This window comes from Nonomuraea sp. NPDC049141, assembly GCF_040648415.1.
Lineage (GTDB): Bacteria > Actinomycetota > Actinomycetes > Streptosporangiales > Streptosporangiaceae > Nonomuraea.
In genome coordinates this window covers 623,550-824,775 of sequence record NZ_JBEZDR010000002.1, presented here as the reverse complement: position 1 = coordinate 824,775, position 201,226 = coordinate 623,550, and the positions used below count along the sequence as shown (strand labels likewise).

Annotated in this window: 181 protein-coding genes, 1 tRNA gene, 1 pseudogene and 1 riboswitch (1 of these 184 running past the window's edge); of the genes and pseudogenes, 70 read left to right on the top strand and 113 right to left on the bottom strand. The window is 69.9% G+C overall.

The window, feature by feature from the left end:
* Positions 1 to 424: 424 nt before the first annotated feature.
* A complete protein-coding gene (locus AB0B91_RS08610) occupies positions 425 to 1,465 on the top strand; it encodes an AI-2E family transporter (RefSeq protein ID WP_358317493.1) in 1,041 nt (346 codons plus the stop codon).
* Here AB0B91_RS08610 and AB0B91_RS08605 read toward each other — a convergent pair.
* The 10 genes from AB0B91_RS08605 to AB0B91_RS08560 are packed head-to-tail and all read right to left on the bottom strand — an operon-like array spanning position 1,422 to position 11,499.
* Entirely contained in the window at positions 1,422 to 2,084 is a 663-nt protein-coding gene (locus tag AB0B91_RS08605) for a DUF6597 domain-containing transcriptional factor (RefSeq protein ID WP_358317491.1), read from the bottom strand. The two genes, AB0B91_RS08610 and AB0B91_RS08605, sit on opposite strands and share 44 nt — an antisense overlap.
* A gap of 33 nt (positions 2,085 to 2,117) precedes the next feature.
* Positions 2,118 to 2,963: a hypothetical protein gene (locus tag AB0B91_RS08600; protein WP_358317489.1), complete on the bottom strand. Its 846-nt coding sequence runs from the start codon at positions 2,961 to 2,963 to the stop codon at positions 2,118 to 2,120.
* Positions 2,964 to 3,017: 54 nt separating this feature from the next.
* Entirely contained in the window at positions 3,018 to 4,220 is a 1,203-nt protein-coding gene (locus AB0B91_RS08595; protein ID WP_358317487.1) for an ABC transporter permease, read from the bottom strand.
* Entirely contained in the window at positions 4,217 to 4,879 is a 663-nt protein-coding gene (locus AB0B91_RS08590; protein WP_358317525.1) for an ABC transporter ATP-binding protein, read from the bottom strand. The genes AB0B91_RS08595 and AB0B91_RS08590 overlap by 4 nt, the downstream gene beginning before the upstream one ends.
* On the bottom strand, positions 4,879 to 5,967 hold the full coding sequence (locus AB0B91_RS08585; RefSeq protein ID WP_358317485.1) for a peptidoglycan-binding protein: 1,089 nt from the start codon (positions 5,965 to 5,967) through the stop codon (positions 4,879 to 4,881). The genes AB0B91_RS08590 and AB0B91_RS08585 overlap by 1 nt, the downstream gene beginning before the upstream one ends.
* Complete coding sequence (locus tag AB0B91_RS08580; RefSeq protein WP_358317483.1) at positions 5,964 to 6,494, bottom strand: hypothetical protein; 531 nt, start codon at positions 6,492 to 6,494, stop codon at positions 5,964 to 5,966. Before AB0B91_RS08580 ends, AB0B91_RS08585 begins: the two co-directional genes overlap by 4 nt.
* 44 nt (positions 6,495 to 6,538) lie before the next feature.
* A complete protein-coding gene (locus tag AB0B91_RS08575; RefSeq protein ID WP_358317481.1) occupies positions 6,539 to 7,927 on the bottom strand; it encodes an ATP-binding protein in 1,389 nt (462 codons plus the stop codon).
* A complete protein-coding gene (locus AB0B91_RS08570) occupies positions 7,924 to 8,604 on the bottom strand; it encodes a response regulator transcription factor (protein WP_358317479.1) in 681 nt (226 codons plus the stop codon). Before AB0B91_RS08570 ends, AB0B91_RS08575 begins: the two co-directional genes overlap by 4 nt.
* Positions 8,605 to 8,662: 58 nt before the next feature.
* Entirely contained in the window at positions 8,663 to 10,441 is a 1,779-nt protein-coding gene (locus AB0B91_RS08565; RefSeq protein ID WP_358317477.1) for a hypothetical protein, read from the bottom strand.
* Positions 10,438 to 11,499: a MoxR family ATPase gene (locus AB0B91_RS08560; RefSeq protein WP_358317475.1), complete on the bottom strand. Its 1,062-nt coding sequence runs from the start codon at positions 11,497 to 11,499 to the stop codon at positions 10,438 to 10,440. The genes AB0B91_RS08565 and AB0B91_RS08560 overlap by 4 nt, the downstream gene beginning before the upstream one ends.
* Before the next feature lie 229 nt (positions 11,500 to 11,728).
* Here AB0B91_RS08560 and erm point away from each other — a divergent pair, with 229 nt between their 5' ends.
* Positions 11,729 to 12,550, top strand: coding sequence for an ErmE/ErmH/ErmO/ErmR family 23S rRNA (adenine(2058)-N(6))-methyltransferase (gene erm, locus AB0B91_RS08555; protein WP_358317473.1), 822 nt, complete (start codon positions 11,729 to 11,731; stop codon positions 12,548 to 12,550).
* Here erm and AB0B91_RS08550 read toward each other — a convergent pair.
* Positions 12,539 to 13,930: a hypothetical protein gene (locus tag AB0B91_RS08550; protein ID WP_358317471.1), complete on the bottom strand. Its 1,392-nt coding sequence runs from the start codon at positions 13,928 to 13,930 to the stop codon at positions 12,539 to 12,541. The genes erm and AB0B91_RS08550 overlap by 12 nt on opposite strands.
* Positions 13,931 to 14,047: 117 nt before the next feature.
* On the opposite strand from AB0B91_RS08550, the gene AB0B91_RS08545 reads away from it, so the two are divergent.
* Positions 14,048 to 15,631, top strand: coding sequence for a molybdopterin-dependent oxidoreductase (locus AB0B91_RS08545; protein WP_358317469.1), 1,584 nt, complete (start codon positions 14,048 to 14,050; stop codon positions 15,629 to 15,631).
* 3 nt (positions 15,632 to 15,634) lie between these two features.
* Here the strand turns inward: AB0B91_RS08545 and AB0B91_RS08540 are convergent, their stop codons facing one another.
* The 3 genes from AB0B91_RS08540 to AB0B91_RS08530 form a co-directional block, all read right to left on the bottom strand.
* On the bottom strand, positions 15,635 to 17,287 hold the full coding sequence (locus AB0B91_RS08540) for a carbohydrate binding domain-containing protein (protein ID WP_358317467.1): 1,653 nt from the start codon (positions 17,285 to 17,287) through the stop codon (positions 15,635 to 15,637).
* Positions 17,288 to 17,365: 78 nt separating this feature from the next.
* The gene (locus AB0B91_RS08535) at positions 17,366 to 19,051 is read right to left on the bottom strand and encodes a carbohydrate-binding protein (RefSeq protein ID WP_358317465.1); all 1,686 of its coding nucleotides are present in this window, start codon (positions 19,049 to 19,051) and stop codon (positions 17,366 to 17,368) included.
* A 388-nt stretch (positions 19,052 to 19,439) separates the two neighbouring features.
* Complete coding sequence (locus AB0B91_RS08530) at positions 19,440 to 21,272, bottom strand: M14 family zinc carboxypeptidase (RefSeq protein WP_358317462.1); 1,833 nt, start codon at positions 21,270 to 21,272, stop codon at positions 19,440 to 19,442.
* 192 nt (positions 21,273 to 21,464) lie between these two features.
* Between AB0B91_RS08530 and AB0B91_RS08525 the strand changes: the two genes are divergently transcribed.
* The 3 genes from AB0B91_RS08525 to AB0B91_RS08515 are packed head-to-tail and all read left to right on the top strand — an operon-like array spanning position 21,465 to position 24,714.
* Positions 21,465 to 22,376 carry an ATP-binding cassette domain-containing protein gene (locus tag AB0B91_RS08525; protein WP_358317460.1) on the top strand — a complete coding sequence of 304 codons (912 nt, stop codon included), beginning with the start codon at positions 21,465 to 21,467 and terminating at the stop codon, positions 22,374 to 22,376.
* Positions 22,373 to 23,134 (top strand): ABC transporter permease, encoded by a 762-nt coding sequence (locus AB0B91_RS08520; RefSeq protein ID WP_358317458.1) that lies wholly within the window; start codon positions 22,373 to 22,375, stop codon positions 23,132 to 23,134. The genes AB0B91_RS08525 and AB0B91_RS08520 overlap by 4 nt, the downstream gene beginning before the upstream one ends.
* The gene (locus tag AB0B91_RS08515) at positions 23,131 to 24,714 is read left to right on the top strand and encodes a CocE/NonD family hydrolase (protein ID WP_358317456.1); all 1,584 of its coding nucleotides are present in this window, start codon (positions 23,131 to 23,133) and stop codon (positions 24,712 to 24,714) included. Before AB0B91_RS08520 ends, AB0B91_RS08515 begins: the two co-directional genes overlap by 4 nt.
* Here the strand turns inward: AB0B91_RS08515 and AB0B91_RS08510 are convergent.
* Both AB0B91_RS08510 and AB0B91_RS08505 read right to left on the bottom strand, forming a co-directional pair.
* Positions 24,687 to 28,031, bottom strand: a complete 3,345-nt coding sequence (locus tag AB0B91_RS08510) for a BTAD domain-containing putative transcriptional regulator (protein WP_358317454.1) — start codon at positions 28,029 to 28,031, stop codon at positions 24,687 to 24,689. The genes AB0B91_RS08515 and AB0B91_RS08510 overlap by 28 nt on opposite strands.
* A gap of 88 nt (positions 28,032 to 28,119) precedes the next feature.
* Positions 28,120 to 29,214, bottom strand: a complete 1,095-nt coding sequence (locus tag AB0B91_RS08505; protein ID WP_358317452.1) for a putative sulfate exporter family transporter — start codon at positions 29,212 to 29,214, stop codon at positions 28,120 to 28,122.
* 206 nt (positions 29,215 to 29,420) lie between these two features.
* On the opposite strand from AB0B91_RS08505, the gene AB0B91_RS08500 reads away from it, so the two are divergent.
* The 3 genes from AB0B91_RS08500 to AB0B91_RS08490 all read left to right on the top strand — a co-directional run bounded on the left by AB0B91_RS08500 (position 29,421) and on the right by AB0B91_RS08490 (position 32,228).
* Positions 29,421 to 30,626, top strand: coding sequence for a serine hydrolase domain-containing protein (locus tag AB0B91_RS08500; protein ID WP_358317450.1), 1,206 nt, complete (start codon positions 29,421 to 29,423; stop codon positions 30,624 to 30,626).
* Positions 30,627 to 30,671: 45 nt separating this feature from the next.
* The gene (leuE, locus tag AB0B91_RS08495; RefSeq protein ID WP_358317448.1) at positions 30,672 to 31,337 is read left to right on the top strand and encodes a leucine efflux protein LeuE; all 666 of its coding nucleotides are present in this window, start codon (positions 30,672 to 30,674) and stop codon (positions 31,335 to 31,337) included.
* A 261-nt stretch (positions 31,338 to 31,598) separates the two neighbouring features.
* Positions 31,599 to 32,228, top strand: a complete 630-nt coding sequence (locus AB0B91_RS08490) for a VC0807 family protein (protein WP_358317446.1) — start codon at positions 31,599 to 31,601, stop codon at positions 32,226 to 32,228.
* Here AB0B91_RS08490 and AB0B91_RS08485 read toward each other — a convergent pair.
* Positions 32,136 to 33,113, bottom strand: coding sequence for a hypothetical protein (locus AB0B91_RS08485; RefSeq protein ID WP_358317444.1), 978 nt, complete (start codon positions 33,111 to 33,113; stop codon positions 32,136 to 32,138). The genes AB0B91_RS08490 and AB0B91_RS08485 overlap by 93 nt on opposite strands.
* Positions 33,114 to 33,547: 434 nt before the next feature.
* On the opposite strand from AB0B91_RS08485, the gene AB0B91_RS08480 reads away from it, so the two are divergent.
* The 8 genes from AB0B91_RS08480 to AB0B91_RS08445 all read left to right on the top strand — a co-directional run bounded on the left by AB0B91_RS08480 (position 33,548) and on the right by AB0B91_RS08445 (position 42,974).
* Entirely contained in the window at positions 33,548 to 34,165 is a 618-nt protein-coding gene (locus AB0B91_RS08480; protein ID WP_358317442.1) for a DedA family protein, read from the top strand.
* 36 nt (positions 34,166 to 34,201) lie between these two features.
* Complete coding sequence (locus AB0B91_RS08475) at positions 34,202 to 35,005, top strand: DMT family transporter (protein ID WP_358317440.1); 804 nt, start codon at positions 34,202 to 34,204, stop codon at positions 35,003 to 35,005.
* Between the two features lie 94 nt (positions 35,006 to 35,099).
* On the top strand, positions 35,100 to 36,305 hold the full coding sequence (locus AB0B91_RS08470) for a glycosyltransferase (RefSeq protein ID WP_358317523.1): 1,206 nt from the start codon (positions 35,100 to 35,102) through the stop codon (positions 36,303 to 36,305).
* Positions 36,302 to 36,982: a DUF998 domain-containing protein gene (locus tag AB0B91_RS08465; RefSeq protein ID WP_358317438.1), complete on the top strand. Its 681-nt coding sequence runs from the start codon at positions 36,302 to 36,304 to the stop codon at positions 36,980 to 36,982. The genes AB0B91_RS08470 and AB0B91_RS08465 overlap by 4 nt, the downstream gene beginning before the upstream one ends.
* A gap of 51 nt (positions 36,983 to 37,033) precedes the next feature.
* Entirely contained in the window at positions 37,034 to 37,819 is a 786-nt protein-coding gene (locus AB0B91_RS08460; RefSeq protein ID WP_358317436.1) for a cytochrome P450, read from the top strand.
* Entirely contained in the window at positions 37,816 to 38,568 is a 753-nt protein-coding gene (locus AB0B91_RS08455) for an isocitrate lyase/phosphoenolpyruvate mutase family protein (protein WP_358317434.1), read from the top strand. Before AB0B91_RS08460 ends, AB0B91_RS08455 begins: the two co-directional genes overlap by 4 nt.
* Positions 38,569 to 38,619: 51 nt before the next feature.
* Positions 38,620 to 41,430: a BTAD domain-containing putative transcriptional regulator gene (locus AB0B91_RS08450; RefSeq protein WP_358317432.1), complete on the top strand. Its 2,811-nt coding sequence runs from the start codon at positions 38,620 to 38,622 to the stop codon at positions 41,428 to 41,430.
* Positions 41,431 to 41,465: 35 nt separating this feature from the next.
* Positions 41,466 to 42,974: an MFS transporter gene (locus AB0B91_RS08445; RefSeq protein WP_358317430.1), complete on the top strand. Its 1,509-nt coding sequence runs from the start codon at positions 41,466 to 41,468 to the stop codon at positions 42,972 to 42,974.
* A gap of 100 nt (positions 42,975 to 43,074) precedes the next feature.
* Here AB0B91_RS08445 and AB0B91_RS08440 read toward each other — a convergent pair whose 3' ends face one another.
* From AB0B91_RS08440 to AB0B91_RS08405, 8 genes are all read right to left on the bottom strand, one after another.
* A complete protein-coding gene (locus AB0B91_RS08440) occupies positions 43,075 to 43,983 on the bottom strand; it encodes a serine hydrolase (RefSeq protein WP_358317428.1) in 909 nt (302 codons plus the stop codon).
* A 71-nt stretch (positions 43,984 to 44,054) separates the two neighbouring features.
* Complete coding sequence (locus AB0B91_RS08435) at positions 44,055 to 44,927, bottom strand: alpha/beta hydrolase (RefSeq protein ID WP_358317425.1); 873 nt, start codon at positions 44,925 to 44,927, stop codon at positions 44,055 to 44,057.
* Between the two features lie 25 nt (positions 44,928 to 44,952).
* Entirely contained in the window at positions 44,953 to 46,347 is a 1,395-nt protein-coding gene (locus AB0B91_RS08430; RefSeq protein ID WP_358317423.1) for an FAD-dependent oxidoreductase, read from the bottom strand.
* Between the two features lie 36 nt (positions 46,348 to 46,383).
* Complete coding sequence (locus tag AB0B91_RS08425; protein WP_358317421.1) at positions 46,384 to 47,169, bottom strand: ABC transporter permease; 786 nt, start codon at positions 47,167 to 47,169, stop codon at positions 46,384 to 46,386.
* A complete protein-coding gene (locus AB0B91_RS08420; protein ID WP_358317419.1) occupies positions 47,166 to 48,017 on the bottom strand; it encodes an ABC transporter permease in 852 nt (283 codons plus the stop codon). The genes AB0B91_RS08425 and AB0B91_RS08420 overlap by 4 nt, the downstream gene beginning before the upstream one ends.
* Before the next feature lie 3 nt (positions 48,018 to 48,020).
* Positions 48,021 to 49,250, bottom strand: a complete 1,230-nt coding sequence (locus AB0B91_RS08415; protein WP_358317417.1) for a spermidine/putrescine ABC transporter substrate-binding protein — start codon at positions 49,248 to 49,250, stop codon at positions 48,021 to 48,023.
* A 3-nt stretch (positions 49,251 to 49,253) separates the two neighbouring features.
* On the bottom strand, positions 49,254 to 50,321 hold the full coding sequence (locus AB0B91_RS08410; protein ID WP_358317415.1) for an ABC transporter ATP-binding protein: 1,068 nt from the start codon (positions 50,319 to 50,321) through the stop codon (positions 49,254 to 49,256).
* 17 nt (positions 50,322 to 50,338) lie between these two features.
* Positions 50,339 to 51,772 carry a gamma-aminobutyraldehyde dehydrogenase gene (locus AB0B91_RS08405; protein ID WP_358317413.1) on the bottom strand — a complete coding sequence of 478 codons (1,434 nt, stop codon included), beginning with the start codon at positions 51,770 to 51,772 and terminating at the stop codon, positions 50,339 to 50,341.
* Between the two features lie 201 nt (positions 51,773 to 51,973).
* On the opposite strand from AB0B91_RS08405, the gene AB0B91_RS08400 reads away from it, so the two are divergent.
* Positions 51,974 to 52,468: an Lrp/AsnC family transcriptional regulator gene (locus AB0B91_RS08400; protein WP_358317411.1), complete on the top strand. Its 495-nt coding sequence runs from the start codon at positions 51,974 to 51,976 to the stop codon at positions 52,466 to 52,468.
* A 54-nt stretch (positions 52,469 to 52,522) separates the two neighbouring features.
* Here the strand turns inward: AB0B91_RS08400 and AB0B91_RS08395 are convergent, their stop codons facing one another.
* From AB0B91_RS08395 to AB0B91_RS08360, 8 genes are read right to left on the bottom strand one after another with little or no spacing between them, the layout of a single operon-like run.
* Positions 52,523 to 55,219 carry an alpha-mannosidase gene (locus tag AB0B91_RS08395; RefSeq protein ID WP_358317409.1) on the bottom strand — a complete coding sequence of 899 codons (2,697 nt, stop codon included), beginning with the start codon at positions 55,217 to 55,219 and terminating at the stop codon, positions 52,523 to 52,525.
* Entirely contained in the window at positions 55,216 to 56,304 is a 1,089-nt protein-coding gene (locus AB0B91_RS08390; protein ID WP_358317407.1) for a Gfo/Idh/MocA family oxidoreductase, read from the bottom strand. The genes AB0B91_RS08395 and AB0B91_RS08390 overlap by 4 nt, the downstream gene beginning before the upstream one ends.
* Before the next feature lie 34 nt (positions 56,305 to 56,338).
* Positions 56,339 to 57,232, bottom strand: coding sequence for a TIM barrel protein (locus AB0B91_RS08385; RefSeq protein ID WP_358317405.1), 894 nt, complete (start codon positions 57,230 to 57,232; stop codon positions 56,339 to 56,341).
* A complete protein-coding gene (locus tag AB0B91_RS08380; RefSeq protein ID WP_358317403.1) occupies positions 57,223 to 58,407 on the bottom strand; it encodes a CehA/McbA family metallohydrolase in 1,185 nt (394 codons plus the stop codon). Before AB0B91_RS08380 ends, AB0B91_RS08385 begins: the two co-directional genes overlap by 10 nt.
* Positions 58,404 to 59,474, bottom strand: coding sequence for an ABC transporter ATP-binding protein (locus AB0B91_RS08375; protein WP_358317401.1), 1,071 nt, complete (start codon positions 59,472 to 59,474; stop codon positions 58,404 to 58,406). The genes AB0B91_RS08380 and AB0B91_RS08375 overlap by 4 nt, the downstream gene beginning before the upstream one ends.
* Positions 59,474 to 60,292, bottom strand: a complete 819-nt coding sequence (locus AB0B91_RS08370) for a carbohydrate ABC transporter permease (RefSeq protein WP_358317399.1) — start codon at positions 60,290 to 60,292, stop codon at positions 59,474 to 59,476. Before AB0B91_RS08370 ends, AB0B91_RS08375 begins: the two co-directional genes overlap by 1 nt.
* Positions 60,289 to 61,215, bottom strand: coding sequence for a sugar ABC transporter permease (locus tag AB0B91_RS08365; protein WP_358317397.1), 927 nt, complete (start codon positions 61,213 to 61,215; stop codon positions 60,289 to 60,291). Before AB0B91_RS08365 ends, AB0B91_RS08370 begins: the two co-directional genes overlap by 4 nt.
* Positions 61,190 to 62,578, bottom strand: a complete 1,389-nt coding sequence (locus tag AB0B91_RS08360; protein ID WP_358317395.1) for an extracellular solute-binding protein — start codon at positions 62,576 to 62,578, stop codon at positions 61,190 to 61,192. Before AB0B91_RS08360 ends, AB0B91_RS08365 begins: the two co-directional genes overlap by 26 nt.
* A 256-nt stretch (positions 62,579 to 62,834) precedes the next feature.
* Between AB0B91_RS08360 and iolC the strand changes: the two genes are divergently transcribed.
* Genes iolC through AB0B91_RS08335 form a run of 5 tightly spaced genes read left to right on the top strand, consistent with a single transcriptional unit; the run spans position 62,835 to position 68,042 of the window.
* A complete protein-coding gene (gene iolC, locus AB0B91_RS08355) occupies positions 62,835 to 63,758 on the top strand; it encodes a 5-dehydro-2-deoxygluconokinase (RefSeq protein ID WP_358317393.1) in 924 nt (307 codons plus the stop codon).
* Positions 63,755 to 64,660 carry a deoxyribose-phosphate aldolase gene (locus tag AB0B91_RS08350; RefSeq protein WP_358317391.1) on the top strand — a complete coding sequence of 302 codons (906 nt, stop codon included), beginning with the start codon at positions 63,755 to 63,757 and terminating at the stop codon, positions 64,658 to 64,660. The genes iolC and AB0B91_RS08350 overlap by 4 nt, the downstream gene beginning before the upstream one ends.
* Positions 64,657 to 65,496 carry a 5-deoxy-glucuronate isomerase gene (gene iolB / locus AB0B91_RS08345; RefSeq protein ID WP_358317389.1) on the top strand — a complete coding sequence of 280 codons (840 nt, stop codon included), beginning with the start codon at positions 64,657 to 64,659 and terminating at the stop codon, positions 65,494 to 65,496. Before AB0B91_RS08350 ends, iolB begins: the two co-directional genes overlap by 4 nt.
* Entirely contained in the window at positions 65,493 to 67,349 is a 1,857-nt protein-coding gene (gene iolD / locus AB0B91_RS08340; RefSeq protein WP_358317387.1) for a 3D-(3,5/4)-trihydroxycyclohexane-1,2-dione acylhydrolase (decyclizing), read from the top strand. The genes iolB and iolD overlap by 4 nt, the downstream gene beginning before the upstream one ends.
* A 39-nt stretch (positions 67,350 to 67,388) precedes the next feature.
* Positions 67,389 to 68,042, top strand: coding sequence for an HAD family hydrolase (locus tag AB0B91_RS08335; protein WP_358317385.1), 654 nt, complete (start codon positions 67,389 to 67,391; stop codon positions 68,040 to 68,042).
* Positions 68,043 to 68,064: 22 nt separating this feature from the next.
* Here the strand turns inward: AB0B91_RS08335 and AB0B91_RS08330 are convergent, their stop codons facing one another.
* Positions 68,065 to 68,613: a DivIVA domain-containing protein gene (locus AB0B91_RS08330; RefSeq protein ID WP_358317383.1), complete on the bottom strand. Its 549-nt coding sequence runs from the start codon at positions 68,611 to 68,613 to the stop codon at positions 68,065 to 68,067.
* A gap of 140 nt (positions 68,614 to 68,753) precedes the next feature.
* Here AB0B91_RS08330 and AB0B91_RS08325 point away from each other — a divergent pair, with 140 nt between their 5' ends.
* The 3 genes from AB0B91_RS08325 (at position 68,754) to AB0B91_RS08315 (ending at position 70,868) form a co-directional block, all read left to right on the top strand.
* Entirely contained in the window at positions 68,754 to 69,416 is a 663-nt protein-coding gene (locus AB0B91_RS08325; protein WP_358317381.1) for an ATP-binding cassette domain-containing protein, read from the top strand.
* The gene (locus AB0B91_RS08320) at positions 69,413 to 70,084 is read left to right on the top strand and encodes a hypothetical protein (protein ID WP_358317379.1); all 672 of its coding nucleotides are present in this window, start codon (positions 69,413 to 69,415) and stop codon (positions 70,082 to 70,084) included. The genes AB0B91_RS08325 and AB0B91_RS08320 overlap by 4 nt, the downstream gene beginning before the upstream one ends.
* Before the next feature lie 82 nt (positions 70,085 to 70,166).
* On the top strand, positions 70,167 to 70,868 hold the full coding sequence (locus AB0B91_RS08315; protein ID WP_358317377.1) for an SGNH/GDSL hydrolase family protein: 702 nt from the start codon (positions 70,167 to 70,169) through the stop codon (positions 70,866 to 70,868).
* A gap of 6 nt (positions 70,869 to 70,874) precedes the next feature.
* Here AB0B91_RS08315 and rlmN read toward each other — a convergent pair whose 3' ends face one another.
* A complete protein-coding gene (gene rlmN, locus AB0B91_RS08310) occupies positions 70,875 to 71,975 on the bottom strand; it encodes a 23S rRNA (adenine(2503)-C(2))-methyltransferase RlmN (protein WP_358317375.1) in 1,101 nt (366 codons plus the stop codon).
* A 132-nt stretch (positions 71,976 to 72,107) separates the two neighbouring features.
* Here rlmN and AB0B91_RS08305 point away from each other — a divergent pair, with 132 nt between their 5' ends.
* Positions 72,108 to 73,130 (top strand): suppressor of fused domain protein, encoded by a 1,023-nt coding sequence (locus AB0B91_RS08305; protein ID WP_358317373.1) that lies wholly within the window; start codon positions 72,108 to 72,110, stop codon positions 73,128 to 73,130.
* Between the two features lie 238 nt (positions 73,131 to 73,368).
* Here the strand turns inward: AB0B91_RS08305 and AB0B91_RS08300 are convergent, their stop codons facing one another.
* From AB0B91_RS08300 to AB0B91_RS08275, 6 genes are all read right to left on the bottom strand, one after another.
* A complete protein-coding gene (locus AB0B91_RS08300) occupies positions 73,369 to 74,208 on the bottom strand; it encodes a phosphatidate cytidylyltransferase (protein ID WP_358317371.1) in 840 nt (279 codons plus the stop codon).
* Positions 74,209 to 74,278: 70 nt separating this feature from the next.
* Positions 74,279 to 74,836, bottom strand: a complete 558-nt coding sequence (gene frr / locus AB0B91_RS08295; RefSeq protein WP_358317369.1) for a ribosome recycling factor — start codon at positions 74,834 to 74,836, stop codon at positions 74,279 to 74,281.
* A 43-nt stretch (positions 74,837 to 74,879) separates the two neighbouring features.
* Positions 74,880 to 75,578, bottom strand: a complete 699-nt coding sequence (gene pyrH, locus AB0B91_RS08290) for a UMP kinase (protein WP_217709034.1) — start codon at positions 75,576 to 75,578, stop codon at positions 74,880 to 74,882.
* A 123-nt stretch (positions 75,579 to 75,701) separates the two neighbouring features.
* A complete protein-coding gene (tsf, locus tag AB0B91_RS08285; RefSeq protein ID WP_358317367.1) occupies positions 75,702 to 76,535 on the bottom strand; it encodes a translation elongation factor Ts in 834 nt (277 codons plus the stop codon).
* A 276-nt stretch (positions 76,536 to 76,811) separates the two neighbouring features.
* The gene (gene rpsB / locus AB0B91_RS08280; RefSeq protein WP_358317365.1) at positions 76,812 to 77,786 is read right to left on the bottom strand and encodes a 30S ribosomal protein S2; all 975 of its coding nucleotides are present in this window, start codon (positions 77,784 to 77,786) and stop codon (positions 76,812 to 76,814) included.
* Between the two features lie 219 nt (positions 77,787 to 78,005).
* Complete coding sequence (locus tag AB0B91_RS08275) at positions 78,006 to 78,620, bottom strand: winged helix-turn-helix domain-containing protein (protein ID WP_358317363.1); 615 nt, start codon at positions 78,618 to 78,620, stop codon at positions 78,006 to 78,008.
* A gap of 102 nt (positions 78,621 to 78,722) precedes the next feature.
* Here AB0B91_RS08275 and AB0B91_RS08270 point away from each other — a divergent pair, with 102 nt between their 5' ends.
* Positions 78,723 to 80,252 (top strand): MFS transporter, encoded by a 1,530-nt coding sequence (locus AB0B91_RS08270; protein WP_358317361.1) that lies wholly within the window; start codon positions 78,723 to 78,725, stop codon positions 80,250 to 80,252.
* Between the two features lie 159 nt (positions 80,253 to 80,411).
* Here the strand turns inward: AB0B91_RS08270 and AB0B91_RS08265 are convergent, their stop codons facing one another.
* Entirely contained in the window at positions 80,412 to 80,888 is a 477-nt protein-coding gene (locus tag AB0B91_RS08265; protein ID WP_358317359.1) for a GNAT family protein, read from the bottom strand.
* Between AB0B91_RS08265 and AB0B91_RS08260 the strand changes: the two genes are divergently transcribed.
* The gene (locus tag AB0B91_RS08260; RefSeq protein ID WP_358317521.1) at positions 80,887 to 82,557 is read left to right on the top strand and encodes a peptidoglycan DD-metalloendopeptidase family protein; all 1,671 of its coding nucleotides are present in this window, start codon (positions 80,887 to 80,889) and stop codon (positions 82,555 to 82,557) included. The genes AB0B91_RS08265 and AB0B91_RS08260 overlap by 2 nt on opposite strands.
* A 930-nt stretch (positions 82,558 to 83,487) precedes the next feature.
* On the opposite strand, the gene AB0B91_RS08255 is transcribed toward AB0B91_RS08260, so the two are convergent.
* The 18 genes from AB0B91_RS08255 to AB0B91_RS08170 form a co-directional block, all read right to left on the bottom strand.
* On the bottom strand, positions 83,488 to 84,351 hold the full coding sequence (locus AB0B91_RS08255) for a tyrosine recombinase XerC (RefSeq protein ID WP_358317519.1): 864 nt from the start codon (positions 84,349 to 84,351) through the stop codon (positions 83,488 to 83,490).
* Between the two features lie 982 nt (positions 84,352 to 85,333).
* A complete protein-coding gene (gene dprA / locus AB0B91_RS08250; RefSeq protein WP_358317357.1) occupies positions 85,334 to 86,848 on the bottom strand; it encodes a DNA-processing protein DprA in 1,515 nt (504 codons plus the stop codon).
* A gap of 136 nt (positions 86,849 to 86,984) precedes the next feature.
* Positions 86,985 to 88,520, bottom strand: coding sequence for a YifB family Mg chelatase-like AAA ATPase (locus AB0B91_RS08245; RefSeq protein ID WP_358317355.1), 1,536 nt, complete (start codon positions 88,518 to 88,520; stop codon positions 86,985 to 86,987).
* A 1-nt stretch (position 88,521) separates the two neighbouring features.
* Complete coding sequence (locus AB0B91_RS08240) at positions 88,522 to 88,875, bottom strand: YraN family protein (RefSeq protein ID WP_358317353.1); 354 nt, start codon at positions 88,873 to 88,875, stop codon at positions 88,522 to 88,524.
* An 896-nt stretch (positions 88,876 to 89,771) separates the two neighbouring features.
* Positions 89,772 to 90,095 (bottom strand): DUF2469 domain-containing protein, encoded by a 324-nt coding sequence (locus AB0B91_RS08235; RefSeq protein ID WP_026215037.1) that lies wholly within the window; start codon positions 90,093 to 90,095, stop codon positions 89,772 to 89,774.
* Between the two features lie 39 nt (positions 90,096 to 90,134).
* Positions 90,135 to 90,803 (bottom strand): ribonuclease HII, encoded by a 669-nt coding sequence (locus AB0B91_RS08230; protein ID WP_358317351.1) that lies wholly within the window; start codon positions 90,801 to 90,803, stop codon positions 90,135 to 90,137.
* A 53-nt stretch (positions 90,804 to 90,856) separates the two neighbouring features.
* Positions 90,857 to 91,447 carry a signal peptidase I gene (gene lepB, locus AB0B91_RS08225; RefSeq protein ID WP_358317349.1) on the bottom strand — a complete coding sequence of 197 codons (591 nt, stop codon included), beginning with the start codon at positions 91,445 to 91,447 and terminating at the stop codon, positions 90,857 to 90,859.
* On the bottom strand, positions 91,447 to 92,307 hold the full coding sequence (gene lepB / locus AB0B91_RS08220; RefSeq protein WP_358317347.1) for a signal peptidase I: 861 nt from the start codon (positions 92,305 to 92,307) through the stop codon (positions 91,447 to 91,449). The genes lepB (AB0B91_RS08225) and lepB (AB0B91_RS08220) overlap by 1 nt, the downstream gene beginning before the upstream one ends.
* A 141-nt stretch (positions 92,308 to 92,448) precedes the next feature.
* Positions 92,449 to 92,811 carry a 50S ribosomal protein L19 gene (gene rplS, locus AB0B91_RS08215; protein ID WP_214641562.1) on the bottom strand — a complete coding sequence of 121 codons (363 nt, stop codon included), beginning with the start codon at positions 92,809 to 92,811 and terminating at the stop codon, positions 92,449 to 92,451.
* Positions 92,812 to 92,948: 137 nt separating this feature from the next.
* Positions 92,949 to 93,728, bottom strand: coding sequence for a tRNA (guanosine(37)-N1)-methyltransferase TrmD (trmD, locus tag AB0B91_RS08210; protein WP_358317345.1), 780 nt, complete (start codon positions 93,726 to 93,728; stop codon positions 92,949 to 92,951).
* Positions 93,728 to 94,228 carry a ribosome maturation factor RimM gene (rimM, locus tag AB0B91_RS08205; RefSeq protein ID WP_358317343.1) on the bottom strand — a complete coding sequence of 167 codons (501 nt, stop codon included), beginning with the start codon at positions 94,226 to 94,228 and terminating at the stop codon, positions 93,728 to 93,730. The genes trmD and rimM overlap by 1 nt, the downstream gene beginning before the upstream one ends.
* A gap of 68 nt (positions 94,229 to 94,296) precedes the next feature.
* Positions 94,297 to 94,542 carry an RNA-binding protein gene (locus tag AB0B91_RS08200; RefSeq protein WP_020546537.1) on the bottom strand — a complete coding sequence of 82 codons (246 nt, stop codon included), beginning with the start codon at positions 94,540 to 94,542 and terminating at the stop codon, positions 94,297 to 94,299.
* Between the two features lie 2 nt (positions 94,543 to 94,544).
* Entirely contained in the window at positions 94,545 to 94,991 is a 447-nt protein-coding gene (rpsP, locus tag AB0B91_RS08195; RefSeq protein WP_358317341.1) for a 30S ribosomal protein S16, read from the bottom strand.
* A gap of 220 nt (positions 94,992 to 95,211) precedes the next feature.
* The gene (ffh, locus tag AB0B91_RS08190) at positions 95,212 to 96,759 is read right to left on the bottom strand and encodes a signal recognition particle protein (RefSeq protein WP_358317339.1); all 1,548 of its coding nucleotides are present in this window, start codon (positions 96,757 to 96,759) and stop codon (positions 95,212 to 95,214) included.
* 149 nt (positions 96,760 to 96,908) lie between these two features.
* Positions 96,909 to 97,499 (bottom strand): ATP/GTP-binding protein, encoded by a 591-nt coding sequence (locus AB0B91_RS08185; RefSeq protein WP_214641567.1) that lies wholly within the window; start codon positions 97,497 to 97,499, stop codon positions 96,909 to 96,911.
* Positions 97,480 to 97,827 carry a DUF742 domain-containing protein gene (locus tag AB0B91_RS08180; RefSeq protein WP_214641717.1) on the bottom strand — a complete coding sequence of 116 codons (348 nt, stop codon included), beginning with the start codon at positions 97,825 to 97,827 and terminating at the stop codon, positions 97,480 to 97,482. Before AB0B91_RS08180 ends, AB0B91_RS08185 begins: the two co-directional genes overlap by 20 nt.
* A gap of 65 nt (positions 97,828 to 97,892) precedes the next feature.
* Positions 97,893 to 98,315 carry a roadblock/LC7 domain-containing protein gene (locus AB0B91_RS08175; protein WP_214641568.1) on the bottom strand — a complete coding sequence of 141 codons (423 nt, stop codon included), beginning with the start codon at positions 98,313 to 98,315 and terminating at the stop codon, positions 97,893 to 97,895.
* Positions 98,312 to 101,026 carry a nitrate- and nitrite sensing domain-containing protein gene (locus AB0B91_RS08170; protein ID WP_358317337.1) on the bottom strand — a complete coding sequence of 905 codons (2,715 nt, stop codon included), beginning with the start codon at positions 101,024 to 101,026 and terminating at the stop codon, positions 98,312 to 98,314. The genes AB0B91_RS08175 and AB0B91_RS08170 overlap by 4 nt, the downstream gene beginning before the upstream one ends.
* Positions 101,027 to 101,584: 558 nt before the next feature.
* Between AB0B91_RS08170 and AB0B91_RS08165 the strand changes: the two genes are divergently transcribed.
* The 5 genes from AB0B91_RS08165 to AB0B91_RS08145 are packed head-to-tail and all read left to right on the top strand — an operon-like array spanning position 101,585 to position 106,410.
* On the top strand, positions 101,585 to 102,574 hold the full coding sequence (locus AB0B91_RS08165) for an ABC transporter substrate-binding protein (protein ID WP_358317335.1): 990 nt from the start codon (positions 101,585 to 101,587) through the stop codon (positions 102,572 to 102,574).
* Positions 102,571 to 103,380 (top strand): ABC transporter permease, encoded by an 810-nt coding sequence (locus AB0B91_RS08160; RefSeq protein WP_358317333.1) that lies wholly within the window; start codon positions 102,571 to 102,573, stop codon positions 103,378 to 103,380. Before AB0B91_RS08165 ends, AB0B91_RS08160 begins: the two co-directional genes overlap by 4 nt.
* A complete protein-coding gene (locus AB0B91_RS08155; protein WP_358317332.1) occupies positions 103,377 to 104,153 on the top strand; it encodes an ABC transporter permease subunit in 777 nt (258 codons plus the stop codon). Before AB0B91_RS08160 ends, AB0B91_RS08155 begins: the two co-directional genes overlap by 4 nt.
* A 9-nt stretch (positions 104,154 to 104,162) precedes the next feature.
* Entirely contained in the window at positions 104,163 to 105,620 is a 1,458-nt protein-coding gene (locus tag AB0B91_RS08150) for a dihydroorotase family protein (protein WP_358317330.1), read from the top strand.
* Between the two features lie 22 nt (positions 105,621 to 105,642).
* Entirely contained in the window at positions 105,643 to 106,410 is a 768-nt protein-coding gene (locus tag AB0B91_RS08145; RefSeq protein WP_358317328.1) for an ABC transporter ATP-binding protein, read from the top strand.
* A gap of 94 nt (positions 106,411 to 106,504) precedes the next feature.
* On the opposite strand, the gene AB0B91_RS08140 is transcribed toward AB0B91_RS08145, so the two are convergent.
* The 6 genes from AB0B91_RS08140 to AB0B91_RS08115 form a co-directional block, all read right to left on the bottom strand.
* Positions 106,505 to 107,083, bottom strand: coding sequence for an ATP/GTP-binding protein (locus AB0B91_RS08140; RefSeq protein ID WP_214641575.1), 579 nt, complete (start codon positions 107,081 to 107,083; stop codon positions 106,505 to 106,507).
* Positions 107,064 to 107,465, bottom strand: a complete 402-nt coding sequence (locus AB0B91_RS08135; protein WP_219527172.1) for a DUF742 domain-containing protein — start codon at positions 107,463 to 107,465, stop codon at positions 107,064 to 107,066. Before AB0B91_RS08135 ends, AB0B91_RS08140 begins: the two co-directional genes overlap by 20 nt.
* Positions 107,466 to 107,492: 27 nt before the next feature.
* Complete coding sequence (locus AB0B91_RS08130) at positions 107,493 to 107,906, bottom strand: roadblock/LC7 domain-containing protein (protein ID WP_214641718.1); 414 nt, start codon at positions 107,904 to 107,906, stop codon at positions 107,493 to 107,495.
* A gap of 5 nt (positions 107,907 to 107,911) precedes the next feature.
* Positions 107,912 to 111,226, bottom strand: a complete 3,315-nt coding sequence (locus AB0B91_RS08125; protein WP_358317326.1) for a nitrate- and nitrite sensing domain-containing protein — start codon at positions 111,224 to 111,226, stop codon at positions 107,912 to 107,914.
* 174 nt (positions 111,227 to 111,400) lie between these two features.
* Positions 111,401 to 112,798: an aminobutyraldehyde dehydrogenase gene (locus tag AB0B91_RS08120; RefSeq protein ID WP_358317324.1), complete on the bottom strand. Its 1,398-nt coding sequence runs from the start codon at positions 112,796 to 112,798 to the stop codon at positions 111,401 to 111,403.
* The gene (locus tag AB0B91_RS08115) at positions 112,791 to 114,074 is read right to left on the bottom strand and encodes a glycosyltransferase (protein WP_358317322.1); all 1,284 of its coding nucleotides are present in this window, start codon (positions 114,072 to 114,074) and stop codon (positions 112,791 to 112,793) included. The genes AB0B91_RS08120 and AB0B91_RS08115 overlap by 8 nt, the downstream gene beginning before the upstream one ends.
* 121 nt (positions 114,075 to 114,195) lie before the next feature.
* Here AB0B91_RS08115 and AB0B91_RS08110 point away from each other — a divergent pair, with 121 nt between their 5' ends.
* Entirely contained in the window at positions 114,196 to 114,813 is a 618-nt protein-coding gene (locus AB0B91_RS08110; RefSeq protein WP_358317320.1) for a helix-turn-helix domain-containing protein, read from the top strand.
* Here the strand turns inward: AB0B91_RS08110 and AB0B91_RS08105 are convergent.
* From AB0B91_RS08105 to AB0B91_RS08090, 4 genes are read right to left on the bottom strand one after another with little or no spacing between them, the layout of a single operon-like run.
* A complete protein-coding gene (locus AB0B91_RS08105; protein ID WP_358317319.1) occupies positions 114,795 to 115,856 on the bottom strand; it encodes an ABC transporter ATP-binding protein in 1,062 nt (353 codons plus the stop codon). The genes AB0B91_RS08110 and AB0B91_RS08105 overlap by 19 nt on opposite strands.
* On the bottom strand, positions 115,843 to 116,625 hold the full coding sequence (locus AB0B91_RS08100; RefSeq protein WP_358317317.1) for an ABC transporter permease: 783 nt from the start codon (positions 116,623 to 116,625) through the stop codon (positions 115,843 to 115,845). The genes AB0B91_RS08105 and AB0B91_RS08100 overlap by 14 nt, the downstream gene beginning before the upstream one ends.
* Entirely contained in the window at positions 116,618 to 117,457 is an 840-nt protein-coding gene (locus tag AB0B91_RS08095; RefSeq protein ID WP_358317315.1) for an ABC transporter permease, read from the bottom strand. The genes AB0B91_RS08100 and AB0B91_RS08095 overlap by 8 nt, the downstream gene beginning before the upstream one ends.
* A gap of 32 nt (positions 117,458 to 117,489) precedes the next feature.
* On the bottom strand, positions 117,490 to 118,611 hold the full coding sequence (locus AB0B91_RS08090; protein WP_358317314.1) for a spermidine/putrescine ABC transporter substrate-binding protein: 1,122 nt from the start codon (positions 118,609 to 118,611) through the stop codon (positions 117,490 to 117,492).
* A gap of 150 nt (positions 118,612 to 118,761) precedes the next feature.
* Between AB0B91_RS08090 and AB0B91_RS08085 the strand changes: the two genes are divergently transcribed.
* Together AB0B91_RS08085 and AB0B91_RS08080 are read left to right on the top strand one after the other, a co-directional pair.
* Complete coding sequence (locus AB0B91_RS08085; RefSeq protein WP_358317312.1) at positions 118,762 to 119,913, top strand: hypothetical protein; 1,152 nt, start codon at positions 118,762 to 118,764, stop codon at positions 119,911 to 119,913.
* Entirely contained in the window at positions 119,910 to 120,872 is a 963-nt protein-coding gene (locus AB0B91_RS08080; protein WP_358317310.1) for an SIS domain-containing protein, read from the top strand. Before AB0B91_RS08085 ends, AB0B91_RS08080 begins: the two co-directional genes overlap by 4 nt.
* Before the next feature lie 7 nt (positions 120,873 to 120,879).
* On the opposite strand, the gene AB0B91_RS08075 is transcribed toward AB0B91_RS08080, so the two are convergent.
* The 4 genes from AB0B91_RS08075 to AB0B91_RS08060 form a co-directional block, all read right to left on the bottom strand.
* Positions 120,880 to 121,458, bottom strand: a complete 579-nt coding sequence (locus AB0B91_RS08075) for an ATP/GTP-binding protein (RefSeq protein WP_358317308.1) — start codon at positions 121,456 to 121,458, stop codon at positions 120,880 to 120,882.
* The gene (locus tag AB0B91_RS08070; RefSeq protein WP_358317306.1) at positions 121,439 to 121,753 is read right to left on the bottom strand and encodes a DUF742 domain-containing protein; all 315 of its coding nucleotides are present in this window, start codon (positions 121,751 to 121,753) and stop codon (positions 121,439 to 121,441) included. Before AB0B91_RS08070 ends, AB0B91_RS08075 begins: the two co-directional genes overlap by 20 nt.
* A gap of 67 nt (positions 121,754 to 121,820) precedes the next feature.
* Positions 121,821 to 122,243, bottom strand: coding sequence for a roadblock/LC7 domain-containing protein (locus AB0B91_RS08065; protein WP_358033790.1), 423 nt, complete (start codon positions 122,241 to 122,243; stop codon positions 121,821 to 121,823).
* On the bottom strand, positions 122,240 to 124,849 hold the full coding sequence (locus tag AB0B91_RS08060) for a nitrate- and nitrite sensing domain-containing protein (protein ID WP_358317304.1): 2,610 nt from the start codon (positions 124,847 to 124,849) through the stop codon (positions 122,240 to 122,242). The genes AB0B91_RS08065 and AB0B91_RS08060 overlap by 4 nt, the downstream gene beginning before the upstream one ends.
* Before the next feature lie 345 nt (positions 124,850 to 125,194).
* Here AB0B91_RS08060 and AB0B91_RS08055 point away from each other — a divergent pair, with 345 nt between their 5' ends.
* Both AB0B91_RS08055 and AB0B91_RS08050 read left to right on the top strand, forming a co-directional pair.
* Positions 125,195 to 126,241 carry a glycine betaine/L-proline ABC transporter ATP-binding protein gene (locus AB0B91_RS08055; protein WP_358317302.1) on the top strand — a complete coding sequence of 349 codons (1,047 nt, stop codon included), beginning with the start codon at positions 125,195 to 125,197 and terminating at the stop codon, positions 126,239 to 126,241.
* Entirely contained in the window at positions 126,238 to 128,217 is a 1,980-nt protein-coding gene (locus tag AB0B91_RS08050; RefSeq protein ID WP_358317300.1) for an ABC transporter permease subunit, read from the top strand. The genes AB0B91_RS08055 and AB0B91_RS08050 overlap by 4 nt, the downstream gene beginning before the upstream one ends.
* Here the strand turns inward: AB0B91_RS08050 and AB0B91_RS08045 are convergent.
* Positions 128,150 to 129,379, bottom strand: a complete 1,230-nt coding sequence (locus AB0B91_RS08045; RefSeq protein ID WP_358317298.1) for a transposase — start codon at positions 129,377 to 129,379, stop codon at positions 128,150 to 128,152. The two genes, AB0B91_RS08050 and AB0B91_RS08045, sit on opposite strands and share 68 nt — an antisense overlap.
* Before the next feature lie 137 nt (positions 129,380 to 129,516).
* Here AB0B91_RS08045 and AB0B91_RS08040 point away from each other — a divergent pair, with 137 nt between their 5' ends.
* On the top strand, positions 129,517 to 130,482 hold the full coding sequence (locus AB0B91_RS08040; RefSeq protein ID WP_358317296.1) for an ABC transporter substrate-binding protein: 966 nt from the start codon (positions 129,517 to 129,519) through the stop codon (positions 130,480 to 130,482).
* 58 nt (positions 130,483 to 130,540) lie between these two features.
* The gene (locus AB0B91_RS08035; RefSeq protein ID WP_358317294.1) at positions 130,541 to 131,476 is read left to right on the top strand and encodes an ABC transporter substrate-binding protein; all 936 of its coding nucleotides are present in this window, start codon (positions 130,541 to 130,543) and stop codon (positions 131,474 to 131,476) included.
* A 33-nt stretch (positions 131,477 to 131,509) separates the two neighbouring features.
* On the opposite strand, the gene AB0B91_RS08030 is transcribed toward AB0B91_RS08035, so the two are convergent.
* Both AB0B91_RS08030 and AB0B91_RS08025 read right to left on the bottom strand, forming a co-directional pair.
* Positions 131,510 to 132,325 (bottom strand): ABC transporter permease, encoded by an 816-nt coding sequence (locus AB0B91_RS08030; protein WP_358317292.1) that lies wholly within the window; start codon positions 132,323 to 132,325, stop codon positions 131,510 to 131,512.
* Between the two features lie 26 nt (positions 132,326 to 132,351).
* Positions 132,352 to 133,275, bottom strand: a complete 924-nt coding sequence (locus AB0B91_RS08025) for an ATP-binding cassette domain-containing protein (RefSeq protein ID WP_358317290.1) — start codon at positions 133,273 to 133,275, stop codon at positions 132,352 to 132,354.
* Positions 133,276 to 133,353: 78 nt separating this feature from the next.
* Here AB0B91_RS08025 and AB0B91_RS08020 point away from each other — a divergent pair, with 78 nt between their 5' ends.
* Entirely contained in the window at positions 133,354 to 134,124 is a 771-nt protein-coding gene (locus AB0B91_RS08020) for a TetR/AcrR family transcriptional regulator (RefSeq protein WP_358317288.1), read from the top strand.
* A gap of 248 nt (positions 134,125 to 134,372) precedes the next feature.
* Here AB0B91_RS08020 and AB0B91_RS08015 read toward each other — a convergent pair.
* From AB0B91_RS08015 to AB0B91_RS07975, 9 genes and pseudogenes are all read right to left on the bottom strand, one after another.
* Positions 134,373 to 135,607, bottom strand: a pseudogene (locus AB0B91_RS08015) (IS110 family transposase).
* Between the two features lie 319 nt (positions 135,608 to 135,926).
* Entirely contained in the window at positions 135,927 to 136,691 is a 765-nt protein-coding gene (locus AB0B91_RS08010) for a hypothetical protein (RefSeq protein WP_358317286.1), read from the bottom strand.
* A gap of 8 nt (positions 136,692 to 136,699) precedes the next feature.
* The gene (locus tag AB0B91_RS08005) at positions 136,700 to 137,278 is read right to left on the bottom strand and encodes an ATP/GTP-binding protein (protein WP_219526701.1); all 579 of its coding nucleotides are present in this window, start codon (positions 137,276 to 137,278) and stop codon (positions 136,700 to 136,702) included.
* The gene (locus AB0B91_RS08000; RefSeq protein WP_358317284.1) at positions 137,259 to 137,621 is read right to left on the bottom strand and encodes a DUF742 domain-containing protein; all 363 of its coding nucleotides are present in this window, start codon (positions 137,619 to 137,621) and stop codon (positions 137,259 to 137,261) included. Before AB0B91_RS08000 ends, AB0B91_RS08005 begins: the two co-directional genes overlap by 20 nt.
* Before the next feature lie 26 nt (positions 137,622 to 137,647).
* Positions 137,648 to 138,070, bottom strand: coding sequence for a roadblock/LC7 domain-containing protein (locus AB0B91_RS07995; RefSeq protein ID WP_214641598.1), 423 nt, complete (start codon positions 138,068 to 138,070; stop codon positions 137,648 to 137,650).
* A gap of 25 nt (positions 138,071 to 138,095) precedes the next feature.
* Complete coding sequence (locus tag AB0B91_RS07990) at positions 138,096 to 140,993, bottom strand: nitrate- and nitrite sensing domain-containing protein (protein ID WP_358317282.1); 2,898 nt, start codon at positions 140,991 to 140,993, stop codon at positions 138,096 to 138,098.
* 132 nt (positions 140,994 to 141,125) lie between these two features.
* Positions 141,126 to 143,351, bottom strand: coding sequence for a [protein-PII] uridylyltransferase (locus AB0B91_RS07985; protein WP_358317280.1), 2,226 nt, complete (start codon positions 143,349 to 143,351; stop codon positions 141,126 to 141,128).
* On the bottom strand, positions 143,348 to 143,686 hold the full coding sequence (locus AB0B91_RS07980) for a P-II family nitrogen regulator (protein WP_184756141.1): 339 nt from the start codon (positions 143,684 to 143,686) through the stop codon (positions 143,348 to 143,350). The genes AB0B91_RS07985 and AB0B91_RS07980 overlap by 4 nt, the downstream gene beginning before the upstream one ends.
* A complete protein-coding gene (locus tag AB0B91_RS07975) occupies positions 143,683 to 144,999 on the bottom strand; it encodes an ammonium transporter (RefSeq protein ID WP_358317278.1) in 1,317 nt (438 codons plus the stop codon). The genes AB0B91_RS07980 and AB0B91_RS07975 overlap by 4 nt, the downstream gene beginning before the upstream one ends.
* A gap of 188 nt (positions 145,000 to 145,187) precedes the next feature.
* Here AB0B91_RS07975 and AB0B91_RS07970 point away from each other — a divergent pair, with 188 nt between their 5' ends.
* A complete protein-coding gene (locus tag AB0B91_RS07970; RefSeq protein ID WP_358317276.1) occupies positions 145,188 to 146,102 on the top strand; it encodes an iron-siderophore ABC transporter substrate-binding protein in 915 nt (304 codons plus the stop codon).
* On the opposite strand, the gene AB0B91_RS07965 is transcribed toward AB0B91_RS07970, so the two are convergent.
* Positions 146,103 to 146,900, bottom strand: a complete 798-nt coding sequence (locus AB0B91_RS07965) for an alpha/beta hydrolase (RefSeq protein WP_358317274.1) — start codon at positions 146,898 to 146,900, stop codon at positions 146,103 to 146,105.
* 84 nt (positions 146,901 to 146,984) lie between these two features.
* On the opposite strand from AB0B91_RS07965, the gene AB0B91_RS07960 reads away from it, so the two are divergent.
* Positions 146,985 to 147,554: a TetR family transcriptional regulator gene (locus tag AB0B91_RS07960; RefSeq protein WP_358317272.1), complete on the top strand. Its 570-nt coding sequence runs from the start codon at positions 146,985 to 146,987 to the stop codon at positions 147,552 to 147,554.
* A 181-nt stretch (positions 147,555 to 147,735) separates the two neighbouring features.
* On the opposite strand, the gene AB0B91_RS07955 is transcribed toward AB0B91_RS07960, so the two are convergent.
* The 4 genes from AB0B91_RS07955 to AB0B91_RS07940 form a co-directional block, all read right to left on the bottom strand.
* Positions 147,736 to 148,677: a sigma-70 family RNA polymerase sigma factor gene (locus AB0B91_RS07955; protein ID WP_219526709.1), complete on the bottom strand. Its 942-nt coding sequence runs from the start codon at positions 148,675 to 148,677 to the stop codon at positions 147,736 to 147,738.
* 106 nt (positions 148,678 to 148,783) lie between these two features.
* Entirely contained in the window at positions 148,784 to 149,137 is a 354-nt protein-coding gene (locus tag AB0B91_RS07950) for an amidohydrolase family protein (RefSeq protein ID WP_358317270.1), read from the bottom strand.
* A complete protein-coding gene (locus AB0B91_RS07945; protein WP_358317268.1) occupies positions 149,134 to 150,486 on the bottom strand; it encodes a formimidoylglutamate deiminase in 1,353 nt (450 codons plus the stop codon). Before AB0B91_RS07945 ends, AB0B91_RS07950 begins: the two co-directional genes overlap by 4 nt.
* Before the next feature lie 98 nt (positions 150,487 to 150,584).
* Positions 150,585 to 151,271, bottom strand: a complete 687-nt coding sequence (locus AB0B91_RS07940) for an SDR family oxidoreductase (protein ID WP_358317266.1) — start codon at positions 151,269 to 151,271, stop codon at positions 150,585 to 150,587.
* A 53-nt stretch (positions 151,272 to 151,324) separates the two neighbouring features.
* Between AB0B91_RS07940 and AB0B91_RS07935 the strand changes: the two genes are divergently transcribed.
* The 3 genes from AB0B91_RS07935 to AB0B91_RS07925 are packed head-to-tail and all read left to right on the top strand — an operon-like array spanning position 151,325 to position 153,561.
* Complete coding sequence (locus tag AB0B91_RS07935) at positions 151,325 to 151,855, top strand: PadR family transcriptional regulator (RefSeq protein WP_358317264.1); 531 nt, start codon at positions 151,325 to 151,327, stop codon at positions 151,853 to 151,855.
* Positions 151,856 to 151,864: 9 nt separating this feature from the next.
* Positions 151,865 to 152,818, top strand: coding sequence for an ATP-binding cassette domain-containing protein (locus tag AB0B91_RS07930; protein ID WP_358317262.1), 954 nt, complete (start codon positions 151,865 to 151,867; stop codon positions 152,816 to 152,818).
* Positions 152,815 to 153,561 (top strand): ABC transporter permease, encoded by a 747-nt coding sequence (locus tag AB0B91_RS07925; protein WP_358317260.1) that lies wholly within the window; start codon positions 152,815 to 152,817, stop codon positions 153,559 to 153,561. Before AB0B91_RS07930 ends, AB0B91_RS07925 begins: the two co-directional genes overlap by 4 nt.
* On the opposite strand, the gene AB0B91_RS07920 is transcribed toward AB0B91_RS07925, so the two are convergent.
* Both AB0B91_RS07920 and AB0B91_RS07915 read right to left on the bottom strand, forming a co-directional pair.
* Positions 153,541 to 154,365, bottom strand: a complete 825-nt coding sequence (locus AB0B91_RS07920; protein WP_358317258.1) for a MurR/RpiR family transcriptional regulator — start codon at positions 154,363 to 154,365, stop codon at positions 153,541 to 153,543. The two genes, AB0B91_RS07925 and AB0B91_RS07920, sit on opposite strands and share 21 nt — an antisense overlap.
* A 75-nt stretch (positions 154,366 to 154,440) precedes the next feature.
* Positions 154,441 to 156,159, bottom strand: coding sequence for an ABC transporter ATP-binding protein (locus AB0B91_RS07915; RefSeq protein WP_358317256.1), 1,719 nt, complete (start codon positions 156,157 to 156,159; stop codon positions 154,441 to 154,443).
* A 216-nt stretch (positions 156,160 to 156,375) separates the two neighbouring features.
* On the opposite strand from AB0B91_RS07915, the gene AB0B91_RS07910 reads away from it, so the two are divergent.
* From AB0B91_RS07910 to AB0B91_RS07900, 3 genes are all read left to right on the top strand, one after another.
* Entirely contained in the window at positions 156,376 to 157,752 is a 1,377-nt protein-coding gene (locus AB0B91_RS07910) for a DUF4331 domain-containing protein (protein WP_358317254.1), read from the top strand.
* A 164-nt stretch (positions 157,753 to 157,916) separates the two neighbouring features.
* Positions 157,917 to 159,122, top strand: a complete 1,206-nt coding sequence (locus AB0B91_RS07905; protein WP_358317252.1) for a tetratricopeptide repeat protein — start codon at positions 157,917 to 157,919, stop codon at positions 159,120 to 159,122.
* The gene (locus tag AB0B91_RS07900) at positions 159,119 to 160,555 is read left to right on the top strand and encodes a High-affinity nickel-transporter (protein WP_358317250.1); all 1,437 of its coding nucleotides are present in this window, start codon (positions 159,119 to 159,121) and stop codon (positions 160,553 to 160,555) included. The genes AB0B91_RS07905 and AB0B91_RS07900 overlap by 4 nt, the downstream gene beginning before the upstream one ends.
* A 9-nt stretch (positions 160,556 to 160,564) precedes the next feature.
* Here the strand turns inward: AB0B91_RS07900 and AB0B91_RS07895 are convergent, their stop codons facing one another.
* Entirely contained in the window at positions 160,565 to 161,320 is a 756-nt protein-coding gene (locus tag AB0B91_RS07895) for a hypothetical protein (protein ID WP_358317248.1), read from the bottom strand.
* A gap of 64 nt (positions 161,321 to 161,384) precedes the next feature.
* A complete protein-coding gene (locus AB0B91_RS07890; RefSeq protein WP_358317517.1) occupies positions 161,385 to 162,089 on the bottom strand; it encodes an FCD domain-containing protein in 705 nt (234 codons plus the stop codon).
* Between the two features lie 108 nt (positions 162,090 to 162,197).
* Here AB0B91_RS07890 and AB0B91_RS07885 point away from each other — a divergent pair, with 108 nt between their 5' ends.
* The 7 genes from AB0B91_RS07885 (at position 162,198) to AB0B91_RS07855 (ending at position 169,616) form a co-directional block, all read left to right on the top strand.
* On the top strand, positions 162,198 to 163,574 hold the full coding sequence (locus tag AB0B91_RS07885) for a glutamine synthetase family protein (RefSeq protein WP_358317246.1): 1,377 nt from the start codon (positions 162,198 to 162,200) through the stop codon (positions 163,572 to 163,574).
* The gene (locus AB0B91_RS07880; RefSeq protein WP_358317244.1) at positions 163,571 to 164,923 is read left to right on the top strand and encodes an aldehyde dehydrogenase family protein; all 1,353 of its coding nucleotides are present in this window, start codon (positions 163,571 to 163,573) and stop codon (positions 164,921 to 164,923) included. Before AB0B91_RS07885 ends, AB0B91_RS07880 begins: the two co-directional genes overlap by 4 nt.
* Positions 164,924 to 164,927: 4 nt before the next feature.
* The gene (locus tag AB0B91_RS07875) at positions 164,928 to 165,692 is read left to right on the top strand and encodes a 3-oxoacyl-ACP reductase (RefSeq protein WP_358317242.1); all 765 of its coding nucleotides are present in this window, start codon (positions 164,928 to 164,930) and stop codon (positions 165,690 to 165,692) included.
* A gap of 12 nt (positions 165,693 to 165,704) precedes the next feature.
* Positions 165,705 to 166,394, top strand: a complete 690-nt coding sequence (locus tag AB0B91_RS07870) for a gamma-glutamyl-gamma-aminobutyrate hydrolase family protein (protein ID WP_358317240.1) — start codon at positions 165,705 to 165,707, stop codon at positions 166,392 to 166,394.
* A 95-nt stretch (positions 166,395 to 166,489) separates the two neighbouring features.
* Positions 166,490 to 166,587, top strand: a riboswitch (glycine riboswitch).
* A 129-nt stretch (positions 166,588 to 166,716) separates the two neighbouring features.
* Entirely contained in the window at positions 166,717 to 167,802 is a 1,086-nt protein-coding gene (gene gcvT, locus AB0B91_RS07865; RefSeq protein ID WP_358317238.1) for a glycine cleavage system aminomethyltransferase GcvT, read from the top strand.
* On the top strand, positions 167,799 to 168,188 hold the full coding sequence (gcvH, locus tag AB0B91_RS07860; RefSeq protein ID WP_358317236.1) for a glycine cleavage system protein GcvH: 390 nt from the start codon (positions 167,799 to 167,801) through the stop codon (positions 168,186 to 168,188). The genes gcvT and gcvH overlap by 4 nt, the downstream gene beginning before the upstream one ends.
* Before the next feature lie 51 nt (positions 168,189 to 168,239).
* Complete coding sequence (locus AB0B91_RS07855; RefSeq protein ID WP_358317234.1) at positions 168,240 to 169,616, top strand: L-serine ammonia-lyase; 1,377 nt, start codon at positions 168,240 to 168,242, stop codon at positions 169,614 to 169,616.
* A 24-nt stretch (positions 169,617 to 169,640) separates the two neighbouring features.
* Here the strand turns inward: AB0B91_RS07855 and AB0B91_RS07850 are convergent, their stop codons facing one another.
* Positions 169,641 to 170,141, bottom strand: coding sequence for a hypothetical protein (locus AB0B91_RS07850; protein ID WP_358317232.1), 501 nt, complete (start codon positions 170,139 to 170,141; stop codon positions 169,641 to 169,643).
* Positions 170,141 to 170,740 (bottom strand): DUF6286 domain-containing protein, encoded by a 600-nt coding sequence (locus AB0B91_RS07845; protein WP_358317515.1) that lies wholly within the window; start codon positions 170,738 to 170,740, stop codon positions 170,141 to 170,143. Before AB0B91_RS07845 ends, AB0B91_RS07850 begins: the two co-directional genes overlap by 1 nt.
* Before the next feature lie 137 nt (positions 170,741 to 170,877).
* Between AB0B91_RS07845 and AB0B91_RS07840 the strand changes: the two genes are divergently transcribed.
* Complete coding sequence (locus AB0B91_RS07840; protein WP_358317230.1) at positions 170,878 to 172,071, top strand: amino acid deaminase/aldolase; 1,194 nt, start codon at positions 170,878 to 170,880, stop codon at positions 172,069 to 172,071.
* A 5-nt stretch (positions 172,072 to 172,076) separates the two neighbouring features.
* Here the strand turns inward: AB0B91_RS07840 and AB0B91_RS07835 are convergent, their stop codons facing one another.
* On the bottom strand, positions 172,077 to 172,409 hold the full coding sequence (locus AB0B91_RS07835) for a DUF3618 domain-containing protein (protein WP_358317228.1): 333 nt from the start codon (positions 172,407 to 172,409) through the stop codon (positions 172,077 to 172,079).
* Positions 172,410 to 172,544: 135 nt separating this feature from the next.
* On the opposite strand from AB0B91_RS07835, the gene bcp reads away from it, so the two are divergent.
* Entirely contained in the window at positions 172,545 to 173,018 is a 474-nt protein-coding gene (gene bcp, locus AB0B91_RS07830) for a thioredoxin-dependent thiol peroxidase (RefSeq protein WP_358317226.1), read from the top strand.
* A gap of 89 nt (positions 173,019 to 173,107) precedes the next feature.
* Positions 173,108 to 173,190 (top strand) — tRNA-Leu (locus AB0B91_RS07825).
* Between the two features lie 6 nt (positions 173,191 to 173,196).
* On the opposite strand, the gene AB0B91_RS07820 is transcribed toward AB0B91_RS07825, so the two are convergent.
* On the bottom strand, positions 173,197 to 176,982 hold the full coding sequence (locus AB0B91_RS07820) for a S8 family serine peptidase (RefSeq protein ID WP_358317224.1): 3,786 nt from the start codon (positions 176,980 to 176,982) through the stop codon (positions 173,197 to 173,199).
* Between the two features lie 154 nt (positions 176,983 to 177,136).
* Between AB0B91_RS07820 and AB0B91_RS07815 the strand changes: the two genes are divergently transcribed.
* Positions 177,137 to 178,159, top strand: coding sequence for a helix-turn-helix domain-containing protein (locus AB0B91_RS07815; RefSeq protein ID WP_358317222.1), 1,023 nt, complete (start codon positions 177,137 to 177,139; stop codon positions 178,157 to 178,159).
* Here the strand turns inward: AB0B91_RS07815 and AB0B91_RS07810 are convergent.
* Positions 178,156 to 178,659 carry a hypothetical protein gene (locus AB0B91_RS07810; RefSeq protein WP_358317220.1) on the bottom strand — a complete coding sequence of 168 codons (504 nt, stop codon included), beginning with the start codon at positions 178,657 to 178,659 and terminating at the stop codon, positions 178,156 to 178,158. The two genes, AB0B91_RS07815 and AB0B91_RS07810, sit on opposite strands and share 4 nt — an antisense overlap.
* A gap of 146 nt (positions 178,660 to 178,805) precedes the next feature.
* Here AB0B91_RS07810 and AB0B91_RS07805 point away from each other — a divergent pair, with 146 nt between their 5' ends.
* From AB0B91_RS07805 to AB0B91_RS07790, 4 genes are all read left to right on the top strand, one after another.
* Positions 178,806 to 179,987 carry a histidine kinase gene (locus tag AB0B91_RS07805; protein ID WP_358317219.1) on the top strand — a complete coding sequence of 394 codons (1,182 nt, stop codon included), beginning with the start codon at positions 178,806 to 178,808 and terminating at the stop codon, positions 179,985 to 179,987.
* Positions 179,987 to 180,637, top strand: coding sequence for a response regulator transcription factor (locus AB0B91_RS07800; protein WP_358317218.1), 651 nt, complete (start codon positions 179,987 to 179,989; stop codon positions 180,635 to 180,637). Before AB0B91_RS07805 ends, AB0B91_RS07800 begins: the two co-directional genes overlap by 1 nt.
* 105 nt (positions 180,638 to 180,742) lie before the next feature.
* Complete coding sequence (locus tag AB0B91_RS07795) at positions 180,743 to 181,495, top strand: ABC transporter ATP-binding protein (protein ID WP_358317216.1); 753 nt, start codon at positions 180,743 to 180,745, stop codon at positions 181,493 to 181,495.
* A 1-nt stretch (position 181,496) separates the two neighbouring features.
* Complete coding sequence (locus tag AB0B91_RS07790; protein WP_358317214.1) at positions 181,497 to 183,986, top strand: FtsX-like permease family protein; 2,490 nt, start codon at positions 181,497 to 181,499, stop codon at positions 183,984 to 183,986.
* Between the two features lie 627 nt (positions 183,987 to 184,613).
* On the opposite strand, the gene AB0B91_RS07785 is transcribed toward AB0B91_RS07790, so the two are convergent.
* The 5 genes from AB0B91_RS07785 to rph all read right to left on the bottom strand — a co-directional run bounded on the left by AB0B91_RS07785 (position 184,614) and on the right by rph (position 190,435).
* Positions 184,614 to 184,883, bottom strand: coding sequence for a hypothetical protein (locus AB0B91_RS07785; RefSeq protein ID WP_358317212.1), 270 nt, complete (start codon positions 184,881 to 184,883; stop codon positions 184,614 to 184,616).
* A complete protein-coding gene (locus AB0B91_RS07780) occupies positions 184,880 to 185,440 on the bottom strand; it encodes a toxin glutamine deamidase domain-containing protein (protein WP_358317210.1) in 561 nt (186 codons plus the stop codon). The genes AB0B91_RS07785 and AB0B91_RS07780 overlap by 4 nt, the downstream gene beginning before the upstream one ends.
* Positions 185,441 to 187,299: 1,859 nt before the next feature.
* Positions 187,300 to 188,997: a molybdopterin-dependent oxidoreductase gene (locus tag AB0B91_RS07775; RefSeq protein ID WP_358317513.1), complete on the bottom strand. Its 1,698-nt coding sequence runs from the start codon at positions 188,995 to 188,997 to the stop codon at positions 187,300 to 187,302.
* Between the two features lie 131 nt (positions 188,998 to 189,128).
* Positions 189,129 to 189,719 carry an RdgB/HAM1 family non-canonical purine NTP pyrophosphatase gene (gene rdgB / locus AB0B91_RS07770; RefSeq protein ID WP_358317208.1) on the bottom strand — a complete coding sequence of 197 codons (591 nt, stop codon included), beginning with the start codon at positions 189,717 to 189,719 and terminating at the stop codon, positions 189,129 to 189,131.
* Positions 189,716 to 190,435 (bottom strand): ribonuclease PH, encoded by a 720-nt coding sequence (gene rph, locus AB0B91_RS07765; RefSeq protein ID WP_358317206.1) that lies wholly within the window; start codon positions 190,433 to 190,435, stop codon positions 189,716 to 189,718. The genes rdgB and rph overlap by 4 nt, the downstream gene beginning before the upstream one ends.
* Before the next feature lie 53 nt (positions 190,436 to 190,488).
* On the opposite strand from rph, the gene AB0B91_RS07760 reads away from it, so the two are divergent.
* On the top strand, positions 190,489 to 191,742 hold the full coding sequence (locus AB0B91_RS07760) for an MFS transporter (RefSeq protein WP_358317204.1): 1,254 nt from the start codon (positions 190,489 to 190,491) through the stop codon (positions 191,740 to 191,742).
* Positions 191,743 to 191,755: 13 nt separating this feature from the next.
* Here AB0B91_RS07760 and AB0B91_RS07755 read toward each other — a convergent pair whose 3' ends face one another.
* The 3 genes from AB0B91_RS07755 to AB0B91_RS07745 form a co-directional block, all read right to left on the bottom strand.
* Positions 191,756 to 192,508: an MBL fold metallo-hydrolase gene (locus AB0B91_RS07755; protein ID WP_358317202.1), complete on the bottom strand. Its 753-nt coding sequence runs from the start codon at positions 192,506 to 192,508 to the stop codon at positions 191,756 to 191,758.
* Positions 192,505 to 193,329, bottom strand: a complete 825-nt coding sequence (gene murI / locus AB0B91_RS07750; RefSeq protein WP_358317200.1) for a glutamate racemase — start codon at positions 193,327 to 193,329, stop codon at positions 192,505 to 192,507. Before murI ends, AB0B91_RS07755 begins: the two co-directional genes overlap by 4 nt.
* A 61-nt stretch (positions 193,330 to 193,390) precedes the next feature.
* Complete coding sequence (locus AB0B91_RS07745) at positions 193,391 to 194,182, bottom strand: thioesterase family protein (RefSeq protein WP_358317198.1); 792 nt, start codon at positions 194,180 to 194,182, stop codon at positions 193,391 to 193,393.
* A 151-nt stretch (positions 194,183 to 194,333) separates the two neighbouring features.
* On the opposite strand from AB0B91_RS07745, the gene AB0B91_RS07740 reads away from it, so the two are divergent.
* Positions 194,334 to 196,142, top strand: coding sequence for a DUF3352 domain-containing protein (locus AB0B91_RS07740; protein WP_358317511.1), 1,809 nt, complete (start codon positions 194,334 to 194,336; stop codon positions 196,140 to 196,142).
* Positions 196,143 to 196,177: 35 nt separating this feature from the next.
* Here the strand turns inward: AB0B91_RS07740 and AB0B91_RS07735 are convergent, their stop codons facing one another.
* The 5 genes from AB0B91_RS07735 to clpS form a co-directional block, all read right to left on the bottom strand.
* Complete coding sequence (locus tag AB0B91_RS07735; protein ID WP_358317196.1) at positions 196,178 to 197,125, bottom strand: cysteine synthase; 948 nt, start codon at positions 197,123 to 197,125, stop codon at positions 196,178 to 196,180.
* Position 197,126: 1 nt separating this feature from the next.
* Entirely contained in the window at positions 197,127 to 197,399 is a 273-nt protein-coding gene (locus AB0B91_RS07730; protein WP_358317194.1) for a MoaD/ThiS family protein, read from the bottom strand.
* A 140-nt stretch (positions 197,400 to 197,539) separates the two neighbouring features.
* On the bottom strand, positions 197,540 to 197,941 hold the full coding sequence (locus AB0B91_RS07725; RefSeq protein ID WP_358317192.1) for a M67 family metallopeptidase: 402 nt from the start codon (positions 197,939 to 197,941) through the stop codon (positions 197,540 to 197,542).
* Positions 197,942 to 197,951: 10 nt separating this feature from the next.
* The gene (locus AB0B91_RS07720) at positions 197,952 to 198,482 is read right to left on the bottom strand and encodes a DUF2017 domain-containing protein (RefSeq protein WP_358317190.1); all 531 of its coding nucleotides are present in this window, start codon (positions 198,480 to 198,482) and stop codon (positions 197,952 to 197,954) included.
* 10 nt (positions 198,483 to 198,492) lie between these two features.
* The gene (gene clpS / locus AB0B91_RS07715) at positions 198,493 to 198,795 is read right to left on the bottom strand and encodes an ATP-dependent Clp protease adapter ClpS (RefSeq protein WP_358317188.1); all 303 of its coding nucleotides are present in this window, start codon (positions 198,793 to 198,795) and stop codon (positions 198,493 to 198,495) included.
* Positions 198,796 to 198,832: 37 nt separating this feature from the next.
* Between clpS and AB0B91_RS07710 the strand changes: the two genes are divergently transcribed.
* The 3 genes from AB0B91_RS07710 to AB0B91_RS07700 all read left to right on the top strand — a co-directional run.
* Positions 198,833 to 200,116 carry a nicotinate phosphoribosyltransferase gene (locus AB0B91_RS07710; RefSeq protein WP_358317186.1) on the top strand — a complete coding sequence of 428 codons (1,284 nt, stop codon included), beginning with the start codon at positions 198,833 to 198,835 and terminating at the stop codon, positions 200,114 to 200,116.
* A gap of 15 nt (positions 200,117 to 200,131) precedes the next feature.
* Entirely contained in the window at positions 200,132 to 200,701 is a 570-nt protein-coding gene (locus AB0B91_RS07705) for a nicotinamidase (protein WP_358317184.1), read from the top strand.
* A 127-nt stretch (positions 200,702 to 200,828) separates the two neighbouring features.
* A protein-coding gene (locus AB0B91_RS07700) for a hypothetical protein (protein ID WP_358317182.1) crosses the window boundary here: on the top strand, positions 200,829 to 201,226 show its 5' portion. The gene runs 127 nt beyond the window's last position; the window shows 398 of its 525 coding nt (coding positions 1–398); its start codon is at positions 200,829 to 200,831; its stop codon lies beyond the right edge, outside the window.

The window sequence follows — 201,226 nt, the reverse complement described above, 5'->3', positions numbered from 1 at the left end:
CCGTCATCCACACCCGAAAGCATGGACATGACGGGGTTGTGCATCATGCACTGGCTTTTAACACACTGTTGAGTTCTCAAGAAACGGACGCGTACTCCCCAACCTGCGAGAGGCGCTCATTTCGTTTTCGTTCATTTCGTTGTGTCTTTATTCTTTCAGCCGCCCGACCCGGTGTCAAATTGACCCGACTCGCATCGACCTTCTGGAATAAACACCGCCCCGTTTCCGGGACAACCCCTCTAACTTACCAGCCATTCGGAGTGACGCGAACGCCTTCTGAATGGATCTAGCTGGAGGTGGCCCCCGGGCGAGACCGGCGATCAACGCCGTCCTCGCGGGACTGGTGAACTCTATGTACGCCTCCCGGAACCGTCAAATCAACGGATTGCCGGTGTCATCCCCTGCTCACGGGTAGGAATCTCGTGTGCCCCGAGCCCTCACCATCCTGCTGGGTATCGCCTGCGCGGTCATCGTTCTGTTCGGGATGCGCGAGGTCGCGTCGATCCTGGGCCCGGTCGTGCTCGCGCTCGTCCTGGTCATCGCCGTGGCCCCCGTGCGGAACCGGCTCGCCCGCGCGGGCGCTCCCGCTTGGGTGCAGGTCATCGTGCCCTTCCTCATCGTGCTGCTCGTCCTGCTGGGCATGGTCGCGGTGCTGACCTTCTCCATCACCCAGCTCGCCTCGCTGCTCCCCGCGTACGCCCCGCAGTTCCAGCAGTTGCTCACCGACGCCCAGAACTTCGCCACCACCCACGGCATCAGCAACGCCCAGCTCAACAAGGCGATCCAGAGCTTCGACCCCGCCAAGGTGATCGGTCTGGCGCAGAGCCTGGCGTCGAGTCTGCTGGGAGTGCTGTCCAGCCTGTTCCTCATCGTGGTGCTGCTGCTGGCGATGTGCCTGGACACTCCGGGCATGGCCCGGATCATCGCGGCGGGCGAGAACTCCAAGCCGCACCTGGTGGCGGCGCTCGCCACGTTCGCCGACAAGACCAGGCGCTATCTGATCGTCTCCACGGTCTTCGGTCTCATCTGCTCGGCGCTGGACGTCACGGCCCTGTCCATCCTGGATGTGCCGTTGCCCATCCTCTGGGGAGTCCTCGCGCTGATCACCAACTACATCCCGAACATCGGCTTCGTCCTCGGCCTGATCCCGCCCGCGATGCTGGCCCTCCTCGACGGCGGTCTCAAGCAGATGCTGCTCGTCATCGCCGCCTATATCGCCATCAACGTGGTGATCCAATCGTTCATCCAGCCCAAGTTCCTGGGGGACGCGGTGGGCCTGTCGACCACGATGACGTTCCTGTCGCTGATCGTCTGGGCGTTCGTGCTGGGGCCGCTGGGCGCGCTGCTGGCGATCCCCCTGAGCCTGCTCACGCGGGCGCTCCTCGTCGACAGTGACCCCGGCGCGGGCTGGGCGGCCGCTCTCATATCCGGAGCTCCGCCAGAGTCACCCCGCTCAGCCGCTTGACCTCGTTGGCCAGGTGCGCCTGATCCGCGTAGCCCGCGACCACCGCCACCTCCGCCAGCGCCACCCCCGCACGGGCCAGTTTCAGCGCCCGCTGGAACCGGACGACCCGCTGCAGGACCTTCGGCCCGTATCCGAACGAGGCCATACTCCGCCGCAGCAGTTGCCGCTCACTGAACCCCAGCGTCCAAGCGACCTCTCCCACGCTCCGCCCCGCCCGGAGCGCCTCGGCGATCGCCGACGCGGCCGCGTCGGCGGGCGCGGTTGCCCGAAGCCGGGCCACGATCGCCGCCCGCATGACCGCCGGCCGCCCACCGGGCAGGGAGAACCCCAGGTCCGTCACGGGCACCCGCTGATCACGAAGGGCGTGCACCGGGACGCCGAACACGTCCCCCACACCACCCGGCTTGAACCTGATCCCGGTGAAAGCGTCACCCGCCCGCATCCGCACCGGCATCGGCCCGGTGTCCGGCCCCGCCACGAACGCCCCCGAAGGCCCCCAGATGAGGTCAACGCATCCGTCGGGCACCACGAGCTGCGTGCTGTCGGCGTCGTTCACCCGCCGCCACACGCAGGCGACCCGGCCGTCGAAGCCGTCCCCTGGAGGCCGCTCCTCGTACATGCCACCAAGGTACGCACGGCCACCGACAAGAAGTCACAGCCGCCCGTACGCCCGGAGCGTCCGCAGCCGGTGCACGGTGAGGTAGCCGCCCCATTCGTGCTCCACCACGGGCGTCCACATCAGCCAGTTCCCGCGCCAGCCGCCGTCCGCCTGGGCGGCGGCGAGCGCGTCGAGGTGCCGGTCCAGGACGTCTTGCGTGAACAGCGGCAACCGCAGCGGCGACGGCGCGAAGTCGAGGGGGAAATGCGCCTCGCCGGGCGCTCCGGGGTCGAAAGTGACCGTGGCCAGCAGGGCCTCGCGCAACCGGGCGAACTCCGCCTCGGCCCGCGACCGGTCGGGCACGAGGTCCAGGAACGGGACGACGGCCCGCGCCTCGTACGGGGTGGTGTCCGAGATATCGGCGATCGCCGACCAGCAGAAGTCGGTGGCGGGCCCGAGCCACGGATGGTCGACGCCGTGCTTGTGCAGGAACCCGGCCAGCGACGCGGTGGGGACGAGGCTGCCCGGCGGCTCGTCGCCGGTCTCCCACCAGGGCGCCCGCGGCGTGTCGCGGACGCTCGGCAGCACGAACGGCACGCCGCCGTCCTTGGCCGTGACGCTGACGAGGTAGTCGCAGGCGGCGGCCACCATCGGATCGTCGAAGGCGTCCAGCTCGTCGAGGATCGAGAAGGCCACCTCGACCGGTTCGGGCTGGCTGGCCGCGCCACGCAGGTCCGGTTCGAGCGCGTTGCCGAAGCCGCCGTCGTCGTTCTGGTAGCAGCGCAGCGCGTCCAGCACCCGCGTACGGGAGGCACCCCTGAACAGGGCGCCGAACCTGAGCCTGTCGATCAGCCGCCCGTGCAGCAGCACATATGTCTCAGCCTGGGAAAGCATCTCCATACCGGCGAAGCTACCCAGGCCGAGCCGGGTTCTCTTGTAAGAATCGGACACGTGTCAGGGTGTGGCCAGCGCCTCCGTGGGCGACATGCGGGCGGCCCGCACGGCCGGGTAGAACCCGGCGATCCCGCCGATGACCAGGGTGGCGAGGACTCCGCCGAGCATGGCCCAGACCGGCACGATCGCCGGCCAGCCCTGGAAGCTCGCGTACGCGGCGGTGACGCCGATGCCGAGCACCACACCGCCGACGCCCCCGATGGCCGACAGCAGCAGCGATTCGGCCAGGAACTGCAGCCTGATCTGCCCGCGCGTGGCGCCGAGCGAGCGGCGCAGCCCGATCTCGGCCCGCCGTTCGAGCACCGAGATCACCATCGTGTTGGCCACGCCGACCCCGCCGACCAGCAGGGCGACGCCGCCGAGGCCGAGCAGGAGGGCGTTCAGGGTCGCGTCGGTGGCCTGCTTGGCGGCCAGCACGTCCGACGGCCTGGAGACCTCGACCTCGTTGGGCTTCTCCGGGTTGGCGGTGGGGCCCAGCACGTCGCGTACGGCGACGACGGACGCCTCCTCGGCCCTGGCATAGATCGTGGTCGGGTAGCCGTCGAAGTCCAGCCGCTCCTCGGCGACCGGCCAGCCGATCAGCGCGGCGGTGTCGAGTTCGGGGGCGAGCGGCGCGGCGCCGAGCACGCCGACGACGGTGAACCACTGCCCGCCCAGCCAGACCCGCTGGTCGGGGCCCGCCCGCACGACGCCGAGCCGGTCGGCCGCCTTGGCGCCGAGCACGGTGGCCGGGTACCGCTGGGTGGCCTCGTTCAGCCAGGTGCCGCTGACGATCTGGGCGCCCACGTCGTGCGGCAGGTCCAGGCGGGCGGCGGTGACCGAGATGCTGCCCGACTCGGCCACCGGGATGTGGTCGTTGCGGTAGACCTTGGCGGGCGTGGTGCCCGTGGCGGTGACCGAGGTGACGGGGGCGATCTGCTCGATCATGCCCTCCGCCTCGGCGGGCAGGTGGGAGCCCGCGCCGAAGAGGTCCTGGCCGGGTGAGACGGTGAGCAGGTTCGTGCCGAGCGATTCGAGCTGGCGGTTCAGGTCCTCCTGGCTGGAGGCCGAGATGCCGACGACGCCGAGCATGGCCGCGATGCCGATGGCGATGCCGAGCGCCGACAGGAACACCCGCAGCGGCCTGGCCCGCAGGCCCGCCCCGCCGACCCTGACGACGTCGCGCGGGCGCAGCCGGGCTGAGGTGAGGATGGTGGTGATCATGCTCTAACCCCCTCCACCACGAGCCCGTCGAGCATCTCGACCTGCCGGGGGAGCGAGGCGGCGATGTCGCGGTCATGGGTGATGACGACCACGGTGGTGCCGCCCGCGTGCAGCTCGCGCAGCAGGTCCATCACGCCCGCGCCGGAACGGGAGTCGAGGTTGCCCGTCGGCTCGTCGGCCAGCAAGAGTCGCGGTCCGCCGACCACGGCACGGGCGATCGCGACCCGCTGCCGCTCGCCGCCGGACAGCTCGTGCGGGCGGTGGCCGAGCCGGTGCCCGAGTCCGACCCGGTCGAGCGCCTCGTAGGCGCGCAGGCGGCGCTCACGTAGCGAGGGCCCCGCGTACAGCAGGCCGTCGGCGACGTTGTCCAGCGCGGGCACGCCCGCGGCGAGGTGGAACTGCTGGAACACGAAGCCGATGACGTTCGCCCGCAGCGCGGAGAGCTGTTTGTCGGTGAGTGTGAGCACGTCGTGGCCGGCGATGCTCACGGTGCCGCTCGACGGGCGGTCCAGGGTGCCGATCATGTTGAGCATGGTCGACTTCCCGGAGCCGGACGGGCCGACGATGCCGACGAGCTCGCCGTACTCGATGCTCATGGAGACGCCGCGCAGCGCGGCCACCTCGCCGTACTCCTTGCTCACGTCGCGCAGCCGGACGATCACTTGGGCACCGCCACGGTCGCGCCCTCCTGGACGCCGTTGACCTCGACCTTGCCGTCGGCGAACATGCCGACCTCGACGGCCGCGTACCGGGTGGTCCCGCCCTCGACGACCTGCACGCCGTAGCCGCCCTCCGCGAGGGCCAGCAGCGCTCCGACGGGTACGGCCAGCACGTCCTCGCGCTGGGCCGACACGATCGTGACGTCGACCGGGGCGGAGTCGAAGGGCTTCTTCAGCCCGCTCACCGACACCTTGACCTCGACCGTGGTGGTGGCGTCGGCGCTGGTGCCCGTCTCGGTGGCGACCTTGCCCACGCCGGTGACCTTGCCCTTGACGGTGGAGCCGTCGGGCAGCTCGACCGTGGCCTTGAGGCCCTTCCTGACCAGGTGCGCGTCGGCCACGTCGAGGTGGACCAGCACCTGGCGGGTGGTGCCCGTCGCGGTGAGCACGGGTCCGGTGCCGCCGGCGCCGAGCGTGGTCTTGAGGTCGGCGACGCGCAGCGGCCCGCTCTCCACGACCACGTCGGCGGGCTGGACCTCGCCGGTGACGTCCAGGCCGAGGTCCTCCTGCCAGTCCTCGACGGCCTCGCGGGTGGTCCAGGTGTACTCCTTGTCGACGTCGAAGCCGGTGTAGCCGAGCTTGGCCAGGTTCCGCTCCAGTAACTCGACGTCCTTGCCCTCGACGCCGTCCTTGAGGACGCGGTAGAGGGGCATGCTGCCGTAGAGCAGGGGGCGACGGTCGGCGTCGATGCTGTAGACGGCCTTGCCTCTGGTGATGGTGGAGCCTTCCGCGGGGAGCCAGGTGATCGTCCCCTGGGACTTGGCGGTGACGGTGAGGGTGTCGCCGTAGCCGAGCGTGCCGTCCACGGTCTTGGTCTCGGTGAGCGTCGTACGGGTCACCTTGGCGGTCGCCGGGGGCGTGCGGCCGGCGACGGCCGTGCCCGAGCCGTTGCCGCCGAAGCCGATGGCGGCGGCCGTGACGGCGGCGGCGAGCAGGGCGGCGCCACCGGCCCAGGCGACCGCGCGCAGCGGCCGGCGGCGCCGCGGCCGGACGGCCACGATCTCCGGGCCGGCCTTCACCTGGGTCATTTCGCCTGGCCCAGCTTCGGGAACGTGCCCCGGCACGCCTCGTACGCCTTCTTGAACGCCGGGTCGTCCGGCTTGAAGTTGCGGGCGGTGCCCTTGGCGATGGCGCCACTGGCGTCGGGGTCGGGCATGTCGACGCCGTTCTTGCGCATGCACGCGGCGAACTGGCGCAGTTGCTCCGCATCTTCCGGCTTGAGCGCCTTGCGGTCCCTGACGGGCGCGACGGACCGGCAGGACTCCAGCGCCTTCATGATCGCGTCCTTGTCGCCCTTCATGGCGGACATCGCCTGGATCCCTCCACCGCCGTCGGGGTCGGGGTCGGGCATGTCGACGCCGTGCTCGCGCATGCACGCGGCGAACTTCCTGCCCTGTTCCTGTGGATCGACGCTGCCCGTGGGCGAGGCGGTGGCCGTGGGCGCCGCCGAGGCGGCCTTGACGGAGGCGACTCCCGTCGAGCTCGGTTGCGCGGCGCAGGCGGTGGCGGCCAGCGCCAGCGCCGCCGTGGCTGTCGTGAGGAGGATTCTGTTCATGCTCCGAATGTGCCGAGCGCCGATCAGAGGAGCCTGGGAGCCGCCTAGGAGCCCGGTAGGAGCACGCGGAAAGTGGCGCCCTCCCCCGGCACCGAGTCGAGTTCGACCTCGCCTCCGTGGGCCCGCACGATGGCGGCCACGATGGCCAGGCCCAGCCCCGCGCCGCCGTCGGTCCTGGATCTGCCCTGGCCGACGCGGTACAGCCGGTCGAAGACGTGCGGGACGTGCTGCGGCGGCACGCCGGGCCCGGTGTCGGCCACCTCGAAGACCGCCATGCCGCGCGAGGTGCCCACACTGACGGTGACCGACGCGTCCTGCGGGGTGTGGGTGAGCGCGTTGCCGACCAGGTTGGCGGCGACCTGGCGCAGCCTGGCCTCGTCGCCCATGACCGAGACGGGGGTCAGCGCCTCGCCGAGGCCGCTCAGCCTGACCTGCCTGTCGGGCACCCGGACCCGGGCGTCGCGGATGGTGTCGGCCGCCACTTCCAGCAGGTCGACGGGGTGGTGGTCCATGGGGCGTTCCTGGTCGAGCTGGGCCAGGGTGAGCAGGTCGTTGACGAGCACACCCATCCGGCCGGCCTCCTCCTCGATCCGGCGCATCAGCTCCGGCTCGTCGCCGGCGCCCCGGCGGTAGAGCTCGGCGAAGCCGCGGACCGAGGTGAGCGGGGTACGCAGCTCGTGGGAGGCGTCGGCCAGGAAGCGGCGCATGCGGGACTCGGAGTCGGTTCTGGCGGCGATCTCGTGCTCGACGCGATCCAGCATGACGTTCATGGCCGTGCCCAGGCGGCCCGGCTCGGTGTGCGGGTCGGGCGCGGGGACCCGGCTGGCGAAGTCACCCATGGCGATCTGGCCGGCCGTACGCTCCATCCTGGTCAGCGGGCGCAGGCCGAGCCGTACGACGGCGTCGGCGGCCAGGCCGAGCAGGAGCAGCACGAGCGCGCTGACGGCGAAGGCGATGGCGCTGAGCGAGGCGCGGGTCGCCTCGATCTCGGCGAGCGACTGCGCGACCAGCACGGTGCCACCGCCGTCAGTCGCGGTCGCCTTCAGCCGCCAGGACGGCCCCGTGGTGCCGCTCACGGTGTAGGGGTCGCCCAAGTGGATGTCGTCGAGCATCGGCCCGGGGTCCGAACCACTGGGCAGCGCGCTGACCAGCCTGCCGTCGGCGGAGTAGACGTAGATCCTGGCCACGGAGGCGACCCGCTTCGTCAGCACCTTCTGCCAGTCCATGGTCTGGCTGGGGGAGATCAGGCCGGCCATCATCGGCAGCTTCTGGGCGGCGCCGCTCATCGTGTTGAGCTGGCTGTCCACGCGGCGCAGCAGGTTGTCGCCGAGCAGCGCGATGCCCACCACGTTGACCAGGACGAGCGCGACCGTGGTGAGCCCGAGTATCGCCATGACGAGCCGGGCGCGCAGCGTCCACCGGCCCGGCCTCACCGCGGCGTCCTGAGTGTGTAGCCGACGCCGCGCACGGTGTGGATGAGCTGCGGCTCCCACTTGTCGATCTTCTTGCGCAGGTAGTAGACGTACGACTCGACGATGCTGGAGTCGCCGTCGAAGTCGTAGCGCCACACGCTGTCGAGGATCTGCGCCTTGCTCACCACCCGGCCGGCGTTCGTCAGCAGGTAGGCGAGCAGGTTGAACTCGGTGGGCGACAGCTCGACGCGCACGCCGCCGCGGCGCACCTCGTGCGCGGCCGTGTCGAGCTCCAGGTCGGCGTAGCGCAGCACGTCCTCGCGCGCGGTCTCGGTACGGCTGCGCCGCAGGATGGCCCGGATGCGCAGCACCACCTCCTCCAGGCTGAACGGCTTGGCCACGTAGTCGTCGGCGCCCAGCGTGAGCCCCCGGACGCGGTCCTCGACCGTGTCGCGCGCGGTCAGGAACAGCACCGGGACGCGCTCGCCGAGCCGCCTGGCCACCTCGAACCCGTCGATGTCCTCCATCATCACGTCGAGCACCACGATGTCGGGCTCGAACTCCCTGGCGGCCCGTACCGCCTCGGCGCCGGACTCGGCGGTCCTGACCTCGAACGAGACCAGTCGCAACGTCTGCGAGAGCAGGGCACGGATGTTCGGCTCGTCGTCCACGACGAGTACCCTGGCCGGTCGGTCCATGATTAAAGGTTTACCCGAGCCACTTCAAAGCCAGCTCAAAGTCGCCGCATGAAGAAGATCACTTCATGTAGAAGATCGGCCCGCGCGGCCGGAACGGCAGCGCGACGCCCTGCGGCACGAGGAAGGCGTGCTCGCGGCGGATGCGGATCACGTCGCACTGGCCGTCGGTGATGAGCAGGATCGGCCCGTCGGCCGGGAAGTCGTCGGCCCGCTCCAGCAGGCTGACCCCCGGCTGCAGGATCGTGCCGCCCCGGCCGCGTACCCTGACCCGGTTCGCGATGTCCTCGACCGGCAGGTAGCCGGCGTCGTACGCGATCGCGTCGCAGAACACCACGCGCGCCCGCGGCACGTCGCGGACGGTGGCGTAGGAGGCGATCGCGCCGAGCGCCTTGCCGAGCAGCTTGACGTCCATCGAGCCCGAGGTGTCGAGGACGACGCCGAACGTGGCCTTCCTGACCACCTCCTCCGGCCGCAGCCAGCCGGGGCGCGGGATGTCCGGGGTGGCGGCCTGGCGGCGGGAGGCGCGGGCGTAGGAGCGGCGCTTCTCCTCCGGCTGGAAGTGCTCGTCGAACCAGCGGGCCAGCTGCGCGTCCCACGGCAGCGGCGGCTGGTCGAGCGCCCGGATCTCCTGCTCCAGCCCGGCGGGCACGAAGCCGCGGCCGTTGCCCTGGTGGTAGGCCAGGCCCGTGCAGAGCGCGCTCCGGTAGTACTCGTCGAGATCGACGCAGCCGCGGGCGGGGCGCGGCGGCCGGTCGAGGACGTCGCCGATGCCGCGCCCGCGCAGCGTGGCGAGCTTCCGCATCCGCCGCAGGTCGGTGACGATCGTGTCGTAGACCGCCTCGGCCGACATGCCGGACAGCGTCTGGTCGAACAGCAGCCCTTCCGGCATCTCGCCGACGCCCATCTCGACGAGCCAGCCGTTGATCACGTAATCACAGGCGACGTTCCAGATGTACGGCTCGCGCGCGCCGACCCGCTCGCCGTGGCGGAGCGCGGCGTGCAGCATCTCGTGGGCCAGCACGAACCGCCACTCCTCCGCGGAGTGCCGGGCGAGCGGATTGACGTAGATCTCGCCGGCTTCGGCGCTGACCGCGGCGATGGAGATCCCCCAGCTCCTGGCCAGCTCCACCTCCGCGACGATGTTCATCCCGGCGGCGAGCGCGCCCAGCAGCGGGTAGGAGGAGACGAACCAGCGCAGCGCCAGGTCCCACGGCCCGTCGACGTGCTTGTCGGCCGTGGTGCGCGGCGTGCCCGCCCGGTCGAGCGCGGCGGTGGCCGCCTCGGCGACGCCGACCGCGAACATGGCCGGGAAGTCGTAGTGCTTGGCCATCTCCACCGAGCAGACGCGGAAGTCCTCCTCGCCGAGCGGTTGGTACGCCTCGGGGATGCCGAGCCTACGCCAGCGCTCCGACAGCGTGACCTCGTCCTGCTCGGGCAGTTCGGCGGGCAGCGGCGCGGGGCAGCGGCCGATCTTGAGCGTGCCCAGGAACCGGTCGACGGCCAGGCAGCACGCGGCCCGGTAGGCGGGCTCGGGACGGTCGCCTTCGAGGTCCTTCGGCGTACAGGTGCGCGGGTCGGCGTGGCCGAAGCCGAGGTGGAGCAGCAGGTGCGCGAAGACCCACGCCCACTCCGCAGCCTCGGCGCGGCGGCGGGGGTGGTGGCGGATGTCCCCGTCCTCCGTCACCACCGCCCACGTGTCGACCGACAGCTCGCCCTCCTCCGCGGCGTAGAGCCAGCAGTGGTAGACGGCGAACAGCGGGTGCCGGTCGACGAGCTGAAAGCCCTTGCGCACCTCGGCGCGCCACGGGTCGGCCTTGACCTTGGTACGGGGGCTCATGACCGGGCCGCCATCAGCCGGGGCACGTCCCTGCCGACCTCGACGAGGAACCAGGTGGGCAGCGCGGGCGCGCCGTTCGCGTCGGCGGCGATGACGAGTTGCGCGCACTCCAGCGAGATCTCGGCCAGCTCGACCAGCAGCGTCTTGGCGCGGAAGCCCAGGTCGCGGCCCCGGGAGGAGGAGCCGCGCTTGTCTGCGGGCAGCTCCTTGACCAGCCGGGCGCGGAACGCCTCGGCCAGGAAGTAGAGCAGGTCGCGCTCTTCGGGCCGGCGCGGCCATGGCGCCTCGCCCTTGATCACCGCGTTGAGGTCATAGGCGTGCCGCACGGTCTTGACGTAGGCGCGGAAGGCGGAGGCGTGGCCGGCGGTGAGCGTGCCGAACGCGAGCATGGCGATCGTCTCGTCGGCGACGTCGTCTCCGTAGGAGATCAGCACGTCGGAGAGCATGTGCCAGGCGCGCGGCGAGGAGAACGGCTCCTCGCTCTTGGGCGGCGCGCTCCACAGGTGGTCGGGCCGCTGCACCAGGTAGTCGACGATCCACGGGTGGATGCCGTTGGCGGCGGCCCACTTGAGCCAGTCGTCGGACGAGGCCCGCAGGTGCACGTGGATCAGCCGGTTGATCAGCGCGGAGGCCATCGGGCGGGCGAGCGCGTTGTCGGTGGCCCGGTTGCCCGCGCCGATCACGACGGACCCGGCGGGCAGCTCGTAGGCGCCGATCCTGCGGTCGAGGATCAGCGAGTAGAACGCCTTCTGCACCTCGGGCGCCGAGGCGTTGAGCTCGTCGAGGAACAGGCAGTAAGGCTCGGCGCGGGCGATCGACTCGGGTGGCGCGAACCGGCTGCGGCCGTTGACCAGCTCGGGCACCCCGATGAGGTCCTCGGGCGCGAGCTGGGTGCCGAGCAGGGTCACGCACTCCAGGCCGAGCGAGTCGGCGAACTCGCGCACCAACGAGCTCTTGCCGATGCCCGGCGCGCCCCACAGGAACACCGGCCGGACGACGGCGACGTGCAGCAGCAACTCGGGGAGCTGCTGCGGAGTGACCGTCACCGTCGCCTGCACGTCTTCAGAGTGGCGAACGCCGGGTGGGGCGCGCATCCGGTTTTTTATTGGGTTGCCCCGTCAACGACGGCGTCCCTAGCATCGGGCGCATGTGTTGCCTCTGCTTCATGCGTCTGCGCAGCGACCGGGCTCGGGCCCGTCAGCTGACGCGGTGACGACCTAGGCGTCCGCTGGCGCGCCCCGGGCCCTTCGAGAGACCCATTCATCTCGAAGACCCGAGAGGGCGGCTGTGGCGCAGAACTTCGCGCACGGAAACTATTCACACACTCAGAAGAACGCCAGGAACAGCGGCGGTCGCACGCCCAGAGACCGGGCCAGGCGCGCCTTGTCGCAGAATTTCCTGGTCGACCGGCATGCCGTCGAGCTGGTGGTCAAGGCGGCCGCCCCCGAAGGGCTCGTGCTCGAACCCGGCTCGGGCGAGGGCGTGCTGACCTGGGCGCTGGCCGAGGCCGGAGCCCGGGTGATCGGTTACGAGATCGACCCGCGGCTGGCCGGCCGGCTGGCCGCGCGGACCCGCGACGATCCCCGGATCGAGGTGGTCAGAGCCGACTTCACGACCGCGCGGGCGCCGCGGGAGCCGTTCGCGGTCGTCGGCAACATCCCCTACTCGGTCACGTCGGGGATCGTCGGCTGGTGCCTCCGGGCGCCGCGGCTCACGTCGGCGACGCTGCTCACGCAGCGGGAGTACGCCCGCAAGCGTTCGGGCGACTACGGGCGCTGGAGCCTGGTGACGGTGGAGTCGTGGCCGTGGTTCCGCTGGCGGCTGGGCGACCGGGTCGGCAGGGAGAGCTTCCGGCCGGTCCCGTCGGTCGACTCGGCGATCCTGCGGATCGAGCGGCGGCCCACGCCGCTGGTCGAGGCGGGGCGCGGCTACCAGGAGCTGGTCGAACTGGGGTTCGGCGGGGTGGGCGGCTCGCTGCGCGCCTCGCTCCGACGCCGCTACGAGGGGGTGGACGCGGCCGTCGCCGCGGCGGGCATCGCCCGCGACGCGGTGGTGGGCCACGTCCATCCCGACCAGTGGATCACGTTGTGGGAGCGGCTATGCCGCTGACGTGACCGTGGCCTTCCCCACCGGCTCGACCGGTGGGGCGAGCATCTGGGCCGCCGGGGACCGGCGGCCCCAGGGCATCGCCATGAGCAGGATCGGCAGCAGCACGATCGACGCCCGCGACCAGTCGGCGTGCAGCAGCCACCAGGTGGTCTCGTCGAACTGGGTCATGTACAGGTAGCCGTACGCCGACCACAGCGAGACCCCGATGATCGCCGGCCAGGCGAACCTCGTGGGCCTGGCGATCAGGAACGGCATGAACCACAGGAGGTACTGGGCGCCCAGGCGGGGCGTGACGACCATGAAGATCAGCAGAATGGCCAGGGTCATGTCGATCGGGTCGGCCCGCCGCCAGATCAGCACCGCGGCGACGACGCAGGCGTAGATCAGGTAGGTGCCGAAGGTCGCCAGATCAGGCCTCAGCTCCCAGTTTCCGCCGGTGAAGGGCGGTGTCCAGCCCCACTCGCCGACGATCGGCCGGATGGCCTGGATGGTCTTGATGACCTCGGGGATCTGCTTGAGCGACGTGCCCGCGAAGACCGGCAGCGTGACCAGGAAGAACACCGGCAGCGCGCCGGTCATGAACAGCGCGGCGACCCTGGCCCGCAGGTTGGGCAGCAGGAGCAGCATGCCGGGGATCAGCCAGATCGGCCAGCTCTTCGCGCACAGCGCCAGGCCCATCAGCAGGCCGGCCAGCGCGCCCCGCCTCAGGTCCAGGCGGTCGCTGGGGCCGGGCAGCAGGGCGCGGTGGAGCATGCCGCCGGGGCCCACGATCCGGCGCAGCGATGCCCGCCAGCCGTAGATCGCGATGCCGCGGCGTACCTTGGCCACCACCCGGGTCGTGACGCCGGCCCGTTCGGGTGCGCCGGGACCGCGTGCCACCACGAAGGCGGCCACGCCGAAGACCAGCGCCACCGGCTCGACCTGGCCATGGATGCAGGCGACGAGCAGGGCGAGCGGGTTGAGCGCGTACTGCAGGGCGCGCAGCGACGCCTTGGGACCGCCGGCCAGCTTGGCGACCAGCGGGATCAGCACGATGTCGGCGACCACGGTGACCAGGCGCCCGGCGTAGACCCACGGGATGCCCAGCCACAGCAGGATGCCGTAGACGTAGGGGATGGTCGGCAGGAAGTGCCAGCCGCCCTCGCTGGCCAGGACCGGGTCGTGGCCGTTCAGCACCGCCTGGCCGGCCGGCTGGAAGCTCTCCATGAAGTCGACGGGCTGCCACGCGTCGTTGGCGGCGGTGAACATCAGGAGCAAACGCACGGCAACGCCCACGAGGACGGACACGAGCAGCGGAGGCCGCCAGTCACGCCACTGGGCGATGAGAGCGAGCAGGACACCTGCGACGAGGATGGTCCCCGTGAGAACTGCGTATTCCATGGCGGCTTCTAGCCTGCCGTACTCATCTGAGTACTTCCACCGGGGGTTCCGATTCTTATCCCTGACATGGCGGGTCGTAACGCGATAGAACATGACCCTCTGTGCTGAACTTTTTGCATGGGGGGATCGCAGGTCAACCAGGCTCTGGTAAGGCTCTATTTCGAGGTGAAAGGCGGGCTCCGTGACCCGGTTGCCGCCTGGGCGAAACTCACAGGAAATTCGCAGCTCTACCAGCAGGCCAGGGGCGGCAGACGAGTGCCGCTCGACGACGGGACCGCGGCCGAGCTGACCGCCGCGGCGATCGTGCACACGGCCGCCGAGCACGGCGCGGACCGGGTCGCCGCGCTGTCCACCTCGCCGCTCGCCGGGCTGGTCGCCGGCCTCGGCGGCGCGGTGCTGACCGAGCAGTCCAACGTGCCGGACCAGTTGCTCGGCCACGGGTTCCCCGGGACGCTGCCGGAGGACTGGCCGCACGCGGCGTACGTGCTGCTGTGGGGGGAGAACAACAGGCTCGTCCGCACGCCCGGCATGCCCTTGGTGATCGCCGGGCGTTACAAGGGACAGAAGGTCGTGGCGATCGGGCCGCACCCGACGCGCCTGTCGGACGAGACCCTCGTCGTCCGGCCGGGCACCGACGGCGCGCTGGCCATGGCCATGGGGCATGTGCTGCTCAAGGAGTTCTTCCTGGACCGGGCGGCGTTCGCCGGGCACGCCATGGAGCGTACGGACCTGCCGTTCCTGGTCCGGCTGCGCGAACACGGCGACGCCTTCGTCGCCGGCGGCCTGGTCGGGCGTCCGGCCGAGGGACTGAGCGTGTACGGCGGCGACGCGGTGGAGGTGCTGCTGCCGCGCTTCGACGACGGGCCCGGGCTGCTGCGGCGCGGGGTGCCGGTGGTCAGCGACGGCGACGAGCTGGCGACGACCGTGTTCGACCTGCTGCTGGCGGTGTACGGGGTGGCCCGCGACGGGCTGCCCGGCCACTGGCCCCGCGGTTATGACGATCGCGGCGAGCCGTACACGCCTGCCTGGCAGGAGACGTACACGGGGGTGGCCGCCGCGCGCACGCTGAAGATCGCGCGGGAGCTGGGGGTGACGGCGGAGAAGACCGGCGGGCGGTGCATGATCGTGCCGGGGCGGCTGGAGACCAACCATGCCGACACCGCCTACCGGGCCATGCTGGCGCTGCTCGTGCTGACCGGCTGCGGGAGCGGGTGGGCGCAGGCCGGGGCGGGGTCGGCCGTCCCGCTGGTGCCGTACCTGTGCCTGCACGCCTGCGGCGAGGACGGCACGGACGTGGGGGCGCTGAGCTGGCCGCTGGCCGCGGGGCTGTTCGATCGCCGGTCGTCGCGGTCGGTGCTGCTCGAAGCGGTGCGGGACGGGTTGCCGATGGCGCCGTCGCCGCGCGTGCTGGCCATCCCGCGGCCGATCTATCCGCTCCCGCCCGAGGTGGAGCTGCTCATCGGGCCCGACGACCGGTGCGATCTGGCGCCGCCCGACGCCTACCTGGTGGCGGACGCGGTGGCCAAGCTGACCGTCGACTACGTGGAGCGCGTCGCGCCGGATCCGGTTGCGGTGGTCAACGGGGGGCGGATGCGGCTGCTGGTCGATCACGCGTGGATGCATGAGTACGGGGAGGCCCTGCCGACGTATCGCCCGCCAGGGCTGGGCCTCCCCGTGAAGCCGACTCAGTTGGTGCGTTGAGCCTTATCCAGTGAACCCCTTGAAGATGCCGGTGAACTCGTACGCCGACTGAGCGATCCCGCTGCACGTCGGCGAGACGCTGCCGTTGGGGCAGCCGCCGTTGTCCCGGCCCATCGACCAGAAGCCGACGAAGCCGATGTGGTTGGTGTTGGCCCAGTCGCGCAGCTTGCGGGCGTCGGCCTGGGTGGTGGTCTGGCCCGTGTCGTTCTTGCCGATCATCGGGGTGACGCCGAGCAGCCGCTTGAGCTGCGCGTCGGTCTTCGACGGCCACACGCCCTTCATCTGGCCGAGCGTCGCCTGGGCGGCTGAGACCATCGCGTCGCCCCAGTTGCCGCTGTAGCCGAAGTCCATGACCATCGGGTTGACGATCACGTTCAGGCCCTTGGCGGCGGCGTCCTGGAGGATCTGCACCGAGAACGGGTCGAGCCCGTAGTCCTGTGCCTGCACGCGCAGCGTGTACCGCACGACGGTGCCGCGTTCGGTCTGCAACTGCTTCAGCGCGCTGTTGACCTTGTTCACATCGATCGACGCCTCGACGTCGACGTCCAGTTGGTTCGTGCCGACCGTGTCGAGCACCTTCTTGTAGGCGGCGAGCAGGGTGGCGGTGGTGCCGCAGTTGTGCTCCAGGTACGGGCCTTGGGCGCCGCCGCTCGCGACGACCACCTGGCCGCCCTGGGCCTGGAGCGCCTTGACGTCGTTGATGATCCTGGAGTCGGCCAGCGGGATGACCCCACCCCAGGCCGGGTTGCAGCCCGTGCTGTCGCCGAGCACGAAGGCCAGCGTGTAGTTCTTCACCCCGGTCGCGGCGGCGGCGCCGGCCAGGGACGGGGTCGTCATGGTGATGTCGATGTACGGCGCGTAGCGGATGTCGCCGGTGGGCGGCGTGGTGTCGTTGGTGGTCTTCCCGCTGACGGAGGCGGTGTACGCCGAGCAGTTGCCGGCGGCGTCGCACGCCCTGACACGGAACCCGTAGGTCGTGTTGGCGCTGAGCCCGGTGGCCGTGTAGCTGATGCCGGTGACGGCCGTGGGAGCCGCGTTGTCCCTGGAGATCTCGTAGGCGGCGATGCTGCCGGAGTTGTCGGTGGAGGCCGACCACGTCACGGTCAGGCTGGAGTTGGTGGCGCCGCCGACCGCCGGGCTGCCCGGCACGGTCGGCGCCTGGGTGTCCGGGGTTCCGCCCGGTCCGTCCAGCACCACGTCATCGGCGTAGTAGGCGCCTTGGCCGTACCAGCCGTTGACGTAGACGGTCACGCTCGTCACGCCCGCACCGGTGGTGAAGGAGGTTTTCAGCTGCTGCCATTGACCGCCCGGGGCGCCCCACGTGCTGACGTCGATCCCCGAGCCCGTGGCCCCCAGGAAGATGTAGTTGCCCTGCACCCAGGCCGACAACTGGTAGGTCGTGCTGGGCTTGACCGTCACGGTCTGAGCGCATCTGGCGTAGTCGTTGCCCGCCGGGGTGGCCTGCAGGGCCTTGGTGCCGCCGTGAACGGGCTGCGACACCGCCTGGGCCGCGGCCGTGGCCGAGCAGGTCCAGCCGGACAGGGCGGACTCGAAGCCGGGGTTGGTCAGGATGTTGGCGGCTGCGGCGGGTGTGGCGTGGAGGGCGATGAGCCCCAGGGCGATGGCGGCGGTCGCCGCGAGTCCTCGAAGGTTCATGGGGGTCTCCTTCGTCGGCCGCCCCCGCCGCACCGGCGGCGAGGTGCCGGTGCGACGGGGGCGGCGAGCCGGGCTCGGTCAGAAGCCGGCCGTGATCCTGGTGAAGTCCCAGTTCGACTGGGCGATTCCGCTGCAGTTCGACACGACCCCGCCACCCGGGCATGGCCGGTCGCGGTTGACGGCCCAGTAGGCGAGCCTGGTCAGTCCGTTGTTCCTGGCGTAGTCACGGATCTGGGTCCAGGTGGCCGTGGAGGTGAGTTCCTGCTGGTCGGACAGGCCGTTCATGCCCGAGATGCCCATGTGCGCGTAGGCCTGGGCGTCAGACCAGCCGAAGGCCGTCTTGAGGGTGTTCTTCAGCCCCTCGGAGGCGTTGACCGTGCTCTGGTACATGTTCGAGCCGCCGCCGAAGTCGAACGGCATGATCGTGTAGTTGTCGATCGGGACCGCGAGCTCCTTCGAGCGGTTGATCAGGCGGGTGCCCCAGTAGGTGGGGCCGGTGGTCGAGGTGCCGAAGGTGACGACGACCTTGACGTTGGGGTTGTTCTGCTTGACGATCTTGAGGCCGTTCAGGATGCGGTCCTGGACGGCTTCGCTCTCGAACTCGTCGGTGTTCTCGATGTCGAAGTCGACCGCGGCGGGGCCGACGGCGTTGATGACCGTCTGCACCGCGCCGGCGAACGCGGCGGGCGTCGAGCAGTTGGGGCCGAGCTTGTTGCCCGACCAGCCGCCGAACGAGACCTGCACGCTGCCGCCGGCCGACTTGATGGCCGAGATGGCCTGCGCGTCGGCGCCGCCGGTCAGGGGACGGCTACCGTCCCAGGCCGCGTTGCAGCCGCCGCTGGACAGGATGAACGCCATCGTGAACGACTTGACGCCGGTCGCGCTCATCACCGTGGCGGGCGCGGGCGGGTCGCCCCAGCCCATGTAGAGGTACGGCGCGCCGGGCAGCTTCGAGCCGGTGGTGCAGCCGGTGGTCGTGCCGGTGACCGCGGCGCTGGAGGCCGACTCGCCTACCGAGTTGTACGCCCTGACGGTGTAGGTGTGCGAGGTGCAGGCGCCCAGGGAGCCGATGGTGGCCGACGTCCCGGAGACCGTGGCCCTGACCGTGCTGCCCTCGTACACGCGGTAGCCGGTGACCGTGCCCGACGACGCGCCCCACGACAGGGAGAGCGAGCTGCTGGTGGACCCGCTGACGCTCGGCGAGCCCGGCTGGCCGGGGGCGCCGGTGCCGGCCGAGGTGGTCGCGGTGACGGAGTTGCTGACGGCCGAGAGGTTCCCGGCGGCGTCACGGGCGCGGACCGTGTAGGCGTAGCTGGTCGAGGCCGCGAGCCCGCCGTCGGTGTACGTGGTGCCGGTGGCCGTCGTCACCAGTGTGGAACCGCGGTAGACGTTGTAGCCGGTGACGCCCACGTTGTCAGTGGAGGCGTTCCAGGCCAGCGAGACGCTGCTGGAGGTGGCGCCGGTCGAGCGGAGGTTGCCGGGCACCGAGGGCGGGGTGGTGTCGGTGCCGCCGCCGGAGACAGGCTTCCACAGGGCGGGCACCGCCGGTGGCGTCCAGTCGGGCTGGGAGGTGTGGGCCTGGATGCACTCGTAGTCGACGCCGTTGTAGGTGACGCGGGTGCCCACGGTGTAGGCCGTCCATGCCGTCCACGCGGGGTAGGCGAAGGCCACCGCCCCATAGGCGCTGGGCATGGCCGTGGTGAGCCCGGTGCCCATCATGGCCAGAGCGGCGAGTAAGGCGAGGAACATGCGGCGAAATCTCATGGCATTCCCTGGTGGTGCGGCTTGACGGGTCATGTCCTTGTGTCGTGCCGTACGGCTTGCGCCGGGGGGTGAGAGCGCAAGCCGTACGGCACCGGCCCGCGAGGTGTGACGGGCCACTGGGGGATGGCAGCAGGGGTTTGCTCGGTCAGTCAGGATGGGTGGGGAACGGCCACGCCGAACGCTCGTTCCCACGGCCCGGAACGCGTCGGAGATGCCGGGCCCTGAGCGGACGAGGGGGCGGCGACCGCGACATGGCTTCCTGATTCAAGATTTCTTTTAGGAAAGTTTCCTAAGAGTTGTCGCGATCGTAGCCTTGACACCAAGGTCTTACAAGACCCAAAACGGCGGAGCGCCGAAACGTGGCGCTCCGCCGAAATGACCCGGAAAATCAGTTCTGCTGGGTGATGCGGACGTCGTCGACGCCTGCTTCGACGAGGGACGCGCCGGCGGCGTCGGCGGCCTCGATGAGGATGCGGACCGTCTGCCCCGCGTACGCGCTCAGGTCGGCCGTGGCCGTCGCCCAGGAGCCGTTACGGTTGGACGCCGCGCCGGCCTGCTGGAAGACGGTCGTCGTGGTGTTACCGACCACCCTGACCCGGAAGTAGTCGGCGCTGGAGGCGTTCGAGCCGTGCGCCAGGTACCACGACAGCGAGAGGCTGAGCGTGCCGGTGGACGGCAGCGTGATGGGCGGCGACTGGATCGAGGTGACGCCGCCGTCTATGTCGAAGTCACCGGCGGTGGTGCCCGCCAGACGGCCCGTGACCAGGCCGTTGGTGCCGCTGACCGTGGTGCCGAGCTGCTTGGTCCCGGAGGAGGTGGTGGCCTGCGGGACACCGCGCTCCCACGCGCCGGTGCCGGCCGTGTCGGCGGTGCTCGGGTTGGCGGCCCAGCCGGTGTCGGTCTCGAAGGTGTCGGAGTAGACGGTCACGGGCGGGGTGCCGGTGCCGCAGTACTGGGCCTGCTTGCCGATGATCCGGTAGACGCAGTCGGAGTACTCCAGGAAGCGGAGCACCGCCTCCCTGTTGCGGGTGGTCTGCGGCACGATCTGCTCGTCCGGCGGGTAGAAGCCGGGGCTGGAGCCCCTGGGGTACATCTCGAAGGTGAAGCTGAAGATCTTGTAGACGCCCCACAGCCAGTCGTCGATGGTGCCGTCGGTGATGTAGAGGTCGCTGGCCTGCTCGGGGGTGTAGCTGTTGGTGCCGGCCATGTTGCGGCCGAGCGCGGCGAAGGCGTCATGGTCGTCCTGGGTCATGCCAGGGCCCGTGTCGTTGAAGGTGTAGCCGAAGGGCCACAGGACGAGCTCGGAGTAGGTGTGGAAGTCGATGTTCGACTTGATCTGCTGGACACCGCCGACGACCCGGCCGCGGACGAAGTTGGCCGTGCTCCTGACCTCGGGTGCCGACTCGGCCGACGCGCCTCGGTAGGTCTCGCTGGAGGCCGAACCGGAGGAGCCGCCGCAGCAGCCGAAGTTGTAGGCCCAGTTGCGGTTCAGGTCGGTCCCGACGGCCGAGGAGCCGCTGTTCGGCTGGCGGTTCTTGCGCCAGGAGCGGTAGCTGCCGGTGGCGATGTCGTACTCTCCGCCGTCCGGGTTCAGGTCCGGCATGATCCAGATCTCCCTGGAGTTCACCAGGTTCGTGATCCGGGTGTCGGTGCCGTAGTTGTCCACCAGCAGGTGCATCAGGTAGAGCGCCATCTCCACCGTGAGGTGCTCGCGGGCGTGCTGGTGCGCGGTGAAGAGCACCTCCGGCTCGGCTTCGTCGGTCGCGACGTTGTCACTGACCTTGACCACGCGCAGCGCCCTGCCCTGGTACGACGTGCCGTAATTGGATACGGTCGCGATGCTGGGGTGGGCGGCGACGAGCGCGTTGATGTCGGTGTTCATCTCCGCGTAGTTGTGGTAGCCGGAGTCCGCGGACGGGAAGTCGAAGGTCCCGGCCTCGTCGGACGGGGATAACGGGCGCGACACCTCCGCCACCCGGTAGCCGAGGCTCCTGATCGCGTCCACCTCGGCCGCCGTGGCGGTGATCAGGACCGAGTCCTTGGTCACCTCGTCGATCGCGGCGCCGGTCGCCGCGACGGCGCTGCGTTGCTGGGCGTTCGCCGGTCCCTCCACGCGATACTGCCGGTTCGGCGGCGGTTCGGCGGCGGCCCCGGCTCCGGTCATGCCGGTCAGGCAGACCAGGCCAAGGACGGCTAGCAGGATGACAAATCGGCGTTTCACCTCGTCCTCCTCGAGCGCGTGGGCTAGTTGTTGACACGCGCCTGAACTGAGGGTGAGGACGTTGTGGTAGTTGGCAAAGGCCCAACTTTCCGGCCGTCCAGTGGGCCCGTTTCCTGCCGGTGCCAGAGCCTGACAGGTAGGTGACAGGTTACTGCCAGGCCGTTATCAGGGCTTCTAGACACGCTGAGCGGCATGAGTTATGCGATCGAAGCCGAAGGGCTCGTCAAGAGGTACGGCGAAACGGCCGCGCTCGACGGGATCGACCTGCGGGTGAGAACCGGGACCGTGCTGGGCGTGCTGGGCCCCAATGGGGCGGGCAAGACCACCGCGGTACGGATCCTGGCCACGCTGGTGGCCCCCGACGCGGGCCGGGCCCTCGTGGGCGGGTTCGACGTGACCCGCCAGGCCGGGAAGGTGCGCGAGCTGATCGGCCTGACCGGCCAGTACGCCTCGGTGGACGAGAAACTGACCGGCACCCAGAACCTGGTGCTGATGGGCCGGCTGCTCGGCCTGAGCCGGTCCGAGGCGCGGGCCAGGGCCACGGCGCTGCTGTCCCGATTCGGGCTGACGGACGCCGCCGACCGCCTGGCCGGCGGCTACTCGGGTGGCATGCGCCGCCGTCTCGACCTGGCCGTGAGCCTGGTGAGCAGGCCGCGGATCCTCTTCCTCGACGAGCCGACCACCGGCCTGGACCCGCACGCCCGCGGCGAGCTGTGGGACGCGGTCAGGGAGCTGGTGGCCGACGGGGTGACCGTGCTGCTGACCACCCAGTACCTGGAGGAGGCCGACCAGCTCGCCGACGACCTGCTGGTGATAGACGCCGGCCGGACGGCGGCGAGCGGGAGCCCCGGTGAGCTGAAGTCCCTGGCCGGCGGGCATCGGCTCGATGTCAGGCCGCTGCTGGCCGCCGATGTGGAGAAGGCCGAGTCGATCCTGCGTACCCGGGCCGAGGGCGGTCTGTTGAGCATCCCCATCCATGACCTATCGGTGCCGCCAGCCCTGCTGAGGGAGCTCGACGACGCGGGCATCGTACTCGCCGAGCACGCCCTGCGGCTGCCCTCGCTGGACGACGTCTTCCGTACCTTGACCGGAGCCGAGAAATGACCACTGCTATCTCTCAAAGCCTGACACTTGCCTGGCGCAGCCTGATCCCGTTGAAGAACAGCCCCGGCCAGCTCATCGGCATGCTGCTGCAACCGGTTTTCATGATCGTTGTCTTCGTCTATCTGTTCGGCGGGGCGGCGGGCGGTGACCGGGACGGCGCGGTGCTGTACATGCTGCCCGGCGTGCTCGTCCAGGTGGCGTTGATGGCGACGATCGGCACCGGCATGAACCTGGCCACCGACATCGGCAACGGGGTCTTCGACCGGTTCAGGACGATGCCGATCGCCAGATCCGCGCCCCTGGCCGGGCGGGTACTGGCGGACCTGCTGACGCTGCTGGTCACGATCACCATGTCGCTGATCGTGGGGTACGCCGTGGGGTTCCGCGTGCGCACCGATCCGCTGAGCACGCTGGCCGGGGTCGGCCTGGTGCTGCTGTTCGCGATGGCGCTGAGCTGGGGCTCGGCCTGGATCGGCCTCATCGCCAAGTCCGTCACGTCCATGCAGGGCATCTCGACGGCCGTGCTGCTCCCGCTGACGCTGGGCAGCAGCGCCTTCATCCCCGCGACGGACCTGCCCGGCTGGCTGACCTGGTGGATGGGCGTCAACCCGGTCTCGCACCTGGCGGGGGCGATCCGCGGCCTCTTGGTCGGCGGACTGCGGGGCGCGGACCTGTGGATCACGTTCGGCTGGACCGCCGCCCTGCTCGCCGTCTTCACCCCGCTCGCGCTGCGGGCCTACAACAGGAGAGTTCGATGATCACGTCCACCGAGACCATGACCACCCGCGACGGCGTCACGCTCGTCGCCACGCTCTGGCGGCCCGCCGGGACCGGTCGCTTTCCGGTGCTGCTGTCCCGCACGCCGTACGGCAGGGCCGAGCAGGGGCCAGGACTGCACCTGGACCTGCCCCGGCTGGTGGCCGCCGGATACGCGGTCGTCGTCCAGGACGTACGCGGGACCGGCGACTCGGACGGCGCGTTCCGGTTCATCGCCGGGGAGGCCGCCGACGGCTACGACGCGGTGCGGTGGGCGGCCACGCGGTCCTGGTCGGACGGGAACGTCGGTATGTTCGGCGACTCCTACCTGGGCATCACCCAGCTCCTGGCCGCGCAGGAGCGCCCGGAGGGCCTGCGGGCCATCGCGCCGCACGTGGCGCCCGCCGGACTGCACGAGGTGGTGTACAGCTCGGGCGTGCCCAACCTCAACATCGTGCTGACCGTCAGCGCGTTCGTGCTCGCGGTCAACGAGCTGGACCGCCGCATCAAGCGGGGTACGGCGCAGGAATCCGGCAAGAACGCCTATCTGGCGGCGCTGGGCTTCCCCGATCGGTTCGCCGAGACCATGCAGGAGCTGGCCGAGCGGCTGCCGCTCAGCGACCAGCCGCTCCTGGCCGACCTCGTGCCCTTCTACGCCGGCTGGATGGACCACCCCGACCCGGCCGCGGAGCTGTGGCGGGACGGGGTCGTCCACTACGACGAGATCGAGGTGCCGGCGCTGGTGGGCACCGGCTGGTACGACTACTTCCGCGACGCCTCCCTCGGCCACTACCAGCACCTGCGCGGCGGATCCCGGCTCGTCGTGGGCCCGTGGGCGCACTACACGCAGGACGGCGACGTGGGCGGGCGGGACTTCGGGGAGCAGGCGAGCCAGGACGCGATCGACTGGACCGGCCTGCACCTGGACTGGTTCGGCCAGTGGCTGCGCGGCGAGCCGGCGCCCGAACGGGCCAGGGTGACGTACTTCCTGATGGGCGCCGACGAGTGGCGCACCGCGGCGGACTGGCCGCCGCCCGCCGCCCGGCGCGCGGCCTACCACCTCGGCCCGGGCGGCACGCTCGGCACCATCCCGGCGGGCGGCGGGGGCGGGGAGTTCGTCTGCGACCCCGACCACCCGGTGCCCACGGTGGGCGGCGCGGTGATGATGTTCGACGCGTTCGGGCCGCTCGACCAGCGCCCGCTGGACGAGCGTGACGACGTGCTGCGTTACCGGAGCGAGCCGCTCGATGGCGCGCTGGAGGTGACGGGGGCGGTCGAGCTGGTCGTGCTCGTGTCGTCCACCGCGACCGGCACGGACGTCGCCGCCAAGCTGATCGACGTGCACCCCGACGGCCGCGCCGAGCTGCTGACCGACGCCATCACCCGGGTGACGGACCTGGTGCCGGGCGAGGTGCGCGAGGTCAAGGTCGAGCTGGGCGCGATCTCGAACCTCTTCCGCCCGGGGCACCGGATCAGGATCGACGTGGCTGGCTCGAACTTCCCCAGGTTCGGCAGGAACCCCGAGAAGGGCACGACCACGATCCACGACCCGTCCTACGTGATGCTGCCGATCATCTCGTAGACCTCCTGCCTGGTCATGGCGGCGCCCTTGCCGTGCAGGCCGTCATAGCGCGAGTCGCCGAGCGCGGCCCTGGCCGACACCGTCCCCGCGACGGTGTCGGCCGCGATGTCAGGCGGCTCGACCGCGGCCGACGCGCCGAACAGGACCGCCGCGCGTTCCGGGGCACCGCCCGCCAGCTCGGCCAGCGCGCAACCGGCCAGCACCACCGACAGGTACGGCAGATCGGGCGTGGCCCCCAGCAGGCCGAGCGCCAGACGGTGCTGTTCGAGCCCGGCCTCGGGGTCACCGCCGGCCGCCAGCGCCCTGCCGTAGCCGGTCCGGACCGCGACCGCGAGCTGCGGGATCGCCGGGGCCTCGGTCAGCAGCCCGAACAGACCGCGATAGGCGGCCAGGCTCTCCTCGATGTCACCGAGCCGGTAGGCCAGCGCCGCCTCCCCCAGGCCGAGCTGGATGAGGGTGAACGCCGAGATCTCCTCATCCACGCCGCGCCGGGCCCTGGCCGGGTCAGTGATTCCGGCGGCGGCTCGGCCGGCGGTCCCGAGGCGGGCCTTGGCCAGGTCGGCGGCGGCTCCGTCGAGGTCGCCGCTCTGCGCGCGGAGCGTCGCCAACCGCGTCAGCGTCGAGATCGTCTCCTCCGGGCTCACCCACTCACTGGTGAGCGAGACGGTCTCGGCGATCAGCTCGTCCGCGCGCTCACCGCGCTCGGCGCGCAGCGCGGCGAGGTTCAGCAGCGCCTCGCTCAGCCCCCACCGTTCGCCCAGCTTCCGGAAACCGGCCACCGCCTGTTCGAGCGCCTTCTCGGACCGGTGCGGGCCGCCCATCATCTTGGCCGAGCTGGCCAGCCAGAGATCGTCGCTCGCGGCGTACCGGTCGAGCAGCGCGGCGGCGTGCTCGTCCCGCCCGCTCGCGCCCGCCATGACGGCCCGGGCGATCAGCAGCAGCGGGTGGGTGGGGCCTTCCCGTTCCGCCGCCTCGATCAGCTCGTCCATGTGCGCCGACAGCGCCTCCATCGCCGGCCGATCACTGACGATCGCGGCGAACCGGTCCACCCCGTCCGCGAACAGGCAGGCCGTGTACACCCGCACCAGGCCTTCCGGCGGGCTGTCGCCCGCCAGGTCGAGCACCTGCCGCGCCCACGTCGCGCCGTCGCGCCGGTAGCCGCACATCCACCAGTACCAGTTGAGTGCCGCGCAGAGCCGCAGCGCCAGCTCCACGTCGCGCTGGTCGAGCGCCCAGCGCAGCGCCACCGCGTAGTCGTCGCGCTCGGCCGAGAGCCGCTCGATCCACTCGATCTGCGCGCCGGTCCGCAACTCGGGAACCGCCCGTTCGGCGAGATCGAGCAGGTGTACGACATGGCGCCGCCGGTACGTGTCCCCCTCCCCCGCCTCGGCCAGCCGGTCGGAGGCGTACGCGCGGATCGTCTCCAGCATCGAATAGCGGCCTTCCGGCGACACCTGGACCAGCGACTTGTCGGCCAGCGCGCCCAGCACGTCGGCGGTGCCGCCGCACACGGCCTCGACGGACTCGAGCGTGGCACCGCCCGCGAAGATCGCGAACCTGCGGGCCAGCTCGCGTTCGGGCTCGTCGAGCAGGTCCCAGCTCCACTCGACGACCGCTCTGAGCGTCTGCTGGCGGGGCAACGCCGTACGGCTGCCGCCCGTCAGCAGCCTGAAACGATCGTCGATGCGGTCGGCGAGCTGCCGCGGCGTCATCGTCCGCAGCCGGGCCGCGGCCAGCTCGATGGCCAGTGGCATGCCGTCCAGCCTGCGGCACAGGGCCACCACGGCGGCGACGTTCTCCTCGTCGAGGGCGAACGCGGGCCGGGCCGCGGTGGCGCGGTCGAGCAGCAGCCGCACCGACGGGTATTCGGCCGCCCGCGCCGCGCCCACCCCCGTCGGGGGCGGCTCCAGCGGCGGGATGGGCACCAGCCGCTCTCCCGACACACCGAGCGGCTCGCGGCTGGTGGCCAGCACGTGCACGCCCGGGCAGCTGGTGAGCAGGTCGTCGGCCAGGCGCGCGGCGGCGTCGACGAGGTGCTCGCAGTTGTCCAGCACGATCAGCACCCGGCGCTCGCCCAGGGCCTCGACCACCTGCTGAAGCGGTCCGGGCCCTTGGTGAGGGGTGCCGGGGACGGGATCCTTGCGTGAGTAGCCGGGACGGTCGTCGCGCAGGCCGAGGGCGTCGAGCACCGCGCCGGGAACGGCGGCCGGGTCGGTGACGGGGGCCAGCTCGACCATCCACGTGCCGTCGAACCGCGCGCCCATGCGCAGGGCCGCCTCGCCGGCCAGCCTGGTCTTGCCCGCGCCGCCCGGGCCGACGATCGTGACCATCCGGGCGTGGCCGAGGACGGCGGTCAGCAGGTCCAGCTCGTCCTCTCGGCCGATGAACGTGGTCAGAGGGACTCGGACGTTGCCCTTGGGGAGGTCGCGCCGCTTGGGGGCGGCCTGCCGTACGGGAACGTCGCCTGACACGACGGCCAGGTGCGCGGCGCGCAGCTCGGGCCCCGGGTCGACGCCGAGCTCGTCGGCGAGCGTCCCGCGGGTGCGCTCGAACAGGGCCAGCGCGTCGGCCTGCCGCCCGGCGGCGGCGAGCCCGCGCATCTCCAGCGCGCACAGCCGCTCCCGAAGGGGGTGGGCGCTCACCTCCGCGGCCAGATCGGCGGGCTCCCCCGCCGCCAACCGCACCTCGGCCCGGGCCTCGACGGCGGCCAGCCGATCCTCCTCCAGCCCCGCCGCCACATTCGCCAGGTACGGCACGCCGCCGAGGTCGGCGAGCGCCGCCCCACGCCAGAGTGCGAGCGCCTCATCGAGCATCGCCGTCCCGCTCGCGCCCGCCTCCCAGGCCGCGCTCGCCTCCCGGGGAGAGCCCGCCTCCGGGGAAGACCGCGGAGGTCCGAGGGAGCCCGCGTCCCGCGAAGCACGCGCATCCTGGGGAAAGCGCGCGTGGTGGGGAGAGCCCAGCGCCTGGGAAGGGCCCGCGTCCTGGGGTGAGTGCGCGGCTCGGGTCAGGGTGCGGAAGTGCAGTGCGTCGACCTGGGCGGGGTTGATGGCCAGCAGGTAGCCGCCCGGCCGGCTTTGCACGATCTCGTACGGCCGGAGCGCCACACGCAACCGCCTGACCAGCGTCTGCAGCGCGTTGGCGGCGTTGACCGGCGGCTCGTCCGGCCACAGCGCGTCGATGAGCCGCTCCGACGTGACGATCCGGCCGGCTTCCAGGGCGAGGACCGCCAGGAGCGCCCGCACCCGGAACCCACCGACCACGACCGGCTCCGCGTCGGCCGTCGCCACTTCCAGCGTCCCGAGGATGGAAATCCGCACGAGACCCATCCTGCCGCGTCCCGCAGGGTGAGCGCTCAAGCGGGACGGCTCACGCGACCACCCCTAGCCGCGCGAGCCGTACCCACTCTCAAACGGCGAACCCGCCGAACAACAGCGCGGCCAGCCCCAGCGCCAGCAGCAGGTTCACCGCCGTCGCGGCGGCGAAGACGCCGACCGGACGCCAGCCCGCCTCCCTCAGCGAGGAGACGCGGAACTCCAGCCCGATGCTGACGAACGCCAGGATCAGGAACCACACTCGGAGGTCGTTCACCACCCCGATGGCGGCCTTGTCGCCGCCCACCCCCAGATACCAGGTGGCGATCACCGAGGCGGCCACGAAACCGAGCACGAACTTCGGAAAGCGATGCCACAGATCGACCGCCCTCGGCCGGGGCGCGTCGGGGCGACGCTCGACCTTGAACGCGAAGTAGGCGGTCAGCGCCACGGCGACGACTCCCATGAGGGCGTTCTGCGTGACCTTGACGATGGTGGCGACCTGGAGCGCCTGCTCGCCGACGATCGCGCCCGCCGCCGTCACGGCCGCCGTGGTGTCGATGTTGCCGCCGATCCACGCGCCCGCCACCTCGGGGCTCAGCCCCAGCGCCCCGGCCAGCCAGGGCAGCACGAAGATGGACGGCAGCGCGAACGCGATCACCAGGCTCGCGCTGTAGGCGAGCTGCTCCTTCTTGGCCTGTACGGCCCCGGCGGCGGCGATGGCCGCGCTGACGCCGCAGATCGACACGGCGGACGCCAGGAGCGCCCGCAGCTTGTCGTCCAGCCCGAGCCGCCCGCCGAGCCACCAGGTGAACAGGAAGACGCAGCTGATCAGCACGACCGCCTGGGCGATGGCCGGGCCCGCGGCGGTGACGATCACCTTGAGATTGATCGACGCTCCGAGCAGCACCAGGCCCGTCTTGATGAAGAACTCGGTCCTGAAGCCACCGGAGAGCCGTTCCCGCAGCCCGGCGGCGGTCAGCACGGCATTGCCGATCAGGCCGAGGGCGATGGCGTACACGGGATACTCGATGGCCGCGCCCAGTTGCTCGAACGGCCCGCCCTTCGTGGCCGCGGGCACGCTCTGCTCCAGGAATCTGGTGGCGGCGCCGAGCACCAGCACCGCCAGCACTCCTCCGGCGACGTCCAGGCCGGTGGTCGTCCGGCCTTCGGTTGCTTCGGCGCTCATCACGGCACCAGCCCGGCTGGGATCACGCCTGTGATGACGAGCACGACCAGCGCCAGGCCGACGATGGTCGCCGCCCAGTCCTCGTTGATCGACCGCATGGGTTTCACACTAAACCTACATGGAATTCAGGTAAAGTGGTCTTGTCGAATTTTCCGACGATCCCAGGAGCGGTTTACACCGTCCGCCATTCATGATGGATTCGGGCAATGACCGTACAAGGGACGTGCGACCCCCGGTTCTCGCTGGTCGCGGAGGAGTTCGACCGCAACCTCGCGCTGCGCGGCGAGGTCGGCGCGTCGGTGTGCGTGGTTCTCGACGGCGAGGTCGTCGTCGATCTCTGGGGCGGCGAGGCCGCTCCCGGCGTCCCCTGGCTGCACGACACGATCGGCCATGTCTGGTCATGTACGAAGGGCGCCACGGCGCTCTGCGCGCACATGCTGAGCGCGCGCGGCGAGCTGGATCTCGACGCCCCCGTCATCCGCTACTGGCCCGAGTACGGCGCGCACGGCAAGGGTCCGACGCTGGTCAGGCACCTGCTCTCGCACCAGGCGGGGCTTCCGGCGCTGCGCGAGCCGCTGCCGGACGGCGCGTTCTACGACTGGAAGCTGATGGCCGACCGGCTGGCCGGCGAGCAGCCGTTCTGGGAGCCGGGCACCAGGCACGGCTATCACGCGCTGACGTTCGGCTACCTGGTCGGCGAGGTCGTCCGCAGGGTGAGCGGGCGCTCGCTCGGCACGTTCTTCCGCGAGGAGGTGGCCGAGCCGCTCGGCCTGGACTTCTGGCTGGGCCTGCCCGAGGAGCATGAAGGCCGGGTCGCGCCCACGATCCCCGCCGATCCGCCGACGGACCCGCCCACGTTCTACGTCAAGGCGTTCACCGACCCCGGCTCCATTCCGGCGCTGCTGCTGGCCAACCAGGGCGGCTACATGACGACGCCCGGCGAGTCGGACAGCCGCGAGGCGCACGCGGCGGAGTTCGGCGCCGTCGGCGCGGTGACCAACGCCAGGGGCCTGGCCGGCATGTACCGGCCGCTCTCCCTCGGGGGCGGCGAGCTGGTGACCGAGGAGCAGGTGGCCGTCATGGGGCTGACCGCCTCGGCGGGGACCGACGCGGTGCTGGCCGTGCCGACCAGGTTCTCGACCGGCTTCATGAAGGCGGCCGACAACCGGTACCTGCCGCCCGCCGACAGCGAGGGCGCGCTGCTGTCCGCGACCGCGTTCGGGCACGCGGGCATGGGCGGCTCACTCGGCTTCTGCGACCCGGCCGCCCGGCTGGCCTTCGGCTACACGATGAGCAAGCAGGGCATCGGACTCGGCGTCAACCCACGCGGCCAGGCCCTTACGGATGCCACCTATCTGTCGCTCGGCTACCGGCAAGCCCATGGCGGGATTTGGTACGCGCCAAGGGATTAATCACGCGGTACCGTGATATGTCATCACGCTTCAGGAGCCAGCCGCATGTTCTTCGGTATCACGGATCTGCCGACCTACGTCATCGGCGCTTTCCTCATCATCCTGTTGCCGGGCCCCAACTCCCTGTACGTCCTGAGTTCGGCGGCCCAGCACGGGGTGCGGCACGGCTACCGGGCCGCGGCGGGCGTCTTCGTCGGCGACACGGTCCTGATGGCGCTCACAGCCGCGGGCGCGGCGTCGCTGCTGCGCTCCAGCCCGCTGCTGTTCACCATCGTCAAGTACGCGGGCGCCGGCTACCTGGCCTGGATCGGCTTCCAGATGCTGCGCGGCGCCTGGCGAGCCTGGCGCTCCCGGCCCGACATCGCCGAGCCCGTCGCCGCCGCCGAGGCCGCGATCCCGGGCCGCCCGCCGAACCCGTTCCGCAAGGCTCTGACGATCAGCCTGCTCAATCCCAAGGCGATTCTGTTCTTCGTCTCGTTCTTCCTCCAGTTCGTGGATCCGGGGTACGGCACGCCCGTCCTGTCGTTCCTCATCCTGGGCACGATCATCCAGATCTTCAGCCTGCTCTACCTCACCGGGCTCATTTTCGGTGGCACCTTCCTGGCCGCCCAGTTCCGCGCCCGCAGGAAGCTCAGCGCCGGCCTGACCTCGGGCGTCGGCGCTCTGTTCCTGGGCTTCGGCGCCAAGTTGGCCACCACGTCGCTGAGCTGAAACCACCTCGACGGTGAGGCGCAAGCACCCTTTGGTTGAGTGACGAGTGGCGGCGACGCGCCACCCGCGTCGCAGCTACTCGGACCGGCACAAATCCATGGAACGTGTCAAAAGAGGCAGTGGCATACCACGCCATCGGGTACGGTAAGCCACCGGCAAGCCTGGAGTAACCAAGTCGTAACCTCGACTGGCCCATCCAGGAAGCCTGGTCTCCCGAAGCCCGGGTAGTTCGCTGATCGTCGGCCAATCTGCGGAGCAGCCTTGAACCACGTTCCCGTAACCCTGCCGCGCCTGACAGCGCTGATGCGTCAGGCGGTTCCCCGGCTGCTCGAAGGCGTGGTCGCACCGCTCGCCGTCTTCTACGCCGCCCTGGCGGTGCTGGGGCTCAACGGGGCACTGGCCGCGGCCGTGTCCTGGGTCTACCTCGGGGTCGCCTGGCGGCTGATCAGGGGCATCCGGGTGCCCGCCACGATGATCCTGGCCGCGATCGCGATCACCGCCCGGGCCGCCGTGGGCTTCTGGACCGGGAGCTGGGTCGTCTACTTCATCCAGCCGGAGCTGGGCACGCTCTGCATCAGCATGGCCTTCCTGGCCTCGGTGCGGCTGAACAAGCCGCTCGTGCAGAAGCTCACGCTCGACTACATCCACCTGCCGTCGGCGGTGCTCAAGCACGAGCGGGTCCGCAGGTTCTTCGCCAGGATCACGCTGCTGTGGGCGTTCGTGCTGATGGCCAACTCCACGGTGAGCATCTGGCTCGCGCTGCACGAGTCACTCAGCGCGTTCATGCTGCTCCGCACGTCAGCGGTGGCCGTGATCAGCGGTCTCGCGATCGTCTTCTCGATCTTCGCCTTCAAGCGGGTGCTGCGCCGCCTGCACGTGGCCCACACCTGACCGCTCGGCGAGCAGGAACGCCCCGCACATCGCCATCACCAGCCCGGTCAGCGTGCCGAACAGCTCCACCAGCCCCACCACGCCGGTCATCCGCGCGCCGAGCGGCCCGCCGGCCACCGTGAGGATCATCGCGTAGAGCCCCCAGCCGAACATCACGCCCGTGCCGAGCCAGCCGACCACCAGTGGCCGCCAGAACGGCCCGGCGCCCCGGCCTCTGACGAGCAGGACCAGCGCGATCCCCGCCCCGAGCGCGAGCAGGCCCTTGAAGCCGTCCTGTAGCGCCTGGACCGGCGAGGGGTTGGCGACTGCCCAGTACAGGCGGATCCCGCCGAGCACCGCCGACACCGGCAGCGCCCCTCGGGCGACGACGGTCTGGAGCGGCCTGGTCGGGCTCGCCTGGCCGGAGCCGAGCGTGGCGGAGAAGACGCCCGGCCACCGATCCTTGGCGTACAGGACGAACGCCACCATCAGCCCCACGCCCTGCCCGATGAACCCCCCGTAGACCGTCATATAGACCCAGGGTGCGATGGGCCCGTCCGTCGAGAAGACCGACACGCCCTCCAGCAGGACGCCGACCGGCGCCGTGACGACCACCACGGACAGCAGGCCGGTGCCCACCCACAGAGGGAGCAGCACCAGCCACGCGGGCAGCCGCATGCCCTGCCGCGTGGTGAACGCCAGCGCCAGGAGCAGCGCGACCGCGTCCATGCCGAACGTCATCGCGTTCAGCCCGACCATCGCCGGGTCCTTCATGAACACCGGGTCGGAGACGCCCACCGGATGGCCGGTCAGCCAGAAGATCTTCAGGGTGAGGTACGGGAGCATGGCGGCCATCGCCACGATCGCCGCCGTGATGCGGCCGATTCCGGCCTGCTGCGGAGTCATGTGCCAACCGTGCGCCTTCCGGCTCCGCCGGCCCTCCCGCCGCGAGGGGATCCGCCTCACCCGCGCGGGGGAACCGCGCCGACCAGAGGTAAGGGACAACCCTGACAACGGAGTCAGGGTGGTGCCAGGCAAACCCTCCCGGTAGTGCTAACCCCACCCCAAAGCCGCCTACACGCACTCCTGCGCTGGCAGGGTCAGCCCGCTTTGATCGTAGGGAGTCGTCCGGAAGTCATCTGAGCGCCCCCGACGAAAGTGGGGGGTCATGCGTGCCGATCGACCGATGTGCCGTGGCCTGCGGAGTTTCTAGCTTCAAAGGGAGCGGGCCCCGACCCCTGTCGGGGTGGGGCCCGCGTTCGACCGGGGTGATCCCCGATGTCTCACGGCACCTCACACCGACACGCTGTGAAGGCGCCCCAACGATCGGAGTACACGCAATGTCGCACGCCATTCTGGACCTGGTCCAGCAGATGATGTCGTCGCCTTGGCTGTACCTGGCGCTGTTCGCGCTGGCACTGCTGGACGGGTTCTTCCCGGTCGTTCCGGCGGAGACCTCGGTGATCACCGCCGCGGTGTTCGCGGCGTCCGGGCAGACGAATCTGGCGCTGGTGATCGTGGTGGCCGCGCTGGGCGCCTTCGCGGGTGACCACGTCTCCTACCTCATCGGCAAGAAGTCCGGCGGCCGGCTGCGCGACCGCAAGGCGTTCGTGTGGGCCGCGAACGCGCTGGCCGAGCGCGGCGGGATGGTCCTGGTGGTCGCCCGCTACATCCCCGGCGGGCGCACGGCGACCACGCTGACCATGGGCGCCGTACGCCATCCGCTGCGTTCCTTCACCTTCTTCGACGCGATCGCCGCCTCCTCGTGGGCCGTGTACTCCGGCCTGATCGGCTTCTTCGGCGGGATGGCGTTCGAGAACGACCCGATCAAGGGCCTGCTGCTCGGTCTGGGCATCGCACTGTCCATCACCGGTGTCGTCGAGGCCGTCCGGTGGTCGCGGAAGCGACGCGCCACCCAGGCTTCCCCGGAGCGCCTTCCGGTGGACACGTCTGTTTGACCTCGCCCGGTAACCATCTGTTTGAGAGGAGTGGGCATGACTGTCCTGGCCGCTGTTATCGCCCTGGTCGGTTCGCTGTTCTTCGCGCTCGGCGCCGCGCTTCAGCAGTTCGAAGCGGCTGGTACGGCCAAGCCCACCCTGCTCACGCTGTTGCGGAGGCCGCGCTGGCTGCTCGGCGGCCTGTCGATCCTGTCCGGCGGCGGCCTGCACGTCGTCGCCCTGGGCCTGGGCCCGCTGACCGTGGTGCAGCCGATGGGGGTGGCCAGCCTGCTCTTCGCGCTGCCGATCGCCGCCGCGCTGCACGGCCGCAGGCCCACCCGCAAGGAGCTGTCCGCCGCGGGCCTGGTGGCGGCCGGGCTGATCGGCCTGGTCCTGCTGGTGCCCGAGTCGGAAGGCCCGACGTACCTGAGCCCGAACGGCGTGCTGACGCTGCTGGCGGTCGCCGGCGTCGCGTCGGTGCTGCTCTGGGCGGGCTCGAAGATCGCCTCCCCGGCGGGCCGGGCGGCGCTGCTGGCCACCAGTGCGGGCGTGCTGTACGGCGCCACGGCCACGCTCATGCGGGCGCTGGTCGACGGCTCCTGGAACTGGTGGTACTTGCTGGCGCTGCCGGTGCCCGCGCTGCTGGCGCTGATGATGCTCCAGCGGGCCTACGCCGTCGGCCACTTCGGCGTCTCCTTCGCCTCGCTGCAGATCGCGGACCCGCTCACCGCGGTCGCCTTCGGCGCACTGCTGCTGGGCGAGCCGCTGCCGAGCGGGCTGGTCCCCATCGCGGCGGCGGCGCTGACCGCGGCGGGCACCCTCGCGCTGGCCCGCACCACCCCGCTGGAGGCGCGCCACTGACCTGCCCGCCGCCAGATCCCCTACTCAACCCCCGCCCCCGGCCCTCCCCAGCCGGTCAGCGTCCACACTTTCGACTGGAGTCCCTGTCATGGCCATGCCCCTGCGCACCGCCCCCGACCCCACCGAGCTCGCGCCCCTCCCCAGGCGCCCGCGCCGCATCCTGATCTCCACCGACACCTACCCGCCCGATGTCAACGGCGCCGCCGTCTTCACCTATCGTCTGGCCACCGGTCTTGCCGCGCGCGGCAACGAGGTACACGTCGTCTGTCAGTCGGACCAGGGCCCGGCCACGGCCGAGGTGGTCGACGACGTGGTGGTGCACCGGCTGCGCTCCGCGCCGCTCCTGGTCCACCCCAGCATGCGGGTCACCGTCCCCACCCGGCTGGACTGGCTGCTGACCGCCATCGAACCCGACGTGCTGCACACCCAGGGCCACTTCGTGGTCGGCAGGGCCGCCATCGCCGCCGCCCGCCGCCGCCGGGTGCCCATCGTGGCCACCAACCACTTCATGCCCGACAACCTCTTCCAGTTCGGCCACATCCCCGACCGGCTCAGGCAGAAGGCCGGGCAGCTGGCCTGGCGCGACTTCAGCCGCGTCTTCAACCGCGCGGACCACATCACCACGCCCACCCCGCTGGCCGCCAAACTGCTGGCCGACCAGGGCTTCGCCCGCGAGGTGGAGTCGGTGTCCTGCGGCATCGACCTGACCCGCTTCCACCCGCACGCCGAGCCCAAGGCATGGGCCCGCAAGCTGTTCGACCTGCCCGACCGGCCCACCGCCCTGTTCGTCGGCCGCCTGGACGAGGAGAAGCGCATCGACGAGCTCGTACGCGCGCTGCCGTTCGTGCTCAACGACACCGAGGCGCAGATCGCGCTCGTCGGGCAGGGCAACCAGCGGGCGGAACTGCAGCGGCTGGCCGACCGCATCGGGGTCGGCGACCGGGTGTTCTTCCTCGGCTTCGTGCCCGACGAGAACATGCCGCAGGCGTTCGCCGCGGCCGACCTGTTCGCCATGCCGGGCGTCGCCGAGCTGCAGAGCATCGCGACCCTGGAGGCCATGGCCAGCGGGCTGCCCGTGGTCGCGGCCGACGCCATGGCGCTGCCGCACCTGGTGAACGGCAACGGCTACCTGTTCGAGCCGGGCGACGTCATGTCGCTGGCCCGCCACATGACCTCCATCCTCACCGACGAGGACCTGTGCGCCCGCCTGGGCAAGGCGAGCCGCGACCTCGCCCTCACGCACGACCACCAGACCTCCCTGGCCCGCTTCGAGAAGATCTATGACGAGGTGACGCGATGACCCAGATGGAAGTCCCCGGTCGCGGCGTGGCGCCGGTGGTGAGCGCGGTGACCGGCGCGGTGATCGCCGCCGCCGCGCTCGCCTACGCGCAGATCGCACTGCCCGGCCAGCCGCTGCTGAGCGACTACGCGCTGGTCCCCGGCGGAATGATGCCCGTACTGATCGGCATGCTCGCCCTGGCCTGGTCCTGCGTGTCCCTCGCGTACGGCCTGGCGGCCCGCGAGCCCGCCCGCAGCGCGGCCACCCGGGTGCTGCTGCTGGCCGGCGCGGCCGGGCTGATGCTGAGCGCGGTCTTCCCCACCGATCCGGGCAACGCGGCGATCGGCACGCTGCCGGGCGAGATCCACCGCTGGTCCTCGGCCGTCGTCTTCACCACCCTGCCCGTGGCCGGCTGGATCCTGGCCAGGGGCCGCGTGCCCCTGCCGAAGTGGAACCGGGTCAGGGCGCTCAGCGTGACCTCGGCCGTGGCGCTGGCCGCCTACCTGGCCGCGCACCCGGCCTCCTTCACCTCGCCGCTGATCGGCGGCGCCTCCTACTACGGGCTGCTGGAACGCGGCGTGGTGCTGGCCGAGATCGCGCTGGTCGTGTGCATGGCCATGACCGTCGTCGAACGGCGGACCGCGGTCCGCCCCGTGGTACCCGCTCCAGCCGAGAGCCCCGAACGCCTGGCGGCCTGACGCGCCGACACTTCGCCCGGCGTCGAAGGGATTCGGACCTAGCGTGGGTCCATGCTCATCACACGCCATGCCGAAGCCGTCGCGGTGCTGTCGGACACCAGGTACGTGCCGCCTCCGGTGCGTCAGGACGCGCCGGCCGGGACGCTCCCCTGGCTCCGCGCCCAGGTGTCCCGGTTCAGCACCGGCGAGGTCCACGCGGAGCGGCGCCGCCTGGTCACCGAACGGCTCGCCGCGCTCGACCCGGCCGCGCTGCGACAGTCCGCCACGGCGGCGACGCTGGAGCGGGGCGGCGACTGGCCGGACGTCCCGACGGCGGTGCTCGGCGCCGCGCTCGGGATCACCGACGAGAAGCGGCTGGTGGGGGCGGTGACCGCCGCCGCCGCGGGCTACCTGTCAGGCGAGGAGGGGCCCGAGGCCGACGCCGCGGTGGCCGACCTGGTCGAGCTCCTGGCCGGCGAGGGCGACCCGATCCCCCGCATCACCATCCTCCTGCAGGCCCACGCGGCCACGGCGGGCCTCATCACGAACGCGCTCACCCACGCCGAACCCGGCGATGACATCGACGGCCTGCTGCGAGAAACGCTCCGCCACGATCCGCCGCTCAAGGCCAGCCGCAGGCTCGACCGTCAGACGGGCGACGAGGTCACCATCGACCTGGTGGCCGCCAACCGCGACCCGGCCGTGTTCCCCGAGCCCGAGCGGTTCGACGTCTCGCGCGGTCCGGCGCCCCACCTGACGTTCGGCTCGGGCGTGCGCCCCTGCCCCGCCTCCGCCCACGCGCTCGCCCTCGCGGCCGGCGTGCTGGAAGCGGTCCTGCGACCGGAGGATGCCCGATGAGCACCCGATTCCGTGACCTGCACCGGCCGGGCGACCCGCTGCTGCTGCCCAACGCCTGGGACTACGGGTCCGCCGCCGTACTGGCCGCGCACGGCTTCCCGGCGATCGGCACCACCAGCCTCGGCGTGTCCGCCGTACACGGCAAGCCGGACGCCGCGGGCGCCACCAAGGCGGAGACGATCGAGCTGGCCGAGCTGCTCAAGGACCTCGGCGTCCTGGTCACCGTCGACATCGAGGGCGGTTTCAGCGACGACCCTGCGAAGGTGTCCGACCTGGTCGCGGCGCTGGCGTCGCTGGGCGTCGCGGGCGTCAACCTGGAGGACGGCCGGCCCGACGGCACGCTGCGGCCGATCGCGCTGCACCAGCGGATCATCGAGGCGGCCAAGGGCCATGGCGTGTTCGTCAACGCCAGGACCGACACACACTGGCTGAAGACGGGCGACACGCGGGAGCGGGTGAGCGCCTACGGGCACGCCGACGGCATCTTCGTGCCCGGTCTCCGCGACCTGGGGGAGATCGCCGAGGTGGTGGCGAGCACGCCGCTGCCGGTCAACGTGCTGTACCTGCCTGACGGGCCCACGCTGGCCCAGCTCGCGGAGGCGGGCGTCGCCAGGGTGAGCACCGGGTCGCTGCTGTACCGGGCCTCGCTGCACGGGGCGCTGTCGAGCCTGCTGGCCGTACAGGGAAAGGCCGCGCCCCCGGCGCCGACGTACGCGGAGATCGCCGCGATGCTGCCGGAGCCGCGATAGCCGCGCACGCGGAGGCCGTCACGAGGCCGCTGGGGCCGCGATAATCGAGGCATGCGCTTCGAGATCCTTGGCCCGGCCCGGGTGCTGGACGAGGACGGCGAGCCGGTCGTGCTCGGCGGCCCCCGGGTGCGGGGGCTGCTCACCCTGCTGGCGCTCGACGCGGGCCGGGTCGTCGGCGCGGAGCGGCTGGCCGCCGGTCTTTACGGCCCCGAGCCGCCCGAGGGCGTGGCCAACGCGCTCCAGGCCCAGGTGTCGAGGCTGCGCAGGGCGCTGGGCAGGGATCAGGTGGAGTTCCACCCGGCGGGCTACCGGCTGGCGGCCGACCCGCGGGACGTCGACGCGCACCGGTTCGAGCGGCTGGCCGGTGACGGCAGGCAGGCTCTCGACGCCGGCGACCCCCGCCGAGCGGCTCCGCTGCTGCGTGAGGCGCTGGCGCTGTGGCAGGGCCCGCCGCTCGCCGACGCCCCGCACGCGGAGGCCGCCGCCGCCGGGCTGGAGGAGCTGCGCCTGGCCGCCGTCGAGGACCGCGTCCAGGCCGACCTGGAGCTGGGCGCCCACCGCGAGCTGGTCGCCGAGCTGCGGCGGCTGACGGCCGCCCACCCGCTGCGCGAGCGGATGCGGGCGCAGCTCATGCGGGCCCTGTACGGCAGCGGCCGGCAGGCAGAGGCGCTGACCGCCTACGACGACGCCCGGCGGATCCTCGACGAGGAACTGGGCGTCGAGCCGGGAGCCGAGCTGGCCGCGGCGCAGCTGGCCGTGCTCAGGGCCGACCCGTCGCTGGCGGCCACCGCGGCGCCCGTCAGCAGGCAGGGCCTGCGCGCCCAGCTCACCAGCTTCGTCGGCAGGGCCGAGGAGCTCCGCCAGGTCGGCGCCCAGCTCACGGAGGCCAGGCTGGTCACGCTCATCGGCCCCGGCGGGGCGGGCAAGACCCGGCTCGCGCTGGAGGCGGCCGAGCAGGCCACCGGCGACGTCTGCTTCGTGCAGCTCGCGCCTGTCACCGAACCCGCCGACGTGCCGAAGGCGGTGCTGGCGGCGCTCGGTCTCCGCGACACCCGCCTGTCCGGCCACGACCGCCCCCCGGCCGTCGATCCCGTCTCCCACCTGCTCGCCGCGCTCGCCGACCGCGGGCTGCTGCTGGTCCTCGACAACTGCGAGCATCTCATCACCGCCGCGGCCGAGCTGGCCGACCTGCTGCTGGCCTCCTGCCCCGCGCTGCGCGTGCTGGCGACCAGCCGCGAGGCCCTGGGCATCACCGGCGAGTCCATCCTGCCCGTCGCGCCGCTGCGGCTGCCGCCGCCCGACGCCGCGAACCCGTTCGACTACCCCGCCGTCCGGCTGTTCGCCGACCGGGCGGCCGCGGTCCGGCAGCCGGTCGACGAGACGAACCTGGCCCAGGTGGCCGGCATCTGCCGGGCGCTCGACGGGCTGCCGCTCGCGATCGAGCTGGCGGCCGCGCGGCTGCGCACGATGTCGGTGGGCGACGTGGCGGCGCGGCTCGACGACCGGTTCCGGTTGCTGGCCCGTGGCAGCCGTACGGCCCTGCCCAGGCACCAGACGCTCCGCGCGGTCGTGGCGTGGAGCTGGGACCTGCTGGACGAGCGCGAGCAGCGGATGGCCAGGCGGCTGACGGTGTTCGTGGGCGGCGCCACCCCCGAGTCGGCGGAGCGGGTGTGCGGGCTGCCGGAGGAGGTGCTGTTCTCGCTGGCGGAGAAGTCGCTGGTCGAGGTCGTCGACGGCCGCTACCGGATGCTGGAGACGATCCGGGCGTTCTGCGCCGAGCAGCTCGCGGAGTCGGGCGAGACCGAGGCGATGCGCGAGGCGCACGCCGACCGCTACCTGGCGCTGGCCGTCGAGGCCGACGGCCACCTGCGCACGGCCGAGCAGCTGGAGTGGCTCTCGCGCCTCGACGAGGAGAGCGGCAACCTGGCCGCCGCCGTACGCTGGGCGGCCGAGACCGGCCGGGCGGCGCTGGGCATGCGGATCCTCGCCTACTCCGCCTGCTACTGGTGGATGCGCGGCCACCGGGGCACCAGCGCGGACCTGGCCGACGGGCTGATCGCCGGCATGGGACAGACCCCGCCCGCGGGTCTCCAAGAGGAGTACGCGCTGTGCGTGCTGGTCGCGGCCTGGGGCAGCCGGCCCGGCGACGACCTGCGCGCCCGGCTGAAGACGCTCCGCCGCCTGCTGCCGGCCGAATTCCTGTCGACGCGGCTGGAGTTCCTGACGATGATGCTGCCGATGTTCACCGGCCCGCCGGACGACTACGAGGGCGTCAGGAAGCTGATGGCCCAGTACGCCGGCGCCATGCCGCCCTGGTCACAGGCGCTGATGCACTGCGGTGTCGCGTTCATGCTGCAGATCATGGGCCGGGGCGGCGAGGCCCGAGCCGAGTTCGAGCGGTCGCTGGCCGACTTCCAGGCGGTCGGCGAGCGCTGGGGCGCCACGCTGGCGCTGAGCGGGCTCGCCGAGCTGGCCTACGAGCAGGGTGACTACGCGGCCTCCCGGGCACTGGCCGACCAGGGCCTGCGGACGTCTCAGGAGCTGGGCTCGGTGGCCGACATGGCCGAGTGCCTGTGCCTGAGCGCGGACTCCGTGGCCCGGCTGGGCGATCTCGACGAGGCGCGGGCCGGCTATCTGCGGGCCGCCGAGATGGCCCGGCGCATCGGCGCGGGCGACACGCTGGCCAGGGCGCACGTCGGGCTGGGCGAGCTGGCGGTGCTCCGCGGCGACCTCGGCGAGGCCCGCGCGCTCATGGAGCAGGCCCTGACCGAGTGCTCCGGCGACTGGTACAGCTCGGAGGAGGTCCGCGCCCGCATCCAGGCCGGGCTGACCGGCCTCGCGGAGATCGTCAGCGGGCGGTAGGCGGCCGGTCAGCGGCCCTGATCATCCTGGGCACCATGAAGAGCAAATGGTCCTGCCTGGCCGTCGCGTGCCTGGCCACCCTCCTTCTCTCGCTCGACATGACGGTCCTGCACCTGGCCCTGCCCAGGCTGGTCGGCGATCTCGGCGCCAACGCCACGCAGTTGCTGTGGATCGGCGACATGTACGGCTTCGCGCTCGCGGGCCTGCTCATCACCATGGGCAACCTCGGCGACCGCATCGGCCGCAAGCGCCTGCTGCTCATCGGAGCCGCCGCGTTCGGCGCGGCCTCGGTGGTGACCGCGTACGCGCCGAGCCCGGAACTGCTCATCGCGGCCAGGGCGCTGCTCGGTGTGGCCGCGGCGACGATCATGCCGTCGACGCTGTCGATCATCCGCAACGTCTTCACCGATCCCGGCGAGCGGACCGCCGCCATCGGCATCTGGAGCGGGATGAGCGCCGTGGGGTTCGCCGTGGGCCCGGTCATCGGCGGGCTGCTGCTCGACCACTTCTGGTGGGGCTCGGTCTTCCTGATCAATGTGCCGATCATGGTGCTGGTGCTGGTCGCCGGCCGGCTCGTCCTGCCGGAGTCGCGCAACCCCGACGCCGGTCGCATCGACCTGCCGAGCGTGGCGCTCTCCTTCACCGGCATCGTGACGGGCATCTATGCGATCAAGGAGGCGGCGCACCAGGGGTTCGGGCACGTCGGCGTGCCGGTGGCGGCGGTGCTGGGCATAGCGTGCCTGGGGCTGTTCGTCCGGCGGCAGACCAGGCTGGCGGAGCCGCTGATCGACATGCGGCTGTTCGGGAACCGGGCGTTCAGCGCGTCGATCGGCACCAACATGCTGGCGATCTTCGCGATGATGGCCATGACGCTGATCCTCGCCTGGTATTTCCAGCTCGTGCTCGGCTGGACGCCGCTGCAGGCCGGGCTGGCCACCCTGCCGGGCGGGCTCAGCGGCGCGGTCGGCGGCATCCTGGCGGCCCGGCTCATCGGGCTCCTGGGCCGGAACGGCGTCGTGGCGCTCGGCCTGGCGCTGACCGCGGGCGCCTTCCTGTCCTACAGCCTGCTCGGGCTCGACACGGGCTTCCTCGCGGTGCTCGCTCCGCAGCTGATCGGCGGGCTCGGCGTCGGGCTCACCTTCACCGTCAACAACGACAACGTGCTGGCGACCGCGCCCAGGGCACGGGCCGGGGCGGCGGCCGCGGTGTCGGAGACGGCGTTCGAGCTGGGCGGGGCGCTGGGCATCGCCATCCTGGGCACCGTGCTGAACAGCTCCTACAGCGCCGGCCTGCGCCTGCCCGCCGGAGTGCCCGGCGAGGCCGCCAGGGAGTCGATCGCCGGCGCGCTGCAGACGGCCGAGACCCTGCCCCCGGCACTGGCCGGGCAGGTCATCGAGGCGGCCCGGAGCGCATTCGTCGAGGCCATGCACCTCACGGCGCTGTCCACCTCGGCGATCCTGGCCGTGGTGGCGGCGCTCGCGCTGGTGGGGCTCCGTGGCGTGCCCAAGGTCATCCCCGAGGAGCGGCTGACCGCGGTCCACTGACCCGGCCCTGGTCAGGCCGTGAGCTCGGCCATCGACGCGGCCGCTCAGCTCGATGCGCCCGGCCATTGACGCGGCCGCTCAGGTCGATGCGCCCGGCCGGTCAGGCGGTGGGCTCGGCGGCGCAGGGCCTGATCCGGACCGGTGACAGGCTGTCGAGGCGGGTGCCGATCATCCGGGCCAGCCCTTCGATGGCCTGGATGCCCGAGCCCTCGCCCGGCTGCTGGTCCGTCTGGACCGACAGCAGCAGATCGCGCCCCGGCCCGACGATCCGGCCGTAACTCGTGACCGCCCAGGTGTTGTGGATGAACGGCCGCGGCGTCCAGCCGTTCTTCAACGCCACCCGGTCACCTCGCCGGGCGGCGGCGCTGACACCCCACGCCTGGTCGCGCACGACGTCTCCCATCAGGCCGAGCACCAGGTCTCGATCGGCGCCCAGCCCCTTGTCACCGCCGATCAGCACCTTCAGCAGCCGCAGGCGGTCGGCGGGGCTGGTGGTGGTGCCGCCCCAGTAGCGGCTCGGCCCCGGAGTCGTCTCGCTCAGACCCACTTTCCGGTAGAACCCGCTCATCCCCTCCCCCGCCCCGACCCGCCACCACAGCGCGTCGGCGGCGGAGTTGTCGCTCTCCCTGATCATGCGTGAGGCCAGGTCGCGCTCATCCTCGCCCAGCCGGGCACGGCGGAGCAGCAGCGCGGTCAGGATGTCGACCTTGACGCCGCTGGCGGTGATCATGTCGTGCTGGTGCTCCCCATGGCCGAGGGTGATGCCGGTGATCCGGTCGCGCGCGGCGTACACGATGCGGCCCGGCTGCCTGGCCAGGTAGCGGCCGATGTCGCGGACGAGCTCGGCCCTGGCCGCGGCCCCCGCCCGAGGGTCGGGGATGGTCAGCAGGCACCGCTCGACCCGCACCCAAGGCACCCGTGCCGCCACGGGCACCGGCGGCCGCTCAGCCCCGCACCCCGCCATCAGGGCCACTGTCAGGGCGGCGCCCACCTGCAATGTCGCACGCATCTACAAACCCCCAGGAAAATCACCGGGGGTATAAATCGGTCTCTTCCCGGCGGATCAGCCCGCCACACCCATCACAGGTGCTCGCTGAGGAAGTCCGCGGTCGCGTCGACGGCCTGCGTGACGTACGGCTCGCGGTCGTAGAGGTCGATGTGCTGCTTGGCGTCGACCCAGACGAGCTTCTTGGGCCGGTCGAGCCGCCGGAACGCCTCCTCCGCGCCCTCGGGCGAGCAGAACCGGTCCACCACGCCGTGCACGATCAGCGCCGGTTTGGGGGACAGGAAGTCGGCGCCCATCATGTTGTCCACGGTGATCAGTTCGCGCACACTGGCCCGTGTGACCTCGTTCGCCCAGGTCGCCGACGCGCCACGCGCGCCGCCGTAATAGGCGTACGGCTCGTCGCCGGGCATGGCCGCCTCGCCCTCCTCCGCCACGACGGGAAGGTACTCCACCGGCCCGCCCAGGTCCTGCCGCTCCAGCACCTCGGTGAAAGAGGCCAGCGCCGCCTGGTAGTCCATGCCCGACCGCATCGCGTAGGGGTTGTTGTACGCCCCGGCGATCCCGGCGAAGACCTTCACCCGGGGATCGAAGGCGGCGAACCGCAGCGCGTATCCCCCGCCCAGGCAGATCCCGACCACGCCGATCCGCTCCGGGTCCACCTCGGGCCTCGACCGCAGCAGCGACACCGCGGCCCGCAGGTCGCCCAGCTTGGCCTGCGGGTCCTCGTGACGGCGCGGCTCACCGCCCGACTCGCCCCAGTTGCGGTGGTCGAAGGCCAGCGTCACGTAGCCCCGCTCGGCCAGCCGCTCCGCGTAGAGGCCGGTGACCTGGTCACGCACTCCGGTGAACGGCCCGGTGAACACCAGACCCGGCCTCGGCCCCTCTCCTTCGGGCACCCGAAGGTCCCCTGCCAGCACGATCCCGTCTGCGGTGAACTCAACCCTCATGTCCCCATGATCCCGCCTGTGCCGGTCAGGAGTCGAAGCCGAGACCCATCCGGTCGAGCGCGCGCAGCCAGAGGTTGCGCCTGCCCTGGTGCTGGTCGGCCTGGGCGATCGACCACCGGGTGAACTGGATCACCCCGGACCGCACCGGCTCCGGCGGGAACGGCATCGGCTTCTCCCGTACCATCCGCAGGCCGGTCCGCTCGGTGCGCTCGCCCGAGAGCAGGTCGAGCATGACGTTCGCGCCGAAGCGGGTGGCGCCGACGCCCATGCCGGTGTAGCCGACGGCGTAGGCCAGCCGGCCGGCGTGCGCCTGACCGTAGAAGGCGCTGAACCGGCTGCAGGTGTCGATCACGCCGCCCCAGCGGTGCGTGAAGCGCACCTCCGCGAGCTGTGGGAACGTGGTGGCGAAGTGGCCGGCCAGCTTGACGAACGTCTCGTCGCGCTGGTCGTACTCCGGCTTGACCAGGCCGCCGTTGTAGTAGACGGCGTCGTAGCCGCCCCACAGGATCCGGTTGTCGTCGGTCAGCCGGTAGTAGTGGAACTGGTTGGCTCCGTCGCCTATCCCCTGCCGGTTGCGCCAGCCCAGCTCGGCGAGCTGCGCGTCGGTCAGCGGTTCGGTCATGAGCGCGTAGTCGTACACCGGCACCACGAAGTGCTTGAGCCAGCGCAGCAGCGGCGGGAACACGCCGGTGCCGAGCGCGACGCGGCGGCCGGTGGCGACGCCGTGCGGCGTGCGCAGGCTGATCGTGACGCCGTCGTCGTCGAGCGAGCGGACCGGGCTGCGCTCGTAGACCCGGACGCCGAGCGCGACGCAGGCCTCGCGCAGCCCCCAGGCCAGCCGCGCGGGGTCGAGCATGGCGCAGCCGCTGCGCTCCCAGAGCCCGCCCAGGTAGGTGGGCGAGTTAACCTCGGCCCGCACCTGGTCCTGGTCGAGCGGCACGTAGTCGAGGCCGAGGTCGGAGATGAGGTCGAGGTGCTCGTTCAGCGCGTCGAGCTGCCACGGCTCGGTGGCGACGTTCAGCTCGCCGGTGCGTTCGAAGGAGCAGTCGATGCCGTAGCGCTCCAGCGTCCGCTCGATCTCGTCGAGGTTCTCCACGCCGAGGCGTTCGAGGCGGCCGATCTCGTCGGGCCAGCGTTCGAGGCCGTTGGACAGGCCGTGAGTGAGGGTCGCCATGCAGAAGCCGCCGTTGCGGCCGGAGGCCGCCCAGCCGATCCTGCGGCCTTCGAGCAGGACGACGTCCTGCTCGGGGTCGCGCTCCTTGGCCAGCAGGGCGGTCCACAGCCCCGTGAAGCCGCCGCCGACCACGACGAGGTCGGCGCTGGTGTCGCCGATGAGCCGTGGCCTTGGTTCTGGACTGGCCGGACTGTCCAGCCAGTACGGCTTGCGCTCCGCGTCAGCAAGCGCCTTCAGCGGATCCACACATTCCACTTCCCCACGGTGTTGGTTCTCTGATTTTCAGGCCCGGCGACGTGCCGCGACCGAAGTGGCGATGGCGATCAGCACACCGACGCCGAAGATCAGCGTGCCCATGACGTTGACCTGCGGCGGAATGCCGGTCTTGACCGACCCCACGATCCACAGCGGGAAGGTGATGGTGGAGCCGTTCACGAAGCTGGTCACCACGTAGTCGTCGATCGACAGCGCGAACGCCAGCATCGCCCCCGCCAGCACGCCCGGCATGATCGACGGCAGCGTCACCTGCCGGAACGTCCCCCAGGCGGTCGCCCCGAGATCCCTGGCCGCCTCCTCCATCGCCGGGTCCAGCACGATCACCCTGGCCCGTACGGTGACGACGACGAACGACAGCGAGAACAGCACGTGCGAGATGATGATCGTGTTCGCGTCGCGCGGCACGTTGCCCGAGACGAACAGCGACAGCAGCGACGCCCCCATGACCAGCTCGGGCGTCGAGATCGCGGCGAAGACCAGGAAGTTCGTCACTCCCTGCCCCCGGAAGCGGTAGCGGCCGACGGCCAGTCCCAGCATGGTGCCGATCACGACCGTGATGACCGTGCTGACCAGGGCGATCACCAGCGAGTTCTGCAGCGCGACGGTCAGGTCGGAGATGTCGAAGAGGCGGCCGTACCACTTGAGGGTGAAACCCTGCCAGGTGGTGTTCGACTTGCTCTTCTTGTCGTTGAACCCGAACAGGATCATCACGGCGATCGGCGAGGACAGCCAGACGATGACCAGCCAGGTGTAGGCGTGCAGCAGCTTGTCCCCGAGCCTGCGGCCCCTCATTGCGCCACCGCCTCTAGGACGTTCTCGGTGCCGAGCGCCCTGGCATAGATGAAGATGCCCACGAGCAGCACGGCCATCAGCGTGAACGACAGCGCCGAGGCCGTCGGGTAGTTGAGGTTCGTCAGATACTCGGTCTGGATGACGTTGCCGATCATCGTGTTCGACGTGCCGCCGAGTATCTGCGCGTTGACCGGGTCGGCGGTAGCGGGCACGAACGTCATCAGCACCCCGGCGAACACTCCCGGCAGCGACAGCGGCAGCACCACCCGGCGGAAGGCCGACAGCCGCGTCGCGTACAGGTCGTAGGCCGCCTCGATGACCCGCGGATCGACCCGCTCCAGCGCCACGTAGATCGGCAGGATCATGAACGGCAGGAAGTTGTAGGTCAGTCCGCCCACCACCGCGAACGTGGTGGCCAGCACGTGGAACTCGGGGTTCAGCAGGCCCCAGCCCTTCAGTGTGCCGAACAGGACGCCGTCGTCGGCCAGCAGGAAGCCCCACGAGATCGTCCGCAGCACGAACGACACGAAGAACGGCAGCAGCAGCAGGAACAGGTACACCGACTTACGTGTCCCGCCCTTGAAGGCGATCCAGTACGCCACGGGGTAGCCGATGATCAGCATCGCCACCGTGGCGAGCCCGCCGTACAGGAGGGAGCGCAGGAATTGCGTACTGTAACGGCCGATCGCGTCGGAGTAGTTGGAGACGCTGAACGTCATGGCGAAGCCGTCGATCGCGTTGCCCGTCTGCAGTGACACCGACGCCATGGCGGCCATCGGCACGACCAGGAAGATCGCCAGCCACATCCAGCTCGGCAGCGCCAGCAGATACGGGGTGAGCCGCTTCATCTCCTACGCCTGCGTGATCGACTGGAAGATCGGGTTGAAGACCTGCTCCTGCGCCGTGCTCAGCTTGACGTAGGTACGCAGCTTGGCGTACTCGGCCTCCGACGGGAACATCAGCGGGCTCTCGACCATCTGCTCCAACGACTGCTTCCCCTCGCCCGTCGCCTTCATGGCCTTCTCGCGCAGCAGATCCTGTACGGCCGGCACCGGCGTGACGTACTGGATGAACTCGTCCAGCTCGGCGGCGACGGCCGGCTGGTAGAGGTAGTCCATGAGAGTGATCGCGTCGACCGGGTTGGCGGCGTTCTTGGGGATGAGCATGTTGTCGGTCCAGATCGTGCCGCCCTCCTCGGGCACGACGAACTTGACCGGCTCACCGGCGAGCTGCCGCTGGAAAACGTCGCCCGACCAGGCCATGCTGATCCAGACGTCGCCCTTGGACACGGCATCGATATAGCTCTGGTCGTAATATTTCCGGACGATTCCGGCGTCGCGTTGGGCCTTGAGCTTCTCCCCGGCCTGCTTCCAGTCGGCCTCGGTCGACTTCTCCGGGTCGAGGCCCAGGGCGAACATGCCGAAGTTGGCGATCTCCTGGGCGTCGTTCATCATGCCGACGCGGCCCTTGTACTTCGAGTCGAAGAGCGATCCGATGCTCTTGATGTCGTCCTCGACGTATTTGGTGTTGTAGGCGATCCCGGTCACGCCCGACGTGTACGGCATCGTGTAGACGTTGCCGGGGTCGTAGCTGCGTTCCTTGTACTTGTCACCGGCGTTGGCCAGGAAGTTCGGCATCTTCGAGTGGTCGAGCGGCGTGGCGTAGCCCAGCTCGATCATGTGTTGGAGCTGGATGCCGTTGGTCATCACGACGATGTCGTAGCCGGACGACTGGCCCGCCCTCAGCACGGGGTCGAGCTTGCCGAAGAACTCGGCGTTCTCGTTGATGACCTCTTTGTACTGGTACGAGATGCCGGTGGCCTGCTGGAACTTCTTCAGCGGCGCCTGGTCCTCGGGCATGTACTCGGGCCAGTTGGCGAAGACCACGCGGCCGTGCTTGGTCTGCTTGGCCCAGTAGTCCTTGACGGCGTCGGTCTTGGGCGCCTCCGCCTTCTTGCCCTGCACGCCGCAGGCGGCGAGGGCGAGCCCGGCGGCGGACAGACCGGCGATCCTGAAGGCGTCCCGACGAGTGCGGGCCTGAGTCATGCCCCGCAGAAGGGCCGGGTTGAGCGAGCGGTTCATGGCTCAACTTCCAATCGCATAAGAGTGCTGCGCCCGCCACGACAGCCAGACGGGGTCGCCCCGCTCTGCGGTGGTCGTCGAGTCGAGCGCGTTCTGCTGAAACACCGTGATCTCCGCCCCATCCGCGAGGCTCACGGCGTAACTCGTGTAAGTCCCCAGGTAGACCACCTCGGCCACGGTGCCGGGCACGACGCTCACGTCGCCGTTGGGCTTCTCCGTCGAGATGGTGATCTTCTCCGGCCGGACGGTCACGCTGACCTGGCCGTCCTGCTCCGGCACCAGCACCCGGCCGCCGCCGATGGGCAGCACGCCGCCGGTCGCCGTGCCCGCGAGCAGGTTGGAGGTGCCGATGAACCCGGCCACGAAGGTCGTCGCGGGCCGCTCGTAGATCTCGCGCGGCCCGCCCAGCTGCTCGACCAGGCCGTCGTTCATGACCGCGATCCGGTCGCTCATGGTGAGCGCCTCGCCCTGGTCGTGCGTCACGTACACGAACGTGATGCCGACCTCGCGCTGGATGCGCTTGAGTTCGATCTGCATGGCCTGGCGGAGCTTGAGGTCGAGCGCGCCGAGCGGCTCGTCGAGCAGGAGCGCCCGCGGCTTGTTGACCAGGGCGCGCGCCAGCGCCACCCGCTGCTGCTGGCCGCCGGACATCTCGCGCGGCCGGCGCTTCTCCCGGCCGGTGAGGTCGACGATCTCCAGCATCTCGCTCACGCGCTGCCTGATCTCCTGCTGCGGGACCTTGCGCTGCTTGAGTCCGAAGGCCACGTTGTCCCACACGCTCATGTGCGGGAACAGCGCGTAGGACTGGAAAACCATGTTCACGTCCCGCTTGTTCGGCGGGACGTCCGTCACGTCGCTGCCATGCAGCCTGACCACGCCGCGCGACGGGTCCTCGAACCCGGCGATCATCCGCATGGTCGTGGTCTTGCCGCACCCGGACGGGCCGAGGAGGGAGAAGAACTCCCCCTCGGCGATGCCCAGCGTGATGCCCTTGACGGCCTGGACGACCTCGCCGTGTGAGAGGTACTCCTTGACGACGTCATCTAGTTCGATCGCGTTCAGCTCGGCCATGTCCAGGCACTGTCCTCTTAGTCGCCGATGTAGTGCATGACGTGCTTGACCCGGGTGTAGTCATGCAGACCGAACACCGAAAGGTCCTTGCCGTACCCCGAGTGCTTGAAGCCGCCGTGCGGCATCTCCGACACGAACGGGATGTGCGTGTTCACCCAGACCACGCCGAAGTCCAGCCTGTTGGACATGCGCATGGCGCGGCCGTGGTCGGACGTCCAGACGGAGCCGCTCAGGCCGTACCTGACGTCGTTGGCCTTGGCCAGCGCGTCGGCCTCGTCGGAGAACGTCTGGACGGTGATGACCGGGCCGAACACCTCGTTCTGCACCATCTCGTCGTCCTGCTTGAGCCCGTCGACGATGGTGGGGGCGAAGAAGTAGCCCTTCTCGCCTACCCGATTACCGCCGGTGAGCACCTTGGCGTGCGCCGGGACGCGCTCGATGAAGCCCTGCACCCTGGCCAGCTGGGTCTCGTTGTTGAGCGGGCCGTACAGCGCCTCGTCGTTGGACAGGTCACCGGTCACGGTGCCCGCGGCGGCCTCGGTGAGGGCGGCGACGAACTCGTCGTGCACACTCTCATGGACAAGTACCCGGCACGCGGCCGTACAGTCCTGGCCCGCGTTGTAGAGGCCCGCGGTGGCGATGTCACCGGCGGCCTTGCGCAGGTCCTTGACGTCCTCGAAGACCACGACGGGTGCCTTGCCACCGAGCTCCAGGTGAACCCGCTTCACATCCTCGGCGGCGGTCTTGGCCACCGCCATGCCCGCGCCGACGGAACCGGTGATGGCGACCATGGCCGCGGTCGGATGGCCCACGACGAGCGCGCCGGTGTCCCGGTCACCCGTCACCACGTTGAAGACCCCGGCCGGCAGCACCGAACCGATGATCTCGGCCAGCTTGAGCGTGGAGGCCGGGGTGGTGTCGGACGGCTTGAGCACGATCGTGTTGCCGGCGGCGAGCGCGGGGGCGATCTTCCAGACCGCCATCATCATCGGATAGTTCCACGGCGTGACCTGCCCGATGACGCCGATCGGCTCGTGCCTGATGACGCTGGTGTGCTCGGCGAGGAACTCACCCGACGTCGGGCCCTCCAGCGTACGGGCCGCGCCGGCGAAGAAGCGGAAGTGGTCGGACGCGACCGGGGTCTCGTCCTCGGCCATGCGGGCCCGCGGCTTGCCGGTGTTCAGGCACTCCGCTTCGTTGATCTCGTTGGCCCGGGCGTCGATGGCGTCGGCGACCTTGAGCAGCAGGTTCGCCCGCTCCCCCGGGGTGGTCTGTCCCCATGACTCGAACGCGGCGGCCGCGGCGGCGTAGGCGGTGTCGACGTCCTCGGTGCCCGAGATCGGGGCCTGCAAGTAGGCCTCGCCCGTGCACGGGTCGATGACATCGGAGAATCGGCCGCTCTTGGCGTCCACGAACTCACCGTTGATGAAGTTCTGCAGACGGGTGGTCAAGGTATGACCTCCTCGTGAGGTGGCTGAGATGCCGAGACTCTTACAGAGCACATGCATCACGACAAGGGATTTCGTGGTGAATATATCAAATTGCTACGAAATCGCTTGACAGAGGCCTAATAACTGACACCATGTCGCACCAGGACGGCAACGCAGCGGGAATGCGCCCGCAACGCCGGACCGCTAGGAGGCCCCCACACGATGTCCACGCCGCCCCGCGTACGCCGCAGCAATGACGCCGCCCCCGCGCCGTTCGCGCTCGACGATCTCTCCAAGCAGATCATCGAGCAGCTCCAGGGCGACGGGCGCATGCCGTATGCGGCGATCGGCAAGGCCGTCGGCCTCTCGGAGGCGGCGGTCAGGCAGCGCGTGCAACGCCTGCAGGACGCCGGGGTGATGCAGATCGTCGCCGTCACGGACCCCCTCACGCTCGGCTTCCCGCGCCAGGCGATGATCGGGGTGAACTGCGAGGGCGACCTGGATTCGATCGCGGACGAACTGGCGGCCATCGACGAGATCGACTACGTCGTCCTGACGGCCGGGTCCTTCGACGTCATCGTCGAGGTGGTGTGCGAGGGTGACGGCCACCTGCTGGAGATCCTCAGCAAGATCCGGGCCATTCCGGCCGTCCGGGCCACCGAGTCGTTCGTGTACCTGAAGCTGCGCAAGCAGACTTATTCGTGGGGAACACGCTGAGCTGACCCGAGGCGGGCCCGTAGGTCCGCCTCGGCCATGGTCGAAATATTACCGTCAGCTGGTCAACTGAATGGTGGCGATCTCCCAAGGGCGCAGCGCGAGGCGGACGCTTCCGGATGAGACAGGCAACGGGTCGCCTGGACGGCCGCGGAGGTCGGCACGGCGAGCCTGGGTGAACGAGCCGGAGACGACCGCGTCCGTGGAGGTGTCCGACAAAGCCACGACACGGAGTTCGTGCCAGCCGTCGCGGACCCTGAGCGAGGTCATGACCACGCCGTCGCCCGTCACCGACAGGCCGGGGGCCGCCGGAGGCAGGGTGAGCGACGGGTCGCCGGTGCCGGGAACCGCGAGGAGGTCGTGCCGGAACGTCTCGGCCGCCGGCGGCACCGCCTCCCACGAGCCGCTGTACGGCATGAGCGCCAGGCTGACCGTGCGCAGGCCGCGTGACTGGGCGGCCGGGGTCGGCAGTTGGGGGCCTGCCGGTTCGGGGCGCATGGCGTGCAGGTTGCGGGAGAGGTAGCCGACCGAGCGCAGCAGGGTGAGGGCGAGCTCCGCGCCGCCGTCGACCAGCTCGTACTCGGTGACGTGCTCCAGCAGCGCCGCGACCCCGCCGGCGGCCACCCATCCGGAGGCCGGGAACGTGGGCAGCGGCTCCTCACCGCAGCCCGGCTCCGCGGTCAGGCCGCGGGTGACGACCGCGAACTGGCCCTCCGCGTACGAGGCCGCCGCCTGCGCGGGCACCGGTACGTGCAGGCGTACCCGGTGGTCGGAGCACCGGTTGTCGAACGAGACGTGCAGTCTGACGTACGGCTCGCCGGCCCGCAGTTCGACCCGCGTGTCGACGACGATCTCCTCGGTCGTCTCGGTCCTGGCGGCGGCCGGGATCTCCGGGGTGCCGTCGATGCCCTGGCCCGCGGCGGGCCAGCGGTAGGCGCGGCGGACGTCGAAGGCGGCCAGCAGCGGGCCCGAGTAGACCGGCGTCAGCTCCACCGACTCCGGGTCCGACACGATCCGGTCGTCGGCCGGGGGCGCGTAGTTGTAGGTGTCGCCCACGTCGCCGCCATCCACGATGCGGCCCGCGCCGGAGAGGGTGGTCCCGTCGGCGCCGGTCAGCGTCAGCGTCCCGTCCGCCGCCACCTCGACACGCAGCAGCCCGTTGTCGAGCGCCCGCTCCTCGGCCCGCACCCCGGCGACCGGCGCACTCCCAGCGGAGGAGCCGTGCACCGCTGACGAATCGTACGGCGCCGGGCGGACGCTCGTATGCCCCAAAGGCGGCGTCTCGACGAGCGCGGCCACCGTACGGCGGGCCTCGGCGACGATCCGCACCCGGGTCACCCCGTCCAGCGCCCCGCGTACCTGCGCCACATTGAAGGCCACCGCGGACTCCCGCGCCACCGTGAACGTCAGCGTGCCGTCGTCCACCGACCAGCCGGTGATGTGCTGACCGTACAGCTCCGTGCCGTGGATGAAGGTCAGCGCGGTGGCCGGGTCCATCTCGGCGTCCAGCAACAGCGTGGGCGCGTACTCCAAGGTCTGCGCGGGCACCGGCGCGCCGGTCGGGTCCACCAGCGGATCGCGGCCCGCCACGTCCACCACCACGACGCCGCGCCGGGCGGCGGGTGTCGGGTTGACGACGAGCACCCCGTCCGACGGTACGGCGGCCGACAGCCTGGCGGTCACCATGTCGCGTACGGCCTGCCCGAGCTGCTCGGCCTCGGCGATGCGCGCGGCGACCTGCTGGGCCGTGTCGTCGACGCCGCAGCCGGTCACCGAGTCGTGCCCGCTGGCGTCCACCAGCCGCCACCACGCCATGTCGAGGAACCGGCCGGGCCAGTCGCCGCCCCACAGCGTGGCCAGCGGCTCGGCGTAGCGCTCGACCATCCGCTCGGCCCGGCCCATGGCCTGCTTGACGTGGGCGCGCACGGAGATGACGCCGGGCAGGATGTTCGCGCGGGCGTGTGAGCGCAGCTCGCCGGAGACCCGGGGCAGCCCCTCCACAGAACCCGAATAGGCCCCGATATATCCGATCAAGGTGTCCATGCGGGCGCCGATGTCGGCCACCATGCCGGGCAGCCCGCGTACGGGAGCCGAATGGTCGGTCCCGTACATCGCCAGCAGCGCCCCCTCGGGCCCGTGCCATTCCCGCATCCGCTGGATGAACTCGCCGGCCCGCTCCGGCAGCTGCGCCGGATCCTCGAACAGGTGCGCCCCGTTGCCATATCCGCCGGCGGGCAGGTACTGCGTCCGCAGGGCCGTGCCGTCAGGCGCGACCCAGGCGAAGGCATCGGTCACCACGGACGACGGCACCCCGCGATAGACGCAGGCGTGCAGCAGCCCGGCCCGCCGCAGGATCTGCGGCATCTGGGCCGTGTGCCCGAACATGTCGGGCAGGTAGCCCACCGCCATGGCCCCGCCGAGCTTGTCGGCCCGGCTCATGCCCAGTTCGAGGTTGCGCACGATGTTCTCGCCCGAGCACAGGAACTCGTCGAGCAGGATCTGCCACGGCCCGACCGCCAGCCGCCCGGACTCCACCAGGGCGGCGATGCGGTCGCGGTTCTCCGGCCGGACCTCCAGGTAGTCGTCGACGCAGGCCAGCTGACCGTCGAGGGTGAAGTGGTAGCCGGGCTCGCGCTCCATCGTGTCGAGCACCTCGTCGAGCAGCGCCACCAGCCGCAGCCGGAACCGCTGGAAGGGCTCGTACCACTCCCGGTCCCAGTGCGTGTGTGGGACGACGACGATTTCGGCGCTCACGCGGCTTCCCCTCCGATCGGCAGGTCATGCTGTACGGCGAAGCAGGCGGCGATGCTCTGGGCCGTGACGATGTCCGCCAGCCCACCGGCCGCGGCGGTGAGCGGCGGCTTGCCCTCGTTGACGTAGGCGTGGAAGGCGGCCAGTTGCACCTCGAACGCCTCGGTCACGTCCCGCCATTCGGTCCGGCTCTCAGCACCGGCGACCCCCGAGACCACGGTCAGCGTCGTGGGCGCGTTCATCAGGTAGGGAGAGGGGAAGACCAGCTCCAGCGAGCCCTTGTCGTGGTGGATGGCCACGGTCTCCCGGTAGGCCGGGTAGTCCTCCAGGTAGTGCCACCGGATCGAGAACCGCCCGCTGACGGGCAGCGTCCCGGAGACCTCGATGGACCCGGGCCCCGGCCCCCACGTCTCAACTGCCGAAATATCGGCAGGCGACCCGGTAAAGCGCCTCAAGAGCGACAAATCGTGGCATATCGAGCCGAGGGCCACCCCGTACAGGGCCCGTACCGAGTCGGGAGCCGAGTCCCCGAGCGCCCGGGAGACCAGCGCGTCCTCCGCCGCCCGCAGCGAGGCCAGCAGCTCGGGGTCCACGTCACGGGCCGCCGTCAGGTTCGCGAAGGCCAGCTGGGACCCGGCGCTCGGGTGCAGCACGGTCACCTCGACCGACCGGATCGCGGCCGGACCGCCCAGCTCGGCCAGCAGCTCCTCGGCCCGGCGCACGGCCGGGTCGTACTGCTTCATGTAGCCGACCATCAGCCGCCCCTCGGGCAGCGCCTCGACCTCGGCCCTGGTCAGCGCGAGCGGCTTCTCGCAGAGCACGGCGTAGCCCGCGGCCAGCGCCTGGCGTACCGGCTCGCCGTGGGAGCCGGAGGCGAGGATGAGCACGGCGTCGAACCCGCCCTCGGCCAGCATGCTCTCCACGGCCGTGAAGCGCTTCGGCGCCCCCAGCCGGTCGCCGACGGCGTCGGCGGCGGTCCGCGACAGGTCGCAGACGGCGGTCACCTCGAACAGGTCACGGCGCCTCGACAGCAGCGGTACGTACACCGCCTGCGTGACGGCACCGCACCCGACAAGCGCGATCTTCAAAGCCCGATCCTCCAGCGTGGGGTCAGCCTGGGGGTCACAGTCCCAGCTCTCTCAGCTTCTCGCGGTTGGCCGCCTGATCGGCGATGTTCCGCTCAACCGACCGGCGGCCCGGCAGGGTGTCCTGCTCGATGATGACCCAGCCCTGGTAGCCGATCTCGTCGAGCACGCGGACGACGCCGGGCAGGTCCAGCTCGCCCTCGCCCAGCGGCGCGAACCCGCCGCGGCCCATGAGCTCGCGCAGGTCCACGCCGTCGGCGAGGGCCTGGCCGAGTATCGCGGTGTCGCCGTCCTTGATGTGCACATGGCCGACCCGGGCCGACCAGTCGCGTAGCGCGGTCACCGGGTCGCCACCGGCCAGCAGCAGGTGGCCGGTGTCGAGGCAGAGCTCCACGTCGGTCAGCTCCAGCAGCCGTTCGACGTCCTCGGGCGTCTCGACGTACGTGCCCAGGTGATGGTGGAAGGCGGGCTCGAAGCCGCGCTCCCGGCAGCGGTCGGCCGCGATCTGCACCCGGGAGGCGTAACCGGGCCAGTCGGCGGCGGCCAGCCCCGGAGCGTTCCCGCCCGGCCTGGCGAACCTGGCCGGAGAGCCCGAGCAGCCGAGCGTGGGCCGCGGCGCCAGGTGCTCGGGAGCGGCCGGAGCGGCGGCGAACACGTCGAGCGTCGCCTCCAGCGCGACCAGCCCCTTCTCGAACTCCGCGGGGTCGCTGTAGCGCAGGTCGGCCCAGCCGCCGGCGAGCAGCAGCCCGTCGAGCCGCTTCACCAGGTCCGCGCCGGTGCCCAGGTAGCCGATGGGTCCCAGGTCGATGCCCGCGTAGCCGGCGTCGGCGAGCGCGCGGACCATCCGGTCGGCGCTCAGCGGCGGCGGCGCGTCGGCCAGCTCGAACACGCCGAAACTCACGGGGGCGTTGGCGACTTGTATCACTCGCATAGGGCCATTACCTCGTTCTCATACGTTTCCAGGCGATGCTGTCCTTCTCCCACGGGAACCACTACCCGCTCACCGCGGATGACCTGGCGATCGCCCCCGGGGCACACCAGGACGAGGCCGTCGGCGTCGAGCGCGAGCAGTTCGTCGCCCAGCCTGAGCAGCAGCGGCTCGCCGGGGCCCGCGGAGATCGCGGTACGGCCCGCCGCGACTGCATCGAAGATCGTGCTGGTGTCCTCGGCCAGGACCCAGGTGGTGGGCGCACCCGGCAGGCCGTCGTCGCCGATCCGGTGGAAGTCGCTGGCGCCGATCGCGACCAGGTCGGGGTGCCAGGCGTCGGCCCAGGCCAGGGGCGCGCCCCAGCGCCGGTCCCACCAGCCGGAGTGCCAGACCTCGGCGATCCGCGGCCGTTCGGCCACCGGCTGGAGCCAGGCGCAGTCGCCACCGAGCGGGTGGTTGATCGAGATCAGCCCGCCCTCGCGCGCGGCGTGCCTGACCCAGGAGTCGGCGGGCCGCCGGAAGTCCACCCAGCCGACGTCGCCGAACACGTTGGCGTGCCCCCGGTCGGTGGTGACCTCCTGGCCGGGTAGCAGCGCGATGCCGCGGTCGTTCCCGAGCCAGGGGTGGTGGCTGACGGTGTTGTGGTCGGTGACGACCAGGAAGTCGAGGCCGCGGCCCTTGGCCAGCTCGGCCAGCTCGGGGATGGTCAGCACCCCGTCACTGTGGACGGTGTGGGCGTGGAAGTCGCCCGCGAACCAGCGCAGGCCGTCGACGCCGGGCAGGTCGCGGGGCGGCGGCCGTTCCCCGTGCGGCGGCTCCTCGACCACCGGCCGCGGCGGCACGGTGGGCTCGGTGCGGATCTCCAGCGTGAAGTCGAGGCCCTGCGGCGGCACCCGGTGCAGCCGCAGCCACACCTGCCACGTCCCCACCGGCAGCTCACCGGGCAGGTAGCCGGGCGTCGCCCAGTCGGTGGTGATCGTGTACTCGTCGCGCGCGCCACCCGACCAGCCGCGGAACCCCTCCGGCGAGCCGCACCCGAGGTCGAGCACCCCTTGCGACCGGTCGAAGCTCAGCCGCACGGTCAGCGCGGCGGTGCCGGCGGGCACCTCGAAGGGCACCTCGCGCAGGATCCGCTCCAGCCGGTCGTCCAGGCTCCAGTGGCCGCGGATCAGGGTCATGCCGACACCAGCTCGCCGTCGCGGTAGACCAGGGCCCGATCGCGGCGGGGCGTCGCGAAGCCGTCGACGCCCAGCTCGGGCTCGTCGCCCTCGGGCACGACCGCCTGGACGAGCACGTCGCCGACCTCCAGCGTCACCAGGTGGGACGCGCCCAGGTTCTCCACGATGGCCACCTTTCCGCCCAGCGAGCCCTCGGCGGGCTCGGCCGAGTAGGTGTTGTACTCGGGCCGCACGCCGTACACGATCCGCTCGCCGTCGACCAGTAAGCCCTCGGCCGAGACGGGGACCGGCACCTTGCACCCGGCCACCTCCAGCGTGTCACCGCGGACGGTCCCGTCGAGCAGGTTCATCGGCGTCGAGCCGATGAAGGCGGCGACGAAGGTGTTGGCGGGCCGCTGGAACACCTCGGCCGGCGTGCCGATCTGGCGGATGTGCCCGGCCTCCATGACCGCCATCCGGTCGGCCATGGCCAGGGCCTCGGCCTGGTCGTGGGTGACGAAGACGGTGGTGACGCCGAGCTCGCGCTGGAGCTTCTTCAGGAACGTACGGGCCTCCAGCCGGAGCCGGGCGTCGAGGTTCGACAGCGGCTCGTCGAACAGGAACGCCTTCGCCTGCGTCGCCATGACGCGGGCCAGCGCGACCCGCTGCTGCTGGCCGCCGGACAGCTGGCCGGGCCGCCGGTCCATGAGCTGGTCCAGGCCCAGCCGGGTGCCGACCTCCAGGGCCTTCCGCTGCCGGTCGGCCTTGGCGACCTTCTTGATGCGCAGCGGGTAGGCGATGTTGTCGGTGACGTCCATGTGCGGGAACAGCGCGTAGTCCTGGAAGACCATCGCGATGTCCCGCCCGCCCGGCTGGACGCCGGTGACGTCGCGGTCGCCGATGACGACGGCGCCGCCGGTGGCGGTCTCCAGCCCGGCGATCGTGCGCAGCAGCGTGGTCTTGCCGCAGCCGGACGGGCCGAGCAGGGCGAAGAACTCGCCGTCGGGGATGGCCAGGTCGAGCGAGTCGAGCGCTTTGACTCCCCCGGGGTAGACCTTGGTCAGTCCTCGCAGTTCGATTGCGGCCATCAGCGCTTGATCCCTCCGTGGAAGCGGAAGCCGTACTTCTTGCTGACGAACAGGTACATGAGCACCACAGGGACCGAATAGAGCAGGCCGAACGTGGACAGCAGGGTGAGGTTGGCCTGGCCGCCCTCGGTGTACAGCGTGTACATGATGACTGCCGCGGGCTGCTTCTCGACATCGCTCAGCAGCAGGTACGGCATCAGGAAATTGCCCCACACGTTGGCCACGGCCCACACCGCGATCGTCGCCAGCCCCGGCCGTACCAGGGGGACGACCACATGGCGGACGATCTGCAGCGGCGAGGCCCCGAAGACCCGCGCCGACTCCTCGTACGACTTCGGCGTCGAGTCCATGAAGTCCTTGAGCATGAAGATCGCCGCGGGCAGCAGGCCGCCGCTCAGGATGAGGATCAGCCCGAACTGCGAGTCGATCAGGTTCAGCTCGACGGCCAGCTGGAACAGCGGCACCATCGCGGCCGTGCCGGTGATGATCGAGGACAGCAGCAGCAGCGCGTAGAGCAGCGCGTCGCGTCCCGGCAGCCGCACCCGGCTCAGCGCGTACGCGGCCAGCGCCGCGAAGAGCACCACGAGCAGGGCGGTGCCGACCGCCAGCACCAGCGAGTTCAGCAGGGACGGAAGCGCGTACGGGTGCTCCAGGATCGCCGTGAAGTTGTCCATCGTGAAGTCGGGCACCCGGACCTCGTAGGTGGGGTCCGAGGTGAACGGCGCGGCGGCCAGCCACAGCAAGGGGATGGTGAAGAAGGCCAGCAGCACCGCGATCAGCGTGTAGAAGCCGATCCGGCCCAGCACGAACCGCGTCATTTCTTACTCCTGAGCAGGCGCAGGTAGAACACCGCCACGACCAGGTTGATCAGCAGGATCACCGTGGAGACGGCGGCGCCGTAGCCCAGCTCCTGGCCCAGCAGCGCGACCTTGTAGACGTGGACGGCCAGCACCTCGGTCTGACCGTCGGGCCCGCCCGCGGTGAGCATGAACGGGGTGAAGTCGTTGAACGTCCACAGGCTGATCAGCAGGAGGTTCGTCAGGATGTGCCCCCTGATGTGGGGGAACACCACGTCACGTAATTGCTGCCAGCCGGAGGCCCCGGCCAGGCGAGCGCTCTCCAGGTGCGAGGGCGGCACGTTCCCGAGGGCGGCGCCGTACAGCATCATCGAGAACGCGGCGCCGCGCCAGGTGTTGAAGACCACGATCGACAGCATCGGGTGGTCGAGCAGCGGCGCGAAGCCCGGCAGGTGGAGCAGCGCCTGGAGCGTGCCGCCGTCGCGGTCGAGCAGCGCCACCCACAGGAACGAGACCACGGCGCTGGGCAGGATCCAGGCCAGGATGACCAGGCCCTCGACGGCCCGCTTGAGCGGCCCGGTGCGATCACGCATCAGCCAGGCGATCGTGAACCCGAGCACGACCTGGCCGATGACGGCCGAGCCGAGCACGAACTGGACGGTCAGCCAGGTGGAGTCCCAGAACGCGGGATCGGAGACCGCTTTGACGAAGTTGTCGAAGCCGACGAGCTTGGGCTCGGCGGCGGCGGTGCCCGTGAGGCGGTAGTTGGTGAGGCCGAGGTAGAGGACCCAGAGCGCGGGGAAGACCAGGAACACCGCGATCAGCGCCAGCGCGGGCGCCACGAAGGCGCCCGCTCTCAGCCTGCCCAGGCCCGCCGCGTCCGAGCTGTAGCGGCGGGCGGGCACGTCGTCGATGACCTCAGGAGGCGATGTTGCCTGCGCCACCGACGATTCCTTCGAGCTTCTTCTGGTAGTCGGCGGCGGCCTGGTCGGGTGCCGCGCCCCCGACGACGGCGGCCGTGGCCTCCTGGAGCGCGGCCGACACCTGCGGGTAGACGGCGACCGGCGGCCGGTAGGCCGTCAGCGGCAGCACCTTCTCCGAGATGAACGTCAGCAGCGGCTCCCCGGCGAGGATCTCCTTGTTGACGTCCGTCCGCGGGGTGATGCGCACGTTGCCGTTCTTGGTCTCCTCTTTCAGCCCTTCCGGCGAGAGCGTGAAGGCCAGCAGGTCGAAGGCCTCCTTCGGATGCTTGCTGTTGGGGTTGACGGTACGCAGCGCGCCGCCCGACATGCTGACGAAGTCCTGGCCGCGCAGGCCCTTGCCCGGCTCCATGGCCGGGATCATGGCGTAGCCCACGGTCTGGTCGCGGTCGGCCATCTTGGCCACGCCGGTCTGGGGGTTGACGACGCCGCGCCAGAAGTAGTCGCCCTCCATCAGGATGCCGATCTTGCCGCCGGCGAACTGCTGGAAGGACTTGTCGCGGCCCTTGGCCTCCTGCTGGAGCTTGGGGTCGCCGAGGCCGCTACCGCCGTAGATCTTCTGGTAGAGGCCTAGCGCGTCCTTGAGCGGCTGGGAGGCGCCGGTCCACTTGCCGTCCTTCTGGACCTCACCGCCCGCGCCCGCCAGCAGCGGGAGCACGCCCTGCATCGAGGTGGCCTCGCCCATCGCGGTGCCCGCGTTGATCTGGATCGGCACCGGGACGCCCGACGACTTCAGTTTGGTGCCGGCGTCGAGGATCTCCTGCCAGCTCTTCGGCTGCCAGTCGGCCGGCAGGCCCGCCTTCTGGAAGAGCGTCTTGTTGAAGTAGAGCACCCGGCCGTCCGTGCCGACGGGCAGCGCGTACTTCTTGCCGTTGAAGGTGGCCAGCCCCTGAACCGACTCGGGGATCTGCTGCCAGCCGTCCCAGCTGTCCGCGCTCGCCCCGACGACGTCGGACAGCGGCTTAATGTAGCCCGCCTCGGCGAACTCACCGGCCCAGATGCCGTCGATGTCGATCACGTCCGCGCCCTTGCCCGACTTCAGGTCGAGGGAGAGCTTGGTCTTGTACTGCTCGTCGTCGACACCGCTGGGGACGAACTTGACCTTGACGTCCTTCCCCTTCGCCTTCTCGGCCGCCTCGAACTTGGGGACGACCCAGTTGGCGAGGAAGTCGGCCGCCGCCGCGTTCTTGCCGCCGGCGATGGCGTTCTGCGCGATGGTTAACTCGATCGTGTCACCGCCTCCGGACGACTGGCCGCACGCGGCGAGCCCCAGCGTGGACACGGCAAGGACCGCGACCACGCCTACCGACCTATTCCGCAATCCCATGCAAACCCTCCGACACGTCCTAAAGCACGACGGTGGCCAATATGTCATGACATCCAGATGACGTAAAGGTCTGCCGATATTTCGCCCATGTGTCCACATGCTGCATCTTTATTACGAGGAGGTCTCGGCGACGATCCGTCTTGGGCGACCCGCCCATTGGGGGATTCGGTCGGGGCGCAATTCCCGACATAGCGGACATCCGAATGTCATGACAATATGCCTTAGTAGGCAATAAGGCTCCGTCTCTGGAGGTGCGTTGTACGACCTGATCACGATCGGCCGCTCCGGTGTCGACATCTATCCCCTGCAGACCGGCGTGGGGCTGGCCCACGTCGAGACCTTCGGTAAATTCCTCGGCGGGAGCCCGACAAACGTCTCGGTCGCGGCCGCCCGCCACGGACTGCGCGCCGCGGTGATCACCGCGGTGGGCGCCGACCCCTTCGGAGAGTTCGTCCGGCAGGCGATCCGCGGGTTCGGCGTGGACGACTCCTTCGTGGCCACCGTCGACGGTCCCCCGACGCCTGTCACGTTCTGCGAGATCTTCCCGCCTGACGACTTCCCGCTCTACTTCTACCGGGGCGAGCATCCGCCGGACCTGCAACTGACCGCCGAGTCGCTGGACCTGGCCGCGATCCGCGAGGCGAAGCTGTTCTGGTTCACCGGCACCGGTCTGAGCCAGGAGCCGAGCCGCGCCGCGCACGCCGCCGCGCTGGCCGCGCGCACATCCGGCTGGACCGTGTTCGACCTGGACCACCGCCCGATGCTCTGGGAGTCGCCCGAGGCCTCCCAGGAGGCGGTACGCCAGGCGCTCCCGCACGCCAACGTCGCCGTCGGCAACCTCGACGAGGTGGAGAACGCGGTCGGCACCCGCGACCCGGAGGCGGCCGCGCAGGCGCTGCTCGACGCCGGGATGCGCGTCGCGATCGTCAAGATGGGCCCGCACGGGGTGCTGGCCCGCAGCAAGGACGAGTACGCCGTGGTGGAGCCGGTCAAGATCGACGTGGTGAACGGCATCGGCGCGGGCGACGCGTTCGGCGGCGCCGTGTGCCTGGGGCTGCTCCACGGCTGGCCGCTGGAGCGTACGGTCCGTTTCGCCAACGCGGCCGGCGCCTTCGTGGCCGCCCGCCTGGCCTGCGCCGACGCGATGCCCACGACTGACGAGGTGCTGGCACTCCTATGAGCGACATCACGCTGCCCCGAGCCGCCCGCTACGCCCACCTGACCGACATCCGGGCCACCAGGCCGGAGGAGATCGAACGCGCCGCCGCCCGGCGGCAGCGGCGCGGGCTGCCGAGCGAGGGCGAGCGCCTGCTGATCATCGCGGCCGACCATCCGGCCCGCGGCTCGCTGGGCGTCCGCGACCGGCCGCTGGCCATGGCCAGCCGCACCGACCTGCTCGACCGGCTCCAGACGGCGCTGGCCAGGCCCGGCGTCGACGGCATCCTGGCCTCCCCCGACGTCTTGGAGGACCTGCTGCTGCTCGGCGCGCTGGAGGACAAGCTGGCCTTCGGCTCGATGAACCGGGGCGGCCTGCAGGGCTCGGTGTTCGAGCTGGACGACCGGTTCACCGGTTTCGACGCGGCCTCCATCGACGCCATGCGCCTCGACGGCGGCAAGATGCTCTGCCGCATCGACCCGGCCGACCACGCGACGGTCACCACGCTGGAGTCGTGTGCCCGCGCGGTCAGCGACCTGGCCCGCAGGCGGCTGCTGGCGATGGTCGAGCCGTTCTGGTCGGCGCGCACGGAGGCGGGTGTCCTGCGCAACGACCTGTCGCCCGACGCGGTCATCAGGTCGATCAGCGTCTGCCAGGCGCTCGGCAGCACCTCCGCCTACACCTGGCTGAAGATCCCCGTGGTCGCCGAGATGGAACGCGTCATGGCCGCCACCACGCTGCCCGCGCTGCTGCTCGGCGGCGACCCGCCCGACGTCGACGCGGCCTACGCGGGCTGGGGTCGCGCGCTGCGCCTGCCGGGCGTGCGCGGGCTCGTCATCGGCCGCGCGCTGCTCTACCCTCCGGACGACGACGTCGCCGGCGCCGTGGACGGTGCGGCCGCCCTGGTTCGAGAGGTTCGCTCATGACATACCTTCCGTACGGCAAGGCCGCCAGCGGGTCGTGGTCGGTGGAGATCACGCCTTCCCTGGCCGGTTGGACCTACTCGGGACTGCGCGTGGCCCACCTCGGCGGCGACCCGGTCTCCTTCTCCACCGGCGAGGAGGAGATGCTGGTCCTGCCGCTGTCGGGCTCGTGCACGGTGACGTGCGGTGCCTCGCAGTTCGAGCTGACAGGGCGCGCGTCGGTGTTCGCCGGGCCTTCCGATTTCGCCTATATCCCGATTTCTTCGGACGTGACGGTGGAGGGGTCGGGACGCATCGCGTTCCCCTCCGCTCGGGCGACCCGGCAGTTGGCTCCGCGGTACGTCCCGGCCTCGGAAGTGCCGGTCGAGATCCGCGGCGCGGGCCAGGCCAGCCGCCAGGTGAACAACTTCTGCGCCCCCGGCGTCTTCGAGTGCGACAAGCTCGTGGCCGTGGAGGTGCTCACGCCGGGCGGCAACTGGTCGTCCTATCCCCCGCACAAGCACGACACCCTGCATGAGGGCGAGGCCGTGCTGGAGGAGATCTACTACTTCGAGGTGGCCGACGACGGCCTGGGCTACCAGCGCGTCTACTCCTCCGAGCGGGGCCAGATCGACACGCTGGCCGAGGTCTCGTCCGGTGACGTGGTGCTGGTGCCCTATGGCTACCACGGCCCGTCGATGGCCGCGCCCGGCTACGACCTGTACTACCTGAACGTCCTGGCCGGTCCCGCCGACGAGCGGTCGATGGCGTTCTGCGACGACCCCCGGCACGCCTGGATCCGCTCCTCCTGGGAAGGCCAGGACATCGACCCGAGACTGCCGTTCGGGAGGACCTCATGACCCGCCTGACCGTGGCGCAGGCCGTGGTGCGCTTCCTGGCCCGGCAGTGGAGCGAGCGCGACGGCGTCGAGCACCGGCTGTTCGGCGGCTGCTTCGGCATCTTCGGCCACGGCAACGTGGCCGGGCTCGGCCAGGCGCTGGCCACCTCGACCGAGGACCTGCCCTACCGCCTGAGCCGCAACGAACAGGCGATGGTGCACACGGCCGCCGCCTACGCCCGGGCCAGCAACCGGCTGTCCACCCTGGCCTGCACCACCTCGATCGGGCCCGGCGCGACCAACATGATCACCGGCGCGGCGGGCGCGACGATCAACCGCCTGCCCGTGCTGCTGCTGCCCGGCGACGTGTTCTCCACCCGGGTCGCCAATCCGGTGCTCCAGGAGCTCGAAGACCCCCGCTCCTACGACATCTCGGTCAACGACTGCTTCAAGCCGGTCTCGCGCTACTGGGACCGGATCAACCGGGCCGAACAGCTCCCGTCGGCGCTGCTGGCCGCCATGCGGGTGCTCACCGACCCGGCCGACACGGGCGCGGTGACGCTGGCGCTGCCCCAGGACGTCCAGGCCGAGGCGTACGACTGGCCGGAGGAGCTGTTCGAACGCCGCCTCTGGCACGTGCCGCGACCCCGCCCCGAGCGGGCGGCCCTGACGCGGGCGGCCGAGCTGATCAAGGCCGCGAGCCGCCCGCTGATCATCGCCGGTGGCGGGGTGATCTACAGCGAGGCCACGGCCGAGCTGCGGACCTTCGCCGAGACGTACGGCATCCCGGTCGCCGAGACACAGGCGGGCAAGGGCGCGCTGCCGTACGGGCATCCGCTCGCGATGGGCGCGGTCGGCGCGACCGGCACCACCGCGGCCAACGCGCTGGCCCGCGAGGCCGACCTGATCATCGGCGTCGGCACCCGCTACAGCGACTTCACCACGGCCTCCCGCACGCTCTTCGCGGCCGAGACTCGGTTCGTCAACCTGAACATCACCGGCTTCGACGCGGCCAAGCTCTCGGGGCTCCAGGTGGTGGCCGACGCCCGCGAGGGCCTGACCGAGCTGGCCGGGGCCTGCGCGGGCTGGAGCACCACGGAGTCCTACCGCTCGCGCGCCGCCGAACTGTCGGCCGCCTGGGACGCGGTGGTGGACGAGGCGTACGCGCTGGACGGCCGGCCGATGCCGCAGTCGGCCGTGATCGGCGCGGTCAACGCCGCGGCCGGCGACGACGGCGTGGTGGTCTGCGCGGCCGGCTCGATGCCCGGCGACCTGCACAAGCTCTGGCGGCCGAGCGGTCCGGGCAGCTATCACGTGGAGTACGGCTACTCCTGCATGGGCTACGAGATCGCCGGCGGGCTGGGCGTCAAGATGGCCGTCCCCGACCGCGAGGTCTTCGTCATGGTGGGTGACGGCTCCTACCTGATGATGGCGCAGGAACTGGTCACGGCCGTCGCCGAAGGCGTCAAGCTGATCGTGGTGCTGGTGGACAACTCCGGCTTCGCCTCGATCGGCCGCCTTTCGGAGAGCGTCGGCGCCGAACGGCTCGGCACCTCCTACGCCTACCGGGGCGCCGGCCGCTACGACGGCGCCGGACTGCCGGTGGACCTCGCCACGAACGCGGCCAGCCTCGGCGCCACGGTGCTGCGGCCCGACACGCTGACCGACTTCCGCAAGGCGCTGGAGGCGGCCCGCGCGGCCGAGGAGACGACCGTCGTCTACGTCCGGGCCGACCCCCTGCTGGACAGCCCGTCGTCGGAGGCGTGGTGGGACGTCCCGGTCGCCGAGGTCTCGGCCGCGCCGGAAGGCGGTACGCTCCGCGCTTCGTACGAGTCGGAGAAGAACGCCCAGAAGCCGCACATCACACCCGGCTGACCAGTTGGCCGGAGATCGCCATGCCGCATGATGGGAGGCATGAAATGGGTAACGTTCGACTGTTTCGGCACGCTCATCGACTGGCGGCACGGCATCTCCACCAGCGCCGAGCTGGTGGCTCCCGGCCAGGGAGAACGGCTGCTGGCGGCCTACATCCGGCACGAGGCCGTGGTCCAGGAGGAGTCGCCCGGCCTGCGCTACCGCAGGGTGCTGGCGGAGGCGCTGCGCCGGGCGTGCGCTCAGGAGGGCGTGGCGCTCGGCGATGACGACCTCTCGGTGCTGGCCGCCACGATCCCGTACTGGCCGGCCTTTCCCGAGGTGGGCGCGGAGCTGTCGGCGCTGCGGGCGGCCGGCTGGAACCTGGCGCTGCTCACCAACTGCGACCGGGACCTCATCGGCGAGACGCAGCGGCGGCTGCCGGTGCCGTTCGACGCGGTGGTGACCGCCGAGGACGTGGGCGCCTACAAGCCGGCCGACGCGCACTTCGACCGGTTCAGGCGGGCGCACGCGCCCGACCCGTGGGTGCACGTGGCGCAGAGCTACATGCACGACATGGAGCCGGCGCACCGGCTGGGCATCCGCCGGGTCTGGATCAACCGGCAGGCCGAACGGCCGAAGGACCCGTCCATCCTGCAGGAGGTGCTACCCGACCTGCACGGGCTGCTGTCCGTCGTGGAGAAGGCCGCCCGCTGAGCCGGGCGCGCCGGCCGCCGGATCAGGCGCGTTGTTCCAGGACGTCGGCGATGCCGGCCAGGAACGAGTCGACGTCCGCGATCAGGTAGCCGGGCCGCAGCAGCACGGTCGAGAACTTCGCCTCGCGGACGTTCTTGGCCGTCACCGGGTAGTCGGTGGTACCGCGCAGCGTGGCCACGATCCGGTCCAGGAAGGCGTCGATCTCGTCCTCGTTGTAGCCCGTGCCCATCCGCCCGGGCCGGAAGGCCACCCGCTCCACCCGTGCCGCCTGCGCCTCGAACCACTCCTCGCGCAGCATCTCACCGGTCGGCTCGGTCATGGCCAGCCGTACGGGACTCTTGGCCCGCGTCTCCAGCGCCACCACGAACGCCTCCAACGCGAAGTCCACCGCGGTCTCCTGATAGCCGCCACGCTTGGCCCGGAACGTCGCCCCGCGCACGTCGTCGGCCGTGACCTGCGCTAATTCGCGCGGCCCCCGGCCCAACGTCGCCTCGATCCGCCCGATCAGGGCGTCGACCTCGACTGGGTCATAGCCTGAACGCATGCCCATGACGCGTGGAAAGCGGTTCAAGCTCACTCCTTCTGCGGTGTGCTGGGGTTGCTCATATTGTGGGGCTCTTTACACCGACAATGCGAACTGAGATATACCGTTTCTGAACCATGCAATTGACCAAGGTCTCTTTCCGTTATCGAAGACGTGACCCTTCCGTCATGCGAGACGTGGACGCGCACCTCGATCCCGGTGACGTGATCGAGGTCGCCGGCGTCAACGGCGCGGGCAAGTCCACGCTCCTCCGCCTGCTTGCCGGGCTCACCCGGCCCTCCTCGGGCACGATCACCGAGCGTCCTACGGTGGTCGGCTTCGCCCCCGACCGCTTCCCGATGGAACAGCCCTTCACGGTCTCCGGTTATCTGCGCCACATGTCCCGCGTACGCGGCGGCGCGCGCTGGGAGCCCTGGGCGGAGCGCCTCGGCATGGCCCACCTGCTCGGCCTGCGGCTGAGCGAGTTATCGAAGGGCAGCGCCCACAAGGTCGGGCTGACCCAGGCGCTGATGTGCGGCCCCGGCCTGCTCATCCTGGACGAGCCGTTCGCGGGGCTCGACGCCGACACCCGCGAGGCGCTCCCGTCCATCGTCACAGAACTCTCCGAGGGCGGCGCCATCGTGGTGGTCAGCGACCACCAGGGCGGCCTGCGCCACCTTCCCTCCATCCGGCACTGGACCGTGGTGGACGGCAGGGTGAAGGAGGGCACGGTGGGGCAGCGGGCGACCGTACGGGTGGATCTGCCGGTGGACGAGGTCCGGTCGTTCATCGCCAGGATGCGTGACGAGGGCTACCGGGTGCACGACATCGTCACCGAGGAGCAGCCATGATCGCTTTGACCGTGTTCCGCGTCGCCGCCTATGTCCGGTCGCACCGCGTCTACCAGGCGCTGCTGTTCCTGCTCGTGCTGGTCGCGATCGTCTACGGCAGCCGCGCGCCCAAGGGCGCCGAGACCTCCGTCCTCACGGACGGCGTGGTGCTGGCGATCCCGATCCTGGCCTGGTCCAGCAGGAGCCTGCTCGACACCGAGCCCGACCAGCAGCGGGCCCTGTCGGAGATCAGCGTGGGCGGGCGGCTGCGCGAGCTGGGCGCGGGTCTGCTCGCGGCGCTCGTGACGTCGCTGGTGCTGGTGGCGCTGACCCTGGGCTGGGGGCTGGCGCTGGGCGTCAGCGCCGCCCCGGCGCCCGGGGAGTTCGCCGCCGTCCTGACGTTGTCCGGCATCGCCGCGCTGGCCGGCGTCGTGTTCGGCGCGCTCACCAGCCGGGTGATCCTGCGCTCCCCCGCGATCTCCATCATCGCGCTGCTGCTGGGCTTCCTGGCCATGCTGGTGGTCAGCGCCTCGCCCTTGTACTGGCTCACGATCCCTCTCGTCGGCTGGATGAAGTCCGCGAACGCCGCCGAGCTGACAGCCCGGCTGCCCGAGCTCGCGGCCATCTCGCTGGTTTGGTGCCTGCTCGGCCTGGCCTGCTACGCCTGGCTGCGCCGTACCAGACCCTGAAAAAACCCTCAGGGAACGTCACACGTGCCTCTTTGAGCCACTAGGTTAGTGAGCACTCACCCACCTATGAGGAGCAGGCGTCATGAAGGTGATCTGTGTAGGCGACAGCATCACGCGTGGTCAGGTCAGCGGAAACTATGTGAAACTGCTGGAGTCCAGGCTGACGGACAGCACTGTGCTCAACGCGGGCGTCAACTACGACGTCTCCGCACATGTGCTCGACCGGCTCTCCGAGGTCGTCGACCAGGACCCCGACGTGGTCACCGTGCTCATCGGCACCAACGACGCCACCGCCACACTCGGCGAGCGGACCGCCCAGAAGCTACGCGAGCGGTGGAAGCTCACCGAAGACCCGACCCCCGACGGATACGCCGCGAACCTCGCCGCCATCGCCACCCGGCTCAAGGACGAGACGCGGGCACGGATCGCGCTGATCTCCCCGCCGGTGCTCGGGGAGGACCTCGACTCCGTGGCGCTGCGGCGGACCTCGGAGTTCGGGGAGATCGTGCGCAAGGTCGCGGCCGAGCAGTTCGTGACGTACCTTCCGCTCAACGAGCAGATGGTTGCGTACCTGGAGAAGACGGACCACGCGCCGCGCGTCCACTACCGGCCGGACAGCCTGCTCGCGCCTACCGCCGCGATGCAGCACTTCTTTCTCGGGCGCGGCTTCGACGCGATCGCCAAGAGCCGCGGCCTGCTGCTGACCACCGACACCGTCCACCTGAACAGCCGGGGCGCCGGCATGATCGCGGACCTGATCGAGGGGTTCGTCCGCGCTTCCTGAGCTTGCTTATTCGGCGGCGGCGAGCTGGCCGCAGGCGCCGTCGATCTCGCGGCCGCGGGTGTCGCGGACGGTCACCGGCACGCCGTGGAATTCGAGCCGGCGCACGAACGCCCGCTCGTCCTCCGGCCGGGAGGCGGTCCACTTGGAGCCGGGCGTCGGGTTGAGCGGGATCAGGTTGACGTGCACCAGCTTGTTGCGTACGAGCTTGCCGAGCAGGTCGGCCCGCCACTCCTGGTCGTTGATGTCCTTGATCAGCGCGTACTCGATCGAGACCCGCCGCTTGGTCTTGGCCGCGTACGCCCAGGCGGCGTCGAGCACCTCCGCCACCTTCCAGCGCGTGTTGATCGGCACCAGCGTGTCGCGCAGCTCGTCGTCGGGCGCGTGCAGGGACAGCGCGAGCGTCACCGGCAGGCCCTCGTCGGCCAGCTTGGCGATGGCGGGCACCAGGCCGACCGTGGAGACCGTGACGCCGCGCGCCGAGATGCCGAGACCGTGCGGGGCGGGCTCCACCATGCGGCGCACGGCCCCGATGACCTGCTTGTAGTTGGCCAGCGGCTCGCCCATGCCCATGAAGACCACATTGTTCACCCGGCCGGGGCCGCCGGGCACATCGCCCGCCGCCAGCGCGCGGGCGCCGGAGACCACCTGCTCGACGATCTCGGCGGTGGACATGTTGCGGGTCAGCCCGGCCTGGCCCGTCGCGCAGAACGGGCAGTTCATGCCGCAGCCGGCCTGCGACGACACGCAGATCGTCGCCCGGTCGGGATAACGCATGAGCACCGACTCGACCAGCGCGCCGTCGAAGAGCCGCCACAGCGTCTTGCGGGTCGTGCCGCCGTCGGTGGTCAGCTCCTTGACCGGGGTGAGCAGCGACGGCAGCAGCACCGACAGCTTGTCGCGGGCCGCCGCGGGCAGGTCGGTCATCGCGTGCACGTCGGCGTTGAGGCGCTCGAAGTAGTGGCGGGAGAGCTGGTCGGCGCGGAACGCCTTCTCGCCGAGCTCGGCAACCGCGGCACGCCGGTCAGGCATGGACAGGTCCGCCAGGTGCCGAGCCGGCTTGGCCCTGCGCGGCGCGACGAAGGTGAGCTGACCTGGCTGCTGGGACACGTTTCTGCCTTTGCTTGGGTGGTTACCGACCAGGGTAGTGAACGCTCGGCTCCCAAGTGACATTCCATGAGGGAGCTCCCGGTGGCGGTAGCCCTCGCATGAGGGTGGGGGCCGATCTAGAGTGCATCTCGTATGGCGATTTTCCGGTCGGCGTCTGGCGAGGGGCAGACCGAGGTCGTCCTCACCGCCGGCAACCCGTACGGCAGCCGAACGCTCGTGGTCGAGCGGGACGAGGACGCCTCGGTAGCTTACCTGTGCTCGCCCGACGGCGCCGTGCACGGCGCCGTGTGGCTGGCCAACCACCGTCCCGCGCCCCCGGTCGTCGATCTGGCCCGGCTCAACTCCGGGCTGCCGCCGCTCATGCCCAGGGCCAACACCACCCACCCGGCCGGGCGCCGCCCGCTCGGGCAGCTCACCGCACTGTGGTTCGAGGAGGGCGACGGGGTCGCGGTGTACGAGGACGACGATCTGCTGGCGGTCATCCCCGGGTGGGCCGACATGAGCAGGGGCATGCCCGGCTACGCCCGTGACGCCGTGGGTGAGACGCCGTTCGCCTGGGCGCTGTCCGAGGCGCTCGAAGGGCTTCGGCCGCGTATCGCCAACGCCAGATCGTACTGGCGGTGGCGGTATGGGGATGGGTCGTGGGCGTCGTTCCAGCAGTTCGTCATGGGGCATCTGGAGCGGGCACTCGGGCCCGCGGGCCGCTACTGGGACGCGAGCGGGGAGCGGTTGCCGGCCATCGGCATCACCGAGCGGCCGCCGTACGGGCATCGGGAGTTCACGGTGCTGTCAACGGTCGGGATGAGCTGCCAGCGGATGCCCACCGTGGAGCAGTGGATCGACCGGCCGGGCGCGTACGCCCGGATCGAGCTGGCCGTGGCGACCCGCGAGGATCCGCGCGAGGCGGCGCTGCTGCTCGTGTGGCTGTCGCAGTATCCGTGGCACTCGGTCACGTGGCTGGGGCACGGGCACACGGCCAAGTGGTATCACGAGCCGGCCACGTTCCCGCTGGGCCCGCAGTACTCGGGGGTGGTGATGATGGCCGACCCACCCGCCATGCCTGATTTATCAGGATTCACCTTCGGCGGCGAGACCGTCCGCTGGCTCTGGCTCCAGCCGGTCACCACCGAGGCGATGGAAGAACAACGCCACTAGCCGCGTCTTCCACACGCACCGCTTCGTCACCAGCGTCGCTTGGAAGGACCCCAGCGATCACCGCTCCCGCTCGCCAGAAAGACCCCTCCGATCACCCCTCCCACTCTCCAGAAGGACCTCAGCCGAAGTGCGGCGGGGAGTGCGGAAACATGGGCCAGTCGTGATGACGCACGGAATACGGAACCAGAGCCAGACGGGCGCGGTCGCGTCACGAGCGGAGCGCGGCGGGCGAGGTATGTCAGAAGAACAGCGTCATCAGCAGCCAGACCGGCACCAGCGTGGTCACCAGCGAGTCGAGCCGGTCCATCAGTCCGCCGTGGCCAGGCAGGATCGAGCCCAGGTCCTTGATGCCGAGATCACGCTTGATCATCGACTCGATCAGGTCCCCGACGGTCGCCAGCAGCGCCGCGAGCGCGCCGATCAGGGCGCCCTGCCAGAACTGCCCGCCCATGAGCCAGCTCACCAGCCAGGCTCCCACCACGACGCACGCGATGACGGACCCGGCCAGCCCCTCCCAGGTCTTCTTGGGGCTGATGACGGTCATCTGGTGCTTACCGAACAGCACACCCGCGATGTAGCCGCCGATATCGCTGGCCACGGTCACCGCGATGAAGATGACCACCCGCTCCCGGCCGTCACCAGGCGCCAGCAGCAGCGCCGCGAACCCGGCCAGCAGCGGCGGATAGACCAGAATGAACACCGAGGCAGTCGCGTCACGTACGTATCCATCGGTGCCGGCGCTGAACATCCGCCAGATCAGCAGCACGAACACGACCACCACGAACGCGCCGAGCAGCCAGACAGGCCCACCCCAGTAGGCACCGGCCAGCATCGCCGTCATGCCGCCCAGCACGGGCACGGTCGGCACCTTGATGCCGCGGCTGCCGAACGCCTGGGTCAGCTCCACCACCCCGACGCCCACGGCACCCACCAGCACCAGGAGAAAGAGCTCCTTGACGGTGTAGAGCGTGCCGATGACCAGCGCGCCCAACCCCACGCCCACCGCTATCGCGGCAGGGAGGTTCCGTCCGGTACGGCTGCCGCCGCTCGGGCTGGAGCCAGCCGTACGTTCTTCCACAGAGTCTCTTCCCTGGGCCTTCCCTGTGCCACGGCCCCCGCCATCGGGCGAGGGCCGTGCGGCGCGCCGCTCAGACCTCGAGCAGCTCGGTTTCCTTGTGCTTGAGCAGATCGTCGATCTTGGCGACATGCTTCTGGGTGATGTCGTCAAGCTCCTTCTCCGCGCGACGGACCTCGTCCTCGCCCGCCTCGCCATCCTTGATCATCTTGTCGAGGATCTCCTTGGCGGAGCGGCGGATGTTGCGCACGGACACCTTGGCGTGCTCGCCCTTGTTCCTGGCGACCTTGATGTACTCCTTGCGCCGGTCCTCCGACAGCTCGGGGAACGACACGCGGATCACCGCCCCGTCGTTGCCGGGGTTGACGCCCAGGTCGGAGTCACGGATCGCCTTCTCGATCGCAGACATCGAGCCCTTGTCGTAGGGCTGGATGATGATCATGCGGGCCTCGGGTACGTGGAACGAGGCCAACTGCTGGATCGGGGTCGGCGTGCCGTAGTACTCGGCATTGATCTTGTTGAACATCGAAGGGGTGACCCGGCCCGTCCGGATGCTCGCGAAGTCCTCCTTCGCGACCGCAACGGCCTTGTCCATCTTTTCCTCGGCTTCGAGGAGGGTTTCGTCGATCACAGCGGCTCCCTGTCTTCTAGCTGGCGATGTCGGGCGCACTCCCTCATTTGCCTGCGGGACTCACCAGCGTGCCGATTTTCTCACCACGGACCGCTCGCAGGATGTTGCCCTCGCCCATCAAGTCGAAGACGACGATCGGGAGGTCGTTGTCCTTGCACAGGCTGATCGCGGTGGCGTCCATGACCTGGAGGTCGCGGATCAGCACCTCGCCGTAGTCGAGGTGGTCGAACCTGACCGCGTCGGGATTCTTCCGCGGATCGGAGTCGTAGACCCCGTCAACCTGCGTGCCCTTGAGCAGCGCCTCGGCGCCGATCTCCAGGGCGCGCTGGGACGCCGCGGTGTCGGTGGAGAAGAACGGCGAGCCGAGCCCGGCGCCGAAGATGACCACACGGCCCTTCTCCAGGTGCCTGATCGCGCGGCGCGGCAGGAACGGCTCGGCGACCTGCTGCATGGTGATGGCGGTCTGCACGCGGGTCTCGACACCCCGCCGCTCCAGGAAGTCCTGCAGCGCGAGACAGTTGATGACCGTGCCCAGCATGCCCATGTAGTCGGCGCGGGCGCGATCGATGCCCTGCTCGGACAGCGCCGCGCCGCGGAACATGTTGCCGCCGCCGACCACCACCGCCACCTGCACACCCTCGCGTACGGCCTCGGCGATCGAGTCGGCCAGGTGATCGACCACCAGCGGGTCGATCCCCAGCGGATCGCCACCGGCGAACGCCTCACCTGACAGCTTCAGCATGACCCGCTTCCACCGGAGCGGGCTCTGATATGAAGAAGCCGCCGACGTAGCTGGCTCCTGGTTCTCCTGCACGGCGGCGGCCTCCCTCTTAGGCGGTTCGATGGGCTGGAATTTCGTTCAAGCCTAAGCCTGGCCGACCTTGAAGCGAACGAAGGCCAGCACCTCGGTGCCGTTCTCCTCGGCGTACTTGCCGACGGTCTTCTTGTTGTCCTTGACGAACGCCTGCTGGAGCAGGGTGAAGTCCTTGTACCAGCCGTTGACGCGGCCCTCGACGATCTTGCCGATGGCGGCCTCGGGCTTGCCCTCCTCGCGCGTCATCTCCTCGAAGAGCTTGCGCTCCTTGTCGACGACGTCGGCGGGCACGGACGCGGCGTTGAGGTACTGGGGGGCCATCGCGGCGGCGTGCTGCGCGATGTCCTTGGCGACCTCGGCGTTCGGCTTGTCCAGCTGGACCAGCACGCCGACGGCCGGCGGCAGCGCCGGGTCGGTGCGGTGCATGTAGGCGCCGACGTAGCCGCCCTCCAGCACCGCGAAGCGGCGGATCTCGATCTTCTCGCCCAGCGCGACGTTGGCCTCGTCGAGGTGCTCCTTGACGGACTTGCCGTCGAACGAGGACTCGAGCAGCGCCGCCACATCGGCCGGCTTGGTGGCCAGGGTGTGCGCGACGACCTGACCGGCCAGCTCCTGGAAGCGCTCGGCCTTGGCCACGAAGTCGGTCTCGCAGTTGAGCTCCAGCAGCGCCGCGGCGGAGTCGCCGTCCTGCTTGAGCGCGACCAGGCCGTTGGAGGCGGTGCGCGCCTCGCGCTTGCCCACGTCCTTGGCGCCCTTGAGGCGCAGCAGCTCGATGGCGCGGTCGATGTCGCCGTCAGCCTCTTCGAGCGCCTTCTTGCAGGACATCATGCCGGCAGCGGTGATCTCGCGAAGCCGCTTGACGTCGGCCATGTTCACGGAAGCCATTGCTTTTTCCTTGTGGGATTTCGTCGTGGATCGGGTGGTGTCGGCGATCCGGCGCCCACCCTATGGTTCGTACGGCCGGCGGCTGCCGTACAGGAGCTCGGGTTCTTACCGGGCACCAGCCCTGCCGTTCGCGGCCTTGCCCGGCTCTTCCGGCCCTGCCCGGCGGCGGGGTGTCCACCCCGCCGCCGGGCTCAGCCTCTGCGGTTGCGCTTGGCCGCGCTCGGCCTTTTGCTACGCACCCGCTCGTCGCCTCGGCTTTACCCGAGGCGTGCGCGATCAGGCCTGCTGCTGCTCGGTCTCGCCCTCGGCGGCGGCCGGAGCGGCCTCAGCCTCGGCGGCGACCTCAGCCTCAGGGGCAGCGACCTCAGCCTCGGCCGTGACCTCAGCCGGAGCCTCAACCTCGGCGGCGACCTCAGCCTCAGGGGCAGCGACCTCAGCCTCGGGAGCGGCGGCCTCAGCGGGAGCGGCCTGCTCGGCGGCGCCCTGCTCGATGAGCTCGCGCTCCCACTCGGCCAGCGGCTCGGCGGCAGCGGGCTTCTCGTCACCACGGGCGGCGCCCGAACGGGCCATCAGACCGGCCGCGACACCATCGGCGACGACCCTGGTCAGCAGGCCGACGGCGCGGATGGCGTCGTCGTTGCCGGGGATCGGGTAGTCGACCTCGTCGGGGTCGCAGTTGGTGTCGAGGATCGCGACGACAGGGATGCCAAGCTTCTTGGCCTCGCTGATCGCGATGTGCTCCTTCTTGGTGTCGACGATCCACACCGCGCTGGGCACGCGGCCCATGTCACGGATGCCGCCGAGCGTGCGCTCGAGCTTGTCCTTCTCGCGCCGGCGCATGAGGAGCTCCTTCTTGGTGAGCCCGGATGCGGCGACGTTGTCGAAGTCGAGCTCCTCGAGCTCCTTCAGGCGCTGAAGCCTCTTGTGCACGGTGGAGAAGTTGGTGAGCATGCCACCCAGCCAGCGCTGGTTGACGTACGGCATGCCGACGCGGGCCGCCTGCTCGGAGATCGCTTCCTGCGCCTGCTTCTTGGTGCCGATGAACAGGATCGTGCCGCCGTGGGCGACGGTCTCCTTGACGAAGTCGTAGGCACGGTCGATGAAGGACAGCGACTTCTGCAGGTCGATGATGTAGATGCCGTTGCGCTCGGTGAAGATGAAGCGCTTCATCTTCGGGTTCCAGCGGCGCGTCTGGTGTCCGAAGTGAACGCCGCTCTCAAGCAGCTGTCGCATGGTGACGACGGGGGCCATGTGATGGTCCTCCAGGTCTGGGCGCCCGTGCGGGCGGGCGCAGTTCTCGGTTGTGCTGCGGCAGCCCAGTGGCTGCCGCCCTGATGCCCCGAAACCGCTCCAGCCGAGCCGTGGCTCGGACCGAGGGCGCGGTCCGCGATGGGGCATGCGAAGTCGGCCAGTGATAACAGGCCACCCAAAAGTCTACCTCCCACGCCGCCCCGGCCTGACCGTTGTGGGTCAGCCCGCGTCGTGGTCCTCCGTGGGCAGCCCCGGTGCCGCCCTCCTCACGTGCGGGAAAAGATTGACCTGGGCCTCGGCGATCCTCGCACCGGGAGGCGCCGCCCCCTCATCGCGACTGCGCGCCAGGTACGGCTCGAACAGCTTCTCGACCTCCGCATTGAGCCGCGCCATCTCCTCGGCGTCGAGCCTCAGCATCAGGCGGCTGAAGGTGGTCGCCGCGCGCCACTCCTCGGGCTCCTGATCGATGTTCTCCAGTGCCCGCCGGGCCTCTTCGTCCGCTTCCCTGCGAAATGCCTGGATCAGCAGGTTCTTGGCCTCACGCACCTCCGGCTGATCGCCGGGCTGCACACCGACCGACAGGGGCGTACTCACCGGCTTCCAGACTCGCTCCCGCCCATCACCGCGCGGCGGCGCATCCTCCACGAATCCGTACTTGGCCAGCATGCGCAGGTGATAGCTGGCGGCACTCGGGGTGATGCCGGCGACCTCGGCGACCTCGGTGGCGGTGGCACTGCCCTCGATGCCGAGGCGATTCAGGATCGCCAGCCGGGCCGGGTGCGCCAGAGCCCGCATCGCCTTGGGGTCGCTGAGGCTCTCCCTCTCCCGCGTCATGGCCCAAAGGTACCCGGAAGAGACGTGAAGCATTGCCTTCATAACTCTGAAGGGTTACTTTCATAGTTATGAAGCATTCCCTTCACAAATAGGAGCCCTCCCATGCCCAACCCCGTCCCATCCACCCCATCCACGTCCACCCCGTCCGCCCCGTCCGCCCCCATCCCATCCACCGTCGTCCCATCCACCGTCATCCCGGCCACCGTCGTCCCGGCCACCGTCGTCACCGCTGTCCCACCCGCCGCTGGCCCTCCTTCTCCGACCCGCGGCATGGCCTTCTCCAAGGACCCTCTGTCTGGGCCAGACCTCGCACCACTCCGCAATCAGCGCGACTATCGACTGCTCTGGACAGCCCGCACCATCTCCATCACCGGCTCCGAGGTGTCCAAGCTGGCCGTCCCCCTGACCGCCGTCACTCTCCTCACCGCCTCCCCCATGGAAATGGGCCTCCTCACAGCCGCCGCCTCACTCCCCGCCCTATTCCTCGGCCTCCAGTCAGGCGCGATAGCCGACCGCCTCTCCCGCCACCGCCCACTCATGATCGCCTGCGAACTCGTCTCCTGCGCCGCCGCGCTGACGGTCCCCCTCGCCTGGCTCCTGGGCGTACTCAACGCGTTCTGGTTGATCATCGTCGCCTTGGTCATCGGCTCAGCAGGCGTACTCTTCAAGGCCGCGAACTTCCCCCACCTGGCCGCGGTCGTCTCCCCCGAACAGCGAACGGAGGCGATGGCAGGCTTCCACGCCTCCTATTCGGTCGCCTCAGTCGGCGGCCCCGGCCTGGCCGGACTCCTCGTACAACTCCTGACGGCCCCTCTGGCGGTGCTCGCGGAGGCGCTGTCATTCCTGGCCTCCGCACTGCTGCTGCGCTCGATCCGTACCCCAGAGCGGAACGAGCCCTCCCCCTCCCGAGGCATGTGGCGAGACGTGACCGAAGGACTCCGCGCCAGCACCACGCATCCCGTCCTGCGCGCCCTCCTCGGCGCGGGCATCACCATCAACTTCTTCGCCATGGCCTACACGGCCGTGTACATGCTCTACATGGTGAACACCCTCGGCATCCCCCGGGGCCTCATCGGCGCCCTCATCGCCCTCGGCGGCGTCGGCGGCCTCCTTGGCGCCTGGATCACCGCCCGCGCCGCCAAACGCTACGGCGAGAACCGCGTGCTGCTCGTCTCCGTACTCTTCTTCCCGATCGAAATCCTGGCCGTGGGCCTGCTCAGCGGCCCCCTCTGGTGGAAACTGACCCTGCTCACACTCACCGGCACGATCACGGGCGGCGTCGTGGTCGCGTTCGCCACCTGCATGGGCGCGATCGTCCTACGCGAAACCGCCCCCGAACTCCGCGGCCGCGTCAACGCCACCCTGACCTTCGCCGTACAGGGGGTCCTGGCCCTGGGCGGCCTCGCAGGCGGCGCGCTGGCGGAGTTCGCGGGCCTGCGTCCCGTCATCATCGTCTCCGCGGCCGGCATCGCGCTCAGCACGATCTGGATCTGGGCCTCTCCCCTGCGCCCCCGCGGTCACCGCAGCTTGTCGAATCCCACGGACCCAGAATCGCCCGAGCACTCACCCAAGCTCTCGAAGACCCACACCGCTCCAGCGGAAGCACGCTCGTCTGACGACACTCTCCGCTGACATTCACCGGCGCGCCGACAGACTATGACGAACGAACACAAAACTGAACACAGCATGACGAACGAGCACAACCCTTCGCCTGGCCAGGCACGCCCCTTCGCTTGATCTCCTTTGCCTGGGCACCACCGTCCGCTTGTCCAGACAGGGCCTCTCGCTTGGCTAGATCAGTTCGCCCGCCAACAGATCCATCAGCAGCCCGTCGTGAAACTCCCCAGTCACCGGATCCCGCTCATAAGCCCGCATGATCCCCACCCGCTTGAATCCCACACGCTCGTAGGCGTTGATGGCGACCGTATTGTGCGCAGCAGGATCAATCGTCAGCCGATGATGTCCCCGCACCTCAATCAACCATCGTGCCAACGTGCGAACAGCTTCCTGGCCGAACCCACATCCATGCCACTGAGGCCCGAGGAAGATGTCGATCCCCGAACTGCGATACATCGGATCCTCCACCTCCTCGTACTGAATCGCCCCGATCACTTCACCGCCGACCGTAATGGCCAGCATGTCGTCGAACTCGTCGACAGGCCCCCACCACCGGGCCACCTCAGGCGTCGCAACGATCTCCCGCAACCGCGCCTCGTCGTCCTGTACAACATCCCGCAGGACCACCCGAGATCCACGTAGCTCCATCATGCCGCCTCCCCAAACCCGCCCCGGCCCAGATGCCAGCGGTTATCCACAGGCATACCGCCCCACACCCCCTTCCTCCACAGAATTACGTTCACCTCTCCGAACACCCCCCGCCCTCCCACAAACTCACCGCATGCCCACTCCCCCCACCTCCGATTCCCTCTCCCCACTCACCCACCTAAAGCCCGACCCGCGACCTCCGCGCACTAACCCAAAGCCCGATCCGCCATCCCTGTGTATTCACCCAAAGTCCCAGCCATCACCTTCATGCACTCACCCAAAGCCCCACCCACTATCGCCACGCACTCAGCCACCATCCCCACGCACTCACTCACCATCCCCGTGCACCCACCCGCTATCCACGTGCGCTCACCCAAAGCCCCAGCCACCACCTCCATACACTCACCCAAAGCCCCAGCCGCCATTCCCTTTCACCCACCCCAGTCCCAACTCCCCGCTGCCCCCCACCCACCAAAACTCCACAATCAGCCCATATTCCTCCAGCGGCAGCACGCCGACCCATCCCCCGCCAACGAACTCCCATCGGCGAGTAGCGCCCCCAGGCCCGCTGACTCTTCTGGCCACCCTCCTCGCCTTCGCCATCTCCCTAACGCCCGCAAGCCCCGCTGCCGCGGACCGTCCCACCTGGCGATGGCCACTGGACGGACACCCCAGAATCCTCCGCCACTTCACGCCCCCACCCGAGCCATGGCTGTCAGGCCACCGCGGCATCGACCTCGCCGCCGCACCCACCACACCTGTCGTAGCCGCGGGCCCAGGCATCGTCCGCTTCGCCGGCCCCCTCGCCGGCCGGGGTGTGGTCACCGTCGAGCATGCGAACGGCCTACGCACGACGTATCTGCCGGTCAACGCATCAGTACGCCGAGACCAACATGTATCGCCCGGCACCCGCCTCGGTTTCATCGAACACCGAATGGGTCACTGCCAAGAATCCTGCCTCCACTGGGGCCTCCTCCGCGGCACCCACTACCTCGACCCTCTGCTCCTCCTAGGCCGAGCCCACATCCGCCTGCTCCCGTACTGGAACCTGGACGCCCTGGACGGCACGGGCGGCACGGGCGGCACGGGCAGCACGGGCAGCACGGGCAGCACGGGCGGCAGCACAGGCAGTCCGAACGGCACAGGCAGTCCGAGCAGATTCGACCGGAACACCCTGGGCGGTCCGAACACCCTGGACAACCTAGAAGGTCCCTACTCCCCGGACGGTCCTAGCGACCACAACGCCTTCGTTCTTTCGCCGCAACCGTCACTCCGGAACATCGGGCACCTCCAAACAGCACCCATCACCGCAGCGCCCACAGCGACAACATCCTCGACTGCTCTCCCCTCAACACCGGCCCGTCGGTCAGATCCCACCCCTGCTCCCGACCCCACCCCTTCGGGCCAAACCCCCGAGCGTGCGGCCCCCAAACCGACTCCCCGCTTCGTAACACGTTCCGCTTCAACACCGGCCATCTCAGCCATCAGCGCGGGTGCGCTCTTGAGCGCATGGCTGCTGTTCACCCTGATCCGCCGTATTCGATGTTCACGCACACAGCAACATGGAGCCGCAAGAGGCCAGCACCGCAAACAGCAGCACAAGCGGCGTTATCTCGGACTGGGAAGTCGATCCCGCCAGCCACGGGGGCGCCAACGCGTGAGGCACAACTAGTCACGACAGGGGCATGCTTCACGGCAACCGGGACGGTGTCTGATCGCCGCCACGTGAGCCTGTCAACGACCGCTGAATCTTGGCTCTGGCACTTATTTCGGAATTAGTGCCAGAGCAATTCCGTCGTCGGCAGAGCCGCGTTGTTCGTTGAAGAGGTTCTCGTGCATAGCCATGACCCACTTACCGCTGGCCCATTCGCCGGATCCTGCGACGAGAAACCACGTCTTTGCAGCCGCAGAGTGAGGAAGCTCAGTCGGCGCCGGGCTGTCCGGAGTGCGCACTCGACGCCGCTCTGCTTCGCTCGTCCGGCCATGTACAGCGCTTTCACTTTGAGCGGCCGGAGGCGACGAAGCCGCTACCGGAAGGTGTCCGGCGGAGGAGGCTGCCAACCTCCTCCGCCAAGCCGCTGATTAGACCGACGTCGACTTCGTCTCGGCCGCGCAGATTCGCCGGAGACGCCCCGCCTCTACTGACCGCACTGTTCGCGATACCCGATCTTGGAACGACAGGAGGTGGATGCTCCGAGGTGGATGCGCCATCGTCCAGTGGACAGGTTCGGTACAGGCGATTCGCCAGATGGCCCCAACGGCCCAGCGGGCAACGGCGGATGACCGCGTGGGCGCGGGGGCAGCCCGGCGGATCCCGTTGGCGCGCAGGTAGAGCTTGTGGATACCGTCTCAACCGCCGCCGAACCACCACCGGTCTTCCCTCCTGGCCCGTTGCGGAGGCGGATCAGGGTGGAGCGGGTGAAACCGATGGTGCACGCGCAGACCATGCCGTCGTCGTCGGCGAGCCACCCGCGGAGCAGCACAGCGCAGGCAGCGCACGGCGGAGCCGCGTAGCGCAGGGCAGGGCAGGGCAGCGCAGCGCAGCGCAGGGCAGCTGATTCCGAACTCCGGTAGCCCGGTTGGCCGCCGAGTCTGTGCCCGTTCACGCCCTGGGGTGTGCCTGGCGGTATGCCGTGCGGAGTCTCTCGATTGAGACATGCGTGTAGATCTGGGTCGTGTGCAGGGAGGCGTGCCCGAGGAGTTCCTGGACGCTGCGGAGGTCGGCGCCGCCCTCGAGTAGGTGCGTCGCCGCGCTGTGTCTCAGCCCGTGCGGGCCCATGTCCGGCGCTCCCTCGACCTCGCGCAGGCGAGCGTGCACCACCCGTCGGACCGTACCCGCGTCTATCCGACCGCCTCGCACCCCAAGGAACACCGCCGCCCCTGAGCCTGCACGGATCCACAGAGGCCGTCCGTGTACGCACCACTTGTCCAGGGCCCGGAGTGCGGGCAATCCGAACGGAACCGATCGTTCCTTACGGCCCTTGCCCAGCACTCTGATGACGTGCCGATCCCGGTCGACGTCATCGACGTCCAACGCGCACAGCTCGCTCACTCGCACGCCCGTGGCGTACAGCAGCTCCAGGATGGCCTGATCTCGCAGTTCCTTGGGCTCTTCGGCCGACGGCGCTTCGAGGACGGCCTGTGCTTGCTGTTGATTGAGCACGGTGGGCAGCGGGCGGGGCGCCTTGGCGCTGCCCAACAGCAAGCCGGGGTCATCCGGCAACCAGCCTCTGCGATGGCAATAGGCCGTGAAGGTACGGATGCACGCGGTCCTGCGCGCCAGCGTGGCCCTCGCCTTACCGTCGGCATGCTGCTCGGCCAGCCATTCGCGCAACGTAGCGATGTCGAGGCCGTGGAGTCGGTTGTTCAGGTGGTCGAACAGGGCCGTGACGTCAGAGAGGTACGCGCGGACTGTGTGCGGAGACAGGTCTCTCTCGAACCGCAAGTATCTGCCGAACTCGGCCATCACCTCATCCGCTCCCAGCCACCCGTCGGCCACAATCGCCTCCCTCTCGTAGACGCCGACCTCTCCCGGAGCCGCGCACCAGGTGATCGATGTCAAGCGCCCTGTCATCTGTCCATGCGGTCCTAGCGGTGCCCGTGCAGGCCTACGGCCCGCCTTCGCTAAACAGCCCACGCCTCTTCGCCAACCCAGCCCGACGGCTGCCCATCGATTGGCCCGCTGATGCGGATAGACCCACTAGGCGGCCGCCACTGACCGGTTTCATGAGTCGGGTCGCTGACCGGTCCCATCGGTCGGAGTTCGCTGACCAGCCCGCAGCCATCGACCAGACGGATAGGCCACGTCCACCAACCGACCTAGACGGTCCCGACCCGCTGACCAGCTCAGTCCCTCCGCATTCCACCGACCAACCCACGTCCACCAGCCAACCTGGATGGACCTGCCCGCTGATCCGTCTCTTCGGTTCGTGTGCTCTGAGCAGCTTCTGTGGCCTGTCTGTGCCGATCAGCTCGACCTCCTCCGGTCCGATGAGCTCCAGCCGGCTCTCCCGAGCGGTGCGAACGTACCTGGGCTCGCTCATCGCGCCGTATCTGCGATCTGCTGTTTCGGGTACGTCTCTTCCGCTTCCACGGTGTGGGTTTGTACCCGTATCTGGTCTTGCCCCTGCCTCGTTTCTCCAGCTTTGCACAGCGGTCGGCAGTTGTTCGGGAGGATGACGCCCCTCGCGAGGCGTCGAGGGGCGATCATCGGCGCTTTGAGGGTCTCGATCTCGATCTTGGCCGTGGCACTCCCACGCCTTGGCGGGATGCCATCTATCGGGGCGGGAGTGCCGACCGATCGGCGGCCAGCCAGCAGGAGGGGAATGCTTCCCGCAAGTGATGGCGCTGACCAATCCCGGCGGGCGGCGGCGATTTCGACGATCGCCCACAACCCGGATATCGCCATCGGTGGCTCAGCGGACATCAGTGTGGACTGTTCGGGAAGTTCACGGGTCGTCGGGGGCTGGGGGGAGATCGTCATAGTCGGTTTGGTCTGAGGGGTATTGCCGTGGTGGGGCCGTTTCGTTGGCCTTCTGGTACGTACTCGACGGCGTTTTGCGGGTGCGCCAGCCCTTGTCCACTCTTTCGACGTAGCCTGCGGCGGCCAGGCCGCCCAGTGCGCTCAAAGCCGCGTCCAGGGAGACTCCTGCCGCTACCGCGATGGACGCGGGGCCGGCGGCGCCGCGTGTGGGGATGGCGTCGAGGACGCGGCTGGTCGTTTCGTTCAGCGTGTCTCGCGGGACGGCCGGGCCGCGAGATTGGGGGGCCAGGTCGTCTCCTATCGCGCCGACTAGTTCGATCACTTCTTCGGGTGAGGTGACACATACGGCCTTGCGTTCGCGAAGCAGGCGGTGGCAGCCGGCCGACATGGTGGAGGTGATCGGGCCTGGTACGGCCGCCAGGTGGCGTTGCAGCGACAAGGCGTGACCGGCCGTGTTGAGTGCGCCGCTGCGGAGTGCCGCCTCCACCACGACGGTGCCTCGGGACAGGGCGGCGATCAAGCGGTTCCTGATGAGGAAGCGCGCTCGGGTGGGGTGGACGCCCGGAGGGCACTCGCTGACCACTACGCCCTGGTCGCGGGCGGCGGCGAACAGTTCGTGGTGTCCGGTCGGGTAGGTGACATCGACGCCGCAGGCCAGGACGACGACCGTGGGAGAGTCCGCGGCCAGGGAACCGCGATGTGCCGCGCCATCTATGCCGAATGCGCCGCCTGAGACCACCGTCCAGCCTGAGTCGCTGAATCCCACGGCGAACTGGGCCGCGACGTGCACGCCGTACGCCGTAGCAGCCCGTGCGCCGACGACGGCGACCGATCGCAGGCAGGCGAAGCGCAGGTCGGCCGAGCCGTGGAGCCACAGGCCGAGGGGGCGGCGGGGTCCGAGCTGGTCCAGTTGGGTGGGCCATTCGGGACTGCCGGGGATGATGAATCTGGCTCCGCTTCGTTCGCCCTCGGCGAGGTCGGCTATGGGGTCGGCGGATGCCAGGCGGGCGTGCCAGGCGCGTAGTCGCTGGGTGAGGTCTGTTAGGCGCCGCTCGGCGAGGGCTGCTCCGATTTGATGAGCGGACTCCGTGATGTGCCGCTGGGTGGGGTTTGCGGTTCGTTGCTGGGTGAGGGTCGTTCCGCATTGCTCGCTGGGGTTCGTGATGTGTTCTTGGGCGGGGCCCTCTTTGCGTAGCTGGCTTGAGTTTGGGAGCTGTCGCTGGTTGAGGTCTGCGATGTGGTGCGGCGTGAGTTCTGTGACTTGCTGCCAGCTTTGGTCAGCAGTCTCTCGTTGGGACGGGACTGTGATGTGTTGGTCTTGGGTTTCCTGGGTGATGAAGTCGGGTGGGAGGGTCTCCGTACGTACGGCGTCGATTGCTGCCTCAACCCCACAGCAGGCGATGAGACGGCCCATGGTGGGGTCCCCGGCGTCGGCTGCACGCATGAGGGCGGCTCTTGCCTCCACTTCTGCTCTCGTCATCGACGCTCCTGAGGGTTAGGGATCTTGGTTACCGGCGGTGGGAACGCCTTCATGACGGGATGGCGGAGGTGGAGTTGGGCTCGGTAAGGGAGCTGGGCGGGGGAACGCGGTGGCCGCTGCGGGGTGGATGGGGTGGTCACGTGTTCACCCCCAGCCACAAGGCGAGTGCCGTCGATGTTTCCGCGTATTCGGGGTGGGGTTTTCCTGCCAGGTCCGTAAGGGTCCATGCGACTCGTAGGACGCGATCGAGGCCGCGCGCGCTGAGGGTGCCCGAGTCCAGGGCGGTCGTCATGCACTTCATGGCGGCGTCCGAAGGGCGGTAGTCGGCGTGGAGGGCGGCGGACGGGATTTCGGCGTTCGTACGCCAGGCGGTGCCGGCCAGGCGTTTGGCGGCTCGTTCGCGGGCTGCCAGTACGCGTTGGGCCACGGTTTTGCTTGGCTCGACGAACTGGCGGTCTGCCATGAGCTCGCGTCTGGACGTACGGGCGACTGTGACCTTCATGTCTATGCGGTCGAGAAGCGGGCCGGACAGTCTGGCCAGGTAGCGGCGTCTCATCGTCGGGGAGCACTGGCAGTTTTCCCCCTGGTCCTGGGGCTGGGCGCAGGGGCATGGGTTGGCGGCGAGTACGAGCATGAAGCGGGCCGGGAAGGTGACGGAGCCTGCCGACCTGGACACCGTCACGCGACCGGTCTCAAGGGGCTGGCGGAGGGAGTCGAGGATGTGGCGGGGGAACTCTGGAGCTTCGTCCATGAACAGGACTCCCCGGTGGGCGAGGGAGACTGCGCCTGGGCGTATGACGGTGCTGCCGCCGCCGACGATGGCCGCCGCCGTGGCGGTGTGGTGGGGGCTGACGAACGGCGGTCTGCTCAGCATCGGGCTGCTGGCCGGCAGGATGCCCGCCACCGAATGAATGGCCGTCACCTCGAGCGCGTGGTCGAGCTCCAGGTCGGGCAGGAGCGTGGGCAGGCGTTCGGCCAACAGGGTCTTGCCTGTGCCGGGCGGGCCGAGCATCCAGATGTTGTGGCCTCCGGCGGCGCATATCTCGAGCGCCCGGCGGGCGACCGGCTGGCCGGCCACGTCGGACAGGTCGACCGTGGGCTGGATGGTCAGCGGCTGCGGCTCTGGGGTGTCTTGGATGTACGGCTCTGGCGGATCGTCTCCCCTTCGTAGCCACTCGACGAGCTGGCGTAGGTCGGCGAAGGGTGCCACCTTGACGTCGGGCACCAGTGCCGCTTCCGCCGAGTTGGCGGCGGGGATGACCACCGTGACGTCTCCGTGCTCGGCCGCGCCCAGCACCGACGGGAGAACGCCTCGTACGGGTCTCAGGCGTCCGTCGAGGCCGAGCTCGCCGAGGAAAAATGGCTCTGCGACCCGGTCGGCGGGGACCACTCCGGCTGCGCCCAGTATCGCGATGGCTATGGCGAGATCGAACTGGCTGCCCCGCTTGGGGAGGCTCGCGGGAAAGAGGCTTACCGTGATGCGGGCGTCGGGCCAGGGATAATGACTGTTGACCATTGCCGATCTGACCCGTTCCCTGGCCTCGCTGAGTGCTGTGTCCGGGAGGCCGATGAGGTGGATCCCCGCCAGGCCGTTGCCCACGTCGGCTTCCACCTCGACGCTGCGGCCTTTGACGCCGACCAGGGCCACGCTGCGGGTTCGCGCTACTGCCATCTCAGATCGCCCCCCGTACGTGACGCAGGGAGTAGTCGCCGGCGAAACGCTCCAGGGCGATCACGTCGACTCTGACCGTGTCGAAGGTGCGGGGTTGGGTTGTGAGCCACTTGGCGGCCAGCATGCGGAGTCTGGCCAGTTTGGCCTGCCCTACCGACTCCAGGGCCGTGCCGTGTGATCGGCTGGATCTGGTCTTGACCTCTACTACGACCAGGTTGGGGCCGTCTTCGGCGATGATGTCGATCTCGCCGTGACGGCAGCGCCAGTTGCGTTCGATGATGGTCATTCCCTCGGCTTCCAGGTAGTTGACGGCTAGTTGCTCGCCGTGTTTGCCGAGGTCGTTCCTCGCGGCCATGTGGCACCTCCGGGCCCTGACTTTCGCGTACCGGGGGTGGGGCGGTCGGGCCGAGCGAGGTTCTGTGGATAGGCCGGGGGTGTTGGCGCCGGGTTGTGGATAAGTCCGGGGCTGATCCGGGCGTCCGGCACCGCGCTGGGTGAGCTGCCCTGGGCGTGCTGCTGCCCGGGCTGAGCCGCGCTGGGTGAGCTCCCCTGGGTGAGCCGCGCTGGGTGAGCCGAACGGAGGAAGCCCGACGGAGGGAGCCGCGCTACTTGACGCGATACGCCGCCATGGACGCGAGGCACCGATCCTGCGAAGCCGTATTGTGCCTGATCAGGGGCGCGGTCCGGGGTGGCGGCTGGTGACAGCGCCGACTGGCGACCCTGGTGGGTGAGATCGGTGGTGGATCCCAGGGGGCGACTGTGGGCGGCCTCGTTTGGTGGCTGGGGCCTAGTGGCGGCTGCGGGGCACGGTCAGTGGTCCTTTGGAAGGGTGGTCGGGACGGCCTGGCAGATGGCCGTGGAAAGGGCCCCAGTGGTGGCTGTCGGCAAGCCTCGGGCGAGCTCGGTCAGCGGTCCTGGGGGTGGCTCAGTGGGTCGTCGCGCGGGACGGCCGCGCGGGCGGACCGGCGGATGGACCGGACAGGGGTCCTATGGGGTGGGCGGCCCAGCGGGTGGCCGCGCGTGCAGGCCAGTTGATGGCCGAGCAGGTAGCCAGACGAACCCATGGATGGCCGAGCAGGTAGCCAGGCGGACCCATGGATGACCGAGCAGGCGGGCTGGTGGATGGCCGTGGGTTGCGGCCCTTCACAGGTGGCGGCTGACCGCAACCACCCGTCCCACCCAACAACCACCCCACAGCAACCCCAGCCCCCGCAAACCAAAGGCCAGTCCCCAACGCCCCTCAAACAGCACCTACCCCGAGAAGCCCTCCTTCGGCATCTCCAGGTCGGCCTTGGCCAGTTCCTCGACGTTGACGTCCTTGAACGTAACCACCCGCACATTCTTCACAAACCGTGCAGGCCGGTACATATCCCAAACCCAAGCATCCTGCATCTTCACATCGAAGAACACGTCCCCGTTCTCCGCGGTCCGGACGTCGAGATCTACCGAGTTGGTCAGGTAGAAGCGCCGCTCCGTCTCCACGACATACGTAAACAGCCCGACGACATCGCGGTATTCGCGGTAAAGCTGCAGCTCCATCTCGGTTTCGTACTTTTCGAGATCCTCTGCGCTCATCGCGGTCCTCCTGTCGTACCGGTCTTCCGGTTCGCCTGGTCAGGCAACCCCGGCCCCCATTTCATTTTCCCCCATCTCCCTGGCCACCGTGACGAACGAGTAACGGTGGTGGGAGCAAGGGCCGTTCGTCTCCAGGGCCAGTCTGTGTCCTGGAGTGACGTACCCCTTGTGCTCGGCGAAGCCGTAGCCCGGGAACTCGGCGTCCAGCTCGACCATCATGCGGTCCCTGGTCACCTTGGCCACGATCGAGGCCGCGGCCACGCACGCGGCCACCTGGTCTCCCTTCCACACCGCCAGCGAGGGCGCGGGCAGGCCCGGGACGGGGAAGCCGTCCGTGAGGATGTACCCCGGGTCACAGGTCAACCGTGCCACGGCTCGCCGCATTCCGGCCACGTTGCTCTTGTGCAGCCCCCGCGCGTCGATCTCCGCCGGGGGGATGACGACCACCCCGACGTGCGCCGAATCCATGATCAGGTCATAGAGCCGCTCTCGTACGGCCGGCACCAGCAGTTTCGAGTCGTTCAGCCCGTCGATCGGCCTGCGCAGGATGGCCGCGGCGACCACCAGCGGACCGGCGCAGGCCCCCCGGCCCGCTTCGTCGACCCCGGCGATCGGGGTCAGGCCCCGGCGGGCCAGGGCCCGCTCATAGGCATAGAGCCCGGAATCACGCCGGACAACGCTGGGCCGAGGGCGAAACGCAACTGTCATGACAAGAGGCAGCGTACGCCCCAATCGCCGCAAACCGCGACCGGAAGGCGGCTCTACTTGACCTTGTCGAAAGTGTCAGGACGCATGAAGATCAGGCCTCGCGACAGCGGCCAGTAGCGCATGACGGCCTTTCCGATCACCGCGTCCTCCGAGATGAACCCGCCCCCGGGCTCCTCGACATGGCTGCGCGAGTCGGCCGAGGCGCTGCGGTGGTCTCCCATCAGCCACAACTTGCCGGGCGGCACGGTGTACTTGAACGTGTCGCCCGACGGGAAGTCGTCCGGATAGAGGTAGGACGCCTCGTCCAGCGGCGTGCCGTTGACCGTCACCCGCTTCTTGGCATCGCAGCAGGCCACCTTGTCGCCACCGATGCCGATGACCCGCTTGATGGTGTCCTCGCCGTTCCAGCCCTTGAACACGATGATGTCGCCGCGCTCGGGCTTGCCCGAGAGCTTGTTGACGAACACCCGGTCGTTGATCAGCAGGGTGTTCTCCATCGACTCCGACGGGATGTAGAACGAGCCGACGACGAACGTGTGCAGCAGCAGCGCGATGCCGACGCCGAGGATCAGCAGGAGGATCGTCTCGCGGAAGCCGCCCTTTTTCTTCTTCTCCACCGCCGCCGCCTTCTTGGTGAAGGACATCAGTTTCTCCTGCTTCGGCGGCGCCGACGGACCAGCACCAGGGGGAAAGCTCCGGCGAACCCGGCGACCAGCGGGACGGACCCGCCCAGCGCCTGCAGCGCCGGCTGCCCGAACGTGTCCGGGATGGACAGCGTGGTCGCCCTGTTGAACGGCCACACGATGACGAACGCCCGCCCGACCACCTGGCCCACGGGGATCGAGCCGCCACCCGGGTCGCCCGTGTGCGAGCGTGAGTCGAGCGACACCGAGCGGTGGTCGCCCATCACCCACAGCCGCCCCTTGGGCACCGTGATGTCGAAGAACTTGTCGGAGGGCACGTTGCCCGGATAGAGGTAGCCGCCCTCGTCGATCGCCACGCCGTTGACCGTGATGCGCTGCTTGGAGTCGCAGCACTTGACGTGGTCGCCGCCGACGCCGATGACCCGCTTGATGTAGTCCTTCTCGCCGGGCACCACGCCGAACGCGGTGCCGACCCAGCGGAAGAACGCCGCGACCGGGTTGGACGGCTCCTCCATCTCGAACTCGCCGTCCCACGAGTCGACGCCCGAGAACACCACCACGTCGCCGCGCTCGATGTCGCGCGTGTGGTAGACGATCTTGTTGACGAGGACCCGGTCGTTCTTCAGGAGAGTGTTCTCCATCGACTCCGACGGGATGTAGAAGGCCTGGATCACGAACGTCTTGATGATCAGGGCCAGCACCAGCGCCACGACGACCAGGACGGGAAGTTCTTTCCAGAACGACCCCTTTTTGTCCTTCTTGCCGCCCTTTGCTGGCTTCTCAGTCTCTTCGGCGACCACGTCCACCTCGTCCTTGACAGGGCGGCGCGGCGCGCCGTGCTCCTGGCTCTCGCTAGTCATCGCTGACGAGCCTAGATGATGCATCGGCTCGACAAGTCTCGACCGACGTTACACCCGCGCCCGAGTCGCTCCACATAAAAGAAATGCCCCCGCAAAGCCGAATGGCCCGCGCAGGACGCGGGCCATTCGGAAAGGTCTGTGTCACTTGGCGGGCACGGCCTCGCGCTTCTCGCGGATACGGGCGGCCTTGCCGCGCAGATCGCGCATGTAGTAGAGCTTGGCGCGGCGCACGTCACCGCGGGTCACGAGCACGATCTTCTCGATGATCGGGCTGTGCACGGGGAAGGTCCGCTCGACGCCGACGCTGTAGCTGACCTTGCGGACCGTGAAGGTCTCGCGGGCGCCGCTGCCCTGCCTGCGCAGCACGAAGCCCTTGAAGACCTGGACGCGGGAGCGGTTTCCTTCGACGACGCGGACGTGAACCTCGAGCGTGTCACCGGGGCGGAAGTCCGGCACGTCTCCGCGCAGGGTCGCCTTCTCGAGCTCCTGGATCTTCGTGTGCATGAGAGCTGTCCTCAAGTCCTCGCGAGCACGCGGAGGTCCACCCGGCCTGAGCTCGCGGCGGACGCGCCTGCTGATTCGATGAACCCGGGACTGTCCCCCGGGCATGGCAGACCAACCACATGATGGTCGGTAGCGCTTCAGTTTGCCATATCTTCCGGCTGGAAGCGAAACGAGAGCTCCTCCAGCAGCCGCCGGTCGTGCTTGTCGAGCGTCTCGGGATCGAGCGCCAAAGCCAGCTCGGGCCGGTTGGCGACGGTACGGCGGAGCGCCTCGTCACGCCGCCACCGCGCGACCTTCCCGTGATGCCCGGACAGGAGTACGGGCGGCACCTCGTGCCCCCGCCAGAGCGGCGGCTTGGTGAAGACGGGCCCTTCGACGAGGTTGCGCATGGCCCCCGGCGCGAAGGAGTCGTCGACGGCCGAATGGGCGTTGCCCAGCACGCCGGGCAACAGCCTGCCGATGGCCTCCACCATCACCAGCGTCGCGACCTCGCCTCCGGCCAGCACGTAGTCGCCGATGCTGATCTCGTCGACGCGCAGGCGCGTGCCGTATTCGGTCATGACGCGCGAGTCGATGCCCTCGTAGCGGCCGCACGCGAACAGCAGCCAGGGTTCGGCCGCGAGCTCCTGGGCGAGCTCCTGGGTGAACGGCCGCCCGCTCGGCGTCGGGACGATCAGGCGCGGCGAGCCGCCCTCGGTCACCGCGTCGATGGCCTCGCCCCACACCTCGGGCTTCATGACCATGCCGGGGCCGCCGCCGTAGGGGGTGTCGTCGACGGTTTTGTGCACGTCGTGGGCCCAGTCGCGGAGCTGGTGCACCCGTACGTCGAGGGTGCCGCGCTCGCGAGCCTTGCCGATGAGGGAGACGTCGAGCGGCGCGAAGTACTCGGGGAAGATCGAGACGATGTCGAGCCGCATCACAGCAGCCCTTCGGGCGGGTCGACGACGAGCCGGCCGCCTTCGAGGTCGACCTCGGGCACCAGCGCCCTGACGAACGGGATGAGCGCGTCGTCCTGCCCGCTTCGCCGTACGACCAGGAGGTCCTGGCCGTGGTGGAGCACGTCGGTGACCTCGCCGACGGCCTCGTCCGAGGCGGTCACGACCGTGAGCCCGATGAGCTGGTGGTCGTGGAACTCGTCGGGGTCGTCGGAGGGCGTCACCTCGGCGGAGTCGATGACCAGCATCGTGCCGCGGAGTTCTTCGGCGTCGTCGCGGGCTCTGATCCCGGCGAAGGTGATGAGCAGCGCGCCTTTGTGCCAGCGGCGGCTCTCGATGACGAGCGGCCCCCTGTCGGCGGGATCGGTGGCGATGGCGGCGCCGACGGCGAAGCGCAGCTCGGGATCGTCGGTGCGCACCTCCACGGTCACGTCGCCGCGTACTCCGTGCGGGCGGCCTATCCGGCCGACGACCAACTGCACCTGTACCTACCTTTTCTAACGCAAGCGCCCCCATCGGCAAGAACCGATGAGGGCGCGGGAACCTGACGCTAACGGACGGCTTCGTCCAGGTCGAGCAGATCGACCCGGACGTACTTCCCGTCGGCCAGGGCATTCACGACAGTGCGCAGCGCCTTGGCGGTGCGCCCGCCGCGACCGATGACCTTGCCCAGGTCCTCGGGGTGCACCCGGACCTCCAGGACGCGCCCGCTGCGAATGCGGCGTGCGCGGACCCGGACATCGTCTGGATGTTCGACGATGCCCTTAACGAGGTGCTCGAGAGCCTCCTCGAGCATCTTCAGGCCTCGCCCTCGGTCTTGGTCTCGGCGGGAGCGGCCTCGGTCGCCTCGTCCTTCTTGCGAGCCTTACGCGGCGTGGTGGCAGCGGTGCCGGTGTCGCCACCGGACAGCGCCTCCTTGGCCGCGGCCTCGTAGATGGCGTGGCGGTCGGGCGCCGGCTCGGCGACCTTCATCGGCCCAGGGGCGGGCTCGCCCTTGAACTTCTGCCAGTCACCGGTCAGCTTGAGCAGCTTGAGCACCGGCTCGGTCGGCTGCGCGCCGACACCCAGCCAGTAGGCCGCGCGCTCGGCGTTGACCTCGATACGCGAAGGGTCGTCCTTCGGGTGGTACAGGCCGATCTCTTCGATCGCCCGGCCGTCACGCTTGGTGCGGCTGTCGGCGATGACGATGCGGTACTGAGCGTTGCGGATCATACCGAGACGCTTGAGCTTGATCTTGACTGCCACGGGTGTGGTCTCTCCTGCATTCGAGCGTGGGTGAACGGCATCTCATCGAGTGGGGCACGATGGGAGTCCGCTCCAGGGACAGGCATGACCGGTGGGAGGTGAGAGGGCACCCACCTGGCCACGGTGTTCCAACATGTCATTGTGCCAGACGCGCGGCACTGCACACGACCCGCAAGCGCGGGTCGCCGCATTCGCAAAACCGAAAATATCCGGAAAGTTGCTACTTATCGCCCGGGAGATTGAACTTGCTGGGGTCGAAGCCCGGCGGCAGTTCCAGGCCCGGAGGCAGCTTCCCGCCCAGGTTGCCGAGCAGACCGCCCTTGGGCGCCTGCGGCTCGGTGGGCGCCGAGTCCGGCTTGCCCAGAGCGGCCTTACGCGGGTCGCCGCTCACGCGCCGCCCCTTCTTGCTCTTCTTCTGAGCCTTGGCCACCTTGCCCCGGCCGCCCGGCATGCCGGGGATGCCCATGCCCCCCGCCATCCGCTTCATCATCTTCTGGGCGTCGAAGAACCGCGTCACCAGGTTGTTGACGGCACTCACCGTCACACCGGAACCGGCGGCGATGCGGGCCCGGCGGGAGCCGTTGATGATCTTCGGGTCCTGGCGCTCGCCCGGCGTCATCGAGCGGATGATGGCCGCGATGCGGTCGAGGTCGCGGTCGTCGATGGAGTTGAGCTGGTCGCGCATCTGCCCCATGCCGGGCATCATGCCGAGCAGGTTCTTGATCGGGCCCATCTTCTGGACCATCATCATCTGCTCGAGGAAGTCTTCGAGCGTGAAGTTCTCGCCCGAGGTGAGCTTGCCCGCCATCTTGGCGGCCTGCTCCTCGTCGAACGTCTTCTGGGCCTGCTCGATCAGGGTGAGGATGTCACCCATGTCGAGGATGCGGGAGGCCATCCGGTCGGGGTGGAAGGCGTCGAAGTCCTCGAGCTTCTCACCGGTCGACGCGAACATGATCGGCCGGCCGGTGATGTGCCTGACCGACAGCGCGGCGCCGCCGCGGGCGTCGCCGTCGAGCTTGGTGAGCACCACGCCGTCGAAGCCGACGCCCTCCATGAACGCCTGGGCCGTGGTCACGGCGTCCTGGCCGATCATGGCGTCGACCACGAACAGGACCTCGTCGGGCGAGACCGCGTCGCGGATGTCGGCGGCCTGGCGCATCATCTCCTGGTCGATGCCCAGGCGGCCGGCGGTGTCGATGATGACGACGTCGTGCTGAGCGCGCTTGGCCTCGTCGATCGACCGGCGGGCGACCTCGACCGGGTCGCCGACGCCGCTGCCGGGCTCAGGCGCGTAGACGGCCACCCCCGCGCGCTCGCCCACGACCTGGAGCTGCTGCACGGCGTTGGGGCGCTGAAGGTCGGCGGCCACGAGCATGGGCGCGTGGCCCTGCTCGCGCAGCCACTTGGCGAGCTTGCCCGCCAGCGTGGTCTTACCGGCGCCCTGCAGACCCGCGAGCATGACGACGGTCGGCGGTGTCTTGGCGTAGCGGAGCCGCCGCGTCTCGCCGCCGAGAATCTCGATCAGCTCGTCGTTGACGATCTTGACGACCTGCTGCGCCGGGTTGAGCGCCTGGGAGACCTCGATGCCGCGGGCGCGCTCCTTGACCTGGGCGACGAACGCCTTGACCACCGGAAGTGCGACATCGGCCTCTAGCAGCGCGATGCGGATCTCGCGGGTGGTGGCGTCGATGTCGGCCTCGGACAGCCGACCCTTGGAGCGGAGGGAGGAGAAGACCGATGTCAGCCGGTCGGAAAGCGTCTCGAACACGTGGTAGGCCAGTCCTCGAAGCGAATGTTGGTCTAATGGTTCAGCCTATCCGCTCCGGCAGCCCTTCCAGCCTGGCTCGGCCATCCGGTCTGTCAGCATGCCCCAGACGACGACATCCCGGACGGCGGCCTGCCAGGGAGCAGGCGAAGTCAGCTACCGCTCCAGCCCGGCACCGCCATCCGGACCGTCAGCGCGTGCTCGACCAGGTTGATGAGCGCGCTCTTCACCGAGTCCTTCGACCGCGCGTCCAGCCGGACCAGCGGGATGTGCGGCGCCAGCGTGAGAGCGTCGCGCACCTCCGCGTCACTGTGCGGGTATGAGCCGTCCCACCCGTTCACACCCACCACGAACGGCAGTTGCGCCTCTTCGAAGTAGTCGATCGCGGGGAAGCTGTCGGCCAGCCGGCGCGTGTCCACCAGCACCACCGCGCCGATCGCGCCGCGCACCAGGTCGTCCCACATGAACCAGAACCGGTGCTGCCCGGGCGTGCCGAACAGGTAGAGGATCAGGTCACGGTCGAGCGAGACCCGGCCGAAGTCCATGGCCACGGTGGTGGTGGACTTCAGCGGCGTCATACCGAGGTCGTCGATGCCCGCCGAGGCGTCCGTCATGACGGCCTCGGTGGTCAGCGGCATGATCTCCGACACCGCGCCGACGAACGTCGTCTTGCCCACCCCGAAGCCACCGGCCACCACGATCTTCGTCGAGGTGAGGCCGGGGCTAGAGCCTGCGAAGTCCACTGAGCACCCTTTCGAGCAGGTTTACGTCTGGTCGTCCGGACTCCAGCGCTGGCTGGTGTACGCGTACCAGACCTTCGGCCGCCATATCGGCGATCAGCACGCGCACCACACCGAGCGGGATCCGCAACAGGGCCGACACCTCGGCCACCGACCGGACCTGCCGGCAGAGCTGGCTGATCGCCTGATACTCCGGCGTGATGTGGGAGAACTCCCGGTGCTCGGCCGTCGCGGACGAGACCAGGGCCTCCATGGCCAGCTTGACCCGGGGCGCGGTCCGTCCTCCCGTCACAGCGTAAGGACGGACCGGCGACGCGGGATCTGAACTCAGCTGCGGCTGGGGATGGGGTTGGGGCTCCCAGCCGCCGCTGTTCCACCTTGGGTCCGTCACCTACATCACCTGGTCTGGCTAGCGCGCAGCTCTGCGCGCACCGCCGGAGTAAGTACCTGACCGGCACGATCGACCATGAGCGTCATTTGGTACGCGACCAATCCCATATCGCAGTCGGGGGCCGCCAGCACTGCCAGGCAGGAGCCGTCGCTGATCGACATGATCAGCATCAGCCCGCGCTGCATCTCGACGATGGTCTGGTTGACCGCACCGCCCTCGAAGACCCTGGCCGCTCCCTGCGTCAGGCTGACCAGCCCGGACGCGATCGCGGCCAGTTGATCAGCCCGGTCTACGGGGAAGCCCGAAGAGGCCGCGAGCGGCAGACCATCGGACGAGACAACGACCGCGTGGGCGACGCCTGGAACGGTACTGACGAAGTCGGTTATCAGCCAGTCGACTCCGCGTGCCGCGTGGCTCAGATCGTTCATGCGCCCTCCTCTCTGCTATCAACGGGCCTTGAGCCGGCGGGGTACGCCCTGCCCTCGCTGATGTCGTCACGTGCCGCGCGGAAGCCCTGCTGGAAGCTGGACAGGCGGCTGCGGACGCGATCAGGCGAGACAGAGGGCATCGGGGCGACGCCCTTCGGCGCGGAGGCGGTGTCAGCGGAACCCGGCACGAGGTTCGCCTTGGGCACCCGCTTGGGCAGCCCGGAGGCGGTCGCGCCGTCACGTACCGGCTCGACCACGGCCTCCGCGGCGCTCCAGCCGGCATCGGCCTTGGAGGAACCCCAGCTCGCGCCGCTTTCACCGTGTTCGAACCAGGCCGACTCCACCGAGGCGAAGATCGGCAGGTACTCGTCACCAGACGACGCCGGCTTCACCACCGGGATGGGGCCGGTGGCCGCCGACTCCGTCTCCGGGAAGTCGTACCTCGGCCTGGGCGGCGGGCTCGACTCCACCGCCCGGTCGCCGAAGCTCCAGTTCTGGGGCGGCTGGAACGGCGGCTGGTCGGTGGGCCGCTTCGGCAGGCCGTTGTCGCCGGACCAGTTGCCTCCGCCGCCACCGCCCTGGCCTCGCGACGGCACCCAGACGTCGGCGGTGTCGTAGCCGCCGCTGCTGGCACGCGGGTCGGCGGGCCAGCCGTTGACGTCGGACGGCCACTGGGGCATGGACGGCCAGGCACCCGCGGACTCCGGGTTGGACGGGTACGACGGATGTCCCGGGCCCATCTGGTAGCCGCCACCCTGCCACTGCGGAGGAGCGACGGGCGGCGCGGCGGGAGCCGGCGCGGGGGCCGCGTAGGTCTCCTCGCGCACGGGCATGGCGCCCTGCGTGCTGGCGTAGGCCGGGGACTGGCTGCCGAGCAGGCTCTCGGGCACCAGCACCATGGCGGTCAGGCCGCCGGAGCCGTGCGGGCGCAGTTGCACCCGGATGCCGTGCCGGTGCGCCAGCCTGGCGACCACGAACAGACCCATGCGACGCGACACCGAGACGTCCACGACGGGCGCGTCAGTGAGGCGGTCGTTGGCCCCGGCGAGTTCGTCCTGAGTCATGCCGATGCCGGAGTCGGTGATCGACAGCATGACACCGCCGCCGTCGATCCGGCTGCCGGAGACCGTCACGCGGGTCTCGCGCGGCGAGAACGACAGCGCGTTCTCCACCAGCTCGGCGAGCAGGTGGATGACGTCGTTGACGGCCTGGCCGGCGACGGACACGCCGTCGGGCACCTGCAGGACGACCCGCTCGTAGTTCTCGACCTCCGACAGGGAGGCGCGGGCCACGTCGACCAGCTTGACCGGCTGGCTCCAGCGCCGCGGCGGGTCCTGACCGGCGAGGACCAGGAGGTTCTCGCTGTTGCGGCGCATACGGGTGGCCAGGTGGTCCAGCTTGAACAGGTTCGCCAACCGGCTCTCGTCCTGCTCGCCCTGCTCCAGCCCGTCGATGAGGGTGATCTGCCGCTCGACCAGCGTCTGGCTTCTGCGGGAGAGGTTGACGAACATCGCGTTGACGTTGCTACGGAGCCTGGACTCCTCGCTGGCCAGTCGTACGGCTTCGCGGTGTACCTCGTCGAACGCCCGCGCCACTTCCCCGATCTCGTCCTCGGACATGACGCCGATCGGCTCGACCTCGGGTGGGCCGGTCGCCTCGGACTCGCGCAGCTGCTGGACCGTCTCCGGCAGGCGGCGGCCGGCGATGAACAGCGCCTCCCTGCGCAGCCGGCGCAGCGGGCCGCTGAGCGAGCGCGCCATGAGCGAGGTGACCACCAGGACCAGGATGAGCAGGATGGCGATCGCGATCGCGATGATCATCGCGCCTTGCTGCTCCTGGCCCTGCAGGGTGCGGCTGCGCAGCAGGATCGAGTCGGAGACCTGCTGCTCGACCTTGCGCATGCCGTCGATCGTCTTGGTGACGGCGTCGAACCAGTCCTCGCCGTTGCGCTGGAGGCCCAGGGCCGGGTCGACCAGGAGCGCACCGGAGTCCTGCAGGAACAGGGCGCGGGCCTGGATCAGCTCGGCCTTGTCGACGGCCTGGCCGCTGACGATGTCGTCGTACGCCTGGCGGATGTTCAGCGGCACCTGGGCCCTGAACGTCGCCAGCTCACTGTTGCGCTGGGCGCGGGCGGCGATGAAGGAATCGAGGTCCTCCTTGCCGAACCGCTTGGCGGCCAGAGCGGCCGCGAGCAGCGCGCGCTGCTTGGAGACGAACTGCTTGGCCCTGGACAGAGCGGCGAAGCCGGAGACGCTGTCGGCGAGCTCCTTGTCGGCGGCACCCTGGTCGATGTTGTCATTGAGCGCGACGAAGTCGGAGATGCTCCGGTCGTACAGGTCGATGACGGAGCTGACGTTCAGCTGCGAGTCCACCGAGGCCTTGCGCGACTGGTCGATCTCGTCCAGACGGTTCTTGACGCGAACGGCCTGAGCGCGCTGCGGGCTGTCGGACGCGGCGAGCGCGTCGACACCGGTGCGCACATCGTCACGGAGCTTGTTGACGGTGGTGTACTGCTCGCTGACTTTGGCCTTGCCGGCCGCCGGGCGGCCGAGGGCGACAAAGCTGGCGGTGAGGTCGCGTTCGAGCTCGACCTCATGAGCGAGCGCAGTGAGCTGGCTCGCCAGGATGGCGACGTCGTTGACTCTCTCGTACTCGGTGGCGCTGCTGATCGAGGTGGCTACGCGGAAGCCGCCCAGGACCAGGGCCGCCAAGGTGGGAATGACAACCAGAACGAGCAGCTTCGAACGCACGCGCCAGTTGCGCAGCGCGAAGCCACCCGTCTTCTTCGCACGCCCGGCCCGTGCTTTGGGCTTTGACTTGGCGTGAAGTGCCGCAGGAGCGGGCGCTTCAGCAGTTAAGCCGGGATCCCCACCTGCTGGGGGGAATGCGTTCCTCACTGGCCTCCGCAACCTCTCCTCTGATGGTCTGGTGCAAGAGGATCACGTCATGCATTGTGTTTGCCGTGTGACGCCGACGCACCCATGGGGCGAGAGCTTATTTGAGCACAACAACAGGAGATCGGCCAATACCGCAAAGGTCGCAGTCAACCTATCTCTTCGCAAAACGTACCAAACCGGACATTCTCCACATGTTCCTGGTGGACGCCCGGGTCTCACTCCGTCGATTCGGACAATCATCTCAAACCTACATGGTGATCATCATTTCCACATATATATTGTTAATTTCCAGAATCGGGGGACCATGCGCAAGAGTTAGCTGCGCTAGGGTGCGACCGTCGTCGATCACCCCCCGTTCGAAGGAGACGCGACATGAGGTTCGGTGCACTAGGGCGCACCGCCCTGATTGGACTTGTGGCCACCCTTGTCATTACGGGGTGTTCCAGCTCAGATAGCAAGACCGGAGGCACCACCAATGCCAATGGTCTTGAGAAGACAGACCTCCTGATCGGGCAGTACCCCGGGGCGGACTCGGCCCCGCTGTTCATCGCCATGGAGCGTGGGTTCTTCAAGGAGCAGGGCCTCAACGTCAAGCAAGAGGCAATCCAGGCCCCCCAGGCCGTACTGCCCAAGCTCGGCAACGGCAGCATGGACGTGGTGCTGGGCAGCTACGCCACCATCTTGTCCATCCAGAGCTCCGGCCTGGAGAAGTTCAAGTACATCGCGGACTCCTACCAGGGAGCTCCCGGGGCTTTCGGCGTCATGGTGGCGAAGAACTCGCCCATCAAGAACGTCGGTGACCTCAAGGGTAAGAAGATCGGCGTCAACGCTCTCGTCGGTCTGGGCGTTCTCACCATGAACCCCCACCTCAAGATCGCTGGGCTCGACCCGAAGACCGACGTCAAGTACGTCGTCGTGCCGACCACCGACTGGATCACGGCCCTGGACAAGCACAGTGTGGACGCGGTCTGGATGACCGACCCGTACGTGAGCCAGGCCAAGAACGAAGTCGGCGCGACCATGCTGCTCGACACCATGTCCGGCCCCACGGAGGGTCTGCCGATCACCGGCTGGGCCGCAACGGAGAAGTGGGTCAGCAAGAACCCCAAGACCATGGCCGCATTCCAGCGGGCTATGGCAAAGGCGCAGAACGTTGCCGCCACCGACCGCAGCGCCGTGACGAAGATCCTGCCGACCTACACGAAGATCCCGCCTGCCGTCGCTGCAACGATCAACCTCGGCAACTACCCGACCTCACTGAACGCCCAGCGCGTTCAGCGAGTCGCGGACCTGATGCTCGAGTACGGCTTCATCCAGCAGAAGATCGACGTCGCCTCGATGATCGTTACTTCGCAGGGATGACCGCTGCCACAACGCTGACGCGCGGCGGGCGTTCCCCGCTCGCCCGCGCCAGGGTCGGAAAACTCGTCCGCCACGCCATCGGTGTGGCGGTTTTTCTGCTTGTCTGGGAGCTCGCCAGCAGGACCGGCCTGTTCAAGTGGCTGCCGCCGGCCTCGGCCTGCCTGGCCAGAGTGGTCGCCTTGGCGTTCGATCCCGAGTACCTCGGGGACCTGTCCTCCACGCTGCTCGCCGCCGTCATCGGCCTGCCGATCGCCGTCCTGCTGGCCGTCCCGGTGGGCCTGCTGCTCGGGACCCTGCCCGTCGTCGAGGAGATGACCCGCGCGATCGTCGAGTTCCTGCGGCCGATCCCCTCGGTGGCCCTGATCCCGCTGGCACTGTTCATCTTCCAGCCCGAGATCAACGCCAAGGTCGCGCTCATCGTCTACGCCGCGTCCTGGCCGATCCTGATCAACACCCTCTACGGCGTGCGTGACGTCGATCCCCTGGCCGCGGAGACACTGCGCTCGTTCAGCTTCGGCTCCGCGGCCGTCGTCTGGCGGGTGTCGCTGCCGAGCGCCGCGCCGTTCATCTTCACCGGCATCCGGCTGGCCGCCTCGATCTCACTCATCCTCGCCATCAGCGTGGAGTACGTCGTCGGCGGCTCCGGCGGGATCGGCGCCTTCCTCATCGAGGCGAGCACCGGCCTGGGCGATCAGGCGATGATCGACGTGATCGCGGTGCTGCTGTGGTCGGGCTTCATCGGACTGATCGTCAACACCCTGCTGCTGCGTGCCGAGCGGCGGCTCTTCAAGTGGCGGAACGCATGATCAAGACCCTGATCAAACGGCTCTGGCTGGTGCCGGTGGTCCTCATCGCGTGGGAGCTGATCACCAAGGCGGTGGAGAGCCCCTACTTCCCCCGGCCCACGGTCATCGTGTCGCGCATGTACGACATGTGGTTCTCCGGACCGCTCATTCTCACCGATGAGGCAGTGGACAACTTCGTCCCCAGCATCGTCAGGCTGATCGGCTCGTGGGGCGTGGCTGTGGCCGTGGGGGTAGCACTCGGTGTCGCGATCGGCAGGGCCGCCTGGCTGGGCGACTACATCGACCCGCTGGTGGAGTTCGCCCGGGCCGTGCCGCCACCTGTGATGTTCTCCGTGTTCCTGGTGCTCTTCGCCATGGGGACGCAGGTCCAGGTGGCCACCATCGTCTTCGGCATCATCTGGCCGATCCTGCTGAATTCAATCGATGGCGCGCGTAACGTGGATCGTCTCCAGATCGAGACCGCGACCGTCTTCGGCGTCCCGGCGAGCCTGCGCCTGTTCCGGATCATTTTGCCCGCCGCCGCACCGAAGATCTTCGCGGGGCTGCGGCTGAGCGTCTCGCTTGCACTGATCCTCATGATCGTGTCCGAGCTCAAAGGCAGCACGGACGGCATCGGCTACCTGCTGACCATCGCGAGCGCCAACTCCGACATGCCGGCCCTCTGGGGAGGAGTGGTCGTGCTCGGCGTTCTCGGATACGTGTTCAACACCCTGTTCCTCATGGTCGAGCGCCCGATGCTCACGTGGCACCGTGGCGCTCGCCGTACCGCGTAGGAGGCGGATGTGACTGACCTGTTGCTGAAGAACGTGCGAGTTGTTACCCACGACCGGGACGAACCGGTCGTCGCGGACATCGCCGTGACCGGTGGGCGCATCGAGCAGGTCGGACCCGGCCTGTCCGCCGAGGGTGTGGAGGAGGTGCTCGACGGCGACGGGAAGCTGGCCTTCCCCGGCGTCGTGGACGCCCACCAGCACTGGGGCATCTACAACCCGCTGCCCGCCGACGCCGCCTCGGAGAGCATGGCCAGCGCCCAGGGTGGCGTCACCACGGCGCTCACCTACATGCGGACCGGCCAGTACTACCTCAACAAGGGCGGTCCCTACGCGGAGTTCTTCCCCCAGGTGCGCGAGCAGGCGGCGGGGCAGGCGTACATCGACTACGGCTTCCACCTCGCGCCCATGTCGAGCACGCACATCGGCGAGCTGCCCGACCTGATCGAGAAGTTCGGCGTCTCCTCGTTCAAGATCTTCATGTTCTACGGCGGCCACGGGCTGCACGGCCGCTCGGCCGACCAGAGCAAGTTCCTGATGCTGCCCGAGGGCGAGCGCTACGACTACGGGCACTTCGAGTTCGTGATGCGCGGCGTGCAGAAGGCCAGGGAACGCTTCCCCGAGCTGGCCGACGAGATCTCGCTGTCGCTGCACTGCGAGACCGCCGAGATCATGACCGCCTACACCAAGCTGGTGGAGGACGCCGGCGACCTGAGCGGGCTCGCCGCCTACAGCGCCTCCCGGCCGCCGCACTCCGAGGGGCTGGCGGTCTTCATCGCCTCCTATCTCGCCCACGAGACCGGCCTGGCCAACATCAACCTGCTGCACCTGTCGTCCCGCAAGGCGCTCGACGCGGCCGTGCGGATGGCCAAGACCTTCCCGCACATCGACTTCCGCCGCGAGGTCACGATCGGACATCTTCTCGCCGACATCGAGACGGCCAACGGGATCGGTGCGAAGGTGAACCCGCCCATCAGGCCGCGCGAGGACGTCGAGGCGTTGTGGGAGTACGTGCTCGACGGCACCGTCGACTGGGTCGTCAGTGACCATGCCTGCTGCCGGGAGGAGCTCAAGTTCGGAGCTCCGGCCGACGACGTGTTCCTGGCCAAGGCCGGGTTCGGCGGCGCCGAGTACCTACTGCCCGGCCTGATCACCGAGGGCCGTCGCCGCGGCCTGCCCTACGGGCGCATCGCCGCCCTCACCGCGTGGAACCCCGCCCGCAGGTACGGCCTGCGGACCAAGGGCACCATCGCGCCCGGCTTCGACGCCGACATCTGCCTGGTCGACACCGGGAGCACGTGGACCGTTCGCGCCTCCGAGTCGGAGTCGACGCAGGAGTACACCCCCTTCGAGGGCTTCGAACTGACCGCGAAGGTCACCGACACGTTCGTCAGAGGCAACCACGTCCTCGACGCGGGCAAGATCGTGGGCCGTCCGGTGGGCCAGTACATCTCCAGACCGCTGGGCTGACCTTCTCCCCCAAGGAAACCTCTTGCTTGAGATAGACAACCTCACGCACGTCTACGGCGACGGGCCGACGCGCCACCACGCCATCGACGGACTGAACCTGAGCGTCGCCGAGGGCGAGCTGCTGTGCATCGTCGGACCCTCCGGGTGCGGCAAATCGACCCTGCTGCGCTCCATCGCCGGCCTGATCAAGCCCACGGGCGGAGAGATCCGGGTCGAGGGCGCGCTGGTCCGCCAGACGCCGGCCAATCTGGCCGTCGTCTTCCAGGACTACAGCCGCTCGCTGTTCCCGTGGATGTCGGTGGCCGACAACGTCGCGCTGCCGCTGCGCCGCAAGGACATGACCAAGGAGCAGCGCCGTGAGGCCGCGCACGAGGCGCTGGAGTCGGTGGGGCTGGCCGCGGCCGGGCGCAAGTACCCCTTCCAGCTGTCCGGCGGCATGCAGCAGCGCGTCGCCATCGCCCGCGCGCTGGCCTACCGGCCGGCGCTGATGCTCATGGACGAGCCGTTCGGCTCCGTCGACGCGCAGACGCGTGAGGACCTCGAGGACCTCGTGCTGAAGGTACGCGGGCATCACCAGATGACCATCGTGCTCATCACGCACGACATCGACGAGAGCGTGTACGTCGGCGACCGGGTCGTCGTGCTGTCCAAGGCGCCCGCGCACGTCGTGGGCGACCTGAAGGTGGCGCTCCCCAGCCCCCGCGACCAGATCACCACCCGCGAACACCCGGACTTCGTCCATCTCCGCGCCGAGGTGGGACGCCTGGTGCGCGGCGTGGCGTCCGTCTGAGCGCGCCTTCGCGAACCGCTGCCCGTACGGCGGCCGAAGCCGGAATCACCAGTGCCGCCGGGCGTCTCGCCCGGCGGCACTGGTGAAGAGGAAGTCAGGCCGGCGTGTGGGAGTGGCGGGTCAGGGCGTGCTCGACCAGAGTGATCAGAGTGCCCTTCACCGAGTCCCGGACTCTGGCGTCGAGGCGGACGATCGGGGTGTGCGGGTTGAGCGACAGCGCCTCCCGGATCTCCTCCTCCTGGTGCTGGAAGCTCCCGTCCCAGCCGTTGATGCCGATGACGAAGGGCAGCTTGGCCTCTTCGAAGTAGTCGATGGCCGGGAAGCTGTCGGCCAGCCGCCGCGTGTCCACCAGCACCACGGCGCCGATCGCGCCGCGCACCAGGTCGTCCCACATGAACCAGAACCGGTGCTGTCCGGGCGTACCGAACAGGTAGAGGATCAGGTCACGGTCGAGCGAGACCCGGCCGAAGTCCATGGCCACGGTCGTGGTCGTCTTGTTGGGCGTGAGAGAGACGTCGTCGACACCCGCCGACGCGTCCGTCATCACCGCCTCCGTGGTGAGCGGCAAGATCTCCGAGACCGCACCCACGAACGTCGTCTTGCCCACGCCGAAGCCACCGGCCACGACGATCTTCGTCGAGGTGAGGCCGGGGCTAGAGCCTGCGAAGTCCACTGAGCACCCTTTCGAGCAAGTTGAGGTCCGGCTTTCCCGCGTCCAGCGCAGGCTGGTGCACGCGGATCAGGCCCTCCGACGCCATGTCGGCGATCAGCACCCGGACTACCCCAAGAGGCTGCCGTAAAAGGGCGGAGATCTCGGCAACCGACCTGACGTTGCGGGTGAGCTGAATGATCGCCTGATACTCCGGACTTAGAAGTGAAATGTCTTGATATTCCGAGGTCACGGAGGACACGAGCGCCTCCATGGCGAACTTCATCCGCGGGGCCGTACGGCCCCCTGTCACGGCATATGGCCGGACAAGGGAACTAGGCTTCTGCGGACGGGGAGCCGACGGATGCGGCGGAGTGCTATCACCAGCCCAACCCTGACCTGACATCATGATCTTTCTCCTGTCACCGTCCGGCTAACGCGGACGGGACGCCTGCAGCTCGGCGCGTACAGCCGGGGTGAGCACCTGGCCCGCCCGCTCCACGAGCAGCGTCATCTGGTACGCGACCAGGCCCATGTCACAATCGGGCGCGGCGAGCACAGCGAGGCAGGAGCCATCGCTGATGGACATGATCATCAGAAGTCCGCGCTGCATCTCGATGACGGTCTGGGTGACCATACCGCCTTCGAACACACGAGCCGCGCCTTGCGTCAGGCTGATCACACCCGAGGCGACCGCGGCCAACTGGTCGGCCCGGTCCTTGGGAAAACCCTCGGAGAAGGCCAGCGGCAAGCCGTCAGACGACACCACCACGGTGTGCGCGACACCGGGCACGTTGTTGACGAAGTCGGTGATCAGCCAGCTGATGCCACGCGCTCCCTGGCTCAGTTCTCTCATTGCTCCTCCTCATTGTCATCTCCGCGGGTGAACGCGCGGCCTTGCCGAACCCCCTGCTGGAAGCTGGACAGCCGGCTCCGCAGGCGATCGGGGGAGATCTGCGGTGCCGGTGACGTCGCCTGCGGTTCCGCCAGGCTGGCCGTACCGGGCACCAGGTTGGCCTTCGGTACGCGCCGCGGCAGGCCGGAAGCCGTCGTGCCGCCCTTGGCCGGCTCGGCGGCGGCCTGCGCGGCCTGCCAGCCGGTGTCGGCGGGCGAGGACCACGACGCGCTCACGCCGGACCCGCCCGGTACGCGTTGCGGCAGCGCCGGCTTGTCCGTCGTCCCGGCGGACGCGGCGGCCGGCGTCGCCGCCGGTGGGGGCGCGGCGGCCGGTGGCGCGGCGGGCTGGGCATAGGGCTGGGCGTACTGCTGAGCGGGCGGCTGCGCGAAGGGCTGGGCCGCGTGCGGCGTGGTGAGCGGGCCGGCGGGCGGCACGGCCGGTATCCCGCCGATCTGGGTCTCCTCCTGCGCGGAGGATTCGGAGATCGGCTCCTGGTACGGCTTGACCTGCTCGGGCTCCGGCCTGCGGAACCAGTCGGAGCCGACCGACGAGAAGATCGGCAGGAAGTCGTCGCTCTGCTCCGTCGGCGAGTTGCGCACCGCCGGGAGCGGGCCGGTCAGATCCTTCGAGGAGTACTCGCCGGGGCCGAACGGGTTGAACGCGCCGCGCCCGTTGTGCGTGAACGGCTCGACGGGCGGGATGGGCGAGTCGGCGAACGACGGCCAGCGGTGCTCCTCGAACCCGAAGCCCGGCTGCGAGTCCCCACCGTAGGGCGACTTGGGCTGCTCGACGAACGGCGACCTGGGCGGCTGCTCCTCCACCGACGCGTAGGGCGGCCAGTTCGACTCCTGCGCAGGCACCGGCGGGGGCGGCTCCGTGGCGAAGGACGGCCAGCGGGGCTCGTCCTGCGCGGGCGGCGGCGGTTCGGTGGCGAAGGAGGGCCAGCGCTGCTCGTCCTGCCGCGGCGGCGCCTCGTCGGCGAACGACGGCCAGCGCTGGTCTGGCGCGGCGGCCGCGGGCGGCTCGTCGGCGAAGGACGGCCAGCGCTGCTCGTCGGGCTGCTGCCGCGGCGGCTGCTCCTCGCCGAACGGCGGCCAGTTGCCGCCGCCACCCGGCAACGGCAGCGAGCCCGGCCACTGCGTGTCGACCGGCGCGTCGTCCGAGGTGCGGATGTCGGGGGTGTCGGTCCTCGGACCGCCGTAGACGCCCGAGCCGTTCGTCGAGGACGGCTCGATCATGCTCGGGTCGAAGGTGGTGAAGGCTTCGTACTGGCTGCCGCGCTGCTGAGGCACCGAGCCCTGGGGGCCGGCGATGAGCATGTCGGGCAGCATGACGAGCGCGGCCAGGCCGCCCGCGTCCTTCATCCCGAGCTGGACCCTGATGCCGTGGCGCAGCGCCAGGCGGCCGACCACGAACAGGCCCATGCGCCGCGAGACGGCCACGTCCACGACCGGCGGGTTGGCCAGCCGCCAGTTGGCCTCGGCCAGCTCGTCGGCCGACATGCCGATGCCCAGGTCGCTGATCGTCACCTGGATCCCGCCCTCGATGGGCGTGCTGGTGACCTGGACCTTGCTCTCGCGCGGGGAGAAGGAGATGGCGTTCTCGATCAGCTCGGCGAGCAGGTGCACGGCGTCGGTGACGGCCGGGCCGGCGATCTCGATGCCGGACGGGATCTGGATCTGGACCCGCTCGTAGTTCTCGACCTCGGACAGCGAGGCGCGGGCGATGTCGACCAGCGGCACCGGCTCGCTCCACTTGCGGGCGGCCTCCTGGCCGGCGAGGACCAGGAGGTTCTCGCTGTTGCGGCGCATGCGGGTGGCCAGGTGGTCGAGCCGGAACAGGTTCGCCAGCCGGTTCTCGTCCTCCTCGCCCTGCTCCAGTCCCTCGATGAGCTGCAGCTGCCGCTCGACGAGCGTCTGGCTGCGCCGGGAGAGGTTGACGAACATCGAGTTGACGTTGGCACGCAGCTTGGCCTCGTCGCCGGCCAGCCTGATCGCCTCGCGGTGGACCTCGTCGAAGGCCCGGGCCACTTCCCCGATCTCGTCACGGGTGTTGACGCCGACGGAGGGCACGTCGGGCACCTCCGCGCTGTCGCCGGACTCGCGCAGCAGGCGGACGGTCTCGGGCAGCCGGGTGGTGGCCACCTGGAGCGCCTCGGCACGCAGCCGGCGCAGCGGGCGGACCAGCGAACCGGCCACCCGGGTGGTGATCACCAGGACGAGGAGCAGCAGGACCAGGATGGTCGCGCCGGAGATGATGGCGCTGCGCTGCTCGCTGTCGCTCAGGTCCCGGGTGGTGGCCACGATCCTGGTGGCCAGGGCGTCCTCGACCTTGCGCATGGCGTTGGCGGCCAGCGTGGTGCTCTCGTACCAGAGCTGGATGTCCCGGCGAGTGGTGATGTCCAGGTCCTTGATGGTCTGGAACTCTCGCAGCTGGGCCAGGGCGCGCTGACGCATCGCGTCCGCGCGGTCGATCTGCTGACCTCGTACGCCCTTCTGGAACGCCTGGAGAACGTCGCGGGTGGCTTCCGCCTCGAAGGTGGTCTGCTCGGCCTGCTGGTTGTTCCAGGAACCGAGGAAGTCGGAGAGGTCGTCGTAGTCGAGCCGGCGTTCGATCAGCGCCACGATGAGGATGCCCTGCTGGCGCGAGACCTCCTCCTTGGTCCGGTCGAGAGCGGTCAGCGCGGCCACGTCGCCCTGCAGGCTGTCGTCGCTGATGCCGTCACCCAGGTCGCCCTGGAGGTTCTCGAGCACGTCGATCATGGAGGAGTAGGTGCGGAGCGCAGCTCGGGGCGGCACGCTCGCCTCACCCGCGATCGACTTGCGCAGGCCGTCGAGGCCGGTGAGCCACCGGCGGATCTCCGAAACCTCTTCGATGACGCGAGCGGTGTAGGTGGCGTCGATGGCCGTCATGCCGGCGAGCACCCGCTGCTTGGCGGCATCGGACGCCTGGCGCTGCGCCTTGAGCTGGCTCAGCCGGCTGGGCCGCCGGCGGTCGGCCATGTACCACGCGGTGAGCGTGCGTTCCTTGGCGAGCTCGTGCGACAGTGCGCCGACGCGCTGGACCAGCTCGGCGACCGTGGTCAGCCGGCGGTACTCGGCGCTGGTGCCGATGGCGTTCGCCAGCTGGACCCCGGCGAGCAGCACACCCACGATGGTGGGGATGAGGATCAGCGCCACCAGCCTGGAGCGCACGCGCCAGTTCGCCAGCCGGAACCGTCCGCCTGTGTGCTCCCCGGACCTGGTGTGCCTGGGGTTATCCGTCCTCACTGACTCTCGCAACCTCTCGCCGTTACGTGCTCGAAAATCTGACACGCTTGGGGCGCATGGGATTTCTGCGGGCTGGGTAATTGGAACACAACCCGTACCAGATCGGCCAACCGAACATATCCCATCAAATGCGACCAAACGTGCCTTCGAGGTCGCATATCGCCGTGCGTGTTTTCAGGCGGGCCGGAAGGAGTCGCGCTCCACCGGCGCCGCGTGCTTGACCATCAGGTGACGGGTCACCGAGTACTCCTGCACCGCCTCCTGGCTCATGTCCTTGCCGAAACCACTGCCCTTGACCCCACCGTGCGGGGCCTCGCTGGCTATCGGCAGATGATCATTGATCCAGGTCACACCCACGTCGAGGCGGTGCGAGACCCGCATCGCCCTGGCCACGTCCCGAGACCACACGGACGAGGCCAGGCCATAACGCGTGTCGTTGGCCAGCGTGACGGCCTCGTCCTCGGTGTCGAACGGCAGGACCACGAGGACGGGGCCGAAGAGTTCACCCTGGACGATATCGCTGTTCTGTGACACTTCGTTAACAAGTGTGGGTAGGTAATACGAACCGGGCCCTTCGACCGGGGTGCCACCATGTACGACGCGCCCGCCGGAGTCGGAGACGAAGCCGTGCACCCGGTCGCGGTGCGCCGCCGAGATCAGCGGGCCGACGTCGGTGGCGGGGTCCCACGGGTCGCCCACGGTGATGCCGGCGAGTGTCTCCCTGATGGCCTCCACCGTGTCGTCGTACACCTGCCGGGCCACGTAGACGCGGGTGGCGGCGGTGCAGTCCTGACCGGTGTTGTAGGTGGCGCCCATGGCCACCCCGCGGGCCGTCTCCTCCAGGTCGGCGTCCTCGAAGACCAGCGCGGGCGCCTTGCCGCCGAGCTCCAGGTGCACCCGCTTGAGCGTCTTGGCGGCGCCGGTCATGACGGCCCTGCTGGTCTCCGTCGAACCGGTGACGCTGACCATGTCCACACCCGGATCGGTGACCAGCGCCTCGCCGACCTCGGCGCCGCCGGTGACCACCCGCACCAGGCCCGCCGGCGCGCCCGCCTGGGCGAACAGCTCGGCCAGCCGCAGCGTGCTGCGCGGCGTCTGCGGGGCGGGCTTGATGACCACCGCGTTGCCCGCGGCGACGGCCGGGCCGAGCTTCCACACGGCCATCACGAACGGGAAGTTCCACGGCGCGATCGAGCCCACCACGCCGAGCGGGCGGCGCAGCATGACCGAGGTGTAGCCGCGGCTGAACACCCCGGCGCCCGACCCGTCGAGCGAACGGGCGGCTCCGGCGAAGAAGCGCAGGTTGTCGGCCGCGAACGGCAGCTCGCCGTCCCTGAAGACCGCCGCGGGCTTGCCCGTCTCCTCGACCTCCAGCCGGGTCAGCTCCTCGGCGTCGGCCTCGACCAGGTCGGCCAGCCGCAGCAGCACCCGCGCACGCTCGCCCGGGGTGGCCTGCGACCACTCCTCGAAGGCGGTGCGCGCCGTCCGCACCGCCCCCGCCACGTCGTCCACCGGGGTGTCGGGGACCATGTCGCAGACGAGCCCGGTCGCCGGGTTGATCAGCTCACGCATCGGACTTCAGGCCCAGGTTCTCGATCAGGTCGGCGGCCTTGCGCAGACCGTCGCGGCCGCGGATCTCCTCGCCCGCGGCGGCCAGCCGGGCGCGCAGCTCCGAGTCGCCGAGCAGGCGGTCGAGCGCGCCCGTCAGCTCCTCGTCGGTGAAGGCGTAGGTCGACAGCCGCACGCCGTAGCCGAGCTCGTCCACGCGCTGGGCGTTGTCGTACTGGTCCCAGAACAGCGGCAGCAGGATCATCGGCTTGCCGAAGTGCAGCGCCTCGGTGGTGGTGTTGTTGCCGCCGTGCGTGATGACCAGGTCGCAGAGCGGGATGATCTTCGTCTGCGGCAGGAACTCGGCGCCCCACATGTTGTCGGCCAGCTTGATCTCCTCGTGCAGCGGGCCCTTGGAGACGATGAACTGGTGCGGGGTGGTGGCCAGCACGTCGATCACCCGCTGCATCAGCTCCACGTCGGAGGAGCCGAGCGAACCGAGCGAGAAGTAGACCAGCGCGCCGTCGCCGCGCTGGAAGGGCAGCTGGAAGTCCTCGTCGGTCTCACGGACCGAGGAGTCGAGGCGGTGCCAGCTGGGGCCGAGCGGCCGGGCGTCGGTGTAGTCGAGGATCTCCGGGAACACGTAGAGGTTCAGGTCGCCCTCGTGGATGAAGTCGAGGTCGGGCAGCGGTTCGGTGCCCTGCTCGACGCACCACTCGTTGAAGGCCGCCCAGATCTCGCGGTGGGTGCGGTCGTACTCGGCGCGGAAGGCGTCCCACTCACCGCGGTGGTCGGCGGGCAGTCCCGAGAACACCGGGGCGACGTCGTCGCCGCGCACCTCCAGCGGGTTGCAGGACACGATGCGGACGAACTTCTTGCCGGTCGTGAGCAGCGCCGGGAAGGTGATGACGTTGTCCTCGACGATGACGTCCGGCTGGACCCGCTCGATGATGGCCTTGAGCTGCGGCTCGCAGTACTTTGCCCCGTCGATGAGCGAGTCCCAGATGGGCTTGGTCACCGTCTCGAGCTGCTCCAGCGTGCTCTTGCGGTATTCGGGGGCGGTCTCCCGGATGAAGTCCTTCCAGAACTGCCCCGCGTCCTGCTCCTCGGCCCCTTCGGCCGGCGGCGCCAGGTCGACCAGGTCCTCCTCGAAACCGAGGGCTTCGAGCTTGCCCTTCCACGACGCCTCGGCGGCGAAGACGACGCGGTGGCCGCGGCGACGCAGGATGTCGCCGATGCCGATGCTGTTGTTCGTGGGCCCGTAGGCGCTTTCCGGCATGAACAGGATGGTGAGGGACATTCCACGACTCCGAGGTGGACTAGCAATTGAAGAGGAATTCAAATACTCATCTAGCGGGGACGCCAACTTCAAGGCACTATGGTCACGGCTTCCTGAACGGCAGACAAACAAGGCGGTGATCGTGGCCCAGCGAAAGAGCCGCAGCGACCGGCGCATCGACCTGATCGAGGCGGCCCGGCGGGCCATCATCCGTCACGGCATCGACCGCGTCCAGCTCTCGCATGTGGCCGAGGAGGCCGGGCTGACCTCCGGTGCCGTGCTCTATCACTATCCCGACATCAGCGAGCTGCTGGTCGAGGCGCAGCACGCCGGGATGGAGCGGTTCTACGAGCAGCGGCTGCGCCAGCTCATCGCGCTCACCGACCCGGCGGAGAAGCTGGTCATGACGATCAGGTCGGGGCTGCCGACCGGTCCGCTGGATCCCGACGTCAGGCTGCTCAACGAGCTCGGCGGGGCCGCGGGGCGCAACAGGGTCTACGGCGTGCTGCTCACCTCCCTGTACGACCGGCAGGTGTCGATGTACCAGTCGATCCTGGACACGGGTTCCGCGCTCGGGGTGTTCAAGCTGAGCTCCGACTCGCTGACGATCTCGCGCAACCTGGTGGCCCTGGAGGACGCCTACGGCTACCGGATCACCGCCCGGCACCCGGTGATAGACCCACAGGAGGCGGCCGAGCTGATCCTCTCCTACGCGCGCACGGCGACGGGCCACGGCCTGACTCATCGACCCGTGCCCTGATCCGCCGGGATGATGACGGCGTCGTCGTGCCGCCAGTGCAGCTTGACCTTGGCGCCCTGCTGCACGGCGCTGGCCCCCTGTACGGCCACCAGGACCGGCTTGACCTGGCCGGGCAGGTCGACCGAGATGTGTGAGACGCCGCCGTAGAAGCTGACGTCGAGCACGGTGCCCTTGAGCCCGTGGGCTGCCGTCTCGTCGCGCAGCTCGACCTTCTCCGGGCGGACGCCGAGCAGCGCCTTGGCGCCGGGCTCGAGCTCCTCCAGCGGGGTGCCGGGCAGCAGGCCGAAGTCGGTGCTCCTGAGGCCCTCCGCGCCGCCGGCCGTACCCTCGAACAGGTTGTTGGCGCCGACGAAGTCGGCGACGAAGGGAGTGCGGGGCCGCTCGTAGAGCTCGACGGGCTCGTCCACCTGGCGCACACCGCCCCGCTCGAAGACCGCGATGCGGTCGGCCAGCGACATGGCCTCCTCCTGGTCGTGGGTGACGACCACGAAGGTGATGCCGACCTCGTGCTGCAGCCGCTTGAGCTCCAGCTGCATGTCGGCGCGGACCTTCTTGTCGAGCGCGGAGAGCGGCTCGTCGAGCAGGAGCAGACGCGGGCGCTTGACGATGGACCGGGCGAGCGCGACGCGCTGGCGCTGGCCGCCGGAGAGCTGGGCCGGCTTGCGCGCGCCGAGCTCCGACAGGCCGACGGTATCCAGCACCTCGGCGACGCGCTGCTTGATCTCCTGGCGCGGCAGCTTCTCCCGCTCCAGGCCGTAGGCCACGTTCTTGGCGACGGTCATGTGCGGGAACAGCGCGTACGACTGGAACATCAGGCTGATCGGCCGCCGGTTCGGCTGCTTGGCGAGCAGGTCCTCACCGTCGAGCGTCACCGTGCCGCCGTCGGGCGTCTCGAACCCGGCCAGGATGCGCAGCAGCGTGGTCTTGCCACACCCGGAGGGCCCCAGCAGGGCGAAGAACTCACCTTGGCGGATCTCCAGTGAGACCCCGTCGAGCGCGGTCACATCACCGAACCGCCGAGTGATCCGGTCAATCTTGAGCACGAGATGACTCCCCGATCTTGGTGATCCGCTGTCCCGCGATCACCGCCGTGAAGCTCACCAGGAGCAGGATGGCGGCCAGCGCGTTGATCTTCGGGGTCACCCCGAAACGGACCATCGAATAGATGACGATCGGCAGCGTCTGCTCGGTGTTGCCGATCGTGAAGAAGGCGATCACGAACTCGTCCAGCGACAGCGTGAAGGCCAGCAGCGCGCCCGCGATGATGCCCGGCGCGAGCTGCGGCAGCGTCACCTTCATGAACGTGACGACCGGGCCCGCCCCGAGATCACGCGACGCCTCCTCCAGCGAGGTGTCGGCGTTCGTCAGCCTGGTGCGCACGACCGCGGCGACGAAGGCCATTGAGAAGACGGCGTGCGCGAGGATCACCGAGTAGAGCCCCAGCGTGAGCTGGATCATCCCGTAGAAGACCAGCAGCCCGATGGCCAGCACCAGGTCGGGTAGTACGGCCGGCATCAGGGCGAACGCGTCGAGCGTCTTCGACCGCGTGTGCCGGACCAGGCCGACGGCCAGCAGCGTGCCGAGCACGGTCGCGATGACGGTCGAGCCCACGGCCACGATGAGCGTGTTGACCAGGCCGTCCCTGATCCGCTCGTCCTGGGCCAGCTCGCCGTACCACTTGAGGCTGAAGCCCTCGTAGGTGTACGCCGACTTGCCGGAGTTGAACGACATCACGACGAGCACGACGATCGGCACGTAGAGGAAGACGTACGTGGCCCAGAACGGGACGTGCAGCCACTTCGCCCTACCCACGGCGGGCCGCCCACGACTGCGCGATCAGCAGCACCACCAGGACCGCCACCAGGGCCAGCGCCAGCGTGGAGCCGAAGGGCCAGTCGCGGGCCTTCAGGAACTCCGTGCGGATCAGGTTGCCCACCATGATCGACTTTCCGCCGCCGAGCATCTCGGGGATGACGAAGTTGCCGAAGCTCGGCACGAACACGAACAGGCACCCGGTCAGCACGCCCGGCACCGTCATCGGCAGCGTCACCTTGCGGAACGTGGTGAACCCCGACGCGCCCAGGTTCGCCGACGCCTCCCGCAACTGCGGGTCTAGCCGCTCGATCGCCGCGTACAGCGGCAGCACCATCAGCGGCAGGTAGGAGTAGAGCAGCCCGAGAACGATGGCGCCCTGGTTGTAGAGCAGCTCGTACGGCCCGAGGCCCAGCGCCTTCAATCCCGAGTTCAGCAGGCCGGGCCCGTTGAGCAGGATGATCCAGGCGTAGACGCGGATGATGAAGTTCGTCCAGAACGGCAGCACGACGGCGACCAGCGCGACCGTCTTCCACTTACGTGGCAGCTGCGCGATCAGGTAGGCCGTCGGGTAGCCGAGCAGCAGCGCGACCAGGGTCGTGAGCCCCGCGGTCTTCAGCGAGGTGCCCACCACGCCGAGGTAGAGCGGGTCGAGCAGGCGGCTGAAGTTCTCGCCGGTGACCTCGTAGACGACGCCGCCGAACCGCCCGCGCTGGAACAGCGTGTAGCTCAGCACCAGCACCAGCGGCACCAGGAGGAGCACGACCAGGTAGGTCAGCCCGGGTGACAGGAAAACGAACGCACCCAGCCGGCGCCCCCTCGAAGGGGACACCGGCCGGGATTCAGCTTGTGCTTTCACTGCTACTACGACTGCGCCGTGATCTCGGTCGACATGCGGGTGTACTTCACCGACGCCTGACCCAGGTCGATGATCGACTCACCGTTGAGCAGCTCGGCGGGCTTGATGCCCAGCAGCGAGCCCTCGGGGATCTGCACCTTGTCCATGGCGGCCTTGTTGGGCACCTTGTAGTTGATGTTCGCGGCGGCCCAGCTGTGGATCTCGGGGTCGAGGATGTAGTTGATCAGGGCGTGCGCCGCCTCCTTGTTCTTGGAGGACTTCATGATCACCATGGTGTCCACCCAGAGGTCGCTGCCCTCCTTCGGCACCACGAACTTGATGTTCTTCTTCTCGTCCGTGGTCGGGCACCAGCCGTCCCACGCCTCGACCATCACGGCCTCGCCGGACTTGAGCTTGTCGCCGAAGGTCGTGTCGTCGTAGCCGAGCAGGTGCGGCTTGGCCTCGATGAGGAGCTTCTTGGCCGCGGCGATCTCGTCGTCCTTGTCGGTGTTGACCGAGTAGTGCAGCGCCTTGAGCGCGGGCAGGGCCAGCCAGCGCTCGGTGGTCATCATGGTGACCTTCTTGTCGGCCCAGGCCGGGGGCGACAGGATGTCCTTCCAGCTCGTCGGGGGCGTCTTCACCAGGTCGCTGCGGTAGCAGATGCCGGTCGTGCCCCAGGTGTAGGGCACCGAGTACTTGTTGCCCTTGTCGTAGGAGAGCTGGGTGGCCTCGGGGTAGAGGTTGGCCAGGTTCGGGATCAGCTCCGCGTGGATCGGCTCCAGCAGGCCCTGCTCGTTGAGCGCCTGGGCGTACTGGCCCGACACGAACGCCACGTCGATGCCGCTGTCGCCGCCGGCGGTCAGCTTGGTCATCGCCTCCTCGTTGGTGGCGTGGAGCCCGATCTTCAGCGGGAACTTGAGCTTGTCCTTGACCTTCTGCGGTAGCTCCTTGGGCGTGTAGCCGTCCCACACCGTCACGTTGACCGACTGCTTCGACAGGTCGGCGTTCGGGTTGAGCTGGTCGGCCGTCGCCGCCGGCGCCGCTGCGCTGTTGGTCGACTCACCACCGCACGCCGCGACGGCGAGCGCGAGGCCGACCACCGCTACGGCAGCCGGAAGACGACGGGTGAACCGGGTACGGGAGGACACGGCCGCTACTCCTTCAGGATTCCAAGGGACGAGAGGGGTCGCGCGACCAACCGGGCACGGCGGACCAGAGCAGGAGTGTTGCAGCAGAAATCAACATGAGCAAGACTTTTGCGGACACTGTTACCTGGATGTTTGGTCTAGCTGTTGAACATGAATTCAATATGGAAGCGGTTGCTCTCTCTCGGTGAGACGCCCCTCACAGCACAAGATCGCGGCATCTCCGCCGCGCTCGTGACGGCGCTCGTGGGGGGGAGTGAGGTGCCACCGCCCTTCGCCGTCCGCCGCTTCTCCGCCCTGCCCAGCCTCTCGTACGGTGTGACGGAACACGACACTGGGGTGCCGGCCGAGCGGGATTTCGGGTCACACGTCGACCAGACGAACTATTCGGTGGTCGTGGCCGAGCGGGTGGTGGTCAAGTGGCTGACGCCTCCGGCGACGATGCCGCATCCCGCACCCGAGATGCTCGCCCATCTGGCCGGGGCCGGATTCCAGGATACGGCTCCGCCGTACGCCGCGCTGACGCGTGTGGACGGGGCGGGCGAGACGCTGCTCGCGTTGGTCACGGGCTACCTGCCAGGGGCCAGGGACGGCTGGGAGTGGTGCGCCGATGAGGCCGAGGCGGGCCGCACCGCCTTCGCGGACGCCCTCGGCCGCCTGGCCGCCGACCTCCACCTGGCACTCTCCACTTTCCCACCCCCCTCCATCGCCATAACCGCCCCGGCCGTTACAGCGAATTTCGGACCGGCGGAAAGGGCGGAGGGCGCTCTGGCCGAGGCCCTCACTCTCACGGGCGGCGAGGACGGCGAGTGGCTGGCGGGCCGGGCCGGTGCTCTCAGAGCCGAGCTGGCCCCGCTCGCCAGGCCCATCACCACGCCCCTGATCCGCATCCACGGCGATCTCCACGTCGGCCAGATCCTCCAGTGGACCGGTGGTTATGCCGTGATCGACTTCGACGGCAACCCCACCGTCACGGAGGCCGCGCCGTACCAGCCGGCGGCCAGAGACGTCGCCCAGCTCGCCACCAGCCTGGAACACGTCGCCCAGGTGGCGATCAAGCGCCGCGGCACCCCGCCGCGCCAGGCGCTCGGCTGGGCCGGCGAGGCCCGTGAGCGCCTGCTGACCGCCTACCGGGACCGCCTGGCCGAGCGCGGGCGGCCGGACCTGCTGGACGGCTCGCTGCTCCGCCCGTTCGAGATCGAGCAGGAGTGCCGGGAGCTCGTCTACGCCGCCCGGCACCTGCCCCGCTGGCGCTACGCCCCGATGGGCGTCCTGCGCGCCCGTTATCCCGAGGAGACCCCGTGAATTCCGAGCTCTACCTGGCCGACCTGGAGGCCAAGCCCGCGGCCCTGGCCACCTTGGCGGACGCGCTGGCGACCGCCGATCCGTTCGAGGGGCTGCCGCGCGGTGTCCGTCGCGTGCTGTTCCTGGGCATGGGCAGCTCCCGCTACGCCGCCGGCGTGGCCGCGCTCCGCCTGCGCGCCGCGGGCATCGACGCCTACGCCGACTACGCCTCCGCCGCGGCCACCTACCCCGCGGGTCCGGAGACGCTGGTGGTGCCCATCTCGGCGACGGGTGGCAGCCGCGAGACGCTCGACGCGGTGGCCCGGTACGCGGGCGGCCCGTCGTTCGTGGCGGCGCTCACCAACACTCCCGGCTCGGCCCTCGCCGAGGCGGCCGACCTGGTCGTCCCCCTGCGGGCGGGCGAGGAGCGGGGCGGCGTGTCCTGCCGTACGTTCCAGCACACGCTCGCCCTCCTGCTCGCGCTGGAGTCCCGCCTCACGGGCGACGGGCGCGATCTGCCCGCTCTGGTACGGCGGAGCGCCGAGGCGTCGGCCGACCTCCTCGACCGCAGGGACGAGTGGCTGCCCCTGGCGCTGGAGCTGCTGGACGGCCCGCACGGCGTCTACACCATGGCGCCCCCGGAGCGCCTGTCGTCGGCGGAGCAGTCGGCGCTGATGTTCCGCGAGGGTCCCCGCCACCCGGCCGACGCCTGCGAGACGGGCGACTGGGCCCACGTTGACGTCTACCTCACCAAGACCCTCGACTACCGCGCCCTGCTCTTTCCCGGCTCCCGTTACGAGGACCAAGCCATGGACTGGGTGCGGCAGCGCGGCTCGACGGTCCTCACCGTCGGCGGAGACCTCAAGGACGCCACGGCCGCCATCCATTACACGCACGAGGGCGACGCGGACGTGGCCCTGCTCACGGAGACGCTGGTGGCGGAGCTGGTCGCCGCCTACTGGTGGTCGGCGGCGTCCTGACCGGGCGTCAGCGGGCGCCGGACGCGGACTGGGCGGTGAGGGCGTGCTCGACCAGCGAGATGAGCGTGGCCTTGACCGCCTCGCGGACCCGCGCGTCGGTACGCACGATCGGGATGTGCGGCGAGAGCGTGAGCGCCTCCCGCACCTCGTTCTCCACGTGCGGGAAGTGCCCGTCCCACCCGTTGAGCCCGACGACGAACGGCAGCCCGGCGTTCTCGAAGTAGTCGATCGCGGGGAAGCTGTCGGCCAGCCGCCGGGAGTCCACCAGCACCACCGCGCCGATCGCACCCTTGACGAGGTCATCCCACATGAACCAGAACCGGTGCTGACCGGGCGTGCCGAACAGGTAGAGGATCAGATCACGATCCAGCGACAGTCGCCCGAAGTCCATGGCCACGGTCGTGGTCGTCTTGCCCGGCGTGTGCGCGAGGTCGTCGATGCCCGCCGAGGCATCCGTCATGACGGCCTCCGTGGTCAGCGGCATGATCTCCGACACCGCGCCGACGAAGGTGGTCTTGCCCACGCCGAACCCGCCCGCGACGACGATCTTCGTCGAGGTGAGCCCGCTAGAGCCTGCGAAGTCCACTGAGTACCCTTTCGAGCAGGCTCTTGTCAGGGACGCCCGCCTCAAGCTGCGGCTGGTAGACGCGGACCAGCCCTTCCGACTCCATGTCGGCTATCAGGACCCGCGCCACACCGAGCGGGACCCGCAGCAGAGCTGACACCTCCGCCACCGACCGGACCTGCCGGCACAGCTCGCTGATCGCCCGGTATTCCCGGGTGTAGGTCATGCCGAGCCGTATCGACGTCGCTGAGGATACAAGCGCCTCCACCGCAAGGCCACCGCGTGGGGCGGTTCGCCCGCCTGTGACGGCGTACATCCGGACTAACGAGCTCCGCTCGGGCTCCGGTTCGCGGTCATCCCACGCTGCCAACAGTCCACTCCCATCACCAGGTTCGCGCGGCCGAGAGTTCCGCGCGGACGGCGGGCGTGAGCACTTGCCCCGCGCGCTCGACCAGAATCGTCATCTGGTAGGCCACCAGGCCCATGTCGCAATCGGGGGCGGCCAGCACCGCCAGGCACGAACCATCACTGATCGCCATGGCCAGGAGCAGGCCGCGCCGCATTTCGATGAGGGTCTGGGTGACTTCGCCGCCTTCGAAGACCCGCGCGGCGCCCTGGGTGAGGCTGATCAGCCCGGCCGCGATGGCGGCGAGCTGGTCGGCGCGGTCCTGGGGGAAGCCTCGTGAGAAGGCCACCGGCAGCCCGTCGGCGGAGACCACCACGGCGTGCGCCACGCCGGGCACCTGCTCCACGAAGCCGCTGACGAGCCAGTTCATGTCCCTGGCCGCCTGGCTCAGATTCTTCATCCTGGGTCCTCCTCTAACTCTGCGCGGCCCTTGCGCACGCCCTGCTGGTAGTTGGCGAGCCTGCGGCGCAACCGGTCGGGCGAGACAGGAGGCGCGGGCGCGGGTGCGGGGGCCGGCGACGGCGACAGTGGGGGTGTGGCGGAGCCCGGCACCAGGTTGGCCTTGGGCGTCCGCCTGGGCAGTCCGGATGAGGTGGTCCCGCTCCGCGCGGGCTCGCTGATCGCGCCCGCCGCCTGCCATCCGCCGTCGGCCGGCGAGGACCAGGCGGGGTCGCGATGGTCCGGTTCCGGCTTGGTGAACCAGCTCGACCCGGCGGAGGTGAAGACCGGCGGGAGCTCGTTCTCCGCCTGAGGGGGCGGTGGAGCCAGGGCGGGCATCGGCACTTCCACCGAGGGCGTGTGCCGGGAGATGAACCACGAGGATGGGGGCGACGGCGCCATGTCGAGGGCCTCAAGGGGCTGATGGGACGAGCGCTCGAAGGGCCGCTCGAAAGGCCGCTCGAATGGCTGGTCGAATGGCTGGTCGAATGGCTGGTCGAATGGCTGGTCGAGCGAAGGGTCGAACGACGGGTGGCCCAAGCCGGGCATCGCCGGGGTGGCCTGCATCGGCACGAACGGCGGCGGCTCCGGGGCAGGCGTCACCCCGGGGACCGAGGTGAGCAGCGTTTCGGGGATCAGCACCATGGCGGTCAGCCCGCCGACGTCCTGGCGGCGCAGTTGCACCCTGATGCTGTGCCGCAGTGCGAGCCGGCCGACCACGAACAGACCCATCCGCCGGGAGACCGAGACGTCGACCACCGGCGGGTTGGCCAGCCGCCAGTTGGCCTCGGCCAATTCCTCCGGGCTCATACCGATGCCGTGGTCGGTGACCGAGACCATCAGCCCGCCGCCGTCGATGCGGCTGCTGGAGATGATCACCTTGGTGTCGCGCGAGGAGAACGAGACCGCGTTCTCGACCAGCTCGGCGAGCAGGTGGACGACGTCGCTGACCGCCTGGCCGGCGATGGCGCTCGCCGACTGCGCCTCGACGCTGACCCGGTCGTAGCTCTCGACCTCGCCGAGGGACGCGCGTAGGACGTCCATCAGCTCGACCGCCTCGCTCCACTTGCGTGCCGCCTCCTGGCCGGCCAGGACCAGCAGGTTCTCGCTGTTGCGGCGCATCCGGGTGGCCAGGTGGTCGAGCTTGAACAGGTCGCCGAGCCGGTTGTCGTCGCGCTCGCCGCGCTCCAGCCGCTCGATCAGCGTGAGCTGCCGCTCGACGAGGGTCTGACTACGCCGCGACAGGTTGACGAACATCGCGTTGACGTTCGAGCGCAGCCGCGCCTCGTCGCCGGCCAGCCGTACGGCCTCGCGGTGCACCTCGTCGAAGGCGCGCGCGACCTCGCCCACCTCGTCCTTGGAGAAGATGCCGATGGGCGGCACCTTGACGTTGAGCGCGCCGTCGCGCGACTCGCGCAGGTGCTGGACGAACTCCGGCAGCCGTCGGCCGGCGATCTCCAACGCCTCGCCGCGCAGCCGGCGCAGCGGCCGGACCAGCGATCGCGCCACTCCCGTGGTGATCAGCAGGACGGCGATGAGCAGCGCGAGCACCGCGCACGCGATGACCAGGGCGCGCTGCCGCTCGTCCGCGCTGAGTGCCTCGCTGCGGGTCAGGATGCCGGCCGCCTGGCGCTGCTCGACCTCGCGGAAGGAGTCGACGACGACGGTGCCCGCGTCGTACCACTCCTTGGCGTCGTCTCCGTGGTTGCCCTGGTCGAGGCCCTTCAGGGGCAGCCCCGCCGTGGCCCGGATCAGCACCAGCTCGCGCAGGAACAGCATGCGGTCGGCGGATCTGCCGTTGACGCTCTCGTCGAAGAAGCGGCGTTCCTCCGCGGTGGCCTCGTCGCCGAAGCCCTTGCGCTCGTTGCGTTCGCGTGACAGCTCGCCGAGGAAGCGCTTGAGCTGCTCCTGGTCGAAGCTCCCCTCGACCAGGCCGGTGGTGACCAACGCCTGCTGGAGCGAGATGCTCTCCTTGGCGTGGGCCAGCGAGTCGAGCATGCGGGTCTGACGGAACAGCTCGTCGTCCTGACTGCCCTTGACCAGCTCGTTGTGCACCGACAGCAGCTCGTTGATCACCGTGGTGTAGAGCTCGACGCAGGCCCCGGGCAGCAGATCGGCTTCGAGCGCCTGCTGGCGCAGGCCGGCCAGGTCGTTCAGGCGGCTCAGCATGTTCTCGATCTGGTCGGCGGTACGGCCGGTGACCTCACCCACCAGTTGCTCGGCGCTCGCCCGCACCTGCCTGGTGGAGGCGTCCACCAGGTCCATCTGGTCGCGTACGTCGGCCAGCCCCGTCGCGGGCCGCCCCCTGGCGATGAACCACGAGGTCCTGCCGCGCTCGCCGGCGACCAGGTGGGTGAGCGCGCCGACCTGCTGGGAGAGCTGCGCCAGCCGGTTCGTACGGGCGTAGTCAGCGGCGGCGCCCATCGAGGCGAACACCTGGACGCCGCCGAGCAGGACGGCGGCGGCGGTCGGAACCAGGATGAGCGCGACGAGCCGCGCCCGGACGCGCCAGTTACGCAGGCGCCAGTTCGCCTCGTCCGCCTGCCGTTCACCCAACTGTGTACTCACCGAACGCAACCTCTCGCCCGAATCGGCGTATTTGAAGGGCGACTGAGGCCCTCGGGAAATCAGCAAGTGGGGGTAATTGGAACACATACCTACTAGCTCGGCCAAGCGAACATAACGTGGCAAAACTCAAGCGGTGTGACGCATGAGGCGAGAACCTGGGGCCCCATTTTGATCCGTTATAGGTGAAAAATGCTCCTTTAAGTAAACAAGTGTCCACTTGTGGGCGTTTGTAGCGTTCCAAGGCTGTTACAGAGAAGAACCACAGACGTCTCTTCAAGGTCACGCCGTTGAGATTTGCGTTATTTACGACATAGGTTGAGCCCGGTCAAAGCGAGGAGGCGAGTTGTGGGGGTTTCTCACGACAGTGCGGCCATCGACGTCAACGGGCTGTGGAAGATCTTCGGCACAAAGGCAGAAAGGGTCCTGGAGTGCGATGACAAGTATCTGGAACCCACCGCGCTGAGAGAGAAGACGGGCTGCACCGCCGCCGTCAGAGACGTCAGTTTCGAGGTACGGCCCGGCGAGGTCTTCGTCGTCATGGGCCTGTCGGGAAGCGGCAAATCCACCCTGGTCCGCTGCCTCACCCGGCTCATCGAGCCGAGCGCGGGCGAGATCAGGATCGACGGCGAGGACATCGGCCGCGCCACCCCCGCCCGCTTACGCGAGATCCGCCGCCACCGGGTCAGCATGGTGTTCCAGCACTTCGGCCTGCTCCCCCACCGACGCGTGATCGACAACGTGGCCTACGGCCTGGAGATCCAGGGCGCCGCCAAGGACGACAGGCACACGCGGGCCGGGGAGATCCTCGCCCTCGTCGGCCTCGACGGGCACGCCGACGCCTACCCCGACCAGCTCTCCGGCGGCATGCAGCAGCGGGTCGGCCTGGCCCGCGCGCTGGCCGTCGACCCGCAGGTGATGCTGTTCGACGAGCCGTTCAGCGCGCTCGACCCGCTGATCCGCCGCGACATGCAGGCCGAGGTGATCCGCCTGCACCGCGAGGTCGGCAAGACGATGGTGTTCATCACCCACGACCTGTCCGAGGCGCTCAAGCTGGGCGAACGCATCGCGATCATGCGGGCCGGGTCGATCGTGCAGCTCGGCACGCCGGAGGAACTGGTGGGCGCGCCGGCCGACGACTACGTGGCCGACTTCGTCCGTGACGTGCCCAGGAGCCACGTGCTCACGCTGCGCTGGATCTGCCGGCCGCCCGAGCCAGGCGAGCCCCTCGACGGCCCGGTCCTGCCCGCCCGCACGGTCATCAAGGACGCGATCGGCGCCACGTCGGCCTCCTCCCGGCCCATCCGGGTGGTCGACGGTGACGAGCTGGCCGGAGTCGTGGACCGGGTGGACATGCTCACCTTCCTCTCGGGCGCCGTACGGGCCGGCGTATGAGCACCACGGCCGTCACCACCCCGTCCAGGCTGCGCATGCCCAGGTGGGCGGCCCCGGCGGGGATCGTGCTGCTGTTCGCCGCCGCCTACCTCGTCTTCCACGGCACGGGAACGCTCCCGCACGACAAGTCGGCGCCGCAGTTCCTGGCGATCACCGACCTGCGGGAGTGGATCGACGACCACCGGAACTCCAACCCGCTGTTCCTGTACTTCCTGAACTACATCCGGCTCTTCGTCGGGTCGGTCTACACGGCCTTCCAGAGCGTGCTGTACGCACTCGGCTGGCCCGGGCTCATCGGCGTGATGGGCGCGCTGGCCTGGCTGGCGGGCGGCTGGCGGATCGCGCTGCTGGCGGTGGCCGGGGTCGGCTCGTTCGGTGTGCTCGGGCTCTGGCAGTCGAGCGTCGACACCCTGGCCCTGGTCGCGGCCTCGGTGCTGCTGTCGCTGGCGATCGGGATCCCGCTGGGCGTCTGGGCGGGCCTCTCGCGCCGGGCGCGCAAGGCGATCACCCCGGTCCTCGACGTCATGCAGATCATGCCGACGTTCGCGTACCTGGCGCCGCTCGTGCTGTTCTTCCACATCGGCGCGCCCGCCGGCGCCATCGCGACGATGATCTACTCGATCCCGCCGGCCATCCGCATCACCGCGCTGGCCATCGAGCAGGTCTCCCCCACCGCCGTCGAGGCGTCGGCGTCGCTGGGCGCCACGGGGCGCCAGACCCTGTTCAAGGTCTATCTGCCGCTGGCCAGATCGACGATGGCGCTGGCGGTGAACCAGACCATCATGATGGCGCTGTCGATGGTCGTCATCGCGAACCTCATCTCGGCGCCTGGCCTGGGCGGCGACATCATCCGGGGCCTGTCGCGCGCTCAGGTCGGCATCATGCTCCCGGCCGGACTGGCGATCGTCGTCATGGCCGTGGTGCTGGACCGGATGACGGTCGCGCTGGCCACTCGCGACCCGCACCGGCGGATCGGCCGGATCTCCCTCATCGCCGCCGCTGTGTCGGCCGCCGCCGGTCTGGCTCTGACCCCGCTGCTGCCCGCCGAGTGGCCCGACGGCTGGACGGTCAACTTCGTCGTCCAGGTCAACGACGCGGTGCACTGGGCCGAGACGAGCTGGTACGGCGTCACGACGTTCGTCAAGGACGTCACGACCAGTCTCCTGCTCAACCCGCTGGAGGGCCTGCTCACCTCGGCGCCGTGGTGGCTGGTCGCCGCCGCCGCGCTGCTCCTGGCCTGGCGGGTGAGCGGGCTGAGGCCGGCGCTCACGGCACTCGGCTGCCTGCTGGCGATCGCGCTGCTCGGCGTCTGGGAGCACGCCATGCAGACGCTCACCACCGTCACGGTCGCGGTGCTCGTCACCCTGGTCATCGGCCTGCTCCTGGGCGTGGCGGCCGCGCGGTCGTCCCGGTATTCAGCCGTGCAGCGCCCGATACTCGACGCCGCGCAGACCATGCCCGCCTTCGTGTACCTGCTGCCCGCGCTCGCCCTGTTCGAGACCACCAGGTTCACCGCGATCTTCGCCTCGGTCATCTACGCGGTGCCCCCGGTCGTGCGCCTGGTCGAGGACGGCATCAGGGCGGTGCCCGCGACCGTGGTGGAGGCGGCCGCGTCCGCCGGGTCCACCCCGGGCCAGCTCCTGTGGAAGGTGCAGCTGCCGATGGCCCGCCGGGCGATCCTGCTGGCCGCCAACCAGGGCATCGTGATGACCCTGGCCATGGTCGTCGTGGGTGGCCTGGTCGGGGCCGGCGCCCTCGGCTACGACGTGGTCGTGGGCTTCTCCCAGCGGACCGACTTCGGCATGGGGTTCATCGCCGGCATCGCGACGGTCCTGCTCGGGGTCATGCTCGACCGCATCACGCAGGGCGCCGACAGGCGCCCTGCCCCCCCAAAGAAGGAAGACCACATCAACTACCGCCGGTTGAAGTCGGTGGTTTGCTCTCGCGGTCCCGTCTGGGTGAGGGGAGGCCGGTAGCGTGTGGCTGGTTGACAGCAGCCCAGCCCGCAACGCCGCGTGTGGCGATGTTGCGGGCCGCGATGTGGTCGGCGTGCCCAGCGAGGCCACACCCGGTGCAGACGAACCGGCCCCGTGCCGGCCGATTCGCCCTGCTGACATTCCCGCAGTCCGGACACGCCTGCGAGGTGTAGGCGGGGTCGACCAGCAGGAAGGCGATCCCGGCTCGCGCAGTTTTGTAGCGGGTGAAGGTGATCTGCTGGGCGAAGGCCCAGCTGTGCAGGGTGCGCCGCTGGAGCCGGTGAGCCCTGACCCGGCCGCGGATGCCTTGGAGGTCTTCCAGGGCGATCCCGCGGCCGGTGCGTTCGGCTTCACGCACCACGAACTTCGAGATCTGGTGGTTGAGGTCGGTCATCATCCGGTGCTCACGCCCGGCAAGGCGGCGCAGCACCCGCCGCGCCGCCGGGGTGCCCTTCTTTTGCAGGCGTCGGCGTTGCCGGTGGCGCCGCTCGCGCAGGGTGCGGACGTGGCCGTTGCCGTCGATCGGTCCGGCCAGGGCGGGGCCGGGCAGCACCGCGCCGTCGGAGGTGACCGCCAGGTTGGCCACCCCTTGATCCACCCCGACGAAGCCGCCGACCGGCTCGCGTACCGCCGGTGTGGGCAGGGTGAGGGTGACCTTCAGCAGCCACATGCCGCGTCGGCAGATCAGGTCGGCCTCACCGAGCGGCAGCGTGTCGATGGCTTTGAGGTCGTCTGGTCGTCCGGTGTAGGGGATGGTGACCCGGCCGGTGGGCGTCCACAGCGACACGGTGCGGGCGTCACGGTTGAAGCTCATCAGCCGGGCGTCGTAGGGGACGGCGCCGTGCGGGCGGAAGATGTGGGCGCGTTTCTTGGTGGCGCGCCGGTTGGCATACGCGCCGGCGACCCGGGCGATCGCCCGCACGGCCGCCTGCGCGCCCAGTCCGGCCACTTGCGCCCGCACCTCGTAATAGGCCAGCCGATGCAACTCCACCACACGGAACACACGATGCTGCCAGGCCAGCCGGGACACGACGGTGGCCGCCTGATTGCACACCAGCACCGCCGCGGCCAGCGCGTCGGCCTGGGCCGGCGCGGGCGTCAGCCGCAGTTGCACGACCGTGGGCAGGCCGTGCCGTTTGGTGGCGGACCGGCGGATCGCCATCACGCACCTCCTGTCACAGCGCCCTCACCCACCGCACACATTACCGAACGTGACCGAGTCTTTCCCTACTGTTTTCGAAAGGAGGGGTGGCGCTTCCTCCCGGCCCTGAAGGATCGGGTCTCCGCGCCACCATTCAGATGAAGATTCTGCTCGCAAGCCTTCTCGCACTCGGGCTCGCGGCCGCGGGATGCGGTGGCGCCAAGGTCGAAGAGCCGTCCAGTTCCGCTGCGCCACAAGTCCAGGGCAGCGCCTCGAGCGCCGGAACCGTCAAGATCGCGATCAACCCGTGGGTGGGCTACGAGGCCAGCGCCAACGTGGTGGCCTACCTGCTGAAGAACGAGCTCCACTACGACGTCAAGCTTCCGGAGATCAAGGAACAGCTCGCCTGGGAGGGCTTCGAGACCGGCGACGTGGACGTCATCATCGAGAACTGGGGTCACCCGGACCTGGTGAAGAAGTTCATCGACGAGAAGAAGGTCGCCCAGTCCGCGGGCTCGACCGGCAACAAGGGCGTCATCGGCTGGTACGTGCCCAAGTGGATGGCCGACAAGTACCCGGACATCACCGACTACAAGAACCTGAACAAGTACGCCGGCCTGTTCAAGACGTCGGAATCCGGCGGCAAGGGCCAGCTCCTCGACGGCGACCCGAGCTACGTCACCAACGACGAGGCCCTGGTCAAGAACCTCAAACTGAACTTCAAGGTGGTCACGGGCGGCAGCGAGGCGGCCCTGCTCAAGTCGGCGACCCAGGCGCAGGAGCAGCAGAAGGCACTGCTGTTCTACTTCTGGACCCCGCACTGGCTCTTCGACAAGGTCGATCTCGTACGCGTGAACCTGCCCGCCTACACCTCGGGCTGCGACGCCAACGCCAAGAAGGTCGCCTGCGACTACGCGAAGCTGAACCTCGACAAGATCGTGAGCAAGAAGTTCGCCGACACCGGCGGCAAGGCCTACGACCTGGTCAAGAACTTCAGCTGGACCAACGAGGACCAGAACGCCGTCGCCAACGACATGACCAACGGCGGCATGACCGGCGAGCAGGCCGCCAAGAAGTGGATCGAGGCCAACACCGCCAAGTGGCAGGCGTGGATCCCCAAGTAGCCCCTCTTGACCCCTTTTCGGCCGCGGCCCCCGGCGGGCCGCGGCCGTGGAGCCGCTCATGCGAACCAAGACGATCACGGGGCCGCTGGTGGCGGCCCTGCTGCTGACGGCCTGCTCCAGCGGAGAGCCGTCGCCCGCCCCTGGGGCGAAGGGCACGGTGCACATCGACGTCCACGGGTGGGTCGGCTACGAGGCCCAGGCCGCCGTGCTGGCCTACCTGCTCGAACACGAGCTGGGATACGACGTCAAGAAGCGCAAGATGAAAGAGGAGGATTCCTGGAAGGACTTCGCCACCGGCAAGGTCGACGTGATCGTCGAGAATTGGGGCCATAACGATCTTAAGAAGAAGTACATCGAGGACGAGAAGATCGCGCTCTCGGCGGGTCTCACCGGAAACAAAGGGGTGATCGGATGGTACGTCCCCCAGTGGATGGTCAAGCGATATCCAGACATCACCAACTGGCGGAGCCTGAACAAGTATTCGAGCCTTTTTCGGACCGCTAAATCTGGAAATTCCGGTCAGGTACTCGACGGTGATCGGTCGTTCGTCACCAATGACGAGGCGCTCGTGAAGAACCTCGGCCTCGATTACCGGGTGGTCTACTCCGGCAGCGAAGACGCGTTGATCAAGGCGGCGGAGACGGCGACCAAGAACAGGAAGCCGGTGCTGATGTATTTCTACGAACCTCAATGGCTGTTCACCAAGGTCAAACTCGTCAAGATCAATCTGCCCGCCTACTCGATAGGCTGCGACGCCGTCGCGGCCAAGGTCGCCTGCGACTACCCGCCGTACCTGCTCGACAAGATCGTGAGCAGGAGCTTCGCCGCGACCGGCGGCCGGGCGTACGACCTGGTCCGCAACTTCACCTGGACCAACGACAACCAGAACGCGGTCGCCAGCGACATGATCAATGGCAAGATGAGCGCCGACCAGGCCGCCAAGAAGTGGGTCGACGAGAACAAGATCGTGTGGAAGGACTGGATCCCGCGTTGAACTACGCCATCGTGGCCGGCTGACCCCTCGGGGTCACCGGTCCAGGCGCTGGTAGAGGCGGACCGACAGGATGAAGAAGACCGCGGTGATCACCAGCGGCCAGACGATCGCCATCGTCACCGCGTGCTGGGCCACCCAGGAGTCGCCGCCCCAGCCGGGATTGCCGAACAGCTCCCGCGCCGCCGCGACGGTCGACGACAGCGGGTTCCACTCGGAGACGGCGCCCAGCCAGCCCGGCATGGTGCCCGGGGCGACGAAGGCGTTCGACAGGAAGCCGATTGGGAACTCCAGCGTCTGGATGGCCGTCACCGCCCCCGGATCCTTGGCCACCAGCCCGAGGTACATCCCCGCCCACAACAGGGCGAAGCGCAGCCACAGCAGCAGCCCCACGGCCCCGAGCGCCCCGCCCAGGCTCGCCGGGCGCCAGCCCACCGCGAAGCCGCAAGCCAGCATGCCCGCCAGGACCAGCACCGAGTTGAGCAGATCGGCGACGGCCCGGCCGATCAGCACGGCCGACGGGGCCATGGGCATGGACCGGAACCGGTCGGTCACACCACGAGTCAGGTCCGTGGTGACCGCGACCATGGTGGCGCCCAGTCCGAACAGCATCGTCATGCCGTACATGCCGGGCATGAGGAAGGCGAAGTAGTCGGCCCCCTCCGGCACGTCCACCGCGCCGCCGAACAGGTAGCCGAACGCCAAGGCGATCACCACGGGGAAGGCGACCCCGAACACGATCGTCATGGGCTGGGCGATCCAGTGGATCAGGTCGCGCCGGGCGACCGACCAGCCGTCGGCCAGCGCCCAGCGCAGCCGGGTGAACGGCGGGTCCATGGTGAGTTCGGTCATGCCGGGCTCCTTTCGGTTGATGGGATTCACGCGGCGGTGAGGCTCAGGAAGACCTCATCGAGTGTCGGCCTGCGCAGCGCGACGTCCTCGGCCTCGATGCCCGCGGCCGAGAACGCCGCCAGGACCGCCGTGAGCGCCTGGACTCGCTCGACCACCGGCGCGCTGACGTGGCGGGTGTCCTGATCGACTTCAGCGGGCGCGGCGGCCACCCTGCCGACGATCCCGGCGGCCTCGGACAGCCGCGCAGCGTCCCTGACGACCACGTCGAGCCGGTCGCCGCCGAGCTTGTTCTTGAGCTCGGCCGGCGTGCCCTCGGCGACGACCCTGCCGGTGTCGATGACCGAGACGCGGTCCGCGAGCTGGTCGGCCTCCTCCAGGTACTGGGTGGTGAGCAGCACCGTGGTGCCGGTGGAGACGAGGGCGCGCACCGCCTTCCACACCTCGCCGCGGCTGCGCGGGTCGAGCCCCGTGGTGGGCTCGTCGAGGAAGAGCACGGGCGGGGAGAGGATCATGCTTGCCGCCAGGTCGAGGCGGCGCCGCATGCCGCCCGAGTACTCCTTGACCGGGCCCGGGTGCTCCAGGCCGAACGTGTCCAGCAGCTCGGCGGCCCTGGCCCGGGCCGCGCGGGCGTCCAGGTGGTAGAGGCGGCCGAACAGCTCCAGGTTCTGCCTGCCGGTCAGCACGTCGTCCACCGCCGCGTGCTGGCCGACCAGGCCGATGCTCCGCCGTACGAGCCGGGGACGGGCCGCCACGTCGAACCCCGCCACCTCCGCTCGGCCGCCGTCCGCGCGCAGGAGTGTGGTGAGGATCCGGACGGCCGTGGTCTTGCCCGCGCCGTTCGGGCCGAGCAGGCCGCAGACCGTGCCCTCGGCCACCTCCAGGTCGAAGCCGTCCAGGGCCGCCTTCTTGCCGTACGTCTTGCGCAGCCCCTGTGCGAGTACCGCCGCCATACTGCCTCCTAAATTCCGTACGCCGTACCGTACAGCATACGGTTCAGAATTCGCAACCGTACGGTGTACCGTACGAAGGTGACGATCGAGTACCCCGGCAAGGGCGACCCGGCGCGCAGCCTGGCGCTGCTCTGGCGCACCAGCGAGCGGGCCAGCCGCAAGGGCAAGCCCGACCTGAGCGTCGACCGGATCGTGCGCGCCGCCATCGAGGTCGCCGACGCCGACGGCGTGCAGGCGCTGTCGATGCGCCGCGTCGCCGAGCGGCTCGGCGTCGGCACGATGTCGCTCTACACGTACGTGCCGGGCAAGCCGGAGCTGCTCGACGTCATGCTCGACACCGTCTACGGCGAGACCGCGAGGCCGGAGGACGTGCCAGGCGGCTGGCGGGCCAGGCTGACCCTGATCGCCAGGGAGAACTGGGCGCTCTACCAGCGCCACCCCTGGCTCCTGCAGGTGGCGGCCAACCGCCCGGTGCTGGGGCCGAACGTCACGGCCAAGTACGACTACGAGCTGCGTGCCGTCGACGGCCTCGGGCTGACGGACGTGGAGATGGACTCGGTGATCACCCTGGTGACCGGCTTCGTTCACGGCACGGCCAGGGGGGCGGTCGAGGCCGCGCAGGCGGAGACCCAGACCGGGCTGACCGACGAACAGTGGTGGGCGGCCCACGCGCCGTTCCTCAGCCGGATCGCCGACACCTCACGGTGGCCGACGGCCTCCCGCGTCGGTCAGGCCGCCGCCGAGGCCCTGGGCGGTGCGTACAGCGCCGAACACGCCTTCGAGTTCGGCCTGGAACGCGTCCTCGACGGCATCGACACACTGATCACCCGCCGAGCCGACCCGACCTGACTCCGCCTGCCCACCGGTTCAGCCCGACAACCGCTGCCCTGCCGACACCGCCGGCCGCGTTTTCCGCACTCCCCGCCACAGTTCGGCTGGGGTCCTTCTGGGTGTGGGGGCGGCGATCGCTGGGATCCCTCCGGGTGGAGCGCTGATCCCCGGGGGTGCTTCTGGACGGTGATCGCTCAGGTGCTCCTGGGGAGCGGGAGTGGCGATCACCGCCCCTACTCCCCAAAGACATCCCAGGAGCTTTGGTGTCAAGCCGTGAGGTCTTGTGTGTGGTGTGGCCAGGCGGTCGCTTCGTTGTAGAGGGTTCGGGTTTTGAGGCAGCCGTGCAGGATGCCCACTAACCGGTTGGCGAGCTGGCGCAGTGCGGCGTAGTGGCTGATGTCGCGGGCGCGTTGCTTGTCGTGGTAGGCGCGGGCACCGGGTGAGGCGTTCAGGGCGGTGAAGGCCTGGCCGCCCAGGGCGTCGCGGAGCCGGTCGTTGTGGACGTAGCGGGCCAGCACCGTCTTCTTCTTGCCCGAGGCGCGGGTGATGGGGCTGGTGCCGGCGTAGTTCTTGCGCGCCTTGGCGCTGGCGTAGCGGGTGGGGTCGTCGCCGAACTCGGCCAGCACCCGGGCGCCGAGAATCGATCCCAGTCCCGGCTGGGAGGCGATGATCTCAGCGTCCGGGTGCTCGCCAAAATGCGCCTCGACCTCGCCTTGGAGAATCTTGATCTGCTCGTTGAGGGTGGTCAGGACGGCGGCGAGGGCGCGAACCCCGGCGGCGTAGGCGGCGCTGACGACCTTGCCTTGGCCCAGTTGCTCGGTGCGCAGGGCGGCCTGAATGGCGGCGGCTTTGCCCGGGATGTCGTGCCGGTGGGCCTGCTTGAGTGCCATGCTGATCTGGGTGATCGTCAGCCTGGCCGCTGAGGCCGGGTCGGGCGCGCGCATCAGCAGAGCCAGGGTGTCGGCGGCGCTCAGGTCCTGGAAGGCCTCCAGCGCGGCGGGGAAGTACTCACGCAACGCATGCCTGAGCCGCTGGTTGTGCCGGGTACGTTCCCAGATCAGGCTCTTGTGCGCCCGGGCCACCATCTTCACTGCCGCGGCCCGCTCACTATCCCCGGCGACCGGGCGCAGCTGGTGGGCGTCGGTGCGGACCATGTCGGCCAGCACATGTGCATCACCGGCGTCGCTCTTGGCGCCCGACACACTGTGCCGCTTGCGATACTCACTCGCCTGCAGCGGGTTGACCGCGTACACGGTGTACCCGGCGGCGATCAGCGCCTGTACCACGGCCCCCGGTCGGTCTCGATGCCGATCAATACCTCGGCGGTGGCCCCATCCTCATCCGATGCCGGCTCGCCCAACCGCTCGCCGATCATCGCGTGCAGCCGGGCCATCCCGGCCACCCCCTCCGGCAGCCGCGCCTTGGCCAGCCGCTTACCGGCCTGATCCATCACCTCCACATCGTGATGATCCTCGGCCCAGTCATCCCCGACGAACAACACCTGCATCCCCTCCGTCCGCCTCAGCCTCGATCCGTTTCGGCAGTTGCTCGGGAGAGAACCATCAGCGACCTAATGAACACAGTGCTCACGCCATACATCGGGCGGGCACGACATCCCAGCAGCGATCACTCTCCCCGCTACCGGCAGGGGCACGGTCTTTGGACAGGACTCAAGATCCAGGGCCTCACAGTGCTCACCTGCCAGCGGCTACAGCTCGAAGCCTGCCCGATCACACACGAGCAACTCCGCTATCTCTCATTAGGACCCCAGCCGAAGTACGGCGGGGAGTGTGGAAACATACGGCAGCCGAAATAGGGGCCTAGCGGTCAGCCGCTTCCTTGGCAGGGGTCGCCCGCCGCAGCTCCGGCGGCCCCGCAGCGGCCAGCGCGACGCCGAGTTGCCGCTCCGTAGGCGGCACGGTCCAGGTCAGTCCAGGCCCGCCGTTGGCGATGACGCTCGTCAGCAGGCTGCGGAGCACCACCTCGCCGGGCGCCCCCGGCTGCCGCGCCCGCGACTCGTCGTACTGGTCACGGATCCGGGCCAGGTCGAGCAGCATCGTGGTGTCCGGCAGCCCGTCGCCCAGGACGACCACCTCCAGCGCGCCCAGGCCACCAGCACCGGACCAGGCGCCGATGCCCGCCACTCCCTGAGGACAGACGATCTCACGCACCTGATCGGCGAAGCGCCCGCCGTGCGCCGAGTCAGCCCAGCCCGCCCGCAGATGCAGCACGCCCGGCTCCTCAACGGCCAGGAACTCGGCCATCAGCTCGCCCACCGTGGTCTGCGGATCGTGCATGGCCGCCTGCCCCCGGGCGGCGAACCGGCCGGCGAGCAGGTCGAGCGAGATGAGCCGCGGCGGTTCGAACACCGTCAGGACCCCGAACTCCCCGCCGAGATCAACCGGGGTTCCCGCGTCGGCGAAGGCCCTCAGCCCCTCCAGCAACGCGGTCGCGCCCTCGTCCCCCAGCCGCGCCTCCCAGCCCGGCCTGCGCACAACCGCCGGCCCATCGTCGGCCGTGCCGCGGTGGCGGACCCACCAGACGGCCACGCCGATCACCACGGCGGCGGCGAGCGCGATCCACATGCTGCCTGCTAGGAGACGGGCGCCGCACGTAGGCGTACGACGTGCTCCACGAGCGAGATCAGCGTCCCCTTCACCGACTCGCGGTGCCGCGCGTCCGTACGCACGATGGGCACGTGCGACGAGAGCGCCAGCGCCTCGCGCACCTCGTCGTCCGAGTGCTGGAACTGACCGTCCCAGCCGTTGATGCCCACCACGAACGGCAGCTTGGCCTCTTCGAAGTAGTCGATCGCGGGGAAGCTGTCGGCCAGCCGCCGCGTGTCGAGCAGCACCACGGCGCCGATCGCGCCGCGCACCAGGTCGTCCCACATGAACCAGAACCGGTGCTGTCCGGGCGTACCGAACAGGTAGAGGATCAGGTCACGGTCGAGCGAGACGCGACCGAAGTCCATGGCCACGGTCGTCGTCTGCTTGTTCGGCGTCATGCCGAGGTCGTCGATGCCCGCGGACGCGTCGGTCATGACCGCTTCCGTGGTGAGCGGCAGGATCTCGGACACCGCCCCCACGAACGTCGTCTTGCCGACGCCGAACCCGCCCGCGACGACGATCTTCGTCGACGTGAGGCCGGGGCTAGAGCCTGCGAAGTCCACTGAGCACCCTTTCGAGCATATTGAGGTCTGGCTGTCCCTCGCTGAGACGTGGCTGGTGCAGGCGGACAAGCCCTTCGTCGGACATGTCCGCCACGAGCACTCTCGCCACGCCCAGCGGGACACGGAGCAGGGCCGAGATCTCGGCGACCGACCGGAACGTGCGACAGAGTTGCATGATGGCCTCTTGCTCGGGAGTGAGCATGGACATCTCGTCATCCGGTATGGACATCGACGAGATCAGCGTCTCCATCGCAAGGTGGTAGCGCGGCTCTGAACGACCGCCGGTCACCGCGTACGGACGGAACAGGGGCTCATCCTCCCCGGTTCCGTCAATGCCGTACACGGCCCTCCCCCATCAGTTCCATTGCATCACCGCGTCCTGGCCGCCTGCAGTTCCGCGCGCAGGGCCGGCGTCAGCGCCTGGCCCGCCCTGTCGACCAGCAGCGTCATCTGGTACGCCACCAGCCCCATGTCGCAATCGATCCCGGCCAGCACCGTGAGCACGGAGCCGTCGCTGATCGCCATCACGACGAGCAGCCCGCGCTGCATCTCGACGACGGTCTGCGACACCGAGCCGCCCTCGAACACCCTGGACGCGCCCACGGTCAGGCTCAGCAGGCCCGCGGACACCGCCGCCAGCTGGTCGGCGCGGTCGGGTGGGAAGCCCTCGGAACTGGCCAGGCAGAGGCCGTCGGCCGAGACGACGACGGCATGCGCGACTCCGGGCGTGTTCCGCACGAAGTCGGTGATCAGCCAGTCGAACCTGTGGGCCTCATGGCTAAGGGTGGTCACTCGCCCTCCCCGGCAGGACGCTCAATCACTGTTGTTCCTCCTGTCCACGTACTTCCGCACGACCCCGCCGCACTCCCTGCTGGAAGCTGGACATCCTGCTGCGCGCCCGATCGGCGGAGACCGGCGGCATCGGGGCCTGCCGCTGCGATTGCTGCGGTGGGCCGGCCGTACCAGGAACCAGGTTCGCCTTAGGAGTGCGCTTGGGTAGCCCCGAGGACGTGGTGCCCCCAAGGCTGGGATCGCTCGTGGCGGCGGCCGCCGCCCGCCAACCGGCGTCGGCGGCGTTTCGCCACGATTCCTCCCCAGAGAGTACGGCTTGTGGGGGGGTTGACTCATCCCGGCTCGAGGATTCCGGCGACCGCTCTTCCGCCGGCTTGCGGAACCAGGCGGATTCCACGGCCGCGAAGATCGGCAGGAACTCCTCCTGACCTGGCTCCATGGGCGAGACGTCCACCGACGGCGGCGACTCCGGCCGACGCGCCTCACCTGTGCTGTAAGGCGTCTGGAAGGCACCATCCGAGCCCGGACCGACAGGGCCGGGGAAAGACGGGAAGGCGCCGGTGCGCTCCTGGCCCGGGTACGACGGGGGCTGGTTCGGATACCTCGGCGGACGGAGCCCCGGCTGCGCCCGGCCGGGCGGCTGCGCACCCTGCCCCGGGTCGGGATACGACGGAGCCTGGCTCGGGTACGACTGGTAGCCGCCCGAGTCGTAGGACGGCCGGTGGGCGCCGCCGTCCGTGTCGGCGGTGAAGGGCTGAGACGGCCCGGAGCCGGCGTCGAAGGAGTCGAAGGTGGCGAACGAGCGGAACGTCCCGTTCGGCGCGGGAACGCCGTTGGGCGGCGTGACGGGAGGCGCGCCGTTCGCGGGCATCGAGGTCAGAGGCATGCCGTTCGGGGGCGTTCCCCCGAAGCCGGGCCGCTGAGGCAGCGGCGACCGGTTGCCGTCGGAGATCAGCGACGGCGGCAGCAGCACCATGGCGATCAGTCCGGCGCCGTCGCCCTTGCGGAGCTGGACCCGGATGCCGTGGCGCAGCGCCAGCCGGCCGACCACGAACAGGCCCATCCGCCGCGACACCGACACGTCCACGACCGGCGGCTCGGCCAGGCGGCGGTTGGCCTCGGCGAGCTCGTCCTCGGTCATGCTGATGCCGACGTCGTTCACCGACAGCAGGGCGCCGCCGCCTTCGATGAGGCTGCTCGACACCACGACGTTGGTGTTGTTCGGCGAGAACTGGATGGCGTTCTCGACCAGCTCGGCCACCAGGTGGACCAGGTCGTTGGCCGCGCTGCCGAGCACCGAGGTGGTCCGGTGCACCTTGACCTGCGCGCGCTCGTACCCCTCGACCTCCGACAGCGCCGCGCGGACCACGTCGACCAGCTTGGCCGGCTGGCTGCGCCTGCGGGCGGCCTCGTGCCCGGCCAGGACCAGAAGGTTCTCGGAGTTGCGCCGCATGCGGGTGGCCAGGTGGTCGAGCTTGAACAGGTCGGCCAGCCGGGCACCGTCCTGCTCGCCCTTCTCCAGGCCGTCGATGAGCGAGATCTGCCGCTCCACCAGCGTCTGGGTGCGGCGCGAAAGGTTGACGAACATCGAGCTGATGTTGCTGCGGAGGTCGGCCTCCTCGCCCGCCAGCCGTACGGCCTGGCGGTGCACCTGGTCGAAGGCCCTGGCCACGTCGCCGATCTCGTCGTCGCCCTCGACCTCGATCGGGCGGATGTCGGCGGGCGCGTCACCGGTGACACGCAGCTTGCGCACCACGTCGGGCAGCCGGAACCCGGCGATCTCCAGGGCCTCGGCGCGCAGCCGGCGCAGCGGCGCCACCATCGAGCGGGCGATCGCGACGGTGAACAGCAGGACGAGCAGCAATAGCGCTATGATCAACACAGCGGCGATGATCGCGTTGCGGGTCTCGGAGTCGCGGAGTTCCTGGCTGCGCAGCGCCACCTTCTGGCTCAGATCGCCCTCGATCGAGTGCAGGATGTCGATGGTGACGGCGTTGTCGTCGAACCACTGGTCCGGCGCCGGCTTGGCGCGGTCCGTCTGGGCGAGCAGGTCGTCCCTGATCCGCACGCCCGGCGCCTTGCCGGCGGCGAGCGTGATGGCGCGGGCCTTGGTCAGCTCGGTGTTGAAGTATTCGGGCGCCGTCATCGCCTTCGCCAGCGCGAGGCCCACGACGGGGCCGGCCTCCTGGCCGACGGCCGCGACCTCGGCGCGCTGCCTGGCGTTGGAGGCGATGAACCGCTCCACCTCCTTGGCGTCCACGCTGGCGGAGTTGTAGTAGCCCTTGAGCAACTGGATCCGCTGCCTGGACACCTCCTCCTTCGCGCGCGCCAGCGCGCTCAGCGCGCGGAACTGGCCGATGATCTGCGAGTCGTCACTGAGCAGGCTCAGCTCGTCGTGCAGCTTGAGCAGCGTGTCGAGCAGCGAGTCGTAGCGAGTGGTGTCCTTCTGGCCCTCGCTGCGGGTCCTGTTCAGGACGTTGAAGTCGTAGCGGGCCCGCTTGACCGCGTTGAGCACGCGGTCGCCGTAGGACTCGTCCATCACCGCCATGTCGGCCTGCACGGCCTTGACCAGCGCGTCGACCCGCTGCTTGCGCTCCTTGTACGGCTCGGTGAGCTTCTTGCGCACCTTGGCGGAGGCGGCCATCCAGCCTCCGGTGTCACGCTCCAGGCCGAGTGCCTGTACCAGGTCGCGGATCCGGCCGGCCTGCTCCGCGGCCAGTGCCGTGCGGTCGTAGTCGCCGATGCTCTGCACCGAGCTCACCACCCGCGCTCCCCCGAGCACGACTCCCGCCATGGTAGGAACCAGGACCAGCGCGGTGAGGCGCCATCTCACCCGCCAGTTGCGCAGCCCGAGCCGGGGCAGCGTCCGCTTTCCGCGTCCCTGCCTCGCGGCGTGGCCGCTTTCGGAGTTCCCCGTAGTCACTGCTTCCGCTACCCCTCAATCATCCCGATCCGTCGGCGGGTCCAGGCCGGTTCATAAGGTAAAGAGCACCCGACTTCCAGGCAAAACGGGCACATCACTGCAAACATACCCGCAGCTCGTGTGTGCTGTTGGTTATCGAAGTGCCGCGAGCACCTGATCACGGACTTGGGTCCGCTGCGCACCGTCGCTGAGGGGCCGTCCGGCACGATCGACCACGTAGAAGACGTCCACCGCCTCCGCGCCGAGAGTCTCCACGCGAGCGGCCCTCACGTCAAGACCACATTCACCGAATGCCCGTCCAATGCGCCACAGGAGTCCCGGTCTGTCATGGGCCCTGACTTCGACCACCGTGGCGGTCGCGGAGGCATCGTCTACCAAGGTCACACGGGGTGGAGCGACCGGAACACGAGCAGGCCTCATAGACCTCGTACGGCGGGCCAGACGCTGTTCGATGTCAAGGCGTCCAGCAAGGACCAGACGAAGATCGGCTTCCAGCGTGGCGGGGTCCGGCGGGGAGCCGTATTCGGGAACGACGGAGAACTCGATCACCGCGGTGGAGCCGGCGGCGGCGGACGAGGCGGAGCGGACGATCAGCCGGTGCGCGGCCAGCACGCCGGCGGCGCTCCACAGCAACCCGGCCCGGTCGGGGGCGACGACCGTGACGGCTCCCCCGATGACGCGGACGGCGCCGCCACCGTGGCGGGCCAGCGCGGCCTGCTCGGCCGACAGGCTGGGCGGCTTGGGCGGCGGCGAGCCGGACAGCACGGAGCGGACGCGGCGCACGAGGTCGGCGACGAGCCCGGCCTTCCAGGCGTTCCAGGCGGCCGGGCCGGTGGCGTGCCCGTCGGAGACGGCCAGCGCGGCGAGCAGTTCGAGCACCTCACGCGACCCGACCGTGGCGGCGACCTTCTCGATCGTGACCGGATCGTCGAGATCTCTGCGGGTCGCGGTCTCGGGCAGCAGCAGATGATGACGGACGACCGTGGCCAGCGTGTCGACGTCGTGCGGGGGCAGGCCGATGCGGGCCGCGATGTCGCGGACCACGACCTCGCCGGTGGCCGAGTGGTCACCGGGCCAGCCCTTGCCGATGTCGTGGAACAGCGCCGAGATCAGCAGCAGGTCGGGGCGGGACACCTCGCGGGTGTGGCTGGCGGCGTTCGCGGCCGCCTCGATCAGGTGCCGGTCGACGGTGAACCGGTGGATCGGGTGGCGCTGCGGGCGGTGCCGTACGCGCTCCCAGTCAGGAAGCAGCTTGACAAGGATGCCCGCCTGGTCGAGCTCCTCCCAGACGGGCACGGCGGCGCGGCCCGCGCCGAGGATGGACACCAGCGCGTCACGGGCCTCCTCGGGCCACGGCACGGGCATCGGAGGCGACTGAGCGGCCAGAACGGACATCGTGGCGGGGGCGAGGGGCAGCCCCGAGTCGGCCGCCGCGGCGGCGGCGCGCAGCACCAGGACCGGGTCCTTGCGCGGGTCGACGCCACGGGCGAGCACCACTTCACCGCCGTGCTCGACCACGCCGTCGGCCAGCGGGCGGCGCCCCCGTGGAGCCGGCCCCGACAGGAGTCTGTCAACCGTGCGCCACGTGGCGTCGAAGGCGTGGGAGATGGTCCGGCCCGCCTCGGCGAGCCTGCGCATCAGCGCCTCGGCGTCGAGCAGCCCGAGCAGTCCGGCGACGGCGTCCTGCTCCTGGAGCACGAGCCTGTCGGTGCCGCGCGCGGTGACGATGTGCAGGGCGTGCCGTACGTCGAGGATGAGCTCATAGGCCTCACGCGCCCGGGGACCGGGCGCGGAGGCGACCCAGGCCGCTGCCACGGCCTGCATGGCTTGGACGTCGCGAAGGCCGCCGCGGCCGTCCTTGAGGTCGGGTTCGAGAAGGAAGGCCAGCTCACCGCTGACCTGGGCGCGCCGGTCAGCCGACTCGCGCAGCTCGCCGAGCCGGCGGCGGGAGTCGGCGCGCCACTCGGCGAGCACCGCCTCCCTTGCCTTCTTCGTCAGCTCGGGATCGCCCGCTATGTGCCGGGCCTGGATGAGGCCCAGCACGGCCTTGAGGTCGTCGCGGGCAACCGACACGGCCTCGTCCACGGTTCGCACCGAATGGTCGAGGCCGACGGCGGAGTCCCAGATCGGATACCAGATGCGATCGGCGATCCTCGCCACGTCGTCCCTGCCGTTGTGCAGGAGGACCAGGTCGAGGTCGCTTCCAGGGGCCAGCTCTCCGCGCCCCAGGCTCCCCACGGCGACCAGCGCGACGTGCTCGCCGTCACTCGCCGTGCGGAAGAGGTCTTTGAGCCAGCGATCGGTGTCCGCGGCCCGCTCCTTGCGGGCCGCGGCGTAGGTACGAGCCTCACCCCTCACAGGGCCTCTGGACCCCGCTCTCCGGTGCGGACCCGGATCACCGTGTCGACCGGGACGGACCACACCTTGCCGTCACCGATCTTGCCTGTCTGGGCCGCCTTGACGATGACGTCGATCACGTCCTCGGCGTCCTCCTCCTCGGTCAGCACCTCGAGGCGCACCTTGGGGACCAGGTCCACTTGGTACTCGGCACCGCGGTAGACCTCGGTGTGGCCGCGCTGGCGGCCGTAACCGCTCGCCTCGCTGACCGTCATGCCCTTGACGCCGAACTGTTCGAGGGCCGCCTTCACGTCGTCCAGCTTGAACGGTTTGATGACGGCGGTGATGAGCCTCATGCTTCCACCTTCTTGGGTGCCGGTGCCGTGGTGATCGGGCCGTTCGGGGAGGACACGCCAGAAGCGTGGACCGTGCCGAGGTCGTATCCCGTCTCGGCGTGGGTGGTGACGTCGATGCCGGTGACCTCGTCCTCGACCGGGATGCGGAAGCCCATCGTCTTGTCGATGATCTTAGCGACGACCCAGGTGATGATGAAGGAGTAGCCGCCGATGGCGATCGGGCCCAGCACCTGGAGGCCGAGCTGGGTGAGGCCACCGCCGTAGAAGAGGCCCTTGTTCTGCTGCTCCAGGAAGGGGTACGCGGCCAGGAAGCCGAGCGAGACGGCGCCGATCACGCCGCCGACCAGGTGCACGCCAACCACGTCGAGCGAGTCGTCGAAGTTGAAGCGGTACTTCAGGCCGACCGCGTAGGCGCAGACCGCACCGGCGATCAGGCCCAGCAGCATCGCGGCCCAGGGGTCGATGAACCCACAGGCCGGGGTGATGGCGACCAGACCGGCTACCGCGCCGGAGGCGACACCGAGGCTGGTGGCGTGGCCGTCGCGCAGCTTCTCCACCACGATCCAGGCGCCGGCCGCGACGGCGGTGGCGATCTGGGTGTTCATGAACGCCAGGCCGGCCGTGCCGTCGACCGCCAGCTCGGAGCCCGCGTTGAAACCGAACCAGCCGAACCACAGGAGGCCCACACCGAGCAGCACCAGTGTCAGGTTGTGCGGCCGCATCGGCTCCTTGCGCCACCCCTTGCGCTTGCCCAGCACCAGGGCCAGCGCCAGCGCCGCGGCACCGGCGTTGATGTGGACGACCGTGCCGCCGGCGAAGTCCTCGATGCCGAGGGCGTTCAGCCAGCCGGTGCCCCACACCCAGTGGGCGACGGGGAAGTAGACGATGCTCGCCCAGATGAAGCTGAACAGCACCCAGGCGCCGAACTTGGCGCGGTCGGCGATCGCACCGCTGATCAGCGCGACGGTGATGATGGCGAACGTCAGCTGGAAGGCCGAGAAGACCAGGTTGGGCATGCCGGTGCCGTCGGTCTTCGTGGCCGTGTCGACCAGGCTCTGCAACCCGAGGGCGTCGAGACCACCGACGAAGTTGTTGAGCCAGGACATGCTGTTGTCGGTGAACGCGAACGAGTGCCCGTAGAGCACCCAGGCGATGGTGACGGTGATGATGCTGACGAACGACATCATCATCATGTTCAGGACGCTCTTGGCCCTGGTCATGCCCCCGTAGAAGAACGCGAGTCCTGGTGTCATGAGCAGCACCAGCGCGGTGGCCGCTAGCATCCAGGCTGTCGTGCCGCTATCGATCTTCACGACGCGACCCTCCTTACATGTGACGTGTGGCCACAGCGTGTTCGCCCGGAGTTTCGTGGCTCGACCAGGTGTGTTTCACATTCGTGAATCTCGCCCCACTGGTGTTTCGTCCATGTTTCGGATGACTGACGGGGAACTTTCGGCCATAGACTTAGGGTCGCCTTACCTAAGAGATCAAGGAACCCCTCATGCGCCTGGCCCTCTTGCTCCCCCTCCTCGTGCTCACCGCCTGCGGCACCGCGACCACTTCCCAGCAGACGGGGCCGACCAGGACCATCACGCACGCCATGGGCCAGACGAAGGTGCCGATGGAGCCGAAGCGGGTCGTGGTCCTCGACACCGACAAGCTCGACACGATGGTCTCCCTGGGCCTGGCCCCCGTCGGTGCGGCCCAGGCCACCGAGAGCCAGTCGTGGCCGAAGTACCTCGGCTCGGCGCTGGTCGCGACCAAGGCGGTCGGCACGACCCAGCAGCCGAACATCGAGGCCATCATGGCGCTCAAGCCGGACCTCATCCTCGGCACGAAGTTCCGGCAGGCGGCCTTCTACGACAAGCTCAGCAAGATCGCCCCGACCGTGTTCACGGAGAAGGTGGGCGTCACCTGGAAGCAGAACTTCCTGCTCGACGCCGACGCCCTGGGCAAGAAGGAGCAGGCGACCGGCCTGCTGTCGGCCTATGAGACGCGGGCCAAGCAGGTCGGCGCCAAGTACGCGAAGCTGAAGGTGAGCATCGTCCGCTTCATGCCGACGGAGATCCGGATGTACGGCCCCGAGTCGTTCAGCGGCATCGTGGTCGGCGACGCCGGCATCCCGCGGCCGGAGGTGCAGCAGCTCGCCGGCCAGCAGGACAAGCGCTTCGGCAAGCTGAGCCAGGAGAACATCGCCCAAGCCGACGCCGACGCCCTCTTCTACAGCGCGTACGGCCAGGCGGCGGCCAAGAGCCAGGCCTCGGTGACCGGCGGCCCGCTCTGGAAGAACCTCGGGGCCGTCAAGTCGGGCAATGCCCACAACGTGGACGACGAGGTCTGGATGCTCGGCATCGGCGTCACCGCCGCGGGCGGGATCCTCGACGACCTGGACAAGTACCTGGCCCCGCTCGTCTGATCAGCCCCAGAACCGGCGCAGGTGCGGCACGAGCTCACCCGCCCGCTCATCGGGGAAGAACAGCCGCCCGCCCTCGATCTCCACGACCTCCTTGACGCCGGGGATCGTGTCGCGCAGCCAGTGGGCCCAGCTCACGTCGAAGAAGACGTCGCCGGTCCCCCACACCACCAGCGTCGGCACGGCCAGCACGGTGAGCAGCGGCTCGATCGCGACCATGTCCTTGGCGTCGATCGAGGTCAGCAGCCGCTCGAAGGCGAGCGGCCCGCCGGGCTTGTCGAAGATCGGCCGCAGGAAGTGGTCGACCAGGTCCGCCGGATCGTCGATGCGCTCATAGCCGTCGCCGAACGCCGTCTGGGCCAGCAGCTCCGGCTGATCCAGCACGGCGGCGGTCAGCGGCGCGAGCTCGCCCCGGGCCGCCAGGTCGACCGTGGGCTTGAACGACTCCGGCGGCGTGTTGGTGTGCACGTCGCAGTTGGTGAGCGTGAGCGAGCGCAGCCGCTCCGGGTGCCGCACGGCGAAGACCTGCGCCACCGCGCCGCCCGTGTCGTTGGCGACAAGGTCGACCTGGTCCAGGCCGAGCTCGGCGCAGAGCTCGGCCACCGCCTCGGCCAGCGCGGGGATCGAGAGATCGTCGCGCGGCGCGCTGCCGCCGTGCAGGGGCAGGTCGATCGCCACGCATCTGCGCTCGTCGCGCAGCTCGGCGATGACGTTGCGCCACAGGTACGAACTGGTGCCGACGCCGTGCACGAACAGGGCGACCGGCCCCTCGCCGACGTCCACGTAGCTGATGCCGTCCATGGCCTGACTCCTTTTCCCGGATAACAAACCGACTGTCGGTCTATGAAATTACCGACTGACTGTCGGTTTGTCTAGAGTGGTGCCATGAACCTCAAGGCGGAACGCGGCGCGGCCACCCGCGACCAGCTCCTCGCGATCGCCACGCGGCTGTTCGCCGAACACGGCTACGAGGGCACCTCGATCGAGGCGGTGCTCCAGGAATCCGGCCTCAGCAGGGGCGCTCTCTACCACCACTACGCGGGCAAGGACGCCCTGTTCGAGGCGGTGTTGGAGGCAACGGAAGCCGCCATCGGCCTGGAGATCCTCAAGGCGGTCAAGGGCATCGACGACCCCGCCGAGGTGCTCCGGGCGGGCATGCTGGCCTGGATCAGGCTCGCGGGCGATCCGGTGATCCAGCGCATCGTGCTGATCGACGCGCCGTCGGTGCTGGGCTGGGAGCAGTGGCGGGCGTTGGAGGAGCGTTACTCGTTCGGCAGCCTGAAGCTCGCCCTACAGGCCACGGACGCGATCCCCGCCGAGTTCCTGGACCTGCACGCCCACATGCTCCTGGCCGCCATCAACGAGAGCGCCCTGCTGGTCGCCAGAGGCGGCGACCGAGACACAGCGGAGGCAGCGGTGGAGGAATTCCTACGACGCCTCCTGCGACGCCCGTAGAGGGCGCGCCCAGCACCGCCCATAGGGGGACGCGGCGCCCAGCCCGATCCACGGACCGGGGCCAAGAATGCGCACGTCACGGCGCCCGGCCCGCTCCACCGGAGGAGCGTGCCCCTGGACAGACGTCGGCTGAGCACGGCGGGTGGCGCCCACCGTGCTCAGCCGTAAAAGAAAATGGTTCTTAAGCCGCCGCGGTGGCCATCTTGCGTAGACGGGCCAGCGCGTCGCGCTCGATGCGGCGGGCGCGGTCGCGACCGATCCCGTACCGCTCTCCCACCTCAGTGAGCGTGTGCTCGCGGCCGTCGACCAGGCCATACCGCCACCGCAGCATGTCCCGGGTGTCCCCCTCGAGATCCGTCAGCCACTGGTCGAGCCGTTCGCGCTCCAGGATGTCGATCGCCTGCTGCTCCGGATCGGCCCAGGTCTCGTCTGCGATCATGTCGCCCAGCTCGGTCTCGTCCTCGTCGCCCACGCCGAGCTGCAGCGACACCGGGTCGGACGCCCAGCGGCGTAGCTCGCGGACCCGCTCGATCGGTAGTTCGAGGATCCCGGCGAGGTCGTCGTCGGTCGGTTCGACGTCGAACTCCGCCAGCATGTCCCTGCGCACCCGCATCAGCCTGGTCATCTGCTCACCCGCGTGCGTGGGCAGCCGGACCGGCCGCGCCTGCTCGTGGATGGCCCGGCCCACGGACTGCCTGATCCACCACGTGGCGTATGTCGAGAACTTGTACCCCCGCTTGTAGTCGAACTTCTCCACCGCGCGCACCAGGCCCAGGTTCCCCTCCTGGACCAGGTCGATCAGTGGCATGCCGCGCCCCGAATACTTGCGCGCGACCGCTACCACCAGGCGAAGGTTCGCCTGGATGAACTCGTCTTTCGCCCGCTGGCCGGAGATCGCGACGCGCTCCAGCTCCTCATCGGCGGCGTCGCCGATGCGCGGCTCCGAGCCCCCGCTGTCGAGCAGCTGCTCGGCGAAGAGGCCCGCCTCGATGCGCTTGGCGAGCTCCACCTCTTCCTCCGCCGTGAGCAGCGGGACCCGCCCGATTTCCGCCAGGTAGGTCCCCAGCAGATCGCGATCAGCGACGTGCTGCTCCTGCGTGCGACTCCCCGTAGGCCTTGCCATCCCCAGGCACCTCGTTCCGCAGCTGCGTTCTATATCCGGCCAACGTCCGGCCAGATGCAAAGATTCCCTAAAGAGCTACGACCAGGGGACGGTTCTGGATGTCCTCCTAAAGGAGGAGACCGCCGAGAAACACCTGGTGAACGAGGGGAACACCGGGTCGATAGGCCAGATGTACGTAAGAAGGGGCGTCCAGCACGACGAGGTCCGCGCGGGCTCCCGGCCGCAGCCATCCTACGTCTGTACGCCGCAGCGCGCGGGCCCCACCGCGCGTCGCGGCCCTGACCGCCTCCAGCGGCGTCATGCCCATCTCCCGTACGGCCAGCGCCACGCAGAACGCCATCGACGAGGTGTAGGACGACCCGGGATTGCAGTCGGTGGCCAGCGCCGCGTCCTCGATCTCCTCACGCTCCGGATCCCCGGTGTAGAGCAGCTTGATCCCGTCGAACAGCACAGTGGTCATCGGACCCGTCCAATCGCCTCGGTCAGCATGGCGCCCACGTCACCCAGCGTGTGCCGGCCCTCCGACACGACGCGCCGGCCACCTGAGACGACCGAGTGCACGTCGGCCGCCGTCGCCGCGAACACCACCGCCTCCAGCCCGCCGGTGCCCGCCGTACGGACCGAGTCGAGGCGTACCGAGACCAGGTCAGCCCACGCGCCCGGCACGAGCAGCCCGGCGTCGGGGAAACCCAGCGAGGTGTGGCCCGCGCCGGCCGCGGCGGTCAGGAGCTCGGCGGCGCGCCAGTGGCCGCGTTCGCCGGTGGCCAGCCGTTCGTTCAGCTCGACCGCGCGGGCCTCCTCGAACAGGTCGATGACGGCATGGCTGTCGGAGCCGAGCGTGATCGGCGCGCCGTGGTCGAACAGCGTCCTGGCGGGCCCGATGCCGTCGGCGAGGTCGCGTTCGGTGGTGGGACACATGCAGATGTGCGTGCCCGACTGGGCGAGCAGCTCGATGTCGACGTCGCTCAGGTGGGTGGCGTGCACGGCGGTGGACCGCGGCCCGAGCACGCCTCGCTCGTGCAGTACCTGCACCGGGCTGGCCGCGTACATCTCCACGCACGCGGCGTTCTCCGCCCGCTGCTCGGAGACGTGCGCGTGCAGCGGCGCGGCATGGTGGTGGGAGAACTCGGCGATCACCGGCATCTGCTCCGGCGGCACGGCCCGCACCGAGTGGACGGCGGCGCCGATCTCCACGTCGTGCTGCCCCTCGTAGGCGGCGGCCAGGTCGCCGGCCCGGTTCGCCCACCGGTCGGCGTCGCCGTCCCCGAAGCGCACCTGCGTCCCCGCCAGGTGCGTGCCGCCCCCGCTCCCGGCCGCCGTGCCCATGCCGATGCCGCCCGTCAGGTAGCAGGTGTCGAGCAGCGCGATGCGCAGGCCCGCCTCGCGGGCGGCCTGGATGAGCGTGTGGCCCATCGCGTTCGCGTCCTCGTACGGCCGTCCGTTCGGCGCGTGGTGCAGATAGTGGAACTCGCCCACACAGGTGATCCCGGCCAGCGCCATCTCCGCGTAGGCGGCCCTGGCCAGCGCCAGGTAGCTGTCGGGGTCGAGCGCCGCGGCCACCTCGTACATCCGGTCGCGCCACGTCCAGAAGTCGCCCGCGCCCGCCTGCGTGGCCCCGCGCAGCGCCCGGTGGAAGGCGTGGGAGTGGGCGTTGGCCAGGCCGGGGATCGTCAGGCCCGCCAGGCGTTCGGCGCCGCCCGGCTCCCCTTGGGTCACGGCGGCGACGCGGGTCCCGTCGACCTCGACGAGCACGCTTTCGACGACGCCGTCGGGCAGCCAGGCGTGTTCGCACCAGTAGGTCACCGACACAGGTCCTCCAGAACGTTCGCGAGGGCGACTCCCGCTTCGCAGTCTGCCTGCTCGGCCCGCTCATCAGAGGGGTGGGACACGGTAGTGAATGAATCCATTCAGTTGACCGGACCCGCGCTGGGCCGCAGCATGAGCTCGGTCAGATGGGCGTCGGGTCCGGCGTTGACGGCGGCCAGCACCGCGCGGGCCACGGACTCGGGTGTGAGGTACTTGTCCGGCTCGAACTCGCCGCCCTCGTGCGCGCGGACGCCCCGCTGCATGTCGGTGGCCACCCGGCCCGGGTAGACGGTCGTCACCCTGAGGTCCGTCTCCTCCTGGCGCAGCGCGTCGGCGAAGGCCCGCAGCGCGAACTTGCTCGCCGCGTACGCGCCCCAGCCGGGGTTCGCCCGGAGCCCGGAGCCGGAGTTGACGCAGATCACCTGGCCGCCGGCCGGCCTGAGCGCGGGCAGGAGCAGCCGGGTGAGCTCGGCGACGGCGATCACGTTGAGCTCCATCGTCTCACGCCAGGCGTCGGCGGTGAGTTCGGCGATCGTGCCGAGCGTGCCGATCCCGGCGCTGTGCACGAGCACGTCGAGCCGCTCGACGCCCGCCACGTCCGCCGCGGTGACCTCGGTCAGCTCGACCGGCCACGCCCTGGCGTCGGGCAGCTCGGCCGCCAGGGCGGCGAGCGCGTCGCCGTCACGTCCGCCGAGTATGACGTGGTGCGTGGGCCCCAGCGCCCTGGCGATCGCCTCGCCGATGCCACGGGATGCGCCGGTGACCAGCGCGGTCGGTCGTTCAGTCATGCGCCTCAGTTTATGACCTTGACATACACTCAAATTTGAATACAAACTTGAACATGTCTTCGACGCGTGTTCTCATCCTCGGCTGTCTGCTCGATCAGCCGCGCAACGGATATCAGGTCCGCAGGCAGCTGGAGGTGATGGGCGCGGACCACTGGGCCAACGTGGCGTTCGGCTCGATCTACCACGGGCTGGGCAAGATGGCCGAGGAGGGCCTGCTCCAGGTGGTCGAGAGCGGCAAGGGCGGCAAGACGGTCTATGAGATCACCGAGGCGGGCCGGCTGGAGTTCCGTCGCCTGCTGCTGCAGAACTGGTACGACGTCAAACCGATCGTCGACCCTTTCCAGGTCGCGCTCACGTTCATGGACCGCCTGACCAAACAGGAGATCCTCGACTCGCTCCACGGCAGGATCCGCCAGCTCAAGATGTCCATCGAGGCGATGGAGAGCGCCTTCGGCGTCAAGCAGCGCTACGGCGCCCCCCGGCACGTCGACGAGAACCTCCGCCTGACCACGGACATGCTCGCCGCCCAGCTCGCCTGGGCCGAGAAGGCGGTCATCAGGGTCGAAGCAGACGAACTTCCCTAAGGAGCACAAATGATCATTGATGCGCACGGCTTATGCAAGACGTTCACCACCAGGAGCAGGAAGGGCACGCAGACCGTGGAAGCGGTCCGGGGCGTCGACCTCGAAGTGGAGAAGGGCGTGATCTTCGGCGTCCTCGGCCCGAACGGCGCCGGCAAGACCACCACGATCAGGATGCTCGCCACGCTGATCACCCCCGACTCCGGCACGGCCGCCATCGCCGGGCACGACCTGCTCAAGGCGCCCGGCGAGGTCCGCCGCAACCTGGGCTACGTCAGCCAGGCCGGCGGGGTGGAGGAGAACACCACGCCGCGGGCCCAGATCATGATGGCCGCGAAGATCCACAGCGTGCCCGACCCGGCCGGGGCCACGGCCGACGTGCTCGACCGGTTCGACCTGACGGAGATGGCCGACCGGCCGGGCCGTACGCTCTCCGGCGGCCAGAAGCGGCGGGTGGCCATCGCGCTCGGGCTGGTGCACAGTCCACCCCTGCTCTTCCTCGACGAGCCCACCACCGGGCTCGACCCCCAGAACCGGGCCAACCTCTGGGACCGCATCAGGCAGCTGCGCGAGCTCGGCACCAGCGTGCTGCTCAGCACCCACTACCTCGACGAGGCCGACGCCCTGTGCGACCGGCTGGTGATCGTCGATCACGGTCTGGTGGTGGCCGAGGGCACGCCGGGCGAGCTCAAGCGCGAGGTGTCCGGCGACGTCGTCACGCTCAGGCTGGACGAGCCCGACCGCGCCGCCGAGACGCTCAAGCCGTACGCCCGTGAGACCCGCCTCGACGACGACGTGCTGCGCGTGTACGTCGACGACGGCGAGCACACGCTGCCCACGCTGCTGCGGGCGCTGGAGGAGCAGGGTCTCCGCCTGTCTTCGATCGCGCTCGACCGCGCCACCCTCGACGACGTCTTCCTGGCCAAGACCGGCCGATCCCTTCGCGACGCGGGAGCCGCCGCATGATCCGCCACACCCTGCTGTTCCTCATGTACGAGCTGCGCAACACCTTCAGGAACCCGATCTGGCCGCTGTTCGGCATCGTCCAGCCGGTGGTGTACCTGCTGCTGTTCGGCCCGCTGGTGGCGGGAGCCGCCGGGCAGCCGACCTCCGCGCAGCTCACGAGCTTCGCGCCGGGCATGCTGGTGATCACCGCGCTGTTCGGGGCGATCGGCGTCGGCTACGGCATGATCTACGAGCTACGCAGCGGCGTCCTCGAACGCATCGCCGTCGGCCCGGCCTGGCGCCCGTCGATCGTGCTCGGCCGGACGCTGCGCGACGGGGTCGTGCTGGTGCTCCAGTCGATCGTGGTGATCGTGATCGCGCTGGTCATGGGTATGCGCGCCAGCCTGCCGGGGCTCGCCGTCATGGTGCTGCTCATCGCGGTGACCGGCCTGTTCGCCTCCGGCATCGGATACGGCCTGGCGCTGTCGCTGCGGGACGAGAACGGCATGGCGCAGATCATGCAGTTCTTCGCCCTGCCCATCATGCTGCTGTCGGGGGCGCTGCTGCCGATGACGCTGGCACCGGAGTGGATGCAGAAGGTGGCCCTGTTCAACCCGATGTACCACCCGGTGGTGGCCGGCCGGGCGCTGTTCGCGGGCGATCTGACCGACGGGTCGATCCCGATCGCGTTCGCCATCATGCTGGGCCTGGCCGCGCTGACCGTGGGCTGGTCGGTGCGCTCGCTACGCCGGATCGCCGGTTAGGAACGTACCGGTCTCGTCGGTCATCCGCTCGTACTCCTCCAGCCGGGCCTGGGTGCGCAGCGGCGCGGCGTCGGCCATGGCCTCGACCAGTGCCATGGCCAGCGCGAACGGCGCCGCGTGCGAGTCGAACACGAGCCGGTCCCCCACCGGCGCGTCGAGCACCACCTCGGCGGGGAAATCGGCTCTGTCGCAGATGACCGCGATCCGCAGGCCCAGTTTCTCCGCGTACTCCAAGGCCTGCATGACCTCGGCCGGATATCTCGGCAGCACCACGGCGAGCAGCCATTCCGCGCCGGCCCGGCGCGCGGCGTGCAGCCCGTCGATCAGCTCCGAGCCGCCGTGCGCCAGCAGCCGCACGTCGGGATGGATCCGGCGCGCGTAGTAGGCGAAGGTGGTGGCCAGCCCGCAGGAGACCCGGAGCCCCAGCACCGGGAGCGGCTCGGCGGCGGCCAGGGACTCCCCCAGTTCCTTGAGCGGGAAGCCCGCCAGCCGCTCCCTGACGGCGGCCAGATTCCTGATCTCGCTGTCGATGGCCCCCTGAAGCAGGCTCTCCTCCGGCAGGCCGCCCAGCACCAGCGGACGCAGCGCCTGCCGCAGCTCGGGGTAGCCGGCGAAACCGAGCACCATGGCGAACCTGGTCACCGACGGCTGGCTCACTCCTGACCGCTCGGCCAGCTCGACGCTGGACAGGAAGATCGCCTCGTCGAGATGCTCGGACAGGTAGTGCGCGATCCGCCGCTGCACGGGAGACAGCCGCCGCCCGTCGAGAAGCCCGCCAAGACCGCTGTGGTATCCGCCCGTCACGCCACCTCCAACACCACCTGCCCCGCTTCTCATCCCACCTGAATGAATGCATTCACCTAGGTCACTCGCAGAGTACTAGCTCACCAGGAACTGGGTCGCGGCCAGTTCGCGATAAAGGTCGTCCTCCCCCACCAGCTCGGCATGGGTGCCGACCGCGCGCACCCCGCCCGCCTCCATGACCACGATGCGGTCCGCGTTGGTCACCGTGGACAGCCGATGCGCGATGACCAGCACGGTCGTCTCGGCGGCCACCTCGGCGATGACCTCGCGCAGCCGGAGCTCGTTGACCGCGTCGAGCTGCGAGGTCGCCTCGTCCAGCAGGAGCAGCCTGGGCTTGCGCAGCAGCGCCCTGGCGATCGCCACCCGCTGCCGCTCGCCGCCCGACAGCAGCACGCCCCGGTGCCCGACGGCCGTGTCGAGCCCCTCGGGCAGCCTGGACACCAGGTCGTCGAGGCGGGTACGGACGATCGCCCGCCGCAACTCCTCCTCGGTGGCGTCCTGGGCGGCGAAGAGCAGGTTCTCCTTGAGCGTGCCCGCCAGCACGGGCGCGTCCTGCTCGACATAGCCGAGCGTGGCCCGCAACTCGGCGAGCGGCCAGTCGCGGATGTCGCGGCCGTCGACCGTGATCCTGCCGTCCTGGTGCTCGTAGAACCGTTCCAGCAGGGCGAACACCGTCGACTTGCCCGCGCCCGACGGCCCCACGAGCGCGGTCAGCCCGCCGGGCGGCACCTCGAAGCTGACCCCGTCGTGCACGGTCGGCCGGTCGTCCCCGTAGCGGAACACCACGTCCTCGAACCGCACACCCACCGGGTCCCCCGCGCCGAGGGTCACCGGAAGCGGGGCACCGACGGGCTCGGCGGGCAGGTCCTCGATCTCCTTGATCCGCTTCATCGCCGCCAGGCCCTGCTGGAGCTGCACCAGGCCCTCGACGATCTGCCCGATGGGCGCCACCAGGTAGAACAGGTACAGCAGGAACGCGATCAGCGACGAGACCTCCAGCGCGCCGGAGGCGACCCGCGACCCGCCGACGGCCAGCACGCACAGGAAGGCGATCTGCACCGCCATCCAGGTCGCCACCCCGGCCAGCGAGGTCCACCCGGCCACCTGCAGGCCCCGGTCGCGAGCGCGCTCGGCGGCGCCGGCGACGACCGCGATCTCGCGCTCCTCCGCGCCACTGGCCTTGACCGTGCGGTACGCCTGGAGCGCCCGGTCGAGCACGGCACCCATCTCGCCGACGGCCTCCTGGGCCTGCTTCTGCGCCCGCTGGATCCGCGGCATCACCAAACCGGTCAGCCCGCCGATCACCACCACCACGAGCAGCGTGACCAGCAGCAGCACGCCGTCCATGGTCGCCATCATGATGATCGCGCCGACCAGCATGAACACCGAGCCGATCGAGTTCACGATCCCGTTGGTCAGCACGGCCCGCAGCAGCGTCGTGTCACCGGTCACCCGCGACAGCAGGTCGCCGGGCTTGAGCCGGTCCACGTCGGCGACCTTGAGCCGGAACATCCGATCGACGAGCCGGCGTCTGGCACCCAGCACGACGCCCTCACCGGTGCGTTCCATCAGGTACGTGCCCAGCGCCGAGACCACCGCCCCGACCAGCACCGCCACGGTCAGCCCGAGTAACGGCCCGGCCATCGACCTGTTCTGGCCGAAGGCGTCCACCACGTACTTGGCCAGCAACGGCATCGCCAGACCGGCCGCCGAGCCGACCAGGCCCAGCAACCCACCGAGGATCAAGATCCTCCGGTGCGGGCGTATGTAGGCGAGCAGCTCTCTGATCACCATGTTCTCCTCTCGCGATATATCCCGACATCCCAACGAACGGCGGATCAGATTCCGCACCCGTCAACCTAGATTGACGACCAAAGTATGTCAACTTTGATTGACCTCTCATTCTTTGGAAGGAGAGACACATCCATTCGCGGAGCGGCGACGAATAGGCCGTCGAGGAACCCGGCCGGAACCTCTCGATAACGATCAGCCCTCTCGAAAGGACCGAACATGGAGCTCCGGATCAACCGGCGCGCTCTAGTCGGACTGGGCGTCGCGGTGGCGTTGACCGCCTCCTCGTTCGCCCTGCTTCGTACCGACTCCGGCACCGCTTCCTCGCACCGCGAGGCGCCGATGATCGCGGGGGACCCGCGTAACGACAACACCGACGTGTACGCGTTCGTCAGCCCCGACAAAGCCGACACGGTGACGCTGCTCTCCAACTGGATCCCGTTCCAGGAACCGCAGGGCGGCCCGAACTTCTACACGTTCGACACCAAGTCCCGGTACAACATCAAGATCGACAACGATGGCGACGCCAAGCCCGACATCGTGTACCAGTGGACGTTCCGCGATGAGGACCGGCGCGGCAACGACACGTTCCTGTACAACAACGGGCCCGTCACCTCGCTGCACGACGAGAACCTGCTCTTCCGCCAGCGCTACACGCTCAAGCGGATCACCGAGGACGGCAGCAGGACGCTCGTCTCGAACGGTATCGTCGCGCCGAGCAACGTCGGCCCCGCCTCGATGCCCGACTACGGCACGCTGCGCGCCCAGTCCCTGAAGAGCCTCCCGCACGGCGGCAAGGCCTACGCCGGCCAGTCCGACGAGGCGTTCTTCCTGGACCTGCGCGTCTTCGACCTGCTCTACGGCGGCAACCTGACCGAGGTCGGCCAGGACACCACCAAGGGCTACAACGTGAGCACCCTGGCCGTCCAGGTGCCCGCCAGCGACCTGGCGCTCAAGGGCGACGTCAGGCGCAACCCGGTGATCGGCGTCTGGTCCACCACGGACAAGTGGAGCCCGAACGGCTACGCCCAGGTCTCGCGCCTGGGCAACCCGCTGGTCAACGAGGTCGTGGTGCCCGCCGGTCTGAAGGACGCGTTCAACTCGCTGCCCCCGCACAAGGACGCCGACATCCCGGCCGTGGTCAAGCGCGTGACCGACCCCGAGGTGGCCAGGCTGCTGGAGGGCATCTACGGCATCAAGGCGCCCGCGACCCCGCGCGGCGACCTGGTCGAGATCTTCCTGACCGGCATCGCCAAGGGCAACGGGCCGATCAAGGCCGACCTGAACTCGCAGACCCTCAACAAGGACGCCGGCAAGCTGCGGCCCTCCGAGATGCTGCGGCTCAACATGGCGGTTCCGCCGTCCAAGGACCCCAACCGTCTCGGCGTGCTGGCCGGTGACCTGCAGGGCTTCCCGAACGGCCGCCGCCTGTCCGACGACGTCGTGGACATCTCGCTGCAGGCCGTGGCCGGTGCCGCGCTGTCCGGCAAGCTCGTCCCGGGCCTGACGGACAAGGTCGACCAGAACGACAAGCCCTTCTTCCAGTCGTTCCCGTACATCCCGCTGCCCAGCAACGTGGCTGTGAACAAGCGGTGAAGCCCGACCGGCCGGTCTCCTCTCCGGGCCGGCCGGTCCTCCTCCGCGGCGGGCCCGTCTCCCACACTCCCGCCGCGACCCCGGCCGGCTGGCCGTGCCCCCCGTCAGGGCCAGCCGGCCCCCCACCCGTCTCCGCCGACCCTTTCCGATCTCCGGAGCCTTGGATGCGATCCCTCGCCATAGCAGGTGGCCTCGTCGTGGCCGGCGCGCTGGCCTTCACGGCCTACGCCGTCTACGCCCCGCTAGAGACAGCCACCGTGACCACGCGGACCGTGACCTTCACCGAGACGCTGCAGTCCCGCCTGAAGCGCCTGCCCGGTGACTACCGAAGCTGGGCCCAGCTCGGCATGGAGTACGTCGACCAGGCCAGAGTCACCGGCGACCCGTCGTACTACACCAAGGCCGAAGGCGCCCTGGCCACCGCGACCCGCCTGAACGCCGCCGACGACGCGGTGCTGACCGGCCAGGCGGCGCTCGCCGCCGGCCGCCACGAGTTCTCCGACGCGGTACGGCTGGCTCAGCGGGCCATCGGCGCCAACCCGTACAGCGCGGCGGCGCACGGCGTGCTGGCCGACGCCAAGACACAGCTCGGCGACCTGAGCGGCGCCTCGAAGGCCGTGGACAAGATGATGGGGCTGCGCCCCGGCGTGGCGGCGTTCGCCCGCGCCTCCTACGCGGCCGAGCTCCGGGGCGACCGGACGGCGGCCCGCAAGTTCCTGGAGTACGCCCAGAACGACGCCTACGCACCGGCGGACATCGCCTACACCCGCTACTACCTGGGTGAGCTGGCCCTGCACTCGGGCGACCTCGCCGCGGCCGGCACCTGGTACGCCAAGGCGCTCCAGGCCTACCCCGCCTACACTCCGGCGGTCGCCGGACAGGCCAGGGTCGCCGCGCTCAGCGGGCGGACGGCCGAGGCCCTCGACCTCTACCAGCGGGTGGTCGAGCGACTGCCGCTGTCCCAGTACCTCATCGAGCAGGGCGAGACCCGGATCAAGGCGGGGCTGAAGCCCGACTGGACCCTGCTGGAGGCCCAGCGCAAGCTGCTGCGGGCCGCCGGCGTGCGGGACGACCTCACCTGGGCCGAGTTCGAGGCCGACCACGGCGACCCGGCGGTGGCCGTCCGGCATGCCAGGGCCGAGTACGCCCGCAACCCCAACCTCGTCGCCGCCGACGCGCTCGGCTGGGCCCTGTTCAAGGCGGGCAAGCCGCGCGAGGCGCTGCCGTACGCGAAGAAGGCCACCTCGACCGGCTGGCGCAACCCGCTGCTCGCCTACCACCGTGCCCGGATCGAGCGCGCGCTCGGCAAGCCCGCGCGCGTGGCCCCGGGCTTCGATCCGTCCCTGCCCGCACTGGCGAGGTTCTCATGAGAGTGCTCCGGCTCGGCCTGCTCACGGGCCTGCTGTTGTCGATGGGCGTATCGGTCCTGTTCACGACCGCGGCGCGGGCGGAGACGGCGGCCAGGCATCCGCTCGGCAACTTCACCGTCAACCACTACAACGGGCTGCGCCTGCGGCCCGACCGGGTGGAGAACAAGGCGGTCGTGGACGCCGCCGAACTGCCCACGCTCCAGGCCAAACCGAACGTGGACGCCTCGTACGCGGCCAGGACCTGCGCCACGCTGGCCGCCGCCCAGCGGCTCACCATCCATGGCACGGCGGTGCCGTGGCGGGTGTCGGGTTCGGAGTTCGCGTACGCGCCCGGGCAGGGCGGCCTGCAGACCAGCCGCCTGACCTGCCGGCTGGTCGCCGAGGCCCGCGTGTCGGGCACGGTGTCCTTCGCCGACGCGTTCGAGCAGGACCGGATCGGCTGGCGAGAGATCACCGCCGTCGGTGACGGGGTACGGCTGACCCAGTCGTCCGTGCCGTCGGCCAGTGTGAGCGACGAGCTGCGCAAGTACCCCGAGGACCTGCTGACCAACCCGCTCGACCAGCGCACGGCCACCATCACCGTCGGTGGCGCCGCCTCCGCCCTGTCCGGCGGCGGCTCTCCCAGCTCCGGCGGGACGCCGTCCGGGCTCGGCACGATCAGCGTCGGCGGGCCGATCGGGGACGCGCTGGCGGCGCTGGACCGGACGTTCACCGGCCTGATCGGCGCCGACTCGCTCACGGTGCCGCTCGGGCTGCTGGCCGTGGGCCTGGCGATGCTGCTCGGGGCCGGGCACGCGCTGATCCCCGGGCACGGCAAGACGATCATGGCCGCGTACCTGGCCGGGCGGCGCGGGCGACCGCGTGATGCCCTGGTCGTGGGGGCCACGGTGACGGCCACGCACACGGCCGGGGTGCTGGTGGTGGGGCTGCTGCTGAGCGCGTTCACCGCGCTGGCCGGGGAGTCGGTGCTGGGGTGGCTGGGGGTGGCCAGCGGTGTGCTGATCGCCTTCATCGGCCTGCGCCTGCTCCTGTCCACCCGCCGCGACTCCGGTCACGGGCATGGCCACGGACATGGGCACGGACATGGGCATGGGCACGGCCACGAACGCTCGACGCGGGCCGGCCTGCTCGGGATGGGGGTGGCGGGCGGGCTGGTGCCGAGCCCGTCGGCGCTCATCGTGCTGCTCGGGGCGATCGCGCTGGGCCGTACCTGGTTCGGGGTGGCGCTGGTCACCGCGTACGGCATCGGCATGGCGGCGACGCTCACCGTCACGGGCCTGCTGCTGGTCAAGCTCGTCGACCGCCTCGAACGGCGCGCCTCGCTGGGACGGGGCCTGGCCGCCCGGCTGTCCACCCTGGCGCCGCTGGGCACGGCCGGCATGGTGATGCTGCTGGGCGCGGGCCTGGCCCTGCGCTCGGCCATCGCCCTCTAGGCGCCCGCGCTAGGTGGGCCGGCGGCCGCGCCGGGTGGAGGGCAGATCATGGCGTCCCGAGACGAACTCCTGGAACGCGATCTTGGCCCTGATCACCGGCCGCCGCCACCGTTCCTCCCGGTGCGCGGCCTTGGCCAGCTTCCGCGGCGAGCGCTTCTCGTAGAACAGGTGGGCCCACGGAGAGCCCGGCCTGGCCAGGCGGATCGCGCAGACCACCAGGAGCACCGGTACGAACAGCCCGACCATCCCGGTCCAGATCTTGCCCTTCGACAGGGTGATGACGGCGAGCACCATGTTCGCCACGACCAGCGCGCCCGGGTTGACCGGGGTCCCGTAGTCGAACGTCAGCGGCCGGAGCCCGGTGAGCAGCAGCCCCGTCACCGCGACCGCGATGAACACCGCGTCGACCGAGGTGCGCCCCTCTTCCTCCCAGTAGACGTCGTGCAGGTGCAGAATCAGCGCGAACTCGTCCAGCACCAGAGCGGACCCGACCCCGAAAACGGCGGCCGCGGCGGCGTAGGCCACCTGCGAGGCCGACGACACGATCAGCCCGCTGACCCCGCCGACCAGCATGAGCACGACCCCGAACACCACGTGGTGGATGTGCATCTCACCCACGTTGACGTTACGGAACCACCCGACCTTCGCCCTGATCAGCCGCACGTTGACGCGGGTCGCCACGAAGGCCGCGATGAGCGCGACGAAGAAACAGAGCAGCGGCAGCCGCCCTGTCACGACGATGTTCAGCTCGAACCAGTTCTCCATGACCTTGGAACTGATGCTACGAGCCCTATCGCCCTCCCTTGACCGCAAGGGTCCCGAAAGGACCTCAGGACAGGAACGCGCGCAGCAGTGCCGCTGTGCCTTCCAGGTGTTCGGACACCGCTCGACGGGCCCCTTCCGGGTCACCGGCCAGGATGGCCGCCACGATCGCCTCGTGCTGGAGGGCGGAGTGGTCGAGGTTGACCTGGAGCATGGGGATGGCGTTGAGGAGGTCGCTGACCCGCAGGCGCGCGTCGGCGCAGGCGGTGGTGAGCAGGGGGGAACCGGTCAGTTCGGCGATCGACAGGTGGAAGGCCGTGTCCAGGCGCCGGTAGTCCTCGACGCCCGCCTTGTTGAGGTCCGCGAGCCGGCCGCGCAGGAGGGCGCGCTGGGCGTCGGTGAGCGTGGCCGCCGCCAGGACCTCCGCCGCCCCGCATTCCACGGCCATCCGGAAGGTCAGCGCGTCGGTGAGGTCGGCCGAGCCCATGTCGGCCACGACCCTGCGCAGGTCGCCGCTGCCCGGCTGAGGAGGGGCGTAAGTGACGAAGGCGCCGCCGTACCGGCCGCGCCGCACCTCGAGGTAACCCGCGTCCTGGAGCGCCCGGATCGCCTCTCGCAGCGTCACCCTGCTGATGCCGAGCTGGACCGCGAGCTCGCGCTCCGGGGGCAGCTTCCGGCCCGGCGCGACCACGCCAAGCTTGATCGCCTGGAGCAGCCGTTCTACCGTCTCCTCGAAGGCGTTACCTGCCCTGACCGGCCGTAACACCGTCATCAACCGCGCTGAGTCGTCCAACGTGTCCTCAGGTCTTGACAAGCGATCCCCATATGCACATCAATGGTCTAAGAGTAGCCCAATTAGCCCGAAAGCGAGCGAACTTACGTGAGCGAGCGAGGTCTTCCACAACCCGGACCGCTGTCCGTCGACGAGCTGCGTGACGAGGTGGCCGCCGGGCGGGTCGACACCGTGCTGCTCGCGATCGCCGACATGCAGGGTCGATTGCAGGGCAAGCGACTGTCGGCCCGCTATTTCCTGAACGAGGTGCTCGGGCACGGCTCCGAGGGCTGCAACTACCTGCTCGCCGTGGACGTCGACATGAACACGGTCGACGGCTACGCGATGTCCTCCTGGGACCGCGGCTACGGCGATTTCGTGATGAAGCCCGATATGTCCACGTTGCGGTGGGTCCCCTGGCAGGAGGGGACCGTCATGCTCATGGCGGACCTGGCCTGGGAGAACGACGAGGACGTGACCGCCTCGCCGCGGCAGATCCTGCGTCGGCAGCTCGCCCGGCTCGCCGACCGCGGCCTGGCCGCCTTCGTCGGCACCGAGCTGGAGTTCGTGGTGTACGAAGACAGCTACGAGGACGCGTGGAAGCGCGGCTACCGCGACCTGACCCCCGCGAACCTCTACAACGTCGACTACTCCCTCCTCGGTACGGCCCGCATCGAACCCCTCCTTCGCCGGATAAGGCGGGACATGGAGGGAGCTGGGCTGTACGTCGAGTCCGCCAAGGGCGAGTGCAACCTGGGCCAGCACGAGATCGCCTTCCGCTACGACGAGGCGCTGAAGACCTGCGACAACCACTCCATCTACAAGAACGGCGCCAAGGAGATCGCGGCTCAGGAGGGCAAGTCGATCACCTTCATGGCCAAGCCGAACGCCCGCGAGGGCAACTCCTGCCACATCCACATCTCGCTGTGGAGCGTGGAGGGCGAATCGGTCATGGCGGGCGACGGCCCGTACGGGCTCTCCGAGCTCGGCGCCCGCTTCATCGCCGGGCAACTGGCCCGCATGCGCGAGCTCACCCTCTTCTACGCCCCGAACATCAACTCATACAAGCGCTACGTCCCCGGCAGCTTCGCCCCCACGGCCGTCAAGTGGGGCGTGGACAACCGCACCTGCTCGCTCCGGCTCGTCGGCCACGGGCAGTCGCTGCGGATCGAGAACCGGGTGCCGGGCGGCGACGTGAACCCCTACCTCGCGGTCTCGGCGCTGATCGCGGCCGGGCTGCACGGCATCGACGAGGAGCTGTCGCTGGAGGACGCGTTCGAGGGCAACGCCTACGAGTCCGGCGCCGAGACCGTGCCCCACACGCTGCGGGACGCGCTGGCGCTGTTCGAGGGGTCGAAGCTGGCGCGGGAGACGTTCGGCGACGACGTGGTGGCGCACTATGCGAACAACGCCCGGGTCGAGCTGGCCGCCTTCGACGCGGCGGTCACGGACTGGGAGCTGTTCCGGGGTTTCGAGCGGATGTGAGCAAGATGCTGATCGTCAATCCGGCGACGGAGGAAGTCCTCGCCGACATGGAGCCGGCCGACGCGGCCGAGGTCGACCGGGCCGTGGAGCGTGCCAGGCGGGCCTACGAGAGCTGGCGCGACGTGGCGCCCGGCGACCGGGCGCGGCTGCTGCGCCGCTTCGCCGACCTGGTGGACCAGCACCGCGAGGAGCTGGCCCTGCTGGAGCTGACGAACTCCGGCCACCCGATCGGCAACGCCCGCTGGGAGGCGGGCGCGGTACGCGACGTGCTGCACTTCTACGCCGCCGCGCCCGAACGCAACCACGGCAAGCAGATCCCGGTGCCCGGCGGGGTGGACATCACGTTCCAGGAGCCGCTGGGCGTGGTGGGCGTGATCGTGCCGTGGAACTTCCCGATGCTCATCATGAGCTGGGGTGTCGCCCCGGCGCTCGCGGCGGGCAACACGGTGATCGTCAAGCCCGCCGAATGGACCCCGCTGACCGCACTGAGGCTGGCCGAGCTGGGCCTCGCCGCGGGCCTCCCCGAGGGGGTGCTCCAGGTGCTGCCTGGGGCAGGGGAGGTGGCGGGGGCCCGCCTGGTCGAGCACCCGGGGGTTGCCAAGATCGTGTTCACCGGCTCGACCGAGGTGGGCAAGCAGATCGCCGCCAAGGCGGCGGCCCAGGTCAAGCGCATCACCCTCGAACTAGGCGGCAAAAACGCAAATATCGTTTTTGCAGACTCGGATCTCGAAAAAGCGGCGAAAACCGCGCCCTATGCCGTCTTCGATAACTCTGGCCAGGACTGCTGTGCCCGGTCGCGGATCCTGGTGCAGGCCGAGGTCTACGACGAGTTCCTGGAGCGGCTGGTGCCGGCCGTGCGGAACGTCAAAGTCGGCGACCCGCTCGACGAGAGCACCGAGATGGGCCCGCTGATCAGCGCCGAACATCTGGACCGGGTGCGCGGCTTCATCGACGGCCCTCCCTACCTCCAGGGCGACTGCCCGCAGGGCAAGGGGTTCTGGTTCCCGCCCACGGTCCTGACGTCGGCGGTCACCGACCGGGCGTTCACCGAGGAGGTCTTCGGGCCGGTGGTGTCGGTGGTGCCGTTCGCGGACGAGGCGGAGGCCGTACGCATCGCCAACGACACGCGCTACGGCCTGAGCGGCTCCATCTGGACCCGCGACGTCGGCCGGGCGCTGCGCGTCGCGCGGGCCGTGGAGGCCGGGGCGCTGTCGGTGAACTCGCATTCGTCGGTCCGCCACTGGACGCCGTTCGGTGGCTTCAAGGAGTCCGGCCTCGGCCGGGAGCTGGGCCCGGACGCCCTCTCGGCGTTCACCGAGACCAAGAACGTCTTCATCTCAACGGAGTGAGCACATGCAGCGTTTGCACAACCGCGTCGCCGTGATCACCGGGGCGGCCGGCGGGATCGGCCTGGCCACCGCGCGCCGGTTCGCCGAGGAGGGCGCCAAGGTGGTCTGCGCCGACGTCGACGAGGAGGCGGGCACCAAGGCCGCCTCCGAGGTGGGCGGGATCTTCGTCAAGGTCGACGTGACCAGCGAGGAGGACGTCGTCCGGATGTTCCAGACGGCGTTCGACACCTATGGCTCCGTCGACATCGCGTTCAACAACGCGGGCATCTCGCCGCCCGATGACGACTCGATCCTGGAGACCGGCATCGAGGCGTGGCGGCGGGTGCAGGAGGTGAACCTGACCAGCGTCTACCTCTGCTGCAAGCACGCGATCCCGTACATGCGGCGCCAGGGGAAGGGCTCGATCATCAACACCGCGTCGTTCGTGGCGGTGATGGGCTCGGCGACGTCGCAGATCTCCTACACCGCCTCGAAGGGCGGGGTGCTGGCGATGTCGCGCGAGCTCGGCGTCCAGTTCGCGCGTGAGGGGATCCGGGTGAACGCGCTGTGCCCGGGGCCGGTCAACACGCCGCTGCTGCGGGAGCTGTTCGCGAAGGACCCCGAGCGGGCGGCGCGGCGCCTGGTGCACGTGCCGGTGGGACGCTTCGCCGAGGCGTCCGAGATCGCGGCTGCGGTGGCGTTCCTGGCCAGCGACGACGCCTCGTTCATCACCGGATCGGAGTTTCTCGTCGATGGGGGTATTTCGAGTGCGTACGTCACCCCTCTGTAGCAAGGGGATGTCGTGAAGCGGCCTGTCATCGGGATCACGTCCTATGTGGAGCCTGCCCGGTTCACCGTGTGGGACATGCCGGTCGCCCTGTTGCCGTATATGTACGTGGAGCAGGTGGTCCGGGCCGGCGGGCAGCCGGTGATCCTGCCGCCCGCCGGGGAGCCGGCCGAGCTGGTGGGACGGCTGGACGGGCTGATCCTGGCCGGTGGAGGCGACGTCTCGCCCGACCGGTATGGGCAGGAGCCGGATGAGCGGACCGGCTATATCCGGAAATTTCGCGATGCGGCGGAGTTTGCGGTGCTTGAGGCCGCTCTTGAGGCCGACGTGCCCTATCTCGGGATATGTCGGGGGATGCAGGTGCTCAACGTCGCGCTCGGCGGGACGTTGCACCAGCATCTGCCCGACGTGGTCGGACACACCGGGCACTCCCCCGCACCCGGCCAGTTCGGCCAGCTCCCCGTACGACCCGTGGCGGGCACCCGCGTCGCCAAGGCGCTCGGGGCCGTGCCGGAGGACGTGCCGCACTACCACCACCAGGCCGTCGATCGGCTCGCTCCCGGGCTGGCCCTGGCCGCCGTGGCCGATGACGGCACGATCGAGGCGGTGGAGTTGGAGTCCCGGACGTTCGCCGTGGCCGTGCAGTGGCATCCGGAGGCGGCGAAGGACTGCGCGCTGTTCGAGGCACTCATCGCCGCCTGCTGAACGCTCGCGCCGCCGCCAGGCCCGTTCGCCATGAAATGGCGGGATCCGCACGCGACAACTCCCCCATAACGGCACTAGGCTTGCCGCATCACCGACGAAACCGTGCGGGAGAGCGTCCTGGCATCCGGCCAGGACCCCTGAAGGAGCAAGCCCTCCCCGCGAACCTCTCAAGGTAAAGGACCGCACGGACGAGGTGTCCTCTGGAAAGCAGGCCTGGCGGCCTCGCCGAAGGTGAAAGTCCGGCAAAATCCGGGCGAAGCTCTCAGGCACCGATGACAGAGGGGGAGGATCCCTGCATCCGATCCTGCCCTGAGGTGCGCATATGTCACGTCCCACACCGCTTCGAGACGTCCATGAGAGCCTCGGCGCGACCCTGACCGATTTCGCCGGGTGGCTGATGCCGCTCCGCTACGGCAGCGAGTCCGCCGAGCACAACGCCGTCCGCCAGGCGGCCGGGCTGTTCGACCTCTCCCACATGGGCGAGATCTTCGTGACCGGGCCGCAGGCCGGCGAGGCGCTCGACTACGCGTTGGTGGGACACCTGTCGGCACTCGCGCCCGGCCGGGCCCGCTACACCATGATCGTGAACGAGCGTGGCGGGGTGCTGGACGACCTGATCGTCTACCGGCTGGGGGACGAGGAGTTCATGGTTGTGGCTAACGCCTCCAACTATGAAAAAGTCGGGGAAGAGCTGAAAAATCGCGCCAAGTCGTACAACGCGGTGGTTGAGGATCGCTCGGAGCAGTACGCGCTGATCGCCGTGCAGGGGCCGCGCGCGCAGGAGATCCTCGCCACGCTCACCGACGCCGACCTCGCCGGGCTGAAGTACTACGCGGGCCTGCCCGGTCTGGTCGACGGGCGGCAGGCGCTCATCGCGCGCACGGGCTACACGGGTGAGGATGGTTTCGAGCTGTTCGTGGCCAACCAGGACGCCGTGCCGCTCTGGCACGCGCTGACCGAGGCCGGCCGTACGCACGGGCTGCGACCGGCGGGTCTGTCCAGCCGTGACACGCTCAGGCTCGAAGCAGGCATGCCACTGTACGGCAACGAGCTCGGCGTGGAGCTGACCCCGTTCGACGCGGGGCTGGGCAGAGTGGTGAAATTCGACAAGCCGGGCGACTTCGTCGGCAGGTCGGCGCTGGAGGCGGTCAAGGACACGCCACCACGGCGCCGGCTCGTCGGCCTGGTCGCGCGGGGGCGCCGGGTGCCACGCCATGGATACCCGGTGACCAAGGACGGCGCCGTCGTCGGCGAGGTCACCAGCGGGGCTCCCTCCCAGACTCTGGGCAAACCCATCGCGATGGCCTACGTCGACCACGGGGCCGAGGCAGGTCTGGCCGTGGACATCCGGGGCAGCCATGAACCTATGGACCTCATTGAGCTGCCCTTCTACAGGAGGAACAAGTGAGCAACATCCCTGACGACCTGAGCTACACCAAAGAGCACGAGTGGGTCGCCGGCCTCGACGACGGCATCACCGTGACCATCGGCATCACGGCCTACGCGGCCGAGGCGCTGGGTGATGTCGTCTACGTGCAGCTCCCCGAAGCCGGCTCGACCGTCGAGGCGGGCGACTCCGTGGGCGAGGTCGAGTCGACCAAGTCGGTGAGTGAGATCTACACCCCCGTCGGCGGCGAGGTCGTCGAGGTCAACCAGGCGGTCGTGGACGACCCGTCGCTGGCCAACAGCGACCCCTACGGTGACGGCTGGATGTTCCGCGTGCGCGTGGAAGGCGACCCCGAGGACCTGCTCTCCGCCGAGGAGTACTCGGCGCTCACCTCAGGCGAGTCCTGATCCACCCGCCGGGGTCCTGCCGGACCCCGGCCCTTCTGAAGGGCGCCATCAATGGCGATCAGCGTCTTCGACCTCTTCAAGATCGGCATCGGCCCGTCGAGCTCGCACACCGGCGGTCCCATGGCCGCCGCACACCGGTTCGCCCGCAGCCTGCACGATGACGGCCTGCTCGCGCGTACGGCCCGCGTCGAGGCGATCCTGTACGGCTCGCTCGGCCTGACCGGCAAGGGGCACGGCAGCGACAAGGCCGTCCTGCTGGGGCTGTCCGGCGAGAAGCCCGAGCTGGTCGACGTGGACGGCATCGACGCGCGCCTGGCCGAGATGCGCGAGTCCGGCACGGTCAAGCTGTACGGCACGCAGGAGATCCCCTTCGTCGTGGGCGAGGACCTCGTCTTCGAACGCAAGATCTCCCTGCCCGAGCACCCGAACGGCATGCGCTTCACCGCCTTCTCCGCCTCGGGCGAGACGCTGCGCGAGAAGGTCTACTTCTCGGTCGGCGGCGGCTTCGTGGTGGACGAGCAGGCCACCGGCGCCGACCGCATCAAGCCCGACGACACCGTGCTGCCCTACCCCTTCACGACCGGGGAAGAGCTGCTCAAGCACTGCTCCAACACGGGCCTGTCCATCTCCGCGCTGATGCTGGAGAACGAGCAGGCGTTCGGCCGGTCCGCCGAGGAGATCCGCGCCCAGATCCTGCACCTGTGGCAGGTCATGTGCGAGTGCGTCAAGCGCGGCATCGCCAAGGAGGGCGTCCTGCCGGGCGGCCTGAAGGTCAAGCGGCGCGCGAACCGCCTCCACCGCCGCCTGCAGACGGAGTCGCCGGAGACGGATCCGCTGCACGCCATGGACTGGGTGTCGCTGTTCGCGCTGGCGGTCAACGAGGAGAACGCCGCGGGCGGCCGCGTCGTCACCGCGCCCACAAACGGCGCGGCGGGCATCATCCCCGCCGTCCTGACGTACTACACCCGCTTCGTCCCCCATGCCGCCGACGACGGCATCGTCCGCTTCTTCCTCACCGCGGCGGCGATCGGCGTCCTGTTCAAGGAGAACGCCTCGATCTCGGGCGCCGAGGTCGGCTGCCAGGGCGAGGTCGGCTCGGCCTGCTCCATGGCCGCCGCGGGCCTCACCGAGGTCCTGGGCGGCACGCCCGAGCAGGTGGAGAACGCGGCGGAGATCGGCATCGAGCACAACCTGGGCCTGACCTGCGACCCGATCGGCGGCCTGGTCCAGATCCCGTGCATCGAACGCAACGCGGTGGCCTCCATCAAGGCCATCGCCGCGGCCCGCATCGCCCTGCGCGGCGACGGCCAGCACTTCGTCGCCCTGGACAAGGCCATCAAGACGATGAGGGACACCGGCCGCGACATGCTCGACAAGTACAAGGAGACGTCACGCGGCGGGCTGGCCGTCAATGTCATCGAGTGCTGACCAAGAAGCCGGCCGAGCTGCTGGTCAGCGGCGGACGTGGACCCGGACCACGGTGCCGACCTCGTCGTCGCGGACCTCGCGGCGGATGCGCCCGACGATCTCCTTGTCCAGTTTGCTGACCACCGCGCCGACGTCGGCGGAGGAGGGGCAGCTGAGGGAGATGCGGAGGCGGGCCGCGTCGCCGACCACGCGGGCGCTGGCCCGGGTCAGGCCGTCGATGTCCTTCAGGCCGATGCAGAGCATGGCCGTGCCCGTGCCGTTGCGGACGCCGTGGCGGCCCCAGCCCAGGCAGAGCATCAGCCAGCGGAACGCGGTCAGCGCGAGCACCAGCATGACGAACGCCCCTGCCCACAGGGCCCAGGGCTGGTCGGCGATGGCCTGGGCGGTGCGGTCCGGCAGGATCTTTCCGCGTGGCGACAGGCCGGGCAGCTTGTCCTCGCCCCGTAGCCAGGCGTAGCCGCCCAGGACCAGCAGCAGCGCGCCGACCACGGCCAGGCCGATCCGGTTGCCCGCGTACTGCCGCATCACAGCCCCTTCCGGCGCAGTCGTACGATGACCTCGGCCGCGGCCAGGGTGCCCACGCTCGCCAGGCGGTCGCCGACCGCGCTGCCGACCTGTCTGAGCATCGAGCCGGAGCTCTCGGGGCCGGTGAAGACCCGGACCTCGATCGTGCGCCTGCGCAGCCGTACCCGGGCCCGTTCCACGCCCTCGACCTCCTGGGCGACGGCCCGCAGCGTACGGCGGAGGCCGACCCGGGTGATGCCGATGACGATCAGCGGGTCGGACGTCTCGACCGGCACGAGCCTGGACCGGCCGGGCACGGCGGCCAGCAGCAGCAGCACGGCACCCGTGGCCATGGTCAGCAGGGCCGGCAGCGACAGTTCGGCCCAGGCGCGATGGGCCGCGAACTCGAGGAGACCGGACACCGGCAGCCAGCCGAGCGGCCTGCCCAGCAGGGCGGACACCACCTCGGCGGTGGTGAGCCCGAGCCCGGCGGTCACCGCGAACGCCACGACGGCCCCGGCGGGCGTGCGCGCCGGTCTGAGCACCCGGCCCGACCTGCGCAACGGGCTCTCCTGCGCGACGATTCCGGCGCCGGACAGTATCTGCTGGAGGGCGGTCATCACACCGCCAGAGGTACACGGACCGGGCATCCCCCGGACCATTCCCCCGCCGCCGGTTTGCCGGATCATTACAGGAGGCCCAAAGAAGATGAACCACCCTCATGTTCAACTGTCCGATATGCCGTTAAGCTGCTGGTATGGACGATCGCGGGCGCTACGACACGGCTACCACAGCACTCGAACCGCCGTTCGCGATCCTCGATCTCGCGGCCATGCGCGCCAACGCGGCCGATCTCGTACGACGGGCCGCCGGCAAACCGATCCGGGTGGCCAGCAAGTCGATCCGCTGCCGCTCCGTCATGGAACGCATCCTGGCCATGGACGGCTTCCGCGGCATCATGGCCTTCACGCTGCCCGAGGCGCTCTGGCTGGTCGAGCGGGGCTTCACCGACGTGCTCGTGGCCTACCCCACCGCCGACCGGCACGCGCTCGCGGCGCTGGCCGGCAATCCGCGGGCGGCCGAGGAGATCACGCTGACCATCGACTCCACCGACCATCTCGACTACATCGACGACGCGGTGGCGGCCGTCCATCCACGGCTGGAGCTCCGGCTGTCGATGGATCTCGACGCGGGATATGTGGCGCTCGGCGGGAGGTTCCGGGCGGGCGCCCTGCGCTCCACGATCCGCGAGCCCGAGCAGGCCGCCGACCTGGCCGCCGACATCGCCAAGCGGCCCGGCTTCCGCCTCGCCGGGCTGATGGCGTACGAAGGGCAGATCGCGGGGGTCGGCGATGATCCGCCGGGCAACGCGGCGTTCGCCCGGGCGATCAGGGTCATGCAGAGCCTGTCGGCCCGCGAGCTGGTCCTGCGCCGCGGCCGCATCGTGAACGCTGTCCGGCAGCTCTGCGACCTGGAGTTCGTCAACGCCGGCGGCACCGGCTCCATCGAGCGGACCGTGCGGGAGAAGGCGATCACCGAGGTGGCGGCCGGCTCCGGGTTCTTCCATCCCCGGCTCTTCGACTTCTACCGCGCCTTCACCGGCCATCCGGCCGCGCTGTTCGCGCTCCCGGTCGTGCGCCGGCCGGCGGTGGACGCGGTGACGGTGCTCGGAGGCGGCTACCTGGCCTCCGGACGGCCGGGGACGACCCTGCTGCCGCAGCCGTACCTGCCCGCGGGGCTTCGCTACACGCGCGACGAGGGCGCGGGCGAGGTGCAGACGCCGCTGCTCGGCCAGGCGGCCCAGGACCTGCGGGTCGGCGACCGGGTGTGGTTCCGGCACGCCAAGGCGGGCGAGATGTGCGAGCGCTTCCCCGAGCTCCACCTCATCGACGGCGACACCGTCGTGGAGACCGCCCCGACGTACCGGGGCGAAGGCAGGACCTTCCTGTAGAGCGGCTAGAAGCGGCGGCGACGGCGGCGCCAGAGCATGACGGCCGCGCCGACCACCAGCACCGCGCCTATGCCGATCAGCACCGGCGCCAGGCCGGGCGCCTCGTCGTCCCACAACCGGTCGGGGTTGTCACCCGGCTCGGCGGGGCGCGGTGTCATCCCGAGCGCGTCGCCGACCGAGGTCACCAGCTGACCTGCCCGCGTCTTCACGTCGGCCACCGTGCGCTCGGCGACCCGCTTGGGACTCACCCGGTCGGCGATGGCGTCGACCGTGTCCGCCAACTCCGCGCGTGTCCGCGCGATCCGCCGCTCCAGCTCGTCGGGATCGGTGTCAGCCATGGCTCTCCTCTCGACCAATGAAGCAGGCACTGAATGAAGCCAGGCACTGTTCGCTGATCAGTCTGTCAGGTCGCCGTCCCGCCTGGCACGCCGGGCAGGCCGGTAGGTTTTGTTCGACGAACTCTGGAGGGCCCCATGACCGAAACCAAGCTCGCGCCCGGCGACGCCGCGCCCGAGTTCACGCTACCCGCCGCCGACGGCGAGTCCGTCTCCCTCGAGACCTTCCGCGGCAAGCGGGTGATCCTCTACTTCTATCCCGCCGCGATGACGCCGGGCTGCACCAAGCAGGCGTGCGACTTCCGCGACAATCTCGGCCAGCTGACCGCGGAGGGTTTCGTGGTGCTCGGCGTGTCGAAGGACAAGCCGGCCAAGCTGGTCAAGTTCGCCGAGCGCGACTCCCTGAACTTCCCGCTCCTGGCCGACCCCGACCTGGACGTGCACAAGGCGTACGGCGCGTACGGCCCCAAGAAGCTCTACGGGAAGTTGATGGTGGGCGTGATCCGCTCGACCTTCGTCATCGACGCCGACGGCAAGATCGAGCAGGCCCTCTACAACGTGAAGGCCACCGGCCATGTGGCGAGCCTGAAGAAGAAGCTCGGGCTGGCGTGAGAAGGGAGGGGCCCGTCCCCCGCGCGACGGGCCCCCAGCGCACTGCCGGGACGCTAAACTCGGCTCAGGCCCGCATCGGCGGGGGCTGCGCGGGCGTGGCGAAATGGCATACGCGGCAGGTTTAGGTCCTGTTGGTGGAGACACTGTGGGGGTTCGAGTCCCCCCGCCCGCACCTCGGCTACCTCAGCGCGTAGGCCCTGATCACCTCCTGTGCCAGCGCCGCCCCGCGCGTGTCCGCGGCCTTGAGGCGCAGCGAGACATACCCGGAGGCCGGCGGCCGGTCGAGCGTGGCCTCATAGGCGCCGTTCCCCTTCGAGGTGAGCCGCCGGACCGCGCGCCACGAGGCGCCGTCGTCGTACGACACCTCCAGCGACACATCCTTGATCGGGGTTCGGTCGGCCCCGGCCGCCGAGCCGTCCTGGTGGCGCAGGGTCAGGCCGAGGCGCGGCGAGGCGGCCTGGTTGCGCAGGTCCGTCGGCGCGTCATAGTCGGCGAGCAGCAGCGGGACCGTCGTCCCCGTGCCGGCGTCGTGCTCCGACGGGAACGTCCACGCCGTCTTCGTCCTGGTCGACAGCCGGGCCCAGGTGGCGCGGTTCTCGACGTCGTACTCCATCCGGTACGCGGCGGCTCCGGCCGGAAGGAGCAGCACCCCCTGGGGGCGCCTGTCGGTCTGCGCCACCAGAGTGTCTCCCCGGTACAACCGCCAGCCGGTCTTCATACCGGTCTCGAAGTCGTCGGTCTGCGCGACGCCGGTGTTCCGCCCGGCGTCGATGAGCCCCCACAGGTCGATCTGCAGCAGGTCACCCACCCTGCGCAGCGGCCGGACCGGCCCGGGGCCGGGCAGCAGCGGCTGCTTGAACCAGGTGCGTTCGATCCGCTCACCGGCCTGGAAGGGCGCGTCGTCGGGGCCCGCGACCCCGATGTGGGCGCGGTCGTGCTCCCAGGTGTAGTTGTACGGCCGTTCCGGCGTCTCCATGCTGCTGCTCCAGCGCACCCCGGGACCGGCGGAGAGGTAGTCGACCCGGTCACGCGGCGTCCGGGAGACGGGCCGGCCCGTGTCCCAGGAGGTGGTCTCCCACGGCTGCCACCCGAAACGGTTCTCGGAGAGCGTCACGTCGTCGGCGAGCTGGCTGTAGAAGTCCGAGTCCACCCGGGCCAGGGACTTCGCGCGCACGGTGTGGTCGAGCTTGTCCCTGACCCTGCCCTCCTCGCTGAGGTACAGGTCGTACACGTACGGGCTGGCCACGATGCCCTTGGCCAGGACCGGCACCGGCAGCCGGCGCAGCCGCTCGGCCAGCCGGGCGCCCTCGCGGCCGGTGAGCGCGACGGTCGGCACCTTCAGCTTCACCCCGCTCTCGGACACCGGCAGATCGCCGTAGACCGCGACCATCCGGGCCCCGGCCGCGGCGGCGGCGTTGGACTGGGCGGCGACCGTCAGGTCGGCGGTGCGGCGGATCAGCGCGAGCCTGCCGCGCAGGTCGCGGCCCTTGAGGTCCGCGGGGGTGCCGGTCCCGGCGTCCACGGCCAGGAGCAGCGTGGTGCCGTCGAGCCGCGGGAAGTCGGCGGACAGGTCGCTGAACCACACGGGGTCGACGTAGTCGGGGTTCAGCTCCAGGCCGGCCGTCCGCATGGTGATGGCGGGGGCTTCGAGGTGCCACCGGGTGGCGACGGCGAACGCGCCCTTGGTGACCCGCCTCGTCGGCTGCAGGTAGTACGTCTCGTCGGCGCTCTCGTCCTGCAGGATGGTCTCGGTGAGCGGCGTGCCCTTGGCGGGCGTACGGGCCCAGATGAGCTTGGTCGCGGTGCCCCTGTTCCGCTTGGTCGGGTGGTCAGGCGTGTCGACCTTCACCTCGACCGCCTTGCGGGCGTCGAGCACGACCTTGGTGTCGCCGGTGATCTTCAGCTCGGGGTCTCCGGCGAGGCTCACGTTGAGCACGGTGCCACGGTCGGGGTAGGACATGCTGTCGACCGTGGGGCGCAGGGTCTTGATGACGCCGAGCACGGAGTAGGTGCCGGGCGGCACCAGCACGCACGTGCCGTCCTGGTCCTCCTCGCACCTCCGCACCGGGTCGAAGGGCAGTTCGCGGCCGTCGCGGGTGCCGTCGTCCACGTTCAGCGCGGTGATGGCGCCCTGGGCGGGGCGGCCGTCCCTGGCGATCGCGCTGACCCGCAGCCGGGCCCGCTTGACCTCGACGCTGCCGGTCAGGGAGGTGCGGATCGGCGGGCCGCCTCGCGGCGTCGCGACGAGCTCCGCGCGCTGCCGCCCGGGCTGCGCCTTGGCGGCGTCGAGGGTGAGCCGCGCCGTCGCCTTCGCGCCGGCGGGCAGGGAGAGCTCGGCGGGCGAGACGCTGAACGGGCCACCGGTGGCCAGGCCGAGGGTGACCGGGGTCTTACCGGGATTGCGGTAGGTGATCTCGCGGGTCACCGGCTTCCCTGCGGACACCTCGGACAGCCCGAAGTCGATCGGCCCCTCGGCGGCCAGCACCGGCTCTCCGAGCGCCGCGGCCACGTCGACCCGGCCGGTGCCCCGCTTGTCCACCGGGGTGTCGGGCATGGGCTTGGCCGTACCCATGAGCAGGGTCTTCAGCTCGCCGGCCGAGATGCCGGGGCGGGACTGGCGCAGGAGCGCGGCGGCCCCGGCGACGTGCGGGGTGGCCATGGAGGTGCCGGACAGGCGGGTGTAGTTGTCGTCCACCGGCTCGCCGAGCGAGGTGCCCTTGGCCCGGGCCGCGACGATGCCGACGCCCGGAGCGGTGATGTCGGGCTTCACCGCGCGCTCCAGCCCGATGGGGCCGTAGCTGGAGAACTCGGCGAGCCGGTCCTGGCCGTCGACCGCGCCGACGGTCAGCGCGGCGGGGGCGTCTCCCGGGCTCCCGACGCAGACCTCGCAGCCCCGGTTGCCCGCCGCCACCACGAACAGGGTGCCGTACGTTCCGTACAGCTCCCCCAGGGCGTCGGTCAGCGGGCCGCCCGGACTGGTGTCGCCCAGGCTCATGTTCACGATGTCGGCGTGTTTCTCCCCCGCCGCCCATTCCATCCCGTCGATGATCCACGAGCTGAGCCCCTCGCCGCCGGCGTCCAGGACCCGGCCGTTGAGCAGCTTGACGCCGGGGGCGACGCCCTTGCGCGAGCCGCCGGAGGCGGCGCCGCTGCCCGCGATGATGTCGGCGACGTGCGTGCCGTGCCCGAACTCGTCGGTCGCGCTGCCGCTGTCGGTGAAGTCGCGCTCGTCGGCGACCTTCCCCGCCAGGTCCGGGTGCCCGGTGTCGATACCGGTGTCCAGGACCGCCACCGTCGTGCCCGTGCCGTCGTAGCCCGCCGACCACGCCGCCGGCGCGCCGATCTGCGGCACGCTGTGGTCCAGCGCCGGCTCCACCTTGCGGTCGAGCCAGATCTTGGTGACACCGTCGAGCGCGCTCTTCGCACGGCCTGCGGCCAGCGCGGACAGGTCGCCGCCGAAACCCCTGGCCGCGCTCTTGGCTAAGCGGACACCCGACCCGCCGATGCTCTCCAACGTGCGGACCGCCTTCAGCGCTGGGATCACCGGCATGACGCCCTGCTTGCCGTACGTCACGATGAGCGAGATGGCGTCCGACTGGGCGTCGGTGTAGCCCTGGGCGGCGAGGGCGGTCACGTTGAAAAGGTCAGGGTCGAGACGGCCGGGGACCAGCCCCTCCACGTCGCTGGGCAGCACCGTGAGCTGCCCGGCGTCCTCGGTGATGCGGAAGCCGGCCGGCGGCCCGTCCCCGCGTGGGGCGGCCGTGACACTCGCCTTCTGGCGGCCGTCGGCGGTGACGGAGACGTGCACCTGGTCGCCGGTGATCAGCGTGATGTCGTAGCCCTGCTTCGCGGGGTCCGCCGCCGGTGCCGGAGCGCCGTCGGCGCGCGCCCCCGCGCCGGTCACCATGGTGGCCGCGGCCACCGCCAGGGAGGCGGCCACCGCTGTCCAATGCCTGGGCCTCATGGGCCACCTCCAGAAGGCGAGTAATATGCCGACCCAATTCCTAGTGACCTGGGGGCGTTCCGGTCTATAGGTCTCGCCTGGCGAGATCCCGACTTGTCGTAAACCCGCCTGGACTACGCTCCCTTACGGGACGACAGGACGGTGGTGGGCGGCCATGGCGCAACGGCGGCTACTGGAGGGCCTCGGCGTCAGCGTCGCCGAGGAGACGGCCTACCGGGCGCTGCTCCGCCACGGCCCCGCGACGCTCAGCCAGTTGGCCACCGAGACCGGCGCGTCCGCCGCGGCCATCCGCCGGATGCTGCCCCGCCTGGAGGACCTCGGACTGATCTCCCGGGTGGCGGGCAGACCGCTGCGGCTGATCGCCACGCCCCCGAACATCGCCATCGACGTGCTGGTGGCCCGCCGTCAGGAGGAGATCACGCACAGCCGGGCCGCCGCGGCGCTGCTCGCCACCGAGGTGGCCGACCGCACCGGGCCGCATCCCGAGGAGGTGCTGGAGGTGGTGACCGGCCGTTACGCCGTCGCGCGCCGCTACCTCCAGCTCGAACGGAGCGTCACGACCGAGATGCTCGTGCTGGTGCGCCCGCCGTACGCGGTCGACATCCTGGACGATCAGGAGAACCAGCAGCGTGCCGCCCACCAGGGCCCGGCCGTCCGCGGCATCTACGGACCGCTGGCGTTCGAGGAGCCCGGCATGCTGGCGCACACGCGGCAGGCGATCGCCGACGGCGAGCAGGCCCGGCTGGGGCAGGTGCCCGTCAAGCTGGCCATCGCCGACGGCCGCACGGCCATGCTGCCGCTGGTGTCCGACGAGCACCGGGCGGTGGAGAGCGCGCTGGTCGTCCATCCGTCGGCGCTGCTCGACGCGCTCGTGGGGCTGTTCGAGGTGCTGTGGCAGGCGGCCGTGCCGCTGCGGCTGTCCGCCGACCCGGCCGCGCACATCGAGCGGGAGGTGTGGCCGCAGCCGGGCGACACCGAGGTCCTCGCCCTGCTGGCGGTGGGGATGAAGGACGACGCGATCGCGCGGCAGCTCGGTCTCAGCCCGCGTACCGTGCAGCGCCGGGTGCAGGAGCTCTGCGAGCGGCTGGGGGCCCGTACGCGGTTCCACGCCGGGTTCCTGGCCGCGCAGCACGACCTGCTGGTTCTTGACCGCGGTACTGGACTGCGGGCGCCCTAACCCGTCTTGGTGGGCGTGGGCACCGGCGTGGGCATGGGCGAGGGCGTGCTGGTGGGAACCATCGTGGAAGGAGGCGTCGGCACGCCGCTGGGGATCATCGTGGAGGGCACGGCGTTGGGGCCGATCCTGGGCATCGGATTGACGTACGGCGGCTGCCGGCCGCAGTAGGTGCCGCCAGGAACCGGGCGACAGTCCTGGTAACCGGGGTAGGGCTCCCAGGCCGGGTTCTGCCAGTAGACGCGGGGCGCGTCGTGGCGGTGGACGATGCCGCTGATCATCGCCACGGCGCCGCCCCCGAGCACGCCGCCGATGACCAGTCCGATGAGACCCGCGCCGATGATCTGCGCGGGCTTCTGGCGGATGAAGTCGCGGAAGCTGTCAGAGCGCGGAGGCGCGTATGCGGCAGGTCTTTCGGTGTGGCCTAACCGGTCTCCAGGGGTCGGGTCGCGTGGCGCTTCCTCTTCGCCACGCGACCCGGCGTCACGATCATGATCCGCCATCACGATCTCCCTTTACTCGCCCCAAAGGGCGCTCCCAACGACAAGAATGCCCGATGCTCCGTAAGGCTGGTGTAAGACCTGGGTCGTACCCAGATCTCCCCCTACAGGCGGACAAATCCACGCCACAGCCTTCGTATCGTAATGATGTGTTCGGCAGGGTACTGGCTTGGTCGGGACGCCACGGCAAGCTCATGGACGGCCTCCGGGTGGCGCCGCTGGCCGTGTTCTGCGTGTCCATGGCCGTGCCCTATGGGGCGAACGGGCCGTTCAACAACGGCGGCCTGTACATCGGGGTGGCCGGCTACCTCGTCCTGTGCGCGGCGCTGATCGTCCCCCTGCTGTGGCGGCGCGACCGGCCGCTGACCGTCTTCGCGATCCTCGCGCTGACCTGCTTCGCCCAGTGGCTGGCGAAGATCGATCCGATGCCCGCCGACATCGCGGTGCTGGTCGCGCTCTACTCGGTGGCCTTGCGGTGCGCGTCCCGGTGGGCCATCGCCGCGGGCGCGGTGGCCGAGGTCGGCGTCCTCCTGGTCATGGTGCACTGGAACGCGCCGACGTTCAGCCTCTTCTTCAGCGGCTCGATCCTCGTGGTGACGGTCTGGCTGATGGGCCTGTACGCCAGGACCCGCAGGCGCTACATGGAGAGCCTGGAGGAGCGGGCCGAACGGGCCGAGCGCGAACGCGACCAGCAGGCCCGGATAGCCGCCGCGGCCGAGCGCGCCAGGATCGCCAGGGAGCTGCACGACGTGGTGGCCCACAACGTCAGCGTGATGGTGGTCCAGGCCGACGGCGCCGGATACGCCATCGGCAGCGACCCCGACCAGGCGCGGCAGGCCGTACACAACATCTCCAAGACCGGCCGCGAGGCGCTCGCCGAGATGCGCAGGCTGGTCGGCGTGCTGCGGGAGGACGGCTCCGACAGGACCGACTACACGCCGCAGCCGGGCCTCGGGCAGCTGGAGGAGCTGGTCCGCGGTGCGGGCGTGCCCGCGCGGCTGCGGATCGGCGGCCCGCCCGGCGAGCTGCCCGAGGGGCAGCAGCTCGCGGTCTACCGCATCGTGCAGGAGGCGCTGACGAACGCGCTCAAGCACGGCGGCCCCGGCGTCCGCGCGCTCGTCGAGCTGCAGTACGGCGGTCGCGAGCTGGTCGTGCGGGTGACCGACGACGGCCGGGGCGCCACGGCGCCGCGCAGCCCCGACGGGCACGGGCTGGTCGGGATGCGGGAACGGGTCGGCATGTACGGCGGAGCGGTGTCGGCGGGTCCGCGCACGGGCGGCGGATTCGAGGTGCTGGCCAGGCTGCCGGTGCCGGGCACCAGGGCGGCCTAGTGATACGGGTGATGCTGGTCGACGACCAGGAGTTGTTGCGGGCCGGGTTCAGGATGGTGCTGGGCGCCCAGCCCGACATCGAGGTGGTGGCCGAGGCCGGCGACGGGGTGCGGGCGCTGGAGGTGCTGCGCGACGTCGAGGTGGACGTGGTGCTCATGGACGTGCGCATGCCGAGAATGGACGGTGTGGAGGCGACCCGGCACATCGACGGCCCCAAGGTGCTGATCCTGACCACGTTCGACCTCGACGAGTACGCCTTCGCCGCGGTCAAGGCGGGCGCCTCGGGCTTCCTGCTCAAGGACGTGCCGACCGACGACCTGGTGAGCGCGATCCGGTCGGTGCACGCGGGCGACGCCGTCGTGGCGCCGAGCACGCTCAAGCGGATGCTCGGCAGGTTCGCCGCCCAACTGCCGACCGACCAGCTCGCGGACGCGTCAGAACTGACGCCCCGCGAGCGCGAGGTGCTGCTCATGGTGGCCCGCGGCCTGTCCAACCTGGAGATCGCCGCCCGCCTGGTGCTGGCGGAGGCGACGGTGAAGACGCACCTGGGCCGGGTGCTGGCCAAACTGGGGCTGCGGGACCGCGCCCAGGTGGTGGTCTACGCGTACGAGGCCGGGCTGGTGGTCCCGTCCCATCAGCCGAAAGGCTGACCCGGGTCATCGCAGGGCCTACCCGAAGTCCCTCCTCAGGGCCCATATTTCGCGAACTTTCCGCTCCTAAGTTGGTCACGTTCCCGCAGATGAGAAGGAGTGAACGTGACCCTCACCGATACCCGGCGCCAGGCCCCCTCAGCGGTGGTGGCCAGAGCGCTGACCAAGGTGTACGGCCAAGGCGACGCGCAGGTGCACGCCCTCCGCGGCGTGGACGTGGCCTTCGCCACGGGCGCGTTCACCGCGATCATGGGCCCTTCAGGATCCGGCAAGTCCACGCTGATGCACTGCCTGGCCGGCCTCGACACCGCCTCCTCCGGCACTGTGCACATCGGCGACGTGGAGCTGACCGGGCTCAACGACAAACAGCTCACCTTGCTGCGCCGCGAGCGGATCGGCTTCATCTTCCAGGCGTTCAACCTGCTGCCGACCCTGACCGCCGAGCAGAACATCCGCCTGCCCCTGGAGATCGCCGCCCGCCAGCCGGATCAGCTGCTCTTCGACCGCGTCATCGACACGGTCGGGCTGCGGGACCGGCTCGCCCACAAGCCGACCGAGCTCTCCGGCGGCCAGCAGCAGCGTGTCGCCGTGGCCAGGGCGCTGATCAGCAAACCCCAGGTGATCTTCGCCGACGAGCCCACGGGCAACCTCGACTCGCGCAGCGGCGCCGAGGTGCTGTCGTTCCTGCGCACGTCCGTACGCGAGCTCGGCCAGACCATCGTCATGGTCACACACGACCCGGTGGCCGCGGCGTACGCCGACCGCGTGGTGTTCCTGCGCGACGGCGAGCTGGTCAGCGAGATCAGCGCTCCCTCGCCGCAGTCCGTGCACGACACGCTGATGAAGCTGGAGGCCTGAGTTGCTGAAGACGACTCTGGCCGGACTGCGCGCGCACAAGCTGCGGCTGCTGCTCACCTCGCTGGCGATCACGCTGGGCGTCGGCTTCATCGCCGGTACGTTCGTGCTGACCGACACCATCAAGGCCGGCTTCTCGCAGCAGGCCACGGCCGAGGCGGACAAGGTCGCCCTGGCCGTACTGCCCAAGGACAATGACGCGACCCTGCCGGAACGCACGCTCGAACAGGTGCGCGGCCTCTCCGGCGTGCTGGAGGCGCAGGGGCTGATCCGCGGCAGCGCGCCACTGCTGGGCAAGGACGGCAAGGCCGTCGGCAGCCGGGCGACCATCGGCATCTCGATCGTGTCCGGCCGGCTCGGCCGCGCCGCCATACTCAGCGGCACCGGCCCCGGATCCGACGACCAAGCGGCGGTGCTCGACAAGAACACCGCCAAGGCCCAAGGACTCAAGCCCGGCGACACGATCACCGTGCTCGACCCCCGTCACCGCGAGCAGCGGTTCAGACTGGTCGGCATCATGGACACCGGCCTGGACCAGGAGCTGGGGTATTCCGGCGCGATCGGATTCACTCCGGCCACGGCTCAGCGCATGACCGGGGCCAAGGGCTTCGTCGAGATCGACATCGCGGGCGACGCCGCCGGGCTCAAGCAGGCGGTCGCCGCCGCCGCCGGAGCGGGAGCGGTGGTCAAGACGGGCGCGGAGCTCGCCAAGAGCCTGGCGGCCGCGTCCGGTGTCCAGATGGAGTCGCTGACCACCGGGCTGCTGCTGTTCGGCCTGGTGTCCATGCTGGTGGCCGCGCTGGTCATCTACAACACGTTCAACATCCTCGTCGCGCAGCGGGCCCGGGAGATGGCGCTGCTGCGCTGCATCGGCGCCACCCGCGGGCAGGTGTTCGGCTCGATCCTGCTGGAGTCCGCGGCCGTCGGCCTGCTGTCGTCCGCGCTGGGCCTGCTCGTCGGCTACGGCCTGGGCACGGCCACCTTGGCGGTGCTCGGCGCGCTCGACTCCCCGCTGCCCACGAACGCGACCATCGCACTGTCACCGGCCACGATGCTCAGCGGCCTGGCGCTCGGCCTGCTGGTCACCGTCGGGGCGGCACTGCTGCCCGCGCGGGCCGCCACCCGGGTCGCACCGATCGCGGCGCTGCGCACGCAGGTGGAGGAGCAGACGTTCCGCACGGGCGTCGTACGCGTGGTCCTCGCCACGCTCTTCCTCGTCGCCGGGCTCGGCACGGCCGGCTACGGAGCGCTGGCGCTGGACCCGGGCACGATGGTGCCGCTCTTCGTCGTGATGGGCGGCGGCGCGCTGACCTTCCTGGCCGTGCTGATCCTCGGACCGGTGCTGGTCAAGCCGCTGAGCGCGCTGGTGGGATGGATCCCGGCCAAGCTGTTCGGCGTGCCGGGACGCCTGGCCGTGGACAACTCCGGCCGCAACCCCCGCCGGGCCGCCACCACGACCGTGGCGCTGACCATCGGTGTGACGCTCATGACGCTGATCTCGGTGGTCACCGCCTCGACGCGGGAGACGATGACGGCCAAGCTCGACAGCCAGTTCCCCATCGACTACCTGCTGGCCACCCAGGAACGCGACGCCGCCGTCCCCCGATCGGTGGCCGACGAGCTGCGGCGGCGCCCCGAACTGGCCTCGGTGCTGCAGATCCGCGAGGCCAAGGCCAAGGTCTCCGGCGATTCGGTGGAGGTCGGCACCTTCAACGGCCCCATCAAGCCCGAAATCGAGTCCGGCTCGATGGCTCGGCTGGATCCTGGGCAGGTCGCGGTGGCCGACCAGGCGGCCAAGCAGTTCGGGCTGCGGCTCGGCGACACGGTCGCGGTGCGGACCGCCAAGGCCGGGACCGTCACGTTGCGGGTGGTCGCCGTCCTCAACGGCGATTCGTCGGCCCTGCCGACGCTCACCGTGGCCGAACGGTCCTTCGACGAGTACTTCGGCCAGGTGCCCGACTCGCGGGTGATGGTGAACATCAAGGACGGCGTGCCCGCCGCCCAGGCCCGCGAAGTGGTGGACGCCGCGACGGCGGCCTACCCGATGGTCCAGGTGACGAGCGCGACGGAGGTACGCGGGCAGTTCGACGAATCGCTGGACATGATGCTGATGATCATTACCGGGCTGCTGGGACTGGCGATCCTGATCTCGCTGCTCGGCATCGCCAACACGCTGTCACTGTCGGTGCACGAGCGGACCAGGGAGTCGGCGCTGCTGCGGGCACTCGGGCTGACCAGGCCGCAGCTGCGGCGGATGCTCTCGGTGGAGGCGCTGGTGCTCGGGCTGATCGGGGCGCTGGTCGGGGTGGTGCTCGGCGGCGTGTTCGGGTGGGCGGCGATGCGGGCGATGATCGCCGGCGCCGGGTTCGTGGTGCCCGGTGGGCAGATCGCGCTGTTCGTGGTGCTGTCGGGGCTGGCCGGGGTGCTGGCGGCCGTACTGCCTGCGCGGCGGGCGGCTCGGGCGTCGATCGTGGGGTCGCTGGCAACCGGATAAAGTGCGATAAATCACGATAAAGACGCCCAATTTCGGATAGAGGAGGTCTGGGGCGGCGAGCCTCACCCCTCGCGGCCCCACCTTCGGCGGCTCCGCCCGCACGGCAGCCGGACGCACAGCGACCCGGCGTACAACGGCCCGGCGTGCAGCGGCCTGGCGTACGCGCGCAACGGACCGTACGCAGGGCGAGTCGCACACGGCTGCCGGACGTCCCGGGGGCGACGCCCGGCAGCCGGGCCTACAACAGACCCACATGACGGCCAAACATCCCGAAAAGTCGCGACCCAGCCGGAAACGCCCGCCACCCGCCGCCTCCGACCACCTGGACCTAACACAGGCCCACGCGACAGCGAAACGTCCCGGAAGGCCACACCCGGCCTGGGGCGTCCACCGCCCGGCCGACGCCCGATCGGGGATGCCCACCGCCCGGTCGGGGGTACCCGCCGCCCGGTCGGAGGCGCCCTCGACCAGCCAGCGCCCCAATCGCCCTGCGCCCCGGCTTCCTGGTCAGCGAGAGGCGCGGTCTCAAGGCGCGAGAGGTGGGACCTCCTGAAGCGCGCGAAAGGCGGGAGCTCGTAGGCGCGCAGAGATGACCTCCCAGGTGCGCAAAGCGGGCGGCCCTGCCGGTCAGCGAGGGGTGCGGCCCGGCCACAGCTCGGCGACCGTCTCCGGGTCGAGGAGCGGGCGGGTGAACACTTCCCCGGTCGCCTTGTCGATCACAATGCAGCCCCCGCCGACCGTGTCGGGCAGGGTGGCCGGGTCATCGGGATCCTGCTCCCGCACCCAAGCGACATATCCCTCATTGAAGCCATGAATCCCTACCGAGACGGAGTCGTCCGCCCGCCGCACCCCGTTGAAGTACTCCTCAGCCACCGCCCGGGCCTGGTCCAGATTCATGCCGGCTGCCCCTGCCTGTCGACGATCACACAGAACACCCCGGTCACCGTCGGATAAGGCGGTTCGACGGCCATATGCCCCCGCTGGGCGTCGATCCAGATCACCTCGCCCCCCGAGTTGACCGCGTTCCACGCATGGGACCCGCCACCCGGCCAACGCACCACGATCACGGCCCCCGCGCCATGCCCCGCCTCGACCAGCCGCCGCGCCACCATCGGATAGGCGTGACGCCCCTGCCCCAAGTACTGGAACCGCTGCCCCACCCACCGCTCGATCCGCGCCGTACCCCCCACCTCACCGGTAACCAGCGGCCTGCCGATCCGGTCGTGATCCGGCCACCTCGGCGCCGCCGCCACAGGCTCACCGTGCCAGGTGGACAGCACGGCCAGCGCGCAGTCGGCCGCGTTGGACGCCCGGAACGGGTCATCGGCCGGCCCACCACCGTTGATCAGCCTCACCCAGGTCCCACGCGGATCGGGAAACCGCGTACCGAGCGGAATCGCCATCGCCAGGTCATGCTCCACCTGCGAGTCGGGCTTGGCCAGCCCCCCGGGCACACCGTAGGGCCGATAACCGGCCAACCTCGGCGGCCGCTGCGCCCGGTCGAACCAGTCCCCCTCAACGCCCTCCTGCCGCCCAGCCGCCCCTACCCCGGCTCCCCACTGCCCAGCCGCCGTCGCACCGGCCCCATGCCACCCAACTGGCGTCGCACCGGCTCCATGCCATCCAGCCGCCGTCGCACCGGCTCCCTGCCGACTCGCCGACGTCGTACCGGCTGCAGGCCACCCGGCCGCCGTAGTACCCGCTCCATGCCACCCAGCCGCCGTCGCACCGGCTCCCTGCCGACTCGCCGACGTCGTACCCGCTGTATGTCGCCTGGCCGCTCTCGGCGCGGCGCCTTGCCGCTTAGCCTCCCCCACCGCGGTTTCCTGCGGTCCGATCGCCGCCATCCCAGAGCCCTGCTGCCCAGTCGAATCAGCCCCGACTCCCTGCGGGCCTGCCGTATCAACCGCCGCCGAGCCTGAAGCGACGCTATCCGGTGAGAGCCCAAGAATGGCCGCCGCCGACGCTCCGAACGCCCCCGCCCCACCCAACACACCGGCCCCACCGGCCGCACCCTCGCCGCCGGCCGCACCTCCGCCAACGCCAGCCTCTGCGCCACCGCCCGCCGCCCTGCGGCGAGCCCCGGCGCCTCCTGCCGCCGTCCTGCGGACAGCCCCGGCACCACCCAACACACCAGCGCCTCCGGTCGCACCGCCGCCGCCAGCGCCAGCCTCTACGGCACCGCCCGCCATCCCGTGAGCAGCCCCAGCGCCGCCTGCCCCCGTCTTGCGGGCAGCCCCGGCATCACCCAACACACCGGCACCACCGGCCGTACCCTCGCCACCGGCCACGCCTCGGCCACCGCCAGCCTCTGCCGCCCTGCGGCCTACTACCGATCCGGTAGTCGCCGCACCACTCGCGACTCCAGAGCCGCCCAGCGCGTTGGTCGCTGCCTCCGGGCCGCCCGCCGAGTCACTCCTGAGGGCTGAGCCATCGGCGAGCGCCGAGCCGCTTCCGGAGATCGGGCCACGCCCGGAAGCCCACCCACCAGCGAGCGCCCCGGGAGCCAAGCCGCTGGCAGGCACAGGCCCGTTGGCCGGCCCCGACTCGCCCACTTGCGCCATTCCCGGCACACCACTCGATGCCACGCGCCGGGAGGCCGGAGGCGCCTCGTGGCGTCCGCCCGGCAGAGCTCCCGGCTGCGCCGACGCGTCCCTAGCCGACGGCGTGGACGGCTGACCACCCGACGACGTAATGGACGGAGCACTCACCTGGACGGCCCACGGCGCGACCGACTGCCCGACCGACGAAACAGACCCAACCGACGACGCAGGCGACTGCCCGCCAGACGACGTAACAGACGCACCACCCGACGAGACAGCCCACGGCACGACGGACCGCCCAGCCGACGAAACAGACCCAACCGACGACGCGGACGGCTGATCGGAGCCCCATGCGGCCGTCTGTCCTCGCGTGGCCGGCTCTCCTGGTGGGTCCGGCCAGTGCCTGGTCGACCGGTCGGCCGATGTGTCCGATGGTGCCGCTAGTGAGGCGCCCGGCTGGGTGGGCCACGGCATGACCGAGTGTTCGGGCGGTGGGTGGGTGGGAGGGGGCGGGGCCGAGGAGGGGGAGGCGGGCACGTCCGAGTCGGCGGCGCGCTCGTAGTCGCGCCACCTCATCCCGTCACCGACCACGGGGTCGTAGTGCCCCTCGGGAAGGACCCACCGCACGCTGGACTTGCGGTCGCGGAACACGTCCTGCCTCCTGTCATGGCTCGACGACCGATCGTAGAGCGACCGCCATCCCAAGGAGGGGAAGTCAGCAAGTTTCGCGGCCACGGCTACCCGCTGTACCTGCACAAACAGGGTGAAGCTCAGGCGACCTTCACCTGGATGGAGTGCCAGCCGCTCGCGCCGTCGGGTGCCGGCGGCGCCTGCTGTTCGGTCTGCGTGTGGCCGGCCGCGTCCGTGGCCCGGACCTCGATCGTGTGCTGGCCGGAGGTGGCGTCCCACTCCAGCGACCACTGCCGCCAGGTGTCGGGGCCCGGCACCTGGGCCAGTTTCGCCTGGCGCCACTCGCCCCGGTCGACGCGTACCTCTACCGCGTCGATCCCGGTGTGCTGCGCCCAGGCCACCCCCGCGATCGCGGTACGGCCGGCCGTCAGCGACGCTCCATCCCTGGGTACGTCGATGCGCGACTCCGTCTTGATGGGCCCCTTGGCGGACCAGCCGCGTGGCGTCCAGTACGCCTCGTCCTGGTCGAACCGCGTCACCTTGAGGTCCACCACCCACTTGGTCGCCGAGACGTACCCGTAGAGGCCTGGCACCACCTGGCGTACCGGGAAACCGTGTTCGACGGGCAGGACCTGGCCGTTCATCGCGATGGCGAACAGCGCGTCGCGCCCGTCCATCACCACGTCGACCGGGGTTCCGGCGGTGAAGCCGTCGTCGGAGGTGGACAGGAGCATGTCGGCGCCCGGCTGCAGGCCGGCCTCGCGCAGCAGGTCGGCCATGCGGGCGCCCAGCCAGCGGGCGTTGCCGATGTACTCGCCGCCGACCTCGTTGGACACGCAGGTCAGCGTGACGTACTCCTCGGTGAGGGGGCGCTTGAGCAGGTCGGCGTACGTGAGCTCGATCGGCCGGTCCACCATCCCGTGGATGCGCAGCTTCCACTGCTGGGGATCGACGCGGGGCACGATGAGTGCGGTGTCGACTCTGTAGAAGTCCTGATTTTTTGTGACGAATGGTGAGAGGCCTTTTATGCCGAAATCCACCCCTTGGGGCAGTGGCTTGGCCGGAACCGTGGGTTTCGGCAGTGCGATCGCCACGCGGGCGGAGTCCGCTTCCTGACTCCCTGCCAGCAGCCGCCCGACCAGGGTCGCGGCTCCGGCGGCCACCACACCGCCCGCGACACCGCCGAGCAACCGCCGCCGGTCGAACGTGTACGGCTCCGCCGTGGCCCTCATCACGGCCGGCCGCTCAACCTCAGAAGCTTCAGGGGCCTCAGGAGCCTCAGAAGAAGGACTCTCGCCGGGCAGGAGGCCACTGGACGCGGGTGCGGGTGCGGGTGACGCGGACACCGACGACCCCGAAGCGGCCGGAGCCCAAGCCGAAGCGTCCGAAGGCGCGTCCGAAGCTGACGGGTCAGAGGAGGCCGCCGCCACATCCCCGTACGACTCCTCCACCGCCCGCGCCAGCAACCACGTGAGCGCCCACGCCCCGACACCGACCCCCACCAAGGTCGGCACCACGTCGAGCACCCCCGCCCCCGGCCGCGTCATCACCGCCGCGATGCCCACGACGCCGAACGCCCCCAGCCCCACCAGCCCGTAACGGAGGCGACGAAGCGCCAGCACTCCGATGGCCGCGGCCACCAACGCGAGCACCACCAGCACACCCGCGATGAGCACGGTCTTGTCGTTCGAGCCGAAGGTGTTGATCGCGAACTCTTTGAGCCACGCGGGTGTGTTGTCCACGACCACGTTGCCCACCGCCACCACGGGGAAGGCCGCGGGATTCAGCAGCCCGGCGACGAGTTGCGCAACGCCGAGCGCCACGGCCCCGGCCACCATTCCCGCCAGCGCCCCGGCCCAGGCGGGCACCACACTGTTCCTCTGCACGGTTATGACGCTACGCCTCTGGCGGCCGGTGGTTCTTACGCGATGGTTACGTCAGCGAGTGGTACGTCAGCGACGTGGTTAGGTCAGCGGGTGATGAGGTCGCGGACGATCGGGGCGAGGGCGCGGAAGGCGCGGCCCCGGTGGCTGATGGCGTCCTTCTCGTCGGCGGAGAGCTCGGCCGCGGTGCGCGTCCCGCCCTCGGGCACCAGGATGGGGTCGTAGCCGAACCCGTTGGTGCCGCGGGGCGTGGTGACGAGGTGACCCGCCAGCGTACCCTCGACCACGCGCGACTCCCCCGACGGCAGCGCCAGCGCGGCCGCGCACGCGAAGTGGGCGGTCAGCTTGTCGGCGGGTACGTCGGAGATCTGCGCCAGCAGCAGGCCGAGGTTGGCCTGGTCGTCGCCGTGCCGCCCGGACCAGCGGGCCGAGAACACACCGGGCATGCCGTTGAGCACGTCGACGCAGAGGCCCGAGTCGTCGGCCACCGCGGGCAGCCCCGAGCCCTGGGCCACGGCGTGCGCCTTGAGCAGGGCGTTCTCCTCGAACGTGACGCCGGTCTCGGCCACCTCGCCGATCGAGGGGAACTCTTCGAGCCCGACGATGTCGAACCCGGACAGGATCCGGCGCAGCTCAGCGATCTTGCCCGCGTTGCGGGTGGCCAGGACGATCTTCATTTCCCCAGCGCCTCCTGCTGGATCAGGGTGAGCTCCTCACAGCCGGCGACGGCCAGGTCGAGGAGTTGGTTGAGCGTGCCGCGGTCGAACGGGGCGCCCTCGGCGGTGCCCTGCACCTCGACGAAGCTGCCGGCGCCGGTCATCACCACGTTCATGTCGGTCTCGGCCGCCACGTCCTCGGTGTAGCAGAGGTCGAGCATCGGCACCGAGCCGACCACGCCGACCGAGACGGCGGCCACCGAGTCGACCAGCGGGTCGCCGGGGCACATGCGGCGCTCGCGCATCCACGCGACCGCGTCGGCGAGTGCCACGTAGGCGCCGGTGATCGCGGCGGTCCTGGTGCCGCCGTCGGCCTGCAGGACGTCGCAGTCGAGCAGGATGGAGTTTTCGCCCAGGGCCTTGTAGTCGACGCAGGCCCGCAGCGAGCGGCCGATCAGCCGGGAGATCTCGTGCGTACGGCCACCGATCTTCCCGCGGACCGACTCGCGGTCGTTGCGGGTGTTGGTGGCGCGCGGCAGCATCGCATACTCGGCCGTGACCCAGCCCTGGCCGCTCCCCCGGCGCCAGCGCGGCACGCTGTCCTGTACGGACGCCGCGCACAGAACCCGGGTGCCGCCGAACTCCACCAGCACCGAGCCTTCGGCATGGGTAATCCATTGCCTGGTAATGGTGATAGGGCGGAGCTGGTCGGGGTTTCGGCCATCCTGTCGCGACATGCAGATCACCCTATCTCCGCGCCGCAACGCTCTTGACCGAATGTGTCCGACACATGGATCCTTACGCAATGACAACGGGGGTGTTGCGTAACCCTGACTTTCTCCGGTTCCTCAGTTCGCACGTGGCCAACGAACTCGGAGCCAACATTTCCCGCGTGGCGCTCCCTTTGGTCGCCGTGCTGGCTCTGCACGCCACTCCGATGGAGGTCGGCGTGCTCTCCGCATTGCAGACCACGGCGTTCCTGGCGATCGGCCTGCCCGCCGGGGTCTGGGTGGACCGGATGCGCAGGCGTCGCGTGATGCTGACCTCCGACCTGATCCGGTGCCTGCTGCTGGCGAGCATCCCGGTCAGCGAGGCGCTCGGTCTGTTATCCGTCGGCGTACTGTACGTGGTCGCGCTGCTAATCGGCACGGCCCAGGTGTTCAACGACGTCGCCGACCAGACCTACCTGCCGGAGCTGGTGAGCAAGGACGGTCTGAGCGACGGCAACTCCAAACTCGAATTCGTCCGGTCGGGCGGCGCGCTCGCCGGTCCCAGCCTGGGCGGCGCGCTCGTGCAGCTGGTCGGGGCCTCGCGCACGATGCTGGCCACCGCCGTGGCCGCGTTGGGCTCGGTGCTCCTGCTGAGCGCCATCAAGGCCCCCGACAAGCCGCCGGTCTCCGGGGAACGACCGCGGATGTTCCCCGGTATCGCTGAGGGGCTCGGGTTCGTCTGGCGCGACCGGCTGCTGCGGACGATCGTCGCCACGACCGCGGCGACGAACCTGACTCTCAGCGCCGTGGTCAGCCTGTCCGTGCTGTTCCTGGCCGACGTGGTCCGCCTGCCGGCCGGCCTGATCGGCGTCCTGCTCATGTCCGGCGCGGTCGGCGGGCTGCTCGGCGGCCTCACCGGGAGCCGGCTGTTCAGCAGGTACGGCACGGCCAGGGTGACCTGGCTGGCCATCACCGTCACCTCACCCTTCGGCCTGCTGCTCCCCATGACGCAGGCCGGCTGGCGGATCTCCTTGTTCTCGATCACCTCGATAGCGCTCTCATGGGGCGCGATCATCTACAACATCGGGCAGCTCACCTATCGGCAGACCATCACGCCGGAGGGGATGCTGGGGCGGGTCAACGCGACGGTCCGGTTCATCGTCTGGGGCACGATGCCGCTGGGCGCGTTGCTCGGCGGCATCGTGGCTCAGCACATCGGCGTGCGGGAGGCACTCTGGGTGTTCATGGGGGCGCGGCTGGTCTCGTTCCTGCCGCTGATGTTCTCGCCGCTGCCGCGGCTGCGCGACTTCTCCCAGCTTCAGGCCAAGTCGTAGACGGCTCGCAGGTTCAGGCCAAGTCGTAGACGGCCCCGCTGCGGGCCAGGTCGATCGGGCCGCCGTAGCCGCCCCGGCAGGCGTCGTCCATGATCTGCAGCTGGTCGTGCCAGGGCACGAGGTGGGTGAGCACCAGCCTGCCCACCCCGGCCTTGGCGGCGTGCTCAGCGGCCTGGCGGCCCGACATGTGCAGGTCGGCCGGCATCCCCGGCTGGTCGAGGAACGACGACTCACACAGCATCAGGTCGACACCCGCGGCCAGCCGTACCAGTTCGGCGGACTCGCCGGTGTCGCCCGAGTAGGCGAGGCTCCGGCCGCCGTGCGTGACGCGGAAGCCGTACGCCTCGACCGGGTGGTTGACCTGGCCGGCGGCGAGGGTGAACGGCCCGACCTCGAAGGGGCCCGGGGTCAGCGGGATGAAGTCGAAGGCGGTCTCCATGCCCGGCTCGTCCGGCATGCCGTAGGCGGCGGCCAGGCGGCGTGGCGCGTCGGCGGGCGCGTGGACGGGCACTCGGGGGTACGGCGCGGCCGGCCCGTACGTACGGGCCACGTGGTACGCGCACATGTCGAGGCAGTGGTCGGCATGCAGATGGCTCAAGCAGATGGCGTCCACGTCGTAGAGCCCGATATAGCGCTGAAGCACTCCCAGGGACCCGTGGCCGAAGTCGAGGAGCAGCCTGAACCCCTCGGCCTCGACCAGATAACAGGACGAAGGGCTGTCGGGGCCTGGAAAGCTACCCGAACAGCCGATGATGGTCACCTTCATGTGGGCCTCCCGTTTGAGGTAATACCCCCCACTGGCGTGACTTCGACCGCGTCGATCTCCGGGCCGAGGAAGCGTCGCCCGAGCCGGGCGAAGAGCAAGGAGTCGCCTGTGGCGCGGAAGCGGTGCCGGGGGGTGGCCTCGCTTCCTGCCGCCATGTCACGGTCGTGCAGGATGCGGTAGACGTCCTTGGCCGTCTCGTCGGCGCTGGAGACGAGCGTCACCCCGTCACCGGCGACATAGGAGATCGCGCCGGTGAGCAGCGGGTAGTGGGTGCAGCCGAGGATGAGCGTGTCGCACCCGGCCGCCCTGATGGGGTCCAGGTAGTCGCGCACGACCTCGATGAGCTCCTCGCTCGCCGTCTCTCCGCGTTCGACGTACTCCACCAGGCGTGGGGCGGCCACGCCGGTGAGCTGTACGTCGGGAGCCGCGGTGAAGGCGTCGTGATAGGCCATGGACTCGATGGTCGACCTGGTGGCGATCACACCGACCCTGCCGGTGCGGGTGGCACGCACCGCGCGCCGGGTCGCGGGCTGGATCACCTCGACGACCGGCACGTCGTAACGCTCGCGCGCGTCGCGCAGCACGGCGGCACTGGCGCTGTTGCACGCGATCACGAGCATCTTGACGTCGTTCGCGACGAGGTGGTCCATCACCTCCAGCGCGTAGGCGCGAACCTCTGCGATGCGTTTCGGCCCGTACGGCTGACGGGCCGTGTCGGCCACATAGGTGATGGACTCATGGGGGAGCTGGTCGATGATCGCCCTGGCGACCGTCAGCCCGCCCACCCCGCTGTCGAAGATCCCGATACTCGTGTCCGGCACCTTTAAGAGGGTAGGCGACCTGCGACATCTTCACTGCGTAAGAATGCTCACAGCCCGCGTGTCACCCGCGCCCCACCCGGGCGAGCTGACGGCACTGGGCGACCAGCCGGCCCTGGGAGTCCCACGCCTCGACCTCCTCGTCGAACCAGCCGTCGGAGACGAGCCGGCCGCTGCCGATCAGGGTGAGCCAGCCGGGAGCGGGCAGCGCCCGCAGGTGCCAGGTGAGGTCAACGGTGGGCGCCCAACCTCGCGCGCCGGCCGAGAACACGACGGGCGGCAGCGAGTCCACGGCCAGGGCGAGCACGTACGGGTCGGGGTCCTGGGGCTCCGCCATCCTGAAGTACGCCCTGGACTCGGGCCGGCCACTGGGCTCGCCGCTCAGCCAGCCGATCGTGGGCGGGTCGAAGAGCATCTCCATCTGGGCGTTGAGCGTCATGTTCGACTCGGGCCTGGGGTCGGGCAGCTTGGCGCAGTCTTCCGGCCGTGGCATGACATATCCCGGTTTATCGGCGTACATCGGCTCGACGTCGCCGAGCGTGGCCGTGGTGATCAGGCTCTCGATCTGCGCCACACCGTCCTGGACGAGCGTCGCCCGGGTGAAGGCCGCCGTCCTGCCCGCCTTGAGCTGCTCGATCCGGACCCGCGCGGGACCGGGCGCGGGCGACTTGAGAAACTGGGCCGAGGTGCTCACCGGATGCTCGAACGGCGACGCGTCCACGACCGCGCGCAGGATCACCGCCAGCAGGTAGCCGCCGTTGAGCGGGCCACCGATCACGTAGCCGGGGTCGAGGCAGACGTCATAGGTGGCCTCGTCGACCCGGATCGCCTGCGTGGCCTCATCGAACTTGGTCATCGCCCTGCCTCAGGTACGGAACTATATTCTAGTAACCCTACATCAGCACCTCAAAGCAGGAACTCTCAGGCGTCTAAGTACATTGCAAGCGACCGTCTAGCAACATCAGCTACTTTCTTTGTGGTCAAAAGTCCACATTGTGAGTTGAGTGATGTCTGCTAATAATCCCCCGAGTGGCCAAGATCCTAACCGGACCACGGCGTACCGCTGGAACCAGGAGCAGCAGCCCGGGAATCCGCCGGGCCAGCCGTATCCACCGCAGCAGTCCTACCAGCAGCCCCAGTACGGCCAGCAGGCCCCCTCAGGTCAGCAGGCTCCCTACGGGCAGCAGGCGTCCTATGGCCAGCAGCCCCAGTACGGGCAGCAGTCTTATGGTCAGCAACAACAGCCCCAGTACGGCCAGCAACCGCCGTCCTACGGCCAGCAGCCCCAATATGGGCAGCAGCCCCAGTACGGCCAGCAGGACCCGTACGCGCAGACCGGTTGGCAGCAGCAGGGCCCCGAGGGCTTCGGCCCCGCCGAGCCCGCCAAGAAGAGCCGCAAGGGTTGGATCATCGCCATCGCCTCGGCGCTGGCCGTCGTCCTGCTCGGTGGCGGCGCGGTCTGGGCGGTCGGCGCGATCGGCGGCGGTGGCACGCAGCCGCACGAGGTGCTGCCCGCCAGCTCGATCGCCTATGTACGGCTCGACCTGGACCCGGCGGCCAACCAGAAGCTCGCGCTGTTCCAGATCGCCAGGAAGTTCACCGTCACCAAGGACACCTTCAGGGGTGAGGACCCGCGCAAGGCGGTGTTCGACCTGACCCAGGACGCCGGTCTGTCCAAGGTCGACTTCGCCAAGGACGTCGATCCCTGGCTGGGCAGCAGGATCGGCCTGGCCGTCATCCCGTCGGGCGGCAAAGAGCCGGACTTCGCCGTGGCCGTCCAGGTCAAGGACGAGGCGCAGGCCAAGGCCGGCATCACCAAGCTGATGGGCAAGGAGAAGTTCGGCCTGTCCTTCCGTGACGACTACGCGCTGGTGACCTCCACACAGACGCTGGCCGACAAGTACGCCGCCGACACCACCAGCCTCGCCGACAACGCCGACTTCAACGACGACGTGAACGCGGTCGGCGAGCAGGGCGTGCTGTCGTACTGGGCGCACCTCGGCAAGGTCGGCGAGCTGGCGGTGACCGACAAGTCGAGCGAGGAGGCCAAGGCGCTCGAACAGGTCAAGAACGCCAGGTTCGCCGGCGCGCTCCGCTTCGACAGCGCCTACGCCGAGCTGGCCGGTGTCGTCCGCGGCGCCGAGGGCATGGTCGAGGGCGACCTGGAGCCCGCCAAGCTGTCCGCGCTGCCCGCCTCCACCGCGGGCGCGTTGTCCTACTCGGGCCTCGACCAGATCATCACCAAGAAGTGGGCCGAGATCGAGCAGTCCATCGCGGCGACGCCCGCGGGGGCCCAGTTCAAGCAGTTCGTCGACCAGGCCAAGCAGACCTACGGCCTGCAGCTGCCCGACGATCTGGCCACGGTCCTCGGCAAGAACCTGACCCTCGCGGTCGACGCCCAGGGCCTGGACAGCGACAAGATCAAGGCCGGCGTCCGCATCACGACCGACCCGGCCAAGGCGCAGGCCGTGTACGACAAGATCCAGAAGGCCATGTCGTCCAGTGGCCAGCCCACTCCCCAGCTCGCCAAGGTCGCGGGTGACGGCACGTTCACCGTCGCCACCACCGACGAGTACGCCAAGGCGTTGGCCGCCGACGGCACGCTGGGTGAGAGCCAGACCTTCAAGGACGCCGTTCCGGATGCCGACGAGGCCACCTACGCCCTGTTCGTGGATCTGGACAAGGTCGAGAAGTACTACCTGCCGAACATGGAGGGCGACGACAAGGCCAACGCCCAGGTCCTGCGGGCGGTCGGCCTGAGCGGCAAGCAGACGGCCACGGAGGCCAGCTTCTCGCTGCGGGTGCTGTTCAACTGAAGCAAGGGTGGCCGCCCCTCAGGGGGCGGCCACTTTCACGCCCAGAGCTGGCCTTCGAGGCGGTGCTCGGCTTCGTCCAGGGTGCCTTCGTAGGCCCCCGTGGACAGGTATTTCCAGCCGCCGTCGGCGACGACGAAGACGACGTCGGCGCTCTCCCCCGCCTTCACCGCCTTGGCGGCCACGCCCAGGGCCGCGTGCAACGCCGCCCCTGTGGACACGCCGGCGAAGATCCCCTCCGCGGCGAGCAGCTCCCGCGTACGGCGCAGCGCGTCGGCCGACCCCACCGAGAACCGCGTGGTCAGCACGGACTCGTCGTAGAGCTCCGGGATGAACCCCTCGTCCACGTTGCGCAGCCCGTAGACCAGCTCGCCGTAACGCGGCTCGGCGGCCACGATCCGCACGCCGGGCACGCGCTCACGCAGGAACCGTCCCACCCCCATGAGCGTCCCCGTCGTGCCAAGCCCGGCGACGAAGTGGGTCACGCCGGGCAGGTCCTCAAGGATCTCCGGCCCCGTCGACTCATAGTGGGAGCGCCAGTTGGCCGGGTTGCCGTACTGGTAGAGCATCACCCAGTCCGGATGTTCGGCCGCGAGCCCCTTGGCCACCCGTACGGCCTCGTTGGAGCCGCCCGCCGCGGCCGACGAGATGATCTCCGCGCCCCACATGCGCAGCAGCTGGCGGCGCTCCTCGGAGGTGTTCTCCGGCATCACGCAGATCAGCTTGTAGCCCTTGAGCTTGGCCGACATCGCCAGCGAGATGCCAGTGTTGCCGCTGGTGGGCTCCAGGATCGTGCAGCCGGGCGTGAGCAGCCCGTCCTTCTCGGCCTGCTCGACCATCCACAGCGCGGGCCGGTCCTTGATCGACCCGGTCGGGTTGCGGTCCTCGAGCTTGGCCCAGAGCCGTACGTCGGCCGACGGCGAGAGCCGGGGAAGGCCGACGAGGGGCGTGCGGCCGACCGAGTCGATCAGCGATTCGAAACGCATGTCACCCGCCGGCGACGGCGGGCAGCACGGTCACCGTGTCACCGTCGGACACCGGCGTGCCGAGGCCGCCGAGGAAGCGCACGTCCTCGTCGTTCAGGTACACGTTGACGAAGCGACGCAGGTTGCCCTGGTCGATCAGGCGGGCCTTGAGCCCGGGATGCAGGGACTCCAGGTTGCTGATCAGCTCGTCGAGGGTGGCGCCCTCGGCGTCGACGGCTTTGGCGCCGCCGGTGTAGGTACGGAGGATGGTCGGAATGCGAACCTCGATAGCCATCGCGGTCAGTCTCCTCGGGTCAGGTCGTCGTCCCATCGGCAGCAACGCCGACGGCTGAACACGGATTCCTGATCAGCGACAGTCGTAGACGACGACAGCCGGGGTATGCGCGAAGAGGTAGCTCTGCACCGGCCTGACCATCATGGGAGAAATCTTACCTCTTCCTCTGTTATCACTCCGTCGAGGATGCGGTAGGAGCGGAACTCCGTCTCGTGCTCGTCCCTGGTGGAGACCAGGACGTAGTGGGCGTCCGGCTCGGAGGCGTAGGTCACGTCGGTGCGCGAGGGGTAGGCCTCGGTCGCCGTGTGGGAGTGGTAGATCACGACGGGCACCTCGTCGCGGTCGTCCATGTCGCGCCAGACGCGCAGCTGCTCCATCGAGTCGAAGCGGTAGAACGTGGGCGAGCGTTCGGCGTTCTCCATCGGGACGAACCGCTCGGGAACGCCGTCCCGGCCCGCGATCACGCCACATGCCTCGTCCGGGTGGTCGGCCCGCGCATGGGCAACGATCTGATCAACCAGTTCCTGCGCGATCGTCAGCATGTCCCGGAAATTACCAGAGGGCCCGGACCAGGGTGTCCTGCAGGTAGGTCAGCCAGTCGTAGGTGACATAGGCCGGGTATCGAGGGTCGTCCTCGGACATGGTGGCGATCTCGTCGTGGATCTCCTCGGTCACCTCGAGCTTGGTGCCGAGGGCCAGCCGTACGTCGTTGAGCGCGCGCAGCCACGCCTGGGCCTGCTCGGGCGTGAGCTCGCTACGTCCCGGTCTGGCGCTGTCGAGCATGGTCTGCGCGTCGGCGCGCTTGCCGTCGCGCAGCGTCGCCTCGGTGTAGCGCCGGAACTCCGCCGCCTCCTCCGCGTCCTCGTAGGCCGAGGGGAACAGGCGCGCGAGCACCGGATCCGACGGCGCCAGCCCGGCCCCGATGCCGATGCCGAGCGCCCGCTCCAGCGGGTCGTCCCCGGTCTCGCCTGGCGCCACCAAACCGAGCACCTGGGCGACCAGCGAGCGCAGGATCGACACCTCCGCCGCCTCGAACTTCGCGATGACGCCGCCGCCGTCCCGCGTCGAGAACCCCGAGTTCACGTGTGCCGCCTCACTTCACCGAATCCGGCTGGACCGTCGCCCACAGGCCGTAGGAGTGGAGAATCTGCACGTCGCGCTCCATCTCCTCCCTGGTGCCGCTGGACACGACGGCCTTGCCTTTCTTGTGCACGTCCATCATGAGTCTCTCGGCCTTCTCCTTGGAGTAGCCGAAGACCGTCTGGAAAACGTACGTCACGTAGGACATGAGGTTGACCGGGTCGTTCCAGACGATCGTCACCCATGGCAGATCGGGCCGGACGTCCGTTGACGGACGCTCGACGGTCGTTGGAGCAGTGCTACCCACATCCCCCATCCTGCCCTACCCCGGCCGTAGTCTTCGAGTCGTGGCAATGACCATGAGCACTGCGTTGCTCACAGATCACTATGAACTGACAATGCTCCAGGCGGCGCTGCGGAGCGGCGCCGCCCATCGGCGGGCGGTTTTCGAGGTGTTCGCCCGGCATCTGCCTGGCGGACGGCGATACGGGGTTGTCGCCGGGACGGGACGTGTCCTGGACGAGCTGGAAGACTTCCGTTTCCGTGATGAGGAGCTGACCTATCTGCGGGAGAAAGAGGTGGTCGACGAACCGACCCTCGCCTTCCTCGCCGACTACCGTTTCTCCGGCGACGTGTACGGCTACCGCGAAGGAGACGTCTACTTCCCCGCCTCCCCGATCATGGTGGTGGAAGGCACGTTCGCCGAGGCCGTACTCCTCGAGACGTTGACCCTTTCCATCCTCAATCATGACTGCGCCATCGCCTCGGCCGCCTCCCGGATGACGAACGCGGCGGGCAACCGCCCGATCATCGAGATGGGCTCGCGCCGCACGCACGAGTGGGCCGCCATCGCGGCCGCCCGCGCCGCCTACATCGCCGGCTTCGCCTCCACCTCCAACCTGATGGCGGGGAAGGTCTACGGCGTTCCGACGGCCGGTACGGCGGCGCACGCGTTCACGCTGCTGCACGACACCGAGCGGGACGCGTTCGAAGCCCAGATCGCCGCGCTCGGCCCGGAGACCACGCTGCTGATCGACACCTACGAGGTGCCCGAGGCCGTCCGCACCGCGGTCGAGCTGGCGGGCGCCAAGCTGGGCGCGGTGCGGATCGACTCCGGCGACCTGGCGGCGGCCGCGCAGGAGGTACGCGAGCAGCTCGACGCGCTCGGCGCGTTCAACACCCGCATCGTGGTCACCTCCGACCTGGACGAGTACGCCATCGCCGCGCTGGCCGCGGCCCCCGTCGACGGCTACGGCGTGGGCACCTCGCTGGTGACGGGCTCGGGCGTGCCCACGGCCGCGCTGGTCTACAAGCTGGTGGCGCGCGAGACCGCGGCGGGCGTCATGGAGCCGGTGGCCAAGCGGTCGGTCGGCAAGCCGTCGCGTGGCGGCCGCAAGGAGCCCTACCGCCTGTTCGACGAGACCGGGCACGCCGAGACCGAGCTGATCACCACGTCGGGGCCGGCGCCGGAGGGCGGCGTACCGCTGCTGCACCACCTCGTGCGCGACGGCGAGGTCATCGGCAGGGAGCCGTTGGCCGCGGCCCGCGAGCGGCACGCCAGGACCATCGCGGGCCTCCCCCAGGAGGCGCTGCACCTGGGCCGGGGGTACGCGGCGATCGCCACGGAGTTCGCCTGACGTATGGTGCTTCCTATGGGGAGCGCGCTGATCATCGTCGATGTGCAGAACGACTTCTGTGAGGGCGGCAGCCTGCCCGTGGCGGGCGGATCCGAGGTGGCCGCCGCGATCACCCGTTACGTGGCCGACCACGGCTACGACCACGTGGTGGCCACCCGCGACTACCACATCAGCCCGGGCGGCCACTTCTCCGAGGCCCCCGACTACGTGACGACCTGGCCGGCGCACTGCGTCGCGGGCACGCCGGGCGCGGACTTCCACCCGGCCTTCGACGTCTCGGCGGTCGAGGAGGTCTTCTCCAAGGGCGCGCACGCCGCCGCCTACAGCGGGTTCGAGGGCGCCTCCGGCGACGAGGTGTCGCTGGCCGACTGGCTGGCCGAGCGCGGGGTGAGCGAGGTGGACGTGGTGGGGATCGCCACGGACCACTGCGTGCGCGCCACGGCGCTCGACGCGGTCGCGCACGGCCTGGCCGTACGCGTGCTGCTCGACCTCACGGCGGGGGTGGCGCGGCAGACCACGGACGTCGCGCTGTCGGAGTTGCGCGCAGCTGGCGCCGTCCTGCAGGGCACGCCGTCCGTGGCCTGACCGTCGGCCACGAAGAGTACGCGGTGCGCGACGCTGCGGTCATGTGATATCCAAGAGGGCGAATGCTCTCCGAATGCGTGCCACCACGGAGAGCGATGCTACGTCGTCCTCATGTGTGAGGTTCCCCATGCTCACCTTCTCGCTCGGCCTGGCCTGGCTGCTGCTCGCCCCGCTCAGCCTCTGGGTGCTCGTCCGCGGGCGTAATCCGGCCAGGGCCGGGGCCGTGCTGACGCTGGTGCTGCTGGAGGCGGCCACGGTGGCGATGACCACCGAGGAGCGGGAGGCCGCGGTCGTCGCCCATGACGTGCCGCCCAGCGTGCTCCCGATGGGCTGCGCGGAGCGCACGCCGGTGCCCGAGACGGCACGGCTGAGCGGCCCACGCGACGATCTCACGCTGTCCTGGGCCGCCGCGCCCGACGAGTGCGCGACGGCGCAGGTCACGCTCCGGCCCGAGGGCCGCAGGCTGCGCGTCTGGGTCCACGAAGGGCCGCCCCGCGAGGAACGCGAAGGGATGCGTACGGTGTC

What these genes read in the sequence shown, in the direction of transcription:
- AB0B91_RS08605 (WP_358317491.1), bottom strand. Translation starts at nt 2,084, where the DNA reads ATGTACGAGGAGCGGCCTCCAGGGGACGGCTTCGACGGCCGGGTCGCC.
- AB0B91_RS08600 (WP_358317489.1), bottom strand. Translation starts at nt 2,963, where the DNA reads ATGGAGATGCTTTCCCAGGCTGAGACATATGTGCTGCTGCACGGGCGG.
- AB0B91_RS08595 (WP_358317487.1), bottom strand. Translation starts at nt 4,220, where the DNA reads ATGATCACCACCATCCTCACCTCAGCCCGGCTGCGCCCGCGCGACGTC.
- AB0B91_RS08585 (WP_358317485.1), bottom strand. Translation starts at nt 5,967, where the DNA reads ATGACCCAGGTGAAGGCCGGCCCGGAGATCGTGGCCGTCCGGCCGCGG.
- AB0B91_RS08580 (WP_358317483.1), bottom strand. Translation starts at nt 6,494, where the DNA reads ATGAACAGAATCCTCCTCACGACAGCCACGGCGGCGCTGGCGCTGGCC.
- AB0B91_RS08570 (WP_358317479.1), bottom strand. Translation starts at nt 8,604, where the DNA reads ATGGACCGACCGGCCAGGGTACTCGTCGTGGACGACGAGCCGAACATC.
- AB0B91_RS08565 (WP_358317477.1), bottom strand. Translation starts at nt 10,441, where the DNA reads ATGAGCCCCCGTACCAAGGTCAAGGCCGACCCGTGGCGCGCCGAGGTG.
- AB0B91_RS08550 (WP_358317471.1), bottom strand. Translation starts at nt 13,930, where the DNA reads ATGGAATACGCAGTTCTCACGGGGACCATCCTCGTCGCAGGTGTCCTG.
- AB0B91_RS08545 (WP_358317469.1), top strand. Translation starts at nt 14,048, where the DNA reads ATGGGGGGATCGCAGGTCAACCAGGCTCTGGTAAGGCTCTATTTCGAG.
- AB0B91_RS08540 (WP_358317467.1), bottom strand. Translation starts at nt 17,287, where the DNA reads ATGAACCTTCGAGGACTCGCGGCGACCGCCGCCATCGCCCTGGGGCTC.
- AB0B91_RS08535 (WP_358317465.1), bottom strand. Translation starts at nt 19,051, where the DNA reads ATGAGATTTCGCCGCATGTTCCTCGCCTTACTCGCCGCTCTGGCCATG.
- AB0B91_RS08525 (WP_358317460.1), top strand. Translation starts at nt 21,465, where the DNA reads ATGAGTTATGCGATCGAAGCCGAAGGGCTCGTCAAGAGGTACGGCGAA.
- AB0B91_RS08520 (WP_358317458.1), top strand. Translation starts at nt 22,373, where the DNA reads ATGACCACTGCTATCTCTCAAAGCCTGACACTTGCCTGGCGCAGCCTG.
- AB0B91_RS08515 (WP_358317456.1), top strand. Translation starts at nt 23,131, where the DNA reads ATGATCACGTCCACCGAGACCATGACCACCCGCGACGGCGTCACGCTC.
- AB0B91_RS08505 (WP_358317452.1), bottom strand. Translation starts at nt 29,214, where the DNA reads ATGAGCGCCGAAGCAACCGAAGGCCGGACGACCACCGGCCTGGACGTC.
- AB0B91_RS08500 (WP_358317450.1), top strand. Translation starts at nt 29,421, where the DNA reads ATGACCGTACAAGGGACGTGCGACCCCCGGTTCTCGCTGGTCGCGGAG.
- leuE (WP_358317448.1), top strand. Translation starts at nt 30,672, where the DNA reads ATGTTCTTCGGTATCACGGATCTGCCGACCTACGTCATCGGCGCTTTC.
- AB0B91_RS08485 (WP_358317444.1), bottom strand. Translation starts at nt 33,113, where the DNA reads ATGACTCCGCAGCAGGCCGGAATCGGCCGCATCACGGCGGCGATCGTG.
- AB0B91_RS08480 (WP_358317442.1), top strand. Translation starts at nt 33,548, where the DNA reads ATGTCGCACGCCATTCTGGACCTGGTCCAGCAGATGATGTCGTCGCCT.
- AB0B91_RS08475 (WP_358317440.1), top strand. Translation starts at nt 34,202, where the DNA reads ATGACTGTCCTGGCCGCTGTTATCGCCCTGGTCGGTTCGCTGTTCTTC.
- AB0B91_RS08470 (WP_358317523.1), top strand. Translation starts at nt 35,100, where the DNA reads ATGCCCCTGCGCACCGCCCCCGACCCCACCGAGCTCGCGCCCCTCCCC.
- AB0B91_RS08465 (WP_358317438.1), top strand. Translation starts at nt 36,302, where the DNA reads ATGACCCAGATGGAAGTCCCCGGTCGCGGCGTGGCGCCGGTGGTGAGC.
- AB0B91_RS08460 (WP_358317436.1), top strand. Translation starts at nt 37,034, where the DNA reads ATGCTCATCACACGCCATGCCGAAGCCGTCGCGGTGCTGTCGGACACC.
- AB0B91_RS08455 (WP_358317434.1), top strand. Translation starts at nt 37,816, where the DNA reads ATGAGCACCCGATTCCGTGACCTGCACCGGCCGGGCGACCCGCTGCTG.
- AB0B91_RS08450 (WP_358317432.1), top strand. Translation starts at nt 38,620, where the DNA reads ATGCGCTTCGAGATCCTTGGCCCGGCCCGGGTGCTGGACGAGGACGGC.
- AB0B91_RS08445 (WP_358317430.1), top strand. Translation starts at nt 41,466, where the DNA reads ATGAAGAGCAAATGGTCCTGCCTGGCCGTCGCGTGCCTGGCCACCCTC.
- AB0B91_RS08440 (WP_358317428.1), bottom strand. Translation starts at nt 43,983, where the DNA reads ATGCGTGCGACATTGCAGGTGGGCGCCGCCCTGACAGTGGCCCTGATG.
- AB0B91_RS08435 (WP_358317425.1), bottom strand. Translation starts at nt 44,927, where the DNA reads ATGAGGGTTGAGTTCACCGCAGACGGGATCGTGCTGGCAGGGGACCTT.
- AB0B91_RS08425 (WP_358317421.1), bottom strand. Translation starts at nt 47,169, where the DNA reads ATGAGGGGCCGCAGGCTCGGGGACAAGCTGCTGCACGCCTACACCTGG.
- AB0B91_RS08420 (WP_358317419.1), bottom strand. Translation starts at nt 48,017, where the DNA reads ATGAAGCGGCTCACCCCGTATCTGCTGGCGCTGCCGAGCTGGATGTGG.
- AB0B91_RS08415 (WP_358317417.1), bottom strand. Translation starts at nt 49,250, where the DNA reads ATGAACCGCTCGCTCAACCCGGCCCTTCTGCGGGGCATGACTCAGGCC.
- AB0B91_RS08410 (WP_358317415.1), bottom strand. Translation starts at nt 50,321, where the DNA reads ATGGCCGAGCTGAACGCGATCGAACTAGATGACGTCGTCAAGGAGTAC.
- AB0B91_RS08400 (WP_358317411.1), top strand. Translation starts at nt 51,974, where the DNA reads ATGTCCACGCCGCCCCGCGTACGCCGCAGCAATGACGCCGCCCCCGCG.
- AB0B91_RS08385 (WP_358317405.1), bottom strand. Translation starts at nt 57,232, where the DNA reads ATGCGAGTGATACAAGTCGCCAACGCCCCCGTGAGTTTCGGCGTGTTC.
- AB0B91_RS08380 (WP_358317403.1), bottom strand. Translation starts at nt 58,407, where the DNA reads ATGACCCTGATCCGCGGCCACTGGAGCCTGGACGACCGGCTGGAGCGG.
- AB0B91_RS08375 (WP_358317401.1), bottom strand. Translation starts at nt 59,474, where the DNA reads ATGGCCGCAATCGAACTGCGAGGACTGACCAAGGTCTACCCCGGGGGA.
- AB0B91_RS08370 (WP_358317399.1), bottom strand. Translation starts at nt 60,292, where the DNA reads ATGACGCGGTTCGTGCTGGGCCGGATCGGCTTCTACACGCTGATCGCG.
- AB0B91_RS08360 (WP_358317395.1), bottom strand. Translation starts at nt 62,578, where the DNA reads ATGGGATTGCGGAATAGGTCGGTAGGCGTGGTCGCGGTCCTTGCCGTG.
- AB0B91_RS08350 (WP_358317391.1), top strand. Translation starts at nt 63,755, where the DNA reads ATGAGCGACATCACGCTGCCCCGAGCCGCCCGCTACGCCCACCTGACC.
- iolB (WP_358317389.1), top strand. Translation starts at nt 64,657, where the DNA reads ATGACATACCTTCCGTACGGCAAGGCCGCCAGCGGGTCGTGGTCGGTG.
- iolD (WP_358317387.1), top strand. Translation starts at nt 65,493, where the DNA reads ATGACCCGCCTGACCGTGGCGCAGGCCGTGGTGCGCTTCCTGGCCCGG.
- AB0B91_RS08335 (WP_358317385.1), top strand. Translation starts at nt 67,389, where the DNA reads ATGAAATGGGTAACGTTCGACTGTTTCGGCACGCTCATCGACTGGCGG.
- AB0B91_RS08325 (WP_358317381.1), top strand. Translation starts at nt 68,754, where the DNA reads ATGCGAGACGTGGACGCGCACCTCGATCCCGGTGACGTGATCGAGGTC.
- AB0B91_RS08320 (WP_358317379.1), top strand. Translation starts at nt 69,413, where the DNA reads ATGATCGCTTTGACCGTGTTCCGCGTCGCCGCCTATGTCCGGTCGCAC.
- AB0B91_RS08315 (WP_358317377.1), top strand. Translation starts at nt 70,167, where the DNA reads ATGAAGGTGATCTGTGTAGGCGACAGCATCACGCGTGGTCAGGTCAGC.
- AB0B91_RS08305 (WP_358317373.1), top strand. Translation starts at nt 72,108, where the DNA reads ATGGCGATTTTCCGGTCGGCGTCTGGCGAGGGGCAGACCGAGGTCGTC.
- pyrH (WP_217709034.1), bottom strand. Translation starts at nt 75,578, where the DNA reads ATGCTGAAGCTGTCAGGTGAGGCGTTCGCCGGTGGCGATCCGCTGGGG.
- tsf (WP_358317367.1), bottom strand. Translation starts at nt 76,535, where the DNA reads ATGGCTTCCGTGAACATGGCCGACGTCAAGCGGCTTCGCGAGATCACC.
- rpsB (WP_358317365.1), bottom strand. Translation starts at nt 77,786, where the DNA reads ATGGCCCCCGTCGTCACCATGCGACAGCTGCTTGAGAGCGGCGTTCAC.
- AB0B91_RS08275 (WP_358317363.1), bottom strand. Translation starts at nt 78,620, where the DNA reads ATGACGCGGGAGAGGGAGAGCCTCAGCGACCCCAAGGCGATGCGGGCT.
- AB0B91_RS08270 (WP_358317361.1), top strand. Translation starts at nt 78,723, where the DNA reads ATGCCCAACCCCGTCCCATCCACCCCATCCACGTCCACCCCGTCCGCC.
- AB0B91_RS08260 (WP_358317521.1), top strand. Translation starts at nt 80,887, where the DNA reads ATGCCGCCTCCCCAAACCCGCCCCGGCCCAGATGCCAGCGGTTATCCA.
- AB0B91_RS08265 (WP_358317359.1), bottom strand. Translation starts at nt 80,888, where the DNA reads ATGATGGAGCTACGTGGATCTCGGGTGGTCCTGCGGGATGTTGTACAG.
- AB0B91_RS08255 (WP_358317519.1), bottom strand. Translation starts at nt 84,351, where the DNA reads ATGGCCGAGTTCGGCAGATACTTGCGGTTCGAGAGAGACCTGTCTCCG.
- dprA (WP_358317357.1), bottom strand. Translation starts at nt 86,848, where the DNA reads ATGACGAGAGCAGAAGTGGAGGCAAGAGCCGCCCTCATGCGTGCAGCC.
- AB0B91_RS08245 (WP_358317355.1), bottom strand. Translation starts at nt 88,520, where the DNA reads ATGGCAGTAGCGCGAACCCGCAGCGTGGCCCTGGTCGGCGTCAAAGGC.
- AB0B91_RS08240 (WP_358317353.1), bottom strand. Translation starts at nt 88,875, where the DNA reads ATGGCCGCGAGGAACGACCTCGGCAAACACGGCGAGCAACTAGCCGTC.
- AB0B91_RS08235 (WP_026215037.1), bottom strand. Translation starts at nt 90,095, where the DNA reads ATGAGCGCAGAGGATCTCGAAAAGTACGAAACCGAGATGGAGCTGCAG.
- AB0B91_RS08230 (WP_358317351.1), bottom strand. Translation starts at nt 90,803, where the DNA reads ATGACAGTTGCGTTTCGCCCTCGGCCCAGCGTTGTCCGGCGTGATTCC.
- lepB (WP_358317349.1), bottom strand. Translation starts at nt 91,447, where the DNA reads ATGTCCTTCACCAAGAAGGCGGCGGCGGTGGAGAAGAAGAAAAAGGGC.
- lepB (WP_358317347.1), bottom strand. Translation starts at nt 92,307, where the DNA reads ATGACTAGCGAGAGCCAGGAGCACGGCGCGCCGCGCCGCCCTGTCAAG.
- rplS (WP_214641562.1), bottom strand. Translation starts at nt 92,811, where the DNA reads ATGCACACGAAGATCCAGGAGCTCGAGAAGGCGACCCTGCGCGGAGAC.
- trmD (WP_358317345.1), bottom strand. Translation starts at nt 93,728, where the DNA reads ATGCGGCTCGACATCGTCTCGATCTTCCCCGAGTACTTCGCGCCGCTC.
- AB0B91_RS08200 (WP_020546537.1), bottom strand. Translation starts at nt 94,542, where the DNA reads ATGCTCGAGGAGGCTCTCGAGCACCTCGTTAAGGGCATCGTCGAACAT.
- AB0B91_RS08175 (WP_214641568.1), bottom strand. Translation starts at nt 98,315, where the DNA reads ATGAACGATCTGAGCCACGCGGCACGCGGAGTCGACTGGCTGATAACC.
- AB0B91_RS08165 (WP_358317335.1), top strand. Translation starts at nt 101,585, where the DNA reads ATGAGGTTCGGTGCACTAGGGCGCACCGCCCTGATTGGACTTGTGGCC.
- AB0B91_RS08160 (WP_358317333.1), top strand. Translation starts at nt 102,571, where the DNA reads ATGACCGCTGCCACAACGCTGACGCGCGGCGGGCGTTCCCCGCTCGCC.
- AB0B91_RS08155 (WP_358317332.1), top strand. Translation starts at nt 103,377, where the DNA reads ATGATCAAGACCCTGATCAAACGGCTCTGGCTGGTGCCGGTGGTCCTC.
- AB0B91_RS08135 (WP_219527172.1), bottom strand. Translation starts at nt 107,465, where the DNA reads ATGTCAGGTCAGGGTTGGGCTGGTGATAGCACTCCGCCGCATCCGTCG.
- AB0B91_RS08120 (WP_358317324.1), bottom strand. Translation starts at nt 112,798, where the DNA reads ATGCGTGAGCTGATCAACCCGGCGACCGGGCTCGTCTGCGACATGGTC.
- AB0B91_RS08115 (WP_358317322.1), bottom strand. Translation starts at nt 114,074, where the DNA reads ATGTCCCTCACCATCCTGTTCATGCCGGAAAGCGCCTACGGGCCCACG.
- AB0B91_RS08085 (WP_358317312.1), top strand. Translation starts at nt 118,762, where the DNA reads ATGAATTCAATATGGAAGCGGTTGCTCTCTCTCGGTGAGACGCCCCTC.
- AB0B91_RS08070 (WP_358317306.1), bottom strand. Translation starts at nt 121,753, where the DNA reads ATGTACGCCGTCACAGGCGGGCGAACCGCCCCACGCGGTGGCCTTGCG.
- AB0B91_RS08065 (WP_358033790.1), bottom strand. Translation starts at nt 122,243, where the DNA reads ATGAAGAATCTGAGCCAGGCGGCCAGGGACATGAACTGGCTCGTCAGC.
- AB0B91_RS08050 (WP_358317300.1), top strand. Translation starts at nt 126,238, where the DNA reads ATGAGCACCACGGCCGTCACCACCCCGTCCAGGCTGCGCATGCCCAGG.
- AB0B91_RS08045 (WP_358317298.1), bottom strand. Translation starts at nt 129,379, where the DNA reads ATGGCGATCCGCCGGTCCGCCACCAAACGGCACGGCCTGCCCACGGTC.
- AB0B91_RS08040 (WP_358317296.1), top strand. Translation starts at nt 129,517, where the DNA reads ATGAAGATTCTGCTCGCAAGCCTTCTCGCACTCGGGCTCGCGGCCGCG.
- AB0B91_RS08035 (WP_358317294.1), top strand. Translation starts at nt 130,541, where the DNA reads ATGCGAACCAAGACGATCACGGGGCCGCTGGTGGCGGCCCTGCTGCTG.
- AB0B91_RS08030 (WP_358317292.1), bottom strand. Translation starts at nt 132,325, where the DNA reads ATGACCGAACTCACCATGGACCCGCCGTTCACCCGGCTGCGCTGGGCG.
- AB0B91_RS08025 (WP_358317290.1), bottom strand. Translation starts at nt 133,275, where the DNA reads ATGGCGGCGGTACTCGCACAGGGGCTGCGCAAGACGTACGGCAAGAAG.
- AB0B91_RS08010 (WP_358317286.1), bottom strand. Translation starts at nt 136,691, where the DNA reads ATGTGGATCGCGCTCGCCGCCGCCGTGGTGATCGGCGTGGCCGTCTGG.
- AB0B91_RS07980 (WP_184756141.1), bottom strand. Translation starts at nt 143,686, where the DNA reads ATGAGGCTCATCACCGCCGTCATCAAACCGTTCAAGCTGGACGACGTG.
- AB0B91_RS07970 (WP_358317276.1), top strand. Translation starts at nt 145,188, where the DNA reads ATGCGCCTGGCCCTCTTGCTCCCCCTCCTCGTGCTCACCGCCTGCGGC.
- AB0B91_RS07965 (WP_358317274.1), bottom strand. Translation starts at nt 146,900, where the DNA reads ATGGACGGCATCAGCTACGTGGACGTCGGCGAGGGGCCGGTCGCCCTG.
- AB0B91_RS07960 (WP_358317272.1), top strand. Translation starts at nt 146,985, where the DNA reads ATGAACCTCAAGGCGGAACGCGGCGCGGCCACCCGCGACCAGCTCCTC.
- AB0B91_RS07955 (WP_219526709.1), bottom strand. Translation starts at nt 148,677, where the DNA reads ATGGCAAGGCCTACGGGGAGTCGCACGCAGGAGCAGCACGTCGCTGAT.
- AB0B91_RS07950 (WP_358317270.1), bottom strand. Translation starts at nt 149,137, where the DNA reads ATGACCACTGTGCTGTTCGACGGGATCAAGCTGCTCTACACCGGGGAT.
- AB0B91_RS07940 (WP_358317266.1), bottom strand. Translation starts at nt 151,271, where the DNA reads ATGACTGAACGACCGACCGCGCTGGTCACCGGCGCATCCCGTGGCATC.
- AB0B91_RS07935 (WP_358317264.1), top strand. Translation starts at nt 151,325, where the DNA reads ATGTCTTCGACGCGTGTTCTCATCCTCGGCTGTCTGCTCGATCAGCCG.
- AB0B91_RS07930 (WP_358317262.1), top strand. Translation starts at nt 151,865, where the DNA reads ATGATCATTGATGCGCACGGCTTATGCAAGACGTTCACCACCAGGAGC.
- AB0B91_RS07925 (WP_358317260.1), top strand. Translation starts at nt 152,815, where the DNA reads ATGATCCGCCACACCCTGCTGTTCCTCATGTACGAGCTGCGCAACACC.
- AB0B91_RS07915 (WP_358317256.1), bottom strand. Translation starts at nt 156,159, where the DNA reads ATGGTGATCAGAGAGCTGCTCGCCTACATACGCCCGCACCGGAGGATC.
- AB0B91_RS07910 (WP_358317254.1), top strand. Translation starts at nt 156,376, where the DNA reads ATGGAGCTCCGGATCAACCGGCGCGCTCTAGTCGGACTGGGCGTCGCG.
- AB0B91_RS07905 (WP_358317252.1), top strand. Translation starts at nt 157,917, where the DNA reads ATGCGATCCCTCGCCATAGCAGGTGGCCTCGTCGTGGCCGGCGCGCTG.
- AB0B91_RS07900 (WP_358317250.1), top strand. Translation starts at nt 159,119, where the DNA reads ATGAGAGTGCTCCGGCTCGGCCTGCTCACGGGCCTGCTGTTGTCGATG.
- AB0B91_RS07895 (WP_358317248.1), bottom strand. Translation starts at nt 161,320, where the DNA reads ATGGAGAACTGGTTCGAGCTGAACATCGTCGTGACAGGGCGGCTGCCG.
- AB0B91_RS07890 (WP_358317517.1), bottom strand. Translation starts at nt 162,089, where the DNA reads ATGACGGTGTTACGGCCGGTCAGGGCAGGTAACGCCTTCGAGGAGACG.
- AB0B91_RS07875 (WP_358317242.1), top strand. Translation starts at nt 164,928, where the DNA reads ATGCAGCGTTTGCACAACCGCGTCGCCGTGATCACCGGGGCGGCCGGC.
- gcvT (WP_358317238.1), top strand. Translation starts at nt 166,717, where the DNA reads ATGTCACGTCCCACACCGCTTCGAGACGTCCATGAGAGCCTCGGCGCG.
- AB0B91_RS07855 (WP_358317234.1), top strand. Translation starts at nt 168,240, where the DNA reads ATGGCGATCAGCGTCTTCGACCTCTTCAAGATCGGCATCGGCCCGTCG.
- AB0B91_RS07850 (WP_358317232.1), bottom strand. Translation starts at nt 170,141, where the DNA reads ATGCGGCAGTACGCGGGCAACCGGATCGGCCTGGCCGTGGTCGGCGCG.
- AB0B91_RS07845 (WP_358317515.1), bottom strand. Translation starts at nt 170,740, where the DNA reads ATGACCGCCCTCCAGCAGATACTGTCCGGCGCCGGAATCGTCGCGCAG.
- AB0B91_RS07840 (WP_358317230.1), top strand. Translation starts at nt 170,878, where the DNA reads ATGGACGATCGCGGGCGCTACGACACGGCTACCACAGCACTCGAACCG.
- AB0B91_RS07835 (WP_358317228.1), bottom strand. Translation starts at nt 172,409, where the DNA reads ATGGCTGACACCGATCCCGACGAGCTGGAGCGGCGGATCGCGCGGACA.
- bcp (WP_358317226.1), top strand. Translation starts at nt 172,545, where the DNA reads ATGACCGAAACCAAGCTCGCGCCCGGCGACGCCGCGCCCGAGTTCACG.
- AB0B91_RS07820 (WP_358317224.1), bottom strand. Translation starts at nt 176,982, where the DNA reads ATGAGGCCCAGGCATTGGACAGCGGTGGCCGCCTCCCTGGCGGTGGCC.
- AB0B91_RS07815 (WP_358317222.1), top strand. Translation starts at nt 177,137, where the DNA reads ATGGCGCAACGGCGGCTACTGGAGGGCCTCGGCGTCAGCGTCGCCGAG.
- AB0B91_RS07810 (WP_358317220.1), bottom strand. Translation starts at nt 178,659, where the DNA reads ATGGCGGATCATGATCGTGACGCCGGGTCGCGTGGCGAAGAGGAAGCG.
- AB0B91_RS07785 (WP_358317212.1), bottom strand. Translation starts at nt 184,883, where the DNA reads ATGAATCTGGACCAGGCCCGGGCGGTGGCTGAGGAGTACTTCAACGGG.
- AB0B91_RS07775 (WP_358317513.1), bottom strand. Translation starts at nt 188,997, where the DNA reads ATGGTGGCCGGGGCCGTGGCGCTCGGCGTTGCGCAACTCGTCGCCGGG.
- rdgB (WP_358317208.1), bottom strand. Translation starts at nt 189,719, where the DNA reads ATGAAGATCGTCCTGGCCACCCGCAACGCGGGCAAGATCGCTGAGCTG.
- rph (WP_358317206.1), bottom strand. Translation starts at nt 190,435, where the DNA reads ATGTCGCGACAGGATGGCCGAAACCCCGACCAGCTCCGCCCTATCACC.
- AB0B91_RS07760 (WP_358317204.1), top strand. Translation starts at nt 190,489, where the DNA reads ATGGATCCTTACGCAATGACAACGGGGGTGTTGCGTAACCCTGACTTT.
- AB0B91_RS07755 (WP_358317202.1), bottom strand. Translation starts at nt 192,508, where the DNA reads ATGAAGGTGACCATCATCGGCTGTTCGGGTAGCTTTCCAGGCCCCGAC.
- AB0B91_RS07745 (WP_358317198.1), bottom strand. Translation starts at nt 194,182, where the DNA reads ATGACCAAGTTCGATGAGGCCACGCAGGCGATCCGGGTCGACGAGGCC.
- AB0B91_RS07740 (WP_358317511.1), top strand. Translation starts at nt 194,334, where the DNA reads ATGTCTGCTAATAATCCCCCGAGTGGCCAAGATCCTAACCGGACCACG.
- AB0B91_RS07735 (WP_358317196.1), bottom strand. Translation starts at nt 197,125, where the DNA reads ATGCGTTTCGAATCGCTGATCGACTCGGTCGGCCGCACGCCCCTCGTC.
- AB0B91_RS07730 (WP_358317194.1), bottom strand. Translation starts at nt 197,399, where the DNA reads ATGGCTATCGAGGTTCGCATTCCGACCATCCTCCGTACCTACACCGGC.
- AB0B91_RS07725 (WP_358317192.1), bottom strand. Translation starts at nt 197,941, where the DNA reads ATGCTGACGATCGCGCAGGAACTGGTTGATCAGATCGTTGCCCATGCG.
- clpS (WP_358317188.1), bottom strand. Translation starts at nt 198,795, where the DNA reads ATGGGGGATGTGGGTAGCACTGCTCCAACGACCGTCGAGCGTCCGTCA.
- AB0B91_RS07710 (WP_358317186.1), top strand. Translation starts at nt 198,833, where the DNA reads ATGACCATGAGCACTGCGTTGCTCACAGATCACTATGAACTGACAATG.
- AB0B91_RS07705 (WP_358317184.1), top strand. Translation starts at nt 200,132, where the DNA reads ATGGGGAGCGCGCTGATCATCGTCGATGTGCAGAACGACTTCTGTGAG.